Origin of the sequence: Sporanaerobacter sp. (assembly GCF_047830725.1) — a bacterium.
Taxonomy (GTDB): Bacteria; Bacillota; Clostridia; order Tissierellales; family Sporanaerobacteraceae; genus Sporanaerobacter.
This window is the reverse complement of the sequence record NZ_CP181252.1, coordinates 288,356-519,041: the sequence shown is the minus strand read 5'-3', so window position 1 is coordinate 519,041 and position 230,686 is coordinate 288,356. Positions and strand designations below refer to the sequence as shown.

Below are 230,686 nucleotides of genomic sequence, written 5' to 3'. Positions count from 1 at the left end.
AAATTCCAAGGATTGCAATGGATGGTTGCAGATATGGCAACTGAAATTGAAGCAGCTAAATTTTTAGTTTATAGAGCAGCTTTCAACAAGGCCAATGGACTTCCTTACAACAAAGAAGCAGCTATGGCAAAATTGTTTGCTGCAAATACTGCTATGGATGTAACTACTAAATGCGTTCAATTACATGGTGGATATGGATATACTAAAGATTATCCAATTGAAAGAATGATGAGAGATGCTAAGATAACTGAAATATATGAAGGTACTTCTCAAGTACAACAAATGGTTATTGCAGGTAATTTATTAAGATAATTAAAGGAGGAGGAAGTTATGAATATCATAGTATGTTTAAAGCAAGTTCCTGATACAAATGAAGTGAAAATTGATCCAGTTAAGGGAACTTTAATTCGTGAAGGAGTTCCAAGCATTATAAATCCTGACGATAGAAATGCTTTAGAAGAAGCTTTGAGAATAAAAGATGCAAATCCTGATACAAAAGTTACTATTTTAAGTATGGGACCACCACAAGCTGATGTAGCTTTAAAAGAAGCATTGGCTATGGGTGCTGATGAAGCAATACTTTTAAGTGACAGAGCTTTTGCAGGTTCTGATACATGGGCAACATCCACAGCAATAGCAGGAGCTATTAAGAATATAGGAGATTATGACATTATATTCTGTGGTAGACAAGCTATTGATGGAGATACTGCACAAGTAGGCCCACAAATTGCCGAACATTTAGGAATCCCTCAAATTACTTATGTAAAAGAATTAGAAATATTGGACGGAAAAGTTAGAGCTAAAAGAGCATTAGAAGATGGATATTTTGTGATTGAATCAGAAATGCCAGTACTACTTACTGCAATTAAGGAATTAAATGAACCTAGATATCCATCAATAAAGGGAATTTATAAAGCATATAGGGAAAATAAGGTTACTGTATGGACAGCTAATGATTATGAAGTAGATAGAGACAATATAGGCCTTGATGGATCACCAACTCAAGTTAGCAAATCTTTCACACCACAAGGAAAAGCTTCTGCTGTGGAAATGTTAGAAGGAAGTAGTAAGGAAGCTGCTAGAGCACTAGTAGTAAGACTAAAAGAGAGAAAGATTATATAAATATCTGTGATTTTAATATAAAAGGAGGATGTAGCTATGGCAGTAAAAGTCATAAAAGAAAAATGTGTTGGCTGTGGAGCTTGTATTAGAGTATGTCCATTTGATGCTATTCAAATGGTTGATAAAAAAGCAGTCATTACTGATAAATGTACAGCTTGTGGTCAATGTATAGAAAAATGTCCGGTAAAGGCAATTGAGAAAGAAGAAGGAAGAAAAGGCGGAGTAAATGTTGACGAATATAGAGGAGTTTGGGTATTTGCAGAACAAAGAGGTGGCAAACTTTTAAATGTTGCTATTGAGCTATTGGGCGAAGGAAGAAAGATAGCTGATGAATTAGATACTGAACTAAGTGCTGTATTGTTAGGACACAATATTGACGATGTAGCTGAAACTCTTATAAAATATGGTGCAGATAGAGTAATTTATGCAGATAGCGAACTTTTAGATGTGTATACAACTGATGGATATGCAAAAGTTATATATGATTTAATTGAAGAGAGAAAGCCAGAAATATTGCTTATTGGTGCTACAAATATAGGTAGAGATTTAGGACCAAGACTATCAGCAAGAGTTCATACTGGCCTTACAGCTGACTGTACAAGACTAGATGTAGACAAGGAAAATAGACGTCTAATGATGACTCGTCCAGCATTTGGTGGAAACTTAATGGCTACAATTATTTGTCCAAATCATAGACCACAAATGTCTACAGTTAGACCTGGAGTTATGGAAAAGGCAAAATTTGTTGAGGGAAGAAAAGGGACAGTTGAAAAGTTTGCTCCAAAATTGACAGAAGCTGATATCAAGGCTAAAGTTATAGATGTAGTTAAGAGTGATAAACCAATAGTAGCTTTAGAAGAAGCACCTATAATTGTATCTGGTGGTAGAGGATTGGGAAGTGCAGAAGGATTTAAATTAATTGAAGAATTAGCTGAAAAATTAGGTGGAGTAGTGGGTGCTAGCCGTGCTACTGTAGATGCACAATGGATAGATCAACCTCATCAAGTTGGTCAAACTGGAAAGACAGTTAGACCAAAACTTTATGTTGCTTGTGGTATTTCAGGAGCTATTCAGCATTTAGCTGGTATGCAAGATTCAAAATGTATAGTAGCTATAAACAAGGATCCAAATGCTCCAATATTTGAAGTAGCTGATTATGGTATAGTTGGCGACTTATATGAAGTAATACCTGCTTTAATTGAAGCATTGGACAATGTAGACGATATAATGGATGCAGTAAAGGAAGTTTCCGCAAATTAAGCATAAAATGAGACAAAGATGTCTTTGTCTCATTTTATTCATTTTTTCGTGTGTTTACAAAAAAGATGCTCTATGTTATAATCTCTATTGTATGAAGCAACTGGGGCTTGATTCAATAAGTGAAACGTTTTCAAAAACCATTTAAATTTAAAGGGAGGTCATTTAAATGACAAAGGAAAAACTTAATCCATTTGAAAATGCTCAAAAACAAGTTAAGGATGCTTGTGATGCACTAGGATTAGATCCTTCTGTATATGAAATACTAAAAGAGCCACAAAGATTTCTTGAAGTTTCAATTCCAGTAAAAATGGATGATGGTTCTGTAAAAGTTTTCAAAGGATACAGATCCTACCACAACGATGCTATAGGACCAACAAAAGGTGGAGTTAGATTCCATCCAAATGTAAATCCAGATGAAGTTAAAGCACTATCAATATGGATGACTTTTAAATGTTGTGTAACTGGTATTCCTTATGGCGGAGCTAAAGGTGGAATCACAGTAGACCCAAAAACATTGTCAAAGGGTGAATTAGAAAGACTATCCAGGGGCTACATAGATGGAATATATAAACTAATAGGTGAAAAAGTTGATATCCCAGCTCCAGACGTAAATACTAATGGACAAATCATGGCTTGGATGGTAGATGAGTACAATAAATTGATGGGTGAAAGCTCAATAGGTGTTATAACTGGTAAACCAGTTGGATTTGGTGGATCATTAGGAAGAAATGAAGCTACAGGATTTGGTGTAGCAGTTATAGCTAGAGAAGCAGCTAAAAAACTTGGAATGGAGTTAAAAGGTTCAAGTGTTGCAATCCAAGGATTTGGAAATGTAGGTTCAAACACAGTTAGAAACTGTCAAAGACTAGGTGCAAAAGTTGTAGCTGTTGGAGAATGGGCTCCAGAAAAAGGAACTTATGCTGTATACAATGAAAATGGACTAGACTATGAAGATATGGATAAATATATGAGAGAACATGGAAATCTTGTTGGATATCCAAAGGCAAAAGAAATCACTCTTGATGAATTCTGGGCATTAAATGTAGACATCATGATTCCAGCTGCACTTGAAAATGCTGTTACAGCTGAAGTAGCTGAAAAGATCAATGCTAAACTTGTTTGTGAAGCTGCAAATGGTCCATTGACACCAGATGCAGATGAAGTATTTGCAAGAAGAGGAATCACTGTTACTCCAGATATCTTGACTAATGCTGGTGGAGTTACTGTTTCATATTTTGAATGGGTACAAAACCTATATGGATATTATTGGAGTGAAGAAGAAGTACAAGACAAAGAAGAAATTGCTATGGTTAATGCATTTAATGCAATTTGGGCAATCAAAGAAGAACATGATGTTCCAATGAGAAAAGCTGCATATATGCATTCAGTTAAAAAAGTAGCAGAAGTAATGAAATTAAGAGGTTGGTATTAATATATAAAAAGCTGGTCAATTGACCAGCTTTTTCATTGGATACAAGAGGACAGTTTTTCTGTGTCCTTGTGTTGATACTATTAGATTGGGTATCCTATGTGGCGAGGTGATATAGATGAACTACAATATAATAGAATACAAAAACAAAGTAATATTAGAGGGAGTTTCTGATTTTGAGCCTGTACATATATTTGAATGCGGTCAGTGCTTTAGATGGAACAGAGAAGATGACGGAAGTTTCACAGGAGTTGCATTTGATAGAATACTCAATGTAAAAAAAGAAAACGATAAAATTATCTTTTCGAATACCAATTTAAAAGATTTTAATCATATTTGGTATGATTATTTTGATTTGGGCAGAGACTATGGAAAGATAAAAGCAAAACTTTCAGAAGGCGATGCTGTGATAAATGAAGCTGTGAAATTTGGAAGTGGTATTAGAATTTTAAATCAAGAGCCTTTTGAAACTACTATTTCTTTTATCATTTCCGCCAACAATAGAATTCCAAGAATAAAAAAATCCATTGAGCTTATAAGTGAAAAGTATGGGAATTTTTTGGGGGAGTACAAAGGGAAGAAATATTATTCTTTTCCTGAAAAAGAAGCATTGTCAAAAGCTACATTGGAAGAACTTGAAGATTGTAAGGTGGGTTTTAGAGCTAAATATATAATAGCTGCTTCAAAGGCTATAGCCAATGGTGAGATTGATATATACAATTTAAAAAATTTATCCACAGAAGAAGCGAGAAAAATACTCATGACGTTAAAGGGTGTTGGCCCCAAAGTATCTAATTGTATACTTTTATTTTCTATAGGCAAATATGATTCTTTTCCTGTAGATGTGTGGGTGAAAAGAGTCATGGAACATTTTTATTTAAATGAAGATACAAATGAAAAAATGATACAAAAATATGGGGAAGATAAATTTGGGAGTTTGTCAGGATTTGCTCAACAATATCTATTTTATTATGCAAGAGAATTGGGAATAGGAAGATAGGTAGAAAAACGAAGATATTTAATGCAAAATATTCATAAAGTGAGATAATTAAGAAATAAGTCAAATATTAGCTAAAAGACATCAAAATAGAGACTTGATTACAAAATATATATTAAGTAACATATAAACTGTAGATGTTAGCACTCGATGGCGTTGAGTGCTAACAAATTCTCGGAAGAATATAATTATTTAAATACAAGGAGGGCAAAGACTATGAATATTAAACCATTAGGAGACAGAGTAGTTATTAAGATGATTGAAGCTGAAGAAAAGACTAAAAGTGGTATAGTTCTTCCAAGTTCAGCGAAAGAACAACCACAAATGGCTGAAGTTATGGCTGTAGGCCCAGATATCACAAATGATGAAAAGAAAAAGGAACAAATAAAAGTAGGAGACAAGGTTATATTTTCAAAATATGCTGGAACTGAAGTTAAACTTGATGGAGTAGAGTATACAATAATTAAGTTAAATGATGTTTTAGCAGTTATTGAATAAAAATAAAGGAGAGTGAAGTAAAATGGCTAAAGAAATAAAATTTGGTGAAGATGCACGTCGTTCAATGGAAAAAGGTATAAATAAACTTGCAGATACTGTCAAAGTAACCCTTGGACCAAAGGGAAGAAATGTTGTTTTAGATAAAAAATTTGGTGCACCACTTATTACTAATGATGGTGTAACAATTGCTCGTGAAATAGAATTGGAAGATCCATATGAAAATATGGGTGCTCAACTTGTTAAAGAAGTTGCTACAAAGACTAATGATGTAGCTGGAGATGGAACTACTACTGCTACATTACTTGCTCAAGCAATCATCAGAGAGGGGCTTAAGAATGTTGCTGCTGGAGCAAATCCAATGATTCTTCAAAGAGGAATTCATAAAGCTGTAGATAAGACTGTTGAAGAAATAAGAAGATTTTCAAAGGAAGTAGAATCAAAAGATGCAATAGCTCAAGTTGCTTCTATTTCAGCTGGAGATGAAGAAATAGGAAAATTAATTGCTGAAGCTATGGAAAGAGTAGGAAATGATGGAGTTATTACAGTTGAAGAATCAAGATCTATGGGAACTACATTAGATGTAGTAGAAGGTATGCAATTTGATAGAGGATATGTGTCCCCTTATATGGTGACAGATGCTGAAAAAATGATAGCTGAATTAGATGAACCATATATCCTTATTACAGATAAGAAGATTGCAAATATCCAAGAAATATTACCAATTCTTGAACAAATAGTACAACAAGGTAGACCATTACTTATCATTGCTGAAGACGTAGAAGGAGAAGCTCTTGCAACATTGGTGGTTAATAAATTGAGAGGAACATTTAACTGTGTAGCTGTTAAAGCTCCTGGATTTGGCGATAGAAGAAAAGAGATGCTTCAAGACATAGCAATACTTACTGGTGGTACAGTTATATCTGAAGAATTGGGATATGAATTGAAAGATGCTACAATTGATATGTTAGGAAAAGCTAGAAAAGTTAAAGTTGACAAAGACAATACTACAATTGTTGATGGAGAAGGAAATCAAGCTGATATAGAAAATAGAGTTAAACAATTAAAAGCTCAATTTGAAGAAACAGAATCAGAATTTGATAAGGAAAAAATACAAGAAAGACTTGCAAAACTTTCTGGTGGAGTAGCTGTAATTGAAGTTGGAGCTGCTACTGAAACTGAGCTTAAAGAAAGAAAATTGAGAATAGAAGATGCACTAGCTGCTACGAGAGCTGCTGTTGAAGAAGGTATAGTTCCTGGTGGTGGAACAGTTCTAGTAGATTGTATACCAGCTGTTGCAAAATTGTTAGATGAAACTGAAGGAGACGAAAGAACAGGAGTAAATATCATCGTTAGAGCTCTAGAAGAGCCTGTAAGACAAATTGCTGCAAATGCAGGGCTTGAAGGTTCAATAGTAGTAGAAAAAGTTAAAGCAGAAAAACCTGGAATAGGATTTGATGCATTGAGAGAAAGATATGTAAATATGATAGAGGCTGGAATTGTTGACCCAACAAAAGTTACTCGTTCAGCTTTACAAAATGCTTCATCAGTAGCTGCAATGGTTCTTACTACAGAAAGTGCAGTTGCAGATATAGAAGAAGAAAACCCAATGGCTGGCATGGGCGGCATGGGTGGCGGAATGCCAATGATGTAATAAAAAAATCTCTGAGAAATTTTTCTCAGAGATTTTTTATTTTTTGCAGTACTTTTTTTGTTTACTTCGTTATAATTAGTGAGAGAGAAAGGAGGGGAAATATGGATTTGCAGATGAAGGAGCTGATAAAGCAAACACTATCAGGAAATGAAGAAGCATTTGCCAAAATAATAGATAGATATAAAGGATATATATTTGCTGTTATATTAAATTTTATTAAGGAACATGATGAAGCAGAAAATATAGCACAAGAAGTTTTCTTGCAAATCTATATTTCCCTTCCAGAATATAAAACTCAGAATTTCAAAGGGTGGATAGGCAAAATTGCAGCTAATAAAGCTATAGACTGGAAAAGAAAAAAGATATTTGTAGTTAGATTCTACGAAAACAGTAAAAATAATTTACATAGATTTTAATAAATAGAAAATATAAATAACTAAAATTTCACTAAATATGGTATAATATTTAAAAGATATATTTTGGGGGGTTGGAAATGACCAATGAAGAGTTATATTAAATTTTATTAAGGAACATGATGAAGCAGAAAACATAGCACAAGAAGTTTTCTTGCAAATCTATATTTCCAGAATATAAAACTCAGAATTTCAAAGGGTGGATAGGCAAAATTGCAGCTAATAAAGCTATAGACTGGAAAAGAAAAAAGATATTTGTAGTTAGATTCTACGAAAACAGTTCAAACCATAGTATTGAGTGAATTAAAGGCATTGAGGGAAGACATGTCAAGTGTAAAAGGAGATGTGTCGGGCTTAAAAGAAGACATGTCAAGTGTAAAAGGAGATGTGTCGGGCTTAAAAGAAGACATGTCAAGTGTAAAAGGAGATGTGTCGGGCTTAAAAGAAAAAGTAGATGAAATGGATAAGAAGCTAAATGCAGTATATGAACAGACAGCCTTTTTGACAGAATTCAAAGAAGAAATCAGCAAAAATAACAAAAGAATTGAACAGGAAAATAGAAGATTAAAAGAAATAGTAGGAAGACATGAATTGGAAATTCAAGATTTAAAACAAAAAATCGGCTAAATAAAAGGACTCTAAAGGAGTCCTTTTTACCATTCTACTGAAATCTTTGAACTGTCAATAGAAGCCAAATCTTTACAGCCTGTGAGTATCATAGCTTGATATAATTCGTTTTTCATATTGTTAAGAACAAGTGAAACTCCTTCTTTATATCCTCCAAAAGCTCCAATGACTATAGGTCTACCTATCAACACTCCATCTGCTCCTAAAGCTAGCATCTTAAATACATCAACTCCAGAACGTATTCCCCCATCTACAAGTACCATTATTTGTCCATCTATAGCTTCCTTTATTTCAGGAAGTACTCTTGCGGTAGATTGAGTATGATCAAGTATTCTACCACCATGATTTGAAACTACTATGGCTTTTGCTCCGACTTCTACAGCCAATTTAGCTTCTTCAGGAGTCATGATTCCTTTTAGAATGAAAGGCAAATTGGTTGAAGAAACTATTTCTTTTAATTCTTCAATGGTCTTTGGTCCAACAGGTTGTCCTTTAAGAGCCATAGTCACTAAACCTGCTCCATCTATATCCATTCCTACAGCTATTGGATTTATCTCTTCAGCCTTTTTTATATTTTGAATGACTAAGGAATTTTCTCTTGGTTTGATAATAGGAACACCTTTGCCATTAACTTCTTTCAATATATTAAGTCCTTCTTCATACATAGTTAAATCTGCTGAATCACCAATCATAGCAATAGTTCCTGAAGAGATGCTGCCATTTACTGCGCTATCTATATATTCTCTTTCAGTTAGAGCTCCTCCCATATTGAAGACACTACCAGTTATGGGTGCTGTTATAATAGGAAAGTCTAAATTTGTATTGAAAAACTTGAAATTTAAATCTGGATTTTTTGCATCGTGGATAGTTCTCAATTTTAGTTTAACTTTATTTAAATCTTCTACATTGATTTTGAAAGAAGATCCTGTCAGAGAACCTCCCATTCCTGGCACTTCTCCAGCACAGGCTACTCCATTGCAAACAGGGCAAACTCTACAATAACCCTTCATTTTCTCTCTTGCTATAGATTGAACTTCTTTTAAATCCATAATACACACCCCTTATATTTTCTTTTATACTGATAAATCAATTATATAATAAAATTTAAATTTGTACCAATTGTCTTGACATAAGGTTTAAATTTTGTTAAGTTTAAAAGAAAATATTATCACAAAGGGACGAAAAAATTCCCGTGTCTTGTGGTATACTATATATAAATTTAGATAAAATTATACAAAGAGGAGGAATTTTGATGGAGTTTGTTGGCGAAGGACTTACTTTTGATGATGTACTTTTGTTGCCTTGCAAATCTGATGTTTTACCCAAAGAAGTAAAAATAAATACATGGCTTACCAATAAAATAAAGCTTAATATACCACTTATGAGTGCGGGAATGGATACTGTCACAGAAGCCAAAATGGCTATTGCTATGGCAAGAGAAGGTGGTATAGGTATTATTCACAAAAATATGACTATAGAAGAACAAGCCATGGAAGTTGATAAAGTTAAAAGATCTGAACATGGTATTATAACGGATCCATTTTACTTATCTCCAGTTCATACCGTTTCGGATGCACTTGAGCTTATGGAAAGATATCATATTTCTGGGGTACCTATAACGGACAGGGATGGAAAGCTTGTAGGAATCATAACGAATAGGGATATTAGATTTGAAACGGATACTACTAAAGTAATAGACGATGTAATGACCAAAAAAAATTTAGTTACAGCTCAAACAGATATTTCAATGGATGAAGCATTGGAAACTATGAAAAAATATAAAATTGAAAAATTGCCATTAGTTGATGAAGATTTCAAGCTTAGAGGTCTTATCACAATAAAGGATATTGAAAAGTCGATTAAATATCCAAATGCAGCCAAAGATGATTCAGGAAGACTTCTTGCTGGAGCAGCAGTAGGGGTTACAGCTGATATGATGGACAGAGTAGCTGCATTAGTTAAAGCAAAAGTAGATGTTATAGTAGTAGATACAGCTCATGGTCATTCAGAAGGAGTTATTGAGGCAGTGAGAACTATAAAATCTAAATATCCAGATCTTCAATTAATAGCAGGAAATGTAGCTACAGGAGAAGCAACATTGGATTTAATAAAAGCAGGAGTAGATGCAGTAAAAGTAGGTATAGGACCTGGCTCCATTTGTACTACTAGAGTAGTTACAGGTATAGGTGTTCCTCAAATAACTGCAATCATGAATTGTGCAGAAGTAGCTAAATCCTATGATATTCCAATCATCGCCGATGGAGGAATAAAGTATTCTGGAGATATAACTAAAGCAATTGCTGTTGGGGCTAATGTAGTCATGATAGGCTCCTTGTTTGCAGGTACCAGTGAAAGTCCGGGAGAAGAAGAACTTTATGAAGGAAGAAGATTTAAAGTATATAGAGGTATGGGCTCATTGGGAGCAATGGCTGCTGGTAGCAAGGATAGATACTTTCAAGAAGGTTCTAAAAAATTAGTTCCAGAAGGCGTAGAGGGAAGAGTTCCATACAGAGGACCATTGGGAGATGTTGTATATCAGCTAGTTGGTGGATTGAGATCAGGTATGGGATATGTAGGTGCTCACAATATAAAAGAATTGCAAGAAAGAGCTAGACTTGTGAAGATAACAGGAGCGGGACTTATAGAAAACCATCCTCATGATATAAACATCACAAAAGAAGCACCAAATTATAGTAGAAGATAGGAAGGATGTGTTAAATTGATCTTAATAATGGATTTTGGTGGTCAATATAGCCAACTCATAGGAAGAAGAGTTAGAGAGGCAAGTGTTTATTGTGAAATAGTTCCATATGATTATCCTATTGAAAAGATAAGAGAAAAAAATCCTGAAGGAATTATTTTCTCTGGTGGTCCAGCTAGTGTATATGGAGAAAATTCTCCTAAATGCGATAGTGAAGTATTCAATTTAGGAATTCCTATTTTGGGAATATGCTATGGTAGTCAGCTAATGGCTCAAGTATTGGGCGGAAAAGTATCTAGAGCTACTACCAGAGAATACGGCAAAACCCAAGTAAACGTAGACAATAGTAGCTTATTGTTTAGTGGTTTAGATAATAGTATTACTGCTTGGATGAGTCATACAGATTTTATAGAAAAGGCTCCAGAAGGGTTCAAGGTAGTAGGAAATACTCCTATATGCCCTGTAGCAGCTATGGAAAATTTGGATAAGAAACTCTATGGAGTTCAATTTCATCCAGAAGTTGAGCATACGGAAAATGGAAGAGATATCATAAAAAACTTCTTATTTAAGATATGTAGTTGCAATGCAAGCTGGAATATGGAGGACTTCATCAATAAGACTGTTGCTGAAATCAAAGAAGAAATTGGAGATGGAAAAGCAATTTGTGCTCTTTCAGGTGGAGTGGATTCATCTGTAGCGGCAGTACTTGTACATGAAGCTATAGGAGACAATTTGACCTGTGTATTTGTAGATCATGGTTTACTTAGAAAAGATGAGGCAAAACAAGTAGTAAAAGTATTTAGAGAAGAATTTCATATGAATCTTATAGCAGTAGATGCAAGAGAAAGATTTTTAAATAAATTAAAAGGTGTAGAAGATCCTGAAAGAAAGAGAAAAATTATTGGAGAAGAATTTATAAGAGTATTTGAAGAAGAACAAGGAAAACTTGAAGAAATAGATTATCTAGTTCAAGGAACTATCTATCCAGATGTAGTAGAAAGTGGCATAGGCAAATCTTCAGTTATAAAAAGCCATCACAATGTAGGTGGGCTACCAGAAGATGTAAATTTTAAACTTGTAGAACCTCTAAGACAATTGTTTAAAGATGAAGTAAGAGAAGTAGGAAGAAAATTGGGACTTTCAGAAGAAGTCGTAGAAAGGCAACCATTCCCAGGCCCAGGTCTTGCCATAAGAGTATTGGGAGAAGTAAATGAAGATAAACTTAAAATTGTAAGAGAAGCAGATTATATCTTTAGAGATGAAATCAAAAAAGCAGGACTAGACAAAGAAATCTGGCAATACTTTGCCCTACTACCTAATATAAGAAGTGTAGGAGTAATGGGAGACGAAAGAACCTATTCCTATACAGTAGGACTTAGAGCTGTAACAAGTATAGATGGTATGACAGCCGATTGGGCTAAGATACCACTAGACGTACTAGAAAAGATTTCAAACAGAATAGTCAACGAAGTAGAACATGTAAACAGAGTAGTATACGATATAACAAGCAAACCCCCAGCAACAATCGAGTGGGAATAGTACTGTAGGTTACTACCCCTGTCAGGGTTGGCGAGGCTTGTACTGACTATAGGGAGCTATAAGTCCGCAACCTACGGCGAGAGTAGGTAGAGCAAGCTCTAAATTATAAATTAAAACCTGATAATGGTTAGAAATAGCTGTTATCAGGGCTTTTCATACCATTTACTGAAAATTGAAAAAGGACAAGATATATGATTTGGATTGAAATACTAATCGTGTATTTGTGAAGGGGGACTTAAAAATAAAAAAGGTATTTTTATCTATTATTATACTGGTGGCTTGTGTTGTATTAGCTCCTAAGATAGCAATAAGTCAAACAGGGAACAATAGATATATTCCTATACTCATGTATCATCATATTGTAGAGGAAGGAGAAAAAACAGATAAAATTAGAGTGACTAAGGAAAGATTCAAAGAGGATACGGAGTATTTAAAAAAGGAAGGATATACGACGATATCCTTCAAAGAATTAATAAAATACAAGGAAGGCAAGGGGAAACTACCTAAAAAGCCTATTATAATAACTTTTGATGATGGCTATAAGGATAATTATGAATACGCTTATCCAATATTAAAAGAAAATAATATGAAAGCTGCTATATTTGTAATAGGCTCAAGGATTGGGAAAACAAATTTTAATAATGACCCAAAATACAATTATTTTTCTTGGGATGAAGCAAAAGAAATGTACAATAGCGGACTTATTGAAATACAGCCTCATTCTTACAATCTACACTATTACAAAGAAAGTAAAAGCCATGGAAACGGAGTATTAAAAAGAAAAGGGGAAGACAAAAGTGCTTATTATGCTAGAGTCAAAAAAGATGGAATACAAGCTATACAGATTATAAAGGATAAATTAGGCTCTGAGTCTTATGTTTATGCTTATCCCTATGGAAAATATAATAGAGCTACAGAAAAGATACTAAAAGAACTAAATATTAAAGTCACCCTTACCACAAGAAATAGATATGCAAATATATCAAAAGATTTATATGGTCTTAAGAGGATAAATGTAACATCCTATAAAAAACTAGAAGATTTATTATATTAAAAAGTATGCAAGTGAAATTATAAACATTCAAAAATAGAGATTATATTTGTAAGTATTATATTATATCTAGAAGATATGGAAAAGATATGATATAATTTAACTAACAATATGGAAGGGGTGTACAGATGAATATATTTCTTGCTAAATAATGAATTAAATAAGCACAACTATTTTACTTGCTTTAAGCAATATCTATTTTGTTGTGCCAATTTTAGCGAGAAATCTCTTTCAATATATTTATTTAACAAAGATAATTATGGTATTTTTGCAATATTAGTTGAGAGCTTTCTGTTCTCAACTTTTTTGTTGTGTGCCCAGCATGGGCAACAACTTGGTGGTGAAAGTCCACTACTAGCAAATATTATGCTAAACGAACTAGACCAGAAATTAGAGGAATGGGGCTACCTATATGTAAGATACGCAGATGACCTTTTAATATTTACAAAAAGTAAAAGAGCAGCTGAAAGACAATATGAAAGAGCCAGTAAACATATAGAAGGTAAATTAAAACTCAAAATAAATAAAGAAAAGACCCAAATATCTAAGTTAAGTCAAATAAAATATCTAGGATATTCATTCTACAAGTACAGAGGGAAATGTAGGTTTAGGATACACCCTAAAAGCATTAAAAGACTAAAAGATAAACTAAGAACTGTAACAGGTAGAAGTAACAGAATGAGCATAGAAGGAAGAAAACTAAAAATCAATCAAATAATAAGAGGTTGGGTACAATATTTTAAATTAGCAGATATGAAAGGTATTATGCAAGATATTGACGAATGGTTAAGAAGAAGAATTAGAATGATAACATGGAAAAGATGGAAAAGGTTAAAGCAAAAAGTGAAAACCTTCAGAAACTTGGAGTAGCTAAAGGAAAAGCATGGCAATGGGCAAATACAAGAAAAGGCTACTGGCACATAGCCAACAGCCATATACTTGCAACAACCCTAACTAATGCTAGGTTTGAAAAACAAGGATATTTAAGCTTTTATAAATATTACCTTGAAGTCAGAGTGTAAACTATGGAACCGCCGTATACGAGAACCGTACGTACGGTGGTGTGGGAGGTCAGTAGATAAAATAATTATCTACTTCCTACCCGATTTTAAATATGGATTCTTGCTAAAAATCAAATTATGAAGGGAGAATCTTATATGGCATTGATTGATATTCGTAATTTAACCTTTGAATACCCAGGAAGCTTAGAACCTGTATTCAAAGATTTAGATTTACAATTGGATACAGATTGGAAATTGGGATTTATAGGAAGGAACGGGTACGGGAAAACCACTTTTTTAAAACTTCTAATGGATCAATATCCTTATAAAGGTTCAATTACTAAATCGCTTCCCATGGCTTATTTTCCTTTTTCTATTGATGATTATAGTATTATGACTTTAGATTTATTGGAGACATTACAACCCAATTTTGAACTGTGGAGATTGCAAAGGGAAATGAATCTATTAGAAGTGGAAGAAGAGACTTTATACCGCCCATTTTCAATATTAAGCGGTGGAGAACAAACTAAAATCCTTTTGGCTTTACTATTTGCAGAAGAAGAAAGGTTTTTACTTATTGATGAACCTACGAATCATTTAGATATCCATGGTAGAGATGTAGTGGCAAAATATTTAGAAAGTAAGAAGGGATTTATACTTGTATCCCATGATAGGGAATTTATCAATAGTATAGTAGACCATATATTAACTATAGAGAAGAGTAAAATAGTTCTCCAGAGGGGAACCTACGATACTTGGGAACAAAACAAGAACTTAGAAGACAAATATGAATTAGAACAAAATCAAAAGCTCAGAAAAGAAATTAGAAGGTTGAAACAGTCGGCAAGGGAAAAGTCTACGTGGTCTGACAAGGTAGAGGCAACTAAAATTGGTTCGGGCCCAACAGATAGAGGTTATATAGGTCATATGGCAGCTAAGATGATGAAACGTTCCAAGACCATAGAAAAAAGATATGAAAAAGCTATAGAGGAAAAGGAAAAATTATTAAAAAATATAGAAACCATAGATAAATTACAGATGAATGTATTAAATCATCATGCAAAACAATATATAAATGCAGAAGATTTTACAATTGCATATGAAAACAACAATATTTTCAAACCTATACAATTCACAGTTGAAAAGGGAGATTGCATTGTATTTAAAGGGGATAACGGAAGTGGTAAATCTAGCATTATAAAAGCAATCTTAGGAGAAGGTGTGCCTTGGCAAGGTAGATTTGAAATTGCAAAGGGAATTACTATTTCCTATGTTCCACAGAAATTCAATTATGTTAATGGAAATATAAATGAATTTGTCAATGAAGAGCAATTAGACAAAACAAAATTTCTAACTATTCTAAGGAAGCTAGGTTTTTCAAGAAATCAATTTGAAATTCCTATTGAGAATTTTAGTATGGGACAAAAGAAAAAGATATTCTTGGCTAAGTCCATATGTGAAGAAGCACATTTATTTATATGGGATGAACCGCTTAATTATATTGATGTAATCTCTAGAATTCAGATAGAGAATATGATTTTGGAATACTCACCAACAATGATTTTAGTAGAACATGACAGAAGATTTATTGAAAAAGTAGCCACTGATATTATAGAATTATCAAAGTGACCCCATACACAACCAATATGCTTTTGTTTTTTCTAAAAGTGTATTGCAATTTTATCAAAATTGTTATATTGTATATTAGAAATCAAATTGTAAGGGGGATGCAAAATGAAAAGAGCAATTGCTTTATTGTTAATAGTAGTTTTAGCTATTTCAATTGTTGGTTGTACATCTAAGGAAGAGGAAGTCATTAAAATGGGATTTGTTCCTATGAAAGATGGAGATTCATTAATAGAATCTGTAGAGCCATTGACAGAAATGCTATCTAAGGAATTAGGTGTTAAAGTAGAAGGATTTACTGCTACAAATTATGTAGGAGTAGTAGAAGGATTAGGCTCAGGTCAAGTTGATTTTGGTTTTATTCCACCATTTGCTTATGTATTAGCAAATGAGGAAAGCAATGCAGAAGTTATATTAACAGCATTAAACAAATCAGGAGAGGCAAAATATCGTTCACAATTTCTAGTAAGAAAGGATAGCGATATAACCAGTTTTTCAGATATAAAGGGTAAAAAAGTAGCTTTTGTAGACCCATCTTCAACATCTGGATATTTATTTCCAGGAGCACATTTGATAAACGAAGGGATAGATATAGAAAAAGATATAGAATATGTATATGCTGGAGGACATGACAAGGCATTGCAATTGCTATTAAATGGTGACGTAGATGTGGCAACTACTTTTGTAGATGCAAGAGACAGATATAAGGAAGATTTTCCAGAAGCTATGGAAAAGACTGAAGTATTAGGCTATACTGATTATATCCCAAATATATCTGTAACTGTTAAAGGAGACATGGAAGAAGAGCTTAAAGACAAGATAAAAGTTGCATTATTAAACATTGCAAAAACTGAAGAAGGTTCAGAACTTTTAAAGACTTTATTCAATATGTATGGATTTGAAGAGGCAACAGATGCAGATTATGATATTATAAGAACTACAGCAAAGACGATGAATATTGACTTAAAAGAAGCCGAATAGGAGTGAGTGCAATGCTTAAAATAGAAGATTTAACTGTTTCCTATGATGGCAAAACATTAGCAATAGATAATATAAATACAGAAATTAAGCAAGGAGAATTTGTAGGTATAATAGGTTCTTCTGGTAGTGGAAAATCTACTTTACTAAAGTCTATAAACTTATTAGTTACACCTCTAAGTGGTAAGGTATACATAGATGATGTAGATATTACAAAGCTAAATAATTCTCAGCTTAGAAATATAAGAAGACAGATAGGATTTATTTTTCAAGATTATAACTTAATTGAAAAGTCTACCGTCATAGACAATGTATTAATTGGAAGGCTTGGATACAAGTCTTCCCTAAAGTCTTTTTTTGGATTGTTCAATGATGAAGACTATGAAAGTGCAAGCAATGCATTAAGACAAGTAGGTTTAAGCAAAAAAATGTTTGAAAGGGCAGAAGAGTTGAGTGGAGGGCAAAAGCAAAGAGTAGCTATTGCTAAGACTCTTTGTCAGAAACCAAAGATTATTTTAGCAGATGAGCCAGTATCTAGCTTAGACATAGCTACTTCTCAAAGTATAATGGATTATTTTAAGGTTATTAATGATGAGAAAAATATTACTATAATGATTAATCTTCATGATGTAAATCTGGCAAAAAAGTACTGTCATAGGATTATAGCTCTTAAAAATGGTAAAATTCTCTATGATGGGAAAGTAGGTGATTTGAGAGATGAACTCCTTAAAGAATTATATAGCCAAGAATAAAATACATAAAAGCTTATATTTTTTAGGAGCGATAATTATTTTGATTTTTCTTGGGTTTAAGGTAGAATTTGATTTTGTAAAACTACATAAAGGTATACCTAGTATGTTTAATCTTTTTCAAAGAATGCTAAAGCCAAGTATATCTTATGGGGTAGAAGCATTTGACAAACTAATTGAAACAATTCAAATTGCTATAGTATCATCTATTTTAGGTGTATTGGTAGCATTACCTTTTTCTCTTTTAATTGCAGACAATATTGCTCCAAATAGGTATATATCAGCCATACTAAGCGGAGTGTTTTCTTTTCTTAGAACTATACCAAGTTTAATATGGGCAGCGATTTTAGTGAGTATATTTAGTGTAGGAAAATTTTCAGGAATAGTTGCCCTTACTATCATTGCATTTTTGATAGCGCTGAAATTATTTAGAGAATATATTGAAGGGATTAAAGAAAATCAATTAAATTCAATCAAATCAGTAGGTGCTAATTCTACACAAGTTTTAAGGTATTGTGTTTTACCTCATATATTAGAATTATCTATTTCTATTTTTTTTATTGTACTTGAGACAAATATCCGCGGTGCAACTATTTTAGGATTGGTAGGTGCTGGAGGAATAGGTCAGATTATGTGGAGGGATTTAAATCATCTTAGATATGACAATTTATCCACGTTAATATTAATTTTATTTTTTACAATTTTGATTATAGATGTACTAAGTTTATTTGTTAGAAAATATCTTATAAAAAAAGCTGTAAGATTTAAATCTATTGATAACTATAAAAAATTTCAGCTATTTAAGATTTTTTATATACCTATTTTAGTAATAATACTATTTTTATTTGCTTTTAGCTCTTTGAATATTACCTATGATAGATTTATATTAGGATTAGGGCAGGGCAAAGATGTCATATCGAGAATGATAAGAATAGACCCCAGTTGTTTTTCTAAGCTTATAGAGGGAATATTAGAAAGCTTTTTTATAGCTGTATTTGCCACAATAGTAGGGGGATTATTTGCTTTAGTTCTTTCATATCTAACAGCATACAATACATCACCTAGCAAAGGAGTTTCTATATTTTTAAAGGGAGTTATAAATATTTTAAGGACATTTCCGCCAATTGTAACAGCAATAATATTTTTTAGAGGAGTAGGACCGGGACCCATGGCTGGAGCTATGGCTCTTAGTATTTATACAACAGGTGTGCTTACCAAAATGTATAGTGAAGTGCTGGAAAATGAGGGGAAAAACATACAAGCTAGCATAACAACAACAGGAGCAACTAATTTGCAGTCTTATAGGCATGGACTACTACCTCATACATTCCCAACATTTATTAGATTGGCATTATATAGATTAGAATCAAATATTAGAAATTCTACTATTCTAGGAGTAATCGGTGCAGGTGGAATAGGTACTACATTAGTTATGAATATAACGTGGAGAAATTGGGAAAAGGTAGGTTTTCTACTTCTTGGTATATCCATAATGATAATAATAATAGATAAATTAAGTCAAATGGTCTCCAACTATTAAAGATGATGTAATAATAGATATAGGAGCCTTCCATAAACCTAGTTTTCCATCCGACCCCGCCTGTGCATGTGGCGGCTTTTATGCCGCCCAGTATTAAAACAAAATTTAGATTGGAGGTGTTAATATGTCTATTTTGCGTTACAAAATTCTAATTTTTCTTTTAATTTTAGTGTTAGTATCTGGATTTCTTGTAGCTTGCGATAATATGCCTAACAAGTCTATAGGAGAGAATGATTCTTTTATAGTATATACCAAAGAAGATGGACTATATTTTTCTTATTTAAATAATGGAGAAGAGACTGAAGTTCATGAAGGAAAAGAATTTAGCTATCCCATTATTTCAAAATCTGGAGATTACATAGCCTATACCAATAAAGATAGTCTTTATATATATGATATGAAAGAAAAGAAGTATGAAAAAATAGCAGATAAAATTGCTTCTTATGATTGGACAGATGATAAAACTATAGTGTATGCTACTAATGAACCAGGTTTTACAATGTTTAATGTATTAACCAAAGAAAAAACTGAACATTTAGACGAATACTACTATGATAATTTTAAAGCTTCTAATAGAAATATTATTTATGGCATAAAGATAAGCAAATGGACGACGGGAGAAGGAGATTTTGCTGTCAATAATGGTATCATAGAGATAAATTTAAATGAGTATGATTCAAAAAACAAGACATTTTCAACAAATATAATAATAGAGGGCCGGAAATCCACTGATGAAATGATTGGATATGACCCTGTTATATGGGATGTAACAGAAGATGGAAAGTATATTTATATTATGGAGAAACCTGCTTCAGCTTCATTGAGTGCAGATGGAATAGGCATAGGGATATATGATGTGGAGGAAAAGACACATACAGAGTTTACAGATATAGCAACATTACCTCATAAAAACCATTTATCTATAAATCCAAAGTATAACAATTTAATTGGTCTAATTGAAGGTGGCAATAGGGATATGATTATGAATAAAGAAGTTATTTTATTAGATATAAATGAGGATAAAACATATAAAACAATTAAATTTATGGATAAGGATTTGGTTGCTATGACTCCAAGTTTTACGCTAGATGGAGAAAAATTATTATATTCAGCAACTAAAAGTTTAGAGGATGTTTGGGAAATGGACTTTAACAAGGCGTATGATGATTGGGAAAATCAACCACACAATATTTACGAAGTAGATATAAAAACTTCAAAGACAAAGAAAATAACAGAAGGGGATTATTTCGATTTCATGCCTATAAGTATATCTAAAGATGAAATATTATTTAGTAGATATAAAGGCAATGGATATTACAGTCTAATAAAACTAGTTGATGGAAAGGAAAAAATATTAGCAGATAATATTATACTTGACTATCACAATGAAGGCAGAGCCTTTGGGTTTTATGGACATCTAGAGACAGAAAAGAGTATGGATATATTTTCGGGAGGTGTTTTTATAGTAAGCGTAAAATAGCCCCTACCTATTAAAAATGGAGGCCATACATTATATACTATTCTTTGTTAGGAACTTTACATTGAGTGTATCTTTTTCTAATCTTTTGTAGTAGAGCCAAAAACCATTGCGGTTAAACTATTGGCTCTACAATCTTCAATTTTTTAGTCCAAATTTTTCTTTCTCCTTCAGTCATTTGAGATAATTTCCCTTATTGTTGATATTTAAAGGTATTATCTCATAGAAAGTATTTCTTTAAAATGTGGGATAGATTTGGCACTTATGAACCTTTGCCTCTGTCCCTTTATGAATCAATGAAACCTTTTTTACGCCAATTACCTTTCTTAAAGAAAATAATAGTTATAATAGCTCCTATTGTCCAAGACATAAGTAGAGAAATAAAAATGGATTCAGGCCTTCCTGTAGGATATGCTTCACTTATAGTCAAATAAGCAATACCATAAGCTATTGGAACACGAACAAAAACTGTTGTAACAAGTGAAATCCACATAGGTGTCATAGTATCACCAGCACCACGCATTACACCAGATAGACTTTGAGTTATTGCCATTGCAATATATCCCACTGCAAGAATTCTCATCATGTGTACACTTAAATCAACTAATTCTTTAGTGTCAGTAAAAACACTCATAAGATATTTACCAAAAATCAGAAGTAAAATAGTTATTGTAATAGAAGTCCCTACAGCAATCATAGTACCTTCCTTAGTACCTCTTTCTACTCTATCCATTTTTCTAGCTCCTATATTTTGACCAGCATATGTTGTCATAGCACTACCAAATGAGAAGTTTGGCATCATGGCAAATCCATCTACACGCATTATAATTACGTTAGCAGCTATGACCATTTCACCAAAACTATTAGTTAATGATTGTACTACAATCATTGCAAGAGAAAAAATAGCTTGTGTTAATCCTGATGGTAAACCAAGTTTTATTAGTCTATGAGAATATTCCTTATTTAGTTTCAACATTTTCAGATTTAAATCAAAACTATTTTTAGATTTCATTAATTTTATAATGGATAGAATAGCTGAAAAACCTTGTGCAATAATAGTTGCAAATGCAACTCCAGGAACGCCCATATTAAACTTAGCAACAAAGATAATATCAAGTACTACATTTAAAGCAGTAGAAATCAGTAAAAAAATAAGAGCTGAGATTGAATCCCCAAGTCCTCTTAAAACTCCAGATAATATATTAAAATAAGCAAATCCTGCAATTCCAATAAAAAAAATGGTTAAATAGTCTGTGCACCAATCTATAATAGATTTTGGTGTCTTAAGAAGTGAAAGTAATGGACGAGCAATAATTGGTCCAATAATCATAATTGCTATTGAGGCTATAGCTGTCAGTGATAAACAGACACCAATAGTGTGGGATAGTTTTTCTCGATCTTTAGCCCCAAAATATTGAGCTACCATTATACTAGCTCCTACAGAAATTCCTACAAATAGAACTAGCAAGAGATTTAATATAGGAGAAGCACTACCAACTGCAGCAAGGGCATTGTCACCAACATATTTGCCTACAATAATGGAATCAGCAGTATTATATAATTGTTGGGCAACATTTCCTATTAGCATAGGTATCGCAAACTCTATAATTCGCTTCCAGGGAGGACCTTCTGTAAGATCCTTCGGGGCGAATAATTCTTTTAAATTTACCATATTTGTCCCTCCAAAAATTAAGATATATCTAAAATTATATCACATTTTAAAACATAGTAATAAACAATATTTAATTTATATTGCTACAATCAATAATATAGTTTAGGAGTAGTAAAAGGCAATGAAACTTTCAGAAATTTAGTATTTGACAGTTGTAATTTTTCGTGATAGTATCTATTTAGAATTTAATATAGTGACCATTTGGTACAATCTTAATGATTGTTTAAAAGGGAAGTTCGGTTAAATTCCGACACGGTCCCGCCACTGTGATAGATAGAACCTTAAGTTTGCCACTGTACTTAAAAGTATGGGAAGGTTTAAGGTTTGTTATTCTTAAGTCAGGAGACCTGCCAATGGGAAAAGCTGTTTATTACTCACGAGGATGGGGAGAGGCTATTAAAAATAGGTTAAGCATATGATTTATTCATATGTATTAAATATGTCTGCTTAATCTAATTATTAATAATGCTCTTTCTATAACAATAGAAAGATTTTTTTATGTTTATAATCCCGTGGTAATAACTCAGCAAACTTTTGCTGAGTTTTTCATTTTATATAAAAGAAATGGGAGGGAAAAGTATGAATATTCATGAGTATCAAGCAAAAGAAATATTGAGAAGCTTCTGTATACCTGTACCTAATGGCAGAGTTATTTATGATCCAGAAGATGCTGAGAGAGCTGCTTGGAGAATAGGTACTGATATTGCAGTAGTGAAATCACAAATTCATGCTGGTGGTAGGGGAAAGGCTGGAGGTATAAAAATAGCAAATTCAATAGATGATGTCAAGAAGTATTCTAAAGAATTAATAGGTAAAATCTTAGTGACACCTCAAACTGGGCCTAAAGGAAAGGAAGTAAAGGCTGTTTTGATTGAAGAAGGTTGCGATATTTTTAAAGAATACTACTTAGCTTTTGTTTTAGATAGAGAAAAGTCAAAGATAACTCTTATAGCTTCTGAAGAAGGTGGAACTGATATTGAAGAAATATCAAAAGAAAAGCCTGATATGATATTTACAGAATCTATAGATCCATTGCTTGGAGTATTAGAATTCCAAACAAAAAGGATAGGTCTTAATATCAATATTCCACAGGAATTGATAAATCAATTTGTAGAAGTTGTAATGAATTTATATAAATGCTTTGTGGATAAAGACTGTACACTCCTAGAAATAAATCCTTTGGTACTAACAGCAGATAAACAATTGTTAGCTTTAGATGCAAAAATGAATTTTGATGAAAATGGTTTATATAGAAATAGGGATATAGATAATTATAGGGATTTAAGTGAAGAAAATGAAAAAGAGATAGAAGCATCAAAGTATGGACTTTCATATATATCACTAGACGGCAATATTGGATGTGTAGTTAATGGAGCAGGATTGGCAATGGCTACAATGGATACTATCAAATACTATGGAGGAGAACCAGCAAACTTTTTAGATGTTGGAGGAGGAGCAACAGAAGAAAATGTAACCAATGCATTTAAAATAATAATGTCTGATTCTAGAGTTAAGGGGATTTTTGTCAATATATTTGGTGGAATAATGAAATGTGATGTTATCGCTAAGGGAATTGTAAATGCAGCTAAAGAGTTGGCATTAAATATTCCTCTTGTGATTAGACTTGAAGGAACAAATAGGGATTTAGGTATGGAAATACTAAAGAATTCAAAACTTAATATATTTACTGCTAAAGATATGGATGAGGGGACTAAGAAGATAATTAGTTTAGTTCAATAATTTTGTGGGAGGGTGGCTAAGAATGAGTATTTGGGTTGATAAATCTACTAGAGTAATAGTTCAAGGTATAACGGGGAAAACGGCTTCTTTTCATACAAAGCAAATGCTTGAATATGGTACAAATATAGTTGCTGGTGTTAGTCCTTTTAAAGGAAACACAAAAGTGGAGGGTATAAATGTGTTTGACACTGTGAAACAAGCTGTTTATGAAACTAAAGCAAATGCATCTATTATATATGTTCCTGCAAAATTTGCTGCAGATGCAATTTTAGAGGCAATTGATGCAGAACTAGAACTGGTAATTTGTATAACAGAGCATATTCCAATTAAGGACATGCTAATTGTAAAGAATTATTTGAAAGGTAAAAAAACTAGATTGATTGGGCCCAATTGTCCTGGTATAATAACACCAGGAGAATGTAAGATTGGTATTATGCCTGGATATATTCATAAGAAAGGAAGAATTGGGATAGTATCACGTTCTGGAACTTTGACTTATGAAGCAGTTCATCAATTAACTGAAAGAGGAATAGGACAATCTACAGTAGTAGGAATTGGGGGAGATCCTATTATAGGGACAGATTTCATTGATGTATTGAAAGCATTTAATGATGATGATGATACTGATGGAGTTGTTATGATAGGAGAAATTGGAGGAAATGCAGAAGAAAAGGCTTCCCTATGGATTAAGGAAAACATGAAAAAACCTGTAGTGGGATTTATTGGTGGCAAGACTGCACCTAAAGGAAAGAGAATGGGGCATGCAGGTGCCATTATTTCTTCAGGAAAGGGTACTGCTGAACAAAAGATAAAGACAATGAGTGATTGCGGAATATATATTGCAGAAACTCCTACAGCTATTGGAGATACTTTAGTGAAAGCACTTATGTCTAATGATTTGCTTAAACAGTGCATTTAGTTTAATAATATTAGGGGGATGAGTATGAAAAATACAGCAAAGAAAAATAAGAAAATTAAATTTCCTGGGATGAGGGTTATTAAAACAGTTATTGCAGTATATATATGTTTTTTGCTTTCTTTTCTTAGAAAGACATCCCCTTTTTACTCAGCTATAGCTGCGATATTATGTATGCAAAATGATCATGAAAATAGTTTTAAAACTGGAAAATCTAGAATGATTGGGACATTAATTGGAGGAATGTATGGATTTATTGCTATAATGGGGATTAACTATTTTAATATTGAGTTGTTTAGTTATCTACACTATTTAATTTTAAGCTTATTTTTGATTCCTATTATATATACAAACGTACTATGTAAATCTGCAAGTTCATCGTATATTAGTTGTGTCGTATTTTTAAGTATTACAGTATCTCATGGTGGGGATGCATCTCCATTGTTATTTGCATTAAATAGGGTAATTGATACATTGATAGGAATCATAGTCTCCCTTTTTATAAATAAGATAATTTAATGGGATAGCGGGTGTTCTCGCTATCCCATTAAATTTAAATCTAGTCTTTAAAGTCTTTAAGACGTTTTTCTAAAGCCAAAATTTGTTTTTCTAATTCTTTAGGCAATCTATCACCATATTTTTTGAAATCTTCCTTTATAGAGGCAACTTCTTCTAACCATTCATATTTATCAATACTAAGTAATTTTTTCATATTAGTTTCACTTATATTAAGTCCATCGGTGTCAATTGCATTTAGAGTAGGCATATACCCTATAGGAGTTTTAATTGCTTCGCTTTCACCTGAAACCCTTTCAAATATCCATTTCAACACACGACTATTTTCTCCAAATCCAGGCCATAACCAATCACCATTTTCATCTTTGCGAAACCAGTTAACATAGAAGATTTTAGGTAAATTATCTGGGCTTGTCTTTTCTCCAATATCTAACCAATGTTGTAAATAGTCTCCCATATTATAACCACAGAAGGGCAACATAGCAAATGGATCACGACGTACCTTGCCAATATCATCAGATATGGTGGCAGCTGTAATTTCAGATCCCATGACGGAACCCATGAATACTCCATGTGCCCAATCAAAACTTTCATGTACTAGAGGAACAGTATTTGGTCTACGTCCACCGATTAATATTGCAGATATAGGCACTCCGTTGGGGTCATCCCATTCAGGTGCGATTACTGGACATTGTTGCGTAGGAGCTGTAAATCTAGCATTTGGATGGGCAGCCAATCTATTATCCTTTGTAGTCCAATCATTACCTTGCCAATCAATTAGGTGTTCAGGTGCATCATAGCCAATACCTTCCCACCAAATATCTCCATCGTCAGTTAATGCAACATTTGTATAAATGGTATTTTTGGCTATAGTTTTCATTGCATTGGGATTGGACTTCATGGAAGTTCCTGGAGCAACACCAAAGAAACCAGCTTCAGGGTTAATGGCATATAGACGTCCATCTTCACCAAATTTCATCCATGCAATATCGTCTCCAATAGTTTCGATTTTCCAGCCAGGAATAGTAGGTATTAGCATAGAAAGATTAGTTTTACCACAGGCACTTGGGAAGGCACCAGTGAAATATTTTACATCTCCTTTTGGATTTGTAATTTTTAAAATCAGCATATGCTCTGCCAACCAGCCTTCATCCCTAGCCTGAACAGATGCAATTCTTAGTGCAAAGCATTTTTTACCTAAAAGTGCATTTCCACCATAGCCAGAGCCATATGACCATATTGTTCTTTCTTCTGGAAAATGACTTATATATTTTTCTTCAATAGGAGCACAGGGCCAAGTAGAATCTTTTTCTCCTTCAGACAATGGAGCACCTACTGAATGTAGACAAGGTACAAATTCTCCATCCCCAAGGGCTGCAAGTACTTCACTTCCCATACGAGTCATGATACGCATATTAACTACGACATAAGGGCTATCAGTTAATTCAACTCCTATTTTAGATGCTGTAGAACCTATAGGTCCCATTGAAAATGGAATAACATACATTGTTCTCCCTTTCATACAATTTTTATAGAGTTTTTTCATAGTATCCTTTAGTTCCGTAGGATCGATCCAATTGTTTGTAGGACCCGCATCTTCTTGGTTTTTAGAAGCTATGAAAGTTCTATTCTCAACACGAGCTACATCCGATGGGTCACTGCGAAAAAGATAGCAGCCTGGTTTTTTCTGAGGATTTAATTTTATGGCTGCACCACTTTCTGCCATTTTTTCTAAAAGGTGAAGGCTTTCCTCCTCTGAACCATCACACCAGTGAATTTTATCAGGTTGACACATATCTGCCATTTCTTTTACCCAATTTAACAATTTTTGATTGGTAGTCATTTTACTAATCATCACCTACTCCTCCACAATTTAAGTATCCTAAATAGGACCAGCTTATAACAATAATATATTAGCATAGAAAGAAAAGGTTTTCCAGTTATAATTGCATTATTTATTCGTTTAACTTATATCTAAAAAAATATATATATCTATTTACCAAAGAGATTTGGTTAGGGCGGTCTAACCACAGTGGATAATAAAAGTGGATATAGAATTATAGTAACATATTATCGAAAATGCTACCATGATTGATTAAATCCTTAATTCCATAAAGTGCTTGAGAACCTACGTCACCTAATGCGACTAGTTTCATAATAATCCCACTTATTTATGACAATTTTAATTACAAGAATAATTCGAAGCCTTTTAAATCTAAGATATACAAATATCCATATTTGACAATTATCTAATTTAGAGATATAATAAAAGAAATATGAAAAATATAATTACGAGGGGGTAGGATAGTGAAATTAATTATTGAGAATAAACCCAATGTCTATTGGGAAGCAAATGCTATTGTAAGAGAAATTTTAGATCGTGAAAAAGGAGAGCCTGTACATATCATTGAAAACAAGGATCGTTTTATAGTTTCTGAAGATGAAATCAATGAAAAATACAGCGATTTGATTAAGTTTTATGTAAAGGTTTTTGATGAATCAATAGATGTTTTAAAAGATTATCCAGAATGGAAAGAATTATTCAGCATCCAATCAAACCAAGAGGATTACGGATTTTTTGAATCGTTGACTAGGTTTACCAATGCAAAGGAAGTGGATGAACTATCGAAAACAGAATTTTTTAATGCTTGTTATTATCATCTTCGAAACATAAATGCCGAAGCAGAACAAGTAGATCTAGATGACATGGAAGAGACTAAAAAAGCTCTTGAAGAAGTGAAGGATAGAGCATTTGATGCAGAATATTATATAGGAAAAATTATGGCTTCTGAGTTAGATAATGATGAAAAAATTAAAATGATGGATTTGTTTCAACATGCAGATGAAAGATTTGCTGCTTATGTTGAACTTATTCAAAGAATCGAAAAAATTTATTTGAAATATTATGGTGATGTAGAGCATTATGTTAGGTCCAAAGTAGAATTGTTTTCTTCTTCAGGGAAAGATGATGCTAAAAATACTCCAATTATAAATTATATGGATATTGAACAATCGAGCTTCCGAAGTGCTGAACCTATTCATTTATATTTTTCAATTATTAATAAAGGTACTTTTGGAATGACAATTATTATGGATGAATCCATAAGACCAAATATGATTTTTGGTATTTTATTTGAAGAACTTACAGAGTTACTTAACAAGGAAAAACATGATGCGGAACTTTTCGTTGAACAAATGAAAGCTTTGGGAGAAGAAAATCGATTTAATATTATGAAACTGTTAAGTCAAAAACCACACTATTTAAAAGAGATTGCTTGTACTGTAGGGCTTACTCCTGCTACAGTGTCGCATCATATGGAACAATTAATTAAGGCAGAGCTAGTTTATATGACTACTGAAGGACGAAAAGTTTATTATCATGTGAATGATAAAAAAATTGAAAAGTTGGGAGAATTATTTGGCCAATGGTCAAAAGGAGTGTGAAAAAATGAAATATATTCAAGCTGCATCTAAGAAAAAAACCATCCAACGGATGATTGAACCTATCACCAAAGAGATTTGGTGGAGTATGATTTTATATGGAATATCAGGCGGTTTGATTCCTGCATTATCTGTTTTTTCTATGGAATGGATTACGAGTAGAATTTTAAAAAGCAATGTGGAAATTAGAGAAGTGATAAAAATTATCGCCCTCGTATCTTTGGCTGGTTTTTGTTTAGAAGTTATTAAAACACAGACTGAAAGGCGAAATTATAATAAAATTAACTTGATTCGAATGAATTTTTTGAAGGAATTGATGCATAAGACAATGACTATGGATTTGAAGTATTATGAAAATACAGAATTTGCAGATGAAATGGAGTCTTGTTTTATTGCTGTTTCAAGTAACAACAATGGAATTGAAGGCATTTATCATACAGTCTATCTATTGGGTGCTAAATTATTTGGAGCAATTTTACTTGCTATTGTTCTAGCTCAAATTAATTTTTGGATTGTAGTAGTGATTGTTTTATCTGTATTGATTACATTTTGGACATTGACGAAAGTATCAGATGCACATTACCAAAGGAAAGAAGAATTAAATCAAGCAGAAAGAAGAAATTTTGGTTATGGACGTCTAACTACAGATTTTAGTTATGGAAAAGATATTCGAATTTATAATTTTCAAGATCGTTTTTTACAAAGCTATGAAAATGAAATCCAAAACCTAGAAGATATATATAGAGATTTGTTTTTAATCGAAAGAAGATTTTCATTATTATCCATTTTGGGATTGGTATTTGCCGATCTATTTGTTTACTATATATTAACGACCAATGGTATGTTGACATTTCAAGTTTCAAAATTCGTTATGTATTTAACTGCAACCAGTATATTTTCACTTATGATGAATGAGATTACAGAGGATTTTGCAAATATACATAAAGAATTTGCCTATTGTAAAGATGCGATTGGTTTTTTGGATATGAATCTTATTACGGAAGAATCAGATAAAAGCTATGCACCTAGTACACCAATATCGGTAGAGTTTGAACATGTTTCTTTTAAATATCCGAATTCTAAAAAATATGTTTTTGAAGATTTATCCTTTAGAATTGAACCTTCAGAGAAGCTTGCACTAGTAGGTGTTAATGGAGCTGGGAAAACCACAATTGTGAAATTGCTTACTGGCCTTTATCGTCCGACTTCAGGCAGAATTCTTATTGATGGAATTGATTATACGCAGTTTAGTATTGAGGATTTACATGAATTGTTTGGAGTGGTTTTTCAAGATGTTGAACCATTGGCAGTGACAATTAAGGAAAATATAGCTGCTAGTTCTAGTGATATTGATGAAAAAAGAGCAAAAATGGTTTTGAAACAAGTTGGACTTTGGGATAAAATTAGCCAGTACGAAAAGGGAATAGATCAAATGCTATTAAAGATTATTGATGAAGATGGTGCTGTTTTGTCAGGTGGAGAAAATCAAAAACTTATGATTGCAAGGGCGCTTTATAGGAAAGGAACACAAATGATGATTATGGATGAACCTACAGCAGCATTGGATGCACTTGCCGAAGAAAAGATTTATCGTGAATTTGATCAAATTATGCAAGGAAAAACCTCATTATTTATTTCTCATAGGCTAGCAAGTACTCTTTTTTGTGATCGAATACTATTATTAGATAGCGGAAAAGTGTTAGAAGAAGGAACTCATGATGAATTGTTGAATTATGATGGACTTTATGCTCATATGTTTAAAACTCAAGGAAAGTATTATCAGGAGGTGGAGGAAAGTGAAAAACAGGCAAGTGCTGAAAGTATTTAATAAAACTATAAAAGAAATCATGCCTTCCATATATTTATGGTTGTTTATTGGTGCTATTGCAAGTACACTAAATACTTTATTGACCATAATGATTCCCAAATTGCTTATTGATGCAGTTATGGAGAAGGTGACTATTTCCCATCTCTTGAAAATGCTATTAGTCATAGGAGTATCAAAATATGTATTATTAGAAGCAAATAAATGGATTATGGTCAAACAAAATTATCAAAAAGGAATCCTAAATCAGAGGACTATGAAAAGATTTGCAAAAAAAATAACTGCTATTGATTATAGTTATTTGGAAGATCCAGATATGTTGGATTTAAAGGAACGAGCTACTTTTGCTGTCCAGTCATATGGTGCATTGGAAGTTATTGTAAATTCAATGATTAAATTTTTAACCGCAGTATTTACTCTCATTGGAATTAGTGGAATTATCATTCAATTTAATTATTTATTTTTGTTGATTATTTTTGCATTATCAACACTTAGTTTAGTATTTAGCTATCGTATAGTTATTGAAACTCAAAAATCAGTACAACAGGTTATTCCTATAAATCGTAAATATAATTATTATGTTGGGCAGTGTTTGAATGGTTGTCAGCAAAATGATTTTAGAATCTATAATATGAGTGATATGATGGTAGATAAAATTACAGATTTAAATATGGAATCTATGGGATGGTCTGATAAACTTTATATTAAACTTGCAAACATACTGTCAATCCAAAGTTTAATAAATCACTTAACACAATTTGTTACTTTTGCCTATGGAGCAATTTGTGTACTTTCTACGCAGTTTGGACATAAAATCACATTAGGAGAATTTACACTTTTGGTAGGAGCTAGTCAGCAATTTTCTACTACATTTATGTCTGCGGTTGAAAGCTATTTTAAGTTTATTGAATCTCTAAATTATTTAGAGCCTTTTGCTCAATTTATGGCTTTGCCTGAAAGTGAAGAAAATCATGGTGAGATTGTACCTGAAAGTTTTGAAACATTGGAATTTCACAATGTATCCTTTTCTTATCCAAAAAGTGAAAAAAAGATTTTAAATCGTATTAGTTTTAGTATTCATAAGGGTGAGAAAATATCAATTGTTGGATTAAACAATGCAGGGAAAAGTACCATTGTAAAATTAATTTGCCGTTTTTATCGACCTAATGAAGGGGAGATACTTTATAATGGCAGAAACATAGAAGAGTATGATTATGGTGAGTATATGAAAATACTTGCGGTTGTATTCCAAGATTACAAGCTGTTCCCATTTACTATAAAAGAAAATATAGTAGCAGGAAGAACCGATGTGTCCGATGAAGAAATTTGGCAGGTATTAGAGGAAACCAATATCAAAAATGCTATTTGTGAATTGCCAAAAGGGTTGGATACTTATTTGGATAAACATATACATGAAGATGGCACGGATTTTTCTGGAGGGCAACGTCAAAAACTTGCAATTGCAAGATCAGTTATAAAACAAGGTGAGCTTGTTATATTAGATGAACCAACTGCTGCTTTGGATCCGTTGGCAGAAAGTGAAATTTATGAGGACTTCCATCGATTAGTGCGAGGGCGAACCGCTATTTTTATATCTCATAGGATGAGTTCTTCAGTTTTTTGTGACAAAATATTGTTGTTGCAAGATGGAGAGATAAAAGCTTTTGATAGTCATACCAATTTGATGAAACAAAACAATCTTTATAGTGAATTATTTACAACCCAAGCTAAAAATTATCAACTGCAAACTATATAGAAAAATGCGACAGCGGGGACGGTTCTCGCTGTCGCAAAATGCTTCAAATGGAAGCTTTTTTTATTTCGCTTTTTCTAATTCTTTCATGATTTCCTTATAAATTTCAATATAATCGTAAGGAATAGGCTCTTCCTCATCTTCCTCTTCTTCTTCGTCTCCAAGATCTCCACCTTGTATATATTTAACGAGTTTTCCTTCATCGTTCATAAAGAAAATTGATGGAAGGTATTTCAATTCTGTTTCAGCAATTTCACTGATATGGTCCCAAGCTTCTTTTGTCATACCTACTGTGTAGAATGGATAATCAGTTAATTCTTTTTCTGGATTAGGTGATTTTTTCTGATAATTTCTTAGAATATCTGATTTATAATAATTTTGATGATCATGTACCATTGCTATAATTTGTGCATCTATTCCGTTATTGTCAATGTACTCTTGGAAAGGAATCAATCCTTCAAGATTGAATATAGTCCATGGGCACCATGGAGCGCCAGCAAAAACCAATGTGATTTTCTTTTCTTTTACTTTTGCGTCAAAGGCTTCTTTGTTAAATTCTTCTATATCGTTTTTCTCGAAACTTATAAGAGTATCTCCAGTTTCGTAGATATTTCTAATATAGAATTTTTTCCCTAATGCTTTATTTAAGGAAGAGATTGAGCAATATGTTTCTCCGTCAATATTAAAGGCACCTAAATCAACTTCTTTTCCATCTACTAATACTTTGTGTGATGAAGGCTTAATATTAGCGTTTGTTAAATCAATTTTTCTTTTATCAAGTTCATTTTGTTCATATGTGGCTCCAGTTGTAATAATAATAGCCTTTTCCTTTGCATCAAAATCAACATTAAATTTAGCTTCTGTGTCTTTTAATGCAAAAGCCATGTCTCTAAGTCTAACTCTGGTAATGGTATAAGGCCCATCCTCATCTTCAAGATTTAAGACGATTCTACGAATAGGCATAATTTCTCCTGCATCATTTAATGTAACTTTTTCATCAAAAGATGCTTTAGGCAACTTTGCAGCCCCCTCTGCAAAAGCCCCCATTGAGAATACTGATAGCAACATGCTTGCCATTAGTATTGCTGCTAGTTTTCTTTTCATATCAAATCCCCCTTTTTATAAAAATATTTAAGTATATACTAATATACTATCACTTCGTCTAATAAAAATCAAAGAATATAGAGAATTTTCAGATTTTATATTGGGGTCTATAGCTTTCGATTGGATTAATTTGATATAATATTGATTTGGGATTACTTATGTAAATGTTTAGCAAATACTATGAAAGTAAAGGTGACAAAGATGCATATGGTAGAAGTTAAAGGCATTTTATCTAGTAAAAATGGGATGAATTTGTATCGCGGTTGCTCCCACGGATGCATTTATTGTGATTCACGAAGTAGATGTTATCAAATGCAGCACGATTTTGAAGATATAGAGGTCAAGAGAAATGCCATAGAGTTGTTGGAGGATGCTTTAAAACGAAAACGGGAAAAGTGCATGATTGGTACAGGTGCTATGACTGATCCATATATTCCATTGGAAATGCAATTACAACACACTAGGCAGTGTCTACAACTTATTGAGAAATATAACTTCGGATTAGCCATACAGACCAAATCTAATAGAATACTTAGGGATTTAGATATTTTAAAGCATATTAATGAAAAGACTAAATGTGTTGTACAAATGACACTGACCACATTTGATGAGGATTTATGCCGATTAATAGAGCCAAATGTCTCTACTACAAAGGAGCGGTTTGAAGTATTAAAAGTAATGAAGGACAATGGAATTCCTACAGTAGTTTGGATATCTCCAATTTTACCCTTTATAAATGATACAGCGGAAAATATAAACGGAATTTTAGATTATTGCGAGGAGGCTGGGGTAAAGGGCATCATCTGTTTTGGTATGGGGCTGACATTGCGCAATGGAAATAGAGAATATTTTTACAGAGCTTTAGATGAGAAATTTCCTGGATTAAAAGAACGGTATATACAATCTTATGGAAATATGTACGATGTTAGGAGCAAAAATAATCAAGAATTGATGGAGCTATTTTATAGAAGATGTAAGCAAAAAGGAATACTATACGATCCAAATGTTGTTTTTAGCTACCTTAATACATTTGAACAGAAAAATTCACCTCAACAGATTAGTATTTTTGATTTATAAGATATAGTGAGATATGAAATTTTCGATTTGAGCATTGACAATTTTTATATAATGTGTTAACATATTCTACAATTATAAAGTGAGTGTATCTAGGGCATGCTTGAAGTGGAGCTGTGCTTAAGCGGTACAGGGAAAGTTTCTTGTACATAGAAATTTCCTACACGCAGATTAAAATTAAACCTGCGGAGTCACTATTTAAAAAGTGATTCCGCAGGTTTTTTATATATAAATATTATTATATGCAGAGGTGATCAGTATGTATTTTAAAAAAATCATAGGGCAAAGATGCTACTTATCTCCAATAAATGTGGAGGATTATGAAAAATATACTGAATGGGTCAATGACATGGAAGTAGCTGGAGGGCTTATATTTGCATCTCAACTCATTGGACTTGAAACTGAAAAGTCAATTTTAGAAAGAATTTCTACTAGTGGATATAATTTTGCTATTGTAGATATAGAAAAAGATGAGCTTATTGGGAATTGTGGATTTCCAGAGTTAGATCACTTAAATAGAGTAGGAGAAGTAGGATTATTTATTGGCAACAAAGATTATTGGGGCAAAGGTTATGGTCAGGAAGTCTTAAAACTTATGTTAGACTTTGGCTTTAATATACTGAATTTGCATAATATTTTTTTGAGGGTATATTCATTCAACAATCAAGCTATAAAATGCTATAAAAAAGTGGGATTCAAAGAGGCAGGTAGAATTCGTGAAGCAAAATTTGTAGCTGGAAAAGCCTATGACGAAATTTTTATGGACATTTTAGATACAGAATATACATCAATTTATATCAATAATATAATAGATAAGAAATTGCAGAAATAAAGAAGGAAGAGGTATGAAAAAAGTGAGTCAAACGACTCACTTTTTTTATCTATGCATTTGCTTTCTTTTTAGATAGATTCTTTATAGCTTCTACTAGAAGTATTACTGCCAATATAAATAATAGTATGCCAAATACAACTAATACTATTTGTCCGCTTGCAATATTATCTTTTATTAGTAGAACCAATGCACTTAATGTTACAGCAAACATAAATACCATAGGTATAGTGAACATCTTGTTGTTTTTGCCTAAGTTACTCATCCAAACAGCAAGAGCCATCAAAGCTAAAGCTGATAGCAATTGATTAGCTGAACCAAACAATGGCCATATAGCATCCCATCCTTTGAAGGCTAGAATTCCGGAGAGTACAACTGTTATCAATGTAGCAACATAACGGTTTGTAAGTGGAGATTTTGTGTTTTCTTTTTGGAAGTCTTCAAAGAATTCCTGAAATACAAATCTTCCCAATCTAGTAGAAGTATCTAAGCTTGTCATAGCAAAAGCTGAAACTGCCAATGCAGCAAAGCTTGTTCCAGTTGCAATTGGTATACCAAAACTTGCCATAAAATTCCCTACACCATGAGAAAATACATTTACAGGTCCGCCATCTCCAAGGAGATTTGACAATTCGCCGTGACTTATATATCCTGCAGTAATGATTGCTACTATTGCTACAACACATTCTATAAGCATTCCGCCATACCCAATAAGTTTTGCATCGCTTTCTTTATTTAACTGTTTTGAAGTGGTTCCAGAACCAACTAGAGAGTGGAAACCAGATATTGCTCCACAAGCTACAGTTACAAACAACATAGGAAATATTGGAGTATTGTCTACATTAAATCCAACAAATGGCGCTAATTGCAAACTAGGATGTGTAACGAAAATTCCAATGATTGCTCCTATAATCAATGCATATAGCAAAAATGAACTTAGATAATCTCTAGGTTGCAACAATATCCATACAGGAACTACACTTGCAACGAAAACATATGCAAGTAGTATGAAAATCCAAGCTTCTTTTGAAAGTACAAGTGGGAATACCATTCCTAGCCATATACATAAGAACAACAATATAACGCCGATTACTGTACTGATTCCTAGTGGAACATTTTTTCTGTATACAAAGAATCCAAACAATATAGCTAGTACTATGAATAATAATGATGAAGTAGCTGCAGAAGGAACACTTACGAAAGTATTAGCTGTGATATTTGTAAATGCAGCAATGATGAGTAGTAGTGTCAACCAAGCAAAAATTGAAAACAATCGCTTACCTTTTTTGCCCATATTTGCTCCTATTATTTCACCTATAGATTTTCCACCATGTCTTATGGAGGCAAATATGGAACCAAAATCATGTACTCCTCCAAAGAATATACCACCTAACAAAATCCAAAGCATAACAGGTGCCCATCCAAATATTGCAGCTTGGACAGGTCCTACTATTGGTCCTGCACCAGCTATGGATGAAAAGTGATGTCCTAGTAGTACTGGAGCTTTAGTTGGAACGTAGTCTATTCCATCTTCTTTTGTATGAGCAGGAGTTTCAGACTTATCACTTACTCCCCATTGGTTTGCCAAATAACTTCCATAGGTCTTGTAAGCGATATAAAATAAAACAATTCCTATAATGACTAACCATACAGCGTTCATTTAAATTTCCCCCTTGTTATTTTGTTATAAAACTACCCTCCTTTCTATATATACTTAACTACATTTTCATATAGAAAATATAGTTATTTGCTTTTTTCTAAAATTGACTGATAAAAGGATTTCATTGCTTTTCCATCTTTATTTGTATAAAGTTTATTCTCCGTTAAATCTATGAGAAAAAGTCGAATATCACAAAAACCTTTAAGTCCGAAGGCAAAAGTCTTATGACATTTGAACTTTTTGCCTATTTTAATGGCTTCATCACTAAAGCCCTTATTACATATGTAAATTCCATTTATAATTGTAGACATGTGTTCATCATCAGGTGTGACGATTTTTTCGGAGAGAGATTTTAGAAAGTTTGCAAAATTTATAATATCATTTGCATTTGCTATTTCATCTTTAGATTTTACGATACAGTGTTCATGATTTTCATAAGCATCTATTACAGATTTTTTACTGGCAATATATCTTTCGTTTCTAACAAATGACTTTGCATATATGGAAAGGTTTTCCCCATGCATATTATAATCTTCAAATATATCAAAATATTCTTTCCACGAATTTTTAAGATTATAAATGTATTCTTGACTGTTCATATGTGGTCTCCTTATCTTAAGAATAATGACAAAAAAGTAATATATATCTTTAACAATATAATATCACTACAGAAAAAAATGTCAACTTTATCAAATGAGACATACTTTTGTATAAATGACTCTTTATATCCAATAAGATAAAAAAATGACACTTATATTAAAAATGTGAAAGTGAAAGCATAAAATATAGGCTAAAAAATTTTTTATAAAAAATGAACATTCATATCATACAAAATATATGCAAACGAAAGTTCATAAATGTTCAATACATACTGAACATTAAAAAACAATATTTAAATTATTCATTGACTATTATAAACAATATTGATATTATATTTATAGATAATTCAAATTCGTATAGAGGAGGGGCTACTGTGGAGAATATAAAAAAATTGTTCGTGGAGAAAAAAGAAGGATATAATGTGGAAGCAAAACAACTTTTAAGGGATTTGAGAGAAAATCTTAATATATTTGGACTTAAAAAAGTTAGAATTTTAAATCACTATCAAATAGGGAATATACTTAAGGAAGACTTTGAAAGGGCAGTAAATACTATTTTTTCAGAGCCTAATGTAGATATGGTCTATGAAGATATATTTCCTATAAATGAAGGTGATTATTTTTTTAGGGTAGAATATTTGCCAGGCCAATATGATCAAAGAGCAGATTCGGCAATTCAATGTTTGGAAATACTCACAGGAAAGAAAAATTACAAAGTTACTACTTCAAAGATAGTAGTTTTAGAAGGAAATATAAATAAAGAAGAATTAGAAAAAATTAAGAATTATTATATAAATCCTGTGGAATCTAGGGAAGTTCCTTTGGATATGATTACACTAGACACTAAGTGGGATGAACCTTGGGATGTAGAAATAGTAGATGGATTTATAGAAAAAAGTGCTGAAGAAATTGAAGCTTTAAGAGAAAAAATAGGATTTGCTATGGATGTTGAAGATTTAAAATATTGTCAAGAGTATTTTAAACTTGAGGAAAAGAGAGATCCTAGTATTACAGAATTAAAAGTAATAGATACTTATTGGTCGGATCATTGTAGACATACAACTTTTATGACTAGCGTTGAGGAAGTAAGATTTGAAGATGGGTTCTATAGAGAAATATTTGAAGAGGCTTTTAAGGAGTATTTAAAATCTAGAAATTATGTATATGGAGATAAGGAAAAACCTGTTTGTCTAATGGATATGGGAACTATAGAGAAAAAGGAGCTCTTGAAAAAAGGACTTCTTGATGATTTGGAAGAATCAGAAGAAATAAATGCTTGTAGTATTGAAATAGATGTGGATGTAGATGGGAAAAATGAAAAATGGCTTTTGATGTTTAAAAATGAAACTCACAATCATCCAACGGAAATAGAGCCTTTTGGTGGAGCAGCAACTTGTCTTGGAGGAGCTATAAGAGATCCCCTTTCTGGAAGAGCTTATGTATACCAGGCCATGAGAATCACAGGTAGTGGAGATCCAAGAGAAAAAATCGAAAATACAATTCCCGGGAAATTACCTCAAAGGAAAATAACTATAGGGGCCATGAAGGGATATAGTTCTTATGGAAATCAAATAGGAATTCCAACAGGATATGTAAGGGAAATATATGATGAAAATTACATTGCAAAGAGAATGGAAGTTGGAGCAGTCATTGGAGCTAGTCCAAAGAAAAGCGTCATAAGAGAGACTCCAAAGTCAGGAGATTTGGTTTTGTTGGTAGGTGGAAGAACTGGAAGAGATGGACTAGGTGGAGCAGTAGGTTCATCTAAAGAACATGATGAGGAATCTATATATACTTGTGGCTCTGAAGTTCAAAAGGGAAATCCTCCAATAGAGAGAAAGATTCAAAGACTTTTTAGAGATGAAAATGTAAAGAAAATGATTAAAAGATGTAATGATTTTGGTGCTGGAGGGGTTTCTGTAGCTATTGGAGAGCTTTCTGATGGATTAGATATAGATTTAGATAAGGTACCTAAAAAGTATGAGGGATTGGATGGAACAGAAATTGCTATTTCTGAATCTCAGGAGAGAATGGCAGTTGTCATAGATAAAAATGATTTAGAGAAGTTTAAAGAATATGCAAAAGCTGAAAATGTTGAAGTAACAGTTGTAGCAGAAGTCACAGATGATGGTAGACTTACTATGAAGTGGAGAGGGAAGAATATAGTAGATATAAGTAGAGAATTTTTAGATACCAATGGAGTTAGAAAAAAGACAAAGGTATTTGTAGAAGAGCCAAAGGATTCGAATTATTTTCAAACTATTCCAAAGAATGTGGAAAAAAATTTAGATAATATAAAAGAAGCTTTTATTTCGAATATGATGAATTTAAATACTTGTAGTCAAAGAGGATTGGTGGAAAAATTCGACAATACTATAGGAGCTGGAACGGTTCTTATGCCTTTTGGAGGCAAATATAAACTTACACCTGTAGATGGTATGGTAGGAAAAATTCCTGTTTATAGTGGACAGACAGATACTTGCTCTATAATGACTTATGGTTTTGAGCCTAAAATTTCAAAATGGAGTCCTTTCCATGGAGGAATGTATGCTGTTATTGATTCTATAGGAAAAGTTGTGGTTTTGGGTGGGGATTATAAAAAGACAAGACTTACATTCCAAGAATATTTTGAAAAGCTAGGTGAAGATGAGAAAAAATGGGGGAAACCTTTTAGTGCACTATTAGGTGCTTATTTAGTTCAAAAGAAATTGTCCATACCTAGTATTGGTGGAAAAGACAGTATGTCAGGAACTTTTAAAGAACTAAATGTTCCTCCAACTCTTATAAGCTTTGCTGTAAATGTAGGAAAGGCAAGCAAGATTATATCACCAGATTTTAAGAAAAGTGGAAGTTCTGTAGTGCTTGTGCCAATTGCAATAGATGAAAAGGGTATGCCAGATTTTGAAGAATTGGATAGAAATTATACTAGAATAAATGAATTGATAGAAAAAAACAAGATACTTTCAGCCAATACTATTAAATATGGTGGTATAGCTAGATGTGTAAGTGAGATGGCTTTTGGAAATAAGATTGGATTTGTTTTCAATGAGAAAATAGTTTTAAATGAACTTTTCACTCCAAAGCATGGCTCTATTCTAATTGAAATAGATGAGAATGAAAATGTAGATGCATTGTTGAGTGGAATAAATTATGAAATACTTGGTACTACTGTAGATGGTGAATATATAGAAGTTCTTAAAGAGAGAATACAATTAAATGAACTGATTGAAAAGTGGGAAGAACCTCTTAAAGATGTATTTCCTTTTACAGAAGAAACAAAGGAAAATGTAAAATGTATAGAATACAAGAAAGGAAACAAAATCCATAAGAAAGTGAGTATTGGAAAGCCCAGAGTATTTATACCAGTATTTCCGGGGACAAATTGTGAATGGGATACAAAGAATGCTTTTGAAAGGGCTGGAGGAGTGGTAGAAACTTTTGTATTTAGAAATTTAAGTAGCGAAGATATTGATTATTCTATTGGTGAAATGACAAGGCTTATAAATGAATCTCAAATAATAGCTATTCCAGGGGGATTTAGTGCAGGAGATGAACCAGATGGTTCAGGAAAGTTTATAGCTACAGTATTTAGAAATCCATATATAAGTGAAGCGGTGATGAATCTTCTAAAAAACAGAGATGGACTTATGCTTGGAATATGCAATGGATTTCAGGCTCTCATCAAGCTTGGTCTTCTGCCTTATGGTGAAATAAGGGATATAGAAGAAAATTCTCCAACTCTTACTTTCAATAAAATAGGAAGCCATGTTTCTACTATGGTCAATACAAGAGTTGTTTCAAATTTATCACCTTGGTTTAACAATGTTAAAGTAGGAGATATTCATACTATACCTGTTTCCCATGGGGAAGGAAGATTTGTGGCAGATGAAAAACAATTGTCTATTCTCATAGAAAATGGACAAATAGCTACTCAATATGTAGGAGTGAATCCTAATGGCTCAGTAGAAGCGATAGAAGGAATTACTAGTCCTGATGGAAGAGTATTAGGGAAAATGGGGCATTCAGAAAGAATAGGAGAAAATATTTGCAAAAACATACCAGGAGAAAAAGACCAGAAGATATTTGAAGCAGGAATTGGGTATTTCATCTAAGTCCTTTCGGACTTAGACGAAAATTTATAATTTGGGCTTTAGCCAACATAGGAGGGTTATTTATGAAGGTTGCTATTGTTATGGGAAGTATATCAGATAAGGAAGTAGTGGATAAAACTATTGATATTTTAGAGAAGTTTCAGGTTGAATATGAAGTTAGAGTTATATCGGCTCATAGAACTCCGTTTACGGCTATGGATTTTGCTAGTTCTGCTGAGGAAAAGGGTATAGAAGTCATCATTGCAGTGGCAGGAAAGGCTGCTCATTTGGCAGGAATCATTGCAGGAGTGACTACATTGCCTGTTATAGGTCTTCCTGTGAAGTCCTCTACTATGGATGGATTAGATTCTCTTCTTTCTACAGTGCAGATGCCAAAAGGAGTTCCTGTTGCTACAGTAGCTATAAATGGAGGAGAAAATGCAGGAATATTGGCTGTTCAAATGTTGTCTATAAAATATGAAAATTTAAGAGAAAAGCTTAAGGAATACAAAGAGGAAATATCTGAAGAAGTTGAAAAAATGGATGAAAAGGTGAGAAGGAGATAAAAAATGTGCGGAATAATAGGGATATATGATACAGAAAATAGGGATATTTCAAAGATGCTTTATTATGGATTATATGCTCTACAACATAGAGGACAGGAAAGTTCAGGAATGGCAGTAAACAACAATGGTTTTATAGATTATCATAAGGATTTAGGATTGGCTCATGAAGTTTTTTCTGAAGAAATCATAAATAGACTCCGTGGCAATATTGGAATAGCCCATGTAAAGTATGGAACCAATGGAGAGTCTAATAGTATAAATGCAGAGCCTTTGGTAGTAGGATACAAAAAAGGGGCTCTAGCTATTTCGAGTAGTGGAAAGATAATCAATTCAAAGGAAATAAGAGAAAAGTTAGAAGATGAGGGAACTATATTTGCTACAGATACAGATGCAGAAGTTGTGGCAAATTTGATAGCAAGATTTCACAAAGATGATATAGAAATGGCTATTGTAAATGCACTAAAGAGTATAAAAGGTTCTTATACTATGATACTTATGACTACAGATAGGCTCATTGGAGTGAGAGATCCTTATGGAATGGGGCCTCTTTGCATAGGGAAGCTTGGAGATGACTATATATTGAGTTCAGAAACCTGTGCATTAGATACTATAGGGGCAGAATTTTTCAGGGATGTAGAACCTGGAGAAATGGTAGTCATAAAAGATGGGAAAATAAAAAGTATAAAGAGTGAAAAAATATGTGATAAAAAGTTTTGCATATTTGAATTTATATATCTTGCAAGGCCTGATAGCAAAATTGATGGAGTCAGTGTATATCTTGCAAGAAGAGAAGCGGGGAAACTTCTTGCCAAGGCTAGTTCAGCAGAGGCGGACATAGTCATTTCTGCACCAGATTCAGGAACAGTTGCGGCTATTGGTTATGCAGAACAATCAGGAATACCTTATGCAGAAGGTCTTATAAAAAATAAGTATATAGGAAGAACTTTTATAGAACCTACTCAAGAACTTAGAGAACAAGGAGTTAGATTGAAGCTAAATGTATTGAAGGAAAATGTGGAAGGAAAAAGAGTAGTTCTTGTGGACGATTCAATAGTTAGGGGAACTACTATGAGAAGAATAGTGGGAATGCTTAAAAGTGCAGGAGCTAAAGAAGTTCATTTAAGAATTGCATCTCCACCTGTAATGTATCCTTGCTATTTTGGATTGGATACTACAAAGAAGAATTTAATAGCTGTGGAAAAGTCTATTGAAGAGATAAAAGAAAGTATAGGAGCAGATTCCCTTGAATATCTTTCACTTAAAGATCTCATAAAAGGAACGGGAGAAGAAGGAGTATATTGTACTGGATGTTTAAATGGAGTATATCCTATGGATATAAACAAGAATTAAATAGGAGGGGAGTAAAACTATGAAATTGACATATAAAGATTCTGGAGTGGATAAAGAAGCAGGATATAAGGAAGTCAGTATGATAAAGCAGTTCATAAAGAATACTTATACAGAAGGTGTTGTGTCAGATATAGGTGGTTTTGGAGGAATGTTTGCTCTAAATACTTTAGAATACAATGAGCCAATTCTTGTATCTGGAACTGATGGAGTTGGGACAAAGTTAAAGATTGCATTCATGATGGATAAGCACAATACTATAGGAGAAGATTGTGTGGCTATGTGTGTAAATGATGTATTGTGTCAAGGAGCAAAGCCATTATTTTTCCTTGACTACATAGCTACAGGAAAATTAATTCCAGAGAAAATGGCAAGTATTGTAGAAGGTGTAGCTAATGGCTGCATAAAGGCAGGATGTGCATTAATTGGTGGAGAAACTGCAGAGATGCCAGGGTTTTATGCTGATGGAGAATATGATATTGCAGGATTTGGAGTGGGAATAGTAGATAAAAAAGATATAATAGATGGCTCTAAAATAAAAGAGGGAGATGTACTCATTGGACTACCTTCTAGTGGTGTTCACAGCAATGGTTATTCTTTGGTGAGAAAAGTATTTTTTGAAAAAGAAAAGATAAGCCTTGATAAATATTTTAGTGAATTTCAGTCTACATTAGGAGAAGAACTACTAAAGCCCACTAGAATATATACGCATCCAATGTATGAATTGATAAAAAAATTTAATATAAAGGGAATAAGCCATATAACTGGTGGGGGATTTTATGAAAACATACCTAGAATGTTGCCAGAAGGACTTACAGCTGTTGTGAATACTAAGGTTATAGAAACTCCTTATATATTTAGTTTGATAGAAAAGTGTGGGAAAATCGAGAGAGATGAAATGTATGCTACATTTAATATGGGCATAGGAATGGTATTTGCTGTAGACAGTACTGAAGCTGATGCTGTCATGAGTTTTTTAAATGAAAAAGGTGAAAAAGGAGTATTCCTTGGAGAAGTTCAAAGAAAAGAGGAGAAAATAATTTTATGCAACCAGTAAAAATAGGGGTTTTAATATCAGGTGGTGGAACTAATCTTCAATGTATTATAGATAAAGTGAAAAGTGGATATATAAATGGAGAGATATCTTTAGTTATTTCCAATAAAAGTGATGCTTATGGACTTGTAAGGGCGGAAAGAGAGGGCATAGAGGCTATTTGGATAGATAAGAAAAAATATTCTACAGAAGAAGAGTACAATGATGCTATAATTGAAGAATTAAAAAATAGAGATATAGAATTGGTAATACTAGCAGGATATTTAAAAGTGCTTTCAAAGAAATTTGTCACAGAATACAAGGGAAGAATCATAAATATACATCCATCTTTAATACCTAGTTTTTGTGGAAAGGGATATTATGGAGAAAAAGTTCATGAGGAAGTTCTTAAGTATGGAGTGAAAGTTTCTGGGGCTACAGTTCATTTTGTAGATGAAGGTACAGATACAGGACCTATAATACTTCAAAAGGCAGTAGAAGTAAAGGATGATGATACAGTAGAGTCCCTAAAGGCAAGAGTTTTGAAGGTAGAACATGAAATACTTCCTGAAGCAGTAAAATACTTTTGCGATGGGAAAATTTCATTAGATGGAAGAAAAGTAATCATAATGAGGTGATATTGTGAAAAGGGCTTTAATTAGTGTATGGGATAAATGCGGTATTGTAGAATTTTCAAAGAAATTAGTTTCTCTAGGTTGGGAGATAATCTCTACTGGAGGAACTAAAAAGGTTCTTGAAAGTGAAGGAATAAATGTAATAGATATTCAGGATATAACAGGATTTCCTGAAGCTTTTGATGGCAGAGTAAAAACTCTTCATCCTAATATTCATGGTGGAATACTTCATATAAGAGATAATGATGAGCATTTAGCTACTCTTGGCAAACTTCACATAAGTCCTATAGATTTAGTAGTTAACAATCTATATCCTTTCAAGGAAACGGTGAATAAAGAAGGGGCTAGTCATGAAGAGATAATAGAAAATATAGATATTGGTGGGCCTTCTATGATTAGAGCAGCAGCTAAAAATTATAAATATGTGACAGTAGTTGTAGACCCTTTGGATTATGAAAAAGTTCTCAATGAATTAGAGGCTAATGGAGAAACTACATTGGAAACAAGGAGATATTTAGCAAGAAAAGTATTTGAATATACAAGTCATTATGACAGTCTTATTTCAAATTATTTCAATGAAATAGATAATGTAGAGTTTCCAGAAAAGCTTAGTATGACTTTTGAGGCAAAAGAAGAGTTGAGATATGGAGAAAATCCTCATCAAAAGGCAGCTTTTTATAAAGAAGTTGGCAATATTCAAGGGACTATTGCTGGAGCTATAAAACTTCATGGCAAAGAATTGTCTTTCAACAATATAAATGATGCAAATGGAGCATTGGAAATACTTAAGGAATATGATGAACCAACGGTGGTAGCAGTTAAACATACAAATCCTTGTGGCATTGGAAGTGGAAAAGATATTTATGAAGCTTATAAGAAGGCTTATGAATGTGACAAAGTATCTATATTTGGAGGCATAATAGCAGCCAATAGAGAAATAGATCAAAGAGTAGCAACACTTATAAATGAAATATTCATAGAAATAGTCATAGCTCCTTCTTATACGGAAAAAGCATTAGAAATACTTTCTTCCAAGAAAAATATAAGAATACTTAAAATAGATGATATTATGAAAAATGATTACAAATCTTGGGATGTAAAAAAGGTATTGGGAGGCATATTGATTCAGGAAAGAGATAATGTACTTCTTCAAGATGAATTGGAATTTGTAACTAAAAGGAAACCGACCCAAGAAGAAATGAAGGATTTGCTTTTTGCTTGGAAAGCGGTGAAAAATACTAAATCCAATTCAGTGGTATTAGCTAAAGATTGTGGAACTATAGGTATTGGCATGGGTCAGGTAAATAGAATATGGGCTGTTGAACAGGCTATAGAACATGGCATGGAAAAGGTAAGGGGAAGCGTTATTGCATCGGATGGATTTTTCCCCTTTAGAGATTCTATAGACTCACTTTCAAAAGCAGGAGTCACTGCAGTTATTCAGCCTGGAGGTTCTATTAGAGATGAAGAATCTATACAGGCAGCAGATGAAGCTGGAATTGCCATGGTATTTACTCATATAAGACATTTCAAACACTAAAAATTTATGAGAAAGAAGGGATATATTTGAAAGTATTAGTTATAGGCAGTGGAGGAAGGGAGCATGCTTTGTGCTATAAATTAGCTCAAAGTAAAAGAGTGAGTAAAATATATTGTGCTCCAGGGAATGGTGGAACTAGTAGTATAGCGGAAAATGTAAATATAAATCCTAAAGATATAGAACTTCTTTTGAGTTTTGCGAAGACCAACAGCATAGACTTGACTGTTGTAGGTCCAGAGGATCCATTGGTATCTGGAATTGTTGATAGATTTGAAGAAGAGGGTTTAAGAATATTTGGGCCTAAAAGGGAAGGGGCAATTCTTGAAGGAAGTAAAATATATTCAAAGGAGTTTATGGAAAAATATCATATTCCTACGGGAAAATATAGTAGCTTTAAAAATCCAGAGGAAGCACTAAAGGGTCTTGAGAAATTTTCGTATCCCTTGGTCGTAAAAGCTGATGGTCTTTGCTTGGGAAAGGGAGTAGTTATATGTCAATCAGAAGAAGAAGCTGAAAAGGCTATAGAAGATATGATGAAAGATAAAGTATTTGGCTCTGCTGGAGAAAATATTATTATAGAAGAGTTTTTAACAGGTATAGAGGCTTCTTTGCTTTGTCTTGTGTCTTGTGGGAAAATCATTCCTTTGGAAAGTGCCAGAGACTATAAAAAGATATATGATGGGGATTTAGGCCCCAATACAGGAGGAGTAGGATGTTTTTCGCCAAATCCAGCCTTGACTAACGATATTCTTAAAGAAATAGATAGAACTATTCTTCAAAATATAAAAATCGGATTAGAACAAGAAGGTATTGATTATAAAGGAATTTTATTTATAGGACTTATGCTTACAGAAAAAGGGCCAAAAGTATTGGAATTTAATGTGCGATTTGGAGATCCTGAAACGGAAGTAGTACTTCCTAGACTTGAAAGTGATATAGTAGATATATTCGAGAAAACTATAGATGGGACTATTAGAAAAGAAGATTTAAAATGGTCAGATAAATGTTGTGTAACAGTGGTAGCTACATCTGAAGGATATCCAAAAGAATATGAAAAAGGCAAAGAAATTTCTGGAGTAGAAAATTTAGATAAAGAGTTGATTCTTTTCCAAAATGGAACTAAAATAGTAAATGGGAAACTTTTAACAGATGGAGGCAGAGTTCTTTCTGTTACAGCTCTTGGAGAAAATTTTGAAAAGGCAAGAAAAAAGGTTTATAATGGAATAGGGAAAATCTACTTCCAAGGAATGAAATATAGAAATGATATAGCAGATATTTGAAAAGTTTTATAGTATATTGTACAATACAATATGTTTTAGCAGTTCCAAATTTTAGTGAAGGCAGAAGAAAAGGAGTCATTGAAACTATTGTAGACCAAGTTTCCCTAAAAGAGATGGATTGATTGGTTGCTAGAAAGTAAACTGTCTGGGCCAGTCAAACTTGAATATTTATTAAATTCCTTGGAATACTATTTGGAACTGGAAAGATTAAGAATATAAAAAATATTTAAAACTCATCTTATGGAATAAAAGGGTGGGAAAAACAAGGAGGGAAAAAATGAAAACTGATGTTCAAATTGCACAAGAAGCTAAAATGGCACCTATTGTAGAAGTAGCTAAAAAAGTAGGGCTAGAAGAAGACGATTTGGAATTGTATGGAAAATATAAAGCTAAAGTTTCCCTTGATGTATTGAAGAGAATGGAAAACAAGCCAAATGGAAAGCTTATATTGGTTACAGCTATAAATCCAACTCCAGCTGGAGAGGGAAAGACTACTGTAAATATTGGATTGAGTATGGGGCTTAACAAAATAGGTAAAACCGCTATTTCAGCTCTTAGAGAACCTTCACTTGGACCATGTTTTGGAGTTAAGGGTGGGGCTGCAGGTGGAGGATATGCACAAGTAGTACCTATGGAAGATATAAATCTTCATTTTACTGGAGATATTCATGCTATAACTACAGCTAACAATTTGCTTTCAACTCTTATAGACAATCATATTCATCAAGGAAATCAATTAAATATTGATCCAAGACGTATTACTTGGAAAAGAGTTATGGACATGAATGATAGAGCCCTTAGGAATATAGTTATTGGTCTTGGTGGAAAACCAAATGGAGTTCCAAGGGAAGATGGTTTTGATATAACTGTAGCATCAGAAATCATGGCTATTCTTTGTTTATCCAACGATCTACAAGATTTAAAAGAAAGAATAGGCAATATTATAGTAGCTTATAATTATGGTGGAGAACCAGTATATGCAAGGGATTTAAATGCAGCAGGCCCATTGGCCTTATTACTTAAAGATGCTATAAAGCCAAATTTGGTACAAACTTTGGAAAATACTCCTGTGTTTATTCATGGAGGGCCTTTTGCCAATATTGCTCATGGTTGCAATAGTGTATTGGCAACAAAAATGGCTTTGAAATTAGCTGAGTATACAGTGACGGAAGCAGGATTTGGTGCTGACTTGGGAGCAGAAAAATTCTTTGATATTAAATGTAGATTTGCAGGGTTAAAACCAGATGCAGCAGTTATAGTGGCTACAGTTAGAGCTCTTAAAAATCATGGTGGAGTACCAAAGGAAGAATTAAATATAGAAAATTTAGAAGCTCTTAAAAAGGGTTTTGAAAATCTAGAAAAACATATAGAAAATGTTCAAAAATATGGAGTACCTGCAGTAGTTGCTATAAATGAATTCCCAACAGATACAGAAGCTGAAGTTGAATACGTAATCAATAGATGTAGAGAATTGGGAGCAGAAGCAGTTCTAACGCAAGTTTGGGCAAAGGGTGGTTTAGGTGGAGAAGAATTGGCTAGAAAAGTAGTTGAAGTTGTTGAAAGCAAACCTTCCCAATTTGCACCACTATATGATGTGAATTTGACTATAAAAGAAAAAATAGAGACAATTGCAAAAGAAATATATGGAGCTGATGGAGTAGAATTCACTCAAAAATGCATAAAGGATATAAAACAAATTGAAAAATTGGGATTAGATAAGATGCCTATATGTATGGCTAAAACTCAGTATTCATTGTCAGACGATCCTAAACTTATTGGAAGGCCAAAAGGATTTGAAATAGAAGTAAGGCAAATTCGAATATCTGCTGGAGCAGGATTTTTAGTAGCTCTTACAGGAGATATAATGACAATGCCAGGGCTTCCAAAAGTACCAGCAGCAAACAATATGGATATTCTGCCAAATGGAGAAATCGTTGGCTTGTTCTAAATAAAATGATGTATAAAAAATCTAGGATAAAATGTCCTAGATTTTTTATACATTTGTATTTTACGGTTCATAAAAAAGTTGAAGATTTTGTTAATAAAGTGTTAAAATTTTGTTTTTTAGAAGGGTTTTCCAAGTTAAAGTAGAATAGAGTAAAGTAATAAAGGAGGTGTGCTTATGAGTTACAACTCTAAAATAAAAGATGAACAGATAGATTCTTTTTTTGAAGCAATACTTAAACTTGAAAACTTAGAAGAATGTTATCGCTTTTTTGAAGATATATGCACTGTAAAAGAAATACAATCTATTGCCCAAAGACTTGAAGTAGCCAAGATGCTTAGAATGAACAAGACCTACAATGAAATTGAAGCTAAAACTGGAGCTAGTACAGCTACTATAAGTAGAATCAGTCGAGCTCTTAATTATGGAGCAGATGGATACAATTTAGTACTAGATAGGCTAGGATATCCCAAAAAAGAAGATGATGAAATATGAAAATTTCTCCTTTAGGAGAAATTTTTTTAATAAAGGATTATTGAAAAATATGTAGAATAATTAGATATAATTCATAATCATTATATAGAAAGGATGAGTTAAGTGGGTCAAGAAAAATTAGACTATAGGAAAACGTTTGTTTTGGGATTAGGTTTTTTTTCGGTAAGTATTGTATGGCCAGTTTATAACTCTTTTGTACCTATAATGCTGGAAAACTATATCAAAAGTACTACTCTTATAGGAGCTGTAATGACTATAGACAATTTGTTTGCAGTAATATTTCAACCAATTTTTGGAGCATTAAGTGACAAGACTAATACTAGATTTGGTAGAAGGATGCCATATTTATTGATTGGAGTCCCTTTAGCAGCAATTTTTTGCTCTCTTATACCCAGTGCCAATAGTTTATTTATGCTCATGACTTTTGTGATACTTATGAATTTTTCAATGAGTATATTTAGAGCTCCAACTGTAGCACTTATGCCCGATGTAACACCTAGTCATCTCAGAAGTAAAGCCAATGGAGTCATAAATTTCATGGGAGGTTTGGCTGCTGTTATAGCTTATGGATTGGGGGGTTTTCTATATAAAAAAGGAACTGCTTATCCTTTCTATATGTCTTCCATAATAATGACAATGGCACTTATATTATTATATGTTTTTATAAAAGAGCCTAAAATGGTGGAAGAAAAAGAAAAAGTTAAAAGCAAAGAAAAGGATATAGCTAAAAGCAAAAGTTTACTTTTCATATTGTTTGCAATATTTTTCTGGTTTACAGGTTTTAATGCTGTAGAAACTTTTTTTTCGCTATATGGTCAATATGAATTGGGAATAGATCCAGGAAAAGCTTCTATGATTTTAACTTCATTTTCCCTTTCTTTTTTGATTTTTGCTATACCTGCTGGTTTTGTCGGGACTAAATTGGGAAGAAAGAAGACCATATTGTTGGGTATTGTAGGGGCTTTAGCAGTATTTACTTTGTTGATATTTGTAAAAAATGTTTCTGCTATGGTAGTTCTCTTAATCATTGGAGGAATGTTCTGGGCTCTTATAAATATAAATTCTTATCCAATGGTAGTAGAAATGGCCCCAAGAGGTGGAGTTGGGACTTATACGGGGTATTATTACTTTTTTTCATCTTGTGCTGCAATTGTAAGCCCAATATTATTTGGTTGGATAAGAGATATGGTTCATAGCTATAAGCCGTTATTTATCTATTCATGTATTGCCTTTTCAGCAGCACTTTTATGTATGTTGTTTGTCAAGCATGGAGATTTCACAAAAAAAGATTATACAGAAGAAGATTTAAAATGTATGGAAGAAAATATATAGAAAATTTCCCAATATATTTACATCAAAGCACAAAGATGATATAATAAATATATCAATAAAATAAATGACAAATGAGAAGATGAGAGTGTATCAAAAAACTTGGGGACAGGTTTGTTGGTACACTTTTTTGTTTTTTTAGGATATGAGAAAAATTGAGGAGGCTAGAAAATGGGAGATAGCTTTTTTTCTAGAATAGCACAAAACCCTATTATAGCAGCGGTAAATGATTTAAATAATTTAAATAGTGCATTAAATTCACCTTGTGAAAATATATTTCTATTAACGGGAAATATATTCAATCTAGAAGATATAGTGTACAAGATAAAATCTAATGGCAAAGGGGTTTATGTCCATATAGACTTAGTAGAGGGTATTTCTAAAGACAATTGGGGATTAGAATATATAGTTAAAAATGTAAAGCCAGATGGGATTATTACTACAAAAAGCAATTTAATCAAACTTGCCAAGGAATTTGATATTTTAACAATACAAAGATTATTTATACTGGATTCCCTATCTCTAGATACAGGTATAAGGTCTATAAAAACTACAAGGCCAGATGCTGTAGAGATATTGCCTGGAACAATGCCTAAAATAGTGAAGAAAATTTTCGAAGAAACGAATACGCCTATAATTACTGGTGGACTCATAATGGATAAAGAGGATGTGATTCAAAGCTTAAATTCAGGAGCTATAGCTATATCTACAAGCAATGAAAAAGTATGGTATATGTGAAACAAGAAGGGGGTTTTATTTATGTATGATGTAGCAATAATAGGAGCAGGTATTGTTGGTACTTTTATAGCCCGAGAATTGTCACGATATGATTTAAATATTGTGCTTATAGAAAGGGAAAATGATATATCAAATGGTTGTACAAAAGCAAATACTGGTATAGTTCATGCGGGTTATGATCCAAAACCTGGGACAAATATGGCTAAATTCAATGTGAAAGGCAATCCTATGTTTGACAAAGTCTGTGAAGAATTGGATGTGCCTTTTAAGAGAATAGGCTCATTAGTGCTTGGTTTTGATGAGGAAGATGAGAAAACCATCGATGAATTGTATGAAAGAGGACAAAAAAATGGTGTGCCTCAATTAAAAATATTAAATAGAGAAGTAATAGAAAATATAGAGCCAAATATCGGAAAAGAAGTGACAAAAGCTTTGTATGCACCTACAGCAGGCATTATAGGGCCTTGGGAATTGGCTATAGCTCTTGCAGAAAATGCTGTTGATAATGGAGTTGAATTGCTTTTAAACAATGAAGTGTTAAATATATCTAAATTAGAAGAAGGATATTTAGTAGAGACCACAGAAAAGAAGCTCTATGCAAAGTACATTATAAACTGTGCAGGAGTATATGCAGATAAGATAAATAGCATGGTATCAGATGAGAAATTTGACATAATACCTAAAAATGGTCAGTATTTTGTCCTTGATAAAAGTGTAGGGGATATGGTTAATACAGTGATTTTCCAATGTCCAAAGTCTTATGGAAAGGGAGTAGTAGTCACTCCTACTGTTCATGGAAATCTAATGATTGGTCCAGACAACCAAATAGCAGAATCAAAAGAGTCAAAGGAAACTTCAAGAGATAGATTAAATGAGATAAAGAAAGTTGCAAGAAAAAGTATAGAGGGAATACCTTTTGGCAAGAATATCACCAATTTTACTGGAATTAGAAATGAACCAAGTACAGGAGATTTCATTATTGGGGAAGCAATAGATGCTAAGGGATTTATAAATGTAGCAGGTATAAAATCTCCAGGGCTTACTTCTTCACCAGCTATTGCAGAATATGTAGTAGAGCTTTTAAAAGAAATATCGGGAGGATTAAAAGAAAACAAAGATTTTAATCCTAGAAGGAAAAAAGTCATAAGATTTAATGAGTTAAGTGATGAAGAAAAAAATGAATTGATAAAAAAGGACCCAAGGTATGGAAGAATTATCTGTAGATGTGAAAGTATAACTGAAGGTGAAATAGTAGATTGTATCCATAGAAATGCAGGAGCTACTACTGTAGATGGAGTCAAGAAAAGGACTAGACCAGGTACAGGAAGATGTCAAGGTGGATTTTGTTCTCCAAGAGTCATGGAAATATTGGCAAGAGAATTAAATAAAGATATGACTGAAATAGTTAAAGATGGAGTGGATTCATATATTTTAATCGGACAAACAAAGGAAGTTTAAGAAAGGGGTGATTTTAGTGGATTATGATATTGTAGTGATTGGAGGAGGACCAGCTGGACTTGCGGCGGCTATTGAAGCAAAAAAAGAAGGGATAGAAAATATCCTTGTTATAGAAAGAGATAAAGAACTTGGAGGAATACTTAAACAGTGTATTCACAATGGTTTTGGTCTCCATGTATTTAAAGAAGAACTTACAGGGCCTCAGTATGCAGAACGATTTATAAATGAATTGAAGGAAATGGGAATTGAATATAAATTAGATACTATGGTTTTGGATATAAATAAAGATAAATCTATCAGTGCTATAAATGGAGTTGATGGATTTATAAATATAAATGCAAAGGCAATAGTTCTTGCTATGGGCTGTAGAGAAAGACCAAGAGGAGCTATAATGATTCCAGGAACAAGACCAGCGGGAATATTTACTGCTGGTACTGCTCAAAGATTTATAAATATAGAAGGTTATCAAGTAGGCAAAAAAGTAGTGATACTTGGTTCAGGGGATATAGGCCTTATAATGGCTAGAAGACTTATGTTGGAGGGAGCCGAAGTAGAAGCAGTAGTAGAAATAATGCCTTATTCTAGTGGATTAAATAGAAACATTGTACAATGCTTAGATGACTTTGATATTCCTCTTTTATTAAACCATACAGTTATAGATATAAGGGGAAGGGATAGAGTAGAAGGGGTTGTAGTTGCAGAAGTTGATGAAAATAAAAATCCTATAAGTGGTACAGAACAATATTATGAATGTGACACATTGCTCCTTTCAGTAGGGCTTATACCCGAAAACGAACTTTCTACCAAGGCAGAAGTAGAAATTCATCCAGTGACAGGAGGACCTATAGTCAATGAGTCTATGGAAACCAGTATTAGTGGAATATTTGCTTGTGGAAATGTAGTTCATGTTCATGATTTAGTAGACAATGTGACTATGGAAAGTTTCAAAGCAGGAAAATGTGCGGCAAAATATGTAAAAGGTGAATTAAAAAAAGAGGCAAAGACAATTGAAACTATTCCTGGAGAAGGAATTAGATATATAGTGCCTCAAAAGATAAGAGTAGAAAATGTAGAAGATGGTATAAATTTATTTATGAGAGTTACAGAGATATATAAAAATTCTAAATTAGTTGTAAAGAAGAATGATACTGTTTTAAAAGAAATAAAAAAGATACAATTAACTCCTGGAGAAATGGAAGAAATAATATTAGATGGAGAAATGCTTAAATGTAAAGATATAGACAATTTGACAGTGTATGTAGAAAGTGAGGTGTAGGATATGGAACAATATGAAAAAACATGTATAGTATGTCCAAGGGGATGTAGGCTTACTATAACCAAAGATGATACCAAAGGGGGATATGTTGTAGAAGGAAATACTTGCAAAAGAGGAGAAGAATATGGAATAAAAGAAGTTACAAATCCTACTAGAGTTTTGACAAGCACTGTAAAATTAAAAAACAGTTTCCATAAGAGATTGCCTGTAGTCACCAAAGGAAGCATACCCAAAGGTAAAATTTTTGATTGCATGAAAGTCATAAACAAAGTCGAAATAGAGCCTCCTATTAGAGAAGGCGATATTGTCATTGAAAATATTTTAAATACAGGCATAGACCTTATAGCCTCTCGAAGTATAGAAGTATAGGAAATATTGTTTTTAAAAATTTTTTCAAACCTTAGTCATTTAGGCTAGGGTTTTTCATTTTCACTTATTTAATATACATATTTTTCAATGAATGTTTATTTTAGAGACAATATAGTATATAATAAAAATATAAAATACACAACTTTGCTTTGGACGGTGAAAGATGAAATACAAAAATGGCTTATAAAAATATAAAACAGGAGGTGAATACTATGGATAATGAAGAAAAATTATTTGAACTGATGACTAAAATGTATAACGAAGTGCAAAAAGAATTTGCAAATTTTAGGGGCGAAATGCAAGAAGGCTTTAAACAAGTAAACGGTAGAATTGATAATGTTGAAGTTGAAATGAAAGATTTCAGAAAAGAAACAGCAGATAAAATTAAAGAAGTAAACGGTAAAATTGATAATGTTGAAGTTGAAATGAAAGATTTTAGAAAAGAAACAAATGAAAGATTTGACAGACTTGAAAATAAAATGGACGATATTGAAGCAAAGAATGCTGATAGGCATGTGGAAATTACTGGACAAATAGAAGATATGAAATCAGATCTTTCCAGAATAGAAATTAATACCGCTGACAACTGGAGAGATATTGCTAGAATCAAAGCTAAATAATATTTTTTCAAACCTTAGTCATTTAGGCTAGGGTTTTTTCATTATTTCCATTATAATAGTATGTATAAGAAAAGGGGACAAAAGGGCACAAAAGAACCGTCCCCTTGATAGGAAGGGTGAAGTAAATGAATTTTTTGGAAGGATTAAATGATAGGCAGAGGGAAGCAGTTTTACATACAGAAGGGCCACTACTTATATTGGCTGGAGCAGGTAGTGGAAAGACCAGGGTACTTACTCACAAAATAGCCTATATGGTTGAAGAAAAGGGGGTTTTCCCGGGAAATATTTTGGCTATAACTTTTACAAATAAAGCTGCCAATGAAATGAAAGAGAGAGTTAGAAGTCTTGTTGGAGATAAGATAGATGATATATGGATAGGGACTTTTCACTCTATATGTGTGAGAATTTTAAGACGAGATATTGATAAGATAGGATACAATAGAAACTTTGTCATATATGATACTGATGATCAAAAAACTGTCATAAAAGAGTGTATAAAAGAAAAAAATCTCAATACTGAAATATTCAAAGAAAAGTCTATATTAAGTACTATAAGTTCACTAAAAGATACTATGGTTAAACCAGATTCTTATATAAATGAAAATTATGGAGATTATTATAAAAGAAATGTAGGGGAATTGTATGCTCTATATGAGGAAAAACTCAAGAAGAACAATGCACTGGATTTTGATGATTTGATTTTGAAAGCTGTTGAGTTACTTAATACAAATTTCCAGGTACTTGAGTATTATCAAAAGAAATTCAAATATATTTATGTAGATGAATATCAAGATACAAATGGAACTCAATATGAACTTGTTCATTTACTTTCTCAAAAGTACAAGAATTTATGTGTTGTGGGGGATGATGATCAGTGTGTTGTTGAAGGTTCTAAAATTGCTACAGTAAATGGAGATATCTCTGTGGAAGAGTTAAAAGAATGCAATAAAATTTATTCAGCTGCTGGCAAGGGAGAAATTTTAGAAGGAACTATTGAGAAAATAATGAAGAAAAGGTATGAAGGGCCTATAATAAAGATAAAAACTAAATCAGGAAAGATAATTAAAACTACCCCAAATCACATAATGTTTGGCAAACTTAATCCAGAACCAGGTGTTTACTATGTTTATTTGATGTATAGACTAGATAAAGGATATAGAATAGGTATGACTCAAGGAGTAAGGTCAAGGGACAAGGAGATAGTAAATGGACTTATGGTTAGATTAAATCAGGAACATGGAGATAAAGCCTGGATTATAAGAACATGTAAAAGCAAACAAGAAGCAGTATTTTATGAACAATTATTTTCTTTAAAGTATCAAATACCCACTTGTTGTTATCACGCAGTAGGTAGAAATTTAACTATGGATCAAAAGCATATAGATAGATTATTTGAGGGAATAGATACAAGGAATAATGTAGTAAAACTAATGGATGATTTGCTGCTGTTTGAAGAATATCCACATCATAGAGCAAATGCTATCATTAGGGGGCAGTCTATAAGACGAATTGTCAATTTAAGTTTTTTTAGTGGGAAAAAAAGTGGTATAGAATCAGGATGGTATAGCCATAGAATTTGTTTTAATACAAGTGGTGAAAATTTAAAAGAAAGGTTCATAGATTCAGGCTTTCCTACGAGAAATGGAAATAGGGAAACTTGGAGGGTAGAGACGGAAAGAGTAGGATATGATGAGGCAGTGGATTATGTAAAGAAAATTGAGGCCTTAGATGCAAATATAGAAGTTGTAAAAAGAGCTAGATTAACTGAAGATAATTATTTTAATTATATTCCTGCTTCTCATATAAGACCCAATATGAGTATTCCAGTATATGAAAATGGGAAAATAGTTGAAGATATAGTAAGTGAAACTTCGGTTGAAGAATATAGTGGATTTGTATATGATATTTCAGTTCCTAATTTTAGACAATATGTTTGTGAAGATATTGTAGTCCATAATTCGATTTACGGATGGAGAGGGGCAGATATAGGGAATATTTTGAATTTTGAAAGGGATTTTCCAAATGCGAAAATAATTAAATTAGAGCAAAATTATCGTTCTACTAAAAACATATTGAATGTAGCTAATTCTGTCATTAGAAATAATAATGAAAGAAAAGACAAGGCTCTTTGGACAACTAATGAGGAAGGAAATCCTATAGGTATAAATATGACTTTTGATGAACGTGAAGAAAGTAGTCTTGTAGCTGAAAAAATAATGGAATTAACAGATGAGGGAAAATACAAGTATAGAGACTTTGCTATACTATATAGGACCAATGCTCAATCTAGAACTTTTGAGGAAGTTTTTATGAGAAGAAATATACCTTATAGAATTGTAGGTGGACTTAAGTTCTATGATAGAAAAGAAGTAAAGGATATTATTGCATATTTAAGACTTATTCAAAATCCATTGGATGATGTTTCTTTAAAGAGGATTATAAATGTTCCTAAAAGAGGAATAGGAAATGCAACCTTAGAAAAGGTAGAAAACTATGCCCAAAGAAAAGCAGAAAGTCTTTATAGCACTCTTTTAGATGTAGAGGATGTACCAGGCCTTTCTCAAAGGGCTATAAACAATTTAAAAAAATTTACTGATATGATAAATAAGTATATTGCCATGAGCCAAGTTATGGGATTAAAGGATTTTGTAGAGGAAGTAGTATATGGAACTGGATATATTAAAGAGTTGGAAGAAGAGGGGAGCGATGAATCTGCCACTAGAATAGAGAACTTGAAGGAATTTATTTCTGTTGCAGTAGATTTTGAGATGCAAAATGTAGATGGAAATTTGGAAGATTTCTTGGCCAATGTTTCTCTTCTTTCTGATACAGACAAGACAGCTGATGTAAATGAGGCTGTGACTATGATGACTGTACACAGTGCCAAAGGATTAGAGTTTCCAGTGGTATTTTTGGTAGGTATGGAAGAAGGATTATTTCCTATTGCTAGAGCTATTGACAGTGAAAGTGAATTGGAAGAAGAAAGAAGATTATGCTATGTAGCTATAACTAGGGCTGAGGAGCAGTTGTTTATTTCCTATGCAAATATGCGAACTATATATGGAAATACTACTTATTCTGTACCTTCTAGATTTTTAAAAGAAATACCTTTGGAATATGTAGAGACCAATGACAAAAACAAAGAAATGACTAAAAAAGATGTAATTGTGAAAGAATTTACAAGGAGAGAAACAAAGGCTCCTGATTTGAAATACAACAAAGACGATGTAAAGGTCGGGTCAAAAGTTAGACATAAATTGTGGGGAGTAGGTACTGTAGTTCAATTAAAAGACAAAGGAAAGGATACAGAAATAGTTGTTGCTTTTGAAGATAAAGGATTGAAGAAGTTGATACTTTCTATTGCTCCAATAGAAGTTATTTAAGGAGAGGATGCTTGTGGATAATATAGAGAGAATGAAAGAACTTATAGATATTATAGAAGATTTGAATTATCATTATTATACATTAGACAATCCAAAAGTAAGCGATGGAGAATATGACAAGATTTATTATGAGCTGGTAGAGTTAGAAAAACAAACGGGAGTAGTATTACCTTATTCACCTACGCAAAGAGTAGGTGGAGAAATTCTTGAAAGATTCCAAAAGCATGTTCATTTGGCAAAGCTATGGAGTTTAGATAAAAGCCAAAGTATAGGAGAACTAAAGAATTGGGACAAAAAAGTGAGAAGATTGATAGATGAATACAATACCACTCATGATGACAAATTGCCTGAGCCTACTTATGTAGTAGAATACAAATTTGATGGGCTAACTATAAATCTTACCTATAAAAATGGAGAACTTGTAGAAGGAGCTACTAGAGGAAATGGAGAAGTTGGAGAGGCTATACTTTCTCAAATAAAGACCATAAAATCCATTCCCCTTAAAATAAATTTTAAGGGAACTATTGAAATTCAAGGGGAAGGCCTTATGCCACTATCTGCTTTGGAAAAATACAACAAAACTCATGATGAGCCTCTAAAAAATGCACGAAATGCTGCTGCAGGAGCTCTTAGAAATTTAGATCCAAAAGTTACAAAGGAAAGAAATCTTATAGGATATTTTTATAATGTAGGATATATAGAAGGTAAAAAGTTTGAAACCCATGTAGAAATGTTGGAATTTTTAAGAGAAAATAGGCTGCCAGTAAATGAATATTTAAAACTTTATGAAACAATTGATGAAGTAGTGGAAGAAATAGAAAGAGTAGACATTGAAAGAAAAAAACTTGACGTATTGACAGATGGAATAGTTATCAAAATAAATGATATGAGAACTAGGGAAATTCTGGGGTATACTCAGAAATTTCCCCGTTGGGCTATAGCCTATAAATTTGAGGCAGAAGAGACAACTACAAAGCTATTAGAAGTTGAGTGGAATGTAGGAAGAACAGGGAAAGTAACTCCAACAGCTATTTTATCTCCTGTGGAAATTGGAGGAGTCACAGTCAAAAGGGCAACTTTAAACAACTGGGATGATATACAAAGAAAAAAATTAAAGATAAATTCCAATGTATTAATCAGGCGTTCTAATGATGTCATACCAGAAATAATGGGTACCATGGATACAGAGGAAGAAACAAAAGAAATAGAGAAACCTAAATATTGTCCTGCCTGTGGTAGTGAACTTGTTCAAGATGGAGTTCATATATTTTGTCCAAATTCACTGACTTGCAAACCTCAACTCGTATCAAGGATGGTACATTTTGCCAGTAGAGATGCTATGAATATTGAAGGATTCAATGAAAAGACAGCGGAAAAACTATTTGAGGAGCTTGATTTGACTGATATACCTCAAATCTATGAATTGAAATATGAAGATCTCATAAATTTGGAAGGTTTCAAAGAAAAAAAGACTAAAAATTTGCTTTCGGCTATTGAAAAGAGCAAGGAATGTACACTGGATTCTTTTATATATGCGTTGGGCATACCAAATGTTGGGAAAAAGACCGCGAGAGATTTGGCCAATCATTTTAAGTCTTTAGATAAAATTCTTGATGCTAAATACGAAGAACTTATAACTATTCCAGATGTGGGAGATGTCATAGCAAATAGTATCATAGAGTTCTTCCACGATTCTAAAATACTAGATGGCATTGACAAACTTTTATATGAAGGTGTCAATCCTAAACATGAAGAAAGTGAAACCCTTCAAAATACTTTCTTTAGTGGCAAAACTGTGGTTTTGACAGGAACTATAGATGGAATCTCTAGAAATGAGTTGAAAGAGATTATAGAAAAAATGGGTGGGAAAGTATCAGGTAGTGTTAGCAAGAAAACTGACTATGTCATAGTAGGGGAAGACCCAGGTTCTAAATATGAAAAAGCATTGAGTTTAGGAATTGAAATAATAGATGAAAATAGGCTAAAAACCATTATTTGATTTTTTAGTTAAACAAGTGGTAAAATAAGAACATGACCTTGATTTCACAAGGTAAAGGAGGTTAGAAAATGATTTTAAAAGAAGATGTAAAACATATAGCAAATCTTTCAAAGCTCAATTTCAATGAAGATGAAATGGAAGATTTTACAGTTAAATTTTCTCAAATAATTGAATATGTAGAAAAGTTAAAAGAAGTAGATACAGAAAATATAGAGCCTACTTATCAGGTAAATCCAAATTATCAATTTATGAGAGAAGATGAAGTGAAAGAAAGCTTTAGTAGAGAAGAAGCTCTATTAAATGCTCCAGACAGTGAATACGGGTATTTTAAACTACCTAAAGTAATAGATTAGAGAGGTGAGTGTTTTGGATATAACTAGACTTTCAGCTGTAGAACTTAGAAAAAAGCTTTTAAATAGAGAAATATCCAGTGTAGAAATTGTAGAAAGCTATTATAAAAAAATAGAAGAAACCGAAAAAGATATAGATGCATTTATTACTCTGACTAAAGATGAAGCTATAAAAACAGCAAAAAATATAGATGAAAAAATAGCCAATAATGAGGAAGTTGGAGTACTTGCAGGTATTCCAATAGCTGTTAAAGACAATATTGCAACTCGTGGAATAAAGACTACATGTGGTTCGAAAATATTGGAAAATTTTGTTTCACCATATGATGCTACAGTAGTAGAAAAAATAAAAAGAGAAGATGGAATAATCATAGGCAAGACCAATATGGATGAGTTTGCTATGGGTTCTTCTACAGAAACATCTTATTTTAAGAAGACTAAAAATCCTCATGATTTAGAAAGGGTACCAGGAGGTTCTAGTGGTGGTTCTGCTGCAGCTGTAGCGGGATTTGAAGCACCACTGTCATTAGGCTCAGAAACAGGAGGTTCCGTGAGAGAGCCAGCTAGTTTTTGTGGAGTTGTGGGACTTAAGCCTACATATGGACTTGTATCTAGATATGGGCTTATAGCTTTTGCATCTAGCCTTGACCAAATAGGGCCTTTTGCAAGGAATGTAGAGGATACTGCACTATTGTTGAGTGTTTTGGCAGGATATGATGAAAAAGATTCTACATCTGTAGACAATAAAAGTATAGACTACACAAAGGAACTTAATTCAAATGTAAAAGGAATGAAATTTGCACTACCTAAAGAATACTTTGGAGAAGGAATAGATGAAAAAGTCAAAAAAAAGGTACTAGAAGCAGTAGAAGCTTTAAAAGGCCTTGGAGCAGAAGTAGAAGAAATATCTTTGCCTTATACAGAATATGCTCTATCTTGTTATTATATAATATCCACATCAGAAGCTAGTTCCAATTTAGCTAGATTTGATGGTGTAAGATATGGATACAGGGCTGAAAATTATAAAGACTTAGATGAATTGTATGTAAATACTAGAAGCGAAGGATTTGGTGAAGAAGTAAAGAGAAGAATAATGCTTGGGACTTTTGCCCTAAGTAGTGGGTACTATGATGCCTATTACAATAAGGCTCAAAAGGTTAGAACTCTCATAAAGAGGGATTTTGACAAAGCTTTTGAAAAATATGATGCTATAATTTCTCCAACAGCACCAATACTTCCATTTAAAATTGGAGAAAAGGTAAATAATCCATTGTCCATGTATATGTCAGATATTTTAACAGTTTCAGTCAATTTAGCTGGGGTCTGTGCTATATCTGTGCCTTGCGGAAATGTAAATGGACTTCCAGTAGGACTCCAAATCATTGGAGATAGATTTGAAGAACAAAAAATTCTCAACATTGCCTATACTTATGAAAAAAATAGAGGTGAAGAAAATGGCTTATAAAACTATTATTGGTCTTGAAATACATTCTGAACTCATGACAAAATCAAAAATATTTTGTAGCTGTACTACTGAATTTGGTGGAGAAGCAAATACTCACTGTTGTCCTGTATGTTTAGGTCTTCCGGGGGCTCTTCCAGTTATAAATAAGAAGGTAGTTGAATATGGTATAAAAGCAGGGCTTGCTTTCAATTCAAAAATTGCCAAGGAAACTAAAATGGATAGGAAAAATTATTTTTATCCTGATTTAGTTAAAGGATATCAGATTTCTCAATATGATATTCCTCTTTGCGATGGAGGATATATAGAGATAGAAAAGGAAAATGGTCCTAAAAAAATAAGACTTAGAAGAATACACATAGAAGAAGATACAGGAAAATCCATTCACTCAGAAGATGGAGGAAGTCTTCTTGATTACAATAGAAGTGGTGTGCCTTTAATTGAAATAGTTACAGAACCTGATATGAATTCTCCAGAAGAAGCAAGAGAATTTCTTGAAAAATTAAAAGCTACTTTAAGATATATAGAAGTTTCGGACTGTAAAATGGAAGAAGGTTCTCTTCGCTGCGATATAAATATAAATGTAGTTGATGAAGATACAGGAAAAAGGACTACTATCACAGAACTTAAAAATTTAAACTCTTTCAAGGCTGCTGTAAAAGCTATGGAGTATGAAGAAAAAAGACATATTAACCTTTTAAAACAAGGCAAAGATGCTTTAAGGGAAACTAGAAGATGGGATGAGATAAAGAATGAAACTATAGTCATGAGAAGCAAGGAAGATGCTGCAGATTATAGATATTTTCCAGAACCTGATTTGGTCAAAATGAAAATAGAGGATGATTGGATTGAAGAAATAAGAAACAATCTACCAGAACTTCCTCATGACAAAAAAGAAAGATTTATAAAACAATATGATATTCCGGAATATGATGCAGGAGTACTTACTCAAACAAAAGAATTGGCAAATTTCTTTGAGGAAACAGTTAAATATGAAGTTGATCCTAAAAAAGCAAGCAATTGGATTATGGGAGACGTTTTAAGATGGATAAAAGATGAAGATAAAGAAGTTGAAGAACTAAAACTTACCCCAAAGAATTTAGCTGAATTCATTTCTCTTATTGATGAAGGCAAAATAAGTAACAATATTGGGAAAAAAGTGATAAAAGACATGCTTGACACTGGGAAACCTGCAAATGATATTGTCAAAGAAAAAGGACTTATTCAAATAAGCGATGAAGGAGAACTAAAAAATATAGTCGAAAAAGTAATAAATGAAAATGAACAATCCATAATAGACTATAAAAATGGAAAAGATAGAGCATTGGGATTTTTGGTAGGTCAGGTTATGAAAATGACTAAAGGCAAGGCAAATCCACAACTTGTCAATAAAATTATGCTTGAAATTATCTCAAAGAGATAATTTCAAGCATATATTACGATTTATTAATAGTTTATTAAAGTTTTTTTAATTGAAATAAAGTATAAAAGCTAGTAATATATTAAGAAAAACCAAAAGACTCATGCTATTTTCAAATTTCTGAATATTTAAATTAAAGAAGATTTTTATAAGGGTTAAATCAAACTTCAGAAAATACTGAAGGATTGAACCCTTTAGCTAAATTTACAAAGATATTTAAAGGGGGGAGGGCTATAGGCAAAGTGAATTATCGCAATATTCAATAAAATTCGACAAAATTTTTTGGAGGTGTTCATATGTTAAATTACTCTTTAAAAAGAGCTGGGATGGCCATTTTAACAATTTGGGTTATAGTGACCATTACTTTCTTTTTAATGCATGCAATACCTGGAGATCCATTTACAGATCAGAAAAAGATACCACCAGAAATCATGGAAAAAATCAATAAAAAGTATGGACTAGATAAACCGCTGATAGTACAATATGGAACTTATCTTAAAAATCTTCTTAAAGGTGATTTGGGAATATCTATGAAATACAAAAACAGATCAGTCAATACGATTTTAGAGGAAAGTTTTCCTGTTTCAGCTAAAGTAGGATTGATGGCAGTAGCTATAGGAGGAATATTGGGAATACTATTTGGTATAATTGCGGGTCTCAATAGAGGAAAATTTTTCGACTTTTTTGTAATTGTAATAGCTGTAATAGGAGTTTCAGTACCAAGTTTTGTATTTGCTGCACTTTTCCAATATGTATTTGGAGTTAAACTGAAGTGGTTTCCTGTCGCTAGATGGGGTACACCAGCTCACTATGTAATGCCAGTATTAGCATTGGGATTAAGGCAAATAGCCTATATAGCGAGAATGATGAGAACAAGTATGCTTGATGTATTGGGACAAGACTATATAAAAACTGCTAAAGCCAAAGGCCTTTCTCGCTATCAGGTAACTTGGAAACATACTATTAGAAATGCTATTCTTCCTATAGTTACAATATTGGGAGTTTCAATAGCTGGAATAGTAGTAGGTTCTTTTGTTATAGAGAGTATATTTGCAATACCTGGTATAGGTAAGCACTATGTTCAAAGTATTACTCAACAAGATTATACACTTATCATGGGTACAACTGTATTCTACGCTATTATATTAGTTGTGATGATGTTCATAGTAGATGTTGTATATGGATTAGTTGATCCAAGAATCCGTCTAGAGTAAAGGAGGGGAAGAGATGTCAGACGTTAATGTGAAACAGCCAGAAAAGCTCAGTTTATCTAAAGATATGTTTGAAATTGTTGGAAAAGACGAAATGAATTATGACAAAATAGTTAGACCAAGTCTTACCTATTGGGCAGACGCTTGGAGAAGACTTAAAGAAAACAAATTAGCTATCATGAGTATTGTTATATTGGTTATAGTAGTAGCTATGGCTTTTATAGGACCACATTTGAGACCTTGGACATATGATTATCAGGATTTTTCAGTTATAAACAAAGGGCCTGACAGTGAACATTGGTTTGGAACCGATGATTTAGGAAGAGATCTATTTGTAAGATGTTGGCAAGGTGCTAAGATTTCTCTTTTTATAGCGCTTATTTCTACAATAATAAATGTAACTATTGGTATTATATACGGTGGTATATCTGGATATTTAGGTGGAAAGACAGATATGATCATGATGCGTATAGTAGAAATAATATATTCCATACCTGAATTACTATGGGTAATTTTACTTATGGTAGTTATAGGACAAGGATTGGGAACAATTATTTTGGCTATATCCATAACTGGATGGGGTGGAATGGCTAGAATAGTTAGAGGGCAGATACTACAAATCAAACAGATGGAATATGTACTTGCTGCCAAGACATTGGGAGCAGATACTTCAAGAATTATAACCAAACATTTAGTACCAAATACTATGGGACCAATAATCATAAATTTAACTTTCCAAGTTCCTGGAGCTATATTTACAGAGGCTATGCTTAGCTATATTGGATTGGGACTTCCAGAACCTATAGCAAGTTGGGGTACATTGGCTCAAAGGGGTACGAGGATGCTTCTCATCCATCCATATCAATTGCTCTTCCCTGCATTGCTTATTTCTATAACAATGCTTGCTTTTAACATTTTAGGTGATGGACTTAGAGACTCATTAGACCCAAGATTGAGAAAATAAGGAGGGAAGAATAGTGGAAGCTCAAAATGATAAATTGCTATTAGATGTAAAGAATTTGCACGTTTCTTTTGACACTTATGCGGGAGAAGTTAAAGCTGTTAGAGGCGTTAGTTTTCACGTAGATAGAGGAGAGACCCTAGCTATAGTTGGAGAGTCTGGATGTGGCAAATCGGTTACTGCTCAGGCTATAATGCAGTTAAATCCTATGCCACCGGGAAGAATAAAAGAAGGGAATATTTTCTTTGAAGGTAAGGATTTGGTTAAATATAGTGATAGAAAGATGGAAACTGTCAGAGGAAAGGAAATAAGTATGGTTTTCCAGGACCCTATGACATCTTTAAACCCTACTATGAAAGTAGGAAAGCAAATCATGGAAGGACTTATAAAACATCAAAACATGTCAAAAGCTGAAGCTAAAGAAAGAGCTATAGAAATGCTTAGACTTGTAGGACTTCCAAATCCAGAAAAAAGAGCGGAACAATATCCTCATGAATTTAGTGGTGGAATGAGGCAAAGAGCTGTTATAGCTATAGCTTTGGCATGTAATCCAAAACTACTCATAGCTGATGAACCTACAACTGCACTAGATGTAACTATTCAAGCTCAAATAATAGAACTTATGAAAGAATTACAGATTAAGTTAGATACATCTATAATCATTATTACTCATGATTTAGGAGTAGTTGCGAAGATTGCAGATAGAATAGCTGTAATGTATGCGGGTGTTATAATTGAAAGTGGAACTAATGAAGAAGTATTTCACAATCCACATCATCCATATACTTGGGGACTTTTAAAATCTGTGCCAAGGCTTGATAGAGCACAAAAAGAAAGATTAATTCCTATATATGGAACTCCACCAGATTTGTTTGCACCACCTCCAGGATGTCCATTTGCAGCTAGATGTGACTATGCTATGAAAATTTGCAAAGATCACTATCCAACGAGATTTGATCTATCAGATACTCATTATGCTCATTGTTGGTTAGAACATGAGTTGGCACCAAGAGTTGAAAGACAGGAAGCACAAGGGGGTGCGAAATAGTCATGACTGAAGAAAAGAAACCTTTATTGATTGCAAGAAATTTAAAGAAATATTTTCAAGTGGGGAAAGGTCTTACATTGAAAGCTGTCGATGGGATTAATTTCCACATAGATGAAGGAGAGACTTTGGGACTTGTAGGTGAGTCTGGATGTGGAAAATCAACTGTTGGAAGAACTATTATAGGCCTTTATGAGGCTACAGATGGCGAAGTAATATTTGATGGTATGAATTTGAGCCAATTAAATAGAGATGATAGAAAACAGTTTACAAGAACTGCACAAATGATATTTCAAGACCCCTATGCATCTCTTAATCCAAGGATGACAGTTACGGATATTATAGGTGAAGGTATTGACATCCACGGTTTGTATGAGGGGGAAGAAAGGCAAAAGAGAATATATGATCTTCTTGAAATGGTAGGACTAAATAGAGAGCACGCTAGCCGTTTTCCTCATGAATTTAGTGGGGGCCAAAGACAGCGTATAGGAGTAGCTAGGGCTTTGGCCATAGAGCCTAGATTTATTGTATGTGATGAGCCTATTTCTGCCCTTGATGTGTCTATTCAAGCTCAAGTAGTAAATCTTCTTGAGGATTTGCAGGAAAATTTAGGATTGACATATTTATTTATAGCTCATGACCTTTCTATGGTTAAGCATATATCAGATAGAATAGCAGTTATGTATTTAGGGGCTATAGTTGAAACTGCACCAAGTGCAGAATTATATGACTATCCTCTTCATCCATATACTCAAGCTTTGCTTTCGGCAGTGCCAATACCAGATCCTACGATAGAAAAGAGTAGACAGAGGATTATATTGGAAGGAGATGTGCCAAGTCCAATAAACCCACCACCTGGATGTAAATTCCAAGGAAGGTGTAAATACGTTCAAGATATATGTAAAAAAGAAACTCCAGAGTTAAAAGAAATGAGGGCTAATCACTTTGTAGCTTGTCATATGGTTAAATAAAGAAATAGTTATGTATTTAATATAAAAGACATAAAAATATATAAGATTGTACTTTAGCTTGACAATATATTAAAATTTATTTATACTTTTATTAAATCAAATTATTATATAGGCCTATAAAATTACAAAAAAACAATAAATATAAGAAAAATGTCGAAAAGAATCTAATTTTTATTAATAAATATTTTTTAAAATGAAGGATTTTTAAAAAATATCTAGAATAGTTTAAATAATGAGACAATATATCAGGAGGTGATACTTGAAAACTTATATTGTGAGCATTAACGCATAAAATATAAATTATAAGGGGGAAAGCTTCATGAGAAAACACAAATGGTTAGTTTTGCTATTGGTATTGTCTATGGTATTGTCACTTGTTTTAACTGGCTGTGGGAAAAATGAAGATACACCACCTGCCAACAGTGAAGAAGGTGGAAGTGAAGAAGAAGTAGTTGATGATGGAGAAAAACTTGCAGATGAACAAATTTTAAGGTTAAACTGGGGTGAAGAACCACCAGATCTAGATCCACAAACTACAACTGACCAAGTATCAATTGAAATTTTAAATGCTGTTTATGAAGGACTTGTAAGATTGCAACCAGATGGAACAGTTTCTCCAGGACTTGCAGAGAGCTGGGATATAAGTGATGACCAATTAACTTATACTTTCCATTTAAGAGATGCAAAATGGTCAGATGGCACACCAATTACTGCAGAAGACTTTGAATATGCATGGTTTAGAGCTATTGATCCAGAAGTAGCAGCTCAATATTCATATCAACTTACAGATACAGGAGCAATTAAAAATGCTGGCAAGTATTTTAATGGAGAAATTACTGACAAAGAACAAGTTGGTATAAAAGCTCTTGATGAAAAGACATTGCAAGTAGAGCTTGAAAGACCAGTACCATTTTTCTTGAGTTTGACATCATTCGTAACATTTATACCACCACAAAAAGCTGCTGTTGAAAGCTTTGGAGATACATTTGCATCAGAAGCAGACAAGATGGTATATAGTGGACCATTTATCATTAGTGAATGGGAACATGAGCAAAAATTGGTTTTGAAGAAAAATGAAAGCTATTGGGATGCAGAAAATGTAAAACTTCAAGAAATTCGTGGAGATATGATTACGGATAGCAATACTGCTATAAATCTATATGAAACTGGTGAATTAGACATCACTGGAGTTCCACCAGAATTTTTGGATAATTACAAAGATACTGAAGAATTCATAAATTTAGCTGAGGCTACAACTTGGTATATTCAATACAATTGCGAAGATAAATATCTACAAAACAAGAATTTAAGATATGCATTGTCTTATGCTATAGATGTTCAGTCTTTTGTTGACAATGTATTGGCAAATGGTTCAATAGTTGCAGGAGGACTTACTCCTACATTGTTGCCAGGAAAAGATGGAAAAGAATTTGCTGAAAATCGTGGACACATATTACCAAAATATGATCCAGCAAAAGCTAAAGAATATTTTGACAAGGCATTGGAAGAATTAGGTGTTACTGCGGAAGAAGTTGGGAAACACTTGACATTCTTGACAGGTGAAAGTGATACAGCTAAAAAGCAGGCAGCAGCTATTCAGAATATGTGGAAACAAAATCTTGGTATAGAAGTTCAAATTGAATCAGTTTCATTTAAACTTCGTATAGACAGATATGATAGAAAAGACTATACTACAACCTTTGCTGGTTGGGGTGGAGACTACAATGATCCACTTACATTCATGGATTTGTGGGTAACGGGTGGAGGAAATAATACAGCATACTGGTCAAATGCAGAATATGATGCAGCTATAAAGAAAGCTCAAACAGGCATGGGAGATGAAAGAATTGACGCTATGCTAGAAGCTGAAAAGATTCTTGCCGAAGAATTGCCAGTATTCCCAATATTCTATAGAGCTAGAAACTTTGTTCAAAGAACTTATGTAAAAGATGTTGCTAGATTCCCAGTTGGAGCAGATATAGATTTCAAATGGGCTTATATTATAGAACATTAAATTGATAAATTGTGCGACAGTGGGGACGGTTCTCACTGTCGCAATTTTTTATTTCCTATTCCTAAGGGATTGTTCTCCATTTCGCAATTTTTTCACTTTTTCTCTAAAATATGGACAGTCTTCTGATGGTGTTCCTGAAGAGTTAGTTACATGGTTGAGAGTACAGATTCCTTCATTTTGATAGATGCAATTTTCACTACAGTTGATAAGCATTTGAAATGTACCTCCTCAATGTATTTTGTAAAGACTATTTTGCCCTGTTTACATATAAATTATGTTACATTATGATTACAAATGGCTTATTTGATTGACATAGCAAATGCACTAATGATATAAATTATTTAAGATTATTAATAAAGAAGAGAGGCTTTAGAAAGGGGCAATATTTATGAAAAAATGTGGAATCATCTTATCGTTTTTGATTGTTTTGTTATTATTTAGTTCTTTTAGTATTGCAGCTAAAAATTATAGTTATACTACTATTACTATTGATGGAAAGAAACAAAGTGTTTCCACAGTGCCTGTACTTGTAGATGGACAAGCTATTAATTCAGATGTTCCACCATTTATTTATAAAGACTATACAATGGTGCCTATAAGATTTGTTGCTGAAAGTTTAGGCTCAGAGGTCAGTTGGAATGGGAAAAACAAAACTGTAACCATAAATGATTCTAAAAAGCAAATAGTACTTGGGATAAATAGCTCCTATGTATACATAAATGGGCAAAAACAAAAATTGCCCAATGGAGTTCCCTCTCCAAAGCTTGTAAATACTTCCAATGCAAACTATTCTAGGACTATGATACCTTTAAGATTTGTATCAGAAACTTTAGGGCATAATGTGAAATGGGACAATGAAAAGAGAATAGCATATATAGAGAAAAATAAAGATATAGATAAAGAGATAAATGAAACTGAAATAAATAGCATCACAGTGGATTCTAATTCAAATATAAAAATATCAGCTTCAAGTACTTTTAAATATCAAGCTACAGATTTAACTAATCCTTCAAGAATAGTTATAGATATTCCCGATACTAAATTGAATTTAAAAGATGGTTCAAAGTTTGATGAAAATGGAATAGTTAATATTTCTGTAGGAAAAACTTATGTAGACAAAGTTAGTGCTTCTCAATTTTCAACAAATCCAAGTATCACACGAATAGTTATACATTTAAATGAAAATGTAGAATACAAAATTGTTTCAGCTAAAGATGAAAAGAGCATTGAAATTGGATTTACAAGATTAAACAAAGTAGAAAACTTAAAAATGGAGACTATAAATGGGCAAGAAGCAATTGTCATATATAATAGCTTAAATTCTAGAACCAATACATTAAAACTTAGCAATCCCAATAGAATTGTATTAGATATTTTGGATTCTACAGTAGATTTAGAAAAACAGATAAGCTATGATTATCAGCTTGGAATCATAAAAAATGTTAGAGTTTCGCAATTTTCACCAGATAGTCTCTACAAACCTGATGATAAAGTGGTTAGAGTAGTATTTGATATTAAGGATGGAATAAATGATCCCAATATAAAAATATCAAGTGATGGAAATAGGATAATCGTTATGCCAGATAAAAATCCTTGGGAAGGAATTAAATATGAAAACAATGGCAGTGAAAAGATCTTTTCTATCATGGCGAAGAATGAAACCAGATATACTACAAACTATGATACTTTACGAAAAATCATGGAAATAAATATACCAAAAGAAAATGCAAACTTAACAAATGGCACAATAAATGTGAATGATAATTTTATAGATAGAATAGTTATAAGTGACAACTCTGGAAATAGTAAAGTGGAAATTTATTTTAAAAAGAGCATAGAGTATGCTGTGCTATCAAAGGAAGTAGATAGTGAAATAAAGATAAAGTTTGCAAGAGATTCCCAAATTGAACCTAAAGAAAGGCTTATAGTTATAGACCCAGGTCATGGAGGAAAATATCCAGGAGCAATTTCCCAAAATGGCTATTATGAAAAAAACGTGACTATAAGTATTGCAAATAAATTAAATGATAGATTGAGAGAATTGGGATACAATACTGAAATGACAAGATATGATGATACTTACTTAGGGCTATATGATAGAACAGATATTGCAAATAAAATAAATGCAGATATATTTGTGAGTATTCATTCTAATGCTCATAATGATAAAAGTATTTCAGGGCTACAAACTTTATATCATCCTAGCAAAAAAGAAGGAGATGGGAGTAGCTACCAACTGGCAAAAATGATACATGAAGAAGTTCTCAAATCTACAGGATTTCAAGATAAAAAGATGGTAGAAAGGCCAAATCTAGCAGTACTTAGAACTTCTAATATGCCAGCGGCATTGATTGAAGTTGGATTTATAAGTAATTTAGAGGATGAAAAACTTATTACAAATAGTGAGTTCCAAGATAGGGTTGTAGATGGTATAATAAAGGGTATAGAAAGATATTTTGCTGAATACTAAACAAGCGGAGAATTCTCCGCTTGTTTAAATATATATTATGGAGGTTAAAAAATGGGAACATTTTCAGGCTATCTATTAATATTTTTTGCTAGAATTGCTGATGTATCCATGTCTACTTTTAGAACTTTGATGGTAGTACAAGGAAGAAGAGCTCAAGCGGCTGTTATAGGATTTTTTGAAATAATCATATATGTAATGGCTCTTGGAAAAGTTGTCAATGGATTAAGCGATCCGGGAAATTTACTTGCCTATGCATTGGGATTTGCTTGTGGAAATTTTGTAGGTATAACTATAGAAGAAAAGGTTGCCTTGGGAAATTTATTTGCTCAAGTCATACTTAAAGGCACTCAAAATGAAGAACTTTTGAATAAATTGAGAGAAGAAGGATTTGGAATCACAGTAGTTGAAGGCTATGGAAAAGAAGGAACACGACAAATTTTAAATATTGCACTAAATAGAAAAGATTTAGATAGTTTAAAAAGAATAATATATGAAAGTGATTCAGATGCATTTATAACTGTAAATAGTATAAAGCCTGTCAGTGGTGGCTATTTTGTTCCAATAAAAAAGAAATAATCATAGTATCCCCTGCCGTCTAATATAATGTATTAGAAAAGCTAAGGAGGGTTGGGGAGATGGACAATATAAAGAAAATTTTACTTATTGTACTTATTTTAGCTATCGGAATTAATTTAAGTGCTTGCAGCGGAAAAGGCGGTTTTAAAGGACTTTTTTCAAAAGATGATGATATAGAGATAATCAGAAGTGATAGTGAAGAATACGATATGACAGAAGATGAAGGTTTGAGAGAAACAGTGCTTTATTTTAAAAATGCTGAAGGTTTTCTGGTTCCTGTGATGAAAAAAATTCCTTGGGAAGAGGGTATTGCAAAATTAGCTCTTAAAAATATGATTGATAGTCCTTCTTTGAGGGAAAGTTTAGACCAAACTGGGCTTATTCCCATAATACCTGCTGGTACTGAAATAAGAGGTATGACTATTGATGGAGAAACAGGAATTTGTAAAGTTGATTTTTCAAAAGAAATTTTAAATTACGAATCGGAAAAAGATGAAGAAAATTTAATTAAAGGTGTAGTATATACACTCACAGAATTTCCTGCTATAAAAGAAGTACAATTTTTGATAGAAGGAAATTCCGCACCTGTTTTTAAATATGGAATGCAGGTAAATGGACCAATGAGGAGAGAAGATATAAATCTTGTGAAAAATTCAGAAGAATATAGATCGAAAGTGGTAGTATACTTTAAAGGAAATGGAAATGAAGAATTTGAGTATTTTATACCTGTAACCATTCCAACTCTTGCTCCAATGCCCAATGTGTTTACAGCATTGGAAGAATTGTTTAAAGGCCCTCCAGCTGAGGCAAGTCTTTATTCTAGTATTCCACAAGGGGTAACTTTAGAGGGCATAGAAATAAGGGATGGAGTAGCTTATGTAGATTTATCTTTTAATTCCATAGATTCAATAAATGAAAAGTATATATTTGATGAAATATCTAAAAGTATAGGACTTACACTAAGTGAATTTGAAAAGATAGAAAAAGTTGAATTGCTAGTTGAAGGTAAAACATTGGAGGAAGCAGGGATACAAGTTGATTACAATGAAACAATACCTGCTTTTGCAAATGAATATTAAGCTGCCAAATTGGGCAGCTTATTTTGTGAGTAAAATTTCATTATATATAGAAAAATAATTGCTTTTTTGTTATCATAAATAATGAACATTAAATATAGGAGATGTTTTGATGGATAGAATAGACAAAAGACAATATGATGAATTGAGAGAAATAAATATTACTAGAAATTTTTTAAAGCATCCACAAGGTTCAGTACTTATGGAGATGGGAGAAACCAAGGTCATATGTACTGCCATGATAGATGATAGAATTCCTCCTTTTTTGAAGGGTACAAATACAGGTTGGCTAACAGCAGAATATTCTATGATACCAGGTTCGACTATCATAAGAAAGGTAAGGGATTCTTCTAGAGGAAAAGTAGAGGGAAGATCTCAAGAAATACAAAGACTTATAGGAAGAGCTTTGAGGAGCGTAGTTGATTTAAAAGTTATAGGAGAAAAAACTATTTGCATAGATTGTGATGTAATTCAAGCTGATGGTGGCACAAGAACTGCTTCTATTACAGGATCTTTTGTAGCTCTTGTAGATGCATTTTATGTACTTTACAAACAAGGTGAAATTCCATATATTCCAATTAAAAATTTTGTTTCAGCTGTAAGTGTAGGTATAGTTAAAGGAGTTCCAGTGCTTGATTTATGTTATGAAGAAGATTCTAAGGCGGATGTAGATATGAATATAGTTATGACGGATGATGATAGATTTGTTGAGATTCAAGGAACAGGAGAAGAAAATACTTTCTCAATAGAAGAATTAAATACTTTAATTTCATTGGCAAGAAAGGGCAATAGAGAGATTATATCAATGCAAAAAAACTCTTTAGGAGAAATAGGAGAACTTGTAGGTAAAAAGCCTAGCAATATGGAAGGAGAAAACCAAAATGAATAAGAAAATAATTCTATCTACTGGAAATATTCATAAAGTAGAGGAAATAAAAGATATATTAAAAGGACTGCCTGTAAACATATACTCTAAAGATGATTTAGGTCTTGGAGATATTGAAGTTGAAGAAGATGGGACTACATTGGAAGAAAATGCAATAAAAAAGGCAATGGCTATTTCAGAAAAAGTAGATGGAATAGTTATTGCTGATGACACAGGTCTTTTTGTGGACAAATTGGGTGGAGAACCTGGAATTTATTCTTCAAGATATTCAGGAGAAAATGCTACTTATGAAGAAAACAATAAAAAACTTTTAAGAAAATTGGAAGGTGTAGCTTTAGAAGAGCGTACTGCAACTTTCAAAACGGTTATTGCTATAGTCACAGAAGATAAACAAGTCAAAACTGTATATGGAGAGTGTAAAGGAAAGATAGGATTTGAATCTAAAGGAGATAGTGGTTTTGGATACGATCCATTGTTTATAGTAGATGGCTATAACAAGACTTTTGCAGAACTAGGAGAAGATGTAAAAAACAAAATAAGCCACAGAGCTAAAGCTTTGGAAGAATTAAAAAAAGAACTAAAGAATATTATAGGGGCGACTAATGGTGAAAATATTTGTAGTAAGTGATACTCATGGAAAGATAGATAAGTTTATACAATTTGCAAAGATATTGGAAAAACCAGATCTTATAATACATTTAGGTGATTATGTAGATGATTCTTTTGAAATAGAAAGGCAAATGAATATAGATACTATAAGAGTAAAAGGAAATTGTGATTTTGACCGTGAAGGAGTTAATGAGGAGGAAATACTAAATATAAATGGAAAGAAAATATTTTTGACTCATGGCAATAAATACAATGTAAAATATGATTTATTTAGTCTTTCTTACAAAGCTAAAGAAGAAGGAGCAGATGTAGTTTTATTTGGACATACTCATACTCCTATTATTGAAGAATATGATGGGATACTTTTCATGAACCCAGGTAGTCCAACTATTCCGAGAAATATGTCTAGAAAGAGTTTTGGGATTTTAGAAATACAAGAAAAAATAATATCAAAAATAATAGAAATATAATTTTTTATATATTGACAAGCCGTTTTTTATCTGCTATAATTTTAAATTGTTAGCGGAAAAGCTTGGGGGCAAAACATTTTGAGCAGTGCGGGTGTAGCTCAGTGGTATAAGCAGGGGACCAAAATCGTGCATTTCGATTTTGTGTACATCGCTTAGTGGTACAGTTGCTAAAAGGCACTGAATAAGTACCTAGTAGCAAGCCTAAGATTTTGCGGGTGTAGCTCAGTGGTAGAGCACTGCATTTCGATTTTGTGTACATCGCTTAGTGGTACAGTTGCTAAAAGGCACTGAATAAGTACCTAGTAGCAAGCCTAAGATTTTGCGGGTGTAGCTCAGTGGTAGAGCACTGGCTTCCCAAGCCAGCAGCGAGGGTTCGATTCCCTTCACCCGCTCCAGATACGAGCACCTATAGCTCAGTTGGATAGAGCAACGGACTTCTAATCCGTGTGCCGGGGGTTCGAATCCTCCTAGGTGCACCAATATTAGATATGGTGGATATGGCCTAGTTGGTTAGGGCGCCAGATTGTGGCTCTGGAGGTCGTGGGTTCGAATCCCACTATCCACCCCATATATAAAAACATGACCCATTAGCTCAGGCGGTATAAGCAGAGAACCAAAATCGTGTATTTCGATTTTGTGTGAATCGCTTAGTCCGAATTACCAATTATCATCAAAACAACAAAATAGATACTGTGATAAACTTAAAAAACATGACCCATTAGCTCAGGCGGTAGAGCACCTGACTTTTAATCAGGGTGTCCGGCGTTCGAGTCGCCGATGGGTCACCACTTGCGGGAGTGGCGGAACTGGCAGACGCGCTAGACTTAGGATCTAGTGTCATTGACGTGGGGGTTCAAGTCCTCTCTCCCGCACCATAAAAAATTGGCGAAGGCCAATTTTTTTATTACCCTGAACTGGGAGGGAAAATATGGAATGAAAATGAAATTTTTTATATTTATTTTTCTAGCTATAATATTAGTTGCATATATTTATATACAAATTAGTTTTTTTAAAGTAAACGAGGTAAAACTAAATAGTGAAAAAATAAAAGATGATATAAAAATAGTTCAAGTTTCAGATTTTCACAACAATAGATTTATAAATAAAAAAAGATTTATAAAAAAGATTAAAAGTATAAATCCCGATATTATAGTTCTTACAGGAGACATAATAGATGCAAAGACTAAGGATTTTGATTATTCAATAAGTATGATAAGAGATTTAAAAAATATAACTGATAAAATATATTTTGTCTGGGGAAATCATGAAATAAGGAATAATAGAGGTAAGGAATTTGTTGAAATTTTAAAAAGAATGGGTATTTTTGTATTAGAAAATGAAAATACTAGAGTTCATATAAATAATACAGAAATGAATATATGTGGAGTAAATTTTTATATAGATAAAAATGATTATAAAAATTCATTAGATGGGATAGATGAAAAAAGCTATACTATATTGCTTTCTCATTCCCCTAATAGACCTATATCCTATTCTGAAGGCAAGGAAGATTTAATTCTTGCAGGGCATACCCATGGAGGACAGGTTAGATTTCCTATAATTGGAGCTATAGTGGCACCAGGACAAGGATATTTTCCAAAACATGATAAAGGATTGTTTAAAATAGGGAATACTACCTTATATATAGATAGTGGTCTTGGGAATAGTGTATTTCCTATTCGATTTTTAAATAGAATTCAAATAAGTAATATTGCCATAAAAAAGGGGTATAAATAATTTAAAATAATCTTATGAGGGGTGTTGCTTATGAAAAAAGCTATATTAGGAATTCAAGTTGGTGGAAGAAGTGATACTGCATTAGAACTTCAAAGAATACTCACTGAATATGGCTGTTATATCAAAACACGTGTGGGAGTTCATGATACTGATCCATCTAAAAAGATTTGTAGTGAGATGGGTATTATATTGTTAGATTTTGTAGTAGGAGAAGATGAAAAACTTGCTGAATTTGAAGAAGCATTGGAGAAAATAGATGGCATAGTAGTTAAAAAGATGGAATTTGATATGTAAATGTATTTGACCAAAGGACTAATTCCATTTATAATGGAATTAGTTCTTCTTGCGCCCTTAGCTCAGTTGGATAGAGTCGCTGACTTCGAATCAGTTGGTCGGGGGTTCGAGTCCCTCAGGGCGCGCCAATATTCATATTATAATCTCATTATTGTTGATTAAGTTTATTGTTTTGATTTAGGTAATCTAATCTACCTTCTAAATATTGAAGATGATTGTCTATTTCAGAAGTCATTCTTTCATACATTTGTTTTGCTTGTTGATCTTCAGTTGCTTGTGCCATAGTAGCGTAACAGCATGAATTAGCATCAGCAATAGATATACTCAAAATTTTTTATATAAAAATATATTTTTATATTCACACTTTAAATTTTGTCATATTTAGGTCTTTGCCAAAATATTATTTATATATAATAAAAATATGGTGGTGAAGATATGTATGACAATTTTATGACCCCAGATGTTTTAGGCACTTTTACAGGGCTGGTAGTTGCTACTAGTATCATAGTACAGTTTACCAAAGGTTTCGTAAAGAAAGGCTTTGGAGATGGTGCCGTAAGACTTTATACTTTTCTTATATCCCTTATATTGACTTTCGTATTTGCAAAATCAGGTAATGGAGTTCAAGGTGTGGTACTTACCATAATAAATGCTATATTGATTTCATTTGCTGCTATGGGTGGCTATGAAGTGGTATCTGATCCAAGAGCAGAAAAACAAAAAATAAAATAGAAACAAAATTGTGAATGGTTTGACCGGAACATATATATAATTTTTAGATATATGATTTTTAAAAAAAAGGTTTCCTTAAATTTAATGATTTCAATGGAAGCCTTTTTTGTTTTTTCTATTGACACTGGGTGTGCATTGGTGTACTATATAGTTAGTGCACTAACATACAACGATATTCACGGAGGTGAAAAAATGGAATTTGATGATAAGCTACCTATCTATATACAGATAATGAATTATATAAAAAAGAAAATAGTTTCAGGGGAAATAAACGGAGGTGATAAATTGCCATCAGTTAGAGAACTTTCATCAGAATTAAAGGTAAATCCAAATACAGTCCAGAGGACTTATCAAGAACTTGAAAGAGAAAATCTAGTCTTTACTCAAAGAGGAATGGGGACTTTTGTCATAGAAGATACAGAAATAATTAAGAATTTGAAAAAAAGTATGGCATTAGACATTGTCAACAACTTTATTTCCGAAATGAAGGAATTGGGTTTTGAATATAAAGAGATAGTTGAAATAATATTGGACAACAAAAAAAAGGAGGAATAGAAATGGGCAACTTAGTCGAAATTAAGGGTTTGTCAAAGAATTATTTGAGTAAAAAAGCACTAAACAATTTAAGTTTAGATATTGAAAGTGGAAAAGTAGTAGGAATACTTGGACCTAATGGAAGTGGAAAGACTACACTTATAAAAATACTCACTGGACTTTTAAGGCAGTCTAAAGGAGAAGTATTTATAGATGGGCACAATGTAGGGGTATATACAAAATCTATAGTATCGTATTTGCCAGATAGAAATTTTTTGTACAATTGGATGACGATAGATGATGCTTTTAAATTTTACAAAGATTTTTATTCTGACTTTGATGAAAATAGGGGAGAGAAGCTTCTCGATTTTATGAAGCTTGAAAAAAACATGAAGATAAGCTCTTTGTCAAAGGGTATGAATGAAAAATTAAATTTGACTTTAGTATTGTCTAGAAGAGCTAAGCTATATATACTAGATGAACCAATTGCAGGAGTAGATCCTGTAGCTAGGGATAAAATATTAGATGCTATAATAAACAATTACAACGAAAGTAGTTCAATGATTATAACTACTCATTTAGTTAGAGATATGGAAAGCTTGTTTGATGAGGTAGTGTTTTTAAGGGAAGGAGAAATACTGCTTAAAGGAAACGCAGAAGCCTTGAGAGAAGAAAAAGGTAAATCTATTGATGAAATTTATAAAGAAGTATTTGGAGAATAGGAGGGATAAATATGGGTAGATATATGAAATATGAAATAAAAGGAAGTTATAAATTTATTTTGGGAGTTTTGGCAATAGTTTTGATACTTACTACAGTATTCTATTCTTATCAATTTAAGCAGAGCAATATGGGAGCTATAGGTGGCGTGGCTTATCTCATCATGTTTGTAGCATTGTTTGCAGCATTTTTATATATAGTAGATTCTTTTAAAAAAGAACTATATGAAGACAGAGGATATTTAACTTTTACATTGCCTCTTACAGGAAATCAGATATTAGGTTCAAAATTATTGGTGGCACTTATGTGGTTCATTATACTAGGAGTTGTAATACTATTATATAATGGATTTATGCTTTCAAGATTTATAGAATTTGATATAAGCTTTAGGGAAATATTTTCTGTATTTAATACAGAAACTGTAGCCGTTGGAATGACTATGTTTATTAGTGGAGTAGTGACTTTGATACTCATTTATTTTTCTATGGCACTAGGTAGAGTTACTTTTAGAAACAAAAAAATTGGTGGGATGTGGTTTGCAATATTTTTAATTTTAAATGGTCTAATAGGATATACTACTTTAAAAATAACCAAGGCAGTTCCATATTATTTAGATTTAAATAGCTTCAAGGTGGTTACTCAAAGAGCGATAGAACAATTGAGTATGCTTGAAAGTATGAATTTTATGAGTATAAATAGTGCAAGTGTGATAGTTTCAGCTGGAGGTAGAACTTTTATGAACATTGGTTCCTTGATTTATACCATTTTCATAGGAGTAGCTACTTTCTTGGGTACTGGATATTTAATAGAAAATAAAATTGATCTATAATTTTAGACCATAGAGATAAAGCCCTTGTCACAAGCATGGTTGACAAGGGCTATTCATGGATTTAGCAAAAACTGTAAGGGTTGCAGAACAAAATAACCAATAGCAAGAAGAAAAACAATAGGCTATCATCACTTCCAAATAACCAATCCAATGGTCCTTGGAACAAGATTACTAAAAGTAAAAAGAAAAATAATAGACTGGATTGTTGATCTGGTGTACAGCCAGATGTCTTGATATTGTTTTGTATCATATAAGATACACCTCCTTATGTTTCTAATATAAAATATGTAATAGGAGACCTTATTGTTACTTATAATATATAAGAGAGGGAGTGGTAAATTGGATAAAAAAATAATATTATTTTTCATTTTCTTTTTTTTATTTCTAATACTCTTCATAGCATTAATTTTTGTCAGTGAATATAAGAACATGCAAAAGTTAAAATTGGAGTATCCTAATATTTCAAAAGAAGCCTATGCTTATAGAAAAACTAATTTAAAAATTTGGGCAGTAAATTTAATTGTAAGTTTTTTGATTCCACTTTTAATATTAACTACTGGATTGTCAAGTAAAATCAAAGCATTTGCTGAAAATAGGACTAACAATAGATTTTACATAATACTTATATATTTAGTTTTATACATTCTCATAGATTTTATATTGACTCTTCCTATTAGATATTATAGTGGATTTGTAATTAAGCACAGATTTGGTCTTTCAAATCAATCTATTGGAAGATGGGCTGAAATTGTATTTAAAGAATTCGGTTTAAATTTAGTTTTATCTTTACTTTTTATGTGGTTTCCGTTTTATCTTATATACAAGAGTCCAAATAGATGGTGGCTGTATTTAGGACTTATATCAATTCCTGTATATTTTTTTTCAAGTTTCGTAAGTCCTATGTATATTGATCCCTTATTCAACAAATATACTGCATTGGAGGATAAGGAACTTGAAAGAGATATAAAGGTTTTACTTGAGAAGGCTAAAGTGGGAGATGCAAAAATTTATCAAGTAAATAAAAGTGCAGATACAAAAGAGATGAATGCCTATATGACAGGAGTTTTAAAGTCTAAAAGAATTGTAATTTGGGACACTACCATAGAAAATCTGGAAAGAGAAGAAGTAGTAGCTATAGCAGCTCATGAAATAGGTCATTATGTAAAGGGACATATTTGGAAAAGTATAATTTTAGGAGGAATTTCTTCTACATTGTTGTTATTTTTGGTAGATAAGACTTCTCTTTGGCTACTAAAGGGTTCCAATGGGTATTTTGGTTTTAGGCATCTATATGATATTGCATGTCTTCCTCTTTTAATATTTGTCTTGAATTTCTATATGTTTTTTGCTTCGCCCATTGTGAGTACTTATTCTAGACAATTGGAATGGCAGGCAGATAAATTCGAATTGGAATTGGCAAGGAATAAAGAAGCCACTGCTTCATCTCTCATAAAACTTCATGAAGGAAGTCTAGCACTTCCTAGGCCAAGTAATATGTATAAAATATGGTATTATAGCCATCCATCTTGTGAAGAAAGAGTAAATTTTGCATTAAGTTACGAATATGAAAATAAGCTGCCTTAGTTAAGGGCAGCTTAAATATTCTTGAAGGATATTTTTGTTGCTTGAGCATTTTATTTTATTTATCGCTTTAGATTCAATTTGTCTTATTCTTTCTCTTGTAAGATGATATTTTTCTCCTATTTCTTCTAGAGTTTTTGGTTCATTGTCATTAAAACCAAATCTAAGCGCTAATATTTCTTTTTCTCTAGGGGATAGGGTATTTAAAGCCTTATTTAAATTTTCTTTCAAATCTTTTTCTACAATTATTTCTTCAATAGAAGGTTCATCTGAAGGAATGAAGTCTTGAAGTTCAACATAAGAATCTTCATTGTCTAGATTTATAGTGGTATTTAGGGAAACAAAGCTATTATATGTTTTTCTATAGAAATTTATGTCATTGTATAGTTTTTCATCCATTTTTATTTCTTCAGGTACAGAGTTTGGGTTGATTTCTTTGTTTAGAGATTGATTTTCATTTTCTATTTGATTGATTTGATTTACCTTTTCCCATATATGAGCAGGAAGTCTTATGAGTCTACCATTGTTCATAATAGCTCTATCCATCTGATGAGTAATCCAATAATATATGTATGTGGAGAAACTAGTATTTTTGTTTAAGTCAAATTTTTCTATTCCTTTCATCATTCCGATGACTCCTTCTTGCACTAAATCTTCAAAAGCGAAAGAAGAATTTACATTAGATCTTTTCTTAGCTGCTTTATATACAAGACCCATATTGTTTATTATAAGTTCATTTCTTGCATTTATATCTTTTTTCAGTCTATAAGAAGTGAGTAGTTCTCTATTAGAGTATTTGATATTCGTATTGATTTCGCAATTTTCTAAAAAATCAATAGCTAAACTTTTCATTTTTATCACCTACTAGTAGTATATTCTATAATGGTTAATAAAATCCTTCAAAAAATGAAAAAATAGTTGCAATACCATCACTGCTGTTATATAATATATATAACAAATAGAAAGGATGAAACAATATGATTCTAAAAATTGACTTTGAATCAGAAATGCCTATTTACGAGCAGCTGAGGAGACAAATAATTGAAGGTATAGCTAAGGGAGAATTAAATACAGGGGAAGAATTGCCTTCAGTTAGACAGCTGGCAGAAGATATTGGCATAAATTTGCATACTGTGAACAAAGCATACAATGTCTTAAAAGATGAAGGATATTTAGTTATAGATAGAAGAAAAGGTGCAATGGTCAAAGATATATTGCCTGAAGCAACTAAAGAATACTATGATAGTTTGGAAAAAGAACTTAAATTTATTGTTGCCGATGCTTATTGTAGGGGAATGGGAAAAGATGAGTTTTTAAAACAATGCGAAAGGTATTTTGATGAGTATATTGAAAGCAGGAGGGAGAGAGAAAATGGAAGATAGGATTTATATTATAATCATGAACTTGTCTTTTTATATTATTTTGTTGGTTTTGCAAATACTGACACCTAAAATGACTAGAAAAAACATATATTTTGGAATTAGAATACCAGAAAAAGAGTTAGAGAATATAGAACTTAAGAAAATATATAAAGAATATGTGCTTGAAAACATAATAGTAAGTATTCCATCAATGATTTTGCTTTCTCTTTGGGCATATTTTTATGACAATATAGTTGTTATTTCTTCTTTACCTATTTTTATTTATATAGCTGTATTATTTTTAGTTTATTTACGTGCAAATGGTAAAGTGAAGAAATTGAAACAGGAAGAAAATTGGGAAAAACCAAAAGAAGAGTAGTAGTAGATATGAAATTTAGCAAGGAAAAAGTTAAAGCAGGGAATATATCACCTTGGTGGTTTTCGATTCCCATAATTATAGCTCTAGTGAACTTAGCAGTTGGACTAAGTCTAGCCCCTACTTTGCCTGAAAAAGTTCCTAGTCACTGGGATATTCAAGGCAATATAAATGGATATATGGATAAAACTTCTTTTATATGGTTCATGCCTTTACTTCAATTGGGAATGGGAGTTTTGTACTTTTTTATGTATAAAATCATAGGTTGGTCAAAACAAGAAATAAGTTCTAAAAATCCAGAAGAATCAGTGAAGAGAAATATTATATTTAGAAGAACTTGGTCTATATATATGTTAGTTATGGGTATAGGTATGAATTTTCTTTTTACACTGGCTAGTTTGTACTCTTTTGGGATAATAGGTGGAAGTGTGAATACTATTGTAAGTTTATTTTTTATATTCACAGGAATTATAATAGTATATAGTATTGTCATCTCCATAAAAGTGGGGCAAGGTGGCAGTAGACTTAAGCTTGATGGTGAAGGTGAGTATGAAGAAAAGAATAGAGATGATGATGCATTTTGGAAACTTGGAAATTCTATATATTACAATCCAGATGATCCAGCTCTATTTATTGAAAAGAGATTTGGGGTAGGTTGGACTGTCAATGTAGGAAGACCATTGGGAATGTTTTTCATGATACTTCCAATTATAATCACTGTAGTCATTTTGCTTTTAGCTAAATAGATTAAAACTAGTACAAGTAGAGTATAAAAATAGTAGCTTTATCAGCTACTATTTTTTAATGAAACTTTCATAATCTTTTTTTATCTTAAATTTTTTGCTCTTTCTCTAATAGCTATTTCTTCACTACTTTTAGCTTCATCCATAGTGATATTGTGGGGAATAGTTTTTCCATTTTCATCTACAAATACAAAAGTTACAAATCCATCTGAAACAATATGTTCTGAATTGTTTTTTGTGATTTTGCCGTATACTGTAAAACTAGTTCTTCCAGCTTTAGCAACTGAAGTTTCCATATTTATGATGTCTCCTTTGTTTCCGGGCTGGGTGAAAGTGAGACCGTGTATATTGACGCAGACCACATTTTCAGGTTTTTCTGTGACTTTTGCTGCACAAATAAAGCAAGCTTCTACAAACCATTCAGCCATTCTGCCAGCAAATAATGTACCATGATGATTTAAATCTTCGGATTTAACTAAATGTGCTACATTTATCTTTTCCATATTGAAGACCTCCTTATATGTCAATCAAACATATTTTAACACCTAAATGATTTTTTTTCTACATAGGTTTGACAAGTTAGTGTATCAAATTTTTTATTTTCACAGATAAAACTTTGTTATAATATAATTGTTACAAAGAAGATGTACAAAGGAAATGGTATAAATAAACAAGATGATAGGAGGAAGGAAAATGAACTATGATTTTGATGAAGTTATAGAAAGAAGAGGCACCAATAGTTCGAAATGGGACAGCTGCAAGGATGTATTTGGTAGAGATGATATAGTCCCCATGTGGGTTGCTGATACGGATTTTAAGGCTCCCATAGAAGTCATAGAAGCTATGAGAAAGAGAGTTGAACATGGGATATATGGCTATACATACAGAGGACAATCCTACAATGAAACTGTAGTAGATTGGGTTAAAAAAAGGCATGGATGGGATATAGATAGTGAATGGATAACATTTAGTCCTGGTATTGTACCTGCCTTGAGCATGTGTGTCAATACATTTACACATCCTGGAGATAAAGTGGTCATACAATCTCCAATTTATCCTCCATTTCAATCAGTAGTAGAAGCTAATGGCAGAATCAAAGTAGACAATGAACTTATTTTAAGAGACAATCATTATCATATGGATTTGGACAAGTTGAGGGAACAAATATGTATACAAGATAGCGGTGAATTTGACAATAGAGTAAAAATGCTTTTATTATGCAATCCTCACAACCCAACAGGTAGATCTTGGAACAAAGATGAATTGTTGGAATTAGGCAGAATATGTGTAGAAAACAATATACTTATTGTTTCTGATGAAATACATTCTGATATTATATATAGTGGACATAAGCATATTCCAATAGCTTCATTGTCGGAAGAATTGGCCCAGTGCACAATAACTTGTATTTCTCCAAGTAAGACTTTCAGCCTTGCAGGACTCTCTACATCAGCTATTATCATACCTAATAAAAGAATTAGAAGTATGTTTAACAATACACTAGAGACTTTACATATAGATGGTGGAAATATATTTGGAAGTATTGCCTTGGAAGTAGCCTATAAAAATGGTGAAGAGTGGCTGGAAGAGCTTTTGGTGTATCTTGAAGATAATTTAAATTTCCTCATGAAATATTTTGAAGAAAAAATACCCCAAATTGTGCCAATTAGGCCTGAAGCTACCTATCTTGTATGGCTTGATTGTAGTGGATTGGGTTTGGAAGGGGAGCAACTCATGGACTTTTTTGTGAATGAAGCTAAAGTTGGAGTCAATCCAGGATCTAATTTTTCTAGAAGATGTGGAAGTTTTGTACGATTAAATATAGGATGTCCTCGTTCAACCCTTAAAGAAGGGCTAAAGAGAATAGAAGAAGCAGTGAATAGATTATAATAAATAAACACTCCTTAAACTCATAGTTTGAGGAGTGTTTTAAATTATGAAACTCTTTTATTTTCCCAAGTTCCTCTTTTATAGGCTATAAATACTACAAGCATTTCAGCTGCATCTGCAACTAAAAAACTAATCCATACGTATATTACTGATAAATGGAATACTTTTGTGGCTAAGAAAATGAGTGGTACTTGTACTCCCCATCTAGATATCAAACTAGACAATAAAAAAGGAGTATTGTGACCCGAACCAGCGAAAACTGAACCCAGTCCCATAGCAGCTCCACCAAGGGCTAATGCAGGTATCATTATTTGAATCATGGACTTTCCAACTTCTATTACATTTACATCATCTATGAATATTTTCATCAATTGTTTAGGAAATATAATAGCTATGATTGAAAGAATACCCATCATGACGAAGTTAAACAGTGCAGAAAACTTTGCGGTATCTTTGGCCCTTTCTACATCATCTGCACCTAAACACTGACCAACAATAGTACTACTTCCCATGACTATTCCCATTATGGGCATAAATGCAAAGTTAAATAACCTTCCGCCAATTCCCATGGCAGCCACTGTATTGGTTCCATATAGGGAAACAAATTTTAGTGTAAATATACTTGCCAAGTTTCTAGAAAGAATTTCTATACCAGAAGGCAATCCTATAGTCAGTAGTTTCTTATCTATTTCCCAATCCAAGCTAAATAGGCCTTTGATAGAAATTTTAACTTTTTTATCTCCTTTAAAGAGCATTCCAAATCCTATGCTGAAAGCTACTACTGTTGAAATAACTGTAGCCAATGCTGCTCCAAATACACCCAAATTAAGTCCTGGTATATTGGTTCCAGGAAAGTATTCAAACATAAACAATGGGTCCAAAATTATATTTGTAATGGCAGCTGCTATCATTATGTACATAGGGCTTTTAGCATCTCCCAAGCATCTCAAAGCCGTATTTACAGAATAAGAAGAAAACATTATAGGTAAAAAGAATATCCTTATATATCCATAATCAAGTGCAGCTTGTACAACTTCTTCTTCATTTGTGAAAAAGCCCAAAAGAGGTTCTAAGAAAAAAGCCATAAATACTGCTGCTATGATTGCGACAAGTGCTTTAAAAGTAAGGGTTTGTTCAACAACCTTTCTTGTCTTTTCTGTATTTCCCATGCCATAGTTTTGGGATATGAGAGAAATAGAACTGGTGCCTATTATTTCATTTAACACTTCTACCATCCAGAATACTGTAGAAAAAATTGTTACTCCCGCAACAGCAGAAGCTGATATTCTACCTACCCATATCATATCTACTATATCGTATACTGCTTGAAGGAAAAATCCCAGCATAGTAGGGATAGACATTTTGAGGAGATTTTTTCGAAGATCTCCTGTAAGAAGTTCATTATCCAATGGTTCACTCATATTATCATCTCCTACAAATTGTTTAGCGTCTCTAAATATATAATATATACTAATTCATTTTATAATGTATGTCAATTGAAAAAGACCAAATTCTAAGTTTTAAAAATATTTTTACTTTAATTCAGCAAAGTGCATATAACAAATCAAATAAGTTTGTTCACTTTTACATATTGTAATGCGGTAAGATAAAAGAAATAAATAATAAAATTCAGAATTCATTAAATTATCGCTCAAATGAAATTTATACTTTGGAGAATATCAAAACATAAAGGAGGAGATAACAATGATTTTAAAACAGGTTATGGAAATGTTTGAATTACTAGATAAACCAAATGCAAACGGCAATGAAGTTGCAAAATACATTAAGGCTCGTGGCAATGAAAATGTAGAAATAAATGTGGAAACAGTTGAAGGTGAACAAGGCAGTACTGATTTTATAAAGATACTCATAAAAGGGAAAAATGGGAAAACTAAAAGTGGTACTGCAAAGACATTAGGCATAGTTGGCAGATTAGGAGGACTAGGTGCAAGACCACATATGAATGGATTTGTATCAGATGGAGATGGAGCACTGGCTGCATTGTCAGCGGGTTTAAAATTAGTTGATATGAATGCAAAGGGAGATGTGTTGGAAGGTGATGTAATAGTTGCTACTCATATATGTCCAGATGCCCCAACTTTGGAACATTATCCAGTTTACTTTATGGATTCACCAGTAGATATGGATACCATGAATAGATTGGAAGTTTCACAAGAAATGGATGCAATATTAGCCATAGATACTACTAAAGGAAATGAAGTGCTTAACTACAGAGGGTTTTCAATATCACCAACAGTAAAAGATGGATACATTCTTAAGATTAGTGATGATCTTGTAAATATTATGAAAAAAGTGACAGGAAAACTCCCTGTAGTATTCCCCCTTTCACAACAAGATATTACACCCTATGGCAATGATTTATACCATATAAATAGTATTCTTCAACCAAGTACTACAACAAGTTCACCAGTAGTTGGAGTTGCTATAACTACTGAAACTTCCGTAGCAGGTTGTGCTACAGGAGCAACTCAAGCTATAGATGTAGAAATGGCAGGAAGGTTTGCTGTAGAAGTTGCTAAAGAATATGGAATTGGAAAATGTAGCTTCTATGATGAAAAAGAATTTGAGTTGTTGCTTAAATTGTATGGAGAAAATAAAAGATTTCAGACAAAGGGAAATATTTAGTTTAGGCATTAAGCTTTACGATAATTTATGAGGAGGAGAAAAAAATGGGAAAAAAATCATTGGTACTGTTTTTAGTTTTTGTCATGGTATTGTCATTAGCATTAACTGGTTGTGGAAACAAAGAAACTAAAAATCCATCAACTGGCAGTGAGGATACGACAAATGACAATTCTTCGAATGAACCCAAAGAAGGTGGGACATTAACTGTTGCATTAGCAGCTATTCCAAAAACATTAGATCCTGTCAAGTATACTGGAATTTACGAAGGAAATGTTATTCATAGTATAGCTGACAATTTAGTTTATTACAATAAGGACCTAAATGAGATAATTCCTGGATTAGCAACAAGTTGGGAAATATCAGATGATCTTAAAACATATAAGTTTACATTAAGAGATGATGTATATTTTCAAAAAGGTAAATTCCAAGATGGAAGAAAGATGACAGCTGAAGATGTTAAATATAGTCTTGAAAGATCAGCAAAAGAATCTGTCATGAAGAGACTTAGAATGCTTGAATCTGTTGAAATTGTATCTGACACAGAAATTATTTGTCATCTAACAGAACCAAATGCAGCATTTTTGACAGTTTTAACAGATGCAGGAAATGTCATAGTTCCAAAAGAAGAAGTTGAAGGCTGGGGAGAAGATTTTGGTACACATCTAGTTGGTACGGGACCATTTGCATTTAAGGAATGGAAAAATAGTGACAGTGTTGTTCTTGAAAGATCAGAGAATTACTGGGGAGAAAAGCCATATCTAGATGGTGTTACTTTTAAATTTATAACTGATCAAAACATGATGACAAATGCTTTGAGAACTGGAGAAATTGATGTAGCTACAGATATAACAGGTGAAAGTATGCAAGCTATAAAAGCCGATCCAAATTTAGTACTAAATGAAAAACCAGCATTGAAAGTAATATATATTGCTATGAATTTAATGGAAGGGCCTACAAAAGATCCAAAAGTAAGGGAAGCTATTATTTCCGCAATAGACATAGATGCAATGGTCAAAGGCTTATATCCATGGGGAGAGGCACAAAGAGCATATTTGGCATTACCTCCTGGATCATGGGGATATGATGCATCTTTAGAAGAAAAAGTTCCTAAATATGATCCTGAAAAAGCTAAAAAGCTAATGGAAGAAGCTGGATATCCAAATGGTTTCCAAACTGAAATATATGTTGCAGGAAGTGATAAAACTGCAGTTATAGTTCAAGACTATTTAAAGAAGAATTTAAATATTGACATGAAGATAAACTTACTTGAATGGGGAACATTTAGTGAAGTTGTTTCAAAGGGAAAAGCTCCTATGTATGCTATGTCATGGACATGGTATCCAGACCCTGATTTTTTCTTGTATCAAATGTTCCATAGCAAACAAATTGGTTCATTAGGAAACGGTCAAGGATTTAGCGATCCAAAAGTAGATGAATTGTTGGATAAAGCAGTATCAGAAACTGCTGATCAAAATGAAAGAGCAGAATTGTATAAAGAAGCTTTAGGTATAATAACTGAAAACAATGGAAGAATTAATTTTGCAAATGGAAAGATTATAGATGGAGTAAACAAAAAAGTACATGGTTTTGAAAGAAGTGCAGATGGAACTATATTTATTACAAATCCAGAAATAAATGTATGGAAAGAATAATATATTGAAATTTAAAATTGAAAAACCTTATATAGCAATATATAAGGTTTTTCAATAACATCTAACAAAGAAGGTTGAGGTGAGCTAGATTGGTTAAATATTCATTAAAAAGAATACTAGAATTAATACCTACTATATTCATAGTAGTATTTATAGTGTTTGTTGTAACTCGTGTCATACCTGGAGACCCTGCAGCTGTTATGTTAGGACCTCAAGCCAGCGTAGAAGCTGTGGAAGAATTGAGAGAAAATTTAGGATTGAATGACAATATATTTGTACAATTTGGCAGATATTTAAAAGGAGTTGTACAAGGAGATTTAGGAAAATCCTATTATTACAATCAACCTGTCACAAAGCTTATAAGTGAGAGATTTCCCAATACACTAGTATTAGCTATTGTAAGTATAATAATTGGACTTCTGGTAGGTATTCCTGTGGGAGTAGTATCAGCAACTAAACAGTATTCGGCATTTGATTATATATCCATGATTTTGGCTTTAATTGGTATATCAGTGCCTATATTTTGGTTAGCGATGATGGCAGTACTATTATTTAGTGTAAATCTTGGCTGGCTTCCATCTGTAGGAATGGGTGAAGGAAGTTTTATAGATATAGTAAAGCATTTGATTTTACCTTCTGGTTAAATCAGTTAAAGCCAATGCAAAGGATGTATTGAATATGGATATAACTGCAACATATCAATGGGCTTCTAGCGATGCTAGATATTTTAGATACAAAGGTATTCCAACCATACAATATGGTCCTGCCAACACAGAAGGAATTCATTCATACAATGAGACGGTTGATATAAAGGATTTGATAAGTTCTGCTAAAGTATATACTGGTATGATTTTAGATCTTCTTAAATAATTGACTTCAAAAGAGGTGTTAAAAATGCTTTTATTAAAAAATTGTAATGTGTTTGATTCTTTAGAGGGCCAGTTTTTTTTAAGCGATATTCTAGTACAAGGTAACAAAATAGAAAGTGTCAAGAAAAATATAATAGTAGATAATCTAGATACTCATGTCATAGATATAAAGGGAAACATAGTATGTCCTGGATTTATAGATGCTCACAGTCATATAGGAATGTGGACTTTAAACGACAATGGAAATGATGCAAATGAATGTGTAAAACCTTTGACACCAGCTCTAAGGGCTATAGATGCTTTGAATCCCTTTGATGAAGCTTTTAAAGATGCTTATTCAGCAGGTATAACAACGGTTATGATATGTCCTGGAAGTGGAAATGTTATAGGAGGACAAGCAGCTATTATAAAAACTTATGGTACTAGTGTTGAAGACATGATTATAAAAAGTCCTGCTGCCATGAAAATTGCCTTTGGAGAAAACCCCAAAAATGTCTATTCGTCTCAAAAAAAATCTCCAAGCAGTAGAATGGCTACTGCATTTCTCATAAAAGAAATGCTAAATAAAGCAGAAAAATATTATGAGGAAGAAAGAAAAGGATTGGAACATGAATATGATGAGGAGCTGGAAGCTTTTTTACCTGTATTTAATGGTGAGATTCCTTTGAAGATACATGCTCATAGATTAGATGATATAATGACAGCCATAAGAATTGTTGAAGAGTTTCAAATTGATTATACATTAGATCACTGTACAGAGGGATATTTGGCAGCAGATTATATCAAAGAAAAATATGTTCCTGTTATGTTGGGCCCTTTATTTTCCTTTGCCACCAAAGTAGAAACCAGAAATGCCAGTGTAGAAGCTCCAAGAGTTTTCAATGACAAGGGAGTTTTAATATCCCTTATATCAGATCATCCTTTTATGAATTGCAAGTTTTTGCCTTTATATGCAGGTTTATTGTCTAGATACGGACTTGATATGATAGATGGTCTAAAAGCTCTTACAATAAATCCTGCAAAAGCATTGAATATAGATAATAGAGTTGGCAGCGTTGAAAAAGGGAAAGATGCAGATTTGGTAGTATTTAATGGGGAACCTTTGGAAACTACTACAAAGGTACTTTTAACAATTATTAATGGTGAAATTGTATATAAAGATTTGGATTGATTGGGGGATTAAAGATGTTGCTACTTAAAAATGGAAAGATATTTACAATGGCAGATAGCCAAGTTGTTTATGGTGATATATTGATAGATGAAGGCAAAATTATTGATATAAATAGTTCTATACGAGAAGAAGATGCATTAGTTTTAGATGTGAGAAATCATATTGTTGTTCCTGGTTTTATTGATGGACATTGTCATGCAGGTATAATTGAAGGCGGAGTGGGAAGTGTAGGAAATGATATGGAGGAAGCAAATGACACTTTAAGCCCTGAACTTCTAGCAGAAGATGGGATAAATATTAGAGATTGTGTCTTTGAAGCTGGAATTAGAGCAGGTGTCACAACAGTATCTGTTGCACCAGGAGAATCCAATGTCATAGGAGGTAAATCATGTGTGATAAAAACCTATGGTCAAACATTGGAAGATAGAATGGTGAAATCTTCTTCTACTTTAAATATATCTATTGGAGAATTTGTCAAAAGGCTTGGTGATGTAAGGGTAGAGATGCCTAGATCTAGAATGGCTATCACATATATGATAAGAAGTTTTCTAAATGGAGCTAAGAAATACTATGAAGAAACTAAAAATGAGGATGTAGATAGGAATACTTTTAATGAGAAATATGAAAGTGTTAAGTCTATATTTACAAAGGATACAAAGGTAGAGATATGTGCTCATAAGGCTCAGGATATACAAACTGCACTGAGATTAAAAGAAGAGTTTGATTTTGATTTGATACTAACTTATTGTACAGAAGCTTATTTAATTGAAGAGCAAATAGATAAAAGTATTCCTCTGATGCTAGGACCATATTTAACTGATAAATCAAATTTTGAAATAAAAAATAGAAATTCTAATTCTCCAGCTATTTTTTCTAACGAAGGATTCAATACTTGTCTTATCACAAATCATCCAGATATTCCTTTGGATTTTTTACCCATATGTGCAGCTATAGCAATTAAAGATGGAATGAGTTTTGAGAATGCACTTAAATCAATAACTATAAATCCTGCAAAGTCACTGGGTATAGATAATAGGGTAGGGAGTATTGAAATAGGAAAAGATGCAGATATTGTTGTATTTGATGGAGATCCTTTTAAAGCTAGAACTAAAACTTGCCTTACAATAGTTAATGGTGAAGTTGCTTATAGGAGATGAGTATATGGAAAGAGTGGCAACTATAACTATAGGTCAATCTCCCCGGGTTGACTTAGTACCAGAAATATTAAAACTTATGAGGGATGATATTGAAATTGTGGAATATGGTATTCTTGACTCCTACACTTATGAAGAAGCAGAAAATATGCTTAGACCAAATAAAGGTGACAATGTACTAGTTAGTCGAATGAGAGATGGAAGACAAATAGAAATGAAAGAAGAATTAGTACCAAATCTTATTCAAGAATGCATAAATAATATTGAAAAAGAGGGAATAAACACTATATTCTTATTGTGTACAGGAAAGTTTCCTGAATTTGAACATAAGGGACTTCTTTTAGAACCTTTTTCGCTGTTGCATTCAATAGTTAAAGATGTATCAAGTGGAAAGATTGGTGTCATTGTTCCGGATAGTTCTCAAATAGATCAGACAATTGAATATTGGAGAGAAGGAGGGAATGATATTTTTGTAAGAGCTGTTTCTCCCTATAAAGATTTCTTTGACAATATAGAAAAAGAAGCCTTAGATTTTAAAAATGAGGAATTGTCTTTAATAGTGCTGGATTGTATGGGGTATTCTTTGGAGATGAAGAAAAAAGTTAAGGAAATAACGGGAAAACCAGTTTTGCTACCGAGAATAGTTATGGCAAAACTTTTGGAAGAATTGGTATAAATAAGTTTCGGAGGGGATAAGTATGAAGAAAAAACCTATAACTATGGATATCATCAATAGTTGTTCAGAGCATTATAGAGCTGATAAAAACAACAAGGTTTATTCAGACGCAGTTATGAGAAATGGACTTGTAGAGGTTAGTTTAAATAATGATTCTATAAGAAGTATGCATTTTGATTTTTCTCATGAAATAGAAGTCGGAAGAGTTACAGCACAGAAAAAAACTGCAAGGTGTTGGATGTTTGCAGCTTTGAATGCAGTAAGATACAGTATTTCTCATAGTTTAAGGATGAGGGAAGTAGATTTTCAATTATCTCAAAACTATACATATTTTTGGGATAAGCTAGAAAAATCAAATCTATTTTTAGAAAATATCATAGAGACCATGGACAGAGAATTATCTGACCATGAAGTAGCAGGTTTACTAAAAGATCCTCAAAGTGATTGTGGTCAATGGGATATGTTTGCCAAGCTTATAGAAAAGTATGGTGTGGTACCATTATATGCAATGCCTGAGACTCAAAGTGGCACAGATTCAAAAATTATCAATGAAATAGTAAATGAAAAGTTAAGACAAGGTGCAAAAGAACTTAGAGATATGAATAGAGATGGAAAATCAATGGAAGAAATTGAAGAGCAAAAAGAATCCATTCTTCTAGATATGTACAATATTATATGTCATTTTCTTGGAGAACCTCCAAAGACATTTGATTTTGAATACTGGGATTTAGATGGGGTGTTTCACAGGGATCAAGATATAACTCCATTGGAATTCTATCACAAGTATTCTAAAGTTAAACCGATTGATTATATAAGCATCATAAATTTTCCAACAGAAGACAAACCTTTTGGGAATACCTATTCATTAAAATATCTTGGAAGTGTAGTAGATGATGAACCAATCAAGTATTTAAATCTTGATATTGAAGTTTTAAGACAAGCTGCTATTGCTCAAATAAAAGATGGAGAACAAGTTGTATTTGGATGTGATGTAGGGAAGATGTCTCATAGAGAATTGGGAATACTTGATACAAATTTATATAATTATGAAACGGTACTAAATACCAAATTCAATATGACAAAAGAAGAAAGACTTATGTATAGAGGAACAAGTTTAACACATGTCATGACATTTACAGGTGTTAATATTGTTGATGGAAAGCCAAACAGATGGAAGATACAAAATAGCTGGGGTGAGGCAGAAGGAAAGAAAGGCTTTTATATTATGAGTGATGAATGGTTTGATGAATATGTGTTTAAAGTCATCATAAACAAAAAACATTTGAGCAAAGAAATACTTAAACAATATGAAAAAGCTCCAACAATACTTAGTCCATGGGATCAAGTAGGACCATTGTTTTAAAGATAGGGACAAAATAGGCTTTCGTTGAGAAAATTCAACAACAAAGAAAGCCTATTTTTTTATCTTATGCAATATATTATTTTAAATTTAATGAAAAAAGGTCATGTATTTTAAGTCCTAAATGGAATACAAGTCTGGTTTCAGAACTATCCATATCCAAACCTGTAATTTCTTCAACTTTTTTAAGCCTTTGATATAGTGTGTTTCTATGGATGAATAGTTTGTCAGATGTTTCAGAAAAATTGCAATTGTGTTTAATCAGTACTTGAACGGTTTCAAATAATTGAGTGTTGTTTTCTCTATCATATGCATATATTTTTCCTATTCCATTATTATATAGTCTTTCAAGTATAGGATTGCTAGGATATTTATATAAAAGATGATATATTATCAAATCATCATAAGCATAAATACTTTTTCCATTTTTAAATATTTTAGCACCTATTTTCAAACTAAAAATTACATCTTCATAGGCTAAATTCAAATCATCTAAGGTATCATAAGCCCTACTTAATCCGATAGAAAATTTATATTCAGGCATTTGAAATTCCAATGTATTTAAAAGAGTATTGTATTTTTGAAGTAGTTTTTCATTTGGAATATCATGTTTTATTCTTATAAATACAATAGAGGAAGTATTTGTTATAGCATGGTCATCATAAAAACTAGCTTTGGCAATATTTAAAGTTTCATTTATAATATTTGCAGGTATTTTTTCTGATTCCAATGGATCTGAATGCCTTATTTTTAAAGGTCTTATGTTAATTATCCATACAAATCTTTTTAAATTATATTCTATATTGAAAAATTTGGCTTCTTTTTCAACAATATTTTTATCAGAATACAATCCGTACAATATACCTCTTACAAATTCTTCTTTGGACTTGTTGTATATAAGCTCCTTTTCATGATAAGTCATCAAAGATATAATTATAAAAGGTATAGCTTCATTGGAAATTTTGATATTGTATTCACTGTCACTTATCTTGTCAATTTCTTCCACTATGCAAAGATATCCTAAATCTCTATCATAAGTTTCTAATGGATATATTGTATAGATTTCATCACTACCATTATATACAATTGGATTTAGAGTAGATAAAGTATTTGATTCATTGTCTTTGATTAAAGTCGACATAGTATCTGTAAGTATTTTTTTCTCTTCATCCAAAGGATTGGCATCGGCAAAATCAATTATTTTTCCATTGGTTGATAATAGCAGTACAAGACCATTTATATAATGTGTGAGTATATTAAGAATGTTGTTTGTAGAGAAATAATTCGTGTTTTTTAAACTAATAAGATTATTCTTAAATTGATTGACTAAGAAACTATTTATGTCTTTTGTATATTTAAGAGTAGAGATGATATCCTCATAAGTGTTGTCTGCTGGTATTTTAATGACTGGGAAATTGACTTCATAGAGTTTAATTATTTGTTGGAAGTGTTTAATAATTTCATCACTTATGCTATTGTTAGATACAAGTCCCAACAACCCAATTTTTTGTTCTTTAAGTGTATTCAATATAGTAACAAGATTTATCTTTTCCTTAACAATTATATCAGGAGAAACTATAACAAAATCTCCTTTTTTAAATTGGGAGTGCTCATAGGGAATGTCAATTATTCTGATATCTTTAATATTGTTGTCAAAGTATTCATTCCCAGAAATAATTTCAAAATTAATGAAATTTTGGCTAAGATCAAATAGTTCTTGAATTTTCATTGAGAGATCACCCTTATATTTAGAATGTTTTTACTAGTATACTTCATTAAATTAATATATGCAAGGGCGTACAACATTAGAGTCTTCTAATTCTTGGAAAATTCAATCAGTAAAAAATGTTTTTAATAGTTCCAAATATGTTGCAAGGCTAAATTAAATGATATAATTGTATTGTAAAATATTGAATATATTTATAACTATTTTATTTATACGAGGAGGCGGAAATATGAAGGTTTTTTTGAGTGCAGATATTGAAGGAACTACTGGTATCACTCATTGGGATGAGACAACAAAAAGCAAACAAGACTATGAGTATTTTGCACAGCAGATGACAAGAGAAGTAGAAGCTGCTTGCAGGGGAGCTTTAAAGGCAGGTGTAGAAGAAATTTGGGTAAAAGATGCCCATGAGTCAGGAAGAAATATAAATCCAGCCAAATTGCCAGAAAATGCAAAGCTCATAAGAGGTTGGAGTGGGCATCCATTTTCAATGGTTCAAGAATTGGATGAATCCTTTGATGCATTGATATATACAGGATATCATTCTTGTGCTAGCTCAAATTTTAATCCTCTTGCCCATACTATGAACAGTTCTACTATTGACTATATAAAATTGAATGGAACTATTTGTAGCGAGTTTTTATTGCATTCCTATATAGCAGCTTATTTAGGAATTCCTGTTGCATTTTTAAGTGGGGACAAGGGACTTTGCGAAGAGGTAAAGAGCTTAAATGAGAATATAGTTACGGTAGCAGTAAATGAAGGAATTGGAGATTCAACTATAAGTATTCATCCAGAGTTAGCTACAAAACTCATTGAAGAAGGAGTAGAAAAAGCACTAAAGGGAGATTTAAACAAATGCAAGATAGGATTACCTGATGAATTTGAACTTGAAATTAGATATACAGCTCATACCATGGCTTTTAGAAATTCGTTTTATCCAGGAGCAATACAAACTTCACCTAAAACTATAGTTTTGAAAACTACAGATTATTTTGATGTGTTGAGAGCAATATTATTTTTAACTTAATGCTTGTTTAGAGAGGCGAAATATATTATAATATGTCTAAATATATGTGTGAGGAGAATTGCTGTTGAAAATGGAAATAGATAAAAACGAAGATAAGATAATAAGGAAAAAAATACTTTCAATGATTTTACCAGTGACTATGGAAAATATTTTGCAGATGATGGCAGGGTTTATCTCTATGGCTATGATAGGAAGAATAGATGCTGTAGCGATAGGTTCTCTTGGAATAAGCAATAGAATCACTCAAGTAGTTTGGGCTCTTTTTAAAGGAATAGCAACTGGAGCTTCAGTATTTGTAGCTCAAGCTTATGGAGCTAATGACAAACAAAAATTGAGGAAAGTAGCTCAACAAACTATTATGTCATCAGTTATATTGGTACTTGTTCTTCAGCAGATACTTTTTTGGAATGCATCTTATTTTCTAAAAATTTTCAACCCAAGTCCTTCCTTGCTTCAAAATGGCACACTACATTTAAGAACAGTTTCTTGGGGACTTCCATTTTTGACTATAGTTCTAATTGTGGCTGGAATACTTCAGGGAATGGGAAATGCTAAAACTCCTATGAAAATTGCATTGATAATGAACTTTCTAAATGTGGCGTTTGGCTATACCTTTATATTTGGACATTTCGGGTTTAAACCTATGGGAATTCAAGGGGCTGCTCTTGCTACTGTATTATCACAGGCTATTGCAGCTATTCTTGGACTTTGGGTTTTATATAGCAAGGATGGGGTTCTTTCCAATTCCCTTGGTACAAATTCTTTTAAATTAGATAGAAAAGAAGTGTTTTCTATATATAAAGTTGGAATGCCAACATCTCTTGAGTCCATATTTTGGCAAGTTGCAGCTATAATTATTACTAAAGTGATTCTTTCTTATGGAGAAGTGGCTTTTGCTGCATATCAACTGGGACTTCAGGCAGAGTCTATTTCCTATATGCCAGCTGCAGGATTTGGCGTAGCAGCTACTACTTTTATAGGTCAGTCCTTAGGTTCTGGAAACAGAGAAATGGGTAAAAAATATTTAAAACAACTCACTATAGGAACTTTTATCATAACTATATTTACAGGTGGGGCCCTTATCTTTTTCCCAAGACAAATCATGAGGATTTTAACTAAAGATGAAGAAGTAATAAAGATAGGAATTCAGTATTTGTTTGTCATGGGCTTTGCTCAAATTCCTCAAAACATTGCTGGAGTATTAAATGGAGCATTAAGAGGTGCTGGATATACTAAAGTTCCTATGATTGTAGCAGGAATAGGACTTTGGGGTATTAGAATTCCATTTTCATTACTCATGGCTTATTATTTCAAAAAAGGTATATTGGCACTATGGATAATAATAGCGATAGATATGACTTCAAGGCTTATAACAAGCTATGGAATATATAAATCAAAAGATATATACAGTGGAGAATTATTGATAGAGGAGCATTAGCTTCTCTTTTTGTTTTAAAACAAAGACATATTATGGTATACTAAATTTAAGAACAAAAAAGGAGGTTTTTTGATGAATATTTTAATTAAAAATGTAACTTTATTGCCAATGGGAGCTAAAAAAGAGCCAATTGAAGATACGAATATTTATATAGAAGGAGATAAAATTAAATATATAGGAGAACTTAAGGAAGATTTAAAAGTTGATAAGATTATAGATGGGGAAAATAAAGTAGCTATGCCTGGCCTTGTAAATGCTCATACTCATATATCTATGTCTCTTTTGAGAAATTATGCAGATGATGTACCTCTTTATGAATGGCTTACACAAAAGATATGGCCAGTAGAGGCAAATCTTACAGAAGAAGATGTATATTGGGGAGCGATGCTTAGTATTGCTGAAATGATTCAATCTGGAATTACTTGTTTTTCAGACATGTATTTTTTCATGGAGGAAGTAGGAAAGGCAACGGAAGAAACAGGAATTAGAGGGGTACTGTCAAGGGGAACTATAGAAGAAGAAAGTGAAGTAGTCAATAAAGAGAAATTAGATTATACAAGAAATCTATATAAAAACTGGAATGGAAAAGCTGATGGAAGAATAAAGGTTATGGTTGCACCTCATGCACCATATACTTGTAGTCCAGCTTATTTAGAAAAAATAATGGATTTAGCCAAAGAACTAGGAGCAGGAATACATATTCACCTTTCTGAAACTAAAAAAGAAGTTGAAGATAGCTTTGAACAATATAAGAAATCGCCAATAAAACATGTATATGACTTGGGACTATTTGAAATTCCAACTTTGGCTGCTCATTGTGTTCATGTATCTGATGAGGATATTGAAATACTAAGTGCAAATGGTGTAAGTGTTGTAAACAATCCAGGTAGCAATTTAAAACTTGCCAGTGGTTTTGCTCCTGTAGAAAAGATGATAAATAGAGGAGTCAATGTAGCACTTGGTACTGATGGTTCTTCAAGCAACAACAATTTGAATATGTTTGAGGAAATAAATTTGGCAGCTGTCATAAACAAAGCTGTAAATGAAAGTGCCATATCTATACCAGCTATTACAGCTATAGAAATGGCTACATCAAATGGAGCTAAAGCACTTAATTGGGAAGATGAAATTGGTTCTATAGAAGTTGGGAAAAAAGCTGATTTAATTCTTGTTGATATGAATAAACCTCATCTTTATCCAAGACACAATATAATTTCAGCTATTGCATATTCTTGTCAAGCTTCAGATGTAGAAACAGTAATAGTAGATGGAAAAATTTTAATGGAGAAATATGAATTAAAAACTATTGATATAGAAAAAGTAATGTACAATGCAGAAAAAGCTGCTCATAGTTTAGTCAATAGATAATTTAAAACCTTGAGGGAAGGTGAGATGATGGAAAAAGCTATAATTGGCGGAACTGGAGTTTATGATGTAGGGGAGGAAAGTTACACAAAAAAGGTTTCTACTGAATATGGAGAAGTAGAAATTGAAGTAGTGAAAATAGATAAAGAAGAAATAGCTTTTTTACCTCGTCATGGCAAGGGCCATTCAGTTCCTCCACATTTAATCAACTATAGAGCAAATATGATGGCACTAAAAAATATTGGAGTAAAATATATTTATGCAACAGTAGCAGTAGGGTCTATGAATGAAAAATATACTCCAGGAGATATAGTTGTCATAACAGACTTTATGGATTTTACAAAGGCAAGACCTATTACATTTTATGAAGGTGGAGAAAAGGGAGTCATTCATACAGATATGACAAATCCCTATTGTGAAAATTTAAGAGAAGTTTTTTATAGAGTTGCCAATAGAGAAAATGTTGAGATAAAAGGCGAAGGGACTTATGTATGCACCGAAGGACCTAGGTTTGAAACTGCCAGTGAAATAAATATGTATAAAATCCTTGGCGGAGATGTAGTTGGGATGACCAATGTTCCAGAAGTGATACTTGCAAAGGAATTGGGGATGTGCTATGCAGCAGTAGGAATCATAAGCAACTGGTGTACAGGAATAGAGCCTAGTGGAACCACTATTCATGATATACAAGGAGCTATGAAAGGGAAAAAAGAGATAGTTACCAAATTGTTTATAAGTGCATTCATGGAAAAATTAGATCAAGATCATTGTACATGTAAAAATTCCCTTATAAAATTGTAGGAGGTTTGAAATGACAGTTAAATATGAAAAAGAGAGAAGAGAAGTTATAAATACTGGAATAGATATGGCTAAAACGAATTTAGTTGTAGGAACTTGGGGAAATATAAGCAGAAGAATAGATGACAATTTGATAGTTATCACACCAAGTGGAATGGACTATTATTCATTGGAACCAGAAGATATAGTAGTACTTAATATGGATGGAGAAGTAGTAGATGGAAATAGAAAACCTTCTATTGAGTACAATCTACATTTGGAAGTGTACAAAAATAGAAGCGATGTAGGAGCTGTTGTCCATACTCATAGTACTTTTTGCACAGCTTTTGCTATAGCTAGAAAAGGAATACCAGGAACGGCAGAAGATTTAGTTCAAATAGTAGGTGGAGATGTGAAAGTAAGTGAATATGCTCTTCCAGGAGGAATAGAACTTGCTCACAATGCAGTGAGAGCCCTAGGGGACAGAAATGCAGTTATTTTAGCTAATCATGGAGCATTGTCAGCAGGTAGAGATTTAAAAGAAGCATTGAAGATTTCTTTGATACTGGAAAAGACAGCAGAAGCCACAATATATGCTCAAATATTGGGTGGAGCAGTTTCTCTTTCTCAAAGCGATGTAGATTTCATGAGAGACTTTTATTTAAATAAATACGGTCAGAGATAGAAAAAATTTCACCTCTAAAGTGCATTTGAATATTATATATTAGGTAACTTTGGAGGTGATTTTTTATGGATTATGGATATTATGATTATGGATATTATATTGGGCTTGTAAAAAGGCTTGAAGAGTATATTCAAAATGAACTAGAAGATAGTGATTATTATAAAGGTTTGGCTAAACTAGCTCCAACAGAACTTTCAAAAGAAATAATTCTTAGGCTCAGTGAGGATGAAGCAATGCATGCTGAAAATCTTCAAAGAACCTATTATATGATAACAGGAAGATATTATACAATAGAACCAATAGAACCAGTAGTTATTTCTGATTATGAAGATGCTTTAAAACAACGTGTACTGGCAGAAACAAACGATTATAAAAAATATGGAGAAGAATATCTTATGGCTCCAAATAAATATTTAAAAGATTTATTCTTTAATACAAGAACGGTAGAGGCTCAACATGCCATGAGAATTTCCATATTGTTTGAAGAAGACTAGTAGCAATTTATTTTTTATTCAAAATTTATAGTGAAACTTATATTTGTAGAAGGATTAAGTGTTATAGTTAAGGTGACTGATTTTTCTTCACTTCTTGTGGCTTGATCAAAAGTTAAACTAAAGGGTATATTCATTTTTATCAATAAATTTATAGCAGCATTTAGCTGCTCTATTTTTATGAAGTCATTGTCAATTATTTTTTGAAAAATAGAGGTAGACAAAATATTTAAAATATCTTCATTTATCATTTTTTAGCCCCCCAACAATATCTACAATATTATATGTTAAAGATAAGGCCGGGGTTCAGACCAAACCATCCTCTTGTGTCATTGTGTTTATGCATAAGATTTTTTCTTGTTGTGCTTGTCCCTCATGAAGAAGAATATACTTGCTATAAATCTCAAAATTCCTATAATTACTAGTGCAACTTTTATATTGGTTGCATCTTTTATTGCAATACCAAGTATTGGAGCTATGGCAGATATTATGGCTATAAAAGTATTGTAAACGGCAATATATATAGTTCTATTTTTCTTTGGTGTTACTTCTAGCAATATATTAAAAAGTATCAATGTAGTACCTGCTACAGAAATGCCTACAATTATATTGAATAGTACCAATTGTTTTATAGAATTGGACAACGCATACAATATAGGAGTGATTCCCATCCCCATTATAGCAATACTTAAGGCTAGACTGTTTCCTTTTTTGTCAGCAAGTTTTGCCCATTTTGTATATGCTACAATAGATGAAATATTGCTAGCTATAGAAATGGCACTAAGCCAAATTTCATTGGCCTTAAGTACCTTTATAGAATATATGCTAAATAGTGGTTGAGCACCCATCCATCCTATGTGAAAGAAAATAGAGCAAAGAGAAAAAATTATAAAATCCTTTTCTTTTGGAATATTTTTCAAAGTTTCTTTTAGAGAATTTATATAATATTTGTCTTTGCTTTTATTTTTCTTCATTCCTCTAAATTTAAAGTAGGATACAACTTCTCCCATAGATACAACAAATGCTATGGCAAAAAATATTTGATATAAATGAATAGCATCTTCGTTGGTTTTAGGAACTTTTGTGAGGAGTTCTCCAGATAAAAAGGTAACTATCATGCCAAATATGGTAGCGTACCTATTTCTAAGACCCATGGCCTTTCCTCTATCTTCAGGAAGAAATATATCACCAATACTGGATTGAAAGCCCATAGTTCCAATTGAGCCAGGCAAATTCATAAGGCCTATTAGCATTACAAACAAAGTGGCTTGATTTACTCCTTTGAAAAATGGAACACAGGCTAATAGTATATAAAAAAGTTTATGTATAGTCATGATGAAGCCAGTGATTTTTTTCTTATCCTTATAGCTTTCTATAAGAATAGCCCCAGGAATAAATGCAAATATACTGACAAAATGAGGCAAACTAGTTAAATAAGCAATTTCATAGTCTGTAGCACCCAATCTTTCAGCAAACTTTGCAAAATAAGGATTGACTAAATTTAATGCTATAGTAGCTAAAATTCCATTTACAATATTTACATTTATATTATAATCAACCAATCTATCTCTAAAAGAACAATATTCCTTTTTCATGTAATCACCCTTTTAAGTAAAATTTAGAGTCACCAAATATTATATATCAATAGTTAAATTATTTCCATATAGGATATGAAGAGCTTTATTTAAATATTTAAACAAATTCAAACAAATAGCCCTAAAATCTTATTTAAAATAGATTATAAAATATAGTATAATCTAAATAAGGGAGGGCTTGAAAATGTTTTCAAAAGATATAGATTTAGATGAGAATATAATTCTTAAAAATAAAATTCCCATACTAATAAACGATGAAAATTGGATAAAATTATTTTCTGATGTAGATGATAAATATATAAAAAGCCATAAAGAAGAATTGGAAGAGCTTTTAAAAGAACAAAAGAAAATTGAAAATGAAATTTCCAGCTTGCAAAGAGAAAAATTGAAATGCATGAAGATGATATTGGGAATATCTGATGCTGTAAACAATGAGGAAAAAGTAGAATCGGTATCTCTATTAGATGAATATAGCGAAAAAATATATGGAATAAATGACAAAATAGATGATTTAACTTTTCAATTAGAGACCATACCCAAAGAAATAAGAGAAGCAAATTATGAACTTTTAAAAGCTACAGTTAAATATGGTTATAGAGAATTAAAAACAAAGGAAAAGAAGCTAGAAGAAACTACAGAAGAACTTGAAGAACTTAAAGAAAGATTAAAAGAACTTATAAATGAAAAACATGATTATGAAGAATGGGTAAGTGGGACCTATACATTTTTACATGGGATGCTTGGAAATAAGGAAATGGAAAAGCTAGACGAACAAATATTAGATTAGAAAGGAGCACATATGAAAACCAAAATATTTTTTCTCATACTCCTTGTAATTGGAGTGTTAGAAATATTTTTTAATTTTTTCTCATCAATTATATACAATAAGATATTAAAAAAGAAAAATACCGAAATAAGTGAAAAATTAGATACAGGAATAAAATTATTTTTTGTAGCTATATTTTTTATAGGACTTATTTATTTTTTGGTACAATTTGTACAAGTAATGGCAAGACTATTTGGAATTTCCTTAGATAAAGGAATTTTGGACATTTTTAAATAGAAAGGGAAGAGTTATGATTAAAGGTATAGGAATAGATATTGTTCAAGTAGAAAGAATAGAAAATATTTTAAATAAGAACAAAGAGGGCTTTTTAAACAAGGTTTTTACATCTAAAGAAATTGAATATATCAGATATAAAAATGGAAATCATAGGACAATTGGAGGAATGTTTGCCTCGAAAGAGGCAGTAAGCAAAGTATTTGGGACAGGTATAGGAAAGGTAGGATTAAAAGAAATAGAAATTGATCATGATGAATTTGACAAGCCCATTGTAAACTTTAATGGAAAGGCTTTGGAACTTATGAAGAAAAAAGGGATAGAAAATATACATTTATCTATAAGTCACGAAAAAGAATATGCTGTGGCTATAGCTGTTGGAGAAGGAAATATATATTTTAAATGCGATGAAAAAATAAAAGGGTTGCTTCCCAAAAGAGAAAAAAATAGTCATAAAGGAACTTATGGAAGAATAGGTATAATTGCAGGGAGTTCTGGGATGACAGGGGCACCTTGTCTAGCCAGTCAAGCAGCTTTGAGAAGTGGAAGTGGACTTGTATATACAATAGTGCCTAAATCCTTAGCCTCTATTGTATCTATAAAACTTACAGAAGCTATAGTTGTACCTATTGAAGATTGTGGGAAGGGCTATTTTTCAATGGAGTCTATAGAAGAATTGCTGAAAACTATTCAAAATTTAGATGCAATTGGATTGGGACCTGGATTGGGAGTGAATTTTGAAACGAGAAAAGTAGTTGAAGAAATACTTAAAGAAACAGAAAAACCCATTGTACTAGATGCAGATGGGCTAAATTGTATTTCTCAAAATCCAAGTATTCTTTCAAATAGAAAAAATACTGTTATTACACCTCATCCAGGAGAACTATCAAGACTTATTGATATAAATATAGGTGAAATACAAAAGAATAGAGAAAAATACTGCAAAGAGACTTCTCAAAAATACAATACAATTACAGTTTTAAAAGGCTCAAATACACTGGTATCCGCAGAAAATGGAGAAATTTACATGAATCATACAGGAAATCCTGGAATGGCAACAGCAGGTAGTGGAGATGTATTGACAGGTATGATAACTAGCTTTATAGGCCAAGGTATTGAAGTTTTAAATTCATCTATTTTGGGAGTATACTGTCATGGACTAGCAGGAGATTTGGCAGAAATGGAAAAAGGTGAATATGGTCTAATTGCCAGAGATATAATAGAATATATTCCAAAGGCTATTAAAACCCTTCAAGTATTTTAAAAAAAGGTTGGGATATTTTAATGAAAAAGATATTGGTTGGTTTGGTATTGGTTGTTTCTATACTTATGACTTCATGTGGTAAACCAACTGATGAAATTGTTTTAAATGAAATGAACCAAACTTTAAAAAAATTTAAAAACTATAAATGTATATCAAGTGTAGTAGTTAAGAGCAACAAGGGACAATCGAAATATAAATATAAAGAAACTTTTGTGAAGCCAGATAAAATTAAATTAGAAATTATTGAGCCAAAAGAAAGTTTTGGGTGTATAATTATATATGATGGCTCTCAAATTTTTTTAAGACATCCCAACATAAGTCAAACCATTTCCATGAAAAATATAAACTCACTCAACAAAGACTTTTTTATAGGCAACTTTTTCATGAACTTAAGCCTTTTAGAAGAACCTAAATTTCAAACAGAAAAAATAGGCAGGGAAGAGTACATAATATTTAGTATTGACATACCAGCTCAAAACAAGTACAGGTGGAGTGAAAAAGCTTGGATAAATAAAAAAGATTTCACTCCATATAAACTGGAAATCTTAAACAAAGAGGGGGAAGTGAATACCGAAATTTTTTATGAACAGTTCAATTATGATGTCTTGCTAGATACTGATTTATAAGGGGGCAAACTAAAATTGAAGGGTTTAGAAGATATTCGACCAACATGGGCTGAAATCGACTTAGACAATTTAGCTCACAATATGAGAGAAGTGAGAAGAATTGTCGAAGAAGATATATCAGTCATGGCTGTTGTCAAAGCCAATGCATATGGTCACGGTTCCATTGAAACTTCTAAAGTTTTTCTTGAAAATGGGGCTTGCTATTTAGCAGTAGCCACATTAGGAGAAGCAATAGAGTTGAGGAGAGCTGGTATTAGTGCACCAATACTTATATTAGGCTATGTGAAAAATTCACAACATCATATAGCAGTAGAAGAAGATATAACTGAAACTATTTACAATATGGAAAGTGCAAAATGCTTATCAGATGCAGCTGAAAAATTAAAAAGAAAAGCTAAAGTCCATATAAAAATTGATTCAGGTATGGGGAGAATAGGGTTTAGGCCAGATGAAAAGTCCATTGAAGAAATAGTGCATATATGCCGACTTCCAAATCTTGAAGTTGAAGGAATATTCACTCATTTTGCAAAGGCAGATGAACTAGATAAAACTTTTACAATAGAGCAATATGAAAAATTCCAATGGACTATAAAAGAATTAGAAAATAGAGGTTTAAACATTCCCATTAAACATGCTTCAAATAGTGCTGCTATTATTGATTTGCCAGAGTACAATTTAAATATGGTAAGAGGCGGTATAATGCTTTATGGTCTCTACCCATCTGATGAAGTAATTAAAGAAAAAGTAAAGTTAAAACCTGCCATGACATTAAAAGCCGAAATATCAAATATAAAAGTAGTTCCAAAAGGGACTGGAATTAGCTATGGCCAAATATTTGTTACAGAAAGAGAAAGTAAAATAGCTACTATCCCTATAGGATATGCAGATGGATTTACAAGACTTTTGACTTCAAAAGCTGAAGTAGCAATAAAAGGACAAAGAGTACCTGTAGTAGGTAAAATTTGCATGGATCAGTCTATGGTCGATGTGACAGATGTAGAAAACGTGTCTTTAGGGGACGAAGTAATTCTATTTGGAGATGGAAGCTTTGGAGTTCCTCATATTGATGAAGTAGCTGAAATATTAGGTACCATAAGTTATGAAGTATTGTGTATGGTTGGAAGAAGAGTTCCTAGAGTTTACATCAAAGATAAAAAAATTGTAAAAGTTGTAGATTATTTGTTGGACTAATAAAAACTTGCATAATATATTCAAATTGTTGACACAATTATAGTTAATAAATATAATTGATTTGGTACTATTAAATATTGGGGTCATAAATTTTTGTTTTTTTAATATATATTTATAATACATTTGGAGGCTTATCTTTTGTTTGGTTGTGGGGGGAATCTCAAAAGGCTTGGGGGTGCAATTGTTAATGGCTGAAACCAAAAGGATCATGATAAGTTTGCCTGATAGTTTGTTAGAAGAAGTTGATTTTATAGTTTCTATTGAGAAAAAAAACAGGAGTGAGTTAGTGAGAGAAGCCATGAAATTATACATCAGAGAAAAGAAAAGAGTAGATATATGCGAGAAAATGAAAACTGGCTATAAGGAAATGAGCAAGATAAATAGTAGTCTTGCAGAAATGGGCATGGAACAAGATATGAGAGAGCTGTATATTTATGAAGCGAAACTTACAGGGTGTGAAAAAGTGTGATAGTTAAAAGAGGAGATATTTTTTATGCTGATTTGAGCCCAGTTGTAGGTTCGGAGCAAGGTGGAGTTAGACCTGTTCTTGTCATACAAAATGACATAGGGAACAAATATAGCCCTACTATCATTATTGCGGCTATTACTTCTCAGATAAATAAGGCTAAACTTCCTACCCATGTTGAAATAAACGCTCCTGAATATGGGCTACCTAAAGATTCAGTAGTTTTATTGGAACAAATTAGAACAATAGATAAAAAAAGGCTACGAGAAAAAATTGGTAGATTCAATGACGATATGATGGACAAAGTCGATGAATGTATAAAAATAAGTCTTGGACTTGTAGATTTATAAAGAATAATTTTTAATAAGCATGGATGACATGCTTATTTTTTTGGGAAATTTCCTGGGAAATATATGCTAGATATTTAAAATACACTAAATCTATAGTATAATCTAATGAAGGAGGAATTGAGATGAAAAAGAAAAATATCATATTATCATCAATCATTATTTTGACAATAATATTTAGTATGGGGATTATAGCTTTTTCTGAACCAGGTTCACAAGATGATCCATTAGTTACATTAAGTTATGTAGAAAAACAAATTAGAGAAATTAAATCTTATGTTGACCAAAAGATAGCAAACAGTAGTTCATCCAATTCTACTCTTGTAGTAGTAGAAATAGAAAGTGGACAATCTATTGTAGGAAAGGCTGGAACGGAAATAATTCTTCGTGGTGGCAAGGCTACTACAATTGCAGGAGAACTAGGTGGACTTTCAGATATCACAGATGGAAAAGATTTAAAAATGGGAGAAAGAGTACCAGCAAATCATATGCTCATCGTTCCAAGAAGTGATGGGAGAGGAGTTTATGCTGAAACTCATGCTATATTTATGATTCGTGGAGATTATGAAATAAATTATTAGGGGAGAGAAGGGATAAAATTGGCTGAAATAAGACCTTATAGACATGGAGATGAAGAACAAATTGTAAATCTTTTCAATGAGGTTTTTGGGAAAAACAGACAACTAGAGCATTGGCGTTGGCAGTTTTTAGAAAGTCCTTATGGACAAACTGCAATGGCATTGGCAGATGAAGATGGAAGGATAATAGGACAATGTACTTTGATGCCATCAAAAATGCAAGTAGGAGATAGAGAAATATTGGGCGGTCAGTCAATAGATGCAATGGTTGACAAGGATTTTAGAAGAATGGGATATTATGAAAAATTGGCTTTTTATTCTTACGATTTAGGGAGAGAGATGGGGATTAAATTTAGATATGGATTTCCAAGCAAAGAGGCCTTGCAGGGAATACTTGAGAAGCTAGGGGGGAAATTGGTTTGTGATATTCCACTATATATGGATGTATATAGATTAGATAGATTTGCTTCATATTTTCTGAAAAGTAGGACATTGTCCATGATATTGACTGGGCCTGTAAAGTTTTTTATATGGCTATTTAAGGGCAAGAAAGTGAAAAGCAAAGAGAAATATGAATTTGAAGAAATCAAAAGTTTTGACCATAGATTTGATGAATTGTGGAGTAGAATAAATAAAAATTATGGTACTATGACTACTAGAGAAAGTTCTTTTTTGAATTGGAGAATTGCAAATCATCCTAGTGTTTCATATAAAACTTTTGCAGCTACAAAAGATGGACAACTTAAAGGATATATTGTCCTTAAAGATGAAGAAAAACTTGTACGTGGAAAGTATCCATTGAAAATAGGAAGTATTGTGGATATAATTGGAGAAGATGAGGATAGCTATATTGCTCTTTATGAAAGGGCAAAAGAATATTTTAAATCTATAAATGTAGATTTTGTATTGTGTTGGATTCTTGATGGAATGTATCGTGGAGATACTTTGAAAAAATTAGGATTTATGAAAACCAAAAGTAGAATTCCTTTTGCAGTAAAAAATTTGACTGACGATTCTAGTATTGATGAATATATTTTCAAAGAAGAAAATTGGTACCTAATGCCTATTGAAGCAGATACTTATTAGGGGGTTTTGGAATGGCAAAGAAAATTGTAAAGGCAATTTTAAAATATCCTTTAATTTTAATAAATCGTATATATACTTATTTTTATTACAAGAATAGTGATAAAAGAGATAATTATTTAGTTGATGATATGTTTGAAGGGAAAAAGAAAGTTTTAATATTTGCTCCTCATGTAGATGATGAGACTATAGGAGCTGGTGGAACCATCATAAGACATAAAAACAATTTAGATAAAATGGCTCTTGTGTACATTTCTGATGGAGGAGGCAGTACTTCAGAACTGTCTAGAGAAGAAGTAGTTTTAGAAAGAAAAAATGAGGGGAAATGTTTAAAGGAAACATTAGGAATTGAAAATTTGTATTTTTTAGATGAACCTGATGGAAGCGTAAACTCATCCAATGAAGAATTAATAGAAAAAATTGTTCAAATACTTGAAATAGAAAAACCAGATATCATATATACTCCTTTTATAGTTGATGGTCATAGAGATCATGTAGAGACTACGATTGCTGCAATAAAGGCAATAGAAAAATGGGACAGTGAATTTGAAAGCATATATATGTATGAAGTAAATAGTCCTATACTTCCTAGTACAGTCAATGCTTTATGTATTATGGATGAAAAACTCTACAGTGAAAAGGAAGAACTATATAAAATATTTACATCTCAATGGGCTATGGGTTTCAGCGTGTTTTCTCTTTTAAACAGGAGAAAAAAATTGATAGCTGGACAAGGATATGGTGCAGAGGTATTTGTCAAATCCAATGTTGAAAAGGCAAGAAAGGCACTAGAAGTTATTTTGGAAAGAGGATTTAAACCAGAACAATTTAAACAGTTAAGTAGTGAGTACAACTTGCTTGTAGCTTATAGACAAAATAGTCAATTGAAAAATGAGTACAATACCTTGGTAGATAAAGTAATAACTGAAGAGTTTGCTAGAAGATAAAATGGTGTAGGACCATAGATATTATTGTGATATAATATAGACTATGCTTATTTCTATTCTATTTGAAAGGAGGAAGCTCATATTTAGAGCTATAATACAATGAAGGTACTTCATCTTATAAGCGGTGGCGATACTGGGGGGGCTAAAACCCATGTAATCTCACTGGTTAAAGGCCTTGAGAAATATGCGGATGTAAAGATTATTTGCTTTATAGAAGATGCTTTTTATAGAGAAGCGATAGAAGCAGGATTAAATATTGAGGTATTTAAGCAGAAGAAAAGATATGATATGTCTGTTATATCTCGTCTCAAAGAGGAAATATTAAAAGAAGATTATGATATCATCCATTGTCATGGGGCAAGGGCAAATTTCATTGCCATGTTTCTTAAAAGCAGGGTAAACAAGCCCTTCATAACTACAGTACATAGTGATTATAAATTGGATTTCAAAGATAATCCCTATAAAAAAATAGTATATACAGCAATTAATTCAACTGCCCTTAAAAAATTTGATTACTACATTGCTATTTCTTCAAATTTCAAAAGGATGCTTATTGATAGAGGATTTGATGAACACAAAATATTTACTGCTTACAATGGCATTGACATGGAAAGCAAGATAGATTTTGTAGAGAAAGATGAATTCTTAAAAAGATATGGAATTGATGGAAGAGATAAAACTATTGTGGGAATTGCAGCTAGACTTGATTTAGTCAAAGATCATGACACTTTCATAAAAGCTGCATATAAAGTACTTGAAAATAGAAAAGATGTTATATTTTTAATTGCTGGAAAAGGAAATGAAGAAAAAAGACTTATATCCATGGTGGAAGAACTTGGTATCAGTCAATATGTGTACTTTCTAGGGTATGTCAAAGATCCCTATTCTTTTTTCAATGCAATAGATATAAATGTTCTCACATCTGTAAGCGAAAGTTTTCCTTATGTAATTCTTGAAGGTGCAAGGCTTAAAAAGCCTATCATCAGCACAGATGTTGGAGGAATAGGAGATTTAATCAAAAATGGGCACAATGGTTGGTTGATAAATGTAGGAGATGCAGATGCTCTTTCTAGATGTATCAATTCTTTTCTTGAAGACAAAAATAGAATAAAGATTCTAGGGGAAAATTTATATGAAACTGTAAAATCTGGTTTTTCATCACAGAAAATGGCCTTAGATCATTTTGAAATATATGAAAAAATATTGGAAAGCAGGAGGTAAAAGTATGAAGATAATAAATGAGAAAGGAAAATTATTTGGGATAATAAATGTCATTGATCTAATTGTTTTAGTAATACTTGCATTGCTTATAAGTGGTGGAGTAAAGAGATTTAGAAATGCTAAACCAGAAATGGTATCAGAACCTAAAAAGACATTGGTTACAGTAGAAGTTTCAGAAGTAAGAAAAGCTACTATTGATGGACTTGTAGTTGGTGATCCTCTATACCACTATGACAAGGGGAATTATTTTGGAAAAATAGTAGATGTAAAAGTTGATAGCTATAAAGAACCTGTTGAAAGTAATGGAAAATGGGTTTTAGCTGATGTCCCAGAAAAATATGTTGCTACTCTTACAGTTGAAGCAGATGGAATAGAAACCAACGATGCCATAATAGTAGGTGGAGAACAAACTAGAATTGGTCATCAGTTTAGATTGAAAAACAAGAGAGTAGCAGTATTTGGTACCATATTGAGTGTGGAAATTGAGTAGTATTGGAGTGATATTATGTATAGTAGTATTACTGTAACGGTTTTAGCAAAAATTTGGTCTGCAATTCAACTAGGATATGAACACAGCTTTTTTAAGAAAATAATGGATGCTATAAGTAAGGGATTTGAGTATATAAGCAGAGGCTCAAAATTTTTACGACTATTTTCTTCAAACAGAAAAATGGCAGGAGAAACTTTGTTCTATAAAATCTATTGCAAATTTATTGATTTAATATATAAAATTATAGAAGCTATTAGAAAATTCATCAACAAGGTAAAAGACGGCAGTATTTTAGATAGTAGTGCAACTGTATTGTTTAGAGATGAAATTGAAATTCAAAACACATTTGCAGTGTTTTCACTTTTCTTTGGATTGACAGTGTTTATTTTCAATGCTGTCAGAGGAAAGTTTTTAGGTAAATCATTTTATGTATCTATTTTTGTAATATTGATAGGTATATTTGGATTGAAACGTGAAGGTGGATACAAGATGCTTTTAGAAGAAAGTAAATCTTTTAAATTTTTAAAGAGCATATTTACTATGGATAAGGGAGGAGAAAGATGGTGGTAGAAAAATTAAAACAAAGAGAGTTAATCCTTCCCATATTGCTAGGAATAGTATTTGGACTTATTTATTTTAAACTTCCTTTAAAATATTTTGTGTTTTTATTTGCAGGATTTTTAGTAGTTGTTGCAACATTACATGATGTGAGAATAGGTGCTTTTTCGGCTGTATTTATAATGCCTTATATGCCTGATATTCTAAATCTTGTGTTTATGTTATTTGTATTGGCTGCATTTATATATAGGGGAACTTTTAGAAGTGTAAGTCCTCTAACTAAAAATTCTATAGATATGCCTATTGCACTTTTTGCTATTGCAATTTTTATTTCCACTATTACATCCATAAATGTTCAAGGAAGTTTTAGAGACTTAGCCATTCATTTAGTATCTTTGAGCTTTGTATTTGTCATAAGCAATACAATAAAGAAAAAGGAGGATTTAAATATACTCCTTACAACCATGGTTTTTACAGCAGTATTGGTTTCATTATATGGATTGTATCAATATAAAGTTGGAATAAAAATGGAAGACAAATGGCTTGATGTCTCAAACAATTCAGGAATTACAACTAGAGTTTTTTCTGTATTTGGAAATCCCAATATATTGGCTGAATATTTGATAATGACTACCCCTATCTCCATTGCTCTTTTCTGGGAGACTAAAGAGATGCACAAGAAGTTTATTTTTCTATTGACTTCTCTTCTTTTGATGGGGACTTTGGTATTGACTTTTTCCAGAGGTGGATGGGTTGGATTTGCCTTTGGTATAATGGTATTTATTTTACTTGTAGAAAAAAGACTATTTTTGTTGTTGATACCACTAGGACTTGGTGCTATGAAATTTTTGCCTCCAACAGTATTAAATAGAATATTGAGCATTGGAAACTTTGCAGATTCATCCAACAATTATAGACTAAGAATTTGGAAAATAACGCTAGATATCATAAAAGATCACAAGATTGCTGGAGTTGGATTTGGCTATATTCCATTTAAGCAGACATTTGAAACTTATATAAGGACTATGCCTGCGTATCATGCTCACAATACCTATCTTGAGACTATGGCAGAAATGGGTATTCCAGGCCTTATAGTGTTGATAATACTTATAGTTATACTATATAAATACTCTATAAAAACTCTAGTGAAAGGTCAAGATAGATGGACCAAAATCATTTCAGCAGGTGTACTTTCAGGTATAAGTGCTTTACTTGCTCAAGGAGCTGTAGAAAGTGTTTTTTATTTACCTAAGATAATTATTACTTTTTGGACCTTAGTATCTTTCATACTAGTTCTTATGAGAATATCAGAAGAATCTGGGGAGATTGGTTAAAAAGGAGAATATATATGGAAGCAAAACGAAAAATACTCATTTCTGGATACTACGGGTTTGATAATAGCGGTGATGATGCTATTTTAAAAGCTATAGTTAAGGATTTAAGAGAAAATAGTGAAAATATTGAAATTATAGCACTATCAAACAAACCTTCCCATACAAAAAGAATATATGATATTGAAGCTATAAATAGATTCAATATGAGGGAAGTATTGAGAGCTATAAAAAGCTGTGATTTATTCATAAGTGGTGGAGGAAGTTTACTGCAAGATGTGACCAGCACTAGATCAATACTATATTATTTACTTCTTATGAATTTGGCAAAAATGTATAAAAAGCCAGTAATGGTATATGCCAATGGAATTGGTCCCATAAATAAAAAATTTAACAGATTTTTAACCAAAAGAATTTTAAATAAAGTAGATTTAATTTCTCTAAGAGATGAAGATTCTAAAAAATTTCTAGAGCAATTGGGAGTTAAAAACACAAATATTCATGTCACTGCGGATCCTGTGTTTACACTAGCTCCTTCTTCTGAAGCGAGAATATCAGAAATATTTGAAATGGAAAATATACCCGCAGAAAAACCTATGATTGGAATATCAGTGAGACAGTGGAAGAATGACGATGAATTAGTTTCTACTATAGCTAAAACTATAGACTATATTTTAGGTAGCTATGATGTAAATGTATTGCTTGTTCCCATGCACTATCCAGAAGATTTAGATATAAGCATGAAAATAAAAGAAAATGTGAATAGAAAAAACTGTTATATGCTTAAAGAAATGTATAGTGTAGAAGACATAATGGGTATCATAAAAAAAATGGAAATTATAATTGCCATGAGACTTCACTCATTGATATATGCTGCTACTCAAGGTACTCCCATGATTGGTCTAATATATGATCCTAAAATTGAAGGATTTTTAAAGTTTATAGACATGGAATACATGTGTCATATTGAAGATATAGAGCTTGTAGAATTGTATACTGATATTGACAATGTATGGAAAAATAAAGACAATATACGAAGAAAATTGATGGAAAAAGATGAAAAGTTAAAAGGAAAAGCATTAGAAAATGTAAAAATGGCATTGGACCTTTTAAAAGAAGGTGATAAAAATGGATAGTATAAAAATATTTGGTACAAGAGTTGATAAAGTAAGCTTAGATGAAGCCGTAAATATAGTAGAAGAATTTCTCAAAGAAGAAGGGGCAAAGACCATATATACACCCAATACTGAAATAATAATGGAAGCTAGGGAAGATGAAAATTTAAAGGAAATATTAAATAGTGGAGATTTAATCATTCCAGATGGCATAGGACTTATATATGCTTCAAAGATAAAAAAGAAGCCTCTAAAAGAGAGAGTCACAGGATTTGATCTTTCCATGAAAATACTTGAAATAGCCAATAGAAATGGATATAGTTTATTTTTATTAGGTGGAAAAGAGGGAGTTTCAAAAGAAGCAGGAGAAAATATATTGAAAAAATATCCAAATATAAAAATAGCAGGTTACAACAATGGATATTTTAAAGGTGCTCATATAGGCTATCCTGGTCATGAGGAAGAAATAGAAGTTATTGAAAAGATAAATAGCTCAAATCCAGATATTTTGTTTGTGGGATTTGGAGCTCCAAAACAAGAAAAATGGATGGATTTATATAAAGACAAATTGAATTGTAAAGTTCTCATAGGAAATGGAGGAACCATGGATATACTTGCTGGAAAAGTAAAAAGAGCTCCAGAAATTTATCAAAAGCTAGGACTAGAATGGTTTTATAGGCTTGTAAAAGAGCCATCAAGGATAAAAAGGCAAATGGTACTTCCAAAATTTATGCTAAAAATTATATTTGGTAAAAACGTAGTGGAATAGTTGAAAGAGAGGAAAGTGTATGGAAACAGATAAAAGATGGTATAAAGAAATTATTTCTTATATAGGAATTGCTTTAGGAGTTTTTTTAATGGCTGTTTCACTAAACTTTTTTTTAGAACCCAATACCATTGCTCCAGGTGGAGTGACAGGTCTTGCTATCGTAATAAAAAAAGGTACTGGAATACCAGTATATATTACAAACTTGATCATAAATATCCCCCTATTTATTATAGGAGTTAAAACTTTGGGGAAGGCTTTTGGTGTAAAGACTCTTTTTGCAACTTTGACACTTTCATTTTTCTTTAAGATTGTTCCCTATGAAGTAGTCACAAAAGATTTGCTATTATCTGCTGTATTTGGTGGAGTACTTATGGGTATAGGATTAGGAATAGTATTTAAATCTGGTGGAACTACAGGAGGAACAGATTTAGCTGGAGCAATACTAAACAAGGCTATTCCCAAATTTAGCATTGCTACATTTATGATGATGATAGACGTATGTGTCGTAGCAATTGCAGGTATTGTTGACAAGAGTGTAGAAACTTCTCTCTATTCAATCATAGCCCTATATGTGTCTATGAGAATAGTAGATTTACTTCTTGAAGGGGCAGGTTATGTAAAAGCCTTTTTAATAATCACAGAGAAACCAGAAGAAATAAGCAAGGTGCTTATGAAGGATTTAGACAGAGGAGTTACAATGTTTAAGGGAAAAGGCATGTATACAAAAGAAGAAAAAGATGTACTTCTTTGTGTTGTAAATAGATCACAATTTACAAAAGTAAAAGATATAGTCACTAGAGTAGATGAAAATGCTTTTGTCATGGTGACTGAAATGTATGAAGTAATAGGTGAAGGCTTTAAAGAAGTAAAATAAGGTAGGAGGGATAGAATGAAAAATTATGAAGAATTAAAGTCCATTGCAAGTATTTTGAGAATTGACATAATTAAGATGCTTGAAAAGTCTCAATCAGGACATCCAGGAGGTTCCCTTTCCGCTTGTGAAATATTGACTGCTCTTTATTTTAAAGAGATGAATATTGATCCTAAAAACCCACATTGGGAAGATAGAGACAGATTTGTATTGTCAAAAGGTCATGCTGCTCCAGTACTTTATGCAGCATTAGCAGAAAGAGGATATTTTCCAAAAGAAGAATTGAACAGTCTTAGAAAGATAAATTCAATGCTTCAAGGACATCCAGATATGAAAGGAACTCCGGGAGTAGATATGACTACAGGTTCATTGGGGCAAGGTCTTTCAGCAGCTAGTGGTATGGCATTGGCAGGCAAAATTGATAAAAAAGACTACAGAGTATATGCTCTAGTAGGAGATGGGGAAGTACAAGAAGGTATCATATGGGAGGCAGCTATGTCTGCAGCTCACTACAAGCTAGATAATTTAACAGTACTCATGGATCACAATGGTCTACAAATTGATGGGAAAAATGAAGACGTAATGAATATTGAGCCTATAGATGAAAAGTTCAAATCCTTTGGATGGCATGTGATAAAAATAGATGGACACAATTTTGAAGAGATATTTGCTGCATTGGAAGAAGCTAAAAACACCAAAGGTAAACCTACTATGATAATAGCTAGTACAGTTAAAGGAAAAGGAGTTTCCTTTATGGAAAATCAAGCAGGATGGCATGGAAAAGCTCCAAGCAGTGAACAAGCACAACAAGCACTTGAAGAATTGGGAGGTGTAGAGAATGACTAATTCTATGGCTACAAGAGAGGCATATGGAGAAGCACTAAAAAAACTAGGAAGCATAAATAAAGATGTAGTAGTACTAGATGCAGACCTTTCAGGTTCTACAAAAACTGCTGTGTTTAAAAGTGAATATCCTGATAGATTTTTCAATGTAGGTATAGCAGAACAAAATCTTATGGGTACAGCAGCAGGATTAGCTACAGCAGGTAAAATTCCTTTTGCCAGTACTTTTGCTGTATTTGCCACTGGAAGAGCTTTTGAAATAATTAGGAATTCTATATGCTATCCAAAATTAAATGTAAAAGTTGCTGCAACTCACGCAGGACTCACAGTAGGAGAAGATGGAGCAACCCATCAATCTATTGAAGATATAAGTCTTATGAGATCCCTTCCAAACATGGTAGTTTTAAATCCAGCAGATGGAGTAGAAGCAGAAAAGTGTATAATGAAAGCTGCTGAATACAAAGGGCCAGTATATATAAGACTTGGAAGAAGTAAAGTACCTACAATATTTGATGAAAATTATAATTTTGAAATAGGAAAAGGTGTACTATTAAAAGATGGTTCTGATGCAACCATTATAGCTACAGGAATTATGGTTTCAAAAGCATTGGAAGCAAGTAAAATGCTAGAAAAAGAAGGCAAATCCATAAGAGTTATAAACATGTCAACTATAAAACCAATAGACAGTGATATCATCATCAAAGCAGCTAAAGAAACAAAGAAAATAATCACAGTAGAAGAACATAGTATCATTGGAGGATTGGGTAGTGCTGTAGCAGAAGTACTTTCAGAAAACTATCCAGTACCACTAAAGAGAATAGGAATCAATGATACCTTTGGTGAATCAGGAACAGCAGATGATGTACTCGAAAAATATGGCTTAACAGTAGAAAACATCATAAAAACAACCAAAGATTTCATATAGTGGCAAGGGGACGTTTTGTTTGCCACCCTTTTGCCACTATGCCCGTTGTGGTAAGCGTAAAATACATCCAAATAATAATTTGGATGTATTTTTTATGCTATAATATAGGCAATAGATAAGAAAGCTGGGATGAATAGTGGAGAAAATTTTAAACGATAAAATTGAAGAATATAAAGAAGAATTGTTGAAATCCATTGTAGAAGTTGTCAATGTGCCTAGTGTCAAGGGAGAAGCAAAGGATACTGCTCCTTTTGGGCAAGGTCCCAAAGATGCATTGATAAAAGGATTAGAAATAGCTGAAAGACTAGGATTTAAAACGAAAAACTTAGATAATTATATTGGATATGCCCAATATGGCGAAGGTGAAGACTATATAGGAATTTTAGGGCACTTAGATGTAGTTCCTGTAGGAGAAGGTTGGATTTTTCCACCTTTTAGTGGACATATTGAAAATGGGAAAATGTATGGTAGGGGTGTATTGGACAACAAAGGTCCGATTATATCGGCACTTTATGGATTATATGCTATCAAGGAAGCTAAACTTAAATTAAGTAAACCAGTTAGAATCATATTTGGTACCGATGAAGAAAGTGGATTCAATGATATCCCATACTATTTAGAAAAGGAAAAGCCTCCTATAATGGGATTTACTCCTGACTGTCAATATCCAGTTGTCTATGGAGAAAGAGGAAGAGCAAATATTCAATTTCAAATAGAGTACAATGATGAAAATTATGAAAAAGCTTTTAAGGAATTCTCCGATTTTTTAAATACATACATTCTTTCTAGCAAGAAAAATGGCGATAGATTGGGTATTGATTTTGGTGATGAAGAATTTGGAACTATGGAGATGAGAAATTATGATATTGGAATAGAAAAGTCAAAATTTGTATTCAATATTAGTCTAAGCTATCCAGCCATTGTTGGTATTGATGAAATATTAGAAAAGATACAATCAAAGTTAAGTGAAAATATAAAAATGAAATTGCTATTAAACTATAATCCAGTTAAATTTGAGAAAGACTCATTTTTAGTCAAATCTTTGCAAAAAGCATATGAAGAAGTTGCAAATTTAGATGGCACACCTATTACTACAAGAGGAGGCACATATGCCAAGATAATGCCTAATATTGTACCATTCGGACCTTCTTTTCCAGGGCAGGATGGAATATCTCACAATCCAAATGAATATATGGACATAAGCGATATTGTTCTAAATGCAAAGATATTTGCCCAAGCAATATATAATTTAGCAAAATAGGTGGCAAGGGGACGTTTTGTTTGCCACCCTTTGCCATTATTTACAAAATGTTAAATGAGGAAGATGACAATGATTTATTTAAATGCTTTTACATTTCCTAATAGGGATAGGGAATTTGATTTTTTCATTAGTGTAAAAAGAACGTGCTATGATTCGTTCTATCCATTCAATGTATTGTCAAGACATGGTTTTGAAAGAATTGATTTTGAGCCAGTGACGATTTTATATGGGGGAAATGGTTCAGGAAAATCAACAGCATTAAACGTCATAGCAGAAAAAACAGGAATAAATCGTGACTCCATCTACAATAAATCCAATTTCTATATAAACTATGTCGATATGTGCGATATGGAGCTTAGAGATGACATACCTGAAAATAGTAGAATTATCACCAGTGATGATGTATTTGATTATATGCTTAACATTAGGAATCTCAATGAAGGAATTGACCAAAGACGTGAAAAGCTTTTTGAAGAATATTTGGATGCGAAATATTCTGACTTTCAAATGAGTTCTATAAAAGATTATGAGGAACTTAGAAAAATAACTACTGCAAGAAGTAAAACTCAGTCACGTTTTGTGAGAAATGAATTGATGGATAATGTACGAGAATATTCAAATGGTGAGAGTGCATTCTTGTATTTCACAGAAAAAATCGAAGAAAATGGGCTTTATTTGTTGGATGAGCCTGAAAACAGTCTTTCTCCAAAACGTCAAATGGAATTGATGAAATTCATTGAGGACTCAGCAAGGTTCTTTGGCTGCCAGTTCATCATATCAACACATTCCCCATTTTTGCTCTCCATGCATGGAGCAAAAATATATGATCTTGATGCAAATCCAGTTGATGTGAAAAAGTGGACAGAATTGGAGAATGTGAGAACATACTATGAATTTTTCAAAAGACATGAAGATGAGTTTTAAGGTGGCAAGGGGACGTTTTGTTTGCCACCTTTTTTTAGGCAAAATTTTTAGGAAATGAGAAGGAATTTCGTTAAAAATGTAGAAGTAATATATTATATTGGTTATATTGGGAAAATACAGGGTGATTTTATGTATGATGAATTGAGCGTATATGTGCATAGGTCTCTTGAATATCTAAAGATACTAAATGAAATGGATCTTGAATCTGTCGTATACAAATTGTTGAAAAATGCAGAAACTCCTATGAACATAGAAGAAATTGCTGATGAACTATTTTTCATAAATGAAATAGACATGGGAAAACTGGGACTTATACTAAATTGCTATGATTGCATTCATTTTGATGGGGAGAAATATTATTATTCTGAAAAAGAAAAAAGTGCGGAAAATGATATCGCAAATATAATGTATAAAATAAAGTATGTAGATAAGTTAGACTTATTTGAATTAGTTTTCAATTTGTTATACAAAGCAGGAAAACCTTTGCGTGTTTTTCAAATAATAGATATTCTTGGAGTCATTGTGCATGTGGATGAACAAGAATTGGAAGAAATATTGTCAAGTAATGATGAATTTAAGCGTGTTGGATATAAAATATATGTCCTATCCTCTTGGGAAGACTATGAGGATTTTTGTTATGACTTAAATGAAGATATTTTAAAATTCAAAAAGAAATCAAAAATATCAAGTAGAAATTGGGAACTTTTCAAAAGATATGAGCTAGGAAAAAAACAAGTGACTCTCCAAGAGGTTGGAGATATTTATGGGTTGACTAGAGAAAGGGTCAGGCAAATTGTCAAAAAAGTAAGTAAAAAATTCAAACATCACAACTGTAAAAAACAATTTAGAAAATATATATTTTTTGTTCAAGATTTAATTTGTGATTATGGAGTTTTATGTCTAAAGTATAAGAAAGATTTAAGAGAAATTGAAAAAATCTTTGGGGATTGGGATATTATAGAGGCTATAAACTTGTTGAATTTAATAGAAGATAAACTTATAGTTGTGGATAATGTCTATGTTTATACCAAAGATAAATATGAGCATATTCTCAATTATTTAGATTATATAGTTGATAAGAAAAGAAAGAAATTTGTAGGTACTGAAAATTTAGATAATATGTATACTCAACTCAATATAGAAAAATGGAGAGAAAAAGAATTTTTTAAGTCAATTATCCAAAAAGATAAAAGATTTTATATAAATGAAAGTGAAAATTCATGTTATTTTGCAGAAGAACATTTTGATAGATATACCATATTGTATATGATTTTTCAAAAAATTGGAGAACCTGTTCATTATTCAGTTGTAATGGAGGAATATATAAGAATAACTGGAGAAAAAACAAATCTAAGACTTATACTTTCCTATTTAGACAGGAGAAAAGATTTATTTGTTAGGACTTTTACAGGAATTTATGGTTTGAGGGAGTGGGGAGTAGATGAGCATATATTTGTTGTGGATTTGGTAGTAGAATTGCTAGAAAAAAAGCAAAGTGCTATGCATTATCATGATATATATGAATGTATAAAAGAAAAAACTTTGGCAAAAGAGACAACTGTTTATACTTTAATGCAATTAGATGAAAGAATTGCTACTTTAGGACATGGGTTTTATGGACTAGTTTCTCAAGTCCAAAATGGGAATATAAAATATTATTCCAACATTGTTGATGCAAACAACAATAGAAGACTTGGGTATCTGCTCGGGAAAAATATCAATGAGTATGGCAATACTGTTATAGCATATAGACTTGTAGACACCATTATAAATAGCTACAGTATCAAAATACCCAAAATATTTAATATATATTTAAACAATGAGGTATGTGTATTTGATAAAGATCACAACAAATATTCTTGTTCTTTTAACATCAGCCAAATGATCTATACGGTGTAAGCAGAATATTTAAAAGGAAAGAATTGGTTGAGGGAGATATTATAATTTTGGAATTTATATCATCAAATATCATAAGGATATTTACAAAATATGAATATGAAAATGAATATGAAATTTTTGATCATACTGAATGTGAGAGATATATAGAACCATTGGAAGAAATAGATGATGATAATGATTTAATTGAAGTTACCGATATGGATTCACTGCTAAAATTTGGACTGAAGAATGGATTTGTATATTATGAAGATTTAAAGAATATAGACATATCAGAGAAGTACGAAGATGTATTTGAAATGATGGTAGATTTCAATGAAAGAGGAATTAATTTTTTGAATAAAGACTAGGAGTGTTTTGTATGGAAAAAGTAAGCACTTTAGAGTTTGAAGATGATATATTTGAAGAAATGCAAAAATTTGATATTGGCATGAGTTTAGCTAATGCAAAAATAGATTACAAAAGCATTTATGGTAGAGAAGTATCAGAAGATTATATAAAAGCCATATTGATGAAAGATGAGAGATTTATATTTGTCAATAGCAATTATTTTTTATTGAGGGAAACTTTAGAGGCCATAAGAAGCGAGTATGGGAATGACATGGGAGAAATGGAGAAGTTTATCAAGGATAAATATTTTATTAAAGATATTGATAGAAAAGTATTTATAGATGGTAATCAGAGTGCTGAAGTGTGTGAATACGATGCTATGGTTTTAAAATTTAATGACAAGGTATATGAAATAAATGATGAAGATGATTTTTATAAAGCAATAATAGAAAAAGGTGTGATTACATATGATGCAGTGAACGCTATAGCTGAGTATTTAGGAAAAGACTACTATATGTTGGTGGAAGAATTAAATGATATAGGAGTCAATCTTAAATCAGATACTAAATGCATTGCATATAGAAGGAATTCTATTTTAAACACTGAGTATGTGGATAATGGTGAAAATATTTTATTGCTCGATTTGCGTACTAACGAAATAGTAGCTTGTATGATAGTTATATATTTATTAAGGCTGAATTTTGGAAAGATAGATGCAAGTTATTTTTCAGATAAGCATTTAAGTAGTCTATATAAGCTAAATATTATAAATGACTATAAAAACGAGAGAAATATAATTTTGACTTTATATGGCCAAAAAATAATGGAACGGGTTGAAGAATTTTTCAATAAGATATGTTTTACAAATAACATAATAGATGAATTTAATATATGTGAAAATTCAAAAGAACTTGCAAAATCAAAAGGTATAAAGGAAATAGATTGCCCTGACTTATGGAAAATGGTTTCAGAACCTTTCAAGGAAATATATTTAAACAATGCATATTCTAGAACTTTTATTGATTTAGTTAGTGAGGCTAATAGACAGGAAATATACAGTTTAGGAGACATAATACTTTATTATTTAGAGATGGGCAAATATGAAGAGATAAAAAAAATATTTGTTGGTAAAACTGCTACTTCTGGCAACAAACCTATCCAAGAAGGAACGGATATATGTTTTAAATGCAGAATATTTAGATGCTCAAAAGGAATGTGTATTAGTAAAAATAAACTTCTATATTATAGGTCTTGTTATGTGAACAAGGTCATTAAGGAAATTGAAGGAGATATAAATAAATTAGATATACTCATGAAAGATCCTTTAATAATAAAATTTATTGTTCCATATAACCTTACATCAAAAAATAAAATTGTAATGCAAAATATCGGATTGATTGATAGTAAATTTGATATATTGCATAAAAAGGATGGAGAATATTGTTCATTTAAGGATACTTGGATTTTAACGGAGGATGAAAATGATTAGATGGTGTAAAAATTGTAGATATCCCACAAAAAATAAAACGTGTAAATTATGCAATAATAAAACAGAACCTTTGAGTGAAGAGGCTATACCTGTTTTTATGCATGAAAAAATAATTTTATCATATTTACTTAATAAAGATGTAACCAGTGAGCAAGTTTGGAATTTAGGAAGAAATTATTATTTAATAAATGGGGAAAGGATAGTGGTGAATTATTCAAGTATATTGAATAATGAAAGAGAAATAGAGAAAATAAGAGAAAATATATCAAATTATAAAGAAGAAGATAATGAAGAATTTAGTAATTTTGTAGAAGGTAATAAGCAACATTTAGATGAAATAATTATGGAGGCAAATCAATATATAAAAGAAACTGTAAGTAAATATGAGAATTATCAGCCTGTTGTTTCTTGGTCAGGAGGAAAAGATTCAACTGTTACTTCTGATTTAGTTAGAAAAACCACAGGCAATAATACAATACTCCATATTTTCGGAGATACAACTCTTGAATTTCCAACAACATATAAATATTTTGAAGAATTTAAAAAAGATAATATGTTTACCCCATTTATGGCAACATGTTCAGATAAGAATTTTTCTGAATTATGTGATGTTTTTGGGCCACCTAGCAGGGTAATGAGATGGTGTTGTTCTATTTTCAAGACTGGGCCAATTTCAAGAAGCTTTAATGATACTATAGGTAAGAAAATTTTGACATTCTATGGTATTAGAAAAAGTGAATCTGCTTCACGAAGTAAATACTTAAGGACTGTTCAAAGCCCTAAAATTTCGAGACAGATTGTATCAGCTCCTATTATAGAGTGGAGTGATGATGATGTATGGCTATATATTCTTTCTGAAAAGATTAATTTTAATAAGGCATATAAATATGGCTTTAGGAGAGTAGGATGCTTATATTGCCCTAATAATAGTATGTGGTCAGAATTTTTATCATCTATATATTTCAAGGAAGAATATAAGAAATGGAAGGAATATTTATATACGTTTGCAAAAGAAATTGGTAAGGAAGACTATATAGATTATGTAGACACTGGCAATTGGAAAGCAAGACAAGGGGGTTATGGATTAGATAATTCTATGACTAAGCTAGAAAATGTAGAATGTAACTTATATGAAAATGCTCAAAATTATTTTATGAAAAAGCCTATAACCAAAGACAGATAAAAACATTGGATGACGTTGGAAATTTCAATAAAAATTATAACTATTTTGTTGCAATAACTAAGACAAATTTAGATGCGGTATATAGGTTTGGTGACATACCATTAGGAGAATATAAAATCTAGCGATATTATTGTAACAAGCAACAAAGAGATTGCAGATATTTATACAATGGTATTCGAATTATATATAATATATATAAGAAAAATAGTATATAAAAAGCCAGGTTCTTTTGCTTATTTATGAGAAAAATAAGTTTTTGAAATCGAAGCAAATGGCTATAAAACAAATATAATTGATTATGATTTTGTGATAAAAGCACTTTAAGTTTATAAAGTTATATACTCTCCATATATTCTGTTCCAATATATGGAGAATATATGGAGATGGTGGTAAAACGTCCATTTGCCACTTTAAGGAAGGAGGTTAGATTTATCCTAATAATCATGAGTTAGAAGAAGATTTTATTATTTTATAAAACTTTATTAATAAATTAAAAAATGGTTGGAGTATTCCCTTATAAAAAGATTTAGTCATAAAAAGTAGATATAGAAATAAAAAACAACATTAATATATATTAGAGAAAGTTATCGATATTTTCTTTGAAAACAAATAAAAATGATGATATTGTGAAGATGATAAGAAAATTGATGGAATAAAAATTTAGTTAAGGAGTAGATAATGTGACATGGCCAAAATATTGTACAGCACTGATTTAGGTAAATATTATTTAGGTGAATGCACAAAGCAATTAAAAATCCTGGCAAAACAAAAGACTATTAAGGGTAAAGTGCAATTAATAATTACATCTCCTCCATTTCCATTAAATAAAAAAAAGGAGTATGGAAATTTGGAAGGTGACGAATACGTTGAGTGGATTTCGAAACTAGCCCCATTATTTTCTGAACTTCTTGCTGAAGATGGTTCAATAGTAATAGAAATTGGTAATGGATGGGAAAAGGGACGTCCGGTCCAATCCTTATTAAGTATGAAATCATTGATAGCTTTTCTTGAGAACCCAGATGCTAATTTAAGACTTTGTCAAGAATTTATTTGTTATAATCCAGCAAGATTACCATCTCCAGCTCAATGGGTTACCATCAATAGAATAAGAACTATAGATAGTTTTACTCATGTGTGGTGGATGGCAAAAAGCGATTATCCGAAGGCTGATAATAAGAAAGTGCTTAGACCATATAGTAAAAGTATGGAGAAATTATTTAAAAAAGGAACATACAATGCGGGAAAACGTCCTTCAGATCATATAATCAGTGAGGATGGATTTTTAACCCGACATGAAGGAAGTATAATGCCAAATTTTTTGGAATTTGAACCAGTAAATCCAGGGGATAAAGTAAGATTGCCACAAAACACATTAAAGATTGCAAATACTAAATCGAATGATTATTTTACGAGACGTTGTAAGAAACTGGACATGGTACCACATCCAGCAAGGATGCCAATGGAATTAGTTAGCTTTTTTATTGAGTTTCTTACTGATGAAGGTGATTTGGTATTAGATCCTTTTGGAGGCTCTAATACTACAGGTTTTTGTGCAGAACGATTAAAAAGAAGATGGATTAGCATAGAATTAAATAGTAAATACGGAAAGCAATCTGCGATTAGATTTGAAGATCCAACCATAAATGCAAATTTAACGAAAGGGAGTAATTGGGATGAATATTAAAGATACTGTAAAATCGATGGCCAATGTAAATATTTTTGAGGAGGCCAAAGTCAAGGATTTATTCGTGGGAAGACCATATTATCTTGATTATGATAAAGCATTCTTGCTAGTAACTGATGCGTGGAAAGAAAAAGTAGGTGGAATACCCCAGGGGACTTTTTTATTAGCTTTTTATGCAAATGAGGCTGATGATGTTCAAGAATGTCTTCTTTTGAGGGCACTGAAACCATCAAAATTACCAACTGATAATGAGGTAATAGCATCGATGGTTGAGTATTATAAAGATAATATAAAAACTTCTGGGAGATCTAATCAGTTAGATGATTTCACGAGATATTCTTTTAGTTTTTCTGGGCTTGAATGTCGAATATTGGGAACTTTTTATATGGATGATAAACAAAACTTATCTTTTGGAGCAGATGTAGAGAACTATTATAGTGCTCATAATTATGCTGCATACAAGCCAATGGGAAAAGTTTTGGAAAGCATTGTGAATTTTAGGGATGGGAAAACTATTCCTGGTGGGCCTACGGATGTAAAAATAGGAAAAGTCAGATATAGCTCTAGTTTAAGGTTTCAAGAACGGCAAGAAGTAGTTCCAGTATATGTGAGTCCTCAAGACTTTATAGGTAAGAGGACTGCAACATTTGGTATGACGAGAACAGGTAAGTCGAATACAGTAAAGAAAATTATTGAAGCAACTGCTACCATCAGTGAGAAAGCAACAGAGGTTTTACCTATCGACTATGTTAAAGACGATAATGTTGCTGAACTACTTGATCCATTTAATGATAATGGGACGTTAAAATACAAGGTAGGTCAAATTATATTTGACATTAATGGAGAATATGCTAATAAGAATCTGCAAGATGAGGGGACAGCAATATTTGATATGTTTAGTTCGATTACAGAAAGATATAGTGTTCTTGAAAAAGATGGGTTCAAAGTAATGAAAACTAATTTTTATGAAGATATTGGATCTGGCTTTGAATTGATTACTTCATTACTTGCAGATGAAAGTGTAGATTATATCAAAAGTTTTCTTGCGATAGACTTAAAAGAGCCTGAAGCTGCAAATTCTTCTGCACATATTAGGTGGGAAAGAAAAATAGCTGCATATAAGTGCTGCTTGTACAGAGCTGGCTTTGCAGTGGATGATTCTTATAAAGTACGTTTTAGTGGTAACAAAGATTTAAATTTAAAATGTGGTGGGGATCCATCCAAAGGTATTACATTGGAGAAAGCATGTGATTGGTTTACATGGGTTAGAGAGAATGAAGATGATGATTTCTTCATTAATTATAAGAAGAAGAAAGGACATGATTGGGCTGATGAGGAATTAAAATCTATACTTGTCTTTTTGACCAAAAAAAGAACAGCTAAAGGTGCTGCGAATTGTTCTGGGTACAAAAAACTTAACCCTTTAAATGAATATCATACAAATACAACCAAAGAATCATTTTCTCAAGAGATAGTCAGTCATTTAAGAAAAGGTGGCATTGTTATTATTGACCTTTCTCAAGGTTCACCTACAATACAACGAACTTATTCAGAAAAGATTTGTTGGAGTATTTTTAATGATTCAATGAATAGATTTGTCCATATGATGCCGAATAATTTTATTCAGTTTTATTTTGAAGAAGCACATAATTTGTTTCCGAAGAAAGATGATAAGGATTTAAGTCAAATCTATAATAGGATTGCAAAAGAGGGAGCTAAACTAAATATAGGAATGATATATGCAACACAGGAAGTTAGCTCTATTAGTTCTAATATATTAAAGAATACTCAAAATTGGTTTATAGCTCATTTAAATAATGATGATGAACTGAAGGAAATAAGGAAATTTTATGATTTTGATGATTTTTGTGAGAGCCTTGTTAAATATAGTGCTGGTAGTGATAAAGGTTTCATCAGAATGAAAACGTATTCCAACGCCTTTATCGTTCCTGTTCAAATCGATAGATTCTCAGCAAAGGAGGTGTGATATGGGATATAGTAACATATATTCAAATAAACCTTTTGAAAGAGCAAGTAAGACAGCTCACACAGAAATTATAAATGATGAAACAGTCAAAAAATTTATTGAAAATTGTTGGATACCAGCGTCAGAATCTGATGAGAAAGATATTGATCTAATTCGAACTACTATTGACATATCGGATAATAATAATATCCGAAATATTGTAGCTGTTGATGGGGGATATAGGAATGAGATTATTAAAAATGAATTTCCTTCAGCTACGATGGCTTTCTTTCAATTTGGAGTATTGTTTTTTAAACACAAGGATTTAATTGATTTGAAGCAAAAACCATTTATTGATCCAGATGACATGGCTAAACTTCAAGAAATTCAGAGATTTAAACTAGTTATTCCTACCAAGGGAATGACTTATTGTGGAGAAGCTAATTTAACAAATTCTGTAAGATTAGCAATCTATGAATTTTTTATGAATTCAATTGAAGAAAATGGATTAATGAAGGCATTAAAATGGTTGATTTTTTCTGAGTATGAAAGTGAAAGAGATGAGTGGTTTTTGTCATCGTGTCCATGCTGTTCACCAGAAAATAATGGTGGAGTCAAAATTAGGCGCAGAGAACTTGATAATAAATATACAATCAAATGTCCTAGATGTGGCCAGAAAATATATTTAACTGATGTTTTTAGACTTCATGAAGCGATTGATGATGAGCTTGGAGCAGGTGGCATTTTAGGATATGTAACGACTGCGTTTGAGCAACTATTGATTGTATATTTGATTAAAACTATACTTGAAATTAAACCAGAAATTCTGAAAGAGACAATTTTCATAAAAGATGGACCGTTGGCTTATTTTGGACAAACAGCTCGAATTCACCAGCCTATGCGTGAATTAATTAATTATCTTAATGCTAAATATACTATTAATCTAATTGGCTTAGAAAAAAGTGGCAGCTTCGTTGAACATGCAGCTTCTATTTCAGATAGGCTAGAAGAACGAGATGCAATGATTCTAAATAATAGATATATTTATAAATATATCATTCCTGGAGATATAAATTCCAATGATCCATATGCAAGTACAAGTTATTATGGAGCTAAGGTAATTTATAAATCTCAATATGAGAATATTTATGTGGCTACAATACCAACAAAAGAAGCACTTGTATCTCCAAAACTAAGTGATTTAATAAATGCAGAGATTGTTTTGAATACTGTAGCTGATTTGAAATGTGATTTATACTACAATTCTCTGATTCCTGTAGTATTAGCCAACAAACTTGTGTCGCTAGCTGATCATCCTAGCTCAGATATATTGAAAACTTTTGCAAAAGAGAAACTAACATAAATAATTTTTAAAAATAGGGCACATAAATGTGGGTAGAGTATGTGCTGCTTGACGGTTTTTGGTTATGTTATAATATAAATATAAAATGATATTTAAAGGAGATTTTGGGGATAGCTAATAAGGTTTTTGATTTGTTGAAAAAATATATATTGAAATGCAAAAGATGAAGGAAAGCATGGCTACAAAGCAGGATATAGTTAGACTGGAAAATATAATGGGCACAAATGATAAAGTATTATTTGATGGATATAAACAAAACTATGAAAAATTAACTGCACTTGAAAAGAAAGTTGATGAAACTGATAAGAAAGTTGAGAAACAAGATGTTGTAAGAGTAATAAAGGAAATTAAATAAGCTTTAAGTTTTTTCAAAGGTGGCAAGGGGACGTTTTGTTTGCCACCTATTTTTTATTTGGAAAATTTTTAAGGAAAGAAGAAGGAAATTGTAGACAAGTATAGAAGTTATACTATGTTTGCTATTTATGAAAAAGGTGAAAAGATTATGAATGCAATTACTGGACAAAAGAACAATTTATATGAAAGATTAAAATCTGATATAAATGATGCTGTTGAAATGAAATTCATAGTATCATTTTTAATGGAATCTGGTATTAAACTGATTGGGGATGATTTAGAGGTAGCCATTTCAAATGGAACTAAATTAAAAATAATCACTGGAACATATTTAAATATTACGGAGCCATCTTGTATTTACTATCTAAAAGATAGATTAGGAGATAAAGTTGATATAAGATTTTTCAATGTACCTCAAATAGCATTTCATCCTAAAACCTATATAATAAATAAAAAAAGTGAAAGTGTATTGTATATTGGTTCATCTAATATGTCACGTTCTGCTTTGATTGAAGGGGTAGAATGGAACTATAGATTAGATAAAAAATTATCTCCAGAGGATTTTCAGGGATTTGAAGATGAATTTGATTATATATATGAAAACCAGTCAGATGAGGTAACAGATGAAAAGTTGAGACAGTATGCATCTATCTGGGTAAAGCCAAGAATAATAAAACAGATAGAAGAAACTCAAAAAATAGAGGTACCCAAGAAAATTGAGCCTTTTGGTCATCAGATAGAGGCACTTTATGAACTGAAAAAAGCCAGAGAAGAAGGAATAGATAAAGGCATGGTAGTTGCTGCTACTGGGACAGGGAAGACTTATTTGTCGGCTTTTGATTCTTTAAATTTTGAAAAAGTACTGTTTATAGCTCATAGAAAGGAAATTTTGGAACAGGCATATGATTCTTTCAACAATGTGAGACCAAATTCTGATATGAGTTTTTTTATGGGAGATAAAAAGGACACCAAAGGAGATGTAATCTTTGCAAGTGTTCAAACTCTTGGAAAAGATGAGTACCTGTGTGAAGAATATTTTTCTGAAGATTATTTTGATTATATAATAGTTGATGAATTTCATCATGCTGCTGCAGCTACATATACTAGAATAATAAATTATTTTAAACCTAAATTTTTATTGGGATTGACTGCTACACCATATAGGATGGACAACAAGGATATATTTGAAATTTGCAATGACAATATTATTTATGAAATCAATCTAAAGGACGCAATAAATAGGGATATTTTAGTGCCATTTAAGTATTATGGAGTATATGATGATACGAATTATGATGAGATAGAATACAAAAATGGAAAGTACAATATAGAGCAACTGGAAAAATTGCTGTCTACTGAAAAAAGGGCTGATTTAATTCTTTCAAACTATCTAAAATTTGCAGGAAAGCGAACTATAGGGTTTTGCACTTCCATAGTTCATACTGAATATATGGCAGAGTACTTTTCTCAAAATGGAATTAAATCTGTGGCAGTTCACAGCTCAAATAGTAGTTCTAAATATTTCATGGATAGAGATGAGGCAATAGAGAAACTTGAAAGAGGAGAAATTCAAGTTATATTTGCAGTAGATATATTTAATGAAGGAGTAGATATTCCATCTTTAGATACAGTATTGTTTTTAAGGCCAACGGAATCTTATGTGGTGTTTTTGCAGCAATTGGGAAGAGGATTGAGAAAGTTTGAAGATAAGGATTATCTTGTTGTGATTGACTTTATTGGCAATTATAAAAAGGCTCATTATATTCCTAAACTTTTGGCAGGAGAAAATCCTTTATATATAAAGGAAACTTCACCAAAATACATGTGCAATATTGATTTGCCAGAGGACTGTACAACTAATTTTGATTTAAAATTGATGGATTTATTTGAGGAAATGAGAAAAAGAGATCCTCTAAAAAAGAGGATGAGAGAAGAATATTTTAGATTGAAAGAAAGCTTAGAGAGAAGACCTGATAGAGTAGATATTTATCAGGGAATTGATATTCCCATGAGGGAATACTTAAAAAAAGGATATTTAAGGTTTTTGTATGAAATAGATGAATTAAATGAAATTGAAAAGAAATGGATTGATACAGTTGGAGAAGAATTTCTTATAGAAATTGAGAAAACTGCCATGTCCAAATCATATAAAATACCTGTTTTGCTGTCATTTATAAAAGGTGATAAAATGGTTACAGAAGTTTCAATAGAAGAAGTAGGCAAGTCCTTTATGGATTATTATTCAAACGATAAAGTACATAGTAAAGATTTTAGAGATAAAAAACATAAAGATTGGAAACAGTGGAGTTTAGAAAGATATACAAAAGAAGCAGTACAAAATCCAATAAAGTTTTTATCAAGAAGCAAATTTTTTGCTCATGATGAAATCAACAATACATTTAGCATAACGGATGAGCTGAGTCCATTCATTGATGAAAATTTTATAAAACATTATCTGGATATTTTAAAGTATAGAGAAATACAGTATTTTGCTAGAAGGTTCAAGGAGGAAGAAAAATGAGTTGCTTGTTTTGCGGTAGAGAGTTTTTAGATATAATTGCAGAAAATGAACTTGTCTTTGCAATATATGATAAGTATCCTGTAAATTTAGGACATGTATTGATAATACCCAAAAGGCATTATGCTAGTTTTTATGAATCTACAGAAGAAGAGCTTATAGCTATATATGAAATTGTACAAAAATGCAAAGAAATTGTTGATTCTAAATATAAACCGACTGGGTACAATATTGGAATAAATATAAATGAAAGTGCCGGACAAACTATTATGCATCTTCATGTTCATATGATACCAAGATATGATGGAGATGTAGAAGATCCAAGAGGCGGCATAAGAAATTTGAAAACTCAACTTGTACCCTATAAAGGATAGGAGGATGGAAATGGAGAAGGTTTACAACAAATTAGTCAGAGACAATATACCTGAAATTATAGAGAAAGATGGGAAAAAAAGCGTTATAGAAATTATGGATGAAAATGAATTTTTAGAAGAGCTAAATAAAAAGTTGATTGAAGAAACAGAAGAATACATTGAAGATGAAAATATTGAGGAGATAGCTGATATTCTAGAAGTTATACATGGAATATTGAAAGCCAAAGGAACATCTTTTGAAGAAGTTGAAAAAATTAGACTCGAGAAAAGGCATAAAAGAGGCGGATTTGAAGGGAAAATAAAATTAGTCAAAGTTATAGAATAGGTGGTATATTTGCCACCTAAATTTTTAAAATAAGAAGGAAATTGTAGACAAATATAGAATTTATATATTTATTGATATAGCATGGCACAGGGACGTTTTGTTTGCCACCAATTAGAATAATGAGAAATAGGTGATATTATGCCAAGAGGGACAAGGGAGAAAAGTGAAAGTGGGATATATCATGTAATGCTCAGGGGAATAGATAAAATGGATATTTTTTTGTCCGATAGTGATTATGAAAAATTTTTGTACTATATAAGAGAGGCAATGGATAAAAGTGATTTTGTTGTATATGGATACTGTCTTATGACAAATCATGTACACCTTTTAATTAAGACAGAAACAGAAGAAATAGGAGATATAGTTAGAAGAATAGCAGTTGGTTATGCTCAATATCACAATTTGAAAAATGGAAGAACAGGACATCTTTTTCAAAATCGTTTCAGAAGTGAAACCGTTGATAGTGATGCATATTTTTTGATGGCATTGAGATACATTCATCAAAATCCAATTAAAGCAAGAATGGTAGAAAATATCGAGAATTACAGATGGAGTAGCTATACAGAATACATAAATATTGAGAAAAAGAATGACATGATAATTGATCCTTCATTTGCATTAAGTTATTTCTCAGATGTAGAGAGTTTTATGAATTATATGGGAATGAAAAATGAAGATCAATGTTTAGAATATGATGAAAAGATAAGATACACAGATGAAGAACTGATGGAGATAATTTCTTCTTTTACTGATATTTCAAAATTAAAAAGTTTGGATACAAAATCAAGAAATGAAATACTTAAAATGATAAAGGCAAATACAAAGGCAAGTAATAGACAGATATCTAGGATAACTGGAGTTGGCAGAGGCGTATTGGAAAAAATAAAGTAGTTGGCAAGGGTATAAAACAAAAAGTCTTTGTTATGAAGGTGGACAATTCTTTAGATATAGATTTTATTATGTATGATATTGGGAGAGATTATTATCAAAATAATAAAAGGTGTATTTTTGATTTAATAAGAGAAATATTTGTCATTGAAATACCTGAAGAATAGGTAAAGAAGTAAAAAAGAAAGGTGGCTATTTGATGATAGGTGCTATTATAGGTGATATTGTTGGGTCTCGTTTTGAATTTAAAAATCATAAAAGCAAGGAATTTGAATTATTTACAAAAGACTGTAGAGTAACTGATGATAGTGTTATGACTCTTGCTGTTGCAAAAGCAATTATGGAAACTGAGAAGAAAATAGGCTATTTGCTTGGTGGTTATGATTTTGATAGCAATTATTATTCAATGCTTGAAAATATGACGATTAAATATATGCAGGAAATTGGACGTAGTTATCCAAATTGTGGTTATGGCAGTATGTTTCGACTATGGATATTTAGTAAAAATCCTGAACCATATAATAGTTTTGGGAATGGAGCAGCTATGCGAATAAGTCCAGTAGGCTTTGTTGCAAGGACAGAGAGTGAAGTATGCAGATTATCTCAAGTTGTAACTGCAACAACCCATAATCATGAAGAAGGAATCAAAGGTGCTGAGGCAACAGCTATAGCAATATTTATGGCAAGGCGAGGTTTCACTAAAAGTGAGATTAGGAACAAGATTAATGGAAATTATTATTCTTTAGATTTCACAATTGATGAGATCAGAGAAACATACCAATTTAATGCGACATGTCAAGAAACAGTACCACAGGCAATTGTAGCATTTTTAGAATCTACTTCTTTTGAAGATGCTATTCGGACTGCTATTTCGGTTGGTGGTGATAGTGACACTTTAGCTGCTATTACTGGTGCTATTGCAGAAGCGTATTATGGAGTTCCAGAAGGAATAAAAGAGAAAGCGATTAATTATCTCGATGGTAGTCTTCTTGCAATTTATAATGAGTGGTGCCAGTTTACTGGAAATAAAGATAATCACGATAAGTTTAAAGTACTCACAAAAATATAGAGAAAATATCTACTGCAGAGTCTTTTAGTGAATGATTTATTAATGGAAGAGTTTTATCAGTTTTTTAAAAAATAAAATGAAATGCTTAAAGTGGCAAGGGTGGCAAACAAAGCGTCCCCTTGCCACTTTTTTAAATTTGATATATAATCGATATAGTTCAAAAATGAACTATATCGAAAGGGGAAATGAGATGTCTGTTTATAATGAGGACTCTAATATTTTTTATATTTATTTTCAAATAATAAAAAAATATAAAAGGTATATGGAAGAGTCATTGGTAGAATTTGAATTAACACCAGCAGAAATAGATGTTTTAACATTTTTAATCAACAATATGGACAAGGATATTACAGCAAGTGAAATTAGTATGAATAGGGGAATATCTAAAGGCTTGGTATCTCATGCTGTCAATCTACTTAAAGATAAGAATTTAATTGGCACAGAGGAAAATTTGGAAGATGGGAGGTCAGTATATCTTAAAATCATAAATGAAGAAGATGGTGTAGTTAAAAAGGTAAAAGAGGCAAATGAAAAATTTACAAATCAATTGATTAAGGGAATGACTTTAGAAGATTTGAATTTGTTTGTAAAAGTAAATAACAAGATGTTAAACAATGTAAAGGATATAGAAATAGGATAAGGGGCGATTGTAGAAATGTCAGATAAAAATAGATTAGGAACAGAAGATGTAAAAAAGTTGTTGTTTTCATTAGCAATACCAGCTATTATAGGGCAGCTAGTGAGTTTACTCTACAATATGGTAGATAGAATGTATATAGGTCATATCAAAGGAATAGGCGGAGAGGCTTTAACTGGCGTAGGAGTTACAGCTCCACTTTTGATTATAATTTCAGCTTTTTCTGTATTGATAGGCATTGGAGGAGCACCAAGGGCTTCTATTAAGATGGGCGAAAAAGATTATGAAGGTGCAGAGAAAATTATGGGAAATTGTTTTGTGTCTTTAATTGGGATATCGATTGTATTGACAATATTGTTTTTGTTGTTTAATGAAAAGCTATTGATTTGGTTTGGGGCAAGTGAAAAGACTTTGCCTTATGCACTGGAATATATAGAGATATATACTTTGGGAACAATATTTGTTCAATTGGCAGTTGGAATGAATCCCTTTATAAGTTCTCAAGGTTTTGCAAAAATAAGTATGATTACAGTTTCTATAGGGGCTATTATAAATATAGTACTGGATCCTATTTTTATATATGGATTTAAAATGAATGTAAAAGGAGCGGCATTGGCAACAATTATATCTCAGGCAGTATCAGCTATTTGGGTGATAAGATTTTTAAGAGGAGATAAAACTATTTTAAAGCTAAAAAAGAAAAATTTTAAAATAGATATGAATATAATGAAACCAGTATTGTTGTTGGGCTTATCTCCTTTTGTAATGCAGATAACAGAGAGTTTTATCATTATAGCATTTAACTCTAGTTTACAAAAATATGGTGGAGATGTAGCAGTGGGTGCAATGACAATATTGTCTGCGGCTATGCAATTTACATTTTTGCCACTTTCGGGATTGACTCAAGGAGCACAGCCAATCATAAGCTATAACTATGGTGCGAAGAATAAAGATAGAATGAGAGATACTTTTAAATATTTGATTATTTCAACAGCAAGTTATAGTGTATTGTTTTGGCTATTAATGATGATAATGCCACAATTCTTTTCGAAGTTATTTACAAATAATAAGGCTATAATAGATATGGCTACATCAGGGCTTAGGATATATATGGGAGGAGTTTTTGCAATGGGAGTACAAATAGCTTGCCAACAGACTTTTATTGCTATGGGAAATGCTAGGACGTCTTTATTTTTAGCACTACTTAGAAAGGTATTTTTATTGATTCCTCTTATACTCATATTGCCGAAATTTTTATCTAATAAGGTTTTTGCAGTATTTTTGGCAGAACCTATATCAGATATAATAGCTGCAACAGTGACGGGAATATTGTTTTATAGAGACTTTAGTTCAACTTTGAGAAGTATGCCAGATTCCTTTTAATTGGAGAGGGTGGCAAACAAAACGTCCCCTTGCCACCAAAATTTTTTTAACATAATTTGTCCTCTTCTGGAATAAAGATATAGATATAAATTTATTTTGGTGGAGGGGGACAAATGAAAAAATTTGTGATTCTTTTAATAGTTTGTATTGCTGTTTTGGGAATTGTTTTTTTGCCTAAATATTTAGATGAAGGAAATAGAAATGTGAAATTTAAAGTTCTTGAAAATGATGAGGTTCCTAAAAAACTTGTAGATGTTCTTCCAAATTATTTGGCAGTTGAAAGAGCTCTTGGATGTAAAGTGGATGGAGAAGTGTTTGTAGTAGTGACAAGAGGAGAAAAAAAGACGGAAGGGTATTCAGTCACTATAGACAAAATTGAAAAGGTTAAAGGAGAAGATGGTGAATTTGATATAATTGTCCATGCACTTTTTAAAGATCCAAAGCCAGATGAGATGGTTGAACAGAGAATTATATATCCCTTTGTTGTTGTGAAAACTGATTTAGATGAACTTCCAAAGAATATTGAGTTGGAAACTCAATACATTGAGTAAAAAAAGGCATATAGATATATGCCTTTTAAATTTCCAAAAATTACAGGGAGGAACTTTAAGATTTATGTAGAAGTATTATATGATAAATAGAAAAAGGTCAAAAGTTGGAGGGGAAGTACTTATGAAGAAGATAAAGGAAAAAGTTTGCATAGGGTTGATAGTTTCAGCGGTGGGAATTAGTTCAACTTCATTTGCATCACCTTATACAGTTAAATCAGGAGATTCTTTTTGGAAGATAAGCAATCAATTCAATGTGAGTTTGGAAAGCCTATTAAAGGCCAACAATGCCAATGAAAAAACAGTTATTTATCCTGGACAAGTATTAGAAGTTCCAAATGGAAAGAAGACTGTTGTTACAACTACGAATAGAAGTGCAACAGGTAGAGAAATACCTAAAACTATAGTACATATAGTATCTTCTGGAGAGAGTTTATGGACTATAAGCCAGAAGTATAATGTATCTATGGATCAAATAATAAATGCCAATGAAAATTTAAGTGAGAATACAGTTTTAAATATTGGGCAAGAGCTTATAATACCAAAATCTCCAGATTATACTCAAGTGGACAAGCCTATAGATGAAAATTGTGGAGAATATTTGGATTGGTTCAGTGAAGTGGATAAAGGTATTCTTCCTATAGGAACTGTGTTTAAAGTAAAGGATTTCTACTCGGGAAAGACTTTTACTATGAAGAGGACTATGGGTTCTTATCATGCAGATTGTGAAGCTTTGACTTCAGAAGATACTGAGGTTATAAAGGATATTTGGGGAGGATTTAGTTGGGTTAGAAGACCAGTGTTGGTTCAAGCGGGAGATAGAGTTGTTGCTGCAAGTATGACAGCTATGCCTCATGCTGGAAATGACAGTGTAGAGGGTGGAAAATATACTGAATGGAGAAGTGGCGGATATGGTGCTGGGACAAATCTTGACTATATAAAGGGAAATGGTATGGATGGACATGTGGATATACACTTTGCTGGGAGCAAGAGACATAAAGATGGTCAAATAGATCCAGAACATCAAAAATGTATAAAGATTGCTGCAGGATTAGATAAATAAAGAGTAAATATTTTTTGTATAAATAATATATATGATATTGTAGGGGTATATAAACATTGGGGGTGCTAAGGGTGTTGGAAAAATATGAAGTACCTATTTCTAAACTAAAAAAAAGATGTAATCCTGATATTTTTGATTATGATACTACTTTAGATGTTCCAGTTAAGAGAGAACTTATAGGTCAAGAAAGAGCTATGGAAGCATTGAAATTTGGCTTGTCAGTTAAAAGAAAGGGATACAATATATATGTATCGGGGATGACAGGTACAGGCAGAAATAGCTATTCTTATCTAGTAGCTAAGGAATTTGCTGAAAAAAGGGAAACTCCTAAAGATTGGTGTTATGTTTTTAATTTTAAAAAACCACATTCTCCTATGGCCATATGTTTAGATACTGGAAAGGGCAAAATGTTTAAAGTTGATGTGGAAAAAGCTATTTTAAATATCAAATTAGATATTCCTAAAATGCTCTCGTCTAAGGATTATGAGGATAACAAAAATGTAATTTATAGTAGACATCAGAAGAGGGCTCAAGAAATAATAAATGAGTTAAATGAATTGGCAAGGGACTACAATTTTATATTTAAACAGACTGAACGAGGAATTTTAAGTTTGCCAACAAAAGACGGAAGAATCTTGACAGATGAGGAAATTCAAAATTTAACTGAAGAAGATGTTGAAAGATTAAGGGAACAATCTGAAGAATTGAGTCAAAAAGCTTTTGAATTTGTGAAGAGAATAAGAGAAGTAGAAAATGATTTGAGAGAAGAGATAAAAGAGCTAAAGGAAAAGATGGTTTTAGAAGTTGCTCAAATCTATATAGATCCATTGATAGATAAATTTAGTGAAAATCAAGGAGTTAAACAATATTTATCAGATGTAAAAGAAGATATAGTTAAAAATTTTCAGATGTTTTTGGATGAAGAAGAGGAAGAAAGAATAGAGAATTTGATGTTTCCTATAGATAAAAAAGAGGATTTTTTTAAGAGATATGAAGTGAATTTGTTTATTGGCAATGGTTCTAATGGAGGAGCTCCTGTTATAAAGGAGATGAATCCAAATTATTACAATCTTCTTGGAAAGATTGAATATGTAAATGAATTGGGAGGACTTAAGACTGACCATACAAAGATAAGACCTGGTTCTCTTCATGAAGCCAATGGTGGGTATCTTATTGTACAGGCAAAAGATATTCTTCAAAACAGAGAATCTTGGGAAGGCCTTAAGCGAGCTATTTATACGGAAAAGATAATGATAGAAAATATTACAGGATTAAGTATTATATCAGAAACTATAAGACCAGAGCCTATACCATTGGATGTAAAGATAATTCTTATTGGAGATTATTTGACTTATCATTTACTTTATCAATACGATGAAGATTTCAAGAAACTTTTTAAAATAAGAGCAGATTTTGATGTGGAAATGGAAAGAAATGATGAAAATATAAAGAAGATAGGCTCTTTTGTAGCTTATCAATGTGAAAAAGAAGGATTAAAACCTTTTGATAGATCTGCTATTGCTACTATAATAGAGTTAAGCAGTAGAATTTGTGAAAGTCAAAATAAATTGACAGCTCAGTTCAATGAGTTGGTAGAGATAATTTATGAAGCAGATGCTATAGCTGTAAAGGAAGATAAAAATATAGTTACAAGAAGAGAAGTGGAAAAGGCTATAGCTAAAAAAGTATACAGAAACAATACTTATGAAGAAAAGCTATTGGAATTTATTGAAGATGGTACTATACTTATAGATACTGAAGGGTGGAAAGTTGGAGAGATAAATGGCTTGGCTGTGATTGATGTTGGTCAATATTCTTTTGGCAGGCCCAACAAGATAACTGTAAATACTTTTTTAGGCAAGGAAGGTATTGTAAATATAGAACGAGAAGTAGAGCAAAGTGGGAATATATATGACAAGGGAGTATTAATTTTAAGTGGCTATTTAGGAGAAAGATATGCTAAAAAAGTTCAACTAGCTGTAACGGCAAGTATTACATTTGAACAATCTTATGATGGTGTAGATGGAGATAGTGCTTCTAGTACAGAACTATATGCTCTTCTTTCAAGTTTAGGGGATGTACCTATAAATCAAGCTATTGCAGTGACAGGTTCTGTAAATCAAAAGGGAGTTATTCAACCTATTGGAGGAGTCAATGAAAAAATAGAAGGATACTATAAGGTTTGTAAATTAAAAGGATTTACTGGAGAAGAAGGCGTTATAATTCCAGAAAAGAATATAGAAAATTTGATGCTGAGTGATGAAGTAATAAATGCAGTTGAAGAAGGAATATTTAAAATTTATGCTGTCAAGACTATTGATGAAGGGATAGAAATATTAACAGGTATAGAAGCAGGAGAAATGGATGAGGATGGAAATTATGAGGAGGGAACTGTAAACGGATTAGTTCAGAGCAAATTAGAATATTATTCTGATTTAAGCAAGGACTATGAATGATCTGGGGGTGTAAGAATGATCATACTGAAAAATAAGGATAAATATGAGGAGTCACATTTTGAAATAGTGAATATAGTGGATGCCTTAAAGGAGTATGACGTTCGCCCAAAATATTTTTTACTAAACAATGAAATGATTATAAGACGGTTTATAAATTCCCTGCCTGAAAAGTGTTTAGCTTATTTGGGTTCAGGGGATTTTCACTATTTGACATATTTCCTCATAAAAAGACTAAATATAAGACCTTTTGTGATTTTATTTGACAATCATTTTGATATGAACAAGTCTCCGCAGGGTTTTATTACATGTGGTTCTTGGGCAAGACAGTGTATAGATGAAAATTTGATTTCAGGTATACTTGTGATTGGGGCGAATAAGAAATATTATTTCAATGATACGAGATATCCTTTTATGTATTATATAGAAGATGGAAACAAGTCTATAAATACAAAATTCATGAGAAAAATTAAGGGGAAAGATTTTTATATAAGCATAGATAAAGATGTACTTTCGGAAAAATATGTAAAGACTAATTGGGATCAAGGTAATATGGAATTGGACAATTTGTTAAACAAGCTTAAACTTTTTGGTAAATTAGGTAATGTTTTGGGAGTAGATATTTGTGGAGATATTGCAAACAATCCAATAGAAGATTTTATTCATCCTGAATTTAGAAAAGCTCACGAAGAAGTAAATCATAAAATATTTGAGATATTTTTAAATTAATTCTTTATTATGAAAGTAAAAGATGATAGAATATAATAACAAATATGCCAATGGGAGTGATTACAAATAGACAAAAAAAATAATTATGGCAAAATATTTTTCTTACTTGTTATTGCATTTATTCTTTTTAAACTGGTCAACAGTGATGAATTTTTAGCTACATTAAATAAAATATTAAAACCTTTTATTTGGGCCTTTGTGATTGCTTTTTTTCTAAATACAATATTAGTAAGTATAGAGAAAAAGCATAAATCTAAAAGGTGGGTCAATATACTCATTGTATATTTAATATTTTTTGGAATAATAGCTTTGTTTTTCATAGTTATTACTCCAACTGTTGTAGATAGTATCAAAAATTTAGCGAGAGATTTACCTGGATATATGAGAACAACTCAAAAATGGCTTGAAACCCTACCTTCTCGATTCTCTGGTGCTGATAAATACGGAATTGTTGAGGAAATTCAATCAGCATTGGACAATTTAATACTTAAAGCTAGCGAAGGAATTGGACCACTTTTAAACAAGACTTTAACTCAAATAATCAATTTTACATCTGGGTTTGTAAACTTTGTTTTGGGAGCTATAATATCTATATATATATTGAAGGATAAAGAAGGATTTGTAAAAGGATTTAAGAAACTTAATTATGCTTTATTTTCAAAGGAAAGGGCAGAATCTATCATAACTGTGCAAAATGAAATAAAAGAAGCTTTTTCAAAGTTTTTTGTAGGTAAGATAATAGATTCAGCAATTATAGGTGTGCTATGTTTTATTGGACTTATAATCATGAAAGTACCTTATGCAGTTTTGATTAGTCTTATAGTTGGAGTGACCAATATGATACCTTATTTTGGCCCATTTATAGGAATGATACCAGCGGGAGTTATCACATTGTTTGATAGACCTATAAAAGCACTTTGGGTTATCATATTTATATTTGCACTACAACAATTTGATGGATTGTATTTAGGACCTAAGATACTTGGAATACAAGTTGGTATGAAACCTTTCTGGATAATAACAGCTATTTTGGTAGGCGGCGGATTCTTTGGAGTATGGGGAATGCTGTTTGCAGTTCCTATAGCAGCAGTGATTAAATCTCTTCTTGATAGATATACTAAGAAACAGCTTGAATTGAAAGGATTAAGCAATAAATAACAGAGTAGCCATTTGGCTACTCTGTTGCATAATTGTCGAAATATCCTTGTATGTGTACTATTGGGGTTCCTTTGTCGCCACTTCCACTGGTCAAGTCACATAGACTTCCCAACAAATCTGTCAACTGTCTTGGGGTAGTGCCTAAGGATTCAGCCTTCCTACGAGATTTTCATTTTTTTCTTTTATTTTATTTTTCATTGCTTCTTTCATTTCTTCTCCACTGAGATCTTTTAGTTCTGTATCAGCAAGGTATTTTAGTTTTATTTCATTTGGAGTTCCTCTTAGCCCATCAGTATATCCAGGAGAAACTACTGGATCAGCAAGTTCCCATATTTTGCCTACAGGATCTTTAAAAGCTCCATCTCCATATATCATGACTTCTACATGTTTTCCTGTAGCTTCTTTTATCTTTTTTTGAATTTCATCTACATAATATTGACAATCTTTAGGGAACAATTTCAATCTTGTATCTGTAGATAAATTTGAACCCAGTAGTCCATATTCTGGATTGTATCCACTTCCATCTACAGGAGTACTCAATATATCATCTAGTCCATAAACTGTTTTTGCACCAGCTTTTTTAAGGATTCTTTTGGTTCTTTTTCTTTCATGAATATTGGCAACCAATACTTCATCAGTGTATTTTAAAATGGTTCTAGGATCATTTGAAAGAATTATTTCGATATTGTCGTTTACAGCTAAATCTTTATACATACGAACATAGTCAACACCTGTAAAAGGATGAGCAACTACTTCTCCAAACAGTTTTCTATATTCTTTTTCACTCAATACATCGGTGTAAGGGTTTAAACCCAATTCATCCATTTTGTCAATATCCATGAGAGGGTTTCCTTCTTCGTCAGAAGGATAATTAAGTACTAGATATATTTTCTTTTCTGTCATTGCTATTGCCTTTAGAATGATGGAAAATCTATTTCTACTTAGTATTGGAAATATAACTCCTATATCTCCTTTAAATTTAGTATTTATATCTTTGGCAATTTGATCTATAGTAGCATAGTTTCCTTGTGCTCTAGCTACTAGAGATTCTGTGATTCCTATTACATCTTTATCTTTTATTTCATAGTTTTCGCATTTTGCAGAATTTAGCACTGAATTTACTACAATATTTATTATATCATCTCCTTCTTTAATGATAGGAGCTCTTATACCTCTAGCTGTAGTACCTACTGTTCTAACCATTTAAATTCCTCCTAAAAATAGAATTAAGAAATTTCCCTATACATTATACCATTTTTTTTTGGGCTTAATAGAATTTTTCGCTATTTTTTGTTTTGCAGTTGATGAATTCTTTTTCTGTAAGGATAAAATCTACTGGCAAATCATAGCAACCCCTTGGTACATTATCTATCAATTGCAAATCATATGCAAGACCTATTGTAGTAGTTTTTTTATTTAAGCTAGGTAAAAATCTATCATAATACCCGCCTCCATAGCCAATTCTATACCCATTTCTATCAAAAATAGCTCCGGGAACTAAAACTAAATCTATAATAGAAGGGTGAACAATCCTTATAAATTCATTTTTAGGTGCCAAAATATTGTATGTACTTATTTCTAATTCCTCATCAAAATCTTTCAATTCAGATATTATTAGTTTTCTTTCTTCTTTTATTGTGATTGGAATTCCAATTCTTTTTCCAATGTCTATAGAGTGCCTTATTATTTCTTCAGTTCGTACTTCTTTGTTAAAATCTACATAAGTCATGATGAAAGAACTATTTTTATATATGTCCAGTTTAAATAAATTCATCGCTATATCATGGCTGATACGCTCTACTTCTAGGTTTGAGAGATTATTTCTTTTTTCTATATAATGTTTTCTTAAAATTTTCTTATCCATAAGCTCACCTCTTATAGTTTATTTATTGTTCAATTTATATTATAATATAATAATATAATAGATGATTACATATGGCAAAAAATAACGAAAAAAACTTGTAAAAAATAAGAGGATTTATGATAAATTAGTAGAAGAAGTTATTGTATAATATTTGTATAGTAGATTAAATGACTAGCATATAATAAGGGTGGTAAAAATATGATAAAATTCATCAATGTAAGCAAAGTATACGAAGACAATGGTGCCAAAGCTTTGAGCAATGTAAATATGTTTATAGGGAAAGGAGAATTTGTTTTTCTTGTTGGACCAAGTGGTGCAGGAAAATCGACTATAATAAAATTGCTTTTAAAAGAAATAGACCCAACATCAGGTACTATTATTTTAAATGATATTGATATAACAAAAGTTAAAAATAGAAAAGTTCCTTATATAAGGAGAAATATTGGAGTTGTCTTTCAGGATTTTAGATTGCTTCCAAATAAGACTGTATATGAAAATATAGCTTTTGCTATGGAAATTATAGGTTCTCATCCAAAGGAAATAAGAAGAAGAGTGCCAATGGTTTTGAGTATGGTGGATTTAAGTGGCAAAGCCTACTGTTATCCAGATCAATTATCTGGTGGAGAACATCAGAGAGTTGCCATAGCTAGAGCTATTGTGAACAATCCACCTGTATTGATAGCGGACGAGCCTACAGGAAATTTAGATCCAGATACAGCTTGGGAAATCATGAAGATAATTAAAGATATAAATAGAAGAGGTACTACAGTACTTATGGCTACTCATGCCAAAGATATAGTAAATTCTATGAAAAGAAGAGTCATAGCTATCGAAGGAGGAAGAGTTGTAAGAGACGAAGAGAAAGGTGTGTATGAGTATGAAGCTTAGAATATTTAAGAATATATTAAAGCAGGGATTTCAAGGTTCTTGGAGAAATAGAGGAATGGGATTGGCTTCTATAGGTTCTATCACAGCAGTACTTGTCATACTTGGAATGGTTTTAATTATTATATTGAGTATAAATAATATAGTAGTTGAGACTAAAAATAAATTTGATGAAATACAAATTTATTTGGAAGATGATATAGAAAGTGAAAAGATGAAGGAAATAGAAGATAAGCTTAAGTCTTCTGAAGGAGTTACAGATGTATATTTTGAATCTAAAGATGAAGCTTTAGAGATAATGAAGAAGGATTGGGGAGAAGAATCTTATCTACTTGAGGGACTTGAAGAAAATCCATTACCTAATTCATATATTGTCAAACTAAAAGATATAGAATATGCGGACAATGTAGTTTCTAAATTGGAAGGTATAGATGGAATAGAAGAAATAAAATACTACAAGGATGTCATTGAAAAGCTTCTTGCTGCAGCTAATTATATAAAGGTCGGAGGAATAATCATCATAGCTATTTTAATGTTTGTTTCTGTGTTTATAATTTCAAATACTATAAAGATTACAGTTACGGCTAGAAAGAGAGAAATAAATATTATGAAATATGTTGGAGCTACCAATGGCTACATTCGAGGGCCTTTTGTCATTGAGGGGATTATATTAGGCCTCATAGGAGCGGGACTATCAATTCTTATTGTCAATTATGGATATGAGTATCTCTTTAAAGTCATAAGTGAAAAATTGTATGTAATATTTACAGTTTATCTTGTAGCACCACATGCACTTTTAAAGGATATAATCATTATGTTTATGGCAATAGGAGTTGGTATTGGAACCTTGGGAAGTTTAATATCATTAAAGAAATTTTTAAATGCGTAGAGAGGGGAACTTGAGATGAAAAGAAAAAGAAATGTTGTGCTGCTACTTTTATTTGCTATAGTCATAGGTGCATTTACAGGAGCTTATGCTGAAAAGGGAACTATTGAAAGTTTGAACAAAGAGCTTAAAGAAAATGAAAAAAAACAAAATGCAATAAAAGGTGAAAAAAAGGATTTACAAAAAGAACAAGCTGATTTAACTAAAGAAATTGATGAACTAGATAGAAAAATATCTGAAGCTGGAAAAGAATTAAATGATGTAGAAAAGGAATTGGCAAAGATAAGTGCTAATATAGAAAAGACTAGGAAAGAATTGAAGGAAGCAGAAGAAAAAATTGATGAAAAAAATGATACCCTAAATTCCAGATTAAGAGTTATGTATAAAAATGGGAATATTGGGTATTTAGAAGTACTTCTTTCTTCTGCAAATATTAGAGATTTTCTTTCTAGGAAGGATATGGTACAAGCTATAGTAGATCATGATACAAATTTACTTAAATATATGAAGGAACAAAGACAAATTGTAGAGGCCAAAGAAAGAGAATTGCAAGTAGAAAGAGCTTCACAGGAAACTGCAAAGCGAAAAATAGAAAGTAAAAAGCATGATTTAATTGTAGCTACAAGAAGTAAAGAAGGTCGAATGAAGGATGTAGAGAAAAACATAAAGCAATTGGAAAAGATGGAAGATGAGCTAATCAGAGAGGCAAAGGAATATGTATCTAAAATTAAGGCATTGCAAGTAAAAACAGGTCCTTATTCAGGTGGGAAAATGGGTTGGCCAGTGCCAGGACATTCGAGAATTAGTTCACCTTTTGGATATAGAATTCATCCAATATTTAAGACGAAGAAATTACATACTGGAATAGATATTCCAGCTCCAACAGGCACAAGTGTTGTGGCTGCAGCAGATGGTACAGTTATTTTTGCAGGGTGGCTTGGAGGATATGGCAATGCTGTCATGGTTGATCATGGCGGTGGTATAGTGACTCTTTATGGACACAATTCTTCTATATCTGTTGGAGTGGGTACGGATGTTTCTAGAGGCCAAACTATAGCTAAGGCTGGAAGTACTGGTTATTCAACAGGGCCACATTGTCACTTTGAGGTTAGAAGAAATGGAGCTTATGAAGATCCGATACCTTGGTTGAGGGGAAATTAATTTCCCTCTTTTTTTTCTTTTTTTTGAAAAGTATTATTGCTAATGGTATAATGTAAAAGTAGTTTTAATAAACTAAACTACATAATGCTTATTAATTGAGGTGAATAGAATGTCAAAAAAGAAGAATATTGCCATTGTTGTAGCAATTGTCATTATGACTAATATTATGACATATATTGTTGGAAATGTATTACCTACTCCATTAAATACTAAAATACTTATTTCTAGGTCTGAGTTTGATGAACTAAACACATTTTATAAAAAGTATTCTAAGGTTATGGTGGCGGAAGAAGCTATAAAGAAAAACTTCTTGAAAGAAGTAGATGATGAAACCCTTATAGATGGTCAACTAAAGGGTATGTTTGAAGCATTAAAAGATCCTTATTCTCTATACATGACCAAAGAAGAGTTTAAAGACTTTATGGAACATACAAAAGGTGTTTATGGAGGAATTGGTGTCATTGTGACACCAGGAGAAGACAATTTGATAACTGTGGTTTCTCCTATAGAGGATACACCAGGTGAAAAAGCAGGTATAAAAACTGGAGATAAGATAATAAAAGTAAATGGAGAGGAATTTTCAGCTGATAAAATGGATGCAGCAGTGAAAATCATGAAGGGAGAACCAGGTACAGAGGTAAGTTTAACTATCTTAAGACAAGATAAAGAAGGAAAAACTAATGAAATAGAAATGAAAATTGTGAGAGAAGAGATTAGAATAAAGAGTGTCAAGTCTACTGTATTAGAGGATAAAATTGGTTATATAAAGATAACTTCTTTTGATGATTTGACATATAAAGATTTTAAGAGTGAACTAAATAGTTTGGAAAAACAAAATATAAAGGGAATTGTATTGGATTTAAGAAATAATCCAGGAGGCCTATTAGATGTATGTGCAGATATAGCAGATGAATTTTTGGGAGAAGGAACTATAGTATATACTGAGACTAGAAATGGGGAAAGGGAGTATTTGAAATCAGATAAGAAAAAAACAGATTTGCCTTTGGTTGTACTTGTAAATGAAGGAAGTGCTAGTGCTTCTGAAATTTTGGCTGGAGCAATTAAAGATACAAAAAGAGGAGAGCTTATAGGAACTAAGACTTTTGGGAAAGGTATAGTACAGAGGATTATAAAACTTCCAGATGGTTCTGGATATAAACTTACTGTTTCAGAATATTTTACGCCAAATGGAACCAATATTCATGGTATAGGGATTACTCCAGATGTTATAATAGAATTGCCAGAAGATGTAGAAATGATTGGTGTTGAAAATTTAAAACAAGATGTTCAACTTCAAAAAGCTATTGAAATGATGAAAGCTAAAATAGCTAAATAGATATAAATATGTTTATTAGGGGAGTAGTAGATGTTTGAATTGTTATATTCTCTTTTGTCTTCTTTGAAATCACCGATTTATTGGATAGTAGTTGCTATAGTGATTTTTCAGTATAAGAAATTAGGGAAAATGGAAAAGATGATATTGGGCTCCTATAAGGAGCCCTTATATAAAAAAGCTATTGCTTCAACTGTACTGGGACTACTTGGTGGAATGGTTGGAAGTATTGTATTTATGATTTTAGGAACAAGAGTCAATTCGAATGATTTTATATATATATTGCCTTTAGCAATTTTACTTTCTTTGATTCATCCGCGATTTATTTGCTTTTCTTATGCTGGCGGGATAGTATCTCTTATCAGTTTGTTGTTTGGATATCCCAAAATAAATATAATAAGTGTTATGACTATAGTTGCTGTTTTGCATTTAATAGAAGCTTTTCTTATTATCTTAGATGGACACAATGGGAAAATTCCAATATTTATGGAGAAAGATAATGAAATAGTTGGTGGATTTAATATGAACAGGTTTTGGCCCGTACCTTTTTTAGTTTTTTTAGAGGGATATGGGGTGATGCCTGTGACAGTAATAGCTGTTTTGGGATATGGGGACTTTGCCTTGACAAAGCATCCCAAAGACAAGACCAAAGAAACTGCTAGCATGCTTTTTATATTTAGTGCAATTCTTTTGATATTGTCAGAACTTTCAAAATCATATTCTCAATTGTTGTATGTATTAGCTATTGTTTCTCCAGTATTTCATGAGATGATAATTCAAATGGGAAGAAAAAGAGAAAGATTGGGGAAAGCTATTTTTACACCTTCCCAAAGAGGGTTAAAATTGCTAGATACTATGCCGTATGGTGTTGGAGAAAAAATGGGTTTAAAGACAGGAGACATAATATTATCTATAAATGGGAATGTTGTGCAAAAAAAAGAAGATGTATTAAATGTGCTTCGTTTTTCACCCAAATATATATGGATAGATGTACTTAATGAAAATGGGAAATTAGTTACTTTAGATTATAAAGATTATAGGAAGGGTATACAAAGTTTAGATGTATTGTTTATTCCTGAAGAGCCGGATTACTCATTTGTTGTCGAAGAAGTAAAAAGTCCACTCTCAAGGCTTTTGAAAAGGATAAAAAGAAAGGGACTATTTAAATAGTCCCTTTTAGTGTGAATTTACACTTAATTTATTTAAATCTACAGAATATATAATATGTCTTTTGCTGTTTTCTATAGGAGGGGATAAGCTTATATATCCTTTATTTAATTCTTCGTCATAAAACAAATTGTCTCCAGTTATATTTGCCAAATTTTCAAATGAATTGTCTTTAATATTGTATTTAACAAGGGTATAATCATTGTTGCAGGAGTTCTTTGCAATTATGATTAAGTTTTCAGAATTAAGTTTTATATAGTTTTTGACATTTAAGTCTGTTTCTTTTTGTGTCAAATTTTCTTTTAAGCTATAACTGTATAAAACATCTTCATTTTTGTCATGAATATTTTTTAGATAAATTATTTTGTCATCGTTTAAAAAGTTTACACTATATCCTTCGTCTATTTTTTTTAGTGTGGCTCCATCTTTTGTTAAATAAATGTTTTGATTTAATTCATTTTTGTCAAATTCTGTAAATACAATTAAATCACCATTTATGTCAAATTTAGATATGTTTTTAGGAGTAGTAAAGATATTTTCTAGGACATTGTCTTTGATATTGTATGAAAAAAATGTAGATTTGTTTTTTGAATTATTGTCAACAAAGTACAATGTGAAATCATCTTTCCAGCTCATATTCCAAGTATGTCTATATCCAATAGGTGTTATTTTATTTATCATCTTATCTTTCGTATTGATTAAATAAATATCAGTTTCATCTTTGTCATTTTCAATTAAAGCAATGCAATTGCTATTTGGGTTAAATATTGCTGAATAGATAGAATCATTTGTTTCGTAAATCTTTTCTTTTTCTTTAGTTTGTAAATTGTATAGCCAAAGTATATTGCTAGTCTTTGAATCAATTGTATGTTCTTGTTTGTATAGCAAATATTTTTTAGGTATATAATCTATAATTAGCCCATCGTCTATATAATCGGAAATAATATTTTTCTCAGAGGAGAGGATTTCTCCTGTAAGGGCATCTGCTTTTACATTGAGGTTTATAAGTGGTGCTTTTAAATTTTCTTTGTCAAAGATGTTGTTGAAAGAGATATTCCAGACAAAGCTATTTTTACTACGAACTAGATTTACTTCTGGTATAGTGTTTGGTGATATTTTAAAATGAGAATATATTTTGTTAAGAGTTTGAGTTTTTCCAAATTTCAATTCTATAGGTTTATAATTTTGACTGATTATATTAAATTTAATATTTTTTAAGTTTTCGTTGCCTAAATCATATAGAACAATATCTGCTTGAGGGATCACAAGTTGAGTTTTATCATCTTCCAACAATCTATTGGTATAAATATTTATTTCATTGCCTGATTTAGTTATTTTATCTATGGTGACTCCGGAGCATTCTAAAAGTCCAAGAGAAGCTAGCAATTTGGTCTCGCCATCTTTAGTACTTAGTTCTACATTTGGCTCTATTGTTTGATATCCTTTAGACAAGACAATTTTTTCTATTTTGTACCCGATGGGTTTTTCTTCAAGTTTTTTGGTGGTCTCAAGTTTTTGATTAGCATTGTTGCATGCAACTAGTGTCAAAATCAATAGCGTGATAAAAAGTGGTAGAAATATTTTTTTCATTTAAGCAACCTCCTTTTCTAATAGTTTATACTATTCAACAAAGAAGTTCAATTACCTTCTTTTATTGAGAAAATTTTTCTAAAATTCGTTTGACATTAGAGTTAAATGGATTATAATTTAATAATAGGAACGAACGCACGTTCAAACAAAAGAGGTGAATGTTTTGAATAAATTCAAGATAAAATCCGATTTTAAACCTACTGGTGATCAGCCAAAAGCCATAGAAAAACTTTCAAAAGGAATATTGGATGGGAAAAAGTATCAAACTCTTTTGGGAGTTACGGGTTCTGGGAAAACTTTTACTATGGCAAATATTATTGAAAATGTACAAAAACCTACATTGGTTATAGCACACAACAAGACATTGGCTTATCAATTGGCTAGCGAATTTAAAGAATTCTTTCCTGATAGTGCAGTAGAATATTTTGTTAGCTATTATGACTACTATCAGCCAGAGGCCTATGTACCTCAGACAGATACTTATATTGAAAAAGATGCATCTATAAACGATGAAATAGATAAATTGCGACATTCTGCTACAGCTGCTCTTTTTGAGAGAAGAGATGTGATTATAGTTTCTAGTGTGTCTTGCATATATGGATTGGGAGATCCTATTGATTATGAAAATTTAGTGATTTCCATAAGACCAGGTATGATAAAGGATAGAGATGAAATCATAAGAAAACTTGTAGATATTCAATATGTGAGAAATGATATCAATTTTACAAGGGGAACTTTTAGAGTTCGAGGAGATGTGCTGGAAATATTCCCAGCTTCATCTAGTGAAAATACCATTAGAGTTGAATTTTTTGGGGATGAAATAGACAGAATTGTAGAAGTAAATTATCTTACAGGAGAAATTATAGGACTTAGAAATCATGTTTCTATTTTTCCTGCTTCTCACTTTGCTACTTCCAAAGAAAAGATTGAAAGTGCAATAGTGACTATTGAAGAAGAATTGGAAGAACGATTGAGAGAGTTTAAAAGTCAAGATAAGCTTTTGGAGGCTCAAAGATTAGAACAGAGGACTAGATATGATATTGAAATGCTAAGAGAGATGGGATATTGTCAAGGAATAGAAAACTATTCTAGACATATAAGCGGAAGACCAAAGGGAAGCAGACCATATACACTTATTGATTATTTTCCAAAAGATTTTTTGATAATAGTAGATGAATCTCATGTGACTATTCCTCAAATCAGGGGTATGTATGAAGGGGACAAATCTAGAAAGACTACTCTTGTAGAATATGGATTTAGGCTTCCATCAGCGTTAGATAATAGGCCTTTGAAATTTAATGAGTTTGAAGAACATATAAATCAAATAGTATTTGTCAGTGCAACTCCAGGGCCATATGAACTTGAACATTCTGAAAGTGTAGTGGAGCAGATCATAAGGCCTACAGGTTTGCTTGATCCAGAAGTTGAAGTACGACCTACAGAAAATCAAATTGATGATTTAGTTGCAGAAATAAGGAAGAGAGAAAAGAAAAAAGAAAGAGTACTTGTGACTACCTTGACTAAAAAGATGGCAGAAGATCTTACGAATTATTTTAAAGAAATAGGTATAAAGGTCACATATCTTCATTCGGATATAGATACTATTGAAAGAATGGAAATCATAAGGGATTTAAGACTTGGAAAGTATGATGTATTGGTAGGAATAAATCTTTTGAGAGAAGGACTTGATTTGCCAGAAGTTTCACTTGTAGCAATACTTGATGCAGATAAAGAAGGATTTTTAAGATCAGAGACTTCTTTGATTCAAACTATAGGGAGAACTGCAAGAAACTCTTCTGGAAAAGTAATCATGTATGGAGATACTATCACAAGGTCTATGAAAAAAGCCATAGATGAAACCAATAGAAGAAGAAAGATTCAAGATGAGTACAACAAAGAGCATGGCATCACACCAAAAACAATAGTTAAGGCTGTAAGAGATGTGATTGAAGCTACTAAGGTTGTAGAAGAAAATGAAAAATATGAAAATGTGAAGATGTCTAAAGAAGAAATAGAAAATATCATTGAAGGGCTTAAAGATGAAATGCTTAAAGAAGCAGAATCTTTAAATTTTGAAAGAGCTGCCGAAATAAGAGACAAGATAATGGATTTAAAGAAGATGCTCTAGTTAGGGGTGATTAAATGTCAAAAGATAAGATAATTATAAGAGGAGCAAGAGAACACAATTTGAAAAATGTGAATTTGGAACTTCCACGAGATGAGTTTATAGTCATTACAGGGCTTAGTGGTTCTGGAAAGTCATCTTTGGCTTTTGATACTATTTATGCAGAAGGTCAAAGAAGGTATGTGGAAAGTCTTTCTGCCTATGCAAGACAGTTTTTAGGTCAAATGGAAAAGCCTGATTTGGATTATATTGAGGGGCTTTCTCCAGCTATATCTATAGATCAGAAGACAACAAGCAAAAACCCCAGATCTACTGTAGGAACTGTGACAGAGATTTATGATTATTTAAGGCTTTTATTTGCAAGAATTGGAACGCCTTATTGCTATAAATGTGGAAAAGAAATAACCAGTCAAACAGTAGATCAAATGGTAGACAAGATAATGGAATTAGAAGAGAGAACTAAAATTCAAATACTTGCTCCTATAATTAGAGGGAAAAAGGGAGAACATCAAAAGATATTAGAGTCTATAAAAAAAGAAGGATTTATAAGAGTGGTAATAGATGGGGAAATGCATGAAGTTACTGATGAGATATCGTTAGAAAAAAACAAAAAGCACAATATAGAGGTGGTTGTTGATAGAATTGTTGTGAAGGAAGGTATTGAAGGAAGAGTAGCTGATTCTATAGAGACAGCACTTAAACTTTCTGATGGATTGGTTATAGTTGATATTATAGATGGAGATAAGATGCTTTTTAGTCAAAAGTTGGCCTGTCCTGATTGTGGAGTAGCCATTGAAGAGCTTTCTCCAAGAATGTTTTCTTTTAATAATCCCTATGGGGCCTGTCCAACTTGTAATGGTATAGGATATTATAAAAAGATAGATAAAGATCTTGTTATACCCAATCCTTCTTTGAGTATAAATGAAGGTGGTCTTGCCCCATATAGCAATTCAGGAGAAAATACTTATTATTATCAAATATTTAAAACTTTGGGGGAAATTCATGGATTTAGTATGGATGCCCCTTTAAAAGATGCACCAAGTGAATTTTTAGATGAGCTATTGTATGGTACAGATAGAGTGATAAGTTTTGAATTTGAAAGCCATTTTATCGGTCATAGAAGCTATAAAGGGAGTTTTGAAGGGATCATACCAAATTTAGAGAGAAGATATAGGGAAACTAATTCTGACTATATGAGAGATAGAATAGATGAGTTCATGGCAGAAAATCCATGTCCTCATTGCCATGGGAAAAGACTTAGAGAAGAGGTTCTTGCAGTCAAAATAAATGGTTTAAATATAGCAGAAGTGACGGATTTATCTATTAGAGAAGCATTAAAATTCTTTGGGAATTTGAAAATCACTGAAAGACAAGAACTTATAGCCCATCAGATACTTAAAGAAATAGTAGAAAGACTTAAATTTTTGGAAGATGTGGGACTCAATTATTTGACCCTTTCTAGAAGTGCTGGTACTCTTTCAGGGGGAGAATCTCAAAGAATAAGGTTAGCAACTCAAATAGGTTCTAGCCTTGTAGGAGTAGTATATGTTCTTGATGAACCTAGTATTGGACTTCATCAAAGGGATAATGCAAAGCTTCTTAAAACTCTTAGGAATTTGGCGGATTTAGGTAATACTCTCATTGTTGTAGAACATGATGAAGAAACTATGTATAGTGCTGATTATATTGTAGATGTAGGTCCTGGAGCTGGTACTCATGGAGGATATATAGTGGCTGAGGGAACTGTTGAAGATATAAAGAAATCCAAAGAATCTATTACAGGTCAATACCTTTCAGGAAGAAAGAAAATTGAAGTACCTGAAAATAGAAGAAAACCTAATGGAAAATGGATTGAAATAGTAGGTGCTAGTGAAAACAATTTAAAAAATATTGATGCAAAAATACCTTTAGGGGTTTTTACTTGTATCACAGGAGTTTCTGGTTCTGGAAAAAGTACTCTTATAAATGAGATATTATATAAAAGTCTTGCAGGGAAATTAAATGGAGCAAAGGTAAAACCAGGGAAACACAAGGAAATAAAGGGCCTTGAAAATCTTGACAAGGTCATAGAAATAGATCAGTCTCCTATAGGAAGAACTCCAAGATCTAATCCAGCTACTTATACAGGGGTATTTGACTATATAAGAGATGTATTTGCCATGACTCCAGAAGCAAAGATGAGAGGATATAGCAAGGGAAGATTTAGCTTTAATGTAAAGGGAGGAAGATGTGAAGCCTGCAATGGAGATGGAATCATAAAAATAGAAATGCATTTTTTGCCTGATGTATATGTACCATGTGAGGTATGTAAAGGAAAGAGATATAATAGAGAGACTCTTCAAGTCAAGTATAAAGGTAAAACCATAGCTGATGTATTGGATATGACTGTGGAAGAGGCATTGGAGTTTTTTGAAAATATTCAAAACATAAAGAGAAAGCTTCAGACTTTATATGATGTAGGTCTAGGGTATATAAAACTTGGGCAGCCTTCTACTGAGCTTTCTGGAGGTGAGGCCCAAAGAGTAAAACTTGCTACAGAATTAAGCAAGAGAAGTACTGGAAAAACTCTCTATATATTGGATGAACCTACAACAGGACTTCATATGGCGGATATTCATAAACTCATTCAAGTGCTAGATAAGCTAGTGGAAAATGGCAATTCTGTAGTGGTCATTGAACACAATTTAGATGTGATAAAGACTGCAGATTATATTATAGACTTAGGTCCAGAAGGTGGGGATGAAGGGGGAACTATTGTTGCAACAGGAACCCCAGAGGAAATAACTAAAGTAGATGCTTCATATACTGGACAATTTTTGAAAGAAGTCTTAAAGTAAATTTATGTTTAAATCCTCTATTTTTGTCCATACTCTTTATAGGGAGGGATATGGATGAAAAAGAGGATTCTTTGTTTTTTGATGCTTTTTTATTTGATATTTTCGTTGTATACTATGGTTTTTTCTCAAAACAATTACAATAAAATAGATGTTTCTTTTAAAGATATTGTTTTAAAGGGTCAGGGAGGAATATATGATTTGCATGGAGAAACCTTTTATTACAACAATAAACTTTATGCTCCAGTTTCAAATGTCATAAAAGCTTTGGGGGGAGAAGGAATATTAAATAAAGAAGAAAATGAGATAACTATAAGAAATTATAGGGACTTTGAAGAATGCAATAGTTTAAATGGAGAAGTGTTTGCCTATGGTATGATAATGAGCATTGATTATCAATCTAGAGAACTAGAAATAGAACAGTATTTAGATGACAATAGTATAGAATTGCCTTCTAAAGTAGAAGTTAAAAGAGATGTTAGTATACTATTTGAAAGAAACGACAAGAAGATGAATTTGGATTTTGCTGATTTGAAAGCAGGAGATAGGATAGGTTTTATTTTGGATAAGGGGAAGAATGTAAGAGCAATTATTTTGTCTAAATAGTGTTTTATAAAAAAGCATAGAAAAACTTTATGATTTTTGGTACAATATCATTGCAATATTTATTATGAACAAAAAGAGGTATTTTATGAGTCAAATTGTACTTTATGTAATAATATTTTTTTCATTGTTGGGAGCTATAGACAAATTGCTAGGAAATAAGTTTGGACTTGGTGCAAAGTTTGAGGAAGGCTTTAAAGGTATGGGAAGTCTTGCAATGACTATGATAGGAATATATTGTCTTTCACCTGTCATAGCTCATTATTTTTTGTCTTTTTTGTTGCCTCTATCAAGGGTGACAGGAGCGGATCCTTCTATTTTTATAGGCAGTATTTTAGCTTGTGATATGGGAGGATATACTGCAGCTGTAGAGATTGCAGCCAATGAGGAAATTGCAAAGTTTTCTGGAATTATTTTAGCTTCAATGATGGGAGCTACTATATCTTTTACTATACCTATTGCTACAAATATATTGTCCAAGGAGGATTTTGATTATTTTGCCAAGGGCGTATTGTCTGGGATAGTGACTATACCTGTTGGATGCTTAATAGGTGGACTAGCTATGGGATTAGGTATTAGAGATATATTTATGAATATAATTCCAATTGTTGTGCTTTCTGTAGTTATAGCTGTATGTCTTGTAAAGATTAAAGAAAAAATTGTGAAATTGTTTGTCAATATAGGTAAAGTAATTTTTGTTGTAAGCCTTGTTGGACTTATATTGAGTATATTGAACTTTGTACTTGGTATAAATATATTGCCTGGAATGATACCTTTTGAAGAGGGAATTGTAGTAGTAGGCAAAATAGCAGTTATATTGTCAGGAGCTTATCCTTTGATTTATTTTTTGTCAAAGGTATTAGAAAAAGGGTTGTCAAGTTTAAGTGAGAAATTAGGGGTAAATGATATCTCTATACTAGGTCTTATAACTTCTTTGGCCAACAATGTGCCAACTCTTGGAATTTTAAAGGATATGGACTGGAAGGGCAAGATAGTAAACTCAGCTTTTGCGGTGAGTGGTGCTTTTACTTTTGGAGGTCAATTGGGTTTTGTGTCAGGTGTTTCTGAAGATGTAGTAATTCCCTTTATACTTGCTAAGCTTGCAGCAGGATTTAGTGGAATACTTGTTGCTATTTTCTTTATAAAGTTAGAAGAGAAAAACAAAAAAAGTGTGATATAATTGTTTTGAGAATCTAAATACAAGGGGGTTAAAAAATGAGTACCATAAATGAAAGAATAGCGTCTCTAAGAAATTTAATGAAAGAAAGAGGGATAGATGCCTATATAATACCAACCTATGACCCTCATCAAAGTGAATATGTAGGAGATCACTGGAAGACGAGAGTTTGGATATCTGGATTTACAGGTTCAGCAGGAACTGTTGTTGTAACAATGAAAGAAGCAGGATTGTGGACAGATGGAAGATATTTCATACAAGCAGCAAATCAAATCAAAGATAGTGAAATAAAGCTTTTTAAAATGGGTATTCCAGGAGTTCCATCCTATATGGAATGGCTTAAGGAAAATTTAGCTGAAGGTTCTAGTCTAGGATATGATGGAAAAGTATTTCCAGTTTCAGATGTAAAACAAATAGAAGAGAAACTTTCAAGCAAAAATATAAAATTAGTTGAAGAGTATGATCTTGTAGGAGAAATATGGAAGGATAGACCAGAACTTCCAATGGATAAAGTGTTTATTCATGAAGTAAAATATGCAGGAAAGAGTCCAAAGGAAAAGATAAATGAAGTAAGAGAAAAGATGAAAAAATTAGATGTTTCTTATTATCTATTGGGAAGTTTAGATGATATAGCTTGGGTTTATAATATAAGAGGTAATGATGTTGAGTGCAATCCAGTGGTTACTTCTTATGGACTTATTTCTATGGATAAAGCTTATCTATTTGTTCATAAATCAAAAGTTCCTACAGAAGTTGAAAAGTACTTAAACGATAATGGTATAGAAGTAGCTGAATACGATGAAGTAAGAAAATATGCTGAAAGTATAAAAGAAAATTCTAGAGTTTTTATAGACCCAAGTAGAATAAACAAATGGTTATATAATGGAATACCAAGTAGCTGTAAGATAGTTGAAGGAAGAAATATAACTACAGATTTAAAAGCAGTTAAAAATTCAGTAGAAATAGAAAATTTAAAGAATGCATATATAAAAGATGGAGTGGCATTGGTTAAATTTTTGTATTGGCTAGATGAAAATATAGGGAAAATTCCAATGTCAGAAATATCTGTTACTGAAAAATTGGAAGAATTCAGAAGACAGCAAAAAGATTTTGTAGAACCTAGTTTTGATACTATAGCTGGATACAAAGAACACGCTGCAATGATGCATTATAGTGCTACAAAAGAATCTGACTATAGTCTTGAAAAAGAGGGAATGCTTCTTATTGATTCAGGTGGACAGTATTTAGATGGAACTACTGATATAACAAGAACTATAGTATTGGGGCCTATTTCAGAAGAAGAAAAGAAAGACTTTACTTTGACATTGAAAGGACATATAAATCTAATAAAGACAAGATTTTTATATGGAGCAACAGGTTCAAATTTAGATGTGCTTTCAAGATTTCCATTGTGGCAAGAAGGTCTTGACTACAAATGTGGTACAGGTCATGGGGTAGGATATTTCTTAAATGTTCATGAAGGTCCACATAGAATTTCACCAGCACCAAATACAGTGAGATTGGAAGAAGGAATGGTTGTAACTATAGAACCAGGTGTATATAAAGAAGGAAAACATGGTATAAGAATTGAAAATGATGTAGTAGTTAAGAAAGATATTGAAACAGATTCTGGGCAATTCATGAAATTTGAAACTATATCTTTTTGTCCAATAGATTTGGAAGGGATAAATGTAGAACTATTAGATGAAAGTGAAAGACAATGGTTAAATAACTATCATGAAGAAGTTTACAAAAAATTGTCCCCATATTTAGAACAAGAAGAAAAAGAATGGTTGAGAAGAGAAACTAGAAATATATAACAAAAAAGGCATCCGTTAATTGGATGCCTTTTTATTTAAGTATTTCTTTTAATACTTTAGAAACTACATCATAAGAATAGCCTTTTCTCTGAAGATATCCACCTAGTTTGCGATAGATGGTATTTTTATCTTCATTTTTATAGGATGTGATTTTTTTACTTGCCAAATTCATGGCTCTTTCAAATTCATCATCGCAATATTCTTCTATTATATCATCTACTATATCTTTAGATATACCTTTTAGGAAAAGTTCTTGTTTGAGTCTATAGCTTCCCCAATCTCTGAAATTTATTTTATCTTTTATGAAACTTTCGGCAAATCTTCTATCATCTATTAGTTCTTGTTCCTTTAGAAATTTGATAGTATTGTCTATGGTATCTTGACTATACCCCTTAGAATTCATGCTGTTTCTAATTTCATGCTCTGATCTCCATCTATAGGAGAGAAGATTTAAAGCATAATTGTTAGCTTTATTTTGCTCTTCTCCTTGAAGTACATCTTTTATGAAGTCTTCATCTATTTCCATATCCACTTCCAAACTATATTTGTAGAGTATTTCTATATCTATGCCAAAGGTAAAATTTCCGTCTATATATACATTTACTCTGTTTTTATTTTTTTGGGATTCTATTTTTGATATTTTCATTGTATTCATCCTTACTTAAATTTATATCTAGTATTATATCACAAAAAATGTGGGAAGACATATTTGCCTTCCCATAGAAATTTTGATTGAATTAGTGAACTAAAATTTCTTCTTTTTCTTCTACAACATCATAGTATAAAGTTTTGTTATACCTAATCATACCTTTTTTATAACCTTGCATTTCTGCCAATGTCTTTAGTTCAATTCCTGTTATCTCAATTAGTTCATCTCTTATTTTTTCCCCTTTTTTGTTTTTTACTGAACAAAGATAAATTGCATCATCTTTTAAATCTTTAATTTCAATTCCCAATGTTTTTAAGATTTTGTTAGATGCAAACAAAACATCCACCCCCTGTTTAATATCTAATAAAATATATTTATTACAGCTATTTAACAAGACATATATAGTATACCACATTTTGGGAGGAAACATCAAGAAAATTTCTACAATTCATATTTGAAATTAGAATATATATAAATATTGAATAGTTTGTGTTATAATTATAAAGTAAGAATAGATAAAATCCTCATTTTTGCAAAGGGGGTATAGAAATTAAAAAGGAAAATCTTCTTATATTTTTTGTAAGTATTTTTTTAGGAATATTGATTGCTTTTCAGACTAAGAGTGTGAATAATATATTGAATATTAAATTGCCAATCAATAGAAGTGGCAATCAGTTAGTTAATCAAATTAAAAAAGAAAAAGAAGCTAATAAATTGTTAGAAGATGAAATAAAAAGTGCAAGTAAAATTGCAAATGATTATGAAAAGGGTATTGTAGAGGAAGATGATGAAGTAAAAGAAGTGTTTGAAGATATTCAAAAATATAAGATCATGATTGGATATGAAGATGTTCATGGACCTGGAATTTTGATTCAAATAAATGATCTTTATGATGACTTTTTTTATTTTACTGATGAACAGGTTTTGTTTGAAAAAAAGGAATTGTTGATGTTTATAATTAATTCATTAAAGCTTGGTGGGGTAGATGCTATTGCAATAAATGATTTGAGATTTACCAATCATACGGAAATAGAAGTGGCAGGAAATCATTTTGAGATAAATGGGACTTCTACCAATACACCTTTTGTCATAAAAGCTATTGGCAATCAAGACAATTTATATGAAGTAGTCAAAAATTTAGCTGATGACTCAATGTTTGATATAAAAATCACAAAAGAGGAAGATATCATGATTCCAAAGGTTAAAAAAACTATTGAATACAAATATGCAGAGCCAGTTTTAAATAGCAAAAGATAAAGCATCCTTTTAAGGATGCTTTACACATATTTTCTCATTTCTATTTCATGTTGTTTGAGTATATATAGAATTTGATTTTTTTCTTCTCCACTTGTATTTAATGTTATTTTCCCTTGTTCATATTCGATAAACAATTCTAGGCCATCTTGCAAAGGTAGATATCCATCAATCATATCATATGGATAAAAACCTGTAGCATTGTGTAGAGGGTGACCAAGAGAAATATCTATTCTCAAATCTAGTCCCGTCACAACAATTCCTTCTTGGGTGAATATTATCCTCATGGTTTTTTCAGAGTATTTAAGCAAAAATATTGAGATAATCAAAAAAACAACAAAAAGGATTATATTGGTCATAGATATAGACTTAAAAGATGAATTTGCTATGGCTGGGGCAAAATATATTAGAACTAAAAATAGATAAATCCATGATTTTTCTGTTTTGGTGAAATTGTCCCCATTTATTTCTAAAAAAACTTTGCTTTGAGACAACAATTTTTTATTCCATTTTAATTTTAGAAATCCTTGAAAGAACATAAAAAATATGAGACCTATTGAGAGTATTATGGGTAGTATAATGTCTTTTGCCTTAGGTAAATTTTTCAATATTGGATTTAATACAAGGGGTAAAATAGATATAAATGCAATTGTAGCTATAAAAGATATAAAAAATGCTATGGATTTTTTCATCTTTACCATAAAAAAGCCTCCTAAAATATTGTTATGGGTATATTATATCTTATTGAAAAAGCTTATTCAATTTACTTATAATAATAATATATCAAATAGAAGGGTGAGTTTATGTTTAATATAGAAGAAGAATTGAAAAAACTGCCTGACAAACCAGGAGTATATATAATGAAGAATGAAAGTGGAGAAATAATTTATGTAGGGAAAGCAATATCCTTAAAAAAAAGAGTAAGACAATACTTTCAGTCTTCAAGAAACAACACGATTAAAGTAAATGCTATGGTTAAAAATATAAGCGAATTTGAGTATATAATAGTAGACAATGAAGTAGAGGCTTTGATACTTGAATCAAATTTGATAAAAAAGCATAAGCCGAAGTACAATGTACTCTTAAGAGATGATAAACAATATCCTTATATAAAAGTGACTACGAATGAAAAATATCCCAGAGTCATAAAGACTAGAAATGTATTGAAGGATGGAGCAAAGTATTTTGGGCCATATCCTAGTGGCTATGCAGTCAATGATGCTCTTGAAATAATCAGGAATTTATATCCTATTAGAACTTGTAACTTAAAGCTCAATGGAGAAAAGGTATTAGATAGACCTTGTCTTAACTATTATATAAAAAGATGTCTAGCACCATGTCAAGGAAATGTAGATGAAAATATTTATTTAGAAATGATAGATGAAATACTTATGTTTTTAAATGGCAGAGAAGACAAACTGGTAGAGATGATAGTCGAAAAAATGAATGAGGCTTCTAAAAATTTAGATTTTGAAAATGCAGCAAAGTATAGAGATCAGATAAATTCCTTGAAATTGATTCTTGAAAAGCAGAAAATTGTTTCTGCTAACAATATAATAGACCAAGATATCATAGGTATGGCTAGAGGTGTTGAAGATGTATGTGTACAAGTCTTTTTTGTAAGAGCAGGTAAGATTATGGGAAGGGAACATTTTATATTGTCTGATGTAGAGCATTTAGATAGAAGCGAAATACTCAGCTCATTTATAAAACAGTTCTACTTAGGAACTGCATATGTTCCAAAGGAAATATTTGTAGAAGAAGAATTTGAAGATATAGCTGCAGTATCAAAATGGCTGAGTGAAAAGCGAGGAACTAAAGTGGATATAAGAGTGCCAAAGCGAGGAGAAAAGAGCCAATTGATGGAAATGGTCAGAAACAATGCTTTAAATACTTTAAATCAATATGGGGAAGATATAAAGAGAAAGACGAAAGAAAGAGAAAGCGCTTTGGGAAAACTTGCAAATATCATGGAATTAGACAAAATACCCTTTAGAATAGAGGCCTTTGACATATCAAATATCCAAGGAATAGAACCTGTAGGGAGTATGGTGGTATTTGAAAATGGAATACCTAAAAAAAGTGATTATAGGAGATTTAAGATAAAGACAGTTATAGGCCCTAATGACTATGCTAGTATGGCAGAGATAATAAAAAGACGATTTGAAAGATGGCCTTCTTGTCTACCTGATCTCATCATGATAGATGGAGGAAAGGGGCAGGTAAATATAGTAGAAAGGGTACTAAAGGATTTAGGAATAGATATAGCTGTATGTGGACTTGTAAAAGATGATTTTCACAGGACTAGAGGGATTATATATAGAAACAATGAAATAAATCTGGAGGAAAGTGAAGAAACTTTTAAATTAATAACTAGAATTCAAGATGAAGCTCATAGATTTGCTATAAGTTATCATAGGAGTTTAAGAAGCAAGAAAATTTTTAAATCTGTCTTAGATGATATTAATGGAGTAGGGGAAAAAAGAAAAAAAGCACTTCTAAAAACATTTGGAAGTGTAGATGGAATAAAACAGGCTTCATTGGAAGAATTAATAGCTGTTGAAGGAATGAATAAAGTTGTGGCAGAAGAAGTGTACAATTTTTTTAGAAAAGACAATACAAAATGTGAAGAATAAAAATGGGAAGTGATGATATGGATTATGTTACATTGGATAAATTGATAGAAGATTTAAAATTAGAAACCATATATGGTGCAGATAATATGGATAAAGTAAAGATAAATAAAAGTGATGTAAATAGACCAGGACTTCAGTTGGCAGGATATTTTGATTATTTTGCCTATGAAAGATTGCAGATAATAGGGAATGTTGAGTGGTATTATTTCAATAGTTTGCCTGAAAAAGTAAAAAGTGAAACAATAGAAAAGATGTTTTCCTACCCTATACCCGCAATTGTTATATCTAGAGATTTAGAAGTTTTCCCTGAGATGCTTAGATTTGCAAAGGAAAAAAATAGGACAATCTTAAGAACTGAACATTCTACAACCAAATTCATAAATCTCCTCATAAATTATTTAGATGATGTATTGGCTCCTGAAATAACAGTTCATGGAGTACTGGTAGAAGTATATGGTATGGGTATATTGTTGACTGGCAAAAGTGGTGTAGGAAAAAGTGAGACAGCTCTTGAACTCATCAAACGAGGGCACAGGCTTGTAGCAGATGATGCTGTAGAGATAAAAAGGGTAGAAGATGATATAAGAGGAACTGCACCAGAAATAATAAGACATTTCATGGAAATAAGAGGCATAGGAATACTTGATATAGAAAGGCTTTATGGAGTGGGAGCGGTTAAAAAATGGGAATTTGTAGATATGATTATAGAATTAGAGTTTTGGGATGAGGAAAAAGAATATGATAGAATAGGTCTAGATGAAGAGTATGCAGAAATTTTAGGCATAAAAATACCTAAATTAATTATACCTGTAAGACCAGGCAGAAATACTGCTATGATAGTAGAAGTTGCAGCTAGGAACAATAGACAAAAAATTTTAGGATATAATGCTGCAAAAGAGTTAGGTGATAGGGTTAAAAAAGAAATTGAAAAGAGAAAAAAAGACTATCATAGCTTAGATTGATAAAATCATAACAAATAATAAGGGCGTTAGAACTAGCAAATATGAGGATTTAAAGAAGAATTATGGATTTATTAATATTTTGTTTGTTGACTTTATAATTCATGTTTAATATACTGAAAATAGAGTGTGCCTTGGGGCATAAAAATATTTAGTACTATAAAGTGTTAAATAAATTGAAAATTATTATAAAGGGGGTCTATGAATGACAAAAGTTATGAAGACCATGGACGGCAATACTGCTGCAGCCTATGTTGCATATGCTTTTACTGATGTAGCAGCAATTTACCCAATAACACCATCCTCACCAATGGCAGAGTTAATTGATGATTGGGCTGCCCATGGAAAAAAGAATATTTTTGGACAAGAAGTACGTGTTACTGAAATGCAATCAGAGGCAGGAGCAGCAGGAGCTGTTCATGGGTCGTTGTCAGCGGGAGCGTTGACTAGTACATTTACTGCTTCTCAAGGATTATTACTTATGATTCCTAATATGTATAAGATAGCAGGAGAACTTTTGCCAGGTGTATTTCATGTAACTGCTAGAGCAATTGCAGGTCATGCGCTATCAATATTTGGAGATCATTCAGATGTTATGGCTACTAGACAGACAGGATTTGCTCTTTTAGCTTCAGGTAGTGTTCAAGAAGTAATGGACTTAGCTGGAGTAGCTCATCTAAGTGCTATAAAAGGTAGAGTACCTTTTGTACATTTCTTTGATGGTTTTAGAACAAGTCATGAAATTCAAAAGATTGAATTAATTGATTATAAAGAATTTGAAAGATTAGTTGATATGGATGCAGTAAATGAATTTAGAAATAGAGCATTAAATCCAGAACATCCATATACAAAGGGTACAGCACAAAATCCAGATATATTCTTCCAAGCTAAAGAAGCATCAAATGTATTCTATGAAAGAATTCCAGATATAGTTAATGATTATATGAAAGAAATTTCAGAGATTACAGGTAGAGAATATAAACCATTCAATTATTATGGAGATCCAGAAGCTGAAAACGTTATAGTAGCTATGGGTTCAGTGACAGAGGCTATTGAAGAAGTTGTTGATTATTTAAGAGCTAAGGGAGAAAAAGTCGGAGTACTTAAAGTTCATCTATATAGACCATTCTCAGAAAAATACTTCTTTGATGTAATGCCAAAGACGGTTAAGAAAATAGCAGTTCTTGATAGAACTAAAGAACCAGGTGCATTGGGAGAACCATTGTACTTAGATGTTCGTTCTCTATATTATGGGAAAGAAAATACTCCTATAATAGTTGGTGGAAGATATGGATTAGGTTCAAAAGACACTACTCCATCACAAATTTATGCTGTATTTGAAAACTTGAAACAAGACAATCCAAAAGACAGATTTACAATAGGTATAGTAGATGATGTAACTCATACATCACTAGATATAAAAGAAGAAATAAAAACTGCCCAAGAGGGAACTATTAGATGTAAATTCTGGGGGCTAGGTTCTGATGGAACTGTTGGTGCAAATAAGAGTGCAATAAAGATTATTGGAGACAATACAGATATGTATGCTCAAGGATACTTTGCATATGACAGTAAGAAATCAGGTGGAGTTACTATATCACATTTGAGATTTGGAAAACAACCTATAAGATCTACTTATTTAATTGATGAGGCTGACTTTATCTCCTGTTCAAAACAATCTTATGTTCACCAATATAGTGTATTAGATGGATTAAAAGATGGAGGTACATTCCTTCTAAATACTACTTGGACAGTTGATGAATTAGAAGAAAAGTTGCCAGGAAATGTTAAGAAATATTTAGCTGAACACAATATAAATTTCTATATTATAAATGCTACAAGTATTGCAAATGAAATAGGACTTGGCAATAGAACAAATATGATTATGCAATCAGCTTTCTTTGAACTTGCAAAAGTTATACCAATAGAAGATGCTGTTAAATATTTGAAAGATTCTATAGTGAAGACTTATGGAAAGAAAGGTCAAGAAATTGTGGACATGAACTTCAAGGCAGTTGACAGAGGAATTGAATCCTTAGTTAAAGTTGAAGTCCCAGAAAGTTGGAAAGATGCTGAAGATGAAGAAGCAGCTTGCGATAAAGAAGTGCCAGATTTCATTAGAGATGTTCTAATTCCAATGAATAGACAAGAAGGAGATAAACTTCCTGTAAGTACTTTTGTAGGTAGAGAAGATGGCTCATTCCCACATGGAACTGCAGCTTATGAAAAACGTGGTATTGCTGTAAGTATTCCAGAATGGCAAATAGATAATTGTATTCAATGTAATCAATGTTCATTTGTATGTCCTCATGCAGCAATTAGACCAATATTGTTAAGTGCAGAGGAAACTAAAAATAAACCTGAGTCATTTGAGACTAAAAAAGCTATGGGCAAAGGACTTGAAGGGCTTGAATATCGTATACAAGTGAGTCCACTTGATTGTACAGGCTGTGGAAACTGTGCAAATATATGTCCAGCAAAAGAAAAGGCTTTGGTTATGAAACCATTGGAAGATTTAGTAGAAGTTCAATCTGAAAATTGGGATTTTGCTATGACAGTTGAACCAAAAGAAGAACTTATGGATAGAAACAATATCAAAGGTAGCCAATTTGCTCAACCATTGCTAGAGTTCTCAGGAGCTTGTGCTGGATGTGGAGAAACTCCATATGCTAAATTAGTTACTCAATTGTTTGGAGATAGAATGGTAATTGCCAATGCTACAGGATGTTCATCAATTTGGGGAGCTAGTGCACCTGCTACTCCATACTGTACAAACAAAGAAGGCAAAGGACCAGCTTGGGCAAATTCATTGTTTGAAGACAATGCTGAATACGGATATGGTATGTCAGTAGCTATCAAACAATTGAGAAATAAATTGGAAGAACTTATGAAAGAATTTATTGAATTGAATATTGATAGTGAATTAAATGCTGTTTTCAATGAATGGATTGAAGGAAAAGATGAAGCAAAGGCTTCAAAAGCTGCAGCACTTAAGATTCTTCCATTGTTAAAGAAAGATATTGCCAATGAAAGAGGAAAAGAAATATTAAGTGAAATAGATGAATTAAAAGATTATCTAATCAAGAAATCTCTTTGGATATTTGGTGGAGACGGCTGGGCATATGATATAGGATTTGGTGGCTTAGATCATGTACTTGCTTCAGGAGAAGATGTGAATGTATTGGTATTTGACACAGAGGTTTATTCAAATACTGGTGGACAATCATCAAAAGCTACTCCAACAGCAGCTGTTGCTAAATTTGCTGCATCTGGAAAGAGAGTTAGAAAGAAAGATTTAGGTATGATAGCAGCTTCTTATGGCTATGTATATGTAGCTCAAGTAGCTATGGGAGCAGACAAGAATCAACTGATAAAAGCTTTAAAAGAAGCAGAAAGCTACAATGGACCATCACTTATTATAGCTTATGCACCATGTATCAATCATGGAATTAAGACTGGAATGGGAACTAGTCAAAATCAAGAAAAGAAAGCAGTAGAAGCTGGATATTGGCATCTATATAGATACAATCCAATGCTAGAAGAAGAAGGCAAGAATCCATTTATCCTAGATTCCAAAGAACCAACTGCTGACTTCATTGATTTCTTGAATACAGAAGTTAGATATACTTCACTAAAACAAACTTTTCCAGAAATAGCAGAAGAGCTATTCAAGAAAGCAGAACAAGACGCAAAGGCTAGATACAACAAATACAAAAAAATGGCTGAATAAATGAGACAGTAGGGACGGTTCTCGCTGTCGCAAAATTGCCTCAAAACCGCCTTACAGGTAGAAATACTTGTGAGGCGGTTTTTTATGTGCGAGGATACAATGAAAGTGATATAATTAATTTGTGCAAGAGCGCAAACAAATCGAATATTATTTTATTGGAGGATAAGATGATTAGAATTCTTGTGGTCGATGATGAAAAGGAAATAGCTGATTTATTGGAATTTTATCTTCACAATGAGGGATATGAAGTAATAAAAGCTAATACAGGGAAGGATGCTCTTCATATTATCGATAGTCAAGATATTGATTTAGCTATTTTGGATATTATGCTTCCAGATATTGATGGATTTACTATATTAAAAAAGATTAGAGAAAGTTATTTTTATCCTGTTATTATGCTTACCGCTAAAGTTGAGGATATTGACAAGATAATGGGTTTAACTATTGGTGCTGATGATTATATCACTAAGCCTTTCAATCCTCTTGAGCTTATTGCTAGGGTCAAGACTCAGATTAGAAGGACTAAGTTGTACAACAGAGAAATAGAATCAGATTTTATTGACATTAATGGATTGCATATCAATATGGATTCACACAAAGTGTATATTAATGAAAAAATTATAGATCTTACACCTTTGGAATATGACATTTTATTGTATCTTGCCCAAAACAAAGGCAGGGTTATTTCCGCAGAAGAGCTTTTTACTAATGTTTGGGGAGATAAATATATAGATAATAATAATACTGTTATGGCCCATATTGCAAGGTTGAGAGAAAAGATGGGCGAAAACGCTAGAAAACCAAAATATATTAAGACTGTTTGGGGGGTAGGCTATATCATTGAATAATTATTATAAGTGTTTTAAGAAAAAGTTTTTAATTAGTTTTGCTATTTGGTCTACTCTATATACAGTCATCATATTACTTTTATTTTATTTATTTAAGATAAAATTAGGCAGTAAAACCTATTTCGGATATGAGTTTATGTATCCATTCTATCATTGGGCTAATCATAATAGAGCTTTTTTGGTTTTATTAGTTTTATCTTTTGGTTATGCTATTATTATTTTAAGGCTTTTTAAGAAAATATTAAAATATATGGATGAGATTATCAATGCAATGGAAGAGATATATAGAAAAGATGATGAACTGATCACTCTTTCAGGAGATTTGAAGGAAGTAAATGACAAGATGAATAAAATCAAGTTTAAATTGAGGGAAAACGAAAAAATAGCTAGAGATTCTGAAAAAAGAAAAAATGATTTGATTATATATCTTGCTCATGATTTGAAAACACCGTTGACTTCAATCATTGGTTATCTAACTATTTTGAAAGATGAAAATGATCTTAGTGAAAGATTTCGTAAAAAGTATCTTCAGATTAGCTATGATAAAGCATTAAGACTTGAAGATTTAATCAATGAATTTTTTGATATCACACGTTATAATTTGAAGGATGTTGTGCTTGAAAAATCTATGGTTGATTTTAGTTTCATGATGGATCAAATTATCTATGAGTTCAAACCATTACTAATAGAAAAAAATCTTAGAATGAATGCTAATATTGAATCTGGAATTAAGATAAATATAGATACAAATAAGATTGAAAGGGTTGTTGACAACATCATTAGAAACGCTATCAATTATTCTTTTAAAGATAGTATAATTGATATTTGTGTAAGTAAAAGTGAAGATTTTGTAAATATAATTATTAAAAATAATGGACCAACAATCCCAAGTGAAAAACTTGATCATATTTTTGATGAGTTTTTTAGACTTGATCCTTCTAGAAGTTCTGAGACTGGCAATGCTGGACTTGGACTTGCTATTGCAAAATCAATCGTAACGGCTCATGGTGGCACTATCACAGCTAAGAGTAAAGATGATATTATAGAAATGAGTGTGAAACTTCCAATTTAAATTGTAAGAAAATCGTAAGTATTTAATAATATAAAACGAAAGAAATACACCTTGATTTTTGATAACATTGTATCAGAAACTAAGGTGTATTTTATTTATCACTATTATTTATGACACATGGGAGGTATACACGATGAAAAAATTTTTAAAACGTTTAATGTTTATAGTAATAGCTTTATTTTTGATTGTTATATTAAAAAACAAAGCTAGGTATGCTAGTTTTAATTTAGGAAAATTTTTAAATGTCTTTAAGTCGGATGATTATGCTAGTAGATATATTTATGTTTTAGATCGAGAAGACAAAAGTGTGGAATATGAAAAGAATTCTAGGGAAAGGGCATATCCTGCATCACTTACCAAAATTATGACAACTATTGTAGCACTTGAACATATTGATGACCTATCAGCAGTTGCACCTATAGATGTAGATACATATAAGGAAATGGTAGCAAATAATGCTTCTATGGCTGGGTTTTATGGTAGAGAACCAGTAACCTATAGAGATCTTCTTTATGGAACAATTTTAAGTTCTGGTGGTGAAGCTGCTAATTCTCTTGCTATAAATGTTGCAGGGAGTGTAGAGGATTTTGTCCGCCTTATGAATGAAAAGGCATCTGAACTTGGACTTGAAGATACTCATTTTACCAGTCCAGAAGGTCTTCACGATAAGAATCAATATACTTCGGCTTATGATATGGCAAAACTTTTGGATTATGCTTTAGATAATGGCGATTTTAGAGCAATTTTCACGAAGAAGACTTTCAAGACTACATCTACTATGGATCATCCTAATGGGATTGTCTTAAAATCAACAGTTCTTTCAAAACTTGCTGGGATATCAGAGGAGGGCTTTGAGATAGTTGGTGGTAAATCAGGGACAACATATGAAGCTGGGGAATGTTGGGCAACACTTGGCATAAAGGAAGACCGTGAATATATTTGTATAGTTATGGGAGCACCTCTAAAAGATATCAGTAACCCAGATATGGCACAGATAGATGATACTATCAAACTTTATAAGAGAATCAAAACTAATAAATAATCAAAATTCTGCGACAGTGAGGACCGTCCCCACTGTCGCATCCACATTAATCATCAAAAGCTTCGCTAACTTTCCAATGTTTCCAGACGTTGCCTACAAGTTCTGGGCCAGGTTTTAGAGTGGTTTTTCCTGGTTTCCAACCGGAAGGAGTAACTTCTTTGCCTTTTGTTTCTCTTACCAATTGGAAAGCTTTTATTTGTCTTATAGTTTCTCCTACATTTCTTCCAACTGGTGGTGTAAGTACTTCAAAACCTTGGATTATGCCATCTGGATCGATAATGAATCTCCCTCTTGTTTCAACTCCACTATCTTCATCATAAATACCATACATTTTTCCAATACTTCCATCTTGGTCTGCTAACATTGGGAATGGAATGTTTTTACCAATCATTTTAGATAATTCATGTTCATTCCACATCTTATGAACAAATATGGAGTCTACACTTATTGAAAGAACTTGCACGTCTAAATCTTGCAATTCAGGATATTTTTCAGCAACTGCTGAAACTTCAGTAGCTCAGACGAAGGTGAAATCTCCTGGATAGAAACACAATAGTACCCATTTTCCCTTATAATCATCTAGACTAACTTTCGTAAATTTACCATCATGAAAGGCTGGTGCAGTAAAGTTTGGTGCAGGTTTTCCTACTTTTATCATTTTATATTCATCCTCCTTTTTAATAGTTTCAGCTACTTTTGTAGCTTCATTTTCTGAATTCTTTTCTATTGTAGGTCTAGTACAGTTTGCTTTAATTTCATTCTCCATAAAATCACTCCTATTGATAATTGTTATAATATACACACAAATTATAGATCTTATCTATAGTTATACCCATAAAAATTATTTTAAACAATAAAATTCTGCGACAGTGAGAACCGTCCCCACTGTCGCATACATAAATTGGACTTCTTTTGAATATTTTATATTCAGGAGGTGTTTTTTTTGAGAGGCAAAAAACAGAAAATAGCAAGTATTATTCTAATTGCATTTATTGTATTTTGGTCTGTATATATGCATTTCAATGATGTGGAATCTCTTACAGAAGTAGAAGAAGAAAATTATACTGGAATAATAAAAATTTATGATTATCCAAGATTAGATTTAGATAGTGGAAGTAGATATACTTGGATTCAAGGGAAAATAAAAGCTTTTGAAAGGAAAAATCCTGGTGTATATATTGAATTTACACCACTGGATTGGAAAAGTGGACCACAACTCATAAGGGAGAGTATGAAGAATGGTGATGGCCCAGATATAATTCCTATAAGTTATAAATTTGATGATTTTGAAAAACTTGAGGTGTTAGATGAATATTTTTCTAAAGATGAACTAGATGAATTTAGAGATGAAGCATTAAAAGCTACTACATATGATGACAAATTGATTGGAATACCTTTTGCTATGAATACTTATGTTATGTATTTAAATTTAGATTTGTTTAATGAAAGGGGAGTATCTCCACCTCATGATGGAAATTGGACTTATGAGGAATTTGTGGAGATTCTTAAATCCCTTACTTTTGATTCTGATGGTGATGGACTAACTGATCACTATGGATTTGTTTCTTTTGTAGAACCAAATTATTACAATATTTGGGGTCTAATACTTGGGGATGGGGCAGATATTTTAAATTGCAAGAAGGGAGATTATTCGTTTTATGGAGAAGAAGCAGTAAGAGGAATAGAAAGGGTTTTGGATTTGAAATATAAATATGAAGTAACTCCTGAATTTTTTGGTATAATAGGAGAGGAGGAATGTTGGGAAATGTTTAGTGCTGATAAAAATATAGCGGTATATCCCACAGGTTCTTGGGCAGTGAAGGCACTGTCTGATCTCCAAAATGATGGTGAAGGATTTAATTTTGATGTGGCCAATTATCCTAGTGGGGATAAAAAAACTCCAAGAGTGTTGACAAATAGCATAGCATCCTTTGGAATTGTCAAGGATGAAGATATAAAGAAGATGGAGATGTGTGTAAAGTTCTTGAAATTCTTAACGGGAGAATCTAATCAAAGAACTCTTGAAAAGCTTGGGCTTTTCTCAGTGAAAAAGGGTATGGATGATATGTACGTAGATAATTTCAGAATGAGAAAAATTGAGTCTTATCTTGACAATGTAGTAGTTTTACCTAAATGTAAAAAATGGGAAAATATAGATGTTATATTGCAAGAAGAATTGAGAAGGGCAATACTCAAAGAAAAATCCTCAAAAGAAGCAGTAGAGGATGCAAAGTTGAGAGTGGAAGAATTGACAAGATAATGTATAATATTGATTATGAATAAATGACAGGAGTGGTTTTTTTGGAAAACAATTTAAATAGATTGTTTAGTGAACAATTAAAATTTGCTAAGATACTCATAGATGAACCTATGAAAAATCATACTTCATTTAAAATAGGTGGACCAGTAGATGTGATGGTTATACCTAGATGTATAGAAGAACTTGTTGAAACTATAAATATTTGTAAAAAAAATGATATAGATTATTATATAATAGGAAATGGAACCAATTTGTTGGTCAGTGACAAGGGTATTCGAGGAGTTGTCATAAAAATTTCAGAAGGATTGGGAAATATTTCGGTTGAAGGTACTACTATGAAAGCTCAAGCTGGAGCTTTGGTTACAGTTGCAAGCAAAATTGCTTTAAAGAATTCTCTCACAGGACTAGAATTTGCCAGCGGCATACCAGGTAGTATTGGGGGAGCTGTGACTATGAATGCAGGAGCTTATGGCGGTGAAATGAAGGATATAGTGACTAAAGTTAAATGCCTTGATGAGGATGGAAATATAGTTGAATATACTGGAGATGAGATGAATTTCAGATATAGAGGAAGTAGAATAGGGGATGAAAATTTAATAGTTCTTGAGGCAGAAATGGAACTTCAAAAGGGCAATTTTGAGAAAATAGAAAAAACCATGAGAGAACTTACTGAAAAGAGAAATTCAAAGCAACCACTACAGTTTCCTAGTGGTGGAAGCACTTTTAAAAGGCCAGAAGGCTATTTTGCAGGGAAACTTATAGATGATTCAGGTCTTAGAGGTGTTAGATATGGGGATGCACAGATTTCAGATAAACATTGCGGATTTATAGTTAATTTAGGGAATGCAAGTTGCAAGGATGTTTTAACATTGATACAATTAGTGCAAAAAGTTGTAAAGGACAATTTTGATGTGTGTTTGGAACCAGAAATAAAAATTATTGGAGAAAAGTAGAAAGGAAAAGATATGATATTAATAGGAGATTATCATACTCATACTATATATAGCCATGGGAGTGGTACTATAAGGGAAAATGTAGAGGAGGCTTTAAAAAAGGGGCTTAAAGAAATTGCTATATGTGATCATGGCCCCGGCCATATAGGTTATGGTGTGAAGAAGAAAAATATAGAAGTTATGAGAAGAGAAATTGATGAATTAAATAGAGAGTATGAATCTAAAGGTATTAAAATTCTCTTTGGTATGGAAGCTAATATTGTAAAATATGATGGTACTATAGATTTAAATGAGGAAGAAATAGAACTTCTTGATATACTTCTTCTAGGTTTTCATTTTGGTGCTATGCCTAGAAATCCTATAGATTGGTCTAAATTGTATATATTTAATTTTTTATCTAAATTTGTACCAGGAATGAAGAAGACAATGGTTGAAATGAATACAATGGCTCTTTTAAAGGCTATGGATAGATATCCTATAGATTTGATAACCCATCCAGGTTCTAAAGTCTATGTGGATATAGAAAGAATTGCAAAGAAAGCTGCTAGAGTAGGTACTGCCCTTGAGATAAACTCAAGTCACAGCCATTTAACTGTAGATGAAATAAAAATAGCACTAAAAGAAGATGTCAAATTCTATATAAATAGCGATGCTCATACTCCTGAAAATGTTGGAAATTTAAAAAATGGAATAGAAAGAGCAGAAAAGGCAAAAGTACCAATAGAAAGAATAGTAAATGCTATAGTTTAATTTTTGGAGGTGATGATATGGATATGGAATTTGTAATAATCACAGGATTGTCTGGAGCAGGGAAAAGTCAGGCGATGAAGGCAATGGAAGATATAGATTTTTATTGTATGGACAACCTTCCACCACAGCTATTGCCAGGATTTGCTGAATTGTGCTATGAATCAAAGAGAAACATAAAAAAAGTAGCAGTGGTTGTAGATATAAGGGGAGGTAAGTTTTTCGATGCACTATTCAATAGTTTAGATAAGCTCAAAAATAAGGGACTTAAATATAGGATTCTTTTTTTAGAAGCTTCTGATGCTGTTTTAATTAAAAGATATAAGGAACTTAGAAGACCTCATCCTTTGAGTGTTAATGGAAGAATAATTGATGGTATCACAAAAGAAAGAAAACTTCTTGAAGAAGTCAAGGGAAAATCTGATTATATTATAGACACTTCTAATCTGACTATTGCCATGCTTAAAGAAGAAATAAGAAAAATATTTGTTGAAGGAGAAGAATTAAGAAAATTGACTATATCTGTAGTTTCTTTTGGGTTTAAATATGGGATACTTTTAGATGCTGATTTGGTTTTCGATGTAAGATTTTTGCCAAACCCATATTATATAGAAGAACTAAAAGAATATACAGGAAATGATAAAAATGTACGTGACTATGTGCTCAAGTGGGAACAAACTAAAATATTTATAAGCAAATTGGTAGATATGCTGGATTTTCTCATTCCATATTATATAAAAGAGGGAAAGACTCAGTTGGTAATTGGTATAGGTTGTACTGGAGGAAAACACAGATCTGTTGCTATAGCTGATGTTCTCTACGAAAGGCTATTAGAGAAAGGCAATAGAGTCATATTAAGCCATAGAGAATGCAAAGCGAATTAAAGGGGAAATTGCCATGGGTAGAAAAATTAAGTCTAAACTAATTTTAACAGGATGGATATTGTTGGGCGTAGTTGGAATATTTTTAGTGGCGATAGGATTGTCTGGGTTTATGTACAATATATTTGCTAGCAACAAGACAAATGTAAAAATAATATTTACCCTATTGGGAGTATTTTTTATAATTTTTTCTACAAGAAGAATCATAAAATTGATAATAGATGTGATGAAAAATAAGAAAATCAACAGAGATTTGAGTAAAGAAGATTTAAATGAAATGATATATAAGGAAAAAGTATTGTCTAAAGGGCCTAAGATTGTGGCTATAGGAGGAGGAACGGGTCTTTCTATCCTCTTAAGAGGCCTTAAGGAATATACTTCAAATATCACTGCTATAGTCACTGTAGCAGATGATGGAGGTGGTTCTGGAGTTCTCAGGGAGGATTTGGGGATGCTTCCGCCTGGAGATATTAGAAACTGTATTTTAGCTCTTGCCAATACAGAACCTGAGATGGAAAAAATACTTCAATATAGATTTAAAGAAGGCTCGTTGAAAGGGCAGAGTTTTGGGAATTTGTTTTTAGCTGCTATGAATGAAATATATGGTAGTTTTGAAGTGGCAGTGAGAGAAACTTCGAATATTCTTGCTGTTACTGGAAAGGTACTTCCTATGACTTTAGAAGATGTAAAATTGTGTGCTGTATTAGAAAATGGAGAAATAGTTGAAGGAGAATCAAATATTCCAATTAGAAACAATGAGTGCAAAAGTAAAATAAAACGAATATATATAGAGCCTCAAATCAGTTATCCATTGGTAGAGGCCATAGAGTCAATAAAAGATGCAGATATAATAGTATTAGGTCCTGGTAGTTTATATACCAGTGTTATACCCAATTTGCTTGTCAACAATATTGTAGGACATATATGTGATTCAAAAGCTATAAAAGTTTATGTGCCCAATGTCATGACTCAACCTGGGGAGACAGATGGATATACTGTAGCTAATCATGTAGAAGCTATATTAGAGCATAGCAGACCAGATTTACTTGACTATATAATTGCAAATGTAGAAGAGATTCCTGAAGAAGTTTTAGAGAAATACAAAGAAGATGGAGCTAGACCAGTAGTTTTGACAAATGAAGATGAAAAGAAATTAAAAGATATGGGCATAACTGTTATAAAAGATAATTTAATTGATGTGAAAAAAGATTATATACGACATGATACATTAAAACTCAGTAGCATAATTGTAGGATTGTCTAAAGATGGGAAAACAAAGAAAGCTTACTATTAAAGCTTTCTTTTTCTTAATGTGTTTTGCTTTTTTCTTCCAACATTTTTGAAATCAGTGTTCCAGCTGTTTTTTTAGTTAGGTTTTCGTAAGAAATAGTTGTATTTAATTCACTGGACAATTTTTTTATAGTATCTATTTGCCTTTTTGTAGGAGGTTCTTCAAGAAAAGTATGAGTATTTATCTTTGGAACTTCTTCTACATCCTCATTTAGTGATATTTCTTCTATAGATGTCATTCCTACATTGGTTAAATCTCTCAAAACTCTTGCTTTGGCCCTAGTAGAAGCCATTCTGATTAAATGAGGAGCTATATTTGTATTTACTGATTGAGGACTAGCATCACCTATATCGGAAAACTTTTCATTGTCTGTAATTGCTGTAGCTTTACATATAGCAGTCATATTGTTTTCCTTGCTTGGAATTTGAATGAGTTCTACATTTATAGATTTTAAGTTTTTCTGATGTGCCAAATCAAGTAGTCCTTCGTAGGTGACAAAATTTTTTCCTTGAAGACTTATAATGAAATTTTCATTTATATTCATTAAATCACCTCTAAAATTAGTTTTAGTTTATTTTATATATTTAAACTATAAAAAAATGGAAACCGCGGTTTCCCGCGGTTTAAATTATTTAGTCAAATACAATATTCCTAATTTAATTGTGTTTTCTATTGCTTCTTTATGAGTTCTTTCATGAGAGTGAGAAGCATCTACTCCTGGTCCTATAAGTCCTACTTTGAAATCATTGCCAGCCCTTAAAGTAGCACTACCATCTGAACCATAGTATGGATATATATCCACTTTATAGTTAAGATTATTTTCTTTAGCTAAATTCACTAAATGTCTTTTAAGTTCTAAATCATATGGACCACTTGAATCTTTTGCACATATAGTTACACTGTATTCATCAGAAGTTTGGCCTTCTCCAGGAGCTGCCATATCTATTGCGATAAATTCAAAAGTTTTAGGAGGAATAGCTGCACTGGCACCATGACCTACTTCCTCATAATTGCTAATGAAGAAATTTGTAGTATATTTAGGGGTGATTTTGTTTTCAACTAAATATTTAGCGATTCCCAATATAGAAGCTACTCCGGCTTTATCATCTAAATGTCTAGATTTTATAAAACCACTATCAGTCACTGTAGCTCTTGGGTCAAAAAATACATAATCTCCAACGGAAATTCCTAGTTTTTCAACATCTTCACTATTCTTGACTTTTTCATCTATTCTGATTTCCATATTGTTTTCATTTCTTTCAAGGCTACTTGCTTCTCCGCCATGAACATGGGTTGAGGCTTTTGTAGTCAAAATAGTTCCAGTATATAGTTTGCCATTACTTGCTTCTATTGTGCAGTGTTCTCCTTCAATGGCATTCCACATATATCCACCTATTTGAGTGATTTTAACTCTACCATTAGATTTTATTTCTTTTACCATTCCACCAAGGGTATCAACATGACCTGAAAGAGTTACTTCTTTGTCAGTGTTTTTCCCTTCAATAGTTCCTATAAGGGCTCCTTTGTTTGTTCTATAAGTTTTAATGCCTAAAGATTTAAATTGATTTTCCACAAAATCTATGGCATTTTTTGTATTGCCAGTAGGACTTGGTATATTTAAAAGTTCTACTAGTATGTTGGTAATATTATCAATTGCAATGTTCATGAAAAAACCTCCTTAAAAATTAGTCTTTCATAATATTCTATAAAAAAACCAAAAATCCTTTATTAAAATTAATACTCTTTACAACAAAGCATTTATGAAGTATATTATATTAAAGTAATAAAGATTTAGGAGAGATAAATATGTCGTTTTCTGCATTTACAAAAAATGAGCTTTCTAGAATTCCTATTGAAGATATGTGTTGTGCTAAAGCAGAATTAGCAGCTCTTGTGAGAATAAATGGTCTTATTCAAATAAGTGGTAAAAATAGAATTACGCTTAAATTCACTACTGAAAACGCTGCCATAGCTAGGAGAACCTTTTCCTTGTTGAAAACCATATATGATACAGATGTAGAAGTCATGGTTAGAAGAAATAAGCAGTTGAAAAAAAACAACAATTATTTAATAGTTGTTCCAAATACAAATATCACAAAAAAGATATTAAAGGATGTGGGATTCATACAGGATGGTGAAAACCCATTGTTTCAGTTGAATTACAAAATTCCTGAAGATATAGTAGAAAAAAGATGTTGCAAGAGGGCATATATAAGAGGTGCTTTTTTGGGAGGAGGCTCCATAACAAATCCAGAAAAAACTTATCATTTGGAATTTGTAACAAATAGTGAAGAACACGCAGAAAACCTTTCTAATTTAATCAATACCTTTGGTTTGAATTCAAAGATAGTATTTAGAAAGGAAAGCTATGTAGTGTATTTAAAAGAAGGAGAACAGATAGTCGATCTTTTAAATATAATGGGAGCCCATCAAGCACTATTGAAATTAGAAAACATAAGGGTTTTGAAAGAAGTAAGAAACAATATAAATAGAATTGTCAACTGTGAAACTGCAAATTTAGATAAGACTATAGATGCTTCATTAAGGCAAATAGAAAATATAGAGTATATAGATGCAACTATAGGATTAGAAAAACTGCCCAAAAACTTATCCGAGATAGCGTATTTAAGATTAAAACATAGGGATTCTAGTTTAAAGGAACTAGGAGCTATGCTCGATCCTCCTGTAGGAAAATCAGGTGTAAATCATAGATTTAGAAGAATTGAAGAAATTGCAGAGAAATTAAGAGATGGAGGGAGAAAATAAATTGGAAAAGAGAAAAGTAGTTTTAAAAAATGAAGCAGGTCTTCATGCACGACCAGCAGCAATGTTTGTTCAAACTGCAAATAAATATTTATGTGATGTTTATATAGAATTAGATAAAAAAAGGGTAAATGGCAAGAGTATCATGGGAGTCATGAGTCTTGGCGTATTTCAAGGTGAGGAGATATCCATTATTACTAAAGGAGAAGATGAAAAGGAAGCTATGGAAGACCTTATGGATTTAATCGAAAATAGAATATTTAATGCATAAAGAGTAGAAAAACTACTCTTTATGTCAAAAAAATAGTAAATATGTCCTATTCCTATATTTCTACAAAATATTTATTTTTTTTTGATGTATAATATAAATTGTAGTCTATACAAACAAAAGATAAAGGTGGGATTTAGGGTGCTTATTTCAGTGGATAATGTAGTAGAGGAAATGATATTGGCCAAAGATATATATAATACTAGTGGTGCAATTCTTTTGAAGGAAGGAGCCCATCTTAAAAAAAGTTATATAGAAAGTTTAAAAGAAAAAGGTATTAAGACAATTCACATAAAAGAAGAGAGCTTTTATGATAAGAATATACAAAAAGTTGTGAAAGAAAGTACTCGCAAAGAAGCATTAAATATAGTTCAAGATACAATTGAAAGGCTTCCATTTTCCCAAGACAAAAACATTAAACAAATTACGTTTATTGTTGAAAAGATAGTAGATGAATTGTTAAATGGTAAAAATATATTTATGAATTTACTTGATATAAAAGCAGTAGATGATTATACTTTTGATCATTGTGTAGATGTATGTGTACTTTCTATAATACTTGGCAAGAATTTAAATTACAGTAGAGATGAATTGATTGAATTAGGGAAAGGAGCCATTTTACATGATGTAGGTAAAATACTTGTTCCTCAAAAAATACTGAAAAAGCCCGACAAGCTTACATATGATGAATTTGAGGAAATGAAAAATCATACTGTTTATGGATATAAAATTCTTCAAAATGTTCCTGAAATGAGTGAAAGCTCTATTGATATAGTTCTTTCTCATCATGAAAGATATGATGGGAAAGGATATCCCAACGGTTTAAAAGGAGAAAATATTTCTAAGTATTCTAGAATTGTGTCAGTGGCTGATGTATACAATGCTTTGACAAGTGAGAGAGTATATAGGAAAAAAGGTAAAAATCAAGAAGCCATTGAATATTTAACTGCCATGAAAGAAAGCCAATTTGACTCCTATATAGTAGATATATTCATTGAAAAAATAGCTATGTATTCATTAAATAGAAATGTAGTTTTAAATACAGGAGAGAGGGGAATTGTAGTGGATATAAATAGAAAATTTCCTTCAAGACCTGTAGTAGAAGTTTTATATGATGAGAGTGGTCAAAAACTTTTAAGGTCATATTGTGTGAATCTTCTCGAGCACAATTCTATAATAATAGATGACGTAGTGAATTAGTAAAAACTCCTAGAAAATATAGGAGTTTTATTTTATATGTGATAAAATATTATAAGAAAACAATAGAAAGGGTTTTTATATGGATAATAAAGGCAAGTTTGTACATCTTCATGTTCATACTGAATATAGTCTACTTGATGGGGCCAATAGAATAGGGGAATTGTTAGATAAAGCTGTAGAACTTAATATGGATTCTATTGCTATTACAGATCACGGTGCTATGTTTGGAGTAATTGGTTTTTATAAAGAAGCAAAAAAGAGAGGAATAAAACCTATATTAGGTTGTGAAATATATATTTCCAAAGGTAAATATACAGACAAAGATCCAAAAGAAAAAAGCCCCTATCATTTAGTTTTATTGGCAGAAAATAATGAGGGCTATTCCAATTTGATGAAGATAGTTTCTGAAGGATATGTAAATGGATTTTATTACAAACCTAGAGTGGACCATGAAGTTTTGAAAAAATATAGCAAAGGATTGATAGCTACTAGTGCTTGTTTAGGTGGAGAAGTACAAAACAAAATATTAAATGGGGATTTTGAAGGTGCTAAAAAAACTGCGTTGATATATAGGGATATATTTGGAGAAAATAATTTCTTTTTAGAACTTCAAGATCATGGTATCAGAGAGCAAAAGCTTGTCAACGAAGAATTGATAAAATTGAGCAAGGAAACAGGTATACCATTGGTTGCTACCAATGATGTTCACTATTTGACTAGGGAAGATGCAAAGGTTCATGATGTACTATTATGTATACAAACAGGAAAGACCGTTGATGAGGAAGATAGAATGAAGTTTCCTACAGATGAATTCTATTTAAAATCCTATGAAGAAATGTCAGAGCTATTTAAGGGCGTAGAAGAAGCTATAGACAATACTTTATTGATAAGTGAAAGATGTAATGTAGATATAGATTTTGATACATTACATTTGCCTAAATATGAAGTTCCAGAAGGCTATACCAATGTGGGATATTTGAAAAAATTGTGCATAGAAGGTCTTAATAAGAGATATGACAAAATAACTGATGAAATAATGGATAGATTTAACTTTGAATTTAATACTATTGTCACAATGGGATATACAGATTATTTTCTTATTGTATGGGATTTCATTAAATTTTCAAAAGACAATGGAATAATGGTAGGGCCTGGGAGAGGTTCTGCAGCTGGGAGCATAGTTTCATATGCACTAGGTATTATAGATATTGATCCACTAAAATATGGGCTTATATTTGAAAGATTTTTGAATCCTGAAAGAGTGACTATGCCTGATATAGATGTGGATTTTTGCTATGAAAGAAGAGAAGAAGTCATAGATTATGTAGTGAAAAAATATGGAGAAGATAGAGTGGCTCAAATAGTTACATTTGGTACTATGGCAGCAAGAGGTGCTATTAGAGATGTGGGCAGAGCTATAAATATGCCTTATGGTGAGGTGGATTTTATTGCAAAACAAATACCTATGGAATTGGGTATGACTATTAAAAAAGCATTAGAGGTCAACAAAAACTTAAATAGTATGTATCATGAAAAAGAAGAAGTAGAAGAACTTATAGATTTAGCAATGGCAGTAGAAGGATTGCCACGTCATACGTCTACTCATGCTGCAGGAGTAGTTATATCCAAAGAGCCCATCAGAGAATATGTTCCGTTGTCGAGAAACAATGATTCTATAACTACACAATTCACTATGACAGAATTGGAAGAATTGGGTTTACTTAAGATGGACTTTTTAGGTTTAAGAACCCTTACAGTCATAAGGGATGCAGTAAATTTGATTGAAGAAAATCATGGAGTTAAAGTAGATTTTTCCAATTTTACTTATGATGATGAAAATATATATAAAATGTTTGAAAATGCTGAAACTCTGGGTGTGTTTCAATTTGAAAGTGCAGGAATGAGACAGTTTTTAAAGGAACTTAAGCCTACGGGATTTGAAAACATTGTTGCAGCCAATTCACTATTTAGACCAGGGCCTATGAATCAAATACCTAAATATATTGAAAGCAAAAATGATCCTTCAAAAATTAAGTATCTACATCCTAAATTGGAACCCATATTAAAAGTGACTTATGGTTGCATTGTTTATCAAGAGCAAGTAATGCAAATAGTAAGGGATATTGGCGGTTTTTCCATGGGAAGGGCAGATTTAGTGAGACGTGCTATGAGTAAAAAGAAGATGGATGTGATGGAAGAAGAAAGAAAGAATTTTATCTATGGGAAAATAGGAAAAGATGGAGAAATAGAAATAGCTGGAGCCATAAGAAATGGTGTAGATGAAGTATCTGCAAATAAAATTTATGACGAGATGATAGATTTTGCCAAATATGCATTTAACAAATCTCATTCAGCAGCTTATGCTATGGTAGCTTATAGGACAGCTTGGTTAAAGTATTATTATCCAGTAGAATTTATGGCAGCACTGATTTCTAGTGTCATGGGAAATACGAATTCAGTTTCTCTATATATTCAGGAATGTAAGAGACTTAAGATAGATATACTTCCGCCTGATATAAATGAAAGCTATGGGAAATTTACTGTATCCAATGGCAAGATAAGATTTGGACTTCGTGCAGTAAAAAATGTGGGAGAGAGTCTTATAAACGCTATAATAAAAGCTAGAGAAGATGGCCCTTTTAGGAGCTTAACTGAATTTTGTCAGAGAGTAGAAAAAGTTGATTCCCAAGCTATAAATAAGAGGGCAATTGAAAGCTTGATAAAATGTGGAGCTACAGAATCTCTAGGAGCTAATAGAGCCCAAGCTTTAGCTGTATTTGAGAAAATAATTGACAGCGTTCATGAAGATAAGAAAAGAAATATTGAGGGTCAATGTTCTTTGTTTGAATCCATGAGTGGAGAAATAGAAGAGGACAACTTGCCAAATTTAAGCGAGTTTCCTCAAAAAAATCTTCTCACCATGGAAAAAGAGATGCTAGGTATATATATAAGTGGTCATCCACTAGCTCCTTATGAAAGTGAACTAAAGAAAATATCCACAGTCACTACTGCGGAACTATTTCAACTAGAAGAAGACATAAATGGAGAATTGATAAATACAGAACTTCAAGATGGGAAAAAAGTAATTTTAGGAGGAATCATAAATAATAAAAAGAATAAAATAACTAAAAACAACAATATGATGGCTTTTATCACATTGGAAGATCTCTACGGAGCTATAGAAGTAATAGTGTTTCCAAAGATATATGATAGATATTTGAAGTACTTAGATGAAGACAATATAGTTGTAGTAGAAGGTAGAATTAGTTTGAGCGAAGAAGACGAACCTAAAATTATTTGTGAATCTATTGTTCCCCTAAATAAATATAAAAAGGGAAAATTGTATATAAAGCTTGAAAAAGATGATGGACTTAAAACATTTGAATATCTTAAAAATATATTTGTAAAATATAGCGGAGATATGCCTGTATATGTGTACCTTGAATATGAGAAAAAGGTAATAATGGCTGATAGAAATTATTGGGTTGATGGAGAAAATGAAGAATTAATAAAAAAATTGAAAGATATACTAGGAGAAAATTGTGTAAAAATTTGTTAAGAAAATCAAATGGGATAAAAAAATATAGAAAATTATGCTATAATGAGTTTACAATACAATTGTTTAAGGAGTGCGAGAAAATGTGGACTGCAATATATGTAGCAGAAGGATATGATATAGCAAAAAAAATAGAAAACTTACTAAACGAGGAGGGGTTTTTAGTTAAAATAAATACATTCTCAAAAGAGGGAGATAACACTTTATATGAAATACTTGCTCCTGAATTTGAAGCACAAGAAGTACAATCTTTTTTAGTAGATTTAGGAATAATTTAATACAGTATCAGAGGAGGAAAAATATGAAAACTATCGGGGTCTTAACTAGTGGTGGAGATGCACCAGGAATGAATGCAGCTATAAGAGCTGTAGTAAGAACTGGCATTTATAACAAAGCAAGAATATTGGGTATTAAACAAGGGTATAATGGACTTATAAATGGAAATATTGAAGAAATGAATCTTTCTAGTGTAGCAGATATAATCCATAGAGGAGGAACCATACTTAGAACTGCTAGATGTGATGAATTTACCACAGAAGAAGGATTAAATAAAGCAGTAAATATCATAGAAGTATTCAATATTGATGGGTTAATAGTATTGGGTGGAGATGGCTCTTTTAGGGGCGCAAAGACTTTAAGTGACAAAGGCATTCCAACTATTGGAATTCCTTGTACCATAGACAATGATATGGGATATACAGATTATACTATAGGTTTTTATACTGCAGTTGAAACTGTAGTAGATGCTATAAGTAAAATCAGGGATACTTCCAGTTCCCACGGTAGAGCAAATATTGTAGAAGTAATGGGAAGACATTGTGGAGATATAGCCCTTTATGCAGGACTGGCTGGTGGTGCAGAAAGTATAATTGTTCCAGAAGAAAAAATAGATATAGATGCAGTTTGCAGAAAAGTTATTCAAGGTAGAAATAGAGGTAAACTTCATAGTATAATAGTCCTTTCTGAAGGAGTGGGAAATGCATATGAAATTGCAAAGGAAATAGAAGAAAAAACTGGTGGAGAGACAAGAGTTACAATACTTGGTCATATACAAAGAGGAGGAACACCTACATCTTTTGACAGAATCATGGCTAGTCAGATGGGATATAGAGCCGTAGAACTACTATTAGATGGTAAAGGGGGAAGAGCAGTAGGTATAAGTCAAAATGAAATAGTGGATTTAGATTTAGATGAAGCTCTTTCTCAAAAAAGAGTCTTTAGAAGAGATATGTATGAGATAGCAAGAATACTATCTATATAATATAGTGGGGTGAAAATATGAAAAAGACAAAAATAATTTGTACAATAGGTCCAAAATCAGAGGATGAGAAAATTTTAAAACAACTTGTATTAGCTGGGCTTGATGTTACAAGACTTAATTTTTCTCATGGAGATCATGAAGAGCACAAAAAGAGAATAGATGCTATAAAAAAAGTTAGAACTCAAATGGATTTGCCTATTGGAATAATACTTGACACAAAAGGGCCAGAGATAAGAACTGGCAAGTTTAAAGATAATAATGCAATGTTAGAAGATGGTCAAATATTTACATTGACTACAAGAGATATAATTGGCGATTCTACCATGGTTGCAGTGAGCTATAAAGATTTGCCAAAAGATTTAAAAGTGGGAGATAGAGTACTTATTGATGATGGACTTATAGCATTAGAAGTAGAGGAAATTGCTAATGATACTGATATTAGATGCATTGTTAAAAATGGCGGGCCATTAAGTGACCACAAGGGTATAAATGTACCGGGTGTAAAAATTAATCTACCAGCTGTTACTAAGAAGGATATAGATGATATATTGTTTGGAATAGAAAATGGTATAGATTTCATAGCTGCTTCTTTTATAAGAAAAGCAGAAGATGTATTGGAGATAAGAAGGATATTGGAAGAAAATAATGGAGACTATATTCAAATAATATCAAAGATTGAAAATCAAGAAGGAGTAGAAAATTTAGATGAGATATTGAATGTATCTGATGCTATTATGGTGGCAAGGGGAGATTTAGGAGTAGAAATACAGACTGAAGAAATTCCAATTGTTCAAAAACAAATCATAAAAAAATGTAATGAAGCAGGAAAACCTGTAATCATTGCAACTCAGATGCTTGATTCAATGATAAGAAATCCTAGACCTACAAGAGCAGAGGCTACAGATGTGGCTAATGCAATATTTGACGGTGCAGATGCCATCATGCTTTCAGGAGAAACTGCAGCAGGTAAATATCCTGTAGAAGCTGTTAAAACTATGTACAATATAGCGATAAAGGCAGAAGAAGCTCTTGATTATAAACAGATTCTTCAAATGAAATTTAAGTCCAATGGAGTTTCTACAACCAATGCCATAAGCAAGGCAACTTGTACTACAGCTCAAGATTTAGGTGTCAGTGCTATAATTACTGCTACATCATCAGGATATACTGCTAGTGCGGTATCGAAATTTAGACCAAAATCACCTATCATAGCTGCAACTACAACCGAGCATGTAATGAGAAGATTATCTATAGTGTGGGGTGTTTATCCTGTACTTTCATCAAAGAGTACTTCAACTGATGAGGTAATAGAATTATCTATTCATAGTGCTTTAGAAAAAGGATATATAAAACAGGGAGATTTAATAGTTATCACAGCAGGTATACCAGTAGGAGTATCTGGTACTACGAATTTAATTAAAGTTCACACTGTAAGTGAAGTATTACTTAAAGGTACAGGAATAGGAAATAAAGCTATTACTGGAAAAGTAGTTGTAGCAAATTCAAAAGATGAATTAGAGAAAAAGTTTAAAGAAGAAGATATATTGGTATGTACATCTACAGATAGAGATATGATGGACTATATAGAAAGGGCTTCTGCACTCATAACTGAACAAGGAGGACTTACTTCTCATGCAGCAATAGTAGGACTCAATTTAAATATACCAACTGTTGTAGGTGTGTCTGAGGCTACTGAAATTTTAAAAGATGGAGATATTATAACAGTGGACAGTATTACTGGTTCTATATATAGAGGAGAAGCTAAAGTATTATAGGGGGTCAAAACATGGAATATGAAACTACTATTAGAGTTAGATACAAAGAAACAGATCAAATGGGTGTAGTATATTATGGAAATTACTTCACTTGGTTTGAAGTTGGGAGGAATGAATTTTTTAGAGAATTAGGATTTCCTTGTGGAGAACTAGAAGAAAAGGGAGTATTGCTTCCTGTTATAGAAACTGGTTGCAAATATATAGATTCAGCTAAATTTGATGATGAGGTCATTATAAAGACGAAATTGTCAGGACTAAAGGGTGTAAGACTTAAACTAGACTATAAAATATTTAGGAAAAGTGACAATACTTTACTTGTAGAAGGATTTACCAAACATGCATTTGTAGATAAAGAACTAAAGCCTATAAATTTTAGAAGAAGATTTAAAGATGAATGGAGAGTTTTGGAAGAGGTATTAGAAAAAGGAGAATAAATATGTGGAAGATATTGACATTCATAATAGCTATGCCAATAATAGATTTATACATTTTAGTTAAAGCATCTAAAAGTATGGGATTTTGGACTACAGTTATGCTCATAATAGTCACAGGTATAGCTGGATATTATTTGGCAAGAAGTGAAGGAAAAGTTGTCATATCAAGCATAAATAGAGAATTGTCTCGAGGTAGAATTCCTAGTGATGATTTGTTGACAGGAGTGAGTATTTTAATAGGTGGAATATTTTTAGTAGTACCAGGAATTCTTACCGATATAATTGGAATCACAATGATACTTCCTGGAACTAGAGATTTATATAAAAAATATATAAAGAAAAAATTAGAGTATAAAATTCGAAAAGGAAATTCTAGCTTGTTTTTGAAATGGTAATGTATAAAAAAATTTTTTTAGACAATAATCAAAATAAAATATATAATATAGGCATACTGATTCTAGCAAAATGAGTCAAGGGAATATCCTTTGGCTCATTTTGCACGTATACTATATTTAATTACAGGAGGATGTTCATGGATACTTCAGTTAAGATTGGAGATATATTGGAAGGAGAAATAATAGATATAAATTATGAAGGTGGAGGAATAGTCAAAAAAGACAATTTCACCATATTTTTGGATAAAGGTCTAATTGGAGATATTGTAAAATATAGGGTAGTTAAAGTTAAAAAGACTTATGGAATAGGAAAACTTTTAGATATCATAAAACCTTCAGCCTATAGAGTTTCTTCTATTTGCAATACATCAGGTGAATGTGGAGGATGCCCATTTCAATTTTTCAATTATACAAAGCAGTTAGAATGGAAAGAAGAAAAGGTAAAAAAAGATGTAGAAAAAATTGGAGGACTAGATGCAAGTATAGTCAAACATATCATAGGCATGGAAGAACCCTATAGATATAGAAACAATGTTCAAATTCCTGTTGGCCTTAAGGATGGAGAAATCGCTATAGGATTTTATGAAAGTGGAAGCTATAATATTGCAGACATAGACAATTGCGTCATTCAAACGGAAATCTCAAATGAAATAGTAAAAACAATAAAAAATTTCATGAAAGAATATAATTTAAAACCTTATGACAGAAAAAATAGAACTGGAAGTATACGCCATATTGGAATTAGGACAAATATAGAAAACAAAGCTATGGTGATAATAGTTACTGGTTCAAGGAATCTTCCATATTCTAAAGAGCTCATAAAAATACTTACTGAAAAATTTAAAGATATAATAAGTATATATCAAAATATAAATAGTGGAAATGGTCCAGTAGTATATGGAGAAAAATTCAAAAAATTATATGGGGAAGATAAAATAATAGATTGTATAGGAGATTTTAAATTTAGTATTTCTCCAAATTCTTTTTTCCAAGTAAATAGAGTACAGACAAAGATACTTTATGACAAAGTGAAAGAATATATGGATTTGAAAAGTGAGGACATAATATTTGATTTGTATTGTGGTATCGGGACTATATCACTCTACATGGCGAGACAAGCTAAAAAAGTATATGGAGTTGAAATAGTAGAGGAAGCAATAAAAGATGCAATAGAAAATGCCCGTTTAAACAATATAGAAAATGTAGAATTTATCTGTGGAAGCAGTGAAAAAATATTGCCTGAATTAAAAGAAAAAGGTATCAAGGTAGATAAAATAGTAGTGGATCCTCCAAGAAAAGGTTGTGATAGACAAGTACTAGATACAATAATAGAAATGAATCCAGAAAGAATAGTCTATGTATCTTGCAATCCATCAACTTTAGCCAGAGATTTAAAATACCTTTCAGAAAATGGATACAAAATCAAAGAAATTCAACCAGTAGACATGTTTCCGAGAAGTATTCATGTTGAGTGCGTAATAGGAATGCAAAGGAAAGATATGAAGTGATGCATTGGGGACGGTTCTTTTTGCATCAAATAAAACAATGAGAAATGAGTGATATTTTGTAAAAAGAACAAAGAAGAAGATTCCCTTAAGTTTTTTGCTTTAGAAGTTAGAATTAGTCCTATTTATTAAGTTGTAAATTATAGTATAATATACACAAGTATATGATATAAAGTAGGTGAAAAAATATGGCTTTTACTTTAGCTCATCCAGCAGTAGTAATTAATTTTACCAAAAAACATAAATCATATATAAATAATGCTGCAATGATTCTTGGAACTATGGCACCAGATTTTGAATATTTTATATATTTTAAGCCTATAGGAGTGATCGGTCATAGTATAAAAGGATTTTTATTAATAAATTTACCTTTAGTAATTTTATTATATTTAATTTTTTATAAAGTTATAAAAAATGACCTTATTTCAAACTTACCTAGTAGAATAAATCAACATTTATATGCACTATATAATGATAAAATAAAATTAATTAGTTTTAAGGAGTTTATTATTTTTTCATACTCATCTTTTATAGGAATGGCCACTCATGTAGTATGGGACAGTTTTACTCATAAAAATGGATTTTTTGTAAACAAAATAGATGTATTATCTAATACTATATTAAACATACCAATATACAAATATTTACAGCATGGTTCTACTATATTAGGTTTCATGATTATAATTGGATATATATTAAAGTTAGAAAAAGTTGAAGTTTATAATTACGATATAGATGAAAAAATAAAATATTGGTTACAGGTTTTATTAATTAGTATGCTAATATTTTTCACAGTTTTAAAAATAAAGGGAGATTTTTCTATTGGTGAGATGGTAATAACTATTATGAACAGTGGATTTTTATCGATATTGTTAGTTTCATCTATTAGAATTAATCTAAAAAAGATAAAAAGTAATTATTATTTATTATAAGAGGTGGAAACATGAATGATAATAAATTATTTACAGTAAAAACTTCTATGGGAAAAGAAGACTATCATAAGTTTTTATATATAGCTACATTCTTAAGGAGCAAGATAATAATCCCTTTTATATTTTTGATATCTGCATTGATGGCTGCTTTTCTTGCTTATAGTGAAAATCAATTTAGTGTGACAAAATTTATTGCTTTATGGATTGTATTAGCTATGGTAGCAATTCTTACAATAATTTTTAAGGTTGAAATGAGAAATAAACAGCGAATTAAAACTGACAAAACAGGAGTATTTAATGCAGAAGAAGTATTAGATTTCTATGAAGATTTTTTAATTATAAAGAGCACAGTATTTGAAGGGGAATCTAAGATTAATTATAGCCAGTTCTATCAAGTATTAGAATCAAAGGATTATTTCATTACTTATTTTAATGTGAACCAGGCTTCTTTAATTAGAAAAAAAGATATGGATAAGGAAACCATTGAAAAACTACGGTCTCTATATAAAAAAGTTATGGGGAAAAAGTATAAAAGAATTTAATAAAAAACACAGGAGAAAAATTTCTCCTGTGTTTTTTATTGTGAAAATATTTTCACAAATCTGTCAAAATAAGAAAAGTTTTTGCGTTGGTTTTACTACGGTAGGGTGATAACATTTATACAAATAATAAACTAAGGGGGAGTAAATATGGATTATTTACAAATTGCAAATAGCTTTCCCATGTGGTTAGCAGCAGGTTTAGCAATATCTTTGGCATTATTTCAAGCAATTATCTTTGCTAAAAAATCTTATAGTACAGGTAAAGAAATAGGACTTACAGAAGGACAAATGAAGAGTGCTATGAAAAGTAGTCTTATTACATCAGTAGGTCCTTCAGTTGTAATTTTAACAGGACTTTTATCATTATTAGTAACAGTAGGAGGACCTATGGCATGGATGAGATTATCCTTTATAGGTTCTGTAATGTTTGAGATGATGGCGGCAGGTTTTGGAACAGAAGCAGTAGGAGTTAAGATGGGAATAGATCCAATGACTAATGTAGCTTTTGCAAATGCAGTTTGGACTATGATACTTGGTTCCATTGGATGGATAATATTTGCTACTTTGACAGCAGATAAAATGGAAAAAGTACAGACGAAGTTTTCCAAAGGAGACAAAGGGATACTAGGTATTATATCTATATCTGCTATGTTAGGTTCTTTTGGTTCATTAGTATCTGGTCATCTAATTGCAATGAATAAAAATACTATTGCAGCATTAGTAGGTGGAGCTATAATGCTTATATTATCTCCTATAGCAGATAAAAAGAGTATAAATTGGCTTAAAGAATGGGCTTTAACCATAGCACTATTTGGTGGCATGGCAGTAGCAGCATTAATATAGTTTTAATAATAGAGGAGGTACAAAAGGATGAAAAAAACTGATCAATACGATGGAGTATATTTACCATATATAAATAAATGGGGGAAAATAACAGGTTTGCTAGGAATTTTATTATCTTTTGGACCAGCATTGGTACTTGCAGTGATATATGGTATTGTTCCTCCTATAAGTGCAATAATCACAGCATTTATAGCCATAGCATCAGCAGTAGGCGTAAATTGGATAGTAGAACCAATATCCTATTTCCCTATAATCGGGGTACCTGGAACATATATGGCATTTATAACTGGGAATATTTCAAATCTTAGAATTCCAGCTGCTGCGGTATCCCAAAATGTAGCAGGAGTAGAACCTGGCACAAATGAAGGAACTATAATAGCTACATTAGGTATGGCTACATCAGTTATTGTGAATATTGTGATACTTGCTTTGGGAGTATTTGCAGGTAGCGCGATTTTAGAATCACTACCTGAAAATGTAGTTACTTCATTTAACTATCTTTTACCAGCATTGTTTGGAGCAATATTTGTACAGTTTGCCCTTAAAAAGTTGAAATTAGCACCAGTAGCTTTAGGACTAGCATTAGGTTTAACGTTTGCTTTAAAAGCAGGAGTATTTAGTTTCTTGCCAGGTTATCCAAGTTATATGGTTACATTAGGTTCAGTATTTGGAACTATGGCTATAGGTACAAGTTTGTACAAAAAGAAACTTATATAAATTTAATATAAAGGAGGACTTAAATTGAACAAATCAGATATATTAAAATATTTAAATGATATAAGTGGAGAAGTAAAAGAATTGAGTTTAAGGATATGGAATAATCCGGAGACTTCTGGAAATGAAAAAGAATCATCTAATTTGTTTAGAAATATATTAAAATCTTATGGTTTTGAAATAAAAGAAATAGATGGAATGGAAAATGCTTTTATTGGTGAATATGGGAATGGATCACCTGTAATAGCAGTGTTAGGAGAATATGATGCATTGCCAGGACTATCTCAAACTCTAGATATAAAACATAATCCAGTAAAGATAAATGGTCCAGGGCATGGATGTGGCCATAATCTATTAGGTAGTGCAGCCTTAGGATCTGTACTTGCAATCAAAAAATATTTAGAGGAAACTAAGACAAGTGGAACTATAAGGTTTTATGGTTGTCCTGAAGAAGAAACTTTAGTGGGTAAAGTAAAAATGATTAAAGCAGGAGCTTTTGAAGGTTCTGATATAGCTCTTAGTTGGCATCCTATGAATGCAAATGTGGCACTAGATAAAGCTTATTTAGCTAACAATTCTATTAAATTTAAATTTCATGGGATATCGGCTCATGCATCTCAATCTCCAGAATCAGGAAGGTCTGCTTTAGATGCTGTTGAGTTGATGAATGTAGGTGCAAACTATTTAAGAGAACATGTTATAGATTCAGCTAGAATTCACTATACTATAACTAACGCAGGGGGAGCACCTAATATTGTACCAAAAGAAGCAGAATCTTGGTATTTTGTTAGGGCACCTTATAGAAAAGATGTAGAAGAAATAACGGAAAGATTATTTAAAATTGCAAAAGGTGCAGCAATGATGACTGAGACAACTGTGGAATATGAGGTATTGGGCGGATGCTATGAAAAGCTACCCAATAATGTATTGTTTGATTTAACTTATAAGAATATGGTTGAAATTGGATCGCCATCTTATACAGAAGAAGAACTTAAATTTGCAAAGGATATACAAGAAAGCTTAGACCCAAAGCTAGTAGAAGCTGAAATCAAGAAATATATTGATAGTGATGAAAAGGTATTTCTTCATCAGGGAGTTTTAGAAAAAGAAAAAGCAAGTTCTGTAGTAGTTTCTGGCTCTTCTGACAGTGGAGATGTATCTTGGTTAATGCCTATGAATTTATTTTTAACAGCTACTTGGCCATTGGGAGTACCAGCTCATTCATGGCAGGCAACTTCATCATCAGGATCATCTTTGGGTTTTAAAGGTATGTTTTATGCAGCAGAGATTTTTTCAGGGATAATGTATGATCTATTAAATGATCCTAAACTAGTTGAAGCAGCAAAGGATGAATTTAACAAAAGAACAGAAAGTAGAAAATATGTAAGTCCTCTTAAATAGAGGTAATTCATAAAAGGATTCTTTGCAAGATATAATATTATAATATTGTAAGGAGTCCTTTTTTTTATATAAGATTTTGTGATAAAATGCTAATACTAGTACTAATACTAATACTAAACAAAGGTAGGTGATACTATGGGTTTAACTATTAGAGAAATGCTTAATGCAGAATTTTTTAAAGATTTTAAATTAATAGCAGGAAGTAAGGGATTGGACAAACAAATACAAGGAATAGCTATATTAGATGCTCCAGATGGATTTAAATGGACAAGAGGTAGAGAATTTGTTATAACATCAGGTTATGTGTTTTGTAAATGTCCTGGAGTATTTGAAGAATATATAAAGACAGATATATTTAGGGAAATATCGGGTATGGGAATTAAGGTAGATAGATATTTAAAAAGTATTCCAGCTCATATAATAGATATGTTTAATGAGTATAATATACCTTTAATAAATATTCCATTGGCTCCTTCATGGATGGACATTATGAACCAACTTAATGTACTTGTGATGAATAAAAATATTAGACAATTTAGGATAGGTAATGTTAACCCAAAAAATTTTTCTAATTTAAGCTATCAAGTAAGAAAGATAAATAAAATATTGTCACAAATCGAAGGGGAAATGAATTTTCCAGCAATGCTCTATGACTTATCAAATGAAACTGCTTATTATAGCTCACCTACATTTATTGAGTGGATGGATGATCTAAAGATAGAAGATTTTTGGAATCCAACAATTGAAGTTACAAAAGAAGTATTGTGCGATAATCTTAAAATGATACGATATAGATTTCATGATGATAAATATGAGAAACCTTATAGCTGGATTATTGTACCTATTACAGTAGGAGATACGATAAAGGCTTATTTCGTAGTTGTAGAGGCTACAGGACTTATAGATTATTTTGACCAATTTGCATTGCGTATTGGTTTTCTACTTCTGCAATCATTATATGAGCAAATAGCAGTAGCACAAAGTATTGGAGATATAGGTTTTGAAAAGTTTATTGGAGAAATTATATCTGGAAACTTATCAGATGATGAAATGATATCTAAAAGAGCCATTGATTTAGGTTTGGATATAAATTCAAATTATTATTTGCTTTTAATGAGACAAGAAAAAGAAGGATACCATTTAGCTAATTATAAAGATAAACTTAAAGAAGCAATAAATAGCAGTATTTCTTATATAGATGCTAGAATGGCTATGATAGATGATGATGGTTGTATTTTTTTACTTCCAGCAGATCATAGGATTTCAATAGAAGAAAACTTAAAATTAATAGAAGCTTCAGCTAGAATTTTTAAGAAAAGAATAGAATCAAAGGTTGAAAATACGAATATAGTCGTTGGCATTTCTGACAATGAAAGCACAATATATGAAATAAAGAGAAACTATATAAGATGTGAACAGACTATAAAGATTGGTCAGATATTATATCCAAATGAAGATTATCTAAAGTATTCTGATTTGGGGGTTTTTGCTTGGTTGGATGTCAAGGAAGATGAATTGGGAATAATGACAAAAGATATAAATGTTTTACTCAAAAATCCTGAGTATAAAGAGCTAGTAGAGACTTTAAAAGTCTATCTAGAGTGTAAAATGAATTATAGCCTTACAGCAAAACAGCTTTTCATACACATAAATACAGTTAGAAAAAGGATAGAAGAAATAAATGATTTAATAAATTTTGATTTAGAAGATCCTATGAATAGATTAAAGCTTGAGATTTTATTGAAACTAATTAAATGAAATTAGATAGTATATATGTAAATAGGTTTTGAAGAGTCGCTATGATTCTTTGAATTGTTATATAGCAAGGGACAGTTCTCTAAGTATAGGAGAACCGCCCCATTTCATAGTAGCTTAATCATTTTTTAAGATGTTCATTATATAATCATTTTTTTGAATAATATTGAATATAGGTACTCCTATTACGGATACTATCATAAATTCAGAAAGCATTATTTGCCCAGTTATTAGAAAAAAATTAACCGGTTCTTTTGATAAAAATAATATTTCTAAACCTATGATAAAACTAAATACAGCTGGCCAAAGGCTAGCTACAAATATATTTTTTGTTTTTGTCATAGAGTATAGAGCCAAAAAACTAGCAAGTGACCCAAATATAACGTCGATTATTCCAAAAGGACTGAATATATTAGAGATAGCACAACCAATTGTAAGAGGTAAAACATAGAATGGGTCAATGAATGCTAATAACGTCATTATTTCAGATAATCTAAATTGCAGTGGACCATAAGCTAAAGAAGGCAAAGAATAGGTCAATACCACATACAATGCTATTACAATTCCACCTTTCACAAGTTTACTTGTTTTCATTAGCTTCACCTCCTACTCCAAAATCGGTATTATTCCATAAAATTTCAATATTATCATATTCTTCTAAATATGAATAATTCTCTTTAAACCAAGAAATCAATTCTTTATCTTGTTTGACAGGAGTAGAATTTTCCACATATATATTGATACATCCATGTTCAAAATATTTCTGTAAAATTTCAATATCTTTTGCAATCATTTCTTTAGTTTGTCCTTTAATTCCTACCAATAAACAAATAGATTTAAAGTATTTAGCTACTTCTTCATAGTTTTTGAAGTGTACATTTTTATTGAGATAATTATTTCTAAAATCATCATCAAAGGTTTCAATGCCACATTTAAATACTATATCTGTACCTTTAAAATAATCTTTTATCTCATCAAGTCTATGTCTATAGATATAGTGGCTTTCAAAATATAGTTTTTCTATTTTTTTTACAGAGACAATATCTTTTATATATTTAAGGGTTTCTTTTGGTAGTTCAAATACAGATGCTGAATTTATCACCTCAAGTTTTTTAAACTCTCCAGTTACATTATTTAAGATACTTTTATTAAAATCATTGATGACTTTATCATCATTTTCATTATCATGAATATAATCACAAAAAAAACAACGTCTCCATTTACAGGGACGTGATTTTAAAAGTACAATTTCTCTTGGGTTTTTTTTAAAAATTTTATTATACCTTATCACTTTATCACTCCCTTGTTTTTGTAGTGGGTACCAAGGAAACACTAAATATATTAAAAGACTGATATAATATATAACATATATTACATAGAAATGCAAGTATAAATTAATTTTTTATAATACATATCAAATGTAACTATTAGATTAACGAGGTTTTATATATTCTTAGACACCATTATAGTAATAGTTTTTCCCTCAAATTGAGGAGGAATATGAAGCATATAGTATCCATCACAACCTGATAAAGTATGAGTTATAGCTTCTAATTCGCTGGTAGCTGGATTTGTAAAAAATGCTTTTACAATTGCTGCTACTATTGGTTCATTTGATTCACAATCTGTAATCTGACCATGGATTATTGCATCTTCTATTTCAGTAACGCCTAAATTTAATTTATATTGTTGTTCTTCAAAAGATTCTGGCATAGTAATTTCATCTGAACTTAAAATATATGACATTTAAATTCACCTCACATATATTTTTATTTTGTATATTACATAATAGTATACAAGGATAAAAATGTGATAAATTTTTACTAAATTTATTTTGTTTTAGAATCTGCTTGAATATTTATTTCAATCAATTTATTTTTACTATCAATTTTTAATTCCTTCTGAAATATAATATTTTCATCTTCCATTGGAGGCTTTTTTTCAACAGTTTTCTTAGATAATTTATCTTTTTTTATGATATCTTCATTTTTTGATTTATTTAATGTAGCAGGATTAATGACTTTTTCTTGAATATTATGAATTAAATTAAGAGTATATTTTGACCTTATAGCCAATATAATGGTTAATATCAATTGTAAAAATAGTACAATAAAAATAAAAAAAGTAATTAATGAGAAATTTAACACAATTTATACTCCTTTCTTTTTAATTTAATATAAATCAAGCTCCTATTTAATATATGAACAACACATGGGGATAGTTCTTCTGTGTTTTTTATATTAAATAGGAGTTTGTAAAATATAAGCACAATTTTGTGTTTTAAACTTAAAAAATAACACAGAGGGACAGTTTGAAGTGCCCCTCTGTGTTCATATTTTTAAAATTCTTTTTTTATAACTCCTGCTTTAGCTAGTGATTCCACTAATCCTTTTATCAATACAGAATAAACAGGAATATTTATAGCTTGTTTAGTTGCCGCTTTTGTCATAGTTACAATTAGTGGATGCCCAAATAGAATATTTCTAAAGTAAGGAACCATCAAAACGGACGTAGTTACTTGTCCAACTAGTATGGACAAAAATATTTTCCAAAATGGCATTTCATCTACATCAGCCTTTAGAACCTTCATAAGTATTCCAGGGATAATCCCAGTAAGGGCTGAAGTCAAAACAAAATGTGGCATAAATGGTCCTGTTGGTCTGACTATAAAACTAACTACATCTCCTACTGCTCCTACAATTCCACCAACAACAGGTCCAAATACTATACCAGCAAAAATAATTGGAAATCCTCCAAAATTGATAATGCCAGGGATAGTTATGAATCTAGACAATACCACATTGAGTGCAATCAAAAAACCTGAGATAGTGATAATTTTTGGATTTAATTTTTTCAAAAAAATACCTCCTTTCATATATGATATGACAGTCTGCCACATCAGAAAGAAGATATTACTGATAGTGTCAGCGAACGCGATAATATACCGCAAGCATTTGCTTTTCGTTCAAAGGCTACGTCCCATCCTTTGACACTTAACGCATATTATCTACTCTGTCATTTTAAATTTTTAAAAAATAAATTTGCACTTGCAGAAACATTATATCAGATTTAATTTGCTAATTCAATTAATTTTAATGTTCTATTAAGTTATTTAAAGATACTTCTTGTTTGTTTTCTGGCTGGTCTAGAAAGTGGATTTTTGCTGTATTGTTATTCTCGTTAACAGCTTCAATATAAATTGGCATATCATTGTAAGTTACATCAACCATAACTGGATAAGAAACAATATCTTTTGCACGTTGATTATCCATTCTAAATACCTCCTTAGTAATATAAACAATTCTATTGTACGTATTTAAATCAAGATTTATTCTTTTTTCAAAAAGAATAGATTATAAGAAAAATTAATAGAACTTAGATATGCTGAATAGTATAAAAAATGCGGGTGTTTTTGGTATAATTAGAAGTAGGATAATAACTAATTATTTTTACTAAATTAAAATGGAGGTGATGAAAATTTCAAGAGTCAAAAATATCTGGATTATAGTATTTAACATGGTATTAATAGTTCTGATAATGTTGATAACTTTACCCAGCAAAGAAAGTAAGGGAAAAGTTTCTCTTGAACTTATTTTTAACACTAATTTTGGCGAAGTAAATAAAGTATCAATTAAAGATGAAAAGATAATCAATGATATTGTATCTATGTTGGAAAATAGTGAGTTTTTGGGAAATGGAGCAAATACAAATGATATGAGTGGAATGGCTCGTAAAGATAATAAACTGATTTTGACTAAAGCAAATGGCAATAAAGAAGAGATTACATTTTCATATGACAGTCTTTATGAGTTTGGATACATAGAAGTAGAAGGAAAAATCTTAGTACCTAATTATGATTTTTTTAGATATGTAGAAGATTTGGAAGAATACACAAAGTATGATACAAATGTGGAAAGTCAAGTGGTAGACTTATTTAATAAATATAACTGGACTGTTGACTACAGGATAAATACTCTAAAAGAGAAATTGCCAGACAATCTTAAACATAAGGCAGGGGAGTATCCAATTAAGATATATTGGGCCTACAACAATGAACTTTCTAAAGAAATTGGATTTGATTTTACTGACTATCTCGGAAAGAATATAGTGGTGGAAATTTATAGATTGAGAGAATCTTTGCCAGATTTTATGGAACCAAGGAGAGATGCAAGAGGTATTATTTTGAAATATAATAATGAAATTATTGGTGCATATATAGATGCTGGGAGACATGAGTCCTTTGCTTGTTCTCTCAATAGGGAAAAATTAGAAAACATTACAAGCAAGGATTGGGATCAATGGATTGAAGATTATATTGATTATGATGATGAATTAGAGATAAAGTTATCTAAAATGAAACCAGAAGATATAATCAAAGAACATTTCAAAGCATTGAATAATCATGATATTAAAATGACTTGGGCAACTATAACAAGAAAGAATTTATGCAGATATTTATCATCTAATATGAACAATCAATATCTATTTAATAAGGAAAAAGATGTAGCTAATCAAAATATAAGAAGTGCAGAGTTGTTAGAGATAAATGAATTTGAAGATATAGATAATGGTGGAGAAGCACTGGAATACGAAGTCTTAGCTGATTTTAAATTTATTGAACCTATTACATCAGAGAATGGAGTTTTTCCTAGATTTGTTATTATGAGAAAAGAAACTGAAAAGAGCGGTTGGAGAATTGATGATATAGGTACTGGACCTTAAAAATTTTCCCTTAATTTTCCCTAAGCTCATGTGAAGATATTTGTCGTCGACCTGTAGTAGTGCAAAAACCTCTGGAGATCGACGACAAATTATTTTTTGTTTAAATCTAGAAGATGCAATGGCTATAGCGAAAAATATTAAAACTATGTAACAAACAAGGCTAATTTTATGACATTGACAAAAATGAAAGAACATAGTAATATCAAAGTGTGTAATTAGATTCTAGACTACCTATAAGGAATTGAAACTTGAATTTCGCGATTCTAGACTACCTATAAGGAATTGAAACAAGACTTCTCGCTCGTCTGATGTAATAGCAATTACAGATTCTAGACTACCTATAAGGAATTGAAACTTTGAGACAATATTAGAAGCTGCTAGATCGCATATAGATTCTAGACTACCTATAAGGAATTGAAACGATATAACTGCTGAAAGCTGCTGTTCATTTATCGGTGATTCTAGACTACCTATAAGGAATTGAAACTCACTTTAGAACTTCTAGAATTTGATTTTTTACCCTCAGATTCTAGACTACCTATAAGGAATTGAAACATGGAAATCAATAATCATGAAAAATTAATGGAAGCTAGATTCTAGACTACCTATAAGGAATTGAAACCTGCACTTGCAAACCCCATAAGTGCAGCAGCTATAGATTCTAGACTACCTATAAGGAATTGAAACAGATCTGCATTAACTAGACTAGCAAAACCAACCAAACAGATTCTAGACTACCTATAAGGAATTGAAACTTGAATCATTGGCCCTTTTCAAGGTATTCATTAAATCGATTCTAGACTACCTATAAGGAATTGAAACATCGTTTCTGATCTTGTAGCAGCTGTGCCTATGGAATGATTCTAGACTACCTATAAGGAATTGAAACTTAGGAAAAAGGCAATGAAAAAGTTCTGAAATCCCAAGATTCTAGACTACCTATAAGGAATTGAAACCACCTTGTTCCTTATAATGTTCTAAAGCTCTTCCAGCGATTCTAGACTACCTATAAGGAATTGAAACATGTTTGGTAGAAAGAAAAAGAACAACAATACTTTGAGATTCTAGACTACCTATAAGGAATTGAAACAATGCATATAAAGTTTTGTCTTTATAGCTTTTGCCAGATTCTAGACTACCTATAAGGAATTGAAACAATTGAAACAGTACAAAGAATATAAAACCCAAGTAGTGATTCTAGACTACCTATAAGGAATTGAAACACGGTAAATCTTACTAATACAGTATTCCTGTCTATATGATTCTAGACTACCTATAAGGAATTGAAACTTCGGGTACATCTCTAAAACAGCATTGATTTCCTCGATTCTAGACTACCTATAAGGAATTGAAACTCGTCCACCGTGTCGTCTGCTCCTTCAAGAGCTGCGATTCTAGACTACCTATAAGGAATTGAAACTCAGCCTGGCCGAGACATTCTGGAAGATTGCACAAGCGATTCTAGACTACCTATAAGGAATTGAAACTATCGATGATCTCCAGGATGGCGTCCTTTTCTCCTGGATTCTAGACTACCTATAAGGAATTGAAACGATTTTCGCCCGCATATCTTCCTTTTTTTCAATCTCCGATTCTAGACTACCTATAAGGAATTGAAACTACGCTACTGTTTACTTTTAGCCTAGGATATGCGGTGATTCTAGACTACCTATAAGGAATTGAAACTCGGCTGCCCGGAGAATGCCTTTTTCGGCCAGTTCCATGATTCTAGACTACCTATAAGGAATTGAAACAAAACTGCAGAGAGCACTTAACCAAACACCTAGAAGGGATTCTAGACTACCTATAAGGAATTGAAACTAGCACTATCATTATGCCCAAAGAAATCCCTAATTACGATTCTAGACTACCTATAAGGAATTGAAACCATTCCCATAAATTGCTGACATAGCTATTCCCCATGTGATTCTAGACTACCTATAAGGAATTGAAACTTTAATCCCGCAAACTTTTCTGCCGTATCTTTTATAGATTCTAGACTACCTATAAGGAATTGAAACTTTTCCCTATATGCATTCACTCCTTTTTTTATTTTGGATTCTAGACTACCTATAAGGAATTGAAACCTATAACAGCACGACAAGGGTAACACCTTGTCCCTTGTCCGATTCTAGACTACCTATAAGGAATTGAAACTTTTTTTTTAAAAATCTTGAATTATAAAGCTATTTTCGATTCTAGACTACCTATAAGGAATTGAAACGGAGAAATGATTAATTTTGGATCTGTATCAGATATGGATTCTAGACTACCTATAAGGAATTGAAACTCAAGAAATATAAAAATAAATCAAATGGAGGTTTTAGATTCTAGACTACCTATAAGGAATTGAAACTTATATTTACTTAGTCATAAAATGTTGCATGTTGCTAGATTCTAGACTACCTATAAGGAATTGAAACTAATTTGCATAGTCTAATGAATGAAGTTCCTACCGGGTATTGATTCTAGACTACCTATAAGGAATTGAAACTTCTGTGGCAAGGAGTTTAACAATCTAAAATAATGTTTTGAACGATTCTAGACTACCTATAAGGAATTGAAACAAGATATAGAAAAGAGAAAACCTCAATATGCAAGTGGATTCTAGACTACCTATAAGGAATTGAAATCTATCTATGAATATGAAATGTTTTAGAGATAAATGAGTAAAAATGACAGTGTTTGAATATATGTGGATGTTGCAAAAAATTCTTGATATAATAAAATTGGAAAAATAATATAAGGAACATATGGAGATGATACTTTGACAATTAAATTTGGAATGCCTACATTGATAGGGAAAAGGAGTATTTTAGGAAATGTTTTTTTGTGCAAGGAACTTGGATTGGATTTTATTGAGCTTAATATGAATTTGCCTTATTGTATGCCTAATAGCAATATGTCTTATGAATTGTTGAAAATTCGAAAAGAATATGGTATAGAATTTACTTTACATTTTCCTGAAGATATTGATTTTGGCTGTTTTTATGAAGAAATAAGGCAGGCAAATATTAGATTATTTAAAAATATTGCTACATGGGGAGCTGAGTTTGGAGTTAAAAAAATAAATATTCATTTGAATCCGGGAATATATTTTACATTGCCAGATGAAAAAATATTTGTATATGAAAAAAATAGTGAATTATTTATGGAAAACCTTATAGATTCCTTAAGTCAAGTAGTCCAAATTGCAAAACCCTTAGGAATATTAGTGTGCATTGAAAATATGCAAATAAAAGGATTTGTTGAAGAGACTTTTAAAAAATTAGCTAGTGTACCGGATGTTTATTTTACATGGGATGTAGGGCATGATGCTATGTGGGGATACAAAATAGAAAAGATATACACAAAATATCCACACAAAGTTAAGCATATGCATCTACATGATTATAATGGGAAAAGTGATCATCAGCCACTTTTTACTGGAGAAATTTCATTGGAGGAAAGATTAAAATTTGCCTATGAAAATGATTTGACTGTAGTTATAGAAACTAAAACTCAAGCAGCTTTAAAGCAGTCATTAGAAGCGTTGAGTCTAAAGAATGATATATAATAGCACAAGGGTTACTTCAAACCGTCCCCTTGTGCTTTAGTATTCTTTGTCTATTGTTATGATGCAGTTATACTGAGGGCTATTCTTTTTTATGGCATTGGAAATATCAAGTTTTATGTCTTCTTCTGTAATGTTTTTATTTAATTTACTCCCATCTACAACAATGTCAAATATGAGATTTTTTTTATCTCCCTCACCAACTATTCTAAAATCATGCATAGATTTTATTGCTGTATTGGCTTTGATTATTTTTTCTACTTCATTTCTAGCTTCTACAATTTCTTTTGTATCCATACAAATAGGATCCATGTGAATCACCAAATGCAATTCAAGTTTTTCACTTAGTTCTCTTTCTGCTTTGTCAATTACTTCATGAATATCCATCACATTGATATTTGAAGGAAATTCTGCATGGATTGAGGCCATAGTTCTTCCAGGACCATAGTTGTGTATGATTAAATCATGTACACCAGTTATATATTTATATGAGAGTACACCGTTTTTTATAGAATTTATAAGTTCTTCACTAGGAGCTTCACCAATTAGGGGATTTATAGTTTCTTTTACTAGATTGAATCCTGCATAGAGTATGGCAAAAGCTACTAGAACTCCTATATACCCATCAATGGGTATATCAGTGAATAAGGATGCCAATAGAGATATTGCTACTACAGAAGTAGTGAAAACATCACCTAAAGCATCTGTAGCTGTAGCTTTAAGAGCAGATGAAGAAATTTTATCTCCCAATTTTTTATTGAATATACTTAACCAAACTTTAAAGAGGATTGAAACCAACAAAATGATAAAAGGTATCCATTCAAATACTACAGCTTGAGGATTCATGATACGATTGATAGAAGTTTTTATAAATTGAAATCCTACCAGCATGACCATAAAAGCAACGATCAAAGCAGATAAGTATTCTATTCTGCCATGACCATAAGGATGTTCTTTGTCAGGTGGCAAACTTGAGAGTTTAAATCCTACAATTGTAATAATAGAAGAAGCTGCATCGGACAGATTGTTAAATGCATCTGCCAAAACAGCTATTGAGGAGACTATAATCCCTATAGTCAATTTAATTATAAATAGAATCAAGTTGACTATAATTCCAACTATTCCAGCTAGATAGCCAACTTTACCTCTAACTACATTATCTGAAAAATCAGTATTTCCCTTTGTTGCAAATTTCAATAAAAAATCTGTTAACATGAAGTACCCTCCCAAAATATTATGTTATGTAGTATAATAATTATATCACAATTTTGCATAGAGAATAAAAAGTGTAGTTGACAATTTTAAGAAAGAGGGGGCGGAATAAATTGAAAAAAATAAGTTGGAGCATGATTGTATTGTTGATGGCTTTATGGATATTTGGAGGATTTAGTTCAGAGGTTGTGGCGGATAGTCAAATTAAGTTAATACTAGATGGGAAAGATATTACTTCGCTGGGAATGCCAATAGTTGAAAATGACAAGGTTCTTGTACCAATTGAGGGCATTGCCCAAAAATTTGGAGCGAAGATTATTTTAAATGACAAAGATAATACGGTTAAAATTGAGAAAAATGGGAATTCAACCACTTTAAGAATTGATAGCCATTTAGTATTGTATGAAAATCAAGAAAAAACTTATGCTTTAAGTGATATACCTACCAAACGCATAAATAATCGTGTTTTTGTGTCTCTTGATTTATGTAGAAATGTACTAGGGTTAGGAATTGAGTGGGATAAAGACAATAAAATTGTTCGAATTGATTCTAGCAAAAAAGAAGATATAAGACCGTTTTCTGATGTAAAGATTTTATCTGTAGAATCTGGACAAACTATAAATGGCAAAACTAGTCTTAAAGTTTCGTTACCTGAAGACAGTTTAAAGAATGCTAAAGAGATAAAATATCTTCTTTTAAATCCACAAACAGCTAAAGGTTTTGTAGTAGCTAGAGGAACGGACTTAACTGCTACATACAATTGGCTACCTGATTTACAGGGAAAAGGGGAACGAATTCTTGTAGCTGGTATATATGATGAAAATGGAAACTTTTTAGCAGGAGATGCTATCTTGGTAAATTTGGATGTTGTTCCTGAAGTGTATCTAACTGGAATTGAGGAAGGTGAAATACTAGATGATACAATATCTATTGGTACAGATGCCAATTTTGTAGCTTCTTATGTGAAATATGAAATAACTAATTTAGATACAGGAAAGAAAACTTTGTCAGCAGAATCTGATCCACAAGGAATGTATAAATGGACTCCAATGGTTAAGGAAAATGGGAATTATTCTTTTAGAGCAATTGCCTATGACAGTCTTGACAATCCATATAGTAGCGAAACAATAACTGCAAAAATTGAAGTTCAACAAAAGTTAGCACTAGGAGGAGTATCTGAAGGACAAACTATAGATAAGCCAGTTGTATTGTCAACTTCTAGAAACTTTGATGTCAGTGAAACTGAATACGTTTTAAGAGACTTAAATACAGGAAAAGAAGAAAGTTTAAAGAAATTTGGCTATGGAAATTATACCTGGTTTCCAGGACCTGAATATTCAGGGCCTAAAGAGCTTTTAGTTAGAGTCAAGGATACTAGGGAAAGAACTCATGAAAGTGAAAGTATAAAGGTCAATGTAAAAGGAGAACCCAAAATATTTTTAGAAGGAGTAGGCCCAAAACAAGTTTTAACAAAAGCTACTCAGTTAAAAATTACAAGCAATGTGAAATTAGATAGTGTAGATTATATTTTCATTAAACCAAATACAAATCAAAAAAAGATCATTGCTTCAAAGCAAAGTCCTTCAGCCATTTGTACTTATACTCCGGTTCAAAAAGATGTGGGAAATTGGAAAGTGAAGGCCATAGGAATATACAAGGGGAAAAAGATTGAAAGCGAAGAAATTCCTATTAGAGTGTATTTAGGTAAAGTATATGGTCCTAAACCTATAATTGAAAAGGATAAATTTATGGGTCTTGCATCTGACTTAGCGAAAAAATCTTTCGAAAAGACAGGAATGTCAGCTGCACTACAGACAGCTCAAGCTATTCTTGAAACAGGTTGGGGGCAAAGTGCTCCTGTAGATAAATACAGTGGGAAAAAATCTTTAAATCTATTTGGAATAAAGGGCAAGGGAACAGCAGGTTCTGTCATATCAAATACATGGGAAGTATATAATGGGAAAACTTTTCGTGTTGATGCAAGCTTTAGAGCGTATAACAATGTAGGTGAAAGCTGGGCAGATCATAAGGATTTGTTGCTTAAAGGAGAAAGATATGAGCCTTTTAGAGAAGTAATGCACAATTCTACAGAAGGGGCTTGGGCATTAAAAAGAGCAGGATATGCAACAGATCCCCAGTATGCATTGAAACTAATGAAATTGATAAAATTATACAATTTGCAAGAACTCGACAAGATAGGAATTTAAAAAAAGAACCGGCTAAGTTGATAAACTTGCCGGTTTTTATTTATCCCCTTTACTAATATGGGAAAATAGCATAAAATAATATAAAATATATGTTGAGAAATTTGTAAGGAAGGGTGTCAATGGAGAAAAATTTTATTGAGTTAAAGGATATCAAAAAAGTTTATAAGATGGGTGAGGTTGAAATAAAGGCCCTAGATAGCATATCTTTTTCCATAGACAAAGGAGAGTTTGTAGTAGTAGTAGGGCCTAGTGGTGCCGGTAAAAGTACAGTATTAAATATTTTAGGTGGTATGGATTCTCCAACTAGTGGTAAATTAATAGTTGATGGCAACGAAATAAGTGAGTATTCATCAAGAGAACTAACTACTTATAGAAGATATGACATAGGTTTTGTTTTTCAATTTTACAATCTAGTTCAAAATCTTACTGCACTAGAAAATATAGAATTGGCAACTGAAATTTGTAGAGATCCTCTTGAACCATACAAGGTATTGGAACAAGTAGGTCTTAAAGATAGAAAAGATAATTTTCCAAGTCAATTGTCAGGTGGAGAGCAACAGAGAGTAGCTATAGCTAGAGCCCTTGCCAAAAATCCTAAATTGCTATTATGTGATGAGCCTACAGGTGCATTGGATTACAATACAGGGAAATCGGTACTTAAATTGTTGCAGGATACAAGTAGAAATAATGATATGACAGTAGTAGTAGTTACTCACAATTTAGCTATTGCACCTATGGCAGATAAAGTAATAAAGATAAAAAATGGGAAGGTAGAATCAGAAGAAATAAACAAAAACCCTATTCCAGTAGAAAGGATAGAGTGGTAAAAATGAAAAACACTCTGCTTAAAGATACCTTTAGGTCAATAAGGAATACATTGGGAAGATTTTTAGCTATATTTGCCATAGTTGCTTTGGGAGTAGGCTTTTTTGCAGGTATAAAAGCTACGGCACCAGATATGAAGATTACGGCAGATAAATATTTTGATGACTACAATTTGATGGATATTTGGCTTATATCTACGAAGGGATTCAATGAAAAAGATATAGAGGCTATAGAAAAAGTAGATGGAATTGATGAAATATCCCTTAGCTATTCAATGGATGTTTTAGTTGATGACGGAGAAAATACTAGAGTAGTGAAACTATTGTCAATACCTGAAAATATATATGAAGAAAACTCCTATATAAATAAGGTAAATTTAGTAAAAGGGAGATATCCCAAAAATTCTGGGGAATGTTTGGCTGAAAGTGGAAGTATGACAACAGAGTCTTTATCCATAGGGAGTAAAATAAAAATATATTCGGGGACAGATGAGGATATTTCAGAAAATTTAAAAAAAGATGAATATACTGTAGTGGGACTAGTTGAAAGCCCTCTTTATATTTCTTTTGAAAGGGGAACTAGCACTATTGGCAATGGCAAAATAGAGAGCTATATAATGATTCCTGAAGAAAATTTCAAATTGCCAGTATATACTGATATATACTTAACTGTAAAAGATGCGAAAGATGTATTTACCTATAGTGATGAATATGATGAAATACTAGATCCTGTGCAAAAAAATTTAAAGGATATAGGAAAAATAAGGGAAGAAGAACGCTATGATGAAATAATAGCTGAGGCCAATGAAAAACTAGATGAAGTCAAAAGAGAATTAAAAGAGGGAGAAGAAAAGCAAAAAGCTGAATTAAAGAAAGCTGAAGAAGATTTATCTAAAGCAAAAGCAGAAATAGATAGAGGAGAAAGAGATTTAAAGAATAAAGAAAATGAATTCTATAAGACCATAAGAGATGCAGAGAAAAGATTAAATGAAGAAGAAAAAAAATTGAAACAAGGAGAAGAAGAATACTACAAAAATCTCAATTATTTCAATGAGATGAAAGATAAAACAGAAAAAGAATTGGAAGAGGAAACGCAAAAACTTATTTTGGCAGAACAGGAACTTCAAAATGCTAAAAAAAATATAGATGAAGGGAAAATTAAATTAGAAGAAGAAAGAAAAAAATTAGAGGCATCAAAGAAAAAGGCCTTGAAAGAATTTGATGAAGCTAGAAATAGACTCAATTCTGCCAAGAAAGAATATGAAAGTGGATGTGAAGAATATCTAAATGAAAAAAAAGAATCTGAAGAAAAGCTAGATGAAGCTAGAGAAAAAATAGCTAAAGGAGAAAAAGAATTAAAAGAGATTGAAAAGCCTAAATGGTATGTGTTGAAGAGAAGTGAGACTAGGGATTTTATTGATTATGGCATGGCGGCAGATAGAATAGATGCTATAGCTCAAGTGTTTCCACTATTCTTTTTTGTCATAGCGGTATTGGTGTGTTTGACTACTATGACTAGGATGGTGGATGAAGAGAGAGGATATATTGGAAGTCTTAAGGCTATGGGATATAGCAATATGCATATTGCTTCAAAATACTTGATATATGCAGCTATTGCCAGCATAAGTGGTAGTATAGTAGGACTGTTGATAGGGTTCAAGGTTTTTCCAACAGTGATATTCAATTCTTATAGAATAATGTATATTATGCCATCTGTTATAACGGAATTCAATACATTTTATGCCATTATTTCGACAGCTGGGGCAGTTTTTGCCACTACTATGGCAGCATTAGTTGCTTGTTACAGTGAATTGAGAGAAATACCAGCTCTTCTTTTAAGGCCCAAATCACCTAAAATGGGAAAGCGAATTTTGCTTGAGAGAATAGGATTTATCTGGTCTAGATTGAAGTTTACACAAAAGGTTACAGCCAGAAATTTATTTAGGTATAAGAAGCGTTTCTTTATGACTATAATTGGTATAAGTGGATGTACAGCTTTACTTTTAGCTGGATTTGGATTGAAAGATTCAATAGTGTCTATTGCTGTTAAGCAGTTTGATGAAATATATAAATATCAAATGGCATTAGAATTTAAGGATGGTATAAACAAAGGAGAAACAAATGGAGTAGTAGATTTTTTAAAGGAAGATTCAAGAATTAAAGACTATATGCTCGTGAAAGAACAAGCATTAGATATTGGAAAAGGGAATATAGAAAAGACTGCAAATTTGATAGTACCAGAAAATCTAGATGAAATTAACAATTTTATTATCTTGAGGAATAGGATTTCAGGGGAAAAAATTTTAGTTCCAGAAAATGGGGTAGTGTTGACTGAAAAAGTAGCAAAACTTCTTAAGGCAAATGTTGGTGATGAAATATATATAAAAGTTGAAGAAGACAAAAAGGCAAAGGTGAAAGTTGCAGGAATTACGGAAAATTATTCTTTCCACTATATATATATGTCGCCTTATTTGTATGAAAAAGCATTTGGAAAAGATGTAGAGTTCAAAAAGATATTGGTCAAGACAGTAGATACTGACAAAGCCTTTGAAGATAAAATTTCTAAAGAAATATTGAAATACAAAGATGTGTCTTCTATAAATTTTATAGCTGGTATGAGCAAAAGTTTTAAAGATACAATAGGAAGCTTAAACTATGTAGTTTTAGTTTTGATATTTTCAGCAGGAGCTTTGGCATTTGTAGTACTATACAATTTGACAAACATAAATATAAGTGAAAGAATTAGAGAAATTGCCACTATAAAAGTATTAGGTTTTTATGATGAAGAAGTTTCCAAATATGTATATAGAGAAAATGTCATTCTCACTATAATTGGAACAGCTGTGGGACTTGTTTTAGGAGTGTTTCTCCACAAGTTCATAATTCTCACAGGAGAAACGGAATTCATCATGTTTGGTAGGGAAATAAGATTTGTAAGTTTTGTCTATTCAGCTATTTTGACTATATTCTTTTCACTTTTAGTTAATTTTGTTATGTACTTTAAATTGAAAAAAATAGATATGGTAGAATCTTTAAAATCTATAGATTGAAAAAATGGGATAAGTTTAAAATTAAGAAACTTATCCCATTTTCTTAGGTATTTCTATATAGAAAGAAACCCCCACTTCTTCATTTTGAGCCCAGATATGTGAATTGTGCAAATTTAGTATTCTCTTTACAATGACTAATCCAAGACCGAATTCGCCTTTATATCCTTTGTTGAATTCACTAAAAAGGGAATTTAGAATTTCATTTTCAATATTTGGGCCATCATTCCAGAATTTAAGGCAAACTTTGTCGCTGTTTTTTTCTTTCAATGATATAAGTATCTGACTATTTGCATATCTAATTTGATTGTCCAATAGATTTTCTATGACTACTCGCCACTGTTCCATATCTCCACTGATATTTATTTGTGGCAAGTCTAAATTCCAATCCAATTCAGGCCTACTTAAATATAATCTATCTACTACATCTTTAATTAGATTATCTAAAGAGAAAGTTTCACTAGACATTTCATGATTAGCTAAATAATCAAGTTTCGTCAAATAAAGCAGATTCCTTATGCGTTTTTCCAACCGCTCTGCTTCTTCATCGATGACTTCTACAGAACAATCTAAATCTCCTTTTGGATAAATACCATCTCTAATAGCTTGTGAATAACTACGAATGACCATAACAGGAGTTTTTAATTCATGGGATACATGTTGCAAAAAAGATTGTTGCATTTCATCTTGATAAATCAACTGTTTTCTAAGCTTTTCTATAGACTCACCTAAATGCCCTATTTCATCTCCTCTATCCAATTCTACAGCTTCATTCCATTCGTGATTTGCAAGTTTTTCTACACGTTTTTCTAAACTTACCAGAGGATTGGACAAATATTTAGAAAGTCCTATTGCTGGAATCCAACTGAGAACAAATACTATAAACATGATTAAGAGCAATTTTTTAAATAGAGTTTGTACTAAGTCTTGCCTATAAGAGTCCCACATATAAGAAACCAAAAAAACATCTTGCCCCAATGATTTACCTTTTGTGATTACATAAAATATCTTTTCATTTCCTACTTTGCCACTATATCTTTGACTTATGTTTTTTTGAACTTTTATTTCATTTTTTACTTTATTTAAAAAGTCCATAGAAAGAGGAGAGGAAGTGATTATATCATTTTCATTATAAACCATGAAATGATTTACAGTTCGAATATTTTCTAAAGTTTGCCTTGAACTTTCAAGTCCATTGGATTCTAAAAAGTCTATTATGGATTCAATATCGAAACGGTTAAACATAAGCCTCTGTGCATTTTCTATAGTCGCATAGATTTCCTTCGTAAAGAAGTCCCTCAAAGTTAAAGGCAATAATATTGATAAAAGTATTGATATACATAGAGTGATTGTGGCAAATACTATCCAAATTTGAATAGATAATGGTCTATTTTTCATTTTCATGATTTCATCATCCTATATCCATATCCATATATGGTTTCAATATTTAAAAGGGGCATTTTTTTTCTAAGTCTTCTAACTAAGTCATCTACCACTCTATCTGTACCAAAATAATCACTCCCCCAAACAGTTTGAAGTATTTGTTCTCTGGAAAGGGCTAATCCTCTATTTTTTGCGAAGTAAACCAACAAATCAAATTCCTTAGAAGTTAAATCTATTAGCTGGTCTTCTAGTTTAACCCATCTACTATTTATATCTATGGTATAGGGAGGTATATTTTGAATTTGCAAATTAGAACCATAAGTACGTTCTAAAAGATTGCGAGTTCTTATGACTAATTCTCTAGGCAAAAATGGTTTGGGTAAATAATCATCACTTCCAAGTTCTAATCCCAAAACCCTATCTATATCAGCATCTCTTGCAGAAATGAAAATCACAGGAATATTTGGATTTGTCAATTTTATTTCTTGTAAAAGCTGGTATCCGTCTATATCAGGCAGCATAATATCTAGTATCCACAAATCAGGAGGGGTAGCCATTGCTTTTTTTGCTTCTTCTCCTGTAAAAAAAGATGAAACCTTCCAATTTTCTTTTTCTAAATAAGAAGTTAAAACTAGATTTAAGTTTTTATCATCTTCCACCAAATAAATTTCGAAACTCATACAAAACCGCCTCCACAGTATAATTAGATTTAAATATATTATAACAAAATATTATGCAATAAAACCATGGGACTAAAATCAAAAAAATATGTGAAATTGTAAAAAAAACAAATCGAAAATTTCACAACAAAAACATATTTCATCCATATTTGTTTTACAATTCTTTATTAATCTATATTTAGAATAGAAAATTCAAGGAGGTATGAAATATGGACGAAAATAAAGATATTATAATTGTAGAAGATATTGAAAACAAAGAAGAAAAGAAAGAAAGTAAAAGAGGTAAATTTTTCTCATATTTTGCAGTGGCATTGATAGCTTCTCTCATTGGAGGGATAATATCCCCAATAGCTTCAAATCATATCTATGGTAAAAGTTCATCAAAAGTTAGTCAAAATAGTCAAGAAGTTTACAATACGCAAAAGGTATATAGTACAAACAATGAAAGTGCTTCTATGATATCTCAAGCAGCCAAAAGTGCAATGAATAGTGTAGTAGGAATAACTACAGTAGAAATTCAAAATTATGGTTTTATGGAACAAGAAGTAGATGGAGTAGGCTCTGGTATAATAGTAGATAGCAATGGTTATATACTTACAAATTCTCATGTTGTTGGAGATGGAAATGCAAAAAAGATAACAGTATTGTTTGAAAATGGAGATAAAAGATCTGCCAAGGTACTATGGCATGATTCTATTCTTGATCTAGCTATAATCAAAGTGGATGCCAATAATTTGCCAGTAGCTAAATTGGGAGATTCAGACAAATTGGAAGTAGGAGAAATAGCTATAGCTATAGGAAACCCTTTGGGATTAGAATTTCAAAGAACCGTGACTTCAGGGATTATAAGTGGACTTCATAGGTCTATAAGTGTAGATCAAAACAATACCATAGAAGATCTCATTCAAACTGATGCCTCAATCAATCCTGGAAATAGTGGAGGCCCATTATTAAACAGTAAAGGAGAAGTCATAGGAATAAACACAGCTAAAATAAAATCAGCTGAAGGATTAGGCTTTTCTATACCTATAAATACAGCAAAGCCAATAATAGAAGAAGTAATCAAAAAAGGAACTTATGAAACAGTCTATATAGGAATAAAGGGCATAGATGTGGAAACTTATGAAAGACAATTGGGAATAGATTTGAAAGCTGATAGTGGAGTGATTGTGATTGAAGTAGTTTCAAATTCTCCTGCAAGTAAGGGAAATTTAAGAAATGGAGATGTAATAACAAAGATTGACAATCAAAATATTGAAAATATGAATCAGCTAAAAAAGGCACTTTACAATTATAAAAAAGGTGATAAAGCCAAATTGTCAATTATAAGAAATGGTGAAAAGAAGCAAATACAAATACAATTTTAGATGCAATAGGATATCCTATTGCATTGTTTTTTTGTAGAACAATTAAGGTATCGTTGTATTTATAAAGATTTGAGAGTATAATGAATTTTAAGAAAGGTGGAAAAAATCCAGTGGCAAGGTTTTCGCAACAGAAAACAATGAAATAAAAATATTTAATGAATAGGATGGTTTAAATGAAAAAAGTTAAATTTGAGCCTCCCAAAGAAAGGGAAAGGTTATTGTCTTATGTCATAAAATATCATAGACAATTTTTTATAACAGCTATTTCGGGTATATTTTTCAATTCAGCAATTGTCCTTGGCCCTATTTTTCAAGGTAAATTGCTGGATGCAGCTACTGTAGCAACAAATACTCATGAAATAATAAAGGCTGGTTTAGAGTTTGTTGGCGTCACTTTAACTTTTCAGATTGCAAGGTTTTTTAAAAGATACTATGTAAGGGATATGGCCAATAGAATGAGTGGTGATATGCGTGTTGGCATAATGGAATCCATACTAAGTACAGATTTAAATGTTCTAGAACGGCAAAAACCAGGAGACATGATAGCTACTACCATGGGAGATGTAGATATTGTGGTTGAAGCAGTGAGAAAAACCATTACTGAATTGTGGGATACTGGGGTTCTCATGATTGCTTATTGGATTGCACTTATGAGTTATGATATAAAAATAACTTTGATAGCGTCTATTCCTATTCCATTAGTCATATTACTTACTCAAGCTATGAAAAAAACAGTTCATTCCAAAGCTAAGGATACTAGAATTGCTACTTCAAAGACAACTACTCAAATCAGAAAATTGATTTCACAAATAGATATAATGCGTTTGTATGGAAGAGAAGAAGCAGAAATAGAGAGGCTAGAAGATAAATTAGCTGTACAAGCTGAGAAAAATATCATATTAAGCATTTTTAAAAATGGATTGGCTCCTATATATTCTGTATTGGCAAGTATTGGAATTGTTGTAGTCATATTTTTAGGTGGAAATAAAGTCATTGATGGAAATTGGACTATTGGTACTTTTACAGCATATATAGCCATGTTTACAGCATTGGCAGTGAGGACGACTACTGCTGCAAAAGTTTTCAATATTCAACAAGGTGCTAAAGCTTCTTGGGATAGAGTATTAGGACTTATAAATGGAGAAAAAATGGTGCCTATTGAAAAAGTAGAAAGTCTTAAGCCAAAAGAAATAGATGTAGAAAATCTGTCATTTAAATATCCAACTAGTGAGGAATATGCAATTGAAAATATTTCTTTTAAAGCTTCAACTGGCATGATAGTTGGTATAACTGGTTCTGTAGGTTCAGGGAAAAGTGCATTAGCTCTTTCTATTACAGGACTTTATGATTATGATGGAAAGATTTTTTTAGATAATGTGGATTTAAAAGACATTCCATATGAGAAAAAACTAGCAACAATTACATATATGGGTCACGATTCTTTTCTTTTTTCAGATACTTTGAAAAATAATATTGCTTGGAATGATGACGATAGAGAAAAATTGAACAAGGTACTTGATATTGTAGATTTAAAACAGGATATTGAAGGCTTTGAAAATGGTATAAACACAGAAATTGGAGAAAAAGGTATAAAAGTTTCTGGAGGTCAAAGGCAGAGAATAGCTTTGGCAAGAGCTCTATATAAAGATGCCAGTATAGTCATACTTGATGATCCATTTTCTGCCGTAGATATAAATACCGAAGCTAAGATTATTGAAAATTTAAGACAAAATCGAGATGGAAAAATTATATTTATTTTTTCGCATAGACTTCATGCTTTCAAGTACACAGATATGGTTTTAGTTCTCGACAAGGGAAAAATTGTTCAAAGTGGTACTCATGATGAATTGATAAATACTGAAGGTATATACAATAAAATTATAGATTCACAACAATTTTTAGGAGGTGAATCTGTTGAAGAATAAAATAGTATCTAATGCTATTAAGACGAGTTGTAAAGAAAAAATTCTATATATTATATTTTTAATCGTTGCAATTGTTGTTGGTATTGTTATGCAATTGATTCCACCTCAAATTTTGAAGAGTATTATAGACAACAATATTTCAAAAGGAGTTTATGATGGATTGTGGAAATTGTCATTGTACTATCTGCTAGCTGTGGTGATTAGTGGAGTTGCCGATTTTGTCCGTGAGTTTATGATGGCAGTTGTTGGACAGGATATACTACTAAATATTCGCATGAATATGGCAAAAAAACTATCTAAATTGCCTATATCATATTTTTCAAACAATGCTGTTGGTGAGATAATGAGTAAATTTACTCAAGATGTAGATGCTGTTGGTACACTTTTTACTAGTGGACTTATAGGGATATTATCTGATGGATTGAAAACAGTTGGAATTATAATATCAATATATATTCTAAGTCCTAAACTGGCATTGTATGTGTTACTTCTAATCCCTATAATATATTTAATTGCTAGATTTTTTAAATCCAATACATTTAAAGCTCAAATGAATGCAAGAATAGCAGTTGGTCATATTAATGGTTTGGTTCAAGAAATATTTAATGGAATAAGGACAATTAAAATATTTGGAATGGAAAATTATTTTATATCTGATTTTCAAGAACCATTAAATCAAAACCTTGAAGCTGTTCATAAAACTAGTACATTAGATTCCATATTTCCATGTATAATGCAAATACTTAGGGCAATTGTCATAACAATTGTTGTGATTGTAGCTGCTCCAAAGGGATTAGGAACATTGGGTATAAGTATTGGTTCAATTGCAGCGGTAGTTGATTTGATATCAAGAATGCTTGCACCTATTGAAGCTATAGCTGTAGAGTTTCAGACAATACAAGAAGCTGCTTCTGGAATTGAGAGAATAAATGAATTTGATAGAGAAGAAGAAGAGATTAGATATATAAAAGAAATACCTGAAATGATAAAGAATTTTTCTATATCTGTTGAAAATGTTTCTTTTTCTTATGAAAATGGTAAAGAAATTGTTCGAAATATTTCATTTGAGGTAAAGGCAGGTATGAAGGTTGCGTTGGTAGGGAGAACAGGGGCTGGGAAGAGTACTATTTTAAATCTTGTGGCAGGTTTATATAGGCCAAAAGAAGGAAGCATAAAAATAGGAGGGATAGATCCTTTTGAAATGCCTTTTGAAATGCGCCGTAGAACTATAGGAATTGTACCTCAAACTTTTCCAATATATGATGGGACGGTTAGGGAAGCAATTACACTATATGATGAAACTATTACGGAGGAAGAAGTAATAGCAGCAGCTAAAAGTGTTGGTCTTCATGAAGATATAATGAAGCTTCCAAGGGGATATGATACTTTTATTGGAGAAGGAGAAATAAAATTTTCTCATGGTCAATATCAATTGTTGTCTCTTGCTTGTGCATTGGTATGCAATCCTCCTATACTGCTTCTTGACGAAGTGACATCAGGTCTTGATTCTATAACAGAGGCAAAGATATTTAAGGCTATAAGGGAAGTATCTCAAGATAGGACAATTCTCACAATAAGTCATAGAATATCTGGAATAATTGATGCTGATGAGGTCATTTTTTTGGAAAAGGGAAGAATTGTTGAAATTGGTACACCAGAAGAACTTGCAGGAAAAGATGGTTGGTATGCTAAATATCATCAAATTGAACAATTGGGGTGGAAAATATAGAAGATAAAAACACTAGCAAATATTTGCTAGTGTTTTTATCTTCTATATGAAAAATAAATAGATGGGATAATGATTATTAAAAAATTCAATAAGATTGGTAATCTAATTATTTTATATATAAAATATAAATGATAAAATAGCAACTATCTTATAAAAAGGTTAAGGAGTGATTTATTTGTCTAGTGAAAAAGATGAACTTTTAAGAGAATTGGCTGACGCGGTTGTTGATATGGATGAGGATAAAACTGTTGAGGTAGCAAATATTTTTATACAAAAGAATTTTGATGCGTATGAAGGTATTTCTAATGGCTTGGCAGTGGGAATGGATGAAGCAGGGAAGCTTTATGAGGAAGAAGAATATTATATACCAGAGCTTTTGATGTGTTCAGATGCTATGTATGCAGGTATGGATATTTTAAAACCTCATTTAAAGTATGATGAGACTGATGAAAGATATAAAGCTGTAGTTGGAGTGGTAGAAGGAGATACTCATGATATAGGGAAAAATTTATTTAAGATTATGCTGGAGACTACAGGATTTGAAGTATATGATTTGGGAAGAGATGTTCCCCCAGTTAAATTTATAGAAAAGGCAAAAGAAATAGGGGCTGATTTAATAGGTCTTTCAACTTTAATGACAACTACAATGGACAATATGGAAATAGTGATTAATTTATTAAAAAAAGAAGGTATAAGAGATAATGTGGTGGTCATGGTTGGAGGAGGCCCAATATCTCAGAGTTTTGCAGACAAAATAGGAGCAGATGGATATGCACCTGAGGCTTCAAGGGCTGCGAGATTAGCAAAAAAATTGGTAAGGGGGAAGAATATAGATGTCGCTATTTAAAGACGAGATGACACCTATGGAAAGAGCTATTGCTCTTTCAAAGGGGGAAGATGTAGATAGAATTCAGTGCAATCCCAATTTATCTAATGGAATTGCAAGAGTTTTAGGATGTAAGATTTCAGAATTCAATCATAGTGCGAGAATTTTGGCAGATGCAGTCATTGCAACTCATAGGAGATTTGGTGGGGATGGTGCAAAGGTCTTTACCGATCTTTTTATTATTGCAGAAGCTATGGGAGCTAAAATGAAATATCCAGAGGATGAAACAGTAGATCTTTTGGAACCAGCTATTAAGGATATTTCAGAAATAGCTAAATTAGAGCCTATAGATCCATATAAGGATGCAAGACTGCCAATTCATATTGAAGCTATGAAATATGTGCAAGATGAAATAGGAGAAGAAGTTCCATGTACAGCTTTAATTGTGGGACCTTTTACTTCTGCTTTTTTCTTAATTGGTGTAGAAAATATGACCAAGATGATGATAAAAGATCCTGAATCAGTTCATAAATTGTGCGAAATTTCTTTAGAAAACTGCATAAGATTTGCAGATGCTACTATTAATCAAGGAATAGGTATAAGCATTGCAGAACCTATGTCATCTTGTACTGTAGTGAGCCCAAAACATTTTAGAGAATTTTCAAAGCCATATTTGAAGAGATTTATAGATTTCATAAAATCTAGAGGATGTGGAGCGTCTATACATATATGCGGAAAGACAGATAATATATGGGAAGATATAGTGGATATAGGTGTAGGAGCTTTAAGCATAGATAATATTGCAAACCTTAAAAATTGTACGGAAACTGTAGGGGACAGAATAAAAATAATGGGGAATGTTGATCCTTCTTCTATAATGTATGCAGGCACCAAAGAAGATGTAAGGAAAGCTACATTGCAATGTGTGAAAGATGGTTACAAATGTCCTAAGGGCTATGGAATCATGTCTGGATGTGGGCTGCCAGTAGAAACACCTATTGAAAATATTGATGCTATGTTGGATACAGCTAGAGAGATTGGATGGCCAATTACAGATGAAAAATTGGAAGAATTGATGAGTTTCAATAGATATGATGAGTAATACAATTTAGAGAAATGAATGGTTTAAGGGGGAAATTTTATGCGGATTGAATCGCTGTCAAAAAGAGAAAGATTGTTTCGTGCAATAAAAGGAGAAAAAGTAGATCGTCCTCCCTGTATTTGTCCTGGTGGTATGATGAATATGATTGTGGAAGATATCATGGATATAACTGGAGTGAAATGGCCAGAAGCTCATGTAGATGCTGAAATGATGGCAAAGCTTACTATGGGTGTTTGTGAAAATGGAGGATTTGAAAATTTTGGAGTACCATTTTGCATGACTGTAGAAGCTGAATCTATGGGAGCTACTGTGGGTTTGGGTACCAAGATAAATGAACCTAGAGTCATAGAATATCCAATTAGTTCTGTTACAGAGTGGAGAAATCTCAAAGAGTTGAGTTTAGAAGAAGGCAGAACTAAAGTGGTTTTAGATGCTATTAAAATACTTAAAAATCAAAATTTAGATGTTCCTATCATAGCCAATCTAGTAGGGCCTGTAAGTACAGCTTCTTCTTTGATGGAACCTGTAGATTATTATAAAGAGTTGAGAAGGAAACCAAAAGAAGCTCATGAATTTATGGAGTTTGTAACGGAAAATCTCATATGTTTTGCCAAGGCTGAAATACAGGCTGGAGCAGATATATTGGCTATTTCAGATCCTAGCGGGACAGGAGAAATTTTAGGGCCTAAGTTGTTTTCTGAGTTTGCTGTTCCTTATTTAAATAAAATAGTTAATTCAGTTAAGGAAGATATAAAAGGAGGAACCATAATTCATATATGCGGGAGACTTAAGAGTGTATATGGAATACTTAATTCTCTTGATAGTGATGTTATAAGCTTTGACTCTATAGTCAATGTGAGAGAAGTAGCAATGAATGTAGACAATAAAGCTATAATGGGAAATGTAAGTACTTTAGCACTTGAGAGAAGTTCTAAAGATATAATAAAAAACCTTTCTAGAGTTTGTATAAAAAATGGAGTTGATATATTATCTCCAGCTTGTGGTATTGGACCAAGAACCAAACTAGAAAATATACAGTCAATGGTAGAAGTTGCTAAAGAATCAATATATATGGAGTGAAAATCTATGGCAATATTGAAAATATACAACAAAGATATATCCTATGATTATCAAGAAGGCAAAAGTCTTATTGATATATTGAAAGATATTGGATTTAGTTTAGAAACTCCTTGTGGAGGGAAGGGATATTGTGGTAAATGCAAGGTTCAGATATTAGAGGGAAAAATAGATGGGCCTACAGATGATGAATTAAAGCATCTTTCAAAAAAAGAAATAGATAAAGGGATAAGGCTTAGTTGCCTTGTCTATCCAAAAGGTGATATGTATGTAAAACTTTTAGATAAAGAAGAGAAAAATTATCAAGGACTATCACAAGGCTATATTCCCGAGATAGAACTAAATCCTAGTCTCCGCAAAGAAATTGTTATTTTAGAAAAGCCTACATTGAAAAACAATATATCTTATGAGGAATTAATAGAAAAGGCTATAGGTAGGGAATTGTATCATGACAATACTGGATTTTTAAAGGTTTTAGCGAGTGTACACAAAGAAGAAAAAACTACTTTGGTATATCATGAAGATAAATTGATTGGGATAGAACATGGGGATACAATAGAAAAACTATATGGTGCTGCAGTGGATATTGGAACTACTACAGTAGTTGTATCACTTATAGATTTGAATAATGGCAAGGAAATTGATTCTGAAACTTCCATAAACCCTCAAAAAGAATATGGTCTTGATGTATTATCTCGTATAGATTATGTAAAGAGGAAGGAAAATGGCCTTTATTTGTTGCAGAAGGCTATAGTAGATTGCATAAATTCTCTATTAGAAAAATTGTGTGATAGAAATGATATAAATATTGAAAATATTTATGAAGTAGCCGTAGGAGCTAATGCTACTATGATGCATCTATTGTTAGGAATAAATACTGATACTATAGGAAAATCACCTTATTCTACAATTTTTTCAAAGGCGAAAAATTTATGGGCAAATAGTATTGGAATTGAAATATCACCATTTGGAAGGATATATTGTCTGCCTGGAGTTTCCAGTTTTATTGGTTCAGATGTTGTAGCTGGTGCTGTAGTAGCTGGCTTAAAAGATACAGATGACAATATATTTTTTATTGATATAGGGACAAATGGAGAAATGATATTGTCCAAAGGAGGAAAACTAGCCTCATGTTCTTGTGCAGCAGGTCCAGCACTGGAAGGTGCTAATATAAGTTGTGGTATGAGAGCAGCAGAGGGAGCTATAGAGGGAATTCAATTTGATGAAGACGAAATTCACCTTCAAGTCATTGGAAATGTAGAGCCTATAGGGATATGTGGTAGCGGCATATTAGAAGCTATGGCCGAATTAAATCAAAAAGGATTTATAAAAAAATCAGGAAGGTTGAAAAGTAAAGAGGATTTAGAAAAAGAAGGACGTCATGGATTGGCAAAATATATAATAGAAGAAAACAAGAAAAGAAAAGTTATTATATATAAAAATGGAGATGAAGAAATATCTATATCTCAAGATGATATTCGACAGATTCAGTTAGCTAAGGGAGCAATTTCCTCTGGCTTTTATGCTCTTGTAGATTTTATGGGCATGAGTATGGAAGAGCTTAATAGTGTAGTTATAGCAGGACAGTTTGGAAGACATTTAAAGATAAGCAGTTTGACGGGAGTTGGGATTATACCAGAAAATTTGAAGGACAAGATAAAATATATAGGAAATTCTTCTAAAACTGGAGCGATGATGTGTTTGTTGTCTAAGGATGAAAGAAAAGAGATGGAAGATGTGGCGGAGGATATAGAGTATTTTGAGCTATCTACAAAGGAAGGATATGAGGAATTGTT

At 31.9% G+C, this 230,686-nt stretch carries 205 protein-coding genes, 6 tRNA genes, 2 pseudogenes, 1 CRISPR repeat array and 2 riboswitches (1 of these 216 only partly in view); of the genes and pseudogenes, 181 read left to right on the top strand and 32 right to left on the bottom strand.

Annotated features, from left to right (window positions below):
- The 9 genes from ACFWUA_RS02500 to ACFWUA_RS02460 all read left to right on the top strand — a co-directional run.
- Positions 1-312: the 3' end of an acyl-CoA dehydrogenase gene (locus ACFWUA_RS02500; RefSeq protein ID WP_416198594.1), read on the top strand. The gene continues 828 nt to the left of window position 1, outside the view; 312 of the gene's 1,140 nt are visible here — the last part of the coding sequence; its start codon lies beyond the left edge, outside the window; it ends in the stop codon at positions 310-312.
- 18 nt (positions 313-330) lie between these two features.
- Positions 331-1,122: an electron transfer flavoprotein subunit beta gene (locus ACFWUA_RS02495; RefSeq protein ID WP_416198593.1), complete on the top strand. Its 792-nt coding sequence runs from the start codon at positions 331-333 to the stop codon at positions 1,120-1,122.
- A gap of 36 nt (positions 1,123-1,158) precedes the next feature.
- Positions 1,159-2,382 carry an FAD-binding protein gene (locus ACFWUA_RS02490; RefSeq protein WP_416198592.1) on the top strand — a complete coding sequence of 408 codons (1,224 nt, stop codon included), beginning with the start codon at positions 1,159-1,161 and terminating at the stop codon, positions 2,380-2,382.
- Between the two features lie 166 nt (positions 2,383-2,548).
- Complete coding sequence (locus tag ACFWUA_RS02485) at positions 2,549-3,814, top strand: Glu/Leu/Phe/Val family dehydrogenase (RefSeq protein WP_416198591.1); 1,266 nt, start codon at positions 2,549-2,551, stop codon at positions 3,812-3,814.
- Positions 3,815-3,929: 115 nt separating this feature from the next.
- On the top strand, positions 3,930-4,811 hold the full coding sequence (locus tag ACFWUA_RS02480) for a DNA-3-methyladenine glycosylase family protein (protein ID WP_416198590.1): 882 nt from the start codon (positions 3,930-3,932) through the stop codon (positions 4,809-4,811).
- A gap of 213 nt (positions 4,812-5,024) precedes the next feature.
- Positions 5,025-5,306, top strand: coding sequence for a co-chaperone GroES (locus tag ACFWUA_RS02475; protein WP_416198589.1), 282 nt, complete (start codon positions 5,025-5,027; stop codon positions 5,304-5,306).
- Between the two features lie 22 nt (positions 5,307-5,328).
- A complete protein-coding gene (groL, locus tag ACFWUA_RS02470; RefSeq protein WP_416198588.1) occupies positions 5,329-6,957 on the top strand; it encodes a chaperonin GroEL in 1,629 nt (542 codons plus the stop codon).
- Positions 6,958-7,058: 101 nt separating this feature from the next.
- Positions 7,059-7,373, top strand: a complete 315-nt coding sequence (locus ACFWUA_RS02465) for an RNA polymerase sigma factor (protein WP_416198587.1) — start codon at positions 7,059-7,061, stop codon at positions 7,371-7,373.
- A gap of 321 nt (positions 7,374-7,694) precedes the next feature.
- Entirely contained in the window at positions 7,695-7,997 is a 303-nt protein-coding gene (locus ACFWUA_RS02460) for a hypothetical protein (protein WP_416198586.1), read from the top strand.
- A gap of 26 nt (positions 7,998-8,023) precedes the next feature.
- On the opposite strand, the gene ACFWUA_RS02455 is transcribed toward ACFWUA_RS02460, so the two are convergent.
- Positions 8,024-9,046, bottom strand: coding sequence for an alpha-hydroxy-acid oxidizing protein (locus tag ACFWUA_RS02455; RefSeq protein WP_416198585.1), 1,023 nt, complete (start codon positions 9,044-9,046; stop codon positions 8,024-8,026).
- 203 nt (positions 9,047-9,249) lie between these two features.
- Here ACFWUA_RS02455 and guaB point away from each other — a divergent pair, with 203 nt between their 5' ends.
- The 10 genes from guaB to ACFWUA_RS02405 all read left to right on the top strand — a co-directional run bounded on the left by guaB (position 9,250) and on the right by ACFWUA_RS02405 (position 20,662).
- Positions 9,250-10,701 carry an IMP dehydrogenase gene (gene guaB, locus ACFWUA_RS02450; protein WP_416198584.1) on the top strand — a complete coding sequence of 484 codons (1,452 nt, stop codon included), beginning with the start codon at positions 9,250-9,252 and terminating at the stop codon, positions 10,699-10,701.
- 15 nt (positions 10,702-10,716) lie between these two features.
- The gene (guaA, locus tag ACFWUA_RS02445) at positions 10,717-12,237 is read left to right on the top strand and encodes a glutamine-hydrolyzing GMP synthase (protein WP_416198583.1); all 1,521 of its coding nucleotides are present in this window, start codon (positions 10,717-10,719) and stop codon (positions 12,235-12,237) included.
- Positions 12,238-12,460: 223 nt separating this feature from the next.
- The gene (locus tag ACFWUA_RS02440; RefSeq protein ID WP_416198582.1) at positions 12,461-13,291 is read left to right on the top strand and encodes a polysaccharide deacetylase family protein; all 831 of its coding nucleotides are present in this window, start codon (positions 12,461-12,463) and stop codon (positions 13,289-13,291) included.
- 138 nt (positions 13,292-13,429) lie between these two features.
- On the top strand, positions 13,430-14,158 hold the full coding sequence (locus ACFWUA_RS02435) for a group II intron maturase-specific domain-containing protein (RefSeq protein WP_416198581.1): 729 nt from the start codon (positions 13,430-13,432) through the stop codon (positions 14,156-14,158).
- Positions 14,101-14,310: a hypothetical protein gene (locus ACFWUA_RS02430; protein ID WP_416199211.1), complete on the top strand. Its 210-nt coding sequence runs from the start codon at positions 14,101-14,103 to the stop codon at positions 14,308-14,310. The genes ACFWUA_RS02435 and ACFWUA_RS02430 overlap by 58 nt, the downstream gene beginning before the upstream one ends.
- 135 nt (positions 14,311-14,445) lie before the next feature.
- Complete coding sequence (gene abc-f, locus ACFWUA_RS02425) at positions 14,446-15,918, top strand: ribosomal protection-like ABC-F family protein (protein WP_416198580.1); 1,473 nt, start codon at positions 14,446-14,448, stop codon at positions 15,916-15,918.
- Between the two features lie 105 nt (positions 15,919-16,023).
- Positions 16,024-16,896, top strand: a complete 873-nt coding sequence (locus ACFWUA_RS02420; protein WP_416198579.1) for a phosphate/phosphite/phosphonate ABC transporter substrate-binding protein — start codon at positions 16,024-16,026, stop codon at positions 16,894-16,896.
- 11 nt (positions 16,897-16,907) lie between these two features.
- Positions 16,908-17,645 (top strand): phosphonate ABC transporter ATP-binding protein, encoded by a 738-nt coding sequence (phnC, locus tag ACFWUA_RS02415; RefSeq protein WP_416198578.1) that lies wholly within the window; start codon positions 16,908-16,910, stop codon positions 17,643-17,645.
- Positions 17,611-19,182 (top strand): phosphonate ABC transporter, permease protein PhnE, encoded by a 1,572-nt coding sequence (phnE, locus tag ACFWUA_RS02410; RefSeq protein WP_416198577.1) that lies wholly within the window; start codon positions 17,611-17,613, stop codon positions 19,180-19,182. Before phnC ends, phnE begins: the two co-directional genes overlap by 35 nt.
- A 124-nt stretch (positions 19,183-19,306) precedes the next feature.
- Entirely contained in the window at positions 19,307-20,662 is a 1,356-nt protein-coding gene (locus tag ACFWUA_RS02405) for a hypothetical protein (protein ID WP_416198576.1), read from the top strand.
- Positions 20,663-20,945: 283 nt separating this feature from the next.
- On the opposite strand, the gene ACFWUA_RS02400 is transcribed toward ACFWUA_RS02405, so the two are convergent.
- Positions 20,946-22,331: an MATE family efflux transporter gene (locus tag ACFWUA_RS02400; protein WP_416198575.1), complete on the bottom strand. Its 1,386-nt coding sequence runs from the start codon at positions 22,329-22,331 to the stop codon at positions 20,946-20,948.
- 185 nt (positions 22,332-22,516) lie between these two features.
- Positions 22,517-22,701: riboswitch (cobalamin riboswitch) on the top strand.
- Positions 22,702-22,910: 209 nt separating this feature from the next.
- On the opposite strand from ACFWUA_RS02400, the gene sucC reads away from it, so the two are divergent.
- The 3 genes from sucC to ACFWUA_RS02385 are packed head-to-tail and all read left to right on the top strand — an operon-like array spanning position 22,911 to position 25,506.
- Positions 22,911-24,071 (top strand): ADP-forming succinate--CoA ligase subunit beta, encoded by a 1,161-nt coding sequence (gene sucC, locus ACFWUA_RS02395; RefSeq protein ID WP_416198574.1) that lies wholly within the window; start codon positions 22,911-22,913, stop codon positions 24,069-24,071.
- Between the two features lie 22 nt (positions 24,072-24,093).
- Positions 24,094-24,990 carry a succinate--CoA ligase subunit alpha gene (sucD, locus tag ACFWUA_RS02390; protein WP_416198573.1) on the top strand — a complete coding sequence of 299 codons (897 nt, stop codon included), beginning with the start codon at positions 24,094-24,096 and terminating at the stop codon, positions 24,988-24,990.
- Positions 24,991-25,014: 24 nt separating this feature from the next.
- Positions 25,015-25,506, top strand: coding sequence for an FUSC family protein (locus ACFWUA_RS02385; protein WP_416198572.1), 492 nt, complete (start codon positions 25,015-25,017; stop codon positions 25,504-25,506).
- Positions 25,507-25,546: 40 nt separating this feature from the next.
- On the opposite strand, the gene ACFWUA_RS02380 is transcribed toward ACFWUA_RS02385, so the two are convergent.
- Positions 25,547-27,358, bottom strand: a complete 1,812-nt coding sequence (locus tag ACFWUA_RS02380) for a phosphoenolpyruvate carboxykinase (GTP) (protein WP_416198571.1) — start codon at positions 27,356-27,358, stop codon at positions 25,547-25,549.
- Between the two features lie 452 nt (positions 27,359-27,810).
- Here ACFWUA_RS02380 and ACFWUA_RS02375 point away from each other — a divergent pair, with 452 nt between their 5' ends.
- The 3 genes from ACFWUA_RS02375 to ACFWUA_RS02365 are packed head-to-tail and all read left to right on the top strand — an operon-like array spanning position 27,811 to position 32,525.
- A complete protein-coding gene (locus tag ACFWUA_RS02375; RefSeq protein WP_416198570.1) occupies positions 27,811-28,947 on the top strand; it encodes an ArsR/SmtB family transcription factor in 1,137 nt (378 codons plus the stop codon).
- A 4-nt stretch (positions 28,948-28,951) separates the two neighbouring features.
- A complete protein-coding gene (locus tag ACFWUA_RS02370) occupies positions 28,952-30,772 on the top strand; it encodes an ABC transporter ATP-binding protein (RefSeq protein WP_416198569.1) in 1,821 nt (606 codons plus the stop codon).
- Positions 30,741-32,525, top strand: coding sequence for an ABC transporter ATP-binding protein (locus ACFWUA_RS02365; RefSeq protein WP_416198568.1), 1,785 nt, complete (start codon positions 30,741-30,743; stop codon positions 32,523-32,525). Before ACFWUA_RS02370 ends, ACFWUA_RS02365 begins: the two co-directional genes overlap by 32 nt.
- 60 nt (positions 32,526-32,585) lie before the next feature.
- Here the strand turns inward: ACFWUA_RS02365 and ACFWUA_RS02360 are convergent, their stop codons facing one another.
- Complete coding sequence (locus tag ACFWUA_RS02360; protein WP_416198567.1) at positions 32,586-33,626, bottom strand: hypothetical protein; 1,041 nt, start codon at positions 33,624-33,626, stop codon at positions 32,586-32,588.
- A gap of 180 nt (positions 33,627-33,806) precedes the next feature.
- On the opposite strand from ACFWUA_RS02360, the gene ACFWUA_RS02355 reads away from it, so the two are divergent.
- On the top strand, positions 33,807-34,703 hold the full coding sequence (locus ACFWUA_RS02355) for a radical SAM protein (protein ID WP_416198566.1): 897 nt from the start codon (positions 33,807-33,809) through the stop codon (positions 34,701-34,703).
- A 256-nt stretch (positions 34,704-34,959) separates the two neighbouring features.
- On the top strand, positions 34,960-35,532 hold the full coding sequence (locus ACFWUA_RS02350; protein ID WP_416198565.1) for a GNAT family N-acetyltransferase: 573 nt from the start codon (positions 34,960-34,962) through the stop codon (positions 35,530-35,532).
- 49 nt (positions 35,533-35,581) lie between these two features.
- Here the strand turns inward: ACFWUA_RS02350 and ACFWUA_RS02345 are convergent, their stop codons facing one another.
- Both ACFWUA_RS02345 and ACFWUA_RS02340 read right to left on the bottom strand, forming a co-directional pair.
- Positions 35,582-37,189 (bottom strand): carbon starvation protein A, encoded by a 1,608-nt coding sequence (locus tag ACFWUA_RS02345; protein WP_416198564.1) that lies wholly within the window; start codon positions 37,187-37,189, stop codon positions 35,582-35,584.
- Between the two features lie 83 nt (positions 37,190-37,272).
- Entirely contained in the window at positions 37,273-37,788 is a 516-nt protein-coding gene (locus tag ACFWUA_RS02340) for a hypothetical protein (RefSeq protein WP_416198563.1), read from the bottom strand.
- 374 nt (positions 37,789-38,162) lie between these two features.
- Between ACFWUA_RS02340 and ACFWUA_RS02335 the strand changes: the two genes are divergently transcribed.
- The 25 genes from ACFWUA_RS02335 to ACFWUA_RS02215 all read left to right on the top strand — a co-directional run bounded on the left by ACFWUA_RS02335 (position 38,163) and on the right by ACFWUA_RS02215 (position 71,326).
- Complete coding sequence (locus ACFWUA_RS02335; RefSeq protein ID WP_416198562.1) at positions 38,163-41,900, top strand: phosphoribosylformylglycinamidine synthase; 3,738 nt, start codon at positions 38,163-38,165, stop codon at positions 41,898-41,900.
- Positions 41,901-41,962: 62 nt separating this feature from the next.
- Positions 41,963-42,445, top strand: a complete 483-nt coding sequence (gene purE, locus ACFWUA_RS02330; RefSeq protein ID WP_416198561.1) for a 5-(carboxyamino)imidazole ribonucleotide mutase — start codon at positions 41,963-41,965, stop codon at positions 42,443-42,445.
- Positions 42,446-42,448: 3 nt separating this feature from the next.
- Positions 42,449-43,795 (top strand): amidophosphoribosyltransferase, encoded by a 1,347-nt coding sequence (gene purF, locus ACFWUA_RS02325; RefSeq protein WP_416198560.1) that lies wholly within the window; start codon positions 42,449-42,451, stop codon positions 43,793-43,795.
- Between the two features lie 19 nt (positions 43,796-43,814).
- Complete coding sequence (purM, locus tag ACFWUA_RS02320; RefSeq protein ID WP_416198559.1) at positions 43,815-44,849, top strand: phosphoribosylformylglycinamidine cyclo-ligase; 1,035 nt, start codon at positions 43,815-43,817, stop codon at positions 44,847-44,849.
- Positions 44,837-45,463, top strand: a complete 627-nt coding sequence (gene purN, locus ACFWUA_RS02315; RefSeq protein WP_416198558.1) for a phosphoribosylglycinamide formyltransferase — start codon at positions 44,837-44,839, stop codon at positions 45,461-45,463. Before purM ends, purN begins: the two co-directional genes overlap by 13 nt.
- A gap of 4 nt (positions 45,464-45,467) precedes the next feature.
- Entirely contained in the window at positions 45,468-47,000 is a 1,533-nt protein-coding gene (purH, locus tag ACFWUA_RS02310) for a bifunctional phosphoribosylaminoimidazolecarboxamide formyltransferase/IMP cyclohydrolase (RefSeq protein ID WP_416198557.1), read from the top strand.
- A gap of 26 nt (positions 47,001-47,026) precedes the next feature.
- Positions 47,027-48,280 (top strand): phosphoribosylamine--glycine ligase, encoded by a 1,254-nt coding sequence (gene purD, locus ACFWUA_RS02305; protein WP_416198556.1) that lies wholly within the window; start codon positions 47,027-47,029, stop codon positions 48,278-48,280.
- Between the two features lie 277 nt (positions 48,281-48,557).
- Positions 48,558-50,228, top strand: a complete 1,671-nt coding sequence (locus tag ACFWUA_RS02300) for a formate--tetrahydrofolate ligase (protein WP_416198555.1) — start codon at positions 48,558-48,560, stop codon at positions 50,226-50,228.
- Positions 50,229-50,402: 174 nt separating this feature from the next.
- Positions 50,403-50,720, top strand: a complete 318-nt coding sequence (locus ACFWUA_RS02295; RefSeq protein ID WP_072742544.1) for a YerC/YecD family TrpR-related protein — start codon at positions 50,403-50,405, stop codon at positions 50,718-50,720.
- Positions 50,721-50,822: 102 nt separating this feature from the next.
- A complete protein-coding gene (locus ACFWUA_RS02290) occupies positions 50,823-52,052 on the top strand; it encodes an SLC45 family MFS transporter (RefSeq protein ID WP_416198554.1) in 1,230 nt (409 codons plus the stop codon).
- 168 nt (positions 52,053-52,220) lie between these two features.
- Positions 52,221-52,787 (top strand): glycerol-3-phosphate responsive antiterminator, encoded by a 567-nt coding sequence (locus ACFWUA_RS02285; RefSeq protein ID WP_416198553.1) that lies wholly within the window; start codon positions 52,221-52,223, stop codon positions 52,785-52,787.
- Between the two features lie 21 nt (positions 52,788-52,808).
- Complete coding sequence (locus ACFWUA_RS02280; RefSeq protein WP_416198552.1) at positions 52,809-54,245, top strand: NAD(P)/FAD-dependent oxidoreductase; 1,437 nt, start codon at positions 52,809-52,811, stop codon at positions 54,243-54,245.
- 16 nt (positions 54,246-54,261) lie between these two features.
- The gene (locus ACFWUA_RS02275) at positions 54,262-55,521 is read left to right on the top strand and encodes an NAD(P)/FAD-dependent oxidoreductase (protein ID WP_416198551.1); all 1,260 of its coding nucleotides are present in this window, start codon (positions 54,262-54,264) and stop codon (positions 55,519-55,521) included.
- Positions 55,522-55,524: 3 nt separating this feature from the next.
- A complete protein-coding gene (locus tag ACFWUA_RS02270) occupies positions 55,525-55,890 on the top strand; it encodes a DUF1667 domain-containing protein (RefSeq protein ID WP_416198550.1) in 366 nt (121 codons plus the stop codon).
- Positions 55,891-56,066: 176 nt separating this feature from the next.
- Positions 56,067-56,510, top strand: coding sequence for a hypothetical protein (locus tag ACFWUA_RS02265; protein WP_416198549.1), 444 nt, complete (start codon positions 56,067-56,069; stop codon positions 56,508-56,510).
- 125 nt (positions 56,511-56,635) lie between these two features.
- Positions 56,636-59,893, top strand: coding sequence for a UvrD-helicase domain-containing protein (locus ACFWUA_RS02260; protein ID WP_416198548.1), 3,258 nt, complete (start codon positions 56,636-56,638; stop codon positions 59,891-59,893).
- 13 nt (positions 59,894-59,906) lie between these two features.
- The gene (ligA, locus tag ACFWUA_RS02255; RefSeq protein ID WP_416198547.1) at positions 59,907-61,892 is read left to right on the top strand and encodes an NAD-dependent DNA ligase LigA; all 1,986 of its coding nucleotides are present in this window, start codon (positions 59,907-59,909) and stop codon (positions 61,890-61,892) included.
- A gap of 68 nt (positions 61,893-61,960) precedes the next feature.
- Complete coding sequence (gene gatC / locus ACFWUA_RS02250) at positions 61,961-62,245, top strand: Asp-tRNA(Asn)/Glu-tRNA(Gln) amidotransferase subunit GatC (RefSeq protein WP_416198546.1); 285 nt, start codon at positions 61,961-61,963, stop codon at positions 62,243-62,245.
- A 4-nt stretch (positions 62,246-62,249) separates the two neighbouring features.
- A complete protein-coding gene (gene gatA / locus ACFWUA_RS02245) occupies positions 62,250-63,707 on the top strand; it encodes an Asp-tRNA(Asn)/Glu-tRNA(Gln) amidotransferase subunit GatA (RefSeq protein ID WP_416198545.1) in 1,458 nt (485 codons plus the stop codon).
- Entirely contained in the window at positions 63,697-65,127 is a 1,431-nt protein-coding gene (gene gatB, locus ACFWUA_RS02240; RefSeq protein ID WP_416199162.1) for an Asp-tRNA(Asn)/Glu-tRNA(Gln) amidotransferase subunit GatB, read from the top strand. Before gatA ends, gatB begins: the two co-directional genes overlap by 11 nt.
- 293 nt (positions 65,128-65,420) lie before the next feature.
- Positions 65,421-66,338 (top strand): ABC transporter permease, encoded by a 918-nt coding sequence (locus tag ACFWUA_RS02235; RefSeq protein WP_416198544.1) that lies wholly within the window; start codon positions 65,421-65,423, stop codon positions 66,336-66,338.
- Positions 66,339-66,351: 13 nt separating this feature from the next.
- Positions 66,352-67,299, top strand: a complete 948-nt coding sequence (locus ACFWUA_RS02230) for an ABC transporter permease (RefSeq protein ID WP_416198543.1) — start codon at positions 66,352-66,354, stop codon at positions 67,297-67,299.
- A gap of 10 nt (positions 67,300-67,309) precedes the next feature.
- Complete coding sequence (locus ACFWUA_RS02225) at positions 67,310-68,344, top strand: ABC transporter ATP-binding protein (protein ID WP_416199161.1); 1,035 nt, start codon at positions 67,310-67,312, stop codon at positions 68,342-68,344.
- Positions 68,345-68,346: 2 nt separating this feature from the next.
- A complete protein-coding gene (locus tag ACFWUA_RS02220) occupies positions 68,347-69,312 on the top strand; it encodes an ABC transporter ATP-binding protein (RefSeq protein ID WP_416198542.1) in 966 nt (321 codons plus the stop codon).
- A 319-nt stretch (positions 69,313-69,631) separates the two neighbouring features.
- Positions 69,632-71,326 carry a peptide ABC transporter substrate-binding protein gene (locus ACFWUA_RS02215; RefSeq protein WP_416198541.1) on the top strand — a complete coding sequence of 565 codons (1,695 nt, stop codon included), beginning with the start codon at positions 69,632-69,634 and terminating at the stop codon, positions 71,324-71,326.
- A 48-nt stretch (positions 71,327-71,374) separates the two neighbouring features.
- Here ACFWUA_RS02215 and ACFWUA_RS02210 read toward each other — a convergent pair whose 3' ends face one another.
- Positions 71,375-71,539: a hypothetical protein gene (locus tag ACFWUA_RS02210; protein WP_416198540.1), complete on the bottom strand. Its 165-nt coding sequence runs from the start codon at positions 71,537-71,539 to the stop codon at positions 71,375-71,377.
- Positions 71,540-71,714: 175 nt separating this feature from the next.
- On the opposite strand from ACFWUA_RS02210, the gene ACFWUA_RS02205 reads away from it, so the two are divergent.
- From ACFWUA_RS02205 to ACFWUA_RS02140, 14 genes are all read left to right on the top strand, one after another.
- Positions 71,715-73,796 carry an N-acetylmuramoyl-L-alanine amidase gene (locus ACFWUA_RS02205; RefSeq protein WP_416198539.1) on the top strand — a complete coding sequence of 694 codons (2,082 nt, stop codon included), beginning with the start codon at positions 71,715-71,717 and terminating at the stop codon, positions 73,794-73,796.
- A 51-nt stretch (positions 73,797-73,847) separates the two neighbouring features.
- The gene (locus tag ACFWUA_RS02200; protein WP_416198538.1) at positions 73,848-74,372 is read left to right on the top strand and encodes a DUF2179 domain-containing protein; all 525 of its coding nucleotides are present in this window, start codon (positions 73,848-73,850) and stop codon (positions 74,370-74,372) included.
- Between the two features lie 59 nt (positions 74,373-74,431).
- Positions 74,432-75,451, top strand: a complete 1,020-nt coding sequence (locus tag ACFWUA_RS02195; RefSeq protein WP_416198537.1) for a GerMN domain-containing protein — start codon at positions 74,432-74,434, stop codon at positions 75,449-75,451.
- 109 nt (positions 75,452-75,560) lie between these two features.
- Entirely contained in the window at positions 75,561-76,337 is a 777-nt protein-coding gene (rph, locus tag ACFWUA_RS02190) for a ribonuclease PH (RefSeq protein ID WP_416198536.1), read from the top strand.
- On the top strand, positions 76,330-76,962 hold the full coding sequence (locus tag ACFWUA_RS02185) for an XTP/dITP diphosphatase (RefSeq protein WP_416198535.1): 633 nt from the start codon (positions 76,330-76,332) through the stop codon (positions 76,960-76,962). Before rph ends, ACFWUA_RS02185 begins: the two co-directional genes overlap by 8 nt.
- Positions 76,937-77,413: a metallophosphoesterase gene (locus ACFWUA_RS02180; RefSeq protein ID WP_416198534.1), complete on the top strand. Its 477-nt coding sequence runs from the start codon at positions 76,937-76,939 to the stop codon at positions 77,411-77,413. The genes ACFWUA_RS02185 and ACFWUA_RS02180 overlap by 26 nt, the downstream gene beginning before the upstream one ends.
- 321 nt (positions 77,414-77,734) lie before the next feature.
- A tRNA-Gly gene (locus tag ACFWUA_RS02175) sits at positions 77,735-77,808 on the top strand.
- 7 nt (positions 77,809-77,815) lie between these two features.
- Positions 77,816-77,892 (top strand) — tRNA-Arg (locus tag ACFWUA_RS02170).
- A 12-nt stretch (positions 77,893-77,904) separates the two neighbouring features.
- Positions 77,905-77,981: transfer RNA gene (locus ACFWUA_RS02165), tRNA-His, on the top strand.
- A 144-nt stretch (positions 77,982-78,125) separates the two neighbouring features.
- Positions 78,126-78,201, top strand: a tRNA-Lys gene (locus ACFWUA_RS02160).
- A gap of 3 nt (positions 78,202-78,204) precedes the next feature.
- A tRNA-Leu gene (locus ACFWUA_RS02155) sits at positions 78,205-78,288 on the top strand.
- 58 nt (positions 78,289-78,346) lie between these two features.
- Positions 78,347-79,150, top strand: coding sequence for a metallophosphoesterase (locus ACFWUA_RS02150; RefSeq protein ID WP_416198533.1), 804 nt, complete (start codon positions 78,347-78,349; stop codon positions 79,148-79,150).
- Between the two features lie 30 nt (positions 79,151-79,180).
- Complete coding sequence (locus tag ACFWUA_RS02145; protein ID WP_416198532.1) at positions 79,181-79,444, top strand: hypothetical protein; 264 nt, start codon at positions 79,181-79,183, stop codon at positions 79,442-79,444.
- A gap of 51 nt (positions 79,445-79,495) precedes the next feature.
- Positions 79,496-79,572: transfer RNA gene (locus ACFWUA_RS02140), tRNA-Arg, on the top strand.
- A 20-nt stretch (positions 79,573-79,592) separates the two neighbouring features.
- Here ACFWUA_RS02140 and ACFWUA_RS02135 read toward each other — a convergent pair.
- A complete protein-coding gene (locus ACFWUA_RS02135; protein WP_416198531.1) occupies positions 79,593-79,727 on the bottom strand; it encodes a DUF1657 domain-containing protein in 135 nt (44 codons plus the stop codon).
- Positions 79,728-79,879: 152 nt separating this feature from the next.
- Here ACFWUA_RS02135 and ACFWUA_RS02130 point away from each other — a divergent pair, with 152 nt between their 5' ends.
- The 5 genes from ACFWUA_RS02130 to ACFWUA_RS02110 all read left to right on the top strand — a co-directional run bounded on the left by ACFWUA_RS02130 (position 79,880) and on the right by ACFWUA_RS02110 (position 83,843).
- On the top strand, positions 79,880-80,176 hold the full coding sequence (locus ACFWUA_RS02130; RefSeq protein WP_416198530.1) for a hypothetical protein: 297 nt from the start codon (positions 79,880-79,882) through the stop codon (positions 80,174-80,176).
- Between the two features lie 192 nt (positions 80,177-80,368).
- Positions 80,369-80,731: a GntR family transcriptional regulator gene (locus tag ACFWUA_RS02125; RefSeq protein WP_416198529.1), complete on the top strand. Its 363-nt coding sequence runs from the start codon at positions 80,369-80,371 to the stop codon at positions 80,729-80,731.
- Positions 80,732-80,733: 2 nt separating this feature from the next.
- Complete coding sequence (locus tag ACFWUA_RS02120; protein WP_416198528.1) at positions 80,734-81,432, top strand: ABC transporter ATP-binding protein; 699 nt, start codon at positions 80,734-80,736, stop codon at positions 81,430-81,432.
- 11 nt (positions 81,433-81,443) lie between these two features.
- Positions 81,444-82,259, top strand: coding sequence for a hypothetical protein (locus tag ACFWUA_RS02115; protein WP_416198527.1), 816 nt, complete (start codon positions 81,444-81,446; stop codon positions 82,257-82,259).
- A gap of 429 nt (positions 82,260-82,688) precedes the next feature.
- A complete protein-coding gene (locus tag ACFWUA_RS02110) occupies positions 82,689-83,843 on the top strand; it encodes a M48 family metallopeptidase (protein ID WP_416198526.1) in 1,155 nt (384 codons plus the stop codon).
- Here ACFWUA_RS02110 and ACFWUA_RS02105 read toward each other — a convergent pair whose 3' ends face one another.
- Entirely contained in the window at positions 83,844-84,692 is an 849-nt protein-coding gene (locus tag ACFWUA_RS02105; RefSeq protein ID WP_416198525.1) for an RNA polymerase sigma factor RpoD/SigA, read from the bottom strand.
- 125 nt (positions 84,693-84,817) lie between these two features.
- Between ACFWUA_RS02105 and ACFWUA_RS02100 the strand changes: the two genes are divergently transcribed.
- Genes ACFWUA_RS02100 through ACFWUA_RS02090 form a run of 3 tightly spaced genes read left to right on the top strand, consistent with a single transcriptional unit; the run spans position 84,818 to position 86,323 of the window.
- Positions 84,818-85,222, top strand: coding sequence for a GntR family transcriptional regulator (locus ACFWUA_RS02100; protein ID WP_416198524.1), 405 nt, complete (start codon positions 84,818-84,820; stop codon positions 85,220-85,222).
- Positions 85,212-85,580 carry a hypothetical protein gene (locus ACFWUA_RS02095; RefSeq protein ID WP_416198523.1) on the top strand — a complete coding sequence of 123 codons (369 nt, stop codon included), beginning with the start codon at positions 85,212-85,214 and terminating at the stop codon, positions 85,578-85,580. The genes ACFWUA_RS02100 and ACFWUA_RS02095 overlap by 11 nt, the downstream gene beginning before the upstream one ends.
- A complete protein-coding gene (locus tag ACFWUA_RS02090) occupies positions 85,556-86,323 on the top strand; it encodes a DUF1648 domain-containing protein (RefSeq protein ID WP_416198522.1) in 768 nt (255 codons plus the stop codon). Before ACFWUA_RS02095 ends, ACFWUA_RS02090 begins: the two co-directional genes overlap by 25 nt.
- 80 nt (positions 86,324-86,403) lie before the next feature.
- Here the strand turns inward: ACFWUA_RS02090 and ACFWUA_RS02085 are convergent, their stop codons facing one another.
- Positions 86,404-86,823, bottom strand: coding sequence for an acyl-CoA thioesterase (locus tag ACFWUA_RS02085; RefSeq protein WP_416198521.1), 420 nt, complete (start codon positions 86,821-86,823; stop codon positions 86,404-86,406).
- A 190-nt stretch (positions 86,824-87,013) separates the two neighbouring features.
- Between ACFWUA_RS02085 and ACFWUA_RS02080 the strand changes: the two genes are divergently transcribed.
- Positions 87,014-88,210 (top strand): MalY/PatB family protein, encoded by a 1,197-nt coding sequence (locus tag ACFWUA_RS02080; protein WP_416198520.1) that lies wholly within the window; start codon positions 87,014-87,016, stop codon positions 88,208-88,210.
- Positions 88,211-88,254: 44 nt separating this feature from the next.
- On the opposite strand, the gene ACFWUA_RS02075 is transcribed toward ACFWUA_RS02080, so the two are convergent.
- Positions 88,255-89,631 carry an MATE family efflux transporter gene (locus ACFWUA_RS02075; protein WP_416198519.1) on the bottom strand — a complete coding sequence of 459 codons (1,377 nt, stop codon included), beginning with the start codon at positions 89,629-89,631 and terminating at the stop codon, positions 88,255-88,257.
- A gap of 283 nt (positions 89,632-89,914) precedes the next feature.
- On the opposite strand from ACFWUA_RS02075, the gene ACFWUA_RS02070 reads away from it, so the two are divergent.
- The 8 genes from ACFWUA_RS02070 to ACFWUA_RS02035 all read left to right on the top strand — a co-directional run bounded on the left by ACFWUA_RS02070 (position 89,915) and on the right by ACFWUA_RS02035 (position 97,741).
- On the top strand, positions 89,915-90,856 hold the full coding sequence (locus tag ACFWUA_RS02070; RefSeq protein ID WP_416198518.1) for a DUF1177 domain-containing protein: 942 nt from the start codon (positions 89,915-89,917) through the stop codon (positions 90,854-90,856).
- A gap of 44 nt (positions 90,857-90,900) precedes the next feature.
- Entirely contained in the window at positions 90,901-92,508 is a 1,608-nt protein-coding gene (locus ACFWUA_RS02065) for an ABC transporter substrate-binding protein (protein ID WP_416198517.1), read from the top strand.
- A gap of 89 nt (positions 92,509-92,597) precedes the next feature.
- A complete protein-coding gene (locus tag ACFWUA_RS02060) occupies positions 92,598-93,152 on the top strand; it encodes an ABC transporter permease (protein ID WP_416198516.1) in 555 nt (184 codons plus the stop codon).
- Positions 93,153-93,186: 34 nt separating this feature from the next.
- Positions 93,187-93,378, top strand: a complete 192-nt coding sequence (locus ACFWUA_RS02055; protein WP_416198515.1) for a M20/M25/M40 family metallo-hydrolase — start codon at positions 93,187-93,189, stop codon at positions 93,376-93,378.
- A 24-nt stretch (positions 93,379-93,402) separates the two neighbouring features.
- Complete coding sequence (locus ACFWUA_RS02050) at positions 93,403-94,548, top strand: amidohydrolase (protein ID WP_416198514.1); 1,146 nt, start codon at positions 93,403-93,405, stop codon at positions 94,546-94,548.
- Between the two features lie 14 nt (positions 94,549-94,562).
- On the top strand, positions 94,563-95,705 hold the full coding sequence (locus ACFWUA_RS02045; protein WP_416198513.1) for an amidohydrolase family protein: 1,143 nt from the start codon (positions 94,563-94,565) through the stop codon (positions 95,703-95,705).
- A 4-nt stretch (positions 95,706-95,709) separates the two neighbouring features.
- Positions 95,710-96,378, top strand: coding sequence for an AroM family protein (locus ACFWUA_RS02040; protein ID WP_416198512.1), 669 nt, complete (start codon positions 95,710-95,712; stop codon positions 96,376-96,378).
- Positions 96,379-96,400: 22 nt separating this feature from the next.
- Complete coding sequence (locus ACFWUA_RS02035) at positions 96,401-97,741, top strand: aminopeptidase C (RefSeq protein ID WP_416198511.1); 1,341 nt, start codon at positions 96,401-96,403, stop codon at positions 97,739-97,741.
- Between the two features lie 76 nt (positions 97,742-97,817).
- Here the strand turns inward: ACFWUA_RS02035 and ACFWUA_RS02030 are convergent, their stop codons facing one another.
- On the bottom strand, positions 97,818-99,467 hold the full coding sequence (locus ACFWUA_RS02030; RefSeq protein ID WP_416198510.1) for a helix-turn-helix domain-containing protein: 1,650 nt from the start codon (positions 99,465-99,467) through the stop codon (positions 97,818-97,820).
- Positions 99,468-99,693: 226 nt separating this feature from the next.
- Between ACFWUA_RS02030 and ACFWUA_RS02025 the strand changes: the two genes are divergently transcribed.
- From ACFWUA_RS02025 to ACFWUA_RS02000, 6 genes are all read left to right on the top strand, one after another.
- Positions 99,694-100,494, top strand: a complete 801-nt coding sequence (locus ACFWUA_RS02025) for a M55 family metallopeptidase (protein WP_416198509.1) — start codon at positions 99,694-99,696, stop codon at positions 100,492-100,494.
- Between the two features lie 70 nt (positions 100,495-100,564).
- Positions 100,565-101,932 (top strand): MATE family efflux transporter, encoded by a 1,368-nt coding sequence (locus ACFWUA_RS02020; RefSeq protein WP_416199160.1) that lies wholly within the window; start codon positions 100,565-100,567, stop codon positions 101,930-101,932.
- Between the two features lie 72 nt (positions 101,933-102,004).
- On the top strand, positions 102,005-103,300 hold the full coding sequence (locus ACFWUA_RS02015) for an amidohydrolase (RefSeq protein ID WP_416198508.1): 1,296 nt from the start codon (positions 102,005-102,007) through the stop codon (positions 103,298-103,300).
- A gap of 27 nt (positions 103,301-103,327) precedes the next feature.
- Positions 103,328-104,098 carry an S-methyl-5'-thioinosine phosphorylase gene (locus ACFWUA_RS02010; protein ID WP_416198507.1) on the top strand — a complete coding sequence of 257 codons (771 nt, stop codon included), beginning with the start codon at positions 103,328-103,330 and terminating at the stop codon, positions 104,096-104,098.
- Positions 104,099-104,108: 10 nt separating this feature from the next.
- The gene (locus ACFWUA_RS02005; RefSeq protein WP_416198506.1) at positions 104,109-104,759 is read left to right on the top strand and encodes a class II aldolase/adducin family protein; all 651 of its coding nucleotides are present in this window, start codon (positions 104,109-104,111) and stop codon (positions 104,757-104,759) included.
- A gap of 65 nt (positions 104,760-104,824) precedes the next feature.
- A complete protein-coding gene (locus tag ACFWUA_RS02000; protein ID WP_416198505.1) occupies positions 104,825-105,253 on the top strand; it encodes a ferritin-like domain-containing protein in 429 nt (142 codons plus the stop codon).
- A 14-nt stretch (positions 105,254-105,267) separates the two neighbouring features.
- Here ACFWUA_RS02000 and ACFWUA_RS01995 read toward each other — a convergent pair whose 3' ends face one another.
- Complete coding sequence (locus tag ACFWUA_RS01995; RefSeq protein WP_416198504.1) at positions 105,268-105,501, bottom strand: hypothetical protein; 234 nt, start codon at positions 105,499-105,501, stop codon at positions 105,268-105,270.
- Between the two features lie 87 nt (positions 105,502-105,588).
- Positions 105,589-106,845, bottom strand: coding sequence for an MFS transporter (locus tag ACFWUA_RS01990; protein WP_416198503.1), 1,257 nt, complete (start codon positions 106,843-106,845; stop codon positions 105,589-105,591).
- A gap of 184 nt (positions 106,846-107,029) precedes the next feature.
- Between ACFWUA_RS01990 and ACFWUA_RS01985 the strand changes: the two genes are divergently transcribed.
- From ACFWUA_RS01985 to ACFWUA_RS01780, 42 genes are all read left to right on the top strand, one after another.
- Positions 107,030-107,632, top strand: a complete 603-nt coding sequence (locus ACFWUA_RS01985; RefSeq protein WP_416198502.1) for a hypothetical protein — start codon at positions 107,030-107,032, stop codon at positions 107,630-107,632.
- Positions 107,633-107,644: 12 nt separating this feature from the next.
- The gene (locus ACFWUA_RS01980; RefSeq protein WP_416198501.1) at positions 107,645-107,908 is read left to right on the top strand and encodes a hypothetical protein; all 264 of its coding nucleotides are present in this window, start codon (positions 107,645-107,647) and stop codon (positions 107,906-107,908) included.
- Between the two features lie 13 nt (positions 107,909-107,921).
- A complete protein-coding gene (locus ACFWUA_RS01975) occupies positions 107,922-109,169 on the top strand; it encodes an NAD(P)H-hydrate dehydratase (RefSeq protein WP_416198500.1) in 1,248 nt (415 codons plus the stop codon).
- A gap of 20 nt (positions 109,170-109,189) precedes the next feature.
- The gene (locus ACFWUA_RS01970; RefSeq protein ID WP_416198499.1) at positions 109,190-109,795 is read left to right on the top strand and encodes a LolA family protein; all 606 of its coding nucleotides are present in this window, start codon (positions 109,190-109,192) and stop codon (positions 109,793-109,795) included.
- A gap of 15 nt (positions 109,796-109,810) precedes the next feature.
- Positions 109,811-110,986: an alanine racemase gene (gene alr / locus ACFWUA_RS01965; RefSeq protein ID WP_416198498.1), complete on the top strand. Its 1,176-nt coding sequence runs from the start codon at positions 109,811-109,813 to the stop codon at positions 110,984-110,986.
- A 187-nt stretch (positions 110,987-111,173) separates the two neighbouring features.
- On the top strand, positions 111,174-111,455 hold the full coding sequence (locus tag ACFWUA_RS01960; protein ID WP_416198497.1) for a CopG family ribbon-helix-helix protein: 282 nt from the start codon (positions 111,174-111,176) through the stop codon (positions 111,453-111,455).
- The gene (locus ACFWUA_RS01955) at positions 111,452-111,802 is read left to right on the top strand and encodes a type II toxin-antitoxin system PemK/MazF family toxin (protein WP_416198496.1); all 351 of its coding nucleotides are present in this window, start codon (positions 111,452-111,454) and stop codon (positions 111,800-111,802) included. Before ACFWUA_RS01960 ends, ACFWUA_RS01955 begins: the two co-directional genes overlap by 4 nt.
- A 122-nt stretch (positions 111,803-111,924) precedes the next feature.
- Positions 111,925-112,380 (top strand): hypothetical protein, encoded by a 456-nt coding sequence (locus ACFWUA_RS01950; RefSeq protein WP_416198495.1) that lies wholly within the window; start codon positions 111,925-111,927, stop codon positions 112,378-112,380.
- Between the two features lie 18 nt (positions 112,381-112,398).
- A complete protein-coding gene (locus ACFWUA_RS01945) occupies positions 112,399-113,463 on the top strand; it encodes a GNAT family N-acetyltransferase (RefSeq protein WP_416198494.1) in 1,065 nt (354 codons plus the stop codon).
- A gap of 11 nt (positions 113,464-113,474) precedes the next feature.
- Positions 113,475-114,407, top strand: coding sequence for a PIG-L deacetylase family protein (locus ACFWUA_RS01940; protein WP_416198493.1), 933 nt, complete (start codon positions 113,475-113,477; stop codon positions 114,405-114,407).
- Between the two features lie 99 nt (positions 114,408-114,506).
- Positions 114,507-115,628 carry a glycosyltransferase gene (locus ACFWUA_RS01935; RefSeq protein ID WP_416198492.1) on the top strand — a complete coding sequence of 374 codons (1,122 nt, stop codon included), beginning with the start codon at positions 114,507-114,509 and terminating at the stop codon, positions 115,626-115,628.
- Between the two features lie 4 nt (positions 115,629-115,632).
- On the top strand, positions 115,633-116,118 hold the full coding sequence (locus ACFWUA_RS01930; RefSeq protein ID WP_416198491.1) for a DUF4330 domain-containing protein: 486 nt from the start codon (positions 115,633-115,635) through the stop codon (positions 116,116-116,118).
- A 15-nt stretch (positions 116,119-116,133) separates the two neighbouring features.
- Positions 116,134-116,688, top strand: coding sequence for a hypothetical protein (locus tag ACFWUA_RS01925; protein WP_416198490.1), 555 nt, complete (start codon positions 116,134-116,136; stop codon positions 116,686-116,688).
- Entirely contained in the window at positions 116,679-118,010 is a 1,332-nt protein-coding gene (locus tag ACFWUA_RS01920) for an O-antigen ligase family protein (protein ID WP_416198489.1), read from the top strand. Before ACFWUA_RS01925 ends, ACFWUA_RS01920 begins: the two co-directional genes overlap by 10 nt.
- Positions 118,011-118,024: 14 nt before the next feature.
- Positions 118,025-119,143 carry a polysaccharide pyruvyl transferase CsaB gene (gene csaB, locus ACFWUA_RS01915; protein WP_416198488.1) on the top strand — a complete coding sequence of 373 codons (1,119 nt, stop codon included), beginning with the start codon at positions 118,025-118,027 and terminating at the stop codon, positions 119,141-119,143.
- Positions 119,136-119,891, top strand: coding sequence for a WecB/TagA/CpsF family glycosyltransferase (locus tag ACFWUA_RS01910; protein ID WP_416198487.1), 756 nt, complete (start codon positions 119,136-119,138; stop codon positions 119,889-119,891). The genes csaB and ACFWUA_RS01910 overlap by 8 nt, the downstream gene beginning before the upstream one ends.
- A 19-nt stretch (positions 119,892-119,910) precedes the next feature.
- Positions 119,911-120,765: a YitT family protein gene (locus tag ACFWUA_RS01905; protein WP_416198486.1), complete on the top strand. Its 855-nt coding sequence runs from the start codon at positions 119,911-119,913 to the stop codon at positions 120,763-120,765.
- A 15-nt stretch (positions 120,766-120,780) separates the two neighbouring features.
- Complete coding sequence (locus ACFWUA_RS01900) at positions 120,781-121,608, top strand: transketolase (protein ID WP_416198485.1); 828 nt, start codon at positions 120,781-120,783, stop codon at positions 121,606-121,608.
- Positions 121,601-122,530 (top strand): transketolase family protein, encoded by a 930-nt coding sequence (locus tag ACFWUA_RS01895; protein WP_416198484.1) that lies wholly within the window; start codon positions 121,601-121,603, stop codon positions 122,528-122,530. The genes ACFWUA_RS01900 and ACFWUA_RS01895 overlap by 8 nt, the downstream gene beginning before the upstream one ends.
- 136 nt (positions 122,531-122,666) lie before the next feature.
- On the top strand, positions 122,667-123,791 hold the full coding sequence (locus tag ACFWUA_RS01890; protein WP_416198483.1) for a Sapep family Mn(2+)-dependent dipeptidase: 1,125 nt from the start codon (positions 122,667-122,669) through the stop codon (positions 123,789-123,791).
- A 69-nt stretch (positions 123,792-123,860) separates the two neighbouring features.
- Positions 123,861-124,715, top strand: coding sequence for an AAA family ATPase (locus ACFWUA_RS01885; protein ID WP_416198482.1), 855 nt, complete (start codon positions 123,861-123,863; stop codon positions 124,713-124,715).
- A gap of 129 nt (positions 124,716-124,844) precedes the next feature.
- A complete protein-coding gene (locus ACFWUA_RS01880) occupies positions 124,845-126,614 on the top strand; it encodes a sigma factor-like helix-turn-helix DNA-binding protein (RefSeq protein WP_416198481.1) in 1,770 nt (589 codons plus the stop codon).
- 47 nt (positions 126,615-126,661) lie between these two features.
- Complete coding sequence (locus ACFWUA_RS01875) at positions 126,662-126,961, top strand: hypothetical protein (protein WP_416198480.1); 300 nt, start codon at positions 126,662-126,664, stop codon at positions 126,959-126,961.
- 11 nt (positions 126,962-126,972) lie between these two features.
- Positions 126,973-128,430 carry a hypothetical protein gene (locus tag ACFWUA_RS01870; RefSeq protein ID WP_416198479.1) on the top strand — a complete coding sequence of 486 codons (1,458 nt, stop codon included), beginning with the start codon at positions 126,973-126,975 and terminating at the stop codon, positions 128,428-128,430.
- Complete coding sequence (locus ACFWUA_RS01865; protein WP_416198478.1) at positions 128,423-129,613, top strand: phosphoadenosine phosphosulfate reductase family protein; 1,191 nt, start codon at positions 128,423-128,425, stop codon at positions 129,611-129,613. Before ACFWUA_RS01870 ends, ACFWUA_RS01865 begins: the two co-directional genes overlap by 8 nt.
- 685 nt (positions 129,614-130,298) lie before the next feature.
- Positions 130,299-131,297, top strand: a complete 999-nt coding sequence (locus tag ACFWUA_RS01860; RefSeq protein WP_416198477.1) for a DNA-methyltransferase — start codon at positions 130,299-130,301, stop codon at positions 131,295-131,297.
- Positions 131,287-133,284, top strand: coding sequence for an ATP-binding protein (locus tag ACFWUA_RS01855; RefSeq protein ID WP_416198476.1), 1,998 nt, complete (start codon positions 131,287-131,289; stop codon positions 133,282-133,284). The genes ACFWUA_RS01860 and ACFWUA_RS01855 overlap by 11 nt, the downstream gene beginning before the upstream one ends.
- Before the next feature lies 1 nt (position 133,285).
- Positions 133,286-134,626 (top strand): hypothetical protein, encoded by a 1,341-nt coding sequence (locus ACFWUA_RS01850; protein WP_416198475.1) that lies wholly within the window; start codon positions 133,286-133,288, stop codon positions 134,624-134,626.
- A 175-nt stretch (positions 134,627-134,801) separates the two neighbouring features.
- The gene (locus ACFWUA_RS01845) at positions 134,802-134,981 is read left to right on the top strand and encodes a hypothetical protein (protein ID WP_416198474.1); all 180 of its coding nucleotides are present in this window, start codon (positions 134,802-134,804) and stop codon (positions 134,979-134,981) included.
- A gap of 114 nt (positions 134,982-135,095) precedes the next feature.
- A complete protein-coding gene (locus ACFWUA_RS01840; RefSeq protein WP_416198473.1) occupies positions 135,096-137,501 on the top strand; it encodes a DEAD/DEAH box helicase family protein in 2,406 nt (801 codons plus the stop codon).
- Positions 137,498-137,872: an HIT family protein gene (locus tag ACFWUA_RS01835; protein WP_416198472.1), complete on the top strand. Its 375-nt coding sequence runs from the start codon at positions 137,498-137,500 to the stop codon at positions 137,870-137,872. Before ACFWUA_RS01840 ends, ACFWUA_RS01835 begins: the two co-directional genes overlap by 4 nt.
- 10 nt (positions 137,873-137,882) lie before the next feature.
- Positions 137,883-138,197, top strand: coding sequence for a phosphoribosyl-ATP pyrophosphohydrolase (locus ACFWUA_RS01830; RefSeq protein WP_416198471.1), 315 nt, complete (start codon positions 137,883-137,885; stop codon positions 138,195-138,197).
- Between the two features lie 138 nt (positions 138,198-138,335).
- The gene (locus tag ACFWUA_RS01825; RefSeq protein WP_416198470.1) at positions 138,336-139,088 is read left to right on the top strand and encodes a transposase; all 753 of its coding nucleotides are present in this window, start codon (positions 138,336-138,338) and stop codon (positions 139,086-139,088) included.
- A 32-nt stretch (positions 139,089-139,120) separates the two neighbouring features.
- Positions 139,121-139,252, top strand: coding sequence for a hypothetical protein (locus tag ACFWUA_RS01820; RefSeq protein WP_416198469.1), 132 nt, complete (start codon positions 139,121-139,123; stop codon positions 139,250-139,252).
- Between the two features lie 32 nt (positions 139,253-139,284).
- Entirely contained in the window at positions 139,285-140,154 is an 870-nt protein-coding gene (locus ACFWUA_RS01815) for an ADP-ribosylglycohydrolase family protein (protein ID WP_416198468.1), read from the top strand.
- 190 nt (positions 140,155-140,344) lie between these two features.
- Positions 140,345-140,794: a MarR family winged helix-turn-helix transcriptional regulator gene (locus ACFWUA_RS01810; RefSeq protein ID WP_416198467.1), complete on the top strand. Its 450-nt coding sequence runs from the start codon at positions 140,345-140,347 to the stop codon at positions 140,792-140,794.
- A gap of 15 nt (positions 140,795-140,809) precedes the next feature.
- Positions 140,810-142,174, top strand: coding sequence for an MATE family efflux transporter (locus ACFWUA_RS01805; RefSeq protein ID WP_416198466.1), 1,365 nt, complete (start codon positions 140,810-140,812; stop codon positions 142,172-142,174).
- A 113-nt stretch (positions 142,175-142,287) separates the two neighbouring features.
- Positions 142,288-142,725, top strand: coding sequence for a protease complex subunit PrcB family protein (locus tag ACFWUA_RS01800; RefSeq protein ID WP_416198465.1), 438 nt, complete (start codon positions 142,288-142,290; stop codon positions 142,723-142,725).
- Between the two features lie 121 nt (positions 142,726-142,846).
- On the top strand, positions 142,847-143,785 hold the full coding sequence (locus tag ACFWUA_RS01795; protein ID WP_416198464.1) for a LysM peptidoglycan-binding domain-containing protein: 939 nt from the start codon (positions 142,847-142,849) through the stop codon (positions 143,783-143,785).
- A gap of 71 nt (positions 143,786-143,856) precedes the next feature.
- Entirely contained in the window at positions 143,857-146,241 is a 2,385-nt protein-coding gene (locus ACFWUA_RS01790; RefSeq protein ID WP_416198463.1) for a Lon protease family protein, read from the top strand.
- 15 nt (positions 146,242-146,256) lie between these two features.
- Entirely contained in the window at positions 146,257-146,967 is a 711-nt protein-coding gene (locus ACFWUA_RS01785) for an arginase family protein (protein WP_416198462.1), read from the top strand.
- A gap of 66 nt (positions 146,968-147,033) precedes the next feature.
- Positions 147,034-148,125, top strand: coding sequence for an AI-2E family transporter (locus ACFWUA_RS01780; RefSeq protein ID WP_416199159.1), 1,092 nt, complete (start codon positions 147,034-147,036; stop codon positions 148,123-148,125).
- 16 nt (positions 148,126-148,141) lie between these two features.
- On the opposite strand, the pseudogene ACFWUA_RS01775 reads toward ACFWUA_RS01780, so the two are convergent.
- Together ACFWUA_RS01775 and ACFWUA_RS01770 are read right to left on the bottom strand one after the other, a co-directional pair.
- Positions 148,142-149,328 (bottom strand): annotated as a pseudogene (locus ACFWUA_RS01775) (coenzyme F420-0:L-glutamate ligase).
- A 64-nt stretch (positions 149,329-149,392) separates the two neighbouring features.
- Positions 149,393-149,989, bottom strand: a complete 597-nt coding sequence (locus tag ACFWUA_RS01770; protein WP_416198461.1) for a 5-formyltetrahydrofolate cyclo-ligase — start codon at positions 149,987-149,989, stop codon at positions 149,393-149,395.
- 198 nt (positions 149,990-150,187) lie between these two features.
- On the opposite strand from ACFWUA_RS01770, the gene ftsE reads away from it, so the two are divergent.
- The 5 genes from ftsE (at position 150,188) to ACFWUA_RS01745 (ending at position 155,424) form a co-directional block, all read left to right on the top strand.
- The gene (gene ftsE, locus ACFWUA_RS01765; RefSeq protein WP_416198460.1) at positions 150,188-150,877 is read left to right on the top strand and encodes a cell division ATP-binding protein FtsE; all 690 of its coding nucleotides are present in this window, start codon (positions 150,188-150,190) and stop codon (positions 150,875-150,877) included.
- Positions 150,867-151,763: a permease-like cell division protein FtsX gene (gene ftsX / locus ACFWUA_RS01760; RefSeq protein ID WP_416198459.1), complete on the top strand. Its 897-nt coding sequence runs from the start codon at positions 150,867-150,869 to the stop codon at positions 151,761-151,763. The genes ftsE and ftsX overlap by 11 nt, the downstream gene beginning before the upstream one ends.
- Positions 151,764-151,778: 15 nt before the next feature.
- On the top strand, positions 151,779-152,921 hold the full coding sequence (locus ACFWUA_RS01755; protein ID WP_416198458.1) for a murein hydrolase activator EnvC family protein: 1,143 nt from the start codon (positions 151,779-151,781) through the stop codon (positions 152,919-152,921).
- Positions 152,922-153,030: 109 nt separating this feature from the next.
- Positions 153,031-154,257, top strand: coding sequence for a S41 family peptidase (locus ACFWUA_RS01750; RefSeq protein WP_416198457.1), 1,227 nt, complete (start codon positions 153,031-153,033; stop codon positions 154,255-154,257).
- 30 nt (positions 154,258-154,287) lie between these two features.
- Positions 154,288-155,424 (top strand): PDZ domain-containing protein, encoded by a 1,137-nt coding sequence (locus ACFWUA_RS01745; RefSeq protein WP_416198456.1) that lies wholly within the window; start codon positions 154,288-154,290, stop codon positions 155,422-155,424.
- A 6-nt stretch (positions 155,425-155,430) separates the two neighbouring features.
- Here ACFWUA_RS01745 and ACFWUA_RS01740 read toward each other — a convergent pair whose 3' ends face one another.
- Positions 155,431-157,011: a hypothetical protein gene (locus ACFWUA_RS01740; RefSeq protein ID WP_416198455.1), complete on the bottom strand. Its 1,581-nt coding sequence runs from the start codon at positions 157,009-157,011 to the stop codon at positions 155,431-155,433.
- Between the two features lie 163 nt (positions 157,012-157,174).
- On the opposite strand from ACFWUA_RS01740, the gene uvrB reads away from it, so the two are divergent.
- The 5 genes from uvrB (at position 157,175) to ACFWUA_RS01715 (ending at position 165,570) form a co-directional block, all read left to right on the top strand.
- Positions 157,175-159,139, top strand: coding sequence for an excinuclease ABC subunit UvrB (gene uvrB / locus ACFWUA_RS01735; protein WP_416198454.1), 1,965 nt, complete (start codon positions 157,175-157,177; stop codon positions 159,137-159,139).
- A gap of 14 nt (positions 159,140-159,153) precedes the next feature.
- Positions 159,154-161,973: an excinuclease ABC subunit UvrA gene (uvrA, locus tag ACFWUA_RS01730; protein ID WP_416198453.1), complete on the top strand. Its 2,820-nt coding sequence runs from the start codon at positions 159,154-159,156 to the stop codon at positions 161,971-161,973.
- Positions 161,974-162,027: 54 nt separating this feature from the next.
- Positions 162,028-162,576 carry a hypothetical protein gene (locus ACFWUA_RS01725; protein WP_416198452.1) on the top strand — a complete coding sequence of 183 codons (549 nt, stop codon included), beginning with the start codon at positions 162,028-162,030 and terminating at the stop codon, positions 162,574-162,576.
- Between the two features lie 85 nt (positions 162,577-162,661).
- A complete protein-coding gene (gene eutH / locus ACFWUA_RS01720; protein ID WP_416198451.1) occupies positions 162,662-163,753 on the top strand; it encodes an ethanolamine utilization protein EutH in 1,092 nt (363 codons plus the stop codon).
- A gap of 35 nt (positions 163,754-163,788) precedes the next feature.
- Positions 163,789-165,570: an aminopeptidase P family protein gene (locus ACFWUA_RS01715; protein WP_416198450.1), complete on the top strand. Its 1,782-nt coding sequence runs from the start codon at positions 163,789-163,791 to the stop codon at positions 165,568-165,570.
- A 31-nt stretch (positions 165,571-165,601) separates the two neighbouring features.
- Here ACFWUA_RS01715 and ACFWUA_RS01710 read toward each other — a convergent pair whose 3' ends face one another.
- Positions 165,602-166,216, bottom strand: coding sequence for a regulatory protein RecX (locus ACFWUA_RS01710; RefSeq protein WP_416198449.1), 615 nt, complete (start codon positions 166,214-166,216; stop codon positions 165,602-165,604).
- Between the two features lie 91 nt (positions 166,217-166,307).
- Positions 166,308-166,556: a hypothetical protein gene (locus tag ACFWUA_RS01705; RefSeq protein WP_416198448.1), complete on the bottom strand. Its 249-nt coding sequence runs from the start codon at positions 166,554-166,556 to the stop codon at positions 166,308-166,310.
- Between the two features lie 299 nt (positions 166,557-166,855).
- Here ACFWUA_RS01705 and ACFWUA_RS01700 point away from each other — a divergent pair, with 299 nt between their 5' ends.
- Complete coding sequence (locus ACFWUA_RS01700) at positions 166,856-167,476, top strand: DUF881 domain-containing protein (protein WP_416198447.1); 621 nt, start codon at positions 166,856-166,858, stop codon at positions 167,474-167,476.
- Between the two features lie 20 nt (positions 167,477-167,496).
- Here the strand turns inward: ACFWUA_RS01700 and ACFWUA_RS01695 are convergent, their stop codons facing one another.
- Entirely contained in the window at positions 167,497-168,174 is a 678-nt protein-coding gene (locus ACFWUA_RS01695) for a hypothetical protein (protein ID WP_416198446.1), read from the bottom strand.
- A gap of 102 nt (positions 168,175-168,276) precedes the next feature.
- Between ACFWUA_RS01695 and uvrC the strand changes: the two genes are divergently transcribed.
- The 6 genes from uvrC (at position 168,277) to ACFWUA_RS01665 (ending at position 177,760) form a co-directional block, all read left to right on the top strand.
- Positions 168,277-170,109, top strand: coding sequence for an excinuclease ABC subunit UvrC (gene uvrC, locus ACFWUA_RS01690; protein WP_416198445.1), 1,833 nt, complete (start codon positions 168,277-168,279; stop codon positions 170,107-170,109).
- A gap of 17 nt (positions 170,110-170,126) precedes the next feature.
- On the top strand, positions 170,127-171,071 hold the full coding sequence (hprK, locus tag ACFWUA_RS01685) for an HPr(Ser) kinase/phosphatase (protein ID WP_416198444.1): 945 nt from the start codon (positions 170,127-170,129) through the stop codon (positions 171,069-171,071).
- Between the two features lie 202 nt (positions 171,072-171,273).
- Positions 171,274-174,798, top strand: a complete 3,525-nt coding sequence (gene nifJ / locus ACFWUA_RS01680) for a pyruvate:ferredoxin (flavodoxin) oxidoreductase (RefSeq protein ID WP_416198443.1) — start codon at positions 171,274-171,276, stop codon at positions 174,796-174,798.
- Positions 174,799-174,965: 167 nt separating this feature from the next.
- The gene (vanR, locus tag ACFWUA_RS01675; protein WP_416198442.1) at positions 174,966-175,646 is read left to right on the top strand and encodes a VanR-ABDEGLN family response regulator transcription factor; all 681 of its coding nucleotides are present in this window, start codon (positions 174,966-174,968) and stop codon (positions 175,644-175,646) included.
- Entirely contained in the window at positions 175,639-176,718 is a 1,080-nt protein-coding gene (locus tag ACFWUA_RS01670; protein WP_416198441.1) for a sensor histidine kinase, read from the top strand. The genes vanR and ACFWUA_RS01670 overlap by 8 nt, the downstream gene beginning before the upstream one ends.
- A gap of 133 nt (positions 176,719-176,851) precedes the next feature.
- On the top strand, positions 176,852-177,760 hold the full coding sequence (locus ACFWUA_RS01665; RefSeq protein WP_416198440.1) for a D-alanyl-D-alanine carboxypeptidase family protein: 909 nt from the start codon (positions 176,852-176,854) through the stop codon (positions 177,758-177,760).
- Between the two features lie 46 nt (positions 177,761-177,806).
- Here ACFWUA_RS01665 and prxU read toward each other — a convergent pair whose 3' ends face one another.
- Entirely contained in the window at positions 177,807-178,526 is a 720-nt protein-coding gene (prxU, locus tag ACFWUA_RS01660; RefSeq protein ID WP_416198439.1) for a thioredoxin-dependent peroxiredoxin, read from the bottom strand.
- Positions 178,527-178,703: 177 nt separating this feature from the next.
- On the opposite strand from prxU, the gene ACFWUA_RS01655 reads away from it, so the two are divergent.
- Genes ACFWUA_RS01655 through ACFWUA_RS01635 form a run of 5 tightly spaced genes read left to right on the top strand, consistent with a single transcriptional unit; the run spans position 178,704 to position 183,895 of the window.
- Entirely contained in the window at positions 178,704-180,020 is a 1,317-nt protein-coding gene (locus tag ACFWUA_RS01655; RefSeq protein ID WP_416198438.1) for an ABC transporter substrate-binding protein, read from the top strand.
- A gap of 41 nt (positions 180,021-180,061) precedes the next feature.
- Entirely contained in the window at positions 180,062-180,973 is a 912-nt protein-coding gene (murB, locus tag ACFWUA_RS01650; protein ID WP_416198437.1) for a UDP-N-acetylmuramate dehydrogenase, read from the top strand.
- Between the two features lie 12 nt (positions 180,974-180,985).
- Positions 180,986-181,723, top strand: coding sequence for a PHP domain-containing protein (locus ACFWUA_RS01645; RefSeq protein ID WP_416198436.1), 738 nt, complete (start codon positions 180,986-180,988; stop codon positions 181,721-181,723).
- Between the two features lie 23 nt (positions 181,724-181,746).
- Positions 181,747-182,604, top strand: coding sequence for an RNase adapter RapZ (gene rapZ, locus ACFWUA_RS01640; RefSeq protein WP_416199158.1), 858 nt, complete (start codon positions 181,747-181,749; stop codon positions 182,602-182,604).
- Positions 182,605-182,617: 13 nt separating this feature from the next.
- Positions 182,618-183,895 (top strand): gluconeogenesis factor YvcK family protein, encoded by a 1,278-nt coding sequence (locus ACFWUA_RS01635; protein ID WP_416198435.1) that lies wholly within the window; start codon positions 182,618-182,620, stop codon positions 183,893-183,895.
- A 13-nt stretch (positions 183,896-183,908) separates the two neighbouring features.
- On the opposite strand, the gene ACFWUA_RS01630 is transcribed toward ACFWUA_RS01635, so the two are convergent.
- Together ACFWUA_RS01630 and ACFWUA_RS01625 are read right to left on the bottom strand one after the other, a co-directional pair.
- Positions 183,909-184,436, bottom strand: coding sequence for a hypothetical protein (locus tag ACFWUA_RS01630; RefSeq protein ID WP_416198434.1), 528 nt, complete (start codon positions 184,434-184,436; stop codon positions 183,909-183,911).
- A gap of 84 nt (positions 184,437-184,520) precedes the next feature.
- On the bottom strand, positions 184,521-185,558 hold the full coding sequence (locus tag ACFWUA_RS01625) for a M42 family metallopeptidase (RefSeq protein WP_416198433.1): 1,038 nt from the start codon (positions 185,556-185,558) through the stop codon (positions 184,521-184,523).
- 140 nt (positions 185,559-185,698) lie between these two features.
- On the opposite strand from ACFWUA_RS01625, the gene whiA reads away from it, so the two are divergent.
- From whiA to ACFWUA_RS01545, 16 genes are all read left to right on the top strand, one after another.
- The gene (whiA, locus tag ACFWUA_RS01620) at positions 185,699-186,658 is read left to right on the top strand and encodes a DNA-binding protein WhiA (protein ID WP_416198432.1); all 960 of its coding nucleotides are present in this window, start codon (positions 185,699-185,701) and stop codon (positions 186,656-186,658) included.
- A 1-nt stretch (position 186,659) separates the two neighbouring features.
- Positions 186,660-186,926, top strand: coding sequence for an HPr family phosphocarrier protein (locus ACFWUA_RS01615; RefSeq protein ID WP_416198431.1), 267 nt, complete (start codon positions 186,660-186,662; stop codon positions 186,924-186,926).
- Positions 186,927-187,064: 138 nt separating this feature from the next.
- Positions 187,065-188,123, top strand: coding sequence for an HD-GYP domain-containing protein (locus tag ACFWUA_RS01610; protein WP_416198430.1), 1,059 nt, complete (start codon positions 187,065-187,067; stop codon positions 188,121-188,123).
- 79 nt (positions 188,124-188,202) lie between these two features.
- The gene (locus tag ACFWUA_RS01605; protein ID WP_416198429.1) at positions 188,203-191,682 is read left to right on the top strand and encodes a DNA polymerase III subunit alpha; all 3,480 of its coding nucleotides are present in this window, start codon (positions 188,203-188,205) and stop codon (positions 191,680-191,682) included.
- 80 nt (positions 191,683-191,762) lie between these two features.
- Complete coding sequence (locus ACFWUA_RS01600; protein WP_416198428.1) at positions 191,763-191,957, top strand: hypothetical protein; 195 nt, start codon at positions 191,763-191,765, stop codon at positions 191,955-191,957.
- A 23-nt stretch (positions 191,958-191,980) separates the two neighbouring features.
- A complete protein-coding gene (gene pfkA, locus ACFWUA_RS01595) occupies positions 191,981-192,940 on the top strand; it encodes a 6-phosphofructokinase (protein WP_416198427.1) in 960 nt (319 codons plus the stop codon).
- A 17-nt stretch (positions 192,941-192,957) separates the two neighbouring features.
- Positions 192,958-194,715: a pyruvate kinase gene (pyk, locus tag ACFWUA_RS01590; RefSeq protein ID WP_416198426.1), complete on the top strand. Its 1,758-nt coding sequence runs from the start codon at positions 192,958-192,960 to the stop codon at positions 194,713-194,715.
- An 11-nt stretch (positions 194,716-194,726) separates the two neighbouring features.
- The gene (locus tag ACFWUA_RS01585) at positions 194,727-195,149 is read left to right on the top strand and encodes an acyl-CoA thioesterase (protein WP_416198425.1); all 423 of its coding nucleotides are present in this window, start codon (positions 194,727-194,729) and stop codon (positions 195,147-195,149) included.
- A 2-nt stretch (positions 195,150-195,151) separates the two neighbouring features.
- The gene (locus tag ACFWUA_RS01580; RefSeq protein ID WP_416198424.1) at positions 195,152-195,544 is read left to right on the top strand and encodes an FxsA family protein; all 393 of its coding nucleotides are present in this window, start codon (positions 195,152-195,154) and stop codon (positions 195,542-195,544) included.
- 137 nt (positions 195,545-195,681) lie between these two features.
- Entirely contained in the window at positions 195,682-197,052 is a 1,371-nt protein-coding gene (rlmD, locus tag ACFWUA_RS01575) for a 23S rRNA (uracil(1939)-C(5))-methyltransferase RlmD (protein ID WP_416198423.1), read from the top strand.
- Between the two features lie 185 nt (positions 197,053-197,237).
- Complete coding sequence (locus tag ACFWUA_RS01570; protein ID WP_416198422.1) at positions 197,238-197,981, top strand: DUF4184 family protein; 744 nt, start codon at positions 197,238-197,240, stop codon at positions 197,979-197,981.
- Between the two features lie 11 nt (positions 197,982-197,992).
- Complete coding sequence (locus tag ACFWUA_RS01565; protein ID WP_416198421.1) at positions 197,993-198,523, top strand: YcxB family protein; 531 nt, start codon at positions 197,993-197,995, stop codon at positions 198,521-198,523.
- A 147-nt stretch (positions 198,524-198,670) separates the two neighbouring features.
- Positions 198,671-199,366 (top strand): DUF5058 family protein, encoded by a 696-nt coding sequence (locus ACFWUA_RS01560; protein ID WP_416198420.1) that lies wholly within the window; start codon positions 198,671-198,673, stop codon positions 199,364-199,366.
- 27 nt (positions 199,367-199,393) lie between these two features.
- Entirely contained in the window at positions 199,394-200,083 is a 690-nt protein-coding gene (locus ACFWUA_RS01555; protein ID WP_416198419.1) for a hypothetical protein, read from the top strand.
- 24 nt (positions 200,084-200,107) lie between these two features.
- On the top strand, positions 200,108-201,481 hold the full coding sequence (locus ACFWUA_RS01550; RefSeq protein ID WP_416198418.1) for an amidohydrolase: 1,374 nt from the start codon (positions 200,108-200,110) through the stop codon (positions 201,479-201,481).
- A 135-nt stretch (positions 201,482-201,616) separates the two neighbouring features.
- Entirely contained in the window at positions 201,617-203,239 is a 1,623-nt protein-coding gene (locus ACFWUA_RS01545) for a PucR family transcriptional regulator (protein ID WP_416198417.1), read from the top strand.
- A gap of 114 nt (positions 203,240-203,353) precedes the next feature.
- Here ACFWUA_RS01545 and ACFWUA_RS01540 read toward each other — a convergent pair whose 3' ends face one another.
- From ACFWUA_RS01540 to ACFWUA_RS01515, 6 genes are all read right to left on the bottom strand, one after another.
- Positions 203,354-203,830 (bottom strand): QueT transporter family protein, encoded by a 477-nt coding sequence (locus ACFWUA_RS01540; RefSeq protein ID WP_416198416.1) that lies wholly within the window; start codon positions 203,828-203,830, stop codon positions 203,354-203,356.
- Positions 203,817-204,527 carry a radical SAM protein gene (locus ACFWUA_RS01535; RefSeq protein ID WP_416198415.1) on the bottom strand — a complete coding sequence of 237 codons (711 nt, stop codon included), beginning with the start codon at positions 204,525-204,527 and terminating at the stop codon, positions 203,817-203,819. Before ACFWUA_RS01535 ends, ACFWUA_RS01540 begins: the two co-directional genes overlap by 14 nt.
- A 152-nt stretch (positions 204,528-204,679) precedes the next feature.
- Positions 204,680-204,982 (bottom strand): hypothetical protein, encoded by a 303-nt coding sequence (locus ACFWUA_RS01530; RefSeq protein ID WP_416198414.1) that lies wholly within the window; start codon positions 204,980-204,982, stop codon positions 204,680-204,682.
- Between the two features lie 83 nt (positions 204,983-205,065).
- Positions 205,066-205,383 carry a hypothetical protein gene (locus ACFWUA_RS01525; RefSeq protein ID WP_416198413.1) on the bottom strand — a complete coding sequence of 106 codons (318 nt, stop codon included), beginning with the start codon at positions 205,381-205,383 and terminating at the stop codon, positions 205,066-205,068.
- Between the two features lie 191 nt (positions 205,384-205,574).
- Positions 205,575-206,093 (bottom strand): folate family ECF transporter S component, encoded by a 519-nt coding sequence (locus ACFWUA_RS01520; protein ID WP_416198412.1) that lies wholly within the window; start codon positions 206,091-206,093, stop codon positions 205,575-205,577.
- Positions 206,094-206,159: 66 nt separating this feature from the next.
- A riboswitch (THF riboswitch) is annotated at positions 206,160-206,253 on the bottom strand.
- Positions 206,254-206,328: 75 nt separating this feature from the next.
- Positions 206,329-206,508, bottom strand: coding sequence for an H-type small acid-soluble spore protein (locus ACFWUA_RS01515; RefSeq protein ID WP_416198411.1), 180 nt, complete (start codon positions 206,506-206,508; stop codon positions 206,329-206,331).
- A 199-nt stretch (positions 206,509-206,707) separates the two neighbouring features.
- Here ACFWUA_RS01515 and ACFWUA_RS01510 point away from each other — a divergent pair, with 199 nt between their 5' ends.
- Positions 206,708-207,958 (top strand): DUF4830 domain-containing protein, encoded by a 1,251-nt coding sequence (locus ACFWUA_RS01510; RefSeq protein ID WP_416198410.1) that lies wholly within the window; start codon positions 206,708-206,710, stop codon positions 207,956-207,958.
- Between the two features lie 259 nt (positions 207,959-208,217).
- Positions 208,218-210,591: a CRISPR direct-repeat array (repeat unit 30 nt; unit sequence GATTCTAGACTACCTATAAGGAATTGAAAC).
- Between the two features lie 134 nt (positions 210,592-210,725).
- Complete coding sequence (locus tag ACFWUA_RS01505; RefSeq protein WP_416198409.1) at positions 210,726-211,514, top strand: sugar phosphate isomerase/epimerase family protein; 789 nt, start codon at positions 210,726-210,728, stop codon at positions 211,512-211,514.
- A 36-nt stretch (positions 211,515-211,550) separates the two neighbouring features.
- Here the strand turns inward: ACFWUA_RS01505 and ACFWUA_RS01500 are convergent, their stop codons facing one another.
- The gene (locus ACFWUA_RS01500; protein WP_416198408.1) at positions 211,551-212,726 is read right to left on the bottom strand and encodes a cation diffusion facilitator family transporter; all 1,176 of its coding nucleotides are present in this window, start codon (positions 212,724-212,726) and stop codon (positions 211,551-211,553) included.
- Positions 212,727-212,836: 110 nt separating this feature from the next.
- Between ACFWUA_RS01500 and ACFWUA_RS01495 the strand changes: the two genes are divergently transcribed.
- The 3 genes from ACFWUA_RS01495 to ACFWUA_RS01485 all read left to right on the top strand — a co-directional run bounded on the left by ACFWUA_RS01495 (position 212,837) and on the right by ACFWUA_RS01485 (position 218,804).
- Positions 212,837-214,930, top strand: coding sequence for a glucosaminidase domain-containing protein (locus tag ACFWUA_RS01495; RefSeq protein WP_416198407.1), 2,094 nt, complete (start codon positions 212,837-212,839; stop codon positions 214,928-214,930).
- A gap of 119 nt (positions 214,931-215,049) precedes the next feature.
- Positions 215,050-215,757, top strand: coding sequence for an ABC transporter ATP-binding protein (locus ACFWUA_RS01490; RefSeq protein WP_416198406.1), 708 nt, complete (start codon positions 215,050-215,052; stop codon positions 215,755-215,757).
- A 2-nt stretch (positions 215,758-215,759) separates the two neighbouring features.
- Positions 215,760-218,804, top strand: a complete 3,045-nt coding sequence (locus ACFWUA_RS01485; RefSeq protein WP_416198405.1) for an FtsX-like permease family protein — start codon at positions 215,760-215,762, stop codon at positions 218,802-218,804.
- Between the two features lie 30 nt (positions 218,805-218,834).
- On the opposite strand, the gene ACFWUA_RS01480 is transcribed toward ACFWUA_RS01485, so the two are convergent.
- Complete coding sequence (locus ACFWUA_RS01480) at positions 218,835-220,205, bottom strand: ATP-binding protein (RefSeq protein ID WP_416198404.1); 1,371 nt, start codon at positions 220,203-220,205, stop codon at positions 218,835-218,837.
- Positions 220,202-220,864, bottom strand: coding sequence for a response regulator transcription factor (locus ACFWUA_RS01475; protein WP_416198403.1), 663 nt, complete (start codon positions 220,862-220,864; stop codon positions 220,202-220,204). The genes ACFWUA_RS01480 and ACFWUA_RS01475 overlap by 4 nt, the downstream gene beginning before the upstream one ends.
- A gap of 209 nt (positions 220,865-221,073) precedes the next feature.
- Between ACFWUA_RS01475 and htrA the strand changes: the two genes are divergently transcribed.
- The 7 genes and pseudogenes from htrA to ACFWUA_RS01440 form a co-directional block, all read left to right on the top strand.
- The gene (htrA, locus tag ACFWUA_RS01470) at positions 221,074-222,231 is read left to right on the top strand and encodes a serine protease HtrA (protein ID WP_416198402.1); all 1,158 of its coding nucleotides are present in this window, start codon (positions 221,074-221,076) and stop codon (positions 222,229-222,231) included.
- A gap of 173 nt (positions 222,232-222,404) precedes the next feature.
- The gene (locus ACFWUA_RS01465) at positions 222,405-224,156 is read left to right on the top strand and encodes an ABC transporter ATP-binding protein (protein ID WP_416198401.1); all 1,752 of its coding nucleotides are present in this window, start codon (positions 222,405-222,407) and stop codon (positions 224,154-224,156) included.
- Positions 224,146-225,885 (top strand): ABC transporter ATP-binding protein, encoded by a 1,740-nt coding sequence (locus ACFWUA_RS01460; RefSeq protein ID WP_416198400.1) that lies wholly within the window; start codon positions 224,146-224,148, stop codon positions 225,883-225,885. The genes ACFWUA_RS01465 and ACFWUA_RS01460 overlap by 11 nt, the downstream gene beginning before the upstream one ends.
- A gap of 175 nt (positions 225,886-226,060) precedes the next feature.
- Entirely contained in the window at positions 226,061-226,732 is a 672-nt protein-coding gene (locus ACFWUA_RS01455) for a corrinoid protein (protein WP_416198399.1), read from the top strand.
- Entirely contained in the window at positions 226,719-227,813 is a 1,095-nt protein-coding gene (locus ACFWUA_RS01450) for a uroporphyrinogen decarboxylase family protein (RefSeq protein WP_416198398.1), read from the top strand. The genes ACFWUA_RS01455 and ACFWUA_RS01450 overlap by 14 nt, the downstream gene beginning before the upstream one ends.
- Positions 227,814-227,852: 39 nt before the next feature.
- Complete coding sequence (locus ACFWUA_RS01445) at positions 227,853-228,893, top strand: methylcobamide:CoM methyltransferase MtbA (protein ID WP_416198397.1); 1,041 nt, start codon at positions 227,853-227,855, stop codon at positions 228,891-228,893.
- A 6-nt stretch (positions 228,894-228,899) separates the two neighbouring features.
- A pseudogene (locus tag ACFWUA_RS01440) lies at positions 228,900-230,642 on the top strand (ASKHA domain-containing protein); the annotation flags it as partial.
- Positions 230,643-230,686 lie beyond the last annotated feature (44 nt).

Bases quoted from the DNA above. Each gene is read 5' to 3' on its own strand.
- ACFWUA_RS02495 (WP_416198593.1), top strand. From the start codon at position 331: ATGAATATCATAGTATGTTTAAAGCAAGTTCCTGATACAAATGAAGTG.
- ACFWUA_RS02490 (WP_416198592.1), top strand. From the start codon at position 1,159: ATGGCAGTAAAAGTCATAAAAGAAAAATGTGTTGGCTGTGGAGCTTGT.
- ACFWUA_RS02485 (WP_416198591.1), top strand. From the start codon at position 2,549: ATGACAAAGGAAAAACTTAATCCATTTGAAAATGCTCAAAAACAAGTT.
- ACFWUA_RS02480 (WP_416198590.1), top strand. From the start codon at position 3,930: ATGAACTACAATATAATAGAATACAAAAACAAAGTAATATTAGAGGGA.
- ACFWUA_RS02475 (WP_416198589.1), top strand. From the start codon at position 5,025: ATGAATATTAAACCATTAGGAGACAGAGTAGTTATTAAGATGATTGAA.
- groL (WP_416198588.1), top strand. From the start codon at position 5,329: ATGGCTAAAGAAATAAAATTTGGTGAAGATGCACGTCGTTCAATGGAA.
- ACFWUA_RS02465 (WP_416198587.1), top strand. From the start codon at position 7,059: ATGGATTTGCAGATGAAGGAGCTGATAAAGCAAACACTATCAGGAAAT.
- ACFWUA_RS02460 (WP_416198586.1), top strand. From the start codon at position 7,695: ATGTCAAGTGTAAAAGGAGATGTGTCGGGCTTAAAAGAAGACATGTCA.
- ACFWUA_RS02455 (WP_416198585.1), bottom strand. From the start codon at position 9,046: ATGGATTTAAAAGAAGTTCAATCTATAGCAAGAGAGAAAATGAAGGGT.
- guaB (WP_416198584.1), top strand. From the start codon at position 9,250: ATGGAGTTTGTTGGCGAAGGACTTACTTTTGATGATGTACTTTTGTTG.
- ACFWUA_RS02430 (WP_416199211.1), top strand. From the start codon at position 14,101: ATGGAAAAGATGGAAAAGGTTAAAGCAAAAAGTGAAAACCTTCAGAAA.
- abc-f (WP_416198580.1), top strand. From the start codon at position 14,446: ATGGCATTGATTGATATTCGTAATTTAACCTTTGAATACCCAGGAAGC.
- ACFWUA_RS02420 (WP_416198579.1), top strand. From the start codon at position 16,024: ATGAAAAGAGCAATTGCTTTATTGTTAATAGTAGTTTTAGCTATTTCA.
- phnC (WP_416198578.1), top strand. From the start codon at position 16,908: ATGCTTAAAATAGAAGATTTAACTGTTTCCTATGATGGCAAAACATTA.
- phnE (WP_416198577.1), top strand. From the start codon at position 17,611: ATGAACTCCTTAAAGAATTATATAGCCAAGAATAAAATACATAAAAGC.
- ACFWUA_RS02405 (WP_416198576.1), top strand. From the start codon at position 19,307: ATGTCTATTTTGCGTTACAAAATTCTAATTTTTCTTTTAATTTTAGTG.
- ACFWUA_RS02400 (WP_416198575.1), bottom strand. From the start codon at position 22,331: ATGGTAAATTTAAAAGAATTATTCGCCCCGAAGGATCTTACAGAAGGT.
- sucC (WP_416198574.1), top strand. From the start codon at position 22,911: ATGAATATTCATGAGTATCAAGCAAAAGAAATATTGAGAAGCTTCTGT.
- sucD (WP_416198573.1), top strand. From the start codon at position 24,094: ATGAGTATTTGGGTTGATAAATCTACTAGAGTAATAGTTCAAGGTATA.
- ACFWUA_RS02385 (WP_416198572.1), top strand. From the start codon at position 25,015: ATGAAAAATACAGCAAAGAAAAATAAGAAAATTAAATTTCCTGGGATG.
- ACFWUA_RS02380 (WP_416198571.1), bottom strand. From the start codon at position 27,358: ATGATTAGTAAAATGACTACCAATCAAAAATTGTTAAATTGGGTAAAA.
- ACFWUA_RS02370 (WP_416198569.1), top strand. From the start codon at position 28,952: ATGAAATATATTCAAGCTGCATCTAAGAAAAAAACCATCCAACGGATG.
- ACFWUA_RS02360 (WP_416198567.1), bottom strand. From the start codon at position 33,626: ATGAAAAGAAAACTAGCAGCAATACTAATGGCAAGCATGTTGCTATCA.
- ACFWUA_RS02355 (WP_416198566.1), top strand. From the start codon at position 33,807: ATGAAAGTAAAGGTGACAAAGATGCATATGGTAGAAGTTAAAGGCATT.
- ACFWUA_RS02350 (WP_416198565.1), top strand. From the start codon at position 34,960: ATGTATTTTAAAAAAATCATAGGGCAAAGATGCTACTTATCTCCAATA.
- ACFWUA_RS02345 (WP_416198564.1), bottom strand. From the start codon at position 37,189: ATGAACGCTGTATGGTTAGTCATTATAGGAATTGTTTTATTTTATATC.
- ACFWUA_RS02340 (WP_416198563.1), bottom strand. From the start codon at position 37,788: ATGAACAGTCAAGAATACATTTATAATCTTAAAAATTCGTGGAAAGAA.
- purE (WP_416198561.1), top strand. From the start codon at position 41,963: ATGAAGGTTGCTATTGTTATGGGAAGTATATCAGATAAGGAAGTAGTG.
- purF (WP_416198560.1), top strand. From the start codon at position 42,449: ATGTGCGGAATAATAGGGATATATGATACAGAAAATAGGGATATTTCA.
- purM (WP_416198559.1), top strand. From the start codon at position 43,815: ATGAAATTGACATATAAAGATTCTGGAGTGGATAAAGAAGCAGGATAT.
- purN (WP_416198558.1), top strand. From the start codon at position 44,837: ATGCAACCAGTAAAAATAGGGGTTTTAATATCAGGTGGTGGAACTAAT.
- ACFWUA_RS02300 (WP_416198555.1), top strand. From the start codon at position 48,558: ATGAAAACTGATGTTCAAATTGCACAAGAAGCTAAAATGGCACCTATT.
- ACFWUA_RS02295 (WP_072742544.1), top strand. From the start codon at position 50,403: ATGAGTTACAACTCTAAAATAAAAGATGAACAGATAGATTCTTTTTTT.
- ACFWUA_RS02285 (WP_416198553.1), top strand. From the start codon at position 52,221: ATGGGAGATAGCTTTTTTTCTAGAATAGCACAAAACCCTATTATAGCA.
- ACFWUA_RS02280 (WP_416198552.1), top strand. From the start codon at position 52,809: ATGTATGATGTAGCAATAATAGGAGCAGGTATTGTTGGTACTTTTATA.
- ACFWUA_RS02270 (WP_416198550.1), top strand. From the start codon at position 55,525: ATGGAACAATATGAAAAAACATGTATAGTATGTCCAAGGGGATGTAGG.
- ACFWUA_RS02265 (WP_416198549.1), top strand. From the start codon at position 56,067: ATGGCTTATAAAAATATAAAACAGGAGGTGAATACTATGGATAATGAA.
- ACFWUA_RS02260 (WP_416198548.1), top strand. From the start codon at position 56,636: ATGAATTTTTTGGAAGGATTAAATGATAGGCAGAGGGAAGCAGTTTTA.
- gatC (WP_416198546.1), top strand. From the start codon at position 61,961: ATGATTTTAAAAGAAGATGTAAAACATATAGCAAATCTTTCAAAGCTC.
- gatB (WP_416199162.1), top strand. From the start codon at position 63,697: ATGGCTTATAAAACTATTATTGGTCTTGAAATACATTCTGAACTCATG.
- ACFWUA_RS02235 (WP_416198544.1), top strand. From the start codon at position 65,421: ATGTTAAATTACTCTTTAAAAAGAGCTGGGATGGCCATTTTAACAATT.
- ACFWUA_RS02230 (WP_416198543.1), top strand. From the start codon at position 66,352: ATGTCAGACGTTAATGTGAAACAGCCAGAAAAGCTCAGTTTATCTAAA.
- ACFWUA_RS02220 (WP_416198542.1), top strand. From the start codon at position 68,347: ATGACTGAAGAAAAGAAACCTTTATTGATTGCAAGAAATTTAAAGAAA.
- ACFWUA_RS02215 (WP_416198541.1), top strand. From the start codon at position 69,632: ATGAGAAAACACAAATGGTTAGTTTTGCTATTGGTATTGTCTATGGTA.
- ACFWUA_RS02210 (WP_416198540.1), bottom strand. From the start codon at position 71,539: ATGCTTATCAACTGTAGTGAAAATTGCATCTATCAAAATGAAGGAATC.
- ACFWUA_RS02205 (WP_416198539.1), top strand. From the start codon at position 71,715: ATGAAAAAATGTGGAATCATCTTATCGTTTTTGATTGTTTTGTTATTA.
- ACFWUA_RS02200 (WP_416198538.1), top strand. From the start codon at position 73,848: ATGGGAACATTTTCAGGCTATCTATTAATATTTTTTGCTAGAATTGCT.
- ACFWUA_RS02195 (WP_416198537.1), top strand. From the start codon at position 74,432: ATGGACAATATAAAGAAAATTTTACTTATTGTACTTATTTTAGCTATC.
- rph (WP_416198536.1), top strand. From the start codon at position 75,561: ATGGATAGAATAGACAAAAGACAATATGATGAATTGAGAGAAATAAAT.
- ACFWUA_RS02185 (WP_416198535.1), top strand. From the start codon at position 76,330: ATGAATAAGAAAATAATTCTATCTACTGGAAATATTCATAAAGTAGAG.
- ACFWUA_RS02180 (WP_416198534.1), top strand. From the start codon at position 76,937: ATGGTGAAAATATTTGTAGTAAGTGATACTCATGGAAAGATAGATAAG.
- ACFWUA_RS02150 (WP_416198533.1), top strand. From the start codon at position 78,347: ATGAAAATGAAATTTTTTATATTTATTTTTCTAGCTATAATATTAGTT.
- ACFWUA_RS02145 (WP_416198532.1), top strand. From the start codon at position 79,181: ATGAAAAAAGCTATATTAGGAATTCAAGTTGGTGGAAGAAGTGATACT.
- ACFWUA_RS02135 (WP_416198531.1), bottom strand. From the start codon at position 79,727: ATGGCACAAGCAACTGAAGATCAACAAGCAAAACAAATGTATGAAAGA.
- ACFWUA_RS02130 (WP_416198530.1), top strand. From the start codon at position 79,880: ATGTATGACAATTTTATGACCCCAGATGTTTTAGGCACTTTTACAGGG.
- ACFWUA_RS02125 (WP_416198529.1), top strand. From the start codon at position 80,369: ATGGAATTTGATGATAAGCTACCTATCTATATACAGATAATGAATTAT.
- ACFWUA_RS02120 (WP_416198528.1), top strand. From the start codon at position 80,734: ATGGGCAACTTAGTCGAAATTAAGGGTTTGTCAAAGAATTATTTGAGT.
- ACFWUA_RS02115 (WP_416198527.1), top strand. From the start codon at position 81,444: ATGGGTAGATATATGAAATATGAAATAAAAGGAAGTTATAAATTTATT.
- ACFWUA_RS02110 (WP_416198526.1), top strand. From the start codon at position 82,689: ATGCAAAAGTTAAAATTGGAGTATCCTAATATTTCAAAAGAAGCCTAT.
- ACFWUA_RS02105 (WP_416198525.1), bottom strand. From the start codon at position 84,692: ATGAAAAGTTTAGCTATTGATTTTTTAGAAAATTGCGAAATCAATACG.
- ACFWUA_RS02100 (WP_416198524.1), top strand. From the start codon at position 84,818: ATGATTCTAAAAATTGACTTTGAATCAGAAATGCCTATTTACGAGCAG.
- ACFWUA_RS02095 (WP_416198523.1), top strand. From the start codon at position 85,212: ATGGAAGATAGGATTTATATTATAATCATGAACTTGTCTTTTTATATT.
- ACFWUA_RS02085 (WP_416198521.1), bottom strand. From the start codon at position 86,823: ATGGAAAAGATAAATGTAGCACATTTAGTTAAATCCGAAGATTTAAAT.
- ACFWUA_RS02080 (WP_416198520.1), top strand. From the start codon at position 87,014: ATGAACTATGATTTTGATGAAGTTATAGAAAGAAGAGGCACCAATAGT.
- ACFWUA_RS02075 (WP_416198519.1), bottom strand. From the start codon at position 89,631: ATGAGTGAACCATTGGATAATGAACTTCTTACAGGAGATCTTCGAAAA.
- ACFWUA_RS02070 (WP_416198518.1), top strand. From the start codon at position 89,915: ATGATTTTAAAACAGGTTATGGAAATGTTTGAATTACTAGATAAACCA.
- ACFWUA_RS02065 (WP_416198517.1), top strand. From the start codon at position 90,901: ATGGGAAAAAAATCATTGGTACTGTTTTTAGTTTTTGTCATGGTATTG.
- ACFWUA_RS02055 (WP_416198515.1), top strand. From the start codon at position 93,187: ATGGATATAACTGCAACATATCAATGGGCTTCTAGCGATGCTAGATAT.
- ACFWUA_RS02050 (WP_416198514.1), top strand. From the start codon at position 93,403: ATGCTTTTATTAAAAAATTGTAATGTGTTTGATTCTTTAGAGGGCCAG.
- ACFWUA_RS02045 (WP_416198513.1), top strand. From the start codon at position 94,563: ATGTTGCTACTTAAAAATGGAAAGATATTTACAATGGCAGATAGCCAA.
- ACFWUA_RS02040 (WP_416198512.1), top strand. From the start codon at position 95,710: ATGGAAAGAGTGGCAACTATAACTATAGGTCAATCTCCCCGGGTTGAC.
- ACFWUA_RS02035 (WP_416198511.1), top strand. From the start codon at position 96,401: ATGAAGAAAAAACCTATAACTATGGATATCATCAATAGTTGTTCAGAG.
- ACFWUA_RS02030 (WP_416198510.1), bottom strand. From the start codon at position 99,467: ATGAAAATTCAAGAACTATTTGATCTTAGCCAAAATTTCATTAATTTT.
- ACFWUA_RS02025 (WP_416198509.1), top strand. From the start codon at position 99,694: ATGAAGGTTTTTTTGAGTGCAGATATTGAAGGAACTACTGGTATCACT.
- ACFWUA_RS02020 (WP_416199160.1), top strand. From the start codon at position 100,565: ATGGAAATAGATAAAAACGAAGATAAGATAATAAGGAAAAAAATACTT.
- ACFWUA_RS02015 (WP_416198508.1), top strand. From the start codon at position 102,005: ATGAATATTTTAATTAAAAATGTAACTTTATTGCCAATGGGAGCTAAA.
- ACFWUA_RS02010 (WP_416198507.1), top strand. From the start codon at position 103,328: ATGGAAAAAGCTATAATTGGCGGAACTGGAGTTTATGATGTAGGGGAG.
- ACFWUA_RS02005 (WP_416198506.1), top strand. From the start codon at position 104,109: ATGACAGTTAAATATGAAAAAGAGAGAAGAGAAGTTATAAATACTGGA.
- ACFWUA_RS02000 (WP_416198505.1), top strand. From the start codon at position 104,825: ATGGATTATGGATATTATGATTATGGATATTATATTGGGCTTGTAAAA.
- ACFWUA_RS01995 (WP_416198504.1), bottom strand. From the start codon at position 105,501: ATGATAAATGAAGATATTTTAAATATTTTGTCTACCTCTATTTTTCAA.
- ACFWUA_RS01990 (WP_416198503.1), bottom strand. From the start codon at position 106,845: ATGAAAAAGGAATATTGTTCTTTTAGAGATAGATTGGTTGATTATAAT.
- ACFWUA_RS01985 (WP_416198502.1), top strand. From the start codon at position 107,030: ATGTTTTCAAAAGATATAGATTTAGATGAGAATATAATTCTTAAAAAT.
- ACFWUA_RS01980 (WP_416198501.1), top strand. From the start codon at position 107,645: ATGAAAACCAAAATATTTTTTCTCATACTCCTTGTAATTGGAGTGTTA.
- ACFWUA_RS01975 (WP_416198500.1), top strand. From the start codon at position 107,922: ATGATTAAAGGTATAGGAATAGATATTGTTCAAGTAGAAAGAATAGAA.
- ACFWUA_RS01970 (WP_416198499.1), top strand. From the start codon at position 109,190: ATGAAAAAGATATTGGTTGGTTTGGTATTGGTTGTTTCTATACTTATG.
- ACFWUA_RS01960 (WP_416198497.1), top strand. From the start codon at position 111,174: ATGGCTGAAACCAAAAGGATCATGATAAGTTTGCCTGATAGTTTGTTA.
- ACFWUA_RS01950 (WP_416198495.1), top strand. From the start codon at position 111,925: ATGAAAAAGAAAAATATCATATTATCATCAATCATTATTTTGACAATA.
- ACFWUA_RS01940 (WP_416198493.1), top strand. From the start codon at position 113,475: ATGGCAAAGAAAATTGTAAAGGCAATTTTAAAATATCCTTTAATTTTA.
- ACFWUA_RS01935 (WP_416198492.1), top strand. From the start codon at position 114,507: ATGAAGGTACTTCATCTTATAAGCGGTGGCGATACTGGGGGGGCTAAA.
- ACFWUA_RS01930 (WP_416198491.1), top strand. From the start codon at position 115,633: ATGAAGATAATAAATGAGAAAGGAAAATTATTTGGGATAATAAATGTC.
- ACFWUA_RS01925 (WP_416198490.1), top strand. From the start codon at position 116,134: ATGTATAGTAGTATTACTGTAACGGTTTTAGCAAAAATTTGGTCTGCA.
- ACFWUA_RS01920 (WP_416198489.1), top strand. From the start codon at position 116,679: ATGGTGGTAGAAAAATTAAAACAAAGAGAGTTAATCCTTCCCATATTG.
- csaB (WP_416198488.1), top strand. From the start codon at position 118,025: ATGGAAGCAAAACGAAAAATACTCATTTCTGGATACTACGGGTTTGAT.
- ACFWUA_RS01910 (WP_416198487.1), top strand. From the start codon at position 119,136: ATGGATAGTATAAAAATATTTGGTACAAGAGTTGATAAAGTAAGCTTA.
- ACFWUA_RS01905 (WP_416198486.1), top strand. From the start codon at position 119,911: ATGGAAACAGATAAAAGATGGTATAAAGAAATTATTTCTTATATAGGA.
- ACFWUA_RS01900 (WP_416198485.1), top strand. From the start codon at position 120,781: ATGAAAAATTATGAAGAATTAAAGTCCATTGCAAGTATTTTGAGAATT.
- ACFWUA_RS01895 (WP_416198484.1), top strand. From the start codon at position 121,601: ATGACTAATTCTATGGCTACAAGAGAGGCATATGGAGAAGCACTAAAA.
- ACFWUA_RS01885 (WP_416198482.1), top strand. From the start codon at position 123,861: ATGATTTATTTAAATGCTTTTACATTTCCTAATAGGGATAGGGAATTT.
- ACFWUA_RS01880 (WP_416198481.1), top strand. From the start codon at position 124,845: ATGTATGATGAATTGAGCGTATATGTGCATAGGTCTCTTGAATATCTA.
- ACFWUA_RS01870 (WP_416198479.1), top strand. From the start codon at position 126,973: ATGGAAAAAGTAAGCACTTTAGAGTTTGAAGATGATATATTTGAAGAA.
- ACFWUA_RS01865 (WP_416198478.1), top strand. From the start codon at position 128,423: ATGATTAGATGGTGTAAAAATTGTAGATATCCCACAAAAAATAAAACG.
- ACFWUA_RS01860 (WP_416198477.1), top strand. From the start codon at position 130,299: ATGGCCAAAATATTGTACAGCACTGATTTAGGTAAATATTATTTAGGT.
- ACFWUA_RS01855 (WP_416198476.1), top strand. From the start codon at position 131,287: ATGAATATTAAAGATACTGTAAAATCGATGGCCAATGTAAATATTTTT.
- ACFWUA_RS01850 (WP_416198475.1), top strand. From the start codon at position 133,286: ATGGGATATAGTAACATATATTCAAATAAACCTTTTGAAAGAGCAAGT.
- ACFWUA_RS01845 (WP_416198474.1), top strand. From the start codon at position 134,802: ATGGCTACAAAGCAGGATATAGTTAGACTGGAAAATATAATGGGCACA.
- ACFWUA_RS01840 (WP_416198473.1), top strand. From the start codon at position 135,096: ATGTTTGCTATTTATGAAAAAGGTGAAAAGATTATGAATGCAATTACT.
- ACFWUA_RS01835 (WP_416198472.1), top strand. From the start codon at position 137,498: ATGAGTTGCTTGTTTTGCGGTAGAGAGTTTTTAGATATAATTGCAGAA.
- ACFWUA_RS01830 (WP_416198471.1), top strand. From the start codon at position 137,883: ATGGAGAAGGTTTACAACAAATTAGTCAGAGACAATATACCTGAAATT.
- ACFWUA_RS01825 (WP_416198470.1), top strand. From the start codon at position 138,336: ATGCCAAGAGGGACAAGGGAGAAAAGTGAAAGTGGGATATATCATGTA.
- ACFWUA_RS01820 (WP_416198469.1), top strand. From the start codon at position 139,121: ATGAAGGTGGACAATTCTTTAGATATAGATTTTATTATGTATGATATT.
- ACFWUA_RS01815 (WP_416198468.1), top strand. From the start codon at position 139,285: ATGATAGGTGCTATTATAGGTGATATTGTTGGGTCTCGTTTTGAATTT.
- ACFWUA_RS01810 (WP_416198467.1), top strand. From the start codon at position 140,345: ATGTCTGTTTATAATGAGGACTCTAATATTTTTTATATTTATTTTCAA.
- ACFWUA_RS01805 (WP_416198466.1), top strand. From the start codon at position 140,810: ATGTCAGATAAAAATAGATTAGGAACAGAAGATGTAAAAAAGTTGTTG.
- ACFWUA_RS01800 (WP_416198465.1), top strand. From the start codon at position 142,288: ATGAAAAAATTTGTGATTCTTTTAATAGTTTGTATTGCTGTTTTGGGA.
- ACFWUA_RS01795 (WP_416198464.1), top strand. From the start codon at position 142,847: ATGAAGAAGATAAAGGAAAAAGTTTGCATAGGGTTGATAGTTTCAGCG.
- ACFWUA_RS01785 (WP_416198462.1), top strand. From the start codon at position 146,257: ATGATCATACTGAAAAATAAGGATAAATATGAGGAGTCACATTTTGAA.
- ACFWUA_RS01770 (WP_416198461.1), bottom strand. From the start codon at position 149,989: ATGGATAAGAAAATTTTAAGAAAACATTATATAGAAAAAAGAAATAAT.
- ftsE (WP_416198460.1), top strand. From the start codon at position 150,188: ATGATAAAATTCATCAATGTAAGCAAAGTATACGAAGACAATGGTGCC.
- ftsX (WP_416198459.1), top strand. From the start codon at position 150,867: ATGAAGCTTAGAATATTTAAGAATATATTAAAGCAGGGATTTCAAGGT.
- ACFWUA_RS01755 (WP_416198458.1), top strand. From the start codon at position 151,779: ATGAAAAGAAAAAGAAATGTTGTGCTGCTACTTTTATTTGCTATAGTC.
- ACFWUA_RS01750 (WP_416198457.1), top strand. From the start codon at position 153,031: ATGTCAAAAAAGAAGAATATTGCCATTGTTGTAGCAATTGTCATTATG.
- ACFWUA_RS01745 (WP_416198456.1), top strand. From the start codon at position 154,288: ATGTTTGAATTGTTATATTCTCTTTTGTCTTCTTTGAAATCACCGATT.
- ACFWUA_RS01740 (WP_416198455.1), bottom strand. From the start codon at position 157,011: ATGAAAAAAATATTTCTACCACTTTTTATCACGCTATTGATTTTGACA.
- uvrA (WP_416198453.1), top strand. From the start codon at position 159,154: ATGTCAAAAGATAAGATAATTATAAGAGGAGCAAGAGAACACAATTTG.
- ACFWUA_RS01725 (WP_416198452.1), top strand. From the start codon at position 162,028: ATGAAAAAGAGGATTCTTTGTTTTTTGATGCTTTTTTATTTGATATTT.
- eutH (WP_416198451.1), top strand. From the start codon at position 162,662: ATGAGTCAAATTGTACTTTATGTAATAATATTTTTTTCATTGTTGGGA.
- ACFWUA_RS01715 (WP_416198450.1), top strand. From the start codon at position 163,789: ATGAGTACCATAAATGAAAGAATAGCGTCTCTAAGAAATTTAATGAAA.
- ACFWUA_RS01710 (WP_416198449.1), bottom strand. From the start codon at position 166,216: ATGAAAATATCAAAAATAGAATCCCAAAAAAATAAAAACAGAGTAAAT.
- ACFWUA_RS01695 (WP_416198446.1), bottom strand. From the start codon at position 168,174: ATGGTAAAGATGAAAAAATCCATAGCATTTTTTATATCTTTTATAGCT.
- uvrC (WP_416198445.1), top strand. From the start codon at position 168,277: ATGTTTAATATAGAAGAAGAATTGAAAAAACTGCCTGACAAACCAGGA.
- hprK (WP_416198444.1), top strand. From the start codon at position 170,127: ATGGATTATGTTACATTGGATAAATTGATAGAAGATTTAAAATTAGAA.
- nifJ (WP_416198443.1), top strand. From the start codon at position 171,274: ATGACAAAAGTTATGAAGACCATGGACGGCAATACTGCTGCAGCCTAT.
- vanR (WP_416198442.1), top strand. From the start codon at position 174,966: ATGATTAGAATTCTTGTGGTCGATGATGAAAAGGAAATAGCTGATTTA.
- ACFWUA_RS01665 (WP_416198440.1), top strand. From the start codon at position 176,852: ATGAAAAAATTTTTAAAACGTTTAATGTTTATAGTAATAGCTTTATTT.
- ACFWUA_RS01645 (WP_416198436.1), top strand. From the start codon at position 180,986: ATGATATTAATAGGAGATTATCATACTCATACTATATATAGCCATGGG.
- rapZ (WP_416199158.1), top strand. From the start codon at position 181,747: ATGGAATTTGTAATAATCACAGGATTGTCTGGAGCAGGGAAAAGTCAG.
- ACFWUA_RS01635 (WP_416198435.1), top strand. From the start codon at position 182,618: ATGGGTAGAAAAATTAAGTCTAAACTAATTTTAACAGGATGGATATTG.
- ACFWUA_RS01630 (WP_416198434.1), bottom strand. From the start codon at position 184,436: ATGAATATAAATGAAAATTTCATTATAAGTCTTCAAGGAAAAAATTTT.
- ACFWUA_RS01625 (WP_416198433.1), bottom strand. From the start codon at position 185,558: ATGAACATTGCAATTGATAATATTACCAACATACTAGTAGAACTTTTA.
- whiA (WP_416198432.1), top strand. From the start codon at position 185,699: ATGTCGTTTTCTGCATTTACAAAAAATGAGCTTTCTAGAATTCCTATT.
- ACFWUA_RS01605 (WP_416198429.1), top strand. From the start codon at position 188,203: ATGGATAATAAAGGCAAGTTTGTACATCTTCATGTTCATACTGAATAT.
- ACFWUA_RS01600 (WP_416198428.1), top strand. From the start codon at position 191,763: ATGTGGACTGCAATATATGTAGCAGAAGGATATGATATAGCAAAAAAA.
- pfkA (WP_416198427.1), top strand. From the start codon at position 191,981: ATGAAAACTATCGGGGTCTTAACTAGTGGTGGAGATGCACCAGGAATG.
- pyk (WP_416198426.1), top strand. From the start codon at position 192,958: ATGAAAAAGACAAAAATAATTTGTACAATAGGTCCAAAATCAGAGGAT.
- ACFWUA_RS01585 (WP_416198425.1), top strand. From the start codon at position 194,727: ATGGAATATGAAACTACTATTAGAGTTAGATACAAAGAAACAGATCAA.
- ACFWUA_RS01580 (WP_416198424.1), top strand. From the start codon at position 195,152: ATGTGGAAGATATTGACATTCATAATAGCTATGCCAATAATAGATTTA.
- rlmD (WP_416198423.1), top strand. From the start codon at position 195,682: ATGGATACTTCAGTTAAGATTGGAGATATATTGGAAGGAGAAATAATA.
- ACFWUA_RS01570 (WP_416198422.1), top strand. From the start codon at position 197,238: ATGGCTTTTACTTTAGCTCATCCAGCAGTAGTAATTAATTTTACCAAA.
- ACFWUA_RS01565 (WP_416198421.1), top strand. From the start codon at position 197,993: ATGAATGATAATAAATTATTTACAGTAAAAACTTCTATGGGAAAAGAA.
- ACFWUA_RS01560 (WP_416198420.1), top strand. From the start codon at position 198,671: ATGGATTATTTACAAATTGCAAATAGCTTTCCCATGTGGTTAGCAGCA.
- ACFWUA_RS01555 (WP_416198419.1), top strand. From the start codon at position 199,394: ATGAAAAAAACTGATCAATACGATGGAGTATATTTACCATATATAAAT.
- ACFWUA_RS01545 (WP_416198417.1), top strand. From the start codon at position 201,617: ATGGGTTTAACTATTAGAGAAATGCTTAATGCAGAATTTTTTAAAGAT.
- ACFWUA_RS01540 (WP_416198416.1), bottom strand. From the start codon at position 203,830: ATGAAAACAAGTAAACTTGTGAAAGGTGGAATTGTAATAGCATTGTAT.
- ACFWUA_RS01530 (WP_416198414.1), bottom strand. From the start codon at position 204,982: ATGTCATATATTTTAAGTTCAGATGAAATTACTATGCCAGAATCTTTT.
- ACFWUA_RS01515 (WP_416198411.1), bottom strand. From the start codon at position 206,508: ATGGATAATCAACGTGCAAAAGATATTGTTTCTTATCCAGTTATGGTT.
- ACFWUA_RS01510 (WP_416198410.1), top strand. From the start codon at position 206,708: ATGAAAATTTCAAGAGTCAAAAATATCTGGATTATAGTATTTAACATG.
- ACFWUA_RS01500 (WP_416198408.1), bottom strand. From the start codon at position 212,726: ATGTTAACAGATTTTTTATTGAAATTTGCAACAAAGGGAAATACTGAT.
- ACFWUA_RS01490 (WP_416198406.1), top strand. From the start codon at position 215,050: ATGGAGAAAAATTTTATTGAGTTAAAGGATATCAAAAAAGTTTATAAG.
- ACFWUA_RS01485 (WP_416198405.1), top strand. From the start codon at position 215,760: ATGAAAAACACTCTGCTTAAAGATACCTTTAGGTCAATAAGGAATACA.
- ACFWUA_RS01480 (WP_416198404.1), bottom strand. From the start codon at position 220,205: ATGAAAATGAAAAATAGACCATTATCTATTCAAATTTGGATAGTATTT.
- ACFWUA_RS01475 (WP_416198403.1), bottom strand. From the start codon at position 220,864: ATGAGTTTCGAAATTTATTTGGTGGAAGATGATAAAAACTTAAATCTA.
- htrA (WP_416198402.1), top strand. From the start codon at position 221,074: ATGGACGAAAATAAAGATATTATAATTGTAGAAGATATTGAAAACAAA.
- ACFWUA_RS01465 (WP_416198401.1), top strand. From the start codon at position 222,405: ATGAAAAAAGTTAAATTTGAGCCTCCCAAAGAAAGGGAAAGGTTATTG.
- ACFWUA_RS01450 (WP_416198398.1), top strand. From the start codon at position 226,719: ATGTCGCTATTTAAAGACGAGATGACACCTATGGAAAGAGCTATTGCT.
- ACFWUA_RS01445 (WP_416198397.1), top strand. From the start codon at position 227,853: ATGCGGATTGAATCGCTGTCAAAAAGAGAAAGATTGTTTCGTGCAATA.